196 protein-coding genes, 14 tRNA genes, 1 other RNA gene and 1 riboswitch (2 of these 212 running past the window's edge) are annotated in these 229,178 nt (G+C 72.4%); of the genes, 105 read left to right on the top strand and 106 right to left on the bottom strand.

All coding sequences use genetic code 11. From position 1 onward, the window contains the following. Positions 1–1,443, bottom strand: partial view of a chromosomal replication initiator protein DnaA gene (dnaA, locus tag OIE12_RS16550; RefSeq protein ID WP_443054050.1) — the 5' portion only. The gene continues 636 nt to the left of window position 1, outside the view; 1,443 of the gene's 2,079 nt are visible here — the first part of the coding sequence; it begins with the start codon at positions 1,441–1,443; its stop codon lies beyond the left edge, outside the window. Between the two features lie 612 nt (positions 1,444–2,055). Here dnaA and rpmH point away from each other — a divergent pair. From rpmH to OIE12_RS16505, 9 genes are all read left to right on the top strand, one after another. Beyond that, positions 2,056–2,193: a 50S ribosomal protein L34 gene (gene rpmH, locus OIE12_RS16545; RefSeq protein WP_003956500.1), complete on the top strand. Its 138-nt coding sequence runs from the start codon at positions 2,056–2,058 to the stop codon at positions 2,191–2,193. A gap of 18 nt (positions 2,194–2,211) precedes the next feature. Then, positions 2,212–2,583, top strand: coding sequence for a ribonuclease P protein component (gene rnpA / locus OIE12_RS16540; protein ID WP_078618004.1), 372 nt, complete (start codon positions 2,212–2,214; stop codon positions 2,581–2,583). After that, positions 2,580–2,936, top strand: coding sequence for a membrane protein insertion efficiency factor YidD (gene yidD / locus OIE12_RS16535; protein ID WP_030376933.1), 357 nt, complete (start codon positions 2,580–2,582; stop codon positions 2,934–2,936). Before rnpA ends, yidD begins: the two co-directional genes overlap by 4 nt. Positions 2,937–2,939: 3 nt before the next feature. Further along, a complete protein-coding gene (gene yidC, locus OIE12_RS16530) occupies positions 2,940–4,277 on the top strand; it encodes a membrane protein insertase YidC (protein ID WP_329136066.1) in 1,338 nt (445 codons plus the stop codon). 15 nt (positions 4,278–4,292) lie between these two features. Then, positions 4,293–4,805 (top strand): Jag family protein, encoded by a 513-nt coding sequence (locus tag OIE12_RS16525; RefSeq protein ID WP_329136064.1) that lies wholly within the window; start codon positions 4,293–4,295, stop codon positions 4,803–4,805. A gap of 119 nt (positions 4,806–4,924) precedes the next feature. Beyond that, positions 4,925–5,641, top strand: a complete 717-nt coding sequence (gene rsmG / locus OIE12_RS16520) for a 16S rRNA (guanine(527)-N(7))-methyltransferase RsmG (RefSeq protein WP_329136062.1) — start codon at positions 4,925–4,927, stop codon at positions 5,639–5,641. A 410-nt stretch (positions 5,642–6,051) separates the two neighbouring features. Further along, on the top strand, positions 6,052–7,125 hold the full coding sequence (locus tag OIE12_RS16515) for an AAA family ATPase (protein WP_329136061.1): 1,074 nt from the start codon (positions 6,052–6,054) through the stop codon (positions 7,123–7,125). Further along, positions 7,122–8,123: a ParB/RepB/Spo0J family partition protein gene (locus tag OIE12_RS16510; RefSeq protein ID WP_329136059.1), complete on the top strand. Its 1,002-nt coding sequence runs from the start codon at positions 7,122–7,124 to the stop codon at positions 8,121–8,123. The genes OIE12_RS16515 and OIE12_RS16510 overlap by 4 nt, the downstream gene beginning before the upstream one ends. 201 nt (positions 8,124–8,324) lie before the next feature. Continuing rightward, complete coding sequence (locus OIE12_RS16505; protein WP_329136057.1) at positions 8,325–8,942, top strand: GNAT family N-acetyltransferase; 618 nt, start codon at positions 8,325–8,327, stop codon at positions 8,940–8,942. Positions 8,943–9,041: 99 nt separating this feature from the next. Here the strand turns inward: OIE12_RS16505 and trxA are convergent, their stop codons facing one another. From trxA to OIE12_RS16470, 7 genes are all read right to left on the bottom strand, one after another. After that, positions 9,042–9,374: a thioredoxin gene (trxA, locus tag OIE12_RS16500; protein WP_030376940.1), complete on the bottom strand. Its 333-nt coding sequence runs from the start codon at positions 9,372–9,374 to the stop codon at positions 9,042–9,044. Between the two features lie 47 nt (positions 9,375–9,421). Further along, positions 9,422–10,393 carry a thioredoxin-disulfide reductase gene (trxB, locus tag OIE12_RS16495; RefSeq protein WP_030376941.1) on the bottom strand — a complete coding sequence of 324 codons (972 nt, stop codon included), beginning with the start codon at positions 10,391–10,393 and terminating at the stop codon, positions 9,422–9,424. A 211-nt stretch (positions 10,394–10,604) separates the two neighbouring features. Then, positions 10,605–11,594, bottom strand: a complete 990-nt coding sequence (locus tag OIE12_RS16490) for an anti-sigma factor family protein (RefSeq protein WP_329136054.1) — start codon at positions 11,592–11,594, stop codon at positions 10,605–10,607. Next, positions 11,591–12,343, bottom strand: coding sequence for an RNA polymerase sigma factor SigM (gene sigM, locus OIE12_RS16485; protein ID WP_329136052.1), 753 nt, complete (start codon positions 12,341–12,343; stop codon positions 11,591–11,593). Before sigM ends, OIE12_RS16490 begins: the two co-directional genes overlap by 4 nt. Before the next feature lie 34 nt (positions 12,344–12,377). After that, positions 12,378–14,093 carry a protein kinase family protein gene (locus tag OIE12_RS16480; protein ID WP_329136049.1) on the bottom strand — a complete coding sequence of 572 codons (1,716 nt, stop codon included), beginning with the start codon at positions 14,091–14,093 and terminating at the stop codon, positions 12,378–12,380. A 118-nt stretch (positions 14,094–14,211) separates the two neighbouring features. After that, positions 14,212–16,272, bottom strand: coding sequence for a murein biosynthesis integral membrane protein MurJ (gene murJ, locus OIE12_RS16475; protein WP_329136047.1), 2,061 nt, complete (start codon positions 16,270–16,272; stop codon positions 14,212–14,214). Positions 16,273–16,318: 46 nt separating this feature from the next. Then, entirely contained in the window at positions 16,319–18,772 is a 2,454-nt protein-coding gene (locus OIE12_RS16470; protein WP_329136046.1) for a DUF6049 family protein, read from the bottom strand. Positions 18,773–19,015: 243 nt separating this feature from the next. Here OIE12_RS16470 and OIE12_RS16465 point away from each other — a divergent pair, with 243 nt between their 5' ends. Next, the gene (locus OIE12_RS16465; protein ID WP_329136044.1) at positions 19,016–20,482 is read left to right on the top strand and encodes a CCA tRNA nucleotidyltransferase; all 1,467 of its coding nucleotides are present in this window, start codon (positions 19,016–19,018) and stop codon (positions 20,480–20,482) included. Between the two features lie 153 nt (positions 20,483–20,635). On the opposite strand, the gene OIE12_RS16460 is transcribed toward OIE12_RS16465, so the two are convergent. The 4 genes from OIE12_RS16460 to OIE12_RS16445 all read right to left on the bottom strand — a co-directional run bounded on the left by OIE12_RS16460 (position 20,636) and on the right by OIE12_RS16445 (position 24,502). Continuing rightward, the gene (locus OIE12_RS16460; RefSeq protein WP_329136042.1) at positions 20,636–21,175 is read right to left on the bottom strand and encodes an LppU/SCO3897 family protein; all 540 of its coding nucleotides are present in this window, start codon (positions 21,173–21,175) and stop codon (positions 20,636–20,638) included. 149 nt (positions 21,176–21,324) lie between these two features. Then, positions 21,325–22,587, bottom strand: coding sequence for an MFS transporter (locus OIE12_RS16455; protein ID WP_329136040.1), 1,263 nt, complete (start codon positions 22,585–22,587; stop codon positions 21,325–21,327). A gap of 104 nt (positions 22,588–22,691) precedes the next feature. Continuing rightward, positions 22,692–23,774 (bottom strand): inositol-3-phosphate synthase, encoded by a 1,083-nt coding sequence (locus OIE12_RS16450; protein ID WP_329136038.1) that lies wholly within the window; start codon positions 23,772–23,774, stop codon positions 22,692–22,694. Between the two features lie 44 nt (positions 23,775–23,818). After that, positions 23,819–24,502 carry a PadR family transcriptional regulator gene (locus tag OIE12_RS16445; protein ID WP_329136036.1) on the bottom strand — a complete coding sequence of 228 codons (684 nt, stop codon included), beginning with the start codon at positions 24,500–24,502 and terminating at the stop codon, positions 23,819–23,821. Positions 24,503–24,875: 373 nt separating this feature from the next. Here OIE12_RS16445 and OIE12_RS16440 point away from each other — a divergent pair, with 373 nt between their 5' ends. Continuing rightward, positions 24,876–27,605, top strand: coding sequence for a transglycosylase domain-containing protein (locus OIE12_RS16440; RefSeq protein ID WP_329136034.1), 2,730 nt, complete (start codon positions 24,876–24,878; stop codon positions 27,603–27,605). Between the two features lie 175 nt (positions 27,606–27,780). Further along, positions 27,781–29,301 (top strand): glycosyltransferase family 87 protein, encoded by a 1,521-nt coding sequence (locus OIE12_RS16435; RefSeq protein WP_329136032.1) that lies wholly within the window; start codon positions 27,781–27,783, stop codon positions 29,299–29,301. Between the two features lie 150 nt (positions 29,302–29,451). Here the strand turns inward: OIE12_RS16435 and OIE12_RS16430 are convergent, their stop codons facing one another. The 3 genes from OIE12_RS16430 to OIE12_RS16420 form a co-directional block, all read right to left on the bottom strand. Continuing rightward, the gene (locus OIE12_RS16430) at positions 29,452–30,483 is read right to left on the bottom strand and encodes an alanine racemase (RefSeq protein ID WP_030376954.1); all 1,032 of its coding nucleotides are present in this window, start codon (positions 30,481–30,483) and stop codon (positions 29,452–29,454) included. A 126-nt stretch (positions 30,484–30,609) separates the two neighbouring features. After that, on the bottom strand, positions 30,610–31,728 hold the full coding sequence (gene femX / locus OIE12_RS16425; RefSeq protein WP_329136029.1) for a peptidoglycan bridge formation glycyltransferase FemX: 1,119 nt from the start codon (positions 31,726–31,728) through the stop codon (positions 30,610–30,612). A 183-nt stretch (positions 31,729–31,911) separates the two neighbouring features. Beyond that, positions 31,912–32,241: a hypothetical protein gene (locus OIE12_RS16420; RefSeq protein ID WP_329136027.1), complete on the bottom strand. Its 330-nt coding sequence runs from the start codon at positions 32,239–32,241 to the stop codon at positions 31,912–31,914. Positions 32,242–32,520: 279 nt separating this feature from the next. On the opposite strand from OIE12_RS16420, the gene rpsF reads away from it, so the two are divergent. The 4 genes from rpsF (at position 32,521) to rplI (ending at position 34,262) form a co-directional block, all read left to right on the top strand. Then, entirely contained in the window at positions 32,521–32,811 is a 291-nt protein-coding gene (rpsF, locus tag OIE12_RS16415; RefSeq protein ID WP_006141322.1) for a 30S ribosomal protein S6, read from the top strand. A gap of 77 nt (positions 32,812–32,888) precedes the next feature. Next, positions 32,889–33,488: a single-stranded DNA-binding protein gene (locus tag OIE12_RS16410; protein ID WP_329136025.1), complete on the top strand. Its 600-nt coding sequence runs from the start codon at positions 32,889–32,891 to the stop codon at positions 33,486–33,488. Positions 33,489–33,560: 72 nt separating this feature from the next. Continuing rightward, positions 33,561–33,797: a 30S ribosomal protein S18 gene (rpsR, locus tag OIE12_RS16405; protein WP_003949403.1), complete on the top strand. Its 237-nt coding sequence runs from the start codon at positions 33,561–33,563 to the stop codon at positions 33,795–33,797. Positions 33,798–33,815: 18 nt separating this feature from the next. Next, the gene (gene rplI, locus OIE12_RS16400) at positions 33,816–34,262 is read left to right on the top strand and encodes a 50S ribosomal protein L9 (RefSeq protein WP_030376958.1); all 447 of its coding nucleotides are present in this window, start codon (positions 33,816–33,818) and stop codon (positions 34,260–34,262) included. Positions 34,263–34,399: 137 nt separating this feature from the next. Here the strand turns inward: rplI and OIE12_RS16395 are convergent, their stop codons facing one another. Beyond that, a complete protein-coding gene (locus OIE12_RS16395; RefSeq protein ID WP_329136022.1) occupies positions 34,400–35,737 on the bottom strand; it encodes an MATE family efflux transporter in 1,338 nt (445 codons plus the stop codon). 460 nt (positions 35,738–36,197) lie between these two features. Here OIE12_RS16395 and dnaB point away from each other — a divergent pair, with 460 nt between their 5' ends. After that, positions 36,198–37,676: a replicative DNA helicase gene (gene dnaB / locus OIE12_RS16390; RefSeq protein WP_329136020.1), complete on the top strand. Its 1,479-nt coding sequence runs from the start codon at positions 36,198–36,200 to the stop codon at positions 37,674–37,676. 99 nt (positions 37,677–37,775) lie between these two features. Next, positions 37,776–39,170, top strand: coding sequence for a serine hydrolase domain-containing protein (locus tag OIE12_RS16385; RefSeq protein ID WP_329136018.1), 1,395 nt, complete (start codon positions 37,776–37,778; stop codon positions 39,168–39,170). Positions 39,171–39,285: 115 nt separating this feature from the next. On the opposite strand, the gene OIE12_RS16380 is transcribed toward OIE12_RS16385, so the two are convergent. Then, entirely contained in the window at positions 39,286–39,738 is a 453-nt protein-coding gene (locus tag OIE12_RS16380) for a GNAT family N-acetyltransferase (RefSeq protein ID WP_329136016.1), read from the bottom strand. Between the two features lie 9 nt (positions 39,739–39,747). Beyond that, positions 39,748–40,206 carry a MarR family winged helix-turn-helix transcriptional regulator gene (locus OIE12_RS16375; RefSeq protein ID WP_329136014.1) on the bottom strand — a complete coding sequence of 153 codons (459 nt, stop codon included), beginning with the start codon at positions 40,204–40,206 and terminating at the stop codon, positions 39,748–39,750. A gap of 135 nt (positions 40,207–40,341) precedes the next feature. Between OIE12_RS16375 and OIE12_RS16370 the strand changes: the two genes are divergently transcribed. Next, complete coding sequence (locus tag OIE12_RS16370; RefSeq protein WP_329136012.1) at positions 40,342–41,556, top strand: MFS transporter; 1,215 nt, start codon at positions 40,342–40,344, stop codon at positions 41,554–41,556. A gap of 127 nt (positions 41,557–41,683) precedes the next feature. Here the strand turns inward: OIE12_RS16370 and OIE12_RS16365 are convergent, their stop codons facing one another. The 5 genes from OIE12_RS16365 to OIE12_RS16345 all read right to left on the bottom strand — a co-directional run bounded on the left by OIE12_RS16365 (position 41,684) and on the right by OIE12_RS16345 (position 46,278). Further along, positions 41,684–42,550: a GNAT family N-acetyltransferase gene (locus OIE12_RS16365; RefSeq protein WP_329136010.1), complete on the bottom strand. Its 867-nt coding sequence runs from the start codon at positions 42,548–42,550 to the stop codon at positions 41,684–41,686. 97 nt (positions 42,551–42,647) lie between these two features. Continuing rightward, positions 42,648–43,130, bottom strand: coding sequence for an NUDIX hydrolase (locus tag OIE12_RS16360; protein WP_329136008.1), 483 nt, complete (start codon positions 43,128–43,130; stop codon positions 42,648–42,650). 213 nt (positions 43,131–43,343) lie between these two features. Then, on the bottom strand, positions 43,344–44,249 hold the full coding sequence (locus tag OIE12_RS16355; RefSeq protein ID WP_329136006.1) for a LysR family transcriptional regulator: 906 nt from the start codon (positions 44,247–44,249) through the stop codon (positions 43,344–43,346). 237 nt (positions 44,250–44,486) lie between these two features. Then, complete coding sequence (locus OIE12_RS16350) at positions 44,487–45,710, bottom strand: cystathionine gamma-lyase (RefSeq protein WP_329136004.1); 1,224 nt, start codon at positions 45,708–45,710, stop codon at positions 44,487–44,489. A 190-nt stretch (positions 45,711–45,900) separates the two neighbouring features. Further along, entirely contained in the window at positions 45,901–46,278 is a 378-nt protein-coding gene (locus OIE12_RS16345) for a phage holin family protein (protein WP_329136002.1), read from the bottom strand. Between the two features lie 90 nt (positions 46,279–46,368). Here OIE12_RS16345 and OIE12_RS16340 point away from each other — a divergent pair, with 90 nt between their 5' ends. The 4 genes from OIE12_RS16340 (at position 46,369) to OIE12_RS16325 (ending at position 48,629) form a co-directional block, all read left to right on the top strand. Further along, entirely contained in the window at positions 46,369–46,686 is a 318-nt protein-coding gene (locus OIE12_RS16340; RefSeq protein ID WP_030376970.1) for a cupin domain-containing protein, read from the top strand. Positions 46,687–46,858: 172 nt separating this feature from the next. After that, entirely contained in the window at positions 46,859–47,071 is a 213-nt protein-coding gene (locus tag OIE12_RS16335; RefSeq protein ID WP_030376971.1) for a DUF5326 family protein, read from the top strand. Positions 47,072–47,297: 226 nt separating this feature from the next. Further along, entirely contained in the window at positions 47,298–48,092 is a 795-nt protein-coding gene (locus tag OIE12_RS16330) for an IclR family transcriptional regulator (RefSeq protein WP_329142002.1), read from the top strand. Positions 48,093–48,188: 96 nt separating this feature from the next. After that, the gene (locus OIE12_RS16325; protein WP_030376973.1) at positions 48,189–48,629 is read left to right on the top strand and encodes an SsgA family sporulation/cell division regulator; all 441 of its coding nucleotides are present in this window, start codon (positions 48,189–48,191) and stop codon (positions 48,627–48,629) included. 78 nt (positions 48,630–48,707) lie between these two features. Here the strand turns inward: OIE12_RS16325 and OIE12_RS16320 are convergent, their stop codons facing one another. After that, a complete protein-coding gene (locus OIE12_RS16320) occupies positions 48,708–50,177 on the bottom strand; it encodes a YibE/F family protein (RefSeq protein ID WP_329135997.1) in 1,470 nt (489 codons plus the stop codon). A gap of 242 nt (positions 50,178–50,419) precedes the next feature. Between OIE12_RS16320 and thiC the strand changes: the two genes are divergently transcribed. Continuing rightward, positions 50,420–52,264 (top strand): phosphomethylpyrimidine synthase ThiC, encoded by a 1,845-nt coding sequence (thiC, locus tag OIE12_RS16315; RefSeq protein ID WP_329135995.1) that lies wholly within the window; start codon positions 50,420–50,422, stop codon positions 52,262–52,264. A gap of 144 nt (positions 52,265–52,408) precedes the next feature. Here the strand turns inward: thiC and OIE12_RS16310 are convergent, their stop codons facing one another. The 3 genes from OIE12_RS16310 to OIE12_RS16300 all read right to left on the bottom strand — a co-directional run bounded on the left by OIE12_RS16310 (position 52,409) and on the right by OIE12_RS16300 (position 56,140). Continuing rightward, positions 52,409–53,269 (bottom strand): hypothetical protein, encoded by an 861-nt coding sequence (locus tag OIE12_RS16310; protein ID WP_329135993.1) that lies wholly within the window; start codon positions 53,267–53,269, stop codon positions 52,409–52,411. Between the two features lie 182 nt (positions 53,270–53,451). Then, the gene (locus OIE12_RS16305; RefSeq protein ID WP_329142000.1) at positions 53,452–54,594 is read right to left on the bottom strand and encodes a metallophosphoesterase family protein; all 1,143 of its coding nucleotides are present in this window, start codon (positions 54,592–54,594) and stop codon (positions 53,452–53,454) included. A gap of 436 nt (positions 54,595–55,030) precedes the next feature. Next, positions 55,031–56,140: a LacI family DNA-binding transcriptional regulator gene (locus OIE12_RS16300; RefSeq protein WP_030376978.1), complete on the bottom strand. Its 1,110-nt coding sequence runs from the start codon at positions 56,138–56,140 to the stop codon at positions 55,031–55,033. A 477-nt stretch (positions 56,141–56,617) separates the two neighbouring features. On the opposite strand from OIE12_RS16300, the gene hisC reads away from it, so the two are divergent. From hisC to cydD, 4 genes are all read left to right on the top strand, one after another. Continuing rightward, complete coding sequence (gene hisC, locus OIE12_RS16295; RefSeq protein ID WP_329135991.1) at positions 56,618–57,697, top strand: histidinol-phosphate transaminase; 1,080 nt, start codon at positions 56,618–56,620, stop codon at positions 57,695–57,697. A 306-nt stretch (positions 57,698–58,003) separates the two neighbouring features. Further along, the gene (locus tag OIE12_RS16290) at positions 58,004–59,512 is read left to right on the top strand and encodes a cytochrome ubiquinol oxidase subunit I (RefSeq protein WP_329135989.1); all 1,509 of its coding nucleotides are present in this window, start codon (positions 58,004–58,006) and stop codon (positions 59,510–59,512) included. Positions 59,513–59,530: 18 nt separating this feature from the next. Continuing rightward, positions 59,531–60,535, top strand: a complete 1,005-nt coding sequence (gene cydB, locus OIE12_RS16285; protein ID WP_329135988.1) for a cytochrome d ubiquinol oxidase subunit II — start codon at positions 59,531–59,533, stop codon at positions 60,533–60,535. 81 nt (positions 60,536–60,616) lie between these two features. After that, positions 60,617–64,132: a thiol reductant ABC exporter subunit CydD gene (gene cydD, locus OIE12_RS16280; RefSeq protein WP_329135986.1), complete on the top strand. Its 3,516-nt coding sequence runs from the start codon at positions 60,617–60,619 to the stop codon at positions 64,130–64,132. A gap of 21 nt (positions 64,133–64,153) precedes the next feature. Here cydD and OIE12_RS16275 read toward each other — a convergent pair whose 3' ends face one another. Together OIE12_RS16275 and OIE12_RS16270 are read right to left on the bottom strand one after the other, a co-directional pair. Next, complete coding sequence (locus tag OIE12_RS16275) at positions 64,154–65,023, bottom strand: Cof-type HAD-IIB family hydrolase (protein ID WP_329135984.1); 870 nt, start codon at positions 65,021–65,023, stop codon at positions 64,154–64,156. A gap of 91 nt (positions 65,024–65,114) precedes the next feature. Beyond that, on the bottom strand, positions 65,115–65,795 hold the full coding sequence (locus OIE12_RS16270) for a response regulator transcription factor (protein ID WP_329135983.1): 681 nt from the start codon (positions 65,793–65,795) through the stop codon (positions 65,115–65,117). Positions 65,796–66,124: 329 nt separating this feature from the next. On the opposite strand from OIE12_RS16270, the gene OIE12_RS16265 reads away from it, so the two are divergent. From OIE12_RS16265 to OIE12_RS16200, 14 genes are all read left to right on the top strand, one after another. Beyond that, positions 66,125–67,261 carry a sensor histidine kinase gene (locus tag OIE12_RS16265; protein ID WP_329135981.1) on the top strand — a complete coding sequence of 379 codons (1,137 nt, stop codon included), beginning with the start codon at positions 66,125–66,127 and terminating at the stop codon, positions 67,259–67,261. 240 nt (positions 67,262–67,501) lie between these two features. Then, a complete protein-coding gene (locus OIE12_RS16260; RefSeq protein ID WP_329135980.1) occupies positions 67,502–68,473 on the top strand; it encodes an ABC transporter ATP-binding protein in 972 nt (323 codons plus the stop codon). Next, positions 68,466–69,218, top strand: a complete 753-nt coding sequence (locus OIE12_RS16255) for an ABC transporter permease (RefSeq protein WP_329135978.1) — start codon at positions 68,466–68,468, stop codon at positions 69,216–69,218. Before OIE12_RS16260 ends, OIE12_RS16255 begins: the two co-directional genes overlap by 8 nt. 214 nt (positions 69,219–69,432) lie before the next feature. Beyond that, entirely contained in the window at positions 69,433–69,561 is a 129-nt protein-coding gene (locus tag OIE12_RS16250; protein WP_106969722.1) for an aborycin family tricyclic lasso peptide, read from the top strand. 58 nt (positions 69,562–69,619) lie between these two features. Beyond that, complete coding sequence (locus tag OIE12_RS16245) at positions 69,620–71,470, top strand: lasso peptide isopeptide bond-forming cyclase (RefSeq protein ID WP_329135975.1); 1,851 nt, start codon at positions 69,620–69,622, stop codon at positions 71,468–71,470. Then, positions 71,467–71,730, top strand: coding sequence for a lasso peptide biosynthesis PqqD family chaperone (locus OIE12_RS16240; protein WP_329135973.1), 264 nt, complete (start codon positions 71,467–71,469; stop codon positions 71,728–71,730). Before OIE12_RS16245 ends, OIE12_RS16240 begins: the two co-directional genes overlap by 4 nt. Beyond that, positions 71,727–72,308 (top strand): lasso peptide biosynthesis B2 protein, encoded by a 582-nt coding sequence (locus OIE12_RS16235; protein WP_329135971.1) that lies wholly within the window; start codon positions 71,727–71,729, stop codon positions 72,306–72,308. Before OIE12_RS16240 ends, OIE12_RS16235 begins: the two co-directional genes overlap by 4 nt. Further along, positions 72,305–73,270 (top strand): ATP-binding cassette domain-containing protein, encoded by a 966-nt coding sequence (locus tag OIE12_RS16230; protein ID WP_329135969.1) that lies wholly within the window; start codon positions 72,305–72,307, stop codon positions 73,268–73,270. Before OIE12_RS16235 ends, OIE12_RS16230 begins: the two co-directional genes overlap by 4 nt. Then, positions 73,267–74,178 (top strand): ABC transporter permease, encoded by a 912-nt coding sequence (locus OIE12_RS16225; protein WP_329135967.1) that lies wholly within the window; start codon positions 73,267–73,269, stop codon positions 74,176–74,178. Before OIE12_RS16230 ends, OIE12_RS16225 begins: the two co-directional genes overlap by 4 nt. Then, entirely contained in the window at positions 74,175–74,708 is a 534-nt protein-coding gene (locus tag OIE12_RS16220; protein WP_329135965.1) for a MauE/DoxX family redox-associated membrane protein, read from the top strand. Before OIE12_RS16225 ends, OIE12_RS16220 begins: the two co-directional genes overlap by 4 nt. 2 nt (positions 74,709–74,710) lie before the next feature. After that, positions 74,711–75,640, top strand: coding sequence for a DsbA family protein (locus OIE12_RS16215; protein WP_329135962.1), 930 nt, complete (start codon positions 74,711–74,713; stop codon positions 75,638–75,640). Between the two features lie 49 nt (positions 75,641–75,689). Further along, positions 75,690–77,090 carry a lasso peptide C-terminal Trp epimerase gene (gene mslH, locus OIE12_RS16210; protein WP_329135960.1) on the top strand — a complete coding sequence of 467 codons (1,401 nt, stop codon included), beginning with the start codon at positions 75,690–75,692 and terminating at the stop codon, positions 77,088–77,090. A gap of 47 nt (positions 77,091–77,137) precedes the next feature. Further along, positions 77,138–77,812 (top strand): response regulator transcription factor, encoded by a 675-nt coding sequence (locus OIE12_RS16205; protein WP_329135958.1) that lies wholly within the window; start codon positions 77,138–77,140, stop codon positions 77,810–77,812. A 69-nt stretch (positions 77,813–77,881) separates the two neighbouring features. After that, positions 77,882–78,784 (top strand): LLM class flavin-dependent oxidoreductase, encoded by a 903-nt coding sequence (locus OIE12_RS16200; protein WP_329135955.1) that lies wholly within the window; start codon positions 77,882–77,884, stop codon positions 78,782–78,784. Between the two features lie 40 nt (positions 78,785–78,824). Here OIE12_RS16200 and OIE12_RS16195 read toward each other — a convergent pair whose 3' ends face one another. Further along, positions 78,825–79,385 (bottom strand): RNA 2'-phosphotransferase, encoded by a 561-nt coding sequence (locus OIE12_RS16195; RefSeq protein ID WP_329135954.1) that lies wholly within the window; start codon positions 79,383–79,385, stop codon positions 78,825–78,827. A 162-nt stretch (positions 79,386–79,547) separates the two neighbouring features. Continuing rightward, complete coding sequence (locus tag OIE12_RS16190) at positions 79,548–81,308, bottom strand: SDR family oxidoreductase (RefSeq protein WP_329135952.1); 1,761 nt, start codon at positions 81,306–81,308, stop codon at positions 79,548–79,550. Positions 81,309–81,442: 134 nt separating this feature from the next. Between OIE12_RS16190 and OIE12_RS16185 the strand changes: the two genes are divergently transcribed. The 5 genes from OIE12_RS16185 to OIE12_RS16165 all read left to right on the top strand — a co-directional run bounded on the left by OIE12_RS16185 (position 81,443) and on the right by OIE12_RS16165 (position 85,343). Further along, positions 81,443–82,468 carry an ABC transporter ATP-binding protein gene (locus tag OIE12_RS16185; protein ID WP_329135950.1) on the top strand — a complete coding sequence of 342 codons (1,026 nt, stop codon included), beginning with the start codon at positions 81,443–81,445 and terminating at the stop codon, positions 82,466–82,468. Continuing rightward, positions 82,458–83,363, top strand: coding sequence for an ABC transporter permease (locus tag OIE12_RS16180; protein ID WP_329135948.1), 906 nt, complete (start codon positions 82,458–82,460; stop codon positions 83,361–83,363). The genes OIE12_RS16185 and OIE12_RS16180 overlap by 11 nt, the downstream gene beginning before the upstream one ends. Continuing rightward, positions 83,360–84,271, top strand: coding sequence for an ABC transporter ATP-binding protein (locus OIE12_RS16175; protein WP_329135946.1), 912 nt, complete (start codon positions 83,360–83,362; stop codon positions 84,269–84,271). Before OIE12_RS16180 ends, OIE12_RS16175 begins: the two co-directional genes overlap by 4 nt. Before the next feature lie 10 nt (positions 84,272–84,281). Beyond that, complete coding sequence (locus OIE12_RS16170; protein ID WP_329135943.1) at positions 84,282–85,001, top strand: ABC transporter permease; 720 nt, start codon at positions 84,282–84,284, stop codon at positions 84,999–85,001. Between the two features lie 93 nt (positions 85,002–85,094). Then, on the top strand, positions 85,095–85,343 hold the full coding sequence (locus OIE12_RS16165) for an SGM_3592 family protein (RefSeq protein WP_329135941.1): 249 nt from the start codon (positions 85,095–85,097) through the stop codon (positions 85,341–85,343). A gap of 360 nt (positions 85,344–85,703) precedes the next feature. On the opposite strand, the gene OIE12_RS16160 is transcribed toward OIE12_RS16165, so the two are convergent. The 9 genes from OIE12_RS16160 to OIE12_RS16120 all read right to left on the bottom strand — a co-directional run bounded on the left by OIE12_RS16160 (position 85,704) and on the right by OIE12_RS16120 (position 95,867). After that, on the bottom strand, positions 85,704–86,534 hold the full coding sequence (locus tag OIE12_RS16160) for an HAD family hydrolase (RefSeq protein WP_329135939.1): 831 nt from the start codon (positions 86,532–86,534) through the stop codon (positions 85,704–85,706). Beyond that, complete coding sequence (gene serS / locus OIE12_RS16155; RefSeq protein ID WP_329135937.1) at positions 86,531–87,808, bottom strand: serine--tRNA ligase; 1,278 nt, start codon at positions 87,806–87,808, stop codon at positions 86,531–86,533. The genes OIE12_RS16160 and serS overlap by 4 nt, the downstream gene beginning before the upstream one ends. Positions 87,809–88,289: 481 nt before the next feature. After that, positions 88,290–89,225: a prephenate dehydratase gene (pheA, locus tag OIE12_RS16150; RefSeq protein ID WP_329135935.1), complete on the bottom strand. Its 936-nt coding sequence runs from the start codon at positions 89,223–89,225 to the stop codon at positions 88,290–88,292. A 75-nt stretch (positions 89,226–89,300) separates the two neighbouring features. Continuing rightward, the gene (gene efeB / locus OIE12_RS16145; protein WP_329135933.1) at positions 89,301–90,593 is read right to left on the bottom strand and encodes an iron uptake transporter deferrochelatase/peroxidase subunit; all 1,293 of its coding nucleotides are present in this window, start codon (positions 90,591–90,593) and stop codon (positions 89,301–89,303) included. Positions 90,594–90,601: 8 nt separating this feature from the next. Further along, positions 90,602–92,626 carry a copper resistance CopC/CopD family protein gene (locus OIE12_RS16140; protein ID WP_329141999.1) on the bottom strand — a complete coding sequence of 675 codons (2,025 nt, stop codon included), beginning with the start codon at positions 92,624–92,626 and terminating at the stop codon, positions 90,602–90,604. Positions 92,627–92,713: 87 nt separating this feature from the next. After that, the gene (locus tag OIE12_RS16135) at positions 92,714–93,172 is read right to left on the bottom strand and encodes a copper chaperone PCu(A)C (RefSeq protein WP_329141997.1); all 459 of its coding nucleotides are present in this window, start codon (positions 93,170–93,172) and stop codon (positions 92,714–92,716) included. 32 nt (positions 93,173–93,204) lie between these two features. Beyond that, complete coding sequence (locus OIE12_RS16130; protein ID WP_329135930.1) at positions 93,205–93,861, bottom strand: SCO family protein; 657 nt, start codon at positions 93,859–93,861, stop codon at positions 93,205–93,207. A gap of 96 nt (positions 93,862–93,957) precedes the next feature. Next, positions 93,958–94,770, bottom strand: a complete 813-nt coding sequence (locus OIE12_RS16125) for a YcnI family copper-binding membrane protein (protein WP_329135928.1) — start codon at positions 94,768–94,770, stop codon at positions 93,958–93,960. Between the two features lie 176 nt (positions 94,771–94,946). Next, positions 94,947–95,867 (bottom strand): hypothetical protein, encoded by a 921-nt coding sequence (locus tag OIE12_RS16120; protein ID WP_329135926.1) that lies wholly within the window; start codon positions 95,865–95,867, stop codon positions 94,947–94,949. 197 nt (positions 95,868–96,064) lie between these two features. On the opposite strand from OIE12_RS16120, the gene OIE12_RS16115 reads away from it, so the two are divergent. Then, the gene (locus OIE12_RS16115; protein WP_329135924.1) at positions 96,065–96,520 is read left to right on the top strand and encodes an ATP-binding protein; all 456 of its coding nucleotides are present in this window, start codon (positions 96,065–96,067) and stop codon (positions 96,518–96,520) included. Between the two features lie 68 nt (positions 96,521–96,588). On the opposite strand, the gene OIE12_RS16110 is transcribed toward OIE12_RS16115, so the two are convergent. Both OIE12_RS16110 and OIE12_RS16105 read right to left on the bottom strand, forming a co-directional pair. Then, positions 96,589–98,073: an aminopeptidase P family protein gene (locus tag OIE12_RS16110; protein ID WP_443053838.1), complete on the bottom strand. Its 1,485-nt coding sequence runs from the start codon at positions 98,071–98,073 to the stop codon at positions 96,589–96,591. Positions 98,074–98,345: 272 nt separating this feature from the next. Further along, entirely contained in the window at positions 98,346–99,881 is a 1,536-nt protein-coding gene (locus tag OIE12_RS16105) for a PP2C family protein-serine/threonine phosphatase (RefSeq protein WP_329135922.1), read from the bottom strand. Between the two features lie 588 nt (positions 99,882–100,469). Between OIE12_RS16105 and OIE12_RS16100 the strand changes: the two genes are divergently transcribed. After that, positions 100,470–101,135 (top strand): bifunctional DNA primase/polymerase, encoded by a 666-nt coding sequence (locus tag OIE12_RS16100; RefSeq protein ID WP_329135919.1) that lies wholly within the window; start codon positions 100,470–100,472, stop codon positions 101,133–101,135. 56 nt (positions 101,136–101,191) lie between these two features. Then, on the top strand, positions 101,192–101,977 hold the full coding sequence (locus OIE12_RS16095) for a hypothetical protein (RefSeq protein WP_443053837.1): 786 nt from the start codon (positions 101,192–101,194) through the stop codon (positions 101,975–101,977). A 380-nt stretch (positions 101,978–102,357) separates the two neighbouring features. Here OIE12_RS16095 and OIE12_RS16090 read toward each other — a convergent pair whose 3' ends face one another. The 3 genes from OIE12_RS16090 to OIE12_RS16080 form a co-directional block, all read right to left on the bottom strand. Continuing rightward, positions 102,358–103,338 (bottom strand): DUF5926 family protein, encoded by a 981-nt coding sequence (locus tag OIE12_RS16090; protein WP_329135917.1) that lies wholly within the window; start codon positions 103,336–103,338, stop codon positions 102,358–102,360. Between the two features lie 99 nt (positions 103,339–103,437). Continuing rightward, entirely contained in the window at positions 103,438–103,902 is a 465-nt protein-coding gene (locus OIE12_RS16085; RefSeq protein WP_443054049.1) for an ATP-binding protein, read from the bottom strand. Positions 103,903–104,162: 260 nt separating this feature from the next. Beyond that, a complete protein-coding gene (locus OIE12_RS16080; protein WP_329135913.1) occupies positions 104,163–104,993 on the bottom strand; it encodes a glycerophosphodiester phosphodiesterase in 831 nt (276 codons plus the stop codon). Positions 104,994–105,307: 314 nt separating this feature from the next. On the opposite strand from OIE12_RS16080, the gene OIE12_RS16075 reads away from it, so the two are divergent. Next, positions 105,308–106,771, top strand: a complete 1,464-nt coding sequence (locus OIE12_RS16075; protein WP_329135911.1) for a S1C family serine protease — start codon at positions 105,308–105,310, stop codon at positions 106,769–106,771. Between the two features lie 68 nt (positions 106,772–106,839). Next, a tRNA-Ser gene (locus tag OIE12_RS16070) sits at positions 106,840–106,926 on the top strand. A gap of 82 nt (positions 106,927–107,008) precedes the next feature. On the opposite strand, the gene OIE12_RS16065 is transcribed toward OIE12_RS16070, so the two are convergent. After that, positions 107,009–107,938: a bifunctional DNA primase/polymerase gene (locus tag OIE12_RS16065; RefSeq protein ID WP_329135909.1), complete on the bottom strand. Its 930-nt coding sequence runs from the start codon at positions 107,936–107,938 to the stop codon at positions 107,009–107,011. Between the two features lie 405 nt (positions 107,939–108,343). Between OIE12_RS16065 and OIE12_RS16060 the strand changes: the two genes are divergently transcribed. The 4 genes from OIE12_RS16060 (at position 108,344) to OIE12_RS16045 (ending at position 112,656) form a co-directional block, all read left to right on the top strand. Beyond that, positions 108,344–108,655: a hypothetical protein gene (locus OIE12_RS16060; RefSeq protein WP_030377025.1), complete on the top strand. Its 312-nt coding sequence runs from the start codon at positions 108,344–108,346 to the stop codon at positions 108,653–108,655. 401 nt (positions 108,656–109,056) lie between these two features. Then, positions 109,057–109,917 (top strand): DUF1906 domain-containing protein, encoded by an 861-nt coding sequence (locus OIE12_RS16055; RefSeq protein WP_443054048.1) that lies wholly within the window; start codon positions 109,057–109,059, stop codon positions 109,915–109,917. Positions 109,918–110,170: 253 nt separating this feature from the next. Continuing rightward, on the top strand, positions 110,171–110,734 hold the full coding sequence (locus OIE12_RS16050) for a SigE family RNA polymerase sigma factor (RefSeq protein ID WP_329135903.1): 564 nt from the start codon (positions 110,171–110,173) through the stop codon (positions 110,732–110,734). A 242-nt stretch (positions 110,735–110,976) separates the two neighbouring features. Continuing rightward, entirely contained in the window at positions 110,977–112,656 is a 1,680-nt protein-coding gene (locus tag OIE12_RS16045) for a long-chain fatty acid--CoA ligase (RefSeq protein WP_329135901.1), read from the top strand. 142 nt (positions 112,657–112,798) lie between these two features. Here the strand turns inward: OIE12_RS16045 and OIE12_RS16040 are convergent, their stop codons facing one another. Beyond that, positions 112,799–117,811, bottom strand: coding sequence for a PAS domain-containing protein (locus OIE12_RS16040; RefSeq protein WP_329135899.1), 5,013 nt, complete (start codon positions 117,809–117,811; stop codon positions 112,799–112,801). Positions 117,812–118,046: 235 nt separating this feature from the next. Continuing rightward, complete coding sequence (locus OIE12_RS16035) at positions 118,047–118,520, bottom strand: SSI family serine proteinase inhibitor (protein ID WP_329135897.1); 474 nt, start codon at positions 118,518–118,520, stop codon at positions 118,047–118,049. Between the two features lie 228 nt (positions 118,521–118,748). Between OIE12_RS16035 and OIE12_RS16030 the strand changes: the two genes are divergently transcribed. After that, positions 118,749–118,839 (top strand) — tRNA-Ser (locus OIE12_RS16030). 207 nt (positions 118,840–119,046) lie between these two features. Further along, positions 119,047–119,119: transfer RNA gene (locus OIE12_RS16025), tRNA-Arg, on the top strand. Between the two features lie 57 nt (positions 119,120–119,176). On the opposite strand, the gene OIE12_RS16020 is transcribed toward OIE12_RS16025, so the two are convergent. Then, positions 119,177–119,509, bottom strand: coding sequence for a DUF952 domain-containing protein (locus OIE12_RS16020; RefSeq protein WP_329135895.1), 333 nt, complete (start codon positions 119,507–119,509; stop codon positions 119,177–119,179). Between the two features lie 231 nt (positions 119,510–119,740). On the opposite strand from OIE12_RS16020, the gene OIE12_RS16015 reads away from it, so the two are divergent. Further along, positions 119,741–120,409 (top strand): DUF4232 domain-containing protein, encoded by a 669-nt coding sequence (locus OIE12_RS16015; protein ID WP_329135893.1) that lies wholly within the window; start codon positions 119,741–119,743, stop codon positions 120,407–120,409. A 67-nt stretch (positions 120,410–120,476) separates the two neighbouring features. Here the strand turns inward: OIE12_RS16015 and OIE12_RS16010 are convergent, their stop codons facing one another. Then, a complete protein-coding gene (locus OIE12_RS16010; protein ID WP_329135891.1) occupies positions 120,477–120,818 on the bottom strand; it encodes a hypothetical protein in 342 nt (113 codons plus the stop codon). A gap of 159 nt (positions 120,819–120,977) precedes the next feature. Here OIE12_RS16010 and OIE12_RS16005 point away from each other — a divergent pair, with 159 nt between their 5' ends. Continuing rightward, a complete protein-coding gene (locus OIE12_RS16005; RefSeq protein ID WP_329135889.1) occupies positions 120,978–121,220 on the top strand; it encodes a GntR family transcriptional regulator in 243 nt (80 codons plus the stop codon). Positions 121,221–121,223: 3 nt separating this feature from the next. On the opposite strand, the gene OIE12_RS16000 is transcribed toward OIE12_RS16005, so the two are convergent. From OIE12_RS16000 to OIE12_RS15990, 3 genes are read right to left on the bottom strand one after another with little or no spacing between them, the layout of a single operon-like run. Continuing rightward, positions 121,224–121,781: an MOSC domain-containing protein gene (locus OIE12_RS16000; RefSeq protein ID WP_329135887.1), complete on the bottom strand. Its 558-nt coding sequence runs from the start codon at positions 121,779–121,781 to the stop codon at positions 121,224–121,226. Positions 121,782–121,823: 42 nt separating this feature from the next. Beyond that, positions 121,824–122,837 carry a DUF2637 domain-containing protein gene (locus OIE12_RS15995; protein ID WP_329135885.1) on the bottom strand — a complete coding sequence of 338 codons (1,014 nt, stop codon included), beginning with the start codon at positions 122,835–122,837 and terminating at the stop codon, positions 121,824–121,826. Beyond that, on the bottom strand, positions 122,834–123,100 hold the full coding sequence (locus tag OIE12_RS15990; protein WP_329135883.1) for a hypothetical protein: 267 nt from the start codon (positions 123,098–123,100) through the stop codon (positions 122,834–122,836). The genes OIE12_RS15995 and OIE12_RS15990 overlap by 4 nt, the downstream gene beginning before the upstream one ends. 188 nt (positions 123,101–123,288) lie before the next feature. On the opposite strand from OIE12_RS15990, the gene OIE12_RS15985 reads away from it, so the two are divergent. The 6 genes from OIE12_RS15985 (at position 123,289) to OIE12_RS15960 (ending at position 131,487) form a co-directional block, all read left to right on the top strand. Continuing rightward, positions 123,289–124,077 carry an aminoglycoside 3'-phosphotransferase gene (locus OIE12_RS15985; protein ID WP_329135881.1) on the top strand — a complete coding sequence of 263 codons (789 nt, stop codon included), beginning with the start codon at positions 123,289–123,291 and terminating at the stop codon, positions 124,075–124,077. A gap of 146 nt (positions 124,078–124,223) precedes the next feature. After that, a complete protein-coding gene (locus OIE12_RS15980) occupies positions 124,224–124,964 on the top strand; it encodes a response regulator transcription factor (protein ID WP_329135879.1) in 741 nt (246 codons plus the stop codon). After that, entirely contained in the window at positions 124,961–126,670 is a 1,710-nt protein-coding gene (locus OIE12_RS15975; protein ID WP_329135877.1) for a sensor histidine kinase, read from the top strand. The genes OIE12_RS15980 and OIE12_RS15975 overlap by 4 nt, the downstream gene beginning before the upstream one ends. A gap of 14 nt (positions 126,671–126,684) precedes the next feature. Beyond that, positions 126,685–128,265 carry a bifunctional glycosyltransferase family 2/GtrA family protein gene (locus OIE12_RS15970; protein ID WP_329135875.1) on the top strand — a complete coding sequence of 527 codons (1,581 nt, stop codon included), beginning with the start codon at positions 126,685–126,687 and terminating at the stop codon, positions 128,263–128,265. Beyond that, the gene (locus tag OIE12_RS15965; RefSeq protein ID WP_329135873.1) at positions 128,262–130,520 is read left to right on the top strand and encodes an ArnT family glycosyltransferase; all 2,259 of its coding nucleotides are present in this window, start codon (positions 128,262–128,264) and stop codon (positions 130,518–130,520) included. The genes OIE12_RS15970 and OIE12_RS15965 overlap by 4 nt, the downstream gene beginning before the upstream one ends. Positions 130,521–130,689: 169 nt before the next feature. Next, complete coding sequence (locus OIE12_RS15960) at positions 130,690–131,487, top strand: TetR/AcrR family transcriptional regulator (protein WP_329135871.1); 798 nt, start codon at positions 130,690–130,692, stop codon at positions 131,485–131,487. A 28-nt stretch (positions 131,488–131,515) separates the two neighbouring features. Here the strand turns inward: OIE12_RS15960 and OIE12_RS15955 are convergent, their stop codons facing one another. Beyond that, positions 131,516–131,995, bottom strand: coding sequence for a PPOX class F420-dependent oxidoreductase (locus tag OIE12_RS15955; RefSeq protein WP_329135869.1), 480 nt, complete (start codon positions 131,993–131,995; stop codon positions 131,516–131,518). Positions 131,996–132,049: 54 nt separating this feature from the next. Continuing rightward, positions 132,050–132,484: an STAS domain-containing protein gene (locus OIE12_RS15950; RefSeq protein WP_329135867.1), complete on the bottom strand. Its 435-nt coding sequence runs from the start codon at positions 132,482–132,484 to the stop codon at positions 132,050–132,052. A 263-nt stretch (positions 132,485–132,747) separates the two neighbouring features. On the opposite strand from OIE12_RS15950, the gene OIE12_RS15945 reads away from it, so the two are divergent. Continuing rightward, positions 132,748–133,440: a GAF and ANTAR domain-containing protein gene (locus tag OIE12_RS15945; RefSeq protein ID WP_443053836.1), complete on the top strand. Its 693-nt coding sequence runs from the start codon at positions 132,748–132,750 to the stop codon at positions 133,438–133,440. 97 nt (positions 133,441–133,537) lie between these two features. Here the strand turns inward: OIE12_RS15945 and OIE12_RS15940 are convergent, their stop codons facing one another. The 3 genes from OIE12_RS15940 to OIE12_RS15930 form a co-directional block, all read right to left on the bottom strand. Continuing rightward, complete coding sequence (locus tag OIE12_RS15940) at positions 133,538–134,359, bottom strand: YceI family protein (RefSeq protein ID WP_329135865.1); 822 nt, start codon at positions 134,357–134,359, stop codon at positions 133,538–133,540. Between the two features lie 174 nt (positions 134,360–134,533). Next, positions 134,534–137,107 (bottom strand): MFS transporter, encoded by a 2,574-nt coding sequence (locus tag OIE12_RS15935; protein ID WP_329135863.1) that lies wholly within the window; start codon positions 137,105–137,107, stop codon positions 134,534–134,536. A 25-nt stretch (positions 137,108–137,132) separates the two neighbouring features. After that, positions 137,133–137,639, bottom strand: coding sequence for a MarR family winged helix-turn-helix transcriptional regulator (locus tag OIE12_RS15930; RefSeq protein ID WP_329135861.1), 507 nt, complete (start codon positions 137,637–137,639; stop codon positions 137,133–137,135). Between the two features lie 326 nt (positions 137,640–137,965). Here OIE12_RS15930 and OIE12_RS15925 point away from each other — a divergent pair, with 326 nt between their 5' ends. Further along, entirely contained in the window at positions 137,966–138,163 is a 198-nt protein-coding gene (locus OIE12_RS15925) for a hypothetical protein (RefSeq protein ID WP_030377061.1), read from the top strand. Between the two features lie 75 nt (positions 138,164–138,238). Here OIE12_RS15925 and OIE12_RS15920 read toward each other — a convergent pair whose 3' ends face one another. The 7 genes from OIE12_RS15920 to OIE12_RS15890 form a co-directional block, all read right to left on the bottom strand. Continuing rightward, positions 138,239–139,141 (bottom strand): RNA polymerase sigma factor SigF, encoded by a 903-nt coding sequence (locus OIE12_RS15920; protein WP_329135858.1) that lies wholly within the window; start codon positions 139,139–139,141, stop codon positions 138,239–138,241. A 289-nt stretch (positions 139,142–139,430) separates the two neighbouring features. Then, the gene (locus OIE12_RS15915; protein WP_329135856.1) at positions 139,431–140,378 is read right to left on the bottom strand and encodes an RNA polymerase sigma factor SigF; all 948 of its coding nucleotides are present in this window, start codon (positions 140,376–140,378) and stop codon (positions 139,431–139,433) included. Positions 140,379–140,572: 194 nt separating this feature from the next. After that, entirely contained in the window at positions 140,573–140,752 is a 180-nt protein-coding gene (locus OIE12_RS15910) for a hypothetical protein (RefSeq protein ID WP_030377064.1), read from the bottom strand. Positions 140,753–140,916: 164 nt separating this feature from the next. After that, positions 140,917–141,004, bottom strand: a tRNA-Ser gene (locus OIE12_RS15905). Between the two features lie 31 nt (positions 141,005–141,035). After that, positions 141,036–141,488 carry a tRNA adenosine(34) deaminase TadA gene (tadA, locus tag OIE12_RS15900; protein WP_329141989.1) on the bottom strand — a complete coding sequence of 151 codons (453 nt, stop codon included), beginning with the start codon at positions 141,486–141,488 and terminating at the stop codon, positions 141,036–141,038. 68 nt (positions 141,489–141,556) lie between these two features. Further along, positions 141,557–142,090, bottom strand: a complete 534-nt coding sequence (locus OIE12_RS15895) for a tRNA adenosine deaminase-associated protein (RefSeq protein WP_329141987.1) — start codon at positions 142,088–142,090, stop codon at positions 141,557–141,559. Between the two features lie 376 nt (positions 142,091–142,466). Beyond that, a complete protein-coding gene (locus OIE12_RS15890) occupies positions 142,467–142,688 on the bottom strand; it encodes a hypothetical protein (protein ID WP_329135854.1) in 222 nt (73 codons plus the stop codon). Between the two features lie 136 nt (positions 142,689–142,824). Between OIE12_RS15890 and upp the strand changes: the two genes are divergently transcribed. Continuing rightward, the gene (upp, locus tag OIE12_RS15885; protein ID WP_329135852.1) at positions 142,825–143,460 is read left to right on the top strand and encodes a uracil phosphoribosyltransferase; all 636 of its coding nucleotides are present in this window, start codon (positions 142,825–142,827) and stop codon (positions 143,458–143,460) included. Positions 143,461–143,503: 43 nt separating this feature from the next. Here upp and OIE12_RS15880 read toward each other — a convergent pair whose 3' ends face one another. The 5 genes from OIE12_RS15880 to OIE12_RS15860 form a co-directional block, all read right to left on the bottom strand. Further along, on the bottom strand, positions 143,504–144,139 hold the full coding sequence (locus tag OIE12_RS15880; RefSeq protein ID WP_443054047.1) for a LytR C-terminal domain-containing protein: 636 nt from the start codon (positions 144,137–144,139) through the stop codon (positions 143,504–143,506). Positions 144,140–144,265: 126 nt separating this feature from the next. Then, complete coding sequence (locus OIE12_RS15875; RefSeq protein WP_004929488.1) at positions 144,266–144,562, bottom strand: type II toxin-antitoxin system VapB family antitoxin; 297 nt, start codon at positions 144,560–144,562, stop codon at positions 144,266–144,268. Between the two features lie 346 nt (positions 144,563–144,908). Next, positions 144,909–145,526, bottom strand: coding sequence for an HhH-GPD-type base excision DNA repair protein (locus OIE12_RS15870; RefSeq protein ID WP_329135846.1), 618 nt, complete (start codon positions 145,524–145,526; stop codon positions 144,909–144,911). 69 nt (positions 145,527–145,595) lie between these two features. Then, positions 145,596–146,042 carry a cupin domain-containing protein gene (locus OIE12_RS15865; RefSeq protein ID WP_443054046.1) on the bottom strand — a complete coding sequence of 149 codons (447 nt, stop codon included), beginning with the start codon at positions 146,040–146,042 and terminating at the stop codon, positions 145,596–145,598. A 59-nt stretch (positions 146,043–146,101) separates the two neighbouring features. Further along, complete coding sequence (locus OIE12_RS15860) at positions 146,102–147,331, bottom strand: MFS transporter (protein WP_329135843.1); 1,230 nt, start codon at positions 147,329–147,331, stop codon at positions 146,102–146,104. 243 nt (positions 147,332–147,574) lie between these two features. Here OIE12_RS15860 and OIE12_RS15855 point away from each other — a divergent pair, with 243 nt between their 5' ends. Next, the gene (locus OIE12_RS15855; RefSeq protein WP_329135840.1) at positions 147,575–149,494 is read left to right on the top strand and encodes a copper resistance CopC/CopD family protein; all 1,920 of its coding nucleotides are present in this window, start codon (positions 147,575–147,577) and stop codon (positions 149,492–149,494) included. A gap of 65 nt (positions 149,495–149,559) precedes the next feature. Here OIE12_RS15855 and OIE12_RS15850 read toward each other — a convergent pair whose 3' ends face one another. From OIE12_RS15850 to OIE12_RS15840, 3 genes are all read right to left on the bottom strand, one after another. Beyond that, complete coding sequence (locus tag OIE12_RS15850) at positions 149,560–150,480, bottom strand: DUF72 domain-containing protein (protein ID WP_329141986.1); 921 nt, start codon at positions 150,478–150,480, stop codon at positions 149,560–149,562. A 173-nt stretch (positions 150,481–150,653) separates the two neighbouring features. Continuing rightward, entirely contained in the window at positions 150,654–151,313 is a 660-nt protein-coding gene (locus OIE12_RS15845) for a response regulator transcription factor (protein ID WP_329135838.1), read from the bottom strand. Continuing rightward, a complete protein-coding gene (locus OIE12_RS15840) occupies positions 151,301–152,836 on the bottom strand; it encodes a sensor histidine kinase (RefSeq protein ID WP_329135835.1) in 1,536 nt (511 codons plus the stop codon). Before OIE12_RS15840 ends, OIE12_RS15845 begins: the two co-directional genes overlap by 13 nt. Positions 152,837–153,034: 198 nt before the next feature. On the opposite strand from OIE12_RS15840, the gene OIE12_RS15835 reads away from it, so the two are divergent. The 3 genes from OIE12_RS15835 to OIE12_RS15825 are packed head-to-tail and all read left to right on the top strand — an operon-like array spanning position 153,035 to position 156,608. Next, on the top strand, positions 153,035–153,280 hold the full coding sequence (locus tag OIE12_RS15835; protein ID WP_329135833.1) for a hypothetical protein: 246 nt from the start codon (positions 153,035–153,037) through the stop codon (positions 153,278–153,280). After that, positions 153,277–154,047 carry an ABC transporter ATP-binding protein gene (locus OIE12_RS15830; RefSeq protein WP_329135831.1) on the top strand — a complete coding sequence of 257 codons (771 nt, stop codon included), beginning with the start codon at positions 153,277–153,279 and terminating at the stop codon, positions 154,045–154,047. Before OIE12_RS15835 ends, OIE12_RS15830 begins: the two co-directional genes overlap by 4 nt. Before the next feature lie 2 nt (positions 154,048–154,049). Beyond that, on the top strand, positions 154,050–156,608 hold the full coding sequence (locus OIE12_RS15825) for an ABC transporter permease (protein ID WP_329135829.1): 2,559 nt from the start codon (positions 154,050–154,052) through the stop codon (positions 156,606–156,608). Positions 156,609–156,730: 122 nt separating this feature from the next. On the opposite strand, the gene OIE12_RS15820 is transcribed toward OIE12_RS15825, so the two are convergent. Further along, entirely contained in the window at positions 156,731–157,138 is a 408-nt protein-coding gene (locus OIE12_RS15820; RefSeq protein WP_329135827.1) for a RidA family protein, read from the bottom strand. A gap of 103 nt (positions 157,139–157,241) precedes the next feature. Between OIE12_RS15820 and OIE12_RS15815 the strand changes: the two genes are divergently transcribed. The 4 genes from OIE12_RS15815 (at position 157,242) to OIE12_RS15800 (ending at position 159,725) form a co-directional block, all read left to right on the top strand. Further along, complete coding sequence (locus OIE12_RS15815) at positions 157,242–157,700, top strand: winged helix-turn-helix transcriptional regulator (protein WP_329135825.1); 459 nt, start codon at positions 157,242–157,244, stop codon at positions 157,698–157,700. Between the two features lie 325 nt (positions 157,701–158,025). Next, the gene (locus OIE12_RS15810; protein ID WP_329135823.1) at positions 158,026–158,697 is read left to right on the top strand and encodes a DUF4232 domain-containing protein; all 672 of its coding nucleotides are present in this window, start codon (positions 158,026–158,028) and stop codon (positions 158,695–158,697) included. A 348-nt stretch (positions 158,698–159,045) separates the two neighbouring features. Beyond that, complete coding sequence (locus OIE12_RS15805; RefSeq protein WP_329135822.1) at positions 159,046–159,390, top strand: hypothetical protein; 345 nt, start codon at positions 159,046–159,048, stop codon at positions 159,388–159,390. After that, positions 159,387–159,725, top strand: a complete 339-nt coding sequence (locus OIE12_RS15800) for a type II toxin-antitoxin system PemK/MazF family toxin (RefSeq protein ID WP_329135820.1) — start codon at positions 159,387–159,389, stop codon at positions 159,723–159,725. Before OIE12_RS15805 ends, OIE12_RS15800 begins: the two co-directional genes overlap by 4 nt. Positions 159,726–159,767: 42 nt before the next feature. Here OIE12_RS15800 and OIE12_RS15795 read toward each other — a convergent pair whose 3' ends face one another. Beyond that, a complete protein-coding gene (locus OIE12_RS15795) occupies positions 159,768–162,194 on the bottom strand; it encodes a helicase C-terminal domain-containing protein (RefSeq protein ID WP_329135817.1) in 2,427 nt (808 codons plus the stop codon). A 422-nt stretch (positions 162,195–162,616) separates the two neighbouring features. Continuing rightward, positions 162,617–162,701, bottom strand: a tRNA-Ser gene (locus OIE12_RS15790). Positions 162,702–162,774: 73 nt separating this feature from the next. On the opposite strand from OIE12_RS15790, the gene ffs reads away from it, so the two are divergent. From ffs to OIE12_RS15760, 6 genes are all read left to right on the top strand, one after another. Further along, an RNA gene (ffs, locus tag OIE12_RS15785) (signal recognition particle sRNA small type) lies at positions 162,775–162,871 on the top strand. 113 nt (positions 162,872–162,984) lie between these two features. Continuing rightward, on the top strand, positions 162,985–165,468 hold the full coding sequence (locus tag OIE12_RS15780; RefSeq protein ID WP_329135815.1) for a DNA polymerase III subunit gamma and tau: 2,484 nt from the start codon (positions 162,985–162,987) through the stop codon (positions 165,466–165,468). A gap of 245 nt (positions 165,469–165,713) precedes the next feature. Continuing rightward, positions 165,714–166,970, top strand: a complete 1,257-nt coding sequence (purD, locus tag OIE12_RS15775) for a phosphoribosylamine--glycine ligase (RefSeq protein WP_329135814.1) — start codon at positions 165,714–165,716, stop codon at positions 166,968–166,970. Between the two features lie 324 nt (positions 166,971–167,294). Then, on the top strand, positions 167,295–169,313 hold the full coding sequence (locus tag OIE12_RS15770) for a hypothetical protein (RefSeq protein ID WP_329141985.1): 2,019 nt from the start codon (positions 167,295–167,297) through the stop codon (positions 169,311–169,313). Between the two features lie 218 nt (positions 169,314–169,531). Continuing rightward, positions 169,532–171,076: a N,N-dimethylformamidase beta subunit family domain-containing protein gene (locus OIE12_RS15765; RefSeq protein WP_329135812.1), complete on the top strand. Its 1,545-nt coding sequence runs from the start codon at positions 169,532–169,534 to the stop codon at positions 171,074–171,076. A 127-nt stretch (positions 171,077–171,203) separates the two neighbouring features. Further along, entirely contained in the window at positions 171,204–172,103 is a 900-nt protein-coding gene (locus OIE12_RS15760; RefSeq protein ID WP_329135810.1) for a phosphoribosylaminoimidazolesuccinocarboxamide synthase, read from the top strand. A gap of 91 nt (positions 172,104–172,194) precedes the next feature. Here the strand turns inward: OIE12_RS15760 and OIE12_RS15755 are convergent. From OIE12_RS15755 to OIE12_RS15720, 8 genes are all read right to left on the bottom strand, one after another. Next, positions 172,195–172,270: transfer RNA gene (locus OIE12_RS15755), tRNA-Gly, on the bottom strand. Between the two features lie 23 nt (positions 172,271–172,293). After that, entirely contained in the window at positions 172,294–172,956 is a 663-nt protein-coding gene (locus tag OIE12_RS15750; RefSeq protein ID WP_443053835.1) for a response regulator, read from the bottom strand. Next, positions 172,953–174,404 (bottom strand): sensor histidine kinase, encoded by a 1,452-nt coding sequence (locus OIE12_RS15745; protein WP_329135808.1) that lies wholly within the window; start codon positions 174,402–174,404, stop codon positions 172,953–172,955. The genes OIE12_RS15750 and OIE12_RS15745 overlap by 4 nt, the downstream gene beginning before the upstream one ends. 44 nt (positions 174,405–174,448) lie before the next feature. Beyond that, positions 174,449–175,330 (bottom strand): ABC transporter permease, encoded by an 882-nt coding sequence (locus tag OIE12_RS15740; protein ID WP_329135806.1) that lies wholly within the window; start codon positions 175,328–175,330, stop codon positions 174,449–174,451. Next, complete coding sequence (locus tag OIE12_RS15735; protein WP_329135804.1) at positions 175,327–176,346, bottom strand: ABC transporter ATP-binding protein; 1,020 nt, start codon at positions 176,344–176,346, stop codon at positions 175,327–175,329. Before OIE12_RS15735 ends, OIE12_RS15740 begins: the two co-directional genes overlap by 4 nt. A 141-nt stretch (positions 176,347–176,487) precedes the next feature. Continuing rightward, a tRNA-Gly gene (locus OIE12_RS15730) sits at positions 176,488–176,563 on the bottom strand. 79 nt (positions 176,564–176,642) lie between these two features. Next, positions 176,643–176,714: transfer RNA gene (locus tag OIE12_RS15725), tRNA-Gly, on the bottom strand. 260 nt (positions 176,715–176,974) lie between these two features. Further along, on the bottom strand, positions 176,975–177,292 hold the full coding sequence (locus OIE12_RS15720) for a histone-like nucleoid-structuring protein Lsr2 (RefSeq protein WP_030380689.1): 318 nt from the start codon (positions 177,290–177,292) through the stop codon (positions 176,975–176,977). A 539-nt stretch (positions 177,293–177,831) separates the two neighbouring features. Between OIE12_RS15720 and purS the strand changes: the two genes are divergently transcribed. The 6 genes from purS (at position 177,832) to purM (ending at position 185,099) form a co-directional block, all read left to right on the top strand. Continuing rightward, positions 177,832–178,104 carry a phosphoribosylformylglycinamidine synthase subunit PurS gene (gene purS / locus OIE12_RS15715; RefSeq protein WP_329135801.1) on the top strand — a complete coding sequence of 91 codons (273 nt, stop codon included), beginning with the start codon at positions 177,832–177,834 and terminating at the stop codon, positions 178,102–178,104. Continuing rightward, positions 178,101–178,823 carry a phosphoribosylformylglycinamidine synthase subunit PurQ gene (purQ, locus tag OIE12_RS15710; protein ID WP_329135799.1) on the top strand — a complete coding sequence of 241 codons (723 nt, stop codon included), beginning with the start codon at positions 178,101–178,103 and terminating at the stop codon, positions 178,821–178,823. The genes purS and purQ overlap by 4 nt, the downstream gene beginning before the upstream one ends. Beyond that, positions 178,820–181,078 carry a phosphoribosylformylglycinamidine synthase subunit PurL gene (gene purL / locus OIE12_RS15705; protein WP_329135797.1) on the top strand — a complete coding sequence of 753 codons (2,259 nt, stop codon included), beginning with the start codon at positions 178,820–178,822 and terminating at the stop codon, positions 181,076–181,078. Before purQ ends, purL begins: the two co-directional genes overlap by 4 nt. A 208-nt stretch (positions 181,079–181,286) precedes the next feature. Beyond that, a complete protein-coding gene (locus OIE12_RS15700; protein WP_329135795.1) occupies positions 181,287–182,084 on the top strand; it encodes a maleylpyruvate isomerase family mycothiol-dependent enzyme in 798 nt (265 codons plus the stop codon). Positions 182,085–182,319: 235 nt separating this feature from the next. After that, a complete protein-coding gene (purF, locus tag OIE12_RS15695) occupies positions 182,320–183,846 on the top strand; it encodes an amidophosphoribosyltransferase (RefSeq protein WP_329135794.1) in 1,527 nt (508 codons plus the stop codon). A gap of 161 nt (positions 183,847–184,007) precedes the next feature. Beyond that, entirely contained in the window at positions 184,008–185,099 is a 1,092-nt protein-coding gene (gene purM / locus OIE12_RS15690) for a phosphoribosylformylglycinamidine cyclo-ligase (RefSeq protein ID WP_329135792.1), read from the top strand. Positions 185,100–185,179: 80 nt separating this feature from the next. Here purM and OIE12_RS15685 read toward each other — a convergent pair whose 3' ends face one another. Both OIE12_RS15685 and OIE12_RS15680 read right to left on the bottom strand, forming a co-directional pair. Beyond that, a complete protein-coding gene (locus tag OIE12_RS15685) occupies positions 185,180–185,428 on the bottom strand; it encodes a DUF3073 domain-containing protein (protein WP_329135790.1) in 249 nt (82 codons plus the stop codon). 389 nt (positions 185,429–185,817) lie between these two features. Further along, positions 185,818–186,903, bottom strand: coding sequence for a Leu/Phe/Val dehydrogenase (locus tag OIE12_RS15680; protein ID WP_329135788.1), 1,086 nt, complete (start codon positions 186,901–186,903; stop codon positions 185,818–185,820). A gap of 300 nt (positions 186,904–187,203) precedes the next feature. On the opposite strand from OIE12_RS15680, the gene OIE12_RS15675 reads away from it, so the two are divergent. Both OIE12_RS15675 and bldC read left to right on the top strand, forming a co-directional pair. Then, positions 187,204–188,064, top strand: a complete 861-nt coding sequence (locus OIE12_RS15675) for a hypothetical protein (RefSeq protein WP_329135786.1) — start codon at positions 187,204–187,206, stop codon at positions 188,062–188,064. A 664-nt stretch (positions 188,065–188,728) separates the two neighbouring features. Continuing rightward, complete coding sequence (gene bldC, locus OIE12_RS15670) at positions 188,729–188,935, top strand: developmental transcriptional regulator BldC (protein ID WP_003949541.1); 207 nt, start codon at positions 188,729–188,731, stop codon at positions 188,933–188,935. Between the two features lie 524 nt (positions 188,936–189,459). On the opposite strand, the gene OIE12_RS15665 is transcribed toward bldC, so the two are convergent. The 3 genes from OIE12_RS15665 to hrpA form a co-directional block, all read right to left on the bottom strand. Next, on the bottom strand, positions 189,460–189,672 hold the full coding sequence (locus OIE12_RS15665) for a DUF6274 family protein (RefSeq protein WP_329135784.1): 213 nt from the start codon (positions 189,670–189,672) through the stop codon (positions 189,460–189,462). 159 nt (positions 189,673–189,831) lie between these two features. Then, a tRNA-Asp gene (locus tag OIE12_RS15660) sits at positions 189,832–189,906 on the bottom strand. A gap of 130 nt (positions 189,907–190,036) precedes the next feature. Beyond that, entirely contained in the window at positions 190,037–194,125 is a 4,089-nt protein-coding gene (hrpA, locus tag OIE12_RS15655; protein ID WP_329135782.1) for an ATP-dependent RNA helicase HrpA, read from the bottom strand. A 79-nt stretch (positions 194,126–194,204) separates the two neighbouring features. Here hrpA and OIE12_RS15650 point away from each other — a divergent pair, with 79 nt between their 5' ends. Further along, positions 194,205–195,299, top strand: coding sequence for an ABC transporter permease (locus OIE12_RS15650; protein WP_329135781.1), 1,095 nt, complete (start codon positions 194,205–194,207; stop codon positions 195,297–195,299). Between the two features lie 109 nt (positions 195,300–195,408). On the opposite strand, the gene OIE12_RS15645 is transcribed toward OIE12_RS15650, so the two are convergent. The 5 genes from OIE12_RS15645 to OIE12_RS15625 form a co-directional block, all read right to left on the bottom strand. Next, positions 195,409–195,485 (bottom strand) — tRNA-Phe (locus OIE12_RS15645). A gap of 24 nt (positions 195,486–195,509) precedes the next feature. Beyond that, positions 195,510–195,584 (bottom strand) — tRNA-Asp (locus tag OIE12_RS15640). A gap of 48 nt (positions 195,585–195,632) precedes the next feature. Beyond that, positions 195,633–195,705: transfer RNA gene (locus tag OIE12_RS15635), tRNA-Glu, on the bottom strand. An 80-nt stretch (positions 195,706–195,785) separates the two neighbouring features. Next, positions 195,786–197,408 (bottom strand): metallophosphoesterase family protein, encoded by a 1,623-nt coding sequence (locus OIE12_RS15630; protein WP_329135779.1) that lies wholly within the window; start codon positions 197,406–197,408, stop codon positions 195,786–195,788. Positions 197,409–197,524: 116 nt separating this feature from the next. Then, entirely contained in the window at positions 197,525–197,875 is a 351-nt protein-coding gene (locus tag OIE12_RS15625) for a metallopeptidase family protein (protein WP_329135777.1), read from the bottom strand. Positions 197,876–198,480: 605 nt separating this feature from the next. Between OIE12_RS15625 and OIE12_RS15620 the strand changes: the two genes are divergently transcribed. The 4 genes from OIE12_RS15620 (at position 198,481) to OIE12_RS15605 (ending at position 203,085) form a co-directional block, all read left to right on the top strand. Next, positions 198,481–198,621 carry a hypothetical protein gene (locus OIE12_RS15620; protein WP_329135775.1) on the top strand — a complete coding sequence of 47 codons (141 nt, stop codon included), beginning with the start codon at positions 198,481–198,483 and terminating at the stop codon, positions 198,619–198,621. Positions 198,622–199,234: 613 nt separating this feature from the next. Next, on the top strand, positions 199,235–201,298 hold the full coding sequence (locus OIE12_RS15615) for a DEAD/DEAH box helicase (RefSeq protein ID WP_329135773.1): 2,064 nt from the start codon (positions 199,235–199,237) through the stop codon (positions 201,296–201,298). A gap of 114 nt (positions 201,299–201,412) precedes the next feature. Further along, positions 201,413–202,921, top strand: coding sequence for an amino acid permease (locus OIE12_RS15610; protein WP_329135771.1), 1,509 nt, complete (start codon positions 201,413–201,415; stop codon positions 202,919–202,921). A 91-nt stretch (positions 202,922–203,012) separates the two neighbouring features. Beyond that, a tRNA-Lys gene (locus tag OIE12_RS15605) sits at positions 203,013–203,085 on the top strand. A gap of 70 nt (positions 203,086–203,155) precedes the next feature. On the opposite strand, the gene OIE12_RS15600 is transcribed toward OIE12_RS15605, so the two are convergent. Genes OIE12_RS15600 through OIE12_RS15590 form a run of 3 tightly spaced genes read right to left on the bottom strand, consistent with a single transcriptional unit; the run spans position 203,156 to position 205,996 of the window. Then, on the bottom strand, positions 203,156–204,055 hold the full coding sequence (locus OIE12_RS15600; protein WP_329135769.1) for an ABC transporter ATP-binding protein: 900 nt from the start codon (positions 204,053–204,055) through the stop codon (positions 203,156–203,158). A 1-nt stretch (position 204,056) separates the two neighbouring features. Beyond that, positions 204,057–204,935, bottom strand: coding sequence for an ABC transporter ATP-binding protein (locus OIE12_RS15595; RefSeq protein WP_329135767.1), 879 nt, complete (start codon positions 204,933–204,935; stop codon positions 204,057–204,059). Then, a complete protein-coding gene (locus tag OIE12_RS15590) occupies positions 204,932–205,996 on the bottom strand; it encodes an ABC transporter permease (RefSeq protein ID WP_329135765.1) in 1,065 nt (354 codons plus the stop codon). Before OIE12_RS15590 ends, OIE12_RS15595 begins: the two co-directional genes overlap by 4 nt. Before the next feature lie 131 nt (positions 205,997–206,127). Here OIE12_RS15590 and OIE12_RS15585 point away from each other — a divergent pair, with 131 nt between their 5' ends. Further along, positions 206,128–206,820 carry a TetR/AcrR family transcriptional regulator gene (locus OIE12_RS15585; RefSeq protein WP_329135763.1) on the top strand — a complete coding sequence of 231 codons (693 nt, stop codon included), beginning with the start codon at positions 206,128–206,130 and terminating at the stop codon, positions 206,818–206,820. 202 nt (positions 206,821–207,022) lie between these two features. On the opposite strand, the gene OIE12_RS15580 is transcribed toward OIE12_RS15585, so the two are convergent. The 3 genes from OIE12_RS15580 to OIE12_RS15570 all read right to left on the bottom strand — a co-directional run bounded on the left by OIE12_RS15580 (position 207,023) and on the right by OIE12_RS15570 (position 209,747). Beyond that, positions 207,023–207,595: a DinB family protein gene (locus OIE12_RS15580; RefSeq protein ID WP_329135761.1), complete on the bottom strand. Its 573-nt coding sequence runs from the start codon at positions 207,593–207,595 to the stop codon at positions 207,023–207,025. Positions 207,596–207,702: 107 nt separating this feature from the next. Further along, positions 207,703–208,401: a GTP cyclohydrolase II gene (locus OIE12_RS15575; RefSeq protein ID WP_329135758.1), complete on the bottom strand. Its 699-nt coding sequence runs from the start codon at positions 208,399–208,401 to the stop codon at positions 207,703–207,705. Between the two features lie 206 nt (positions 208,402–208,607). Next, positions 208,608–209,747 carry a dihydrofolate reductase family protein gene (locus OIE12_RS15570; RefSeq protein WP_329135756.1) on the bottom strand — a complete coding sequence of 380 codons (1,140 nt, stop codon included), beginning with the start codon at positions 209,745–209,747 and terminating at the stop codon, positions 208,608–208,610. Positions 209,748–209,916: 169 nt separating this feature from the next. On the opposite strand from OIE12_RS15570, the gene OIE12_RS15565 reads away from it, so the two are divergent. The 5 genes from OIE12_RS15565 to OIE12_RS15545 all read left to right on the top strand — a co-directional run bounded on the left by OIE12_RS15565 (position 209,917) and on the right by OIE12_RS15545 (position 214,460). Beyond that, positions 209,917–210,429 (top strand): MarR family winged helix-turn-helix transcriptional regulator, encoded by a 513-nt coding sequence (locus OIE12_RS15565; RefSeq protein WP_329135754.1) that lies wholly within the window; start codon positions 209,917–209,919, stop codon positions 210,427–210,429. A 108-nt stretch (positions 210,430–210,537) separates the two neighbouring features. Next, positions 210,538–210,614, top strand: a tRNA-Met gene (locus OIE12_RS15560). A 140-nt stretch (positions 210,615–210,754) separates the two neighbouring features. Continuing rightward, positions 210,755–211,882 (top strand): PP2C family protein-serine/threonine phosphatase, encoded by a 1,128-nt coding sequence (locus tag OIE12_RS15555; protein WP_329135752.1) that lies wholly within the window; start codon positions 210,755–210,757, stop codon positions 211,880–211,882. 272 nt (positions 211,883–212,154) lie between these two features. Further along, positions 212,155–212,312: riboswitch (cyclic di-AMP (ydaO/yuaA leader) on the top strand. A 10-nt stretch (positions 212,313–212,322) separates the two neighbouring features. Next, positions 212,323–213,375, top strand: a complete 1,053-nt coding sequence (locus OIE12_RS15550; protein ID WP_329135751.1) for a M23 family metallopeptidase — start codon at positions 212,323–212,325, stop codon at positions 213,373–213,375. A gap of 140 nt (positions 213,376–213,515) precedes the next feature. Further along, positions 213,516–214,460, top strand: coding sequence for an aldo/keto reductase (locus OIE12_RS15545; protein ID WP_329135749.1), 945 nt, complete (start codon positions 213,516–213,518; stop codon positions 214,458–214,460). On the opposite strand, the gene OIE12_RS15540 is transcribed toward OIE12_RS15545, so the two are convergent. The 3 genes from OIE12_RS15540 to OIE12_RS15530 all read right to left on the bottom strand — a co-directional run bounded on the left by OIE12_RS15540 (position 214,411) and on the right by OIE12_RS15530 (position 218,601). Further along, positions 214,411–216,099: a PrsW family intramembrane metalloprotease gene (locus tag OIE12_RS15540; RefSeq protein WP_329135747.1), complete on the bottom strand. Its 1,689-nt coding sequence runs from the start codon at positions 216,097–216,099 to the stop codon at positions 214,411–214,413. The two genes, OIE12_RS15545 and OIE12_RS15540, sit on opposite strands and share 50 nt — an antisense overlap. Positions 216,100–216,109: 10 nt before the next feature. Then, complete coding sequence (gene trmB / locus OIE12_RS15535) at positions 216,110–216,919, bottom strand: tRNA (guanosine(46)-N7)-methyltransferase TrmB (protein WP_329135745.1); 810 nt, start codon at positions 216,917–216,919, stop codon at positions 216,110–216,112. 254 nt (positions 216,920–217,173) lie between these two features. Further along, positions 217,174–218,601, bottom strand: a complete 1,428-nt coding sequence (locus OIE12_RS15530; RefSeq protein WP_329135743.1) for an MFS transporter — start codon at positions 218,599–218,601, stop codon at positions 217,174–217,176. A 679-nt stretch (positions 218,602–219,280) separates the two neighbouring features. Here OIE12_RS15530 and OIE12_RS15525 point away from each other — a divergent pair. After that, the gene (locus OIE12_RS15525; RefSeq protein ID WP_329135740.1) at positions 219,281–221,392 is read left to right on the top strand and encodes an asparagine synthase-related protein; all 2,112 of its coding nucleotides are present in this window, start codon (positions 219,281–219,283) and stop codon (positions 221,390–221,392) included. A 137-nt stretch (positions 221,393–221,529) separates the two neighbouring features. Here OIE12_RS15525 and OIE12_RS15520 read toward each other — a convergent pair whose 3' ends face one another. Both OIE12_RS15520 and OIE12_RS15515 read right to left on the bottom strand, forming a co-directional pair. Continuing rightward, positions 221,530–223,104 carry a sigma-70 family RNA polymerase sigma factor gene (locus tag OIE12_RS15520; RefSeq protein ID WP_329135739.1) on the bottom strand — a complete coding sequence of 525 codons (1,575 nt, stop codon included), beginning with the start codon at positions 223,102–223,104 and terminating at the stop codon, positions 221,530–221,532. 131 nt (positions 223,105–223,235) lie between these two features. Beyond that, a complete protein-coding gene (locus tag OIE12_RS15515) occupies positions 223,236–224,108 on the bottom strand; it encodes a TetR/AcrR family transcriptional regulator (protein ID WP_329135737.1) in 873 nt (290 codons plus the stop codon). 402 nt (positions 224,109–224,510) lie between these two features. Here OIE12_RS15515 and OIE12_RS15510 point away from each other — a divergent pair, with 402 nt between their 5' ends. Together OIE12_RS15510 and OIE12_RS15505 are read left to right on the top strand one after the other, a co-directional pair. Next, positions 224,511–225,887: an NAD(P)/FAD-dependent oxidoreductase gene (locus OIE12_RS15510; protein WP_329135735.1), complete on the top strand. Its 1,377-nt coding sequence runs from the start codon at positions 224,511–224,513 to the stop codon at positions 225,885–225,887. 208 nt (positions 225,888–226,095) lie between these two features. Beyond that, positions 226,096–227,976, top strand: coding sequence for an ATP-binding SpoIIE family protein phosphatase (locus OIE12_RS15505; protein ID WP_329135733.1), 1,881 nt, complete (start codon positions 226,096–226,098; stop codon positions 227,974–227,976). Positions 227,977–228,000: 24 nt separating this feature from the next. Here the strand turns inward: OIE12_RS15505 and OIE12_RS15500 are convergent, their stop codons facing one another. Then, on the bottom strand, positions 228,001–229,178 hold the 3' portion of the coding sequence (locus tag OIE12_RS15500; protein ID WP_329135731.1) for an MFS transporter. It continues 97 nt past the right edge of the window; 1,178 of the gene's 1,275 nt are visible here — the last part of the coding sequence; its start codon lies beyond the right edge, outside the window; it ends in the stop codon at positions 228,001–228,003.

The raw sequence follows: 229,178 nt of genomic DNA, 5'->3' as shown, positions 1-229,178 counted from the left end.
GTTGGCGTTGTGGAGCGTGTTGAAGGTGTGGAAGAACTCCTCCTGCGTCGACTCCTTGTCCGCGAGGAACTGGATGTCGTCGACGAGCAGGATGTCCATCTCGCGGTACCGCTTGCGGAAGCTGTCGCCCTTGCCGTCGCGGATGGAGTTGATGAACTCGTTGGTGAACTCCTCCGAGCTCACGTACCGCACACGCGTGCCCGGGTACAGGCTGCGCGCGTAGTGCCCGATGGCGTGCAGCAGGTGCGTCTTGCCGAGCCCCGACTCCCCATAGATGAAGAGGGGGTTGTACGCCTTCGCCGGTGCCTCGGCGACGGCGACCGCGGCCGCGTGCGCGAAGCGGTTGGAGGCGCCGATGACGAAGGTGTCGAACAGGTATTTGGGATTCAGGCGTGCGGTGGGCTCACCCGGGCCGGTCGCCGGGGCCGGCTGGGCCGCGAGCGGGCCGGGGGCGCCGGTGGTGGGCAGATGGGGGCCGACCGGCCCGCCGCGGTGCACATGGCCGGTGCCGGCCGGCTGCTCGGGCAGCTCGCGGCGCTGACCGTAGTCGGGGCGCTGCTGCTCGTGGTCGGGGCGCGCCTGGTCGTAGTCGCCGCGCGGGGCGTCGTACTCCGGGCGCTGCTGCTCGTAGGACGGGCGGTCGAGCGAAGGGGTGCGGTAGTCGGGGGCCGGTGAGGCGTACGGGTCGCGCTCGGGGAAGCCGAGCCGCTGCTGCTGCCAGCCGTAGTCGTCCTGCGGGCGCGGCCAGGCACCGGGCTCGGGGCGCTGGTACTCGGCGGGGTAGGCGGGGCGTGCGGTCGGCAACTGGTCACCGGGGCCGCCGGGCCCTCCGGGGCCGCCGGTGAGGTGCTCGGGGCGGGGGGCCGTCCGGTGGTCGTCGGCGCGGTGGCGGCCGTAGCCCTCGTATTCATTACGGGAGTCGCGGGAGTCGCGCGGATCACGGGGGTCCCGGGGCTCGCGTGCGTCACGTGTGTCCCGCGTATCCCTGACGTCACGTGCGTCACGGGCGTCACGGGAGTGCGGCTCGTAGCCCTCACGGTTCTCGTACGCGTCCCGGTTCTCGTATCCCTCACGGCTCTCGCGGGCGTGCGCGTCGTAGCCGTCGCGACCGTCCCGGCCCCGGCCCTCGTATCCCTCGCGACCGCCGCGTCCGTCGTAGGCGTCGCGCCCCGGCGTGTCGTAGTCGTACGGCTCCCGGCCGGCGCGCTCCTCGTAGCCGTCGCGGCCCCGGTCCTCGTAGGACTCCCGGCCGCCGCGGTCGTCGTACGCCTCGCGGCCCTGGGGTGCGGGGAGTTCGGGCTCCTCGTAACGGGCCGGGGCGGCGGCCGGCTGCGGGGCCGCGGGCTCGGCGGAGGAGGTGTCCACCGTGATCGCGATCCGGATCGGGCGGCCGCACTCGCGGCTCAGCGTCTCGCTGACGACGGGCGCGAGCCGGCCCTCCAGGACGTTCTTCGCGAATTCGTTCGGTACCGCGAGCAGGGCCGTGTCGGCGACCAGCGCCAGCGGCTGGCAGCGCCGGATCCAGTGCTCGTCCTTCGTCTCGACGCCCTGACCGCGGTCCTCGCCGAGGAGCTGCTCCAGTACTCGTGGCCACACTGCGGCAAGATCAGCAGGTACGTCAGCCACAGGGCACGCTCTCTCACGGGTCCCACGAACGTGTGGTTCGGGAGACGGATCGGTTTGCGACTCGGGTCGGCCGGGGCGGCCGCGGGACCACGCCGGGTGAACGGCGGGAGAAGGGAACGAATCGACAGTCCAGTCACGGTAGTCAGCGCGGCCCGTACGGTTCAAGTTGTTGTCCCCAGCCTGTGGACAGTGTCCCCGAGGGCAGCCGGGTTTGACCCGATGGCGCCGCCGCGCGTACCGTAACCAGGTCGAGTTGTCGATGGCTGCTGCCGCCTGCCTCCGATGGGCATAGATCACCCACAGCGCTCCCACCAGGGCACATGCGGTGATCGGGAGCGGTGCACTCGGGCGTAATGCGAGCTACTCGTGGGCGCACGGTGACAGCCAGGCGACACCCGCCATCCATCGATTCATTACTGGAGCCCCCGAGTGAGCAAGCGCACCTTCCAGCCGAACAACCGTCGTCGCGCGAAGACCCACGGCTTCCGGCTGCGGATGCGCACCCGTGCCGGCCGCGCCATCCTGGCGTCCCGCCGCAGCAAGGGTCGCGCCCGACTGTCCGCCTGATCGCGAACAGGTCATGACGTGCTGCCCACCGAGAACCGGCTGAGGCGGCGCGAGGACTTCGCGACCGCGGTACGCCGAGGACGTCGGGCCGGACGCCCGCTACTCGTCGTCCATCTTCGCAGCGGTGTCACGGACCCGCACGCGCCTGGGGAGAGCGCTCCTCCGACGCGTGCGGGTTTCGTCGTGAGCAAGGCAGTCGGCGGAGCGGTCGTACGGAACAAGGTGAAGCGCAGACTTCGCCATCTGATGCGCGACCGGGTCGACCTCGTGCCCACCGGTAGCCTGGTAGTCGTACGAGCGTTGCCCGGTGCGGGCGACGCCGACCACTCACAGCTGGCCCGAGACCTGGATGCCGCTCTGGGACGGCTCCTGGGAGGGGGCGCGCGATGAAGTACCCGCTGCTGGCACTGATCAAGCTGTACCAGTGGACGATCAGTCCGCTGCTCGGCCCGGTCTGCAAGTACTACCCGTCGTGCTCGCACTATGGCTACACGGCCGTCGACCGGCACGGTGCCCTCAAGGGGACGGCGCTGACCGCCTGGCGCATCCTGCGGTGCAACCCGTGGTCGCTCGGCGGTGTGGACCACGTCCCCGAACGCAAGCGTCCGCGGTGGCACCAGATGCTGCGCAACGCATGGCGCGCACGCAAGGGCGGGACCTCCGCCGCCGAACCGGCCCTCGAGGGACACCTCGTCTCCTCGAGCCCGGCCGCGAAGACCTCGTCCCATGCCCAAGGAGCATGATTAGTGGACACGATTGCCAGCTTCTTCAGCTTTATCACGACACCCGTCTCCTGGGTCATCGTCCAGTTCCACACGGTGTACGGCGCCCTCTTCGGTGCCGACACGGGCTGGGCCTGGGGCCTGTCCATCGTGTCTCTGGTGGTGCTGATCCGCATCTGCCTGATCCCGCTCTTCGTGAAGCAGATCAAGGCGACCCGGGCCATGCAGACGCTGCAGCCCGAGATGAAGAAGATCCAGGAGCGCTACAAGAACGACAAGCAGCGTCAGTCCGAAGAGATGATGAAGCTGTACAAGGAGACGGGTACCAACCCGCTCTCCTCGTGTCTTCCCATCCTGGCGCAGTCGCCGTTCTTCTTCGCCCTCTACCACGTGCTCAACGGCATCGCGACGGGCAAGACGATCGGCGTCATCGACGGCGACCTGCTCGACAGCGCCCGTAAGGCGCACATCTTCGGCGCCCCGCTGGCGGCGAAGTTCATGGACAGCTCGGACAAGGTCGCGGCGCTCGGCGCCACGCTGACCGACGTCCGCGTCGTCACGGCGATCATGATCGTCCTGATGTCGTTCTCGCAGTTCTACACGCAGCGCCAGCTGATGACGAAGAACGTGGACACGACGGTCAAGACGCCGTTCATGCAGCAGCAGAAGATGCTGATGTACGTCTTCCCCGTGATGTTCGCCGTCTTCGGCATCAACTTCCCGGTCGGTGTCCTCGTCTACTGGCTGACCACCAACGTGTGGACCATGGGCCAGCAGATGTACGTCATCCGCAACAACCCCACCCCGGGTTCCAAGGCCCAGGCGGCCTACCTGGAGCGGCTGCACAAGCACGTCACGAACCACGGCAGGACCCGCAACCGCCGGGAGCGCACGATCGTCAAGGCGATCGTCGCCAAGGGGCGCGACCGCAACGAGTTCGAGCGCAAGTTCATCAACGGTCTGAGCAAGGCGGGCCTCGCGGCCCAGCCCGACGGCAACGTGGTGAAGAGCGAGGGCGCGGTCGCCACCCTCACCGCCGAGGACGGCACGCCGACGACCGCGGCTCCCAAGCGCCAGCAGCCCAAGCGGCAGTCCAAGTCCCAGCGTCAGTCGGGCGGCGGTGCGAAGGCGGCCGGCGACACGGCGGGATCCGGTGCGGCCGGCTCCACGGAATCCGGTTCCACGGCCTCGGACGCGTCCGAGACGACGTCGCTGAGCAAGGCGGAGCAGCCGCAGGACGCTCCGCAGACCGCCGCCCGGAAGGCGGCCACCCCGAAGTCCGGCTCCGGCGCCCGCAGCAAGGCGCAGTCCGGGCAGCGCAAGGGCGGCCCACAGCGGCCCAAGTCCCCGTCCAAGAAGTAAGAAGGAGTCCATCCCGTGACGGAAGGCACCACCTCCGCCGCTGCCGAGGGCGCAGACACCCTGACCCGCCTGGAGCAGGAGGGTGAGATCGCCGCGGACTACCTCGAGGGCCTGCTCGACATCGCCGACCTCGACGGTGACATCGACATGGACGTCGAGGCCGACCGCGCCGCTGTCTCGATCATCAGTGACACCGCGAGCCGCGATCTGCAGAAGCTGGTCGGCCGGGACGGCGAGGTGCTGGAGGCGCTCCAGGAGCTGACGCGCCTGGCCGTGCACCGGGAGACCGGTGACCGCAGCCGGCTGATGCTGGACATCGCCGGTTACCGCGCCCACAAGCGCTCCGAGCTCTCGGAGCTGGGCGCCAAGGCCGCGGCCGAGGTGAAGAGCAGCGGCGAGGCCGTGAAGATGAAGCCGATGACCCCCTTCGAGCGCAAGGTGGTGCACGACGCGGTCAAGGCCGCCGGACTGCGCAGCGAGTCCGAGGGCGAGGAGCCGCAGCGCTTCGTCGTCGTGCTGCCCGCCTGATCCGGTACGTACGTCCCTCCGGCCCCGTCTGTTGCGCAGACGGGGCCGGATTTTGTCAGCCTGACATCCCTGATGGTCAGCGCCCGGCGCGCTGAAGCGGTACGGAAGGACGGTCCCCCGTGACGGAGGCAGCGGAGCTCCCCCCGGCGCCCGAGGAGGCGCGCGTGGTCTTCGGCGACCGCTTCGCGGACGCGGTGCGCTATGCGGAACTGCTCGCCGAGGCGGGCGTGCAGCGCGGTCTCATCGGCCCCCGTGAGGTGCCCCGTCTGTGGGAGCGGCATCTGCTGAACTGCGCCGTGCTCTCGGAGGTCGTGCCGGAGTCGGTGACCGTGTGCGACGTCGGCTCCGGCGCCGGTCTGCCCGGCATCCCCCTGGCGCTGGTCCGCGAGGACCTGAAGATCACGCTGCTCGAACCGCTGCTGCGGCGCACCAACTTCCTCACCGAGGTCGTCGAACTGCTGGGCCTGGACCATGTGACGGTCGTTCGCGGCCGTGCCGAGGAGGTCATGGGCCAGCTGCCGCCGGTGCACGTGGTGACCGCGCGGGCGGTGGCACCGCTGGACCGCCTTGCCACCTGGGGCATTCCGCTGCTGCGTCCCTACGGGGAGATGCTGGCGCTCAAGGGTGACGCGGCCGAGGAGGAACTGAAGAGCGCGGCCGTGGCACTGACCAAGCTGGGCGCCGTGGAGACCTCCATCCTGCATGTCGGCGAGGGCGTGGTGGAGCCCCGGTCCACCGTCGTGCGGGTCGAGGTCGGGGAAAGCCCCGGCGGGGTCCGCTTCGCCGCCAAGCGTGCCAAGGCGGCGCGGACGGGAAGGGCGCGTCGGCGTCGCTGACGCATCAGCGCAGCGTCAGCGGCGTGGACGGTGCGGCAGCCATCTGGTGGTGGCCATCCAGCAGTGGCCATGTGGTGGCGGACTTCCGGTGGCGGGTTTCTGAGGGCGTACTCCACCCAAGCAGGCATAGCGCCGCAATACGGAGTGTCGCGAGGGTCTGCCTGCGGCCGCTGTGCATCGTGTTTCACGTGAAACATCGCTCACTGCTGCACGGCATCATCGGCCGCAACCGGGCTGCGGCAGCGCCCCGGGACCGTCGGCCCCTCGGATCCTTGGAGAAAGACACCCCATCGAGCGGTGCCCCGTCGTGTGTCGACGGTGCCGCATCCCCCGGAAGGGGCACGGAGTTTTCCACAAAGGTGGATTTCTCCACAGAACACCAGGCCTCACTGGTTCATGACCCCGAAGGCATGGCAGGCTCTGTTCATCGCGAGTCTGAAGTCGAGGAGAGTGAATCCTTGCGGTCCGACGCCAACATCGCGGGACCGATGGCCGATCCGGTCCCCGGTCCCCGTACCGAGTCGCTCGGGGAGGATGTTTCACGTGAAACACCGCCCCCGATGGACGACACACCCATCGGCCGTGCTGCCCAACTCGCGGTGGAGGCACTGGGACGTGCCGGCGAAGGCCTGCCACGGCCGGAGCAGACCCGTGTCATGGTGGTCGCCAACCAGAAGGGCGGCGTGGGGAAGACCACGACCACGGTCAACCTCGCCGCGTCGCTGGCCCTGCACGGCGCTCGTGTCCTGGTGGTCGACCTCGACCCCCAGGGCAATGCGTCCACCGCGTTGGGCATCGACCACCACGCCGAGGTCCCGTCCATCTACGACGTCCTGGTGGAGAGTAAGCCGCTCGCCGAGGTCGTCCAGCCCGTCCCCGATGTAGAGGGCCTCTTCTGCGCCCCCGCCACCATCGATCTCGCCGGTGCCGAGATCGAGCTGGTCTCCCTGGTGGCCCGGGAGAGCCGGCTCCAGCGGGCCATCCAGGCGTACGAGCAGCCGCTGGACTACATCCTCATCGACTGTCCGCCCTCGCTCGGCCTGCTGACGGTCAACGCGCTCGTCGCCGGCGCGGAGGTCCTCATCCCGATCCAGTGCGAGTACTACGCACTGGAGGGACTGGGCCAACTGCTGCGCAACGTCGATCTGGTGCGCGGGCATCTCAACCCCGCGCTGCACGTTTCGACGATCCTGCTCACCATGTACGACGGGCGGACCCGGCTGGCGTCCCAGGTCGCGGACGAGGTGCGCAGTCACTTCGGCAACGAGGTACTACGGACCAGCATCCCGCGCTCGGTCCGCATCTCCGAGGCGCCGAGCTACGGGCAGACGGTGCTGACCTACGATCCGGGATCGAGCGGAGCCCTCTCGTACTTCGAGGCGGCGCGCGAGATCGCACTGCGCGGCGTCGGGGTGACCTACGACGCCGAGCACGCCCACTTGGGCACAGAGAACAACCAGAACATGGTGGAGGGGATCCAGTGAGCGAGCGACGGAGGGGGTTGGGGAAGGGCCTGGGGGCGTTGATTCCGCCCCCGAGCGGAGGGCTGGGGACACTGCCGCATCCGGAGGAGCCGGTCGTGCCCAGGATGCCTGGGCCGCCCGTCGGGGCCCACTTCGCGGAGCTGCCCTTGGACTCCATCGTCCCGAACCCGCAGCAGCCTCGCAGTGTGTTCGACGAGGATGCGCTCGCCGAGTTGATCACCTCGATCAAGGAGGTGGGGTTGCTTCAGCCCGTGGTCGTGCGGCGCGTCGGTCCTGGGGTGTACGAGGCGCCCGCCGAGTACGAACTCATCATGGGTGAGCGCCGCTGGCGTGCCTGTCATGAGGCGGGGCTGACGGCCATTCCGGCGATCGTCCGGGCCACGGACGACGAGAAGCTCCTCCTGGACGCCCTCCTGGAGAACCTGCACCGTGCTCAGCTGAACCCGCTGGAAGAGGCCGCCGCCTACGACCAGTTGCTGAAGGACTTCAACTGCACGCACGACCAGCTGGCGGACCGTATCGGCCGGTCCCGCTCGCAGGTCTCCAACACGCTGCGCCTGCTGAAGCTTTCGGCCAAGGTCCAGAGCAAGGTGGCCGCCGGTGTGCTCTCCGCCGGTCACGCGCGGGCGCTGATTCCCGTTGAGGACTTGGAGGAGCAGGAGAGGCTCGCCCACCGGATCGTGGCCGAGGGGCTTTCGGTCCGGTCCATCGAGGAGATCGTCAAACTGATGACGGGCTCCGACCCCGCACCGGCTGCCCGCGCCAAGAAGCCCCGGGCGGGCTCGTTGGTCGCCCCGGCGCTGGGTGACCTCGCGACCCGGCTTTCGGACCGCTTCGAGACGCGGGTGAAGGTGGACCTGGGGCAGAAGAAGGGCAAGATCACCGTCGAGTTCGCCTCGATGGAAGACCTCGAACGTATCCTCGCAAGCCTGGCTCCAGGCGAGGGTCCGGTCCTGAAGAGGGCTCCGCAGAACGGCGAGGAGCAGCCGCAGGACTGAGCCGGCCGGTGGTGGAGGGACGTTTCGTTCCGCCGCCACCCGGGCTCGGGCGGATCGTGTCCGGTGCATACCGGAACACGGTCCGCTCTTTGCTTTGCGGCGGTACTGAGGGAATCGCATCGTGGTTACGATGCGAAGAGGGTATGCGCATCCACTGGCCGCCCGTGGCGCAGCGGGCTGGGGAAGCGAGGAACGGCTTTCATGGGGCGTCGGCTCGTACCGCTCACGCTGGACAATCTGCAGGACCTCCCCCAGCGCTGCCGCGCCTGTGTCTTCTGGGAGCTGGACCCCGTCAGCGGTGAGGCCGCGATACAGGGAGGCACGTCCGCCCTGGAGAAGGAGGGCTGGATCTCCGCCGTCCTCCTGGACTGGGGGTCCTGCGGCCGCGTCGTCTACGTGGACGACGCCCCGGTGGGATTCGTGCTGTACGCACCTCCCGCCTATGTGCCTCGCTCCGCGGCGTTCCCCACCAGTCCGGTCTCGCCGGACGCCGTTCAGTTGATCACCGGTTTCGTGCTGCCGGGGTACCAGGGGCAGGGGCTGGGGCGGGTGATGGTGCAGACGGTCGCCAAGGATCTGCTGCGCCGGGGGTTCAAGGCGATCGAGGCCTTCGGCGACGCGCGCTGGAAGGAGCCGGCGTGTCTGCTGCCCGTCGACCATCTGCTGGCGGTCGGCTTCAAGACGGTGCGGCCCCACCCCAGTCACCCACGGCTCCGGCTGGAGCTGCGCTCCACGCTCTCCTGGAAGGAGGATGTGGAGATGGCCCTGGACCGGCTCCTCGGCGCCGTACAGAAGGAACCGGTGCTGCGGCCTCTGTGAGAGTCGTCCCGGCGAGCGCGAAGGGGCCGACCCGTGTGGGTCGGCCCCTTCGATGTTTCACGTGAAACATCGCGCCGGTACGGTCACCGGCGTTGCCGCCTATTCGGCGATGAAGTCCGAGAGGTCCTTGACGATCGCGCCCTTCGGCTTGGCGCCGACGATGGTCTTGGCGACCTCGCCGCCCTGGTACACGTTCAGGGTCGGGATCGACATGACACCGTACTTGGCGGCCGTGGCGGGGTTCTCGTCGATGTTGAGCTTGACGATCTCGATCTTGTCTCCGTACTCCGCGGCGATCGCCTCGAGCGAGGGGGCGATCTGGCGGCACGGGCCGCACCAGGCGGCCCAGAAGTCCACCAGGACAGGCTTGTCGCTCTTGAGGACGTCCTGCTCAAAAGTATCGTCGGTCACGTGCTTCAGGGTGCCGGCCACGGCGGGCTCCTAACTGGTTGGTGCGGTGGGGTTGGGACGGGACGGGGTCAGACAGCGGTCTTCTCGGGCTCGGCCTGCTGCTCGTTGTCGGCGAGGGCCGCGAGGAAGCGCTCGGCGTCCAGGGCGGCGGAACAGCCGGTGCCGGCCGCCGTGATCGCCTGGCGGTAGGTGTGGTCGACGACGTCACCGGCGCCGAAGACACCCGTCTGGTTGGTGCGGGTCGAGGGGGCGTCGACCTTGAGGTAGCCCTCCTCGTCCAGGTCGAGCTGGCCCTTGAAGAGCTCGGTGCGCGGGTCGTGGCCGATCGCGATGAACAGGCCCGTCACCGGCAGCTCCGACGTCTCGCCGGTCTTCAGGTTGCGCAGCGTCAGACCGGCCAGCTTCGGGTCGCCCTTGATCTCGGCGACCTCGCTGTCCCAGACGAACTTGATCTTCGGGTCGGCGAAGGCACGCTCCTGCATGGCCTTGGAGGCGCGCAGCGTGTCACGGCGGTGGACGATCGTCACGGACTTGGCAAACCGGGAGAGGAAGGTTGCCTCCTCCATGGCGGTGTCACCGCCACCGATCACGGCGATGTCGTGGTCCTTGAAGAAGAAGCCGTCACAGGTGGCGCACCACGAGACACCGCGTCCGGAGAGGGCGTCCTCGTTGGGCAGCCCGAGCTTGCGGTGCTGAGAGCCGGTGGTGACGATGACCGCCTTGGCCCGGTGGACCGTGCCGGAGGTGTCCGTGACGGTCTTGATCTCACCGGTGAGGTCGACGGAGACGATGTCGTCCGGGACCAGCTCGGCCCCGAAGCGCTCGGCCTGGGCGCGCATGTTGTCCATGAGCTCGGGGCCCATGATGCCGTCCTGGAAGCCGGGGAAGTTCTCCACCTCGGTGGTGTTCATGAGCGCACCACCCGCGGTGACAGCGCCCTCGAACACCAGCGGCTTCAGCGACGCGCGCGCGGTGTAGAGCGCCGCCGTGTAGCCGGCGGGCCCGGAGCCGATGATGATCACGTTACGGACGTCGCTCACGGCTTCATTCCTCGTCTCTGGAGACTGCAGCTGCGTTGGTTCGGTGGGAGCCTCAGTCCGAGCTCTCACCCCACCCAACGGATCCTAGGCGGCACGCATTCCCGGTGGGTCGGGGGCACTCCGCCCCGGCCCGTGGCGCGGGCACGGACGGCGCCTTGGCGAGGTCTTGCCCTTCGGGTACCCGGGAAACGGCGGTCCACGGAAGGTCCGCTCAGGAGCGCGCGTAGGTCCGCGTCAGGAGCACCTTGCCGGTGCCGACGGAGGCGGACCGCGTGGTGCAGGAGGCGTCCACGAGGTAGGCCGCGACGCGTGAGCTGTCGGTGGCGTCCGGCGTCACCACGAGGTAGACGCGCGTCCCCTTGTAGACGCCCTTGTCGGCGGCGAGGACGGCCTGGTGGCCGTCGACCGCCCGCTCGATGCACATGGGGATGTCGACGGTCGTGCCCCGCAGGGTGGTGTTCGGCTGCATCCCCGTCCCTGCGGACTCGGCCGAGGAGCCCGTGCCGGGATCGGCCTTCCAGGGCTTCGCGCTGGTGCTCGCGGTGCCGTTCTTCTCCGTGCCGAGCAGAGTGGTCACCTGGTCCCGCAGCGACCCTTCGGAGTAGGTGTGGGCCGCGTCGGTGTGCGGCGCCGTCGCGGACGCCACATCCTTCTCGCCGCCGTCGTCCAGCACCTGCGTGAGCAGTCCGCCCAGTCCGAGGGCGGCGGCGGTGACCACGCCGCTCAGGACGACTGTCCTGCGACGTCGGGAGGCGCGGTTCGTCCGACCCGGGCCGGTCGCCGCACGACCGTGCCCGGCGGGGCGGGCGGAGGGCGCCGGGGCGGAGAGGGCGGATTGGGTCGACGATGTTTCACGTGAAACAGAGGAAACCGACGCTCCTGCGGGGACCGATGTTTCACGTGAAACATCGACGCCCTCTCCCGACGGGGAGAGACCGTCGCGCGCCTCCAGCAGAGCCTCCGCGGCGAGTGCCGCGTCGATCCGTGTGGCCACGTCGTCGGGCATGTGCGAGGGGCCCGGCAGGGTGCCGAGCAGCTCGCGGATCTCGCTGAGGGAGGCGTGGACATCGGCGCACAGGGCGCAGCCGTCCAGGTGTCGCCGTATGTCCGCGGCGCGGGACGGCGGGAGGAGGCCCTCGGTGAGGTCGGAGAGCTCGTCGACGTCCGGGTGCCCGGCAGTGTCGTCGGTCGTGGATGTCATGCTCGCTCACCTCCGTTCCGCACAGCGGCTGTATCGCTCGGTCCCGCGTCGTGTGGTTTCGCTGCGGGTGGGACGGACGGTCCCTGCGTCCGGTTCCTTCCCGGTCCGGACTTTTTCGTGACGCCGGCGCCGGGCCCGCCGTCGTCCGCAGGGAGGGCGCCGGTTCCGCCGCCGTCCGCACGGAGATGGGTGAGCAGCGGCAGGAGTCTGGCTCTGCCCCGTGCGCAGCGGCTCTTCACCGTGCCGGTGGGCACGTCGAGGATGCGGGCGGCCTCCGCCACGGGGTACCCCTGCATGTCCACCAGGACCAGCGCGGCCCGCTGGTCCGCGGGCAGGGTGGCGAGCGCCTGGAGGAGCTGACGGTTCAGATCGTTGCGCTCGGCCGGCGCGGACGCCGGCTCGTGCGGTTCCAGGAGCTGCTCCAGCCGCTCGGTGTCCTCCACGGGGGAGGTCCTGCGGGAGGCGGCCTTGCGGGCGCGGTCCAGGCAGGCGTTGACCGTGATGCGGTGCAGCCAAGTGGTGACGGCGGAGCGGCCGCGGAAGGTGTGCGCGGCCCGGTAGGCGGAGACGAGGGCGTCCTGGACGGCGTCGGCGGCCTCCTCGCGGTCCCCCAGCGTCCGCAGCGCCACCGCCCACAGCCGGTCGCGGTGGCGACGCACGAGTTCGCCGAACGCCTCGTGGTCGCCGCCGACATGACGGGCGAGGAGGTCCTGATCGCTCACGCCGCCGTACCCGGCCTCGTCCGCCATCCGACCCCCTCCCACGCCGGCGTGTGCCGGGACCCTAGCCCCTGAACGTCACGTCGGTGATGGCCTGCTTGTAGCCGGAGCCGCTGTAGTTGTCCCCCGACGCGTAGGGCACGTCCGTGATCCACAGCAGCACGTACTGGGTCTTCACGCTCTTCTTGCCCTTCAGGCTGACCTTCTTGTCGCTGGTGGTGGCGGAGCCGATCTCCTTCATGGAGCTGACGGAGGCGGAGGGCGAGAGCGAGTCGGCGGCGTACAGATGGACCGTCGTGTGGTTGCCCGGGTACAGAAGCGCTATCGAGGCCGCCGACACCGACTTGGCCGATCCGAGGTCGTAGACGATGCCCACGCCCGGCTTGTACGGGGCGAGCCGCGGTCCGTCGGTATAGCTCTTGGTGCGCCAGTACGAGGACGGGTCGTCGTCGTAGGTCTTGCCGACGTCCGCGGCCGCCTGTGCGGATCCCTCGACGACGTACTCCCGGGCGGCCTCGATCGTGAGCGGCTTGACGGGCTTGTGCGCCTCGCTGTTCTTGTCGTTGCTGTCCGTCGTGTGGGTCGTGCCGGTGTCGTCGGACTTCTCGCCCCGGTCCATGAGGGCGTCGGCCAGCTGCCAGCTGCCGAGCCCCAGGGCGACGATGAGCAGTGCCGAGACGGCCCACTTGAGCGCCTTGCCGGTACGGCTCTGCAACGCGGGCGGGGGCGCGGGCACCGGCTGGGTGACGCCGGGGTGCGGGGCCGGGCGGCCGTAGCCCTGCTGGAAGCTGGTGCGCTGGTACTCGGGCGGGGCGGTGAACGCCGGCTCCGGCGGCCGGATGCGGGGCATCTCGCCGATCGCCTTGACCAGTTCCTCCGGCGTGGTGCACGGCGACTCGTGCCGGGAGGCGGTGGCGCCGTCGTTGGCGAGGGCGCGCATCGCCAGTTCGGACAGACCGCGGTGGACGCCGGCCCGTACCTGGTCGGGTGCGATCAGACCGACGCCCTTGGGCAGTCCGGACAGCCCGTAGGCGTCCTCCTCATAGGGCCAGCGCTGGGTCAGCGAGGCGTACAGCAGTGCGCCGATCGCCTCCGTGTCGGTGCGCTGCGGGGTGTCGGAACCGATGCCGCGCAGCGCGGCGTTGACCGCGAGCCCGCGGATGCGCCACTGCCCGGAGGAGGTGCGCAGCACCGCGCCCGGGGTGAGCCGCAGATGGGCCAGGCCCTCGCGGTGCGCGGCGGCCATCGCCTGGGACACCTGGGTGACCATCTGGTAGGCGTCGTGCACCTCCAGCGGCCCGGCGGCCAGCAGCGCCGTCAGCTCGGTGGCGTCCGGCAGCCATTCGTGGACGACGTAGACGAGGTCGTTCTCGTCGACGGCGTCGAGGACCTGGACGAAGCGGGGGTCACCGAGGAGCGCGGCGGAGCGGGCGGCGGCCAGCACCGACCGGGCCCGCGCATGGTCCGCCGGCAGGACGTGCACGCCGACGGCACGGCGGAGCTTCTCGTCCACCGCGCGCCAGCTGCTGAATCCGTCCAGACGGGTGACGCACTCCTCGAGACGGTAGCGTCTGGCGAGTTTGTGGCCGCTGTGCAGTTCGGGCGGCGAGGCCGCGCCGGAACCGTCGGTCCTGCCGCTGCCCTGTGTCTCTTCGCCGTCCGTCTCCCGCTCCCGCTTCTGGGCCACCCCGTCGGACGTGGACTGGTCCGCCTTGGCGGTCAGCGGCTCGTCACCGCTGTTGTCTGCCACGTCGACGGCAGACGTGCTCCGTTCCGCCACCGTCGTCCCTGCCTCCCCATCCGATGCGCACTGTCCGACGCAGAAACCAATTGTGCCCACAGTCCGTCGCTGTGCACGACACGCGGCGGCGGACGATGGTTGTGCGGTTACCCCGGCCTCAGCGCCCCAGGCGCCCGCGGACCATGCCGACCATCGAGTTGAGTTCCTCGATGCGCATCTTCCGCGCGGCGACATAGAAGACACCGAGCAGCAGGGCGCCACCGCCGAGCAGGGCGGCGAGCGAACCGCCGACGCCCTGACCCAGCGTGTGGCCGATCGCGTAGCAGGCCGCCCCGCTGAGCAGCGCCGCGGGCACCGAGGCGATGCCGAGGCGTGCGTAGGTCCGCAGCACGCGGGAGCCGTCGAGGTCGCCGCCGAGCCGCTTGCGCAGCCGGTTCCAGGCGACGCCGACGCCGATCGCGTACGCGAGACCGTACGAGGCGGCCATGCCGACCACGGCCCAGCGGGCCGGGAGTACGAAGTAGCAGATCGCCGAGGCGCCGGCGTTGACGGCGGCGACGATGACCGTGTTGTAGAAGGGCGTCCGGGTGTCCTCGTAGGCGTAGAAGGCCCGGAGCACGACGTACTGCACGGAGTACGGAATGAGGCCGAGGCCGAACGCCATCAGCATGTAGCCCATGTTGGTCGCCGCGCCGGTGCCGGAGGTGCCGAACATCAGCGTGCACATCGGGATGCCGAGCGCGACGAAGCCGAAGGCGACGGGGACGATGGCGACGGCGGTGGTGCGCAGCCCCTGTGAGATGTCGTCGCGGACGGCCCCGCCGTCGTTCTCGGCGGCCGAGCGGGAGATCCGCGGCAGCAGCGCGGCCATCAACGAGACCGTGATGATGGCCTGCGGCAGGCCCCAGATGAGCTGGGCGTTGGCGTAGGCGGCGAGGCCGGTGCCCTTCGCGGGTGAGTGGTCACCGGCGGAGGTGGAGAGCTGGGAGACGACCAGGGCGCCCGCCTGGTTGGCGAGGACGAAGAGGACGGTCCACTTGGCCAGCATCGCGGCCTTGCCCAGGCCGTGTCCCTTCCAGTCGAACCGCAGCCGCAGCCGGAAGCCGGTCTCCCGCAGGTAGGGGATCATCGCCAGCGCCTGGACGACGAGTCCGAGCAGGATCCCGACGCCGAGCAGCCGCTGTCCCTCCGGCGGGATGTTCTCCACCGCCATGTGGGAGTGCCCGGCGGTCCCGTAGACCCAGATGAACATGCCCAGGGTGACGATGATGACGATGTTGTTGAGGACCGGGGTCCACATCATCGCGCCGAACTTGCCGCGGGCGTTGAGTACCTGACCCATCACCACATGGATGCCCATGAAGAAGATCGAGGGCAGGAAGTACCGGGTGAAGGTGATGGCCACGTCGTTGGCGGCCGGGTCGGTGGCCACGGAGTTGGACAGCACACGGACCAGAAGGGGCGCGGCGAACATCGCCAGCCCGGTGAGCACCCCGAGGGCCACCATCACCAGGGTCAGCAGCCGGTTGGCGAAGGCCTCGCCGCCGTCGTCGTCCTCCTTCATCGCGCGCACCAGCTGGGGCACGAAGACGGAGTTGAGGCCGCCGCCGACGGTCAGGATGTAGATCATCGTGGGGAGCTGGTAGGCGACCTGGAAGGAGTCGCCGAGGACGCCCAGACCCAGCGCCGACACGATCAGCGCCGACCGCACGAACCCCGTCAGCCGGGACACCATCGTGCCCGCCGCCATCACCGCGCTGGACTTCAGCAGCCCCGAGGCGCGGCCGCCCTTCTTCGCCGGGGTAGCAGGCTGCGGCTCCGCCACGGGCGGCTGCTGCACGGGGCCGGGAGCGCCGACGGGCGCCGGGACCGCGCCGAGGTCCATCGTGGGCGGGTCGGCCTGCTGCTGGTCCCGGAAGAGGTGGGCGAAGGCGTCCCGCTGCCCCTCCCCGGCCCGGTCGGCCGGACCGGCCGCACCCGCGAACTGCACGGTGCGGGTGTCCTCGCCGTACGGCTGGTGCTGCGGCTGCCCGCCGTAGGGGTCCTGGCCGTAGCCCTCCTGACCGTAGGACGCCTGGCCATAGGGCTCCTGACCGTAGGGGTCCTGGCCGTAGCCGTCGTGCGCGTACATGTCCGCACCAGGTCCGGGCGGTGGGCCCTCGGGGCGACCCGAGTGACCCGCGGCCCGGCCGCGGTCACCGTCGTACGGCGCGTTCATGGTCTACCCCACCTCATCGTCCCCGGCCCACCGGCCACGACATCGCTCAACGGTCCACTCTCTCACCCGTGGCGGACGGGCCGGCGTTCCCGGAAGCGGTGTCCGGTGCCGGTTCGCCCGGGTGCTCCGGGCCGCCGCCGGAGTCCTCCGGGGTCTCCGCGTCGTGCCGCGCGTCGCGTTCCGTGTGCGTGCTGTCGTCCGTGCTGCCTGTGGTGCCCTCAGTGTCTACGGCCCCGGAACCGTCGCCGTTCAGCTCGTCACCGGCGGACTCGTCACCGGCCGATTCCTCACCGGCCTCCTCCGCCTGCCGGGCGGCGGCCCGCTTGCGCTGGGTGTACATCCGGAACCCGGCGAGCACCAGGAGCAGCACACCGCCGGCGATGACCAGCAGCACCGTCGGCGTGAGCTCGTTGACCTTCACGTCGAAGGTGACCGCGGGACCGTACGCCTGGCCGTCCTCGGTGTAGAGCTGCGCGATCACCGCCGCCCGGCCGTTCGCCTTGGCCGAGGTGGTGAACTTCACCGACTGGCTGTGGCCGGCGGCGACCGTGACGCGCTGCTCCTCGAAGGCGCCGTCCCCGATCTGCATGCGGGTGGGGTTGGCCGAGGTCAGCCGCAGCACCAAATGGTCGACGCCCTGGAGCAGGCGGTTCTGCACGGTGACCGGGATGGTGGCGCTGCGCCCGGAGAGGCTGGCGTCGGACTTCTCGATCAGCCGGACCTGCTGGACCAGTACGTCGAGCGAGGAGGCCACTCCGTCGCGGAAACCCTCGGCCTGCGCGGCGTCGCCGCGCCAGGAGGTCGAGACGCCGCGGTCCAGGGCGCGCCCGAAGGGGGTCGCCACCCGCTCCGGGAAGGTGAGGATCGTCGTGAACTTGTCCAGCCTGCTCTGGGTGGTCTCCACGGCCTCGAACGCCGACTTCGGCAGCTCCTTCTTCCGCAGGGCGGAGGGATACGCGGAGGCGGCCGGGACACGGGTGGTGGCGTCCGGGTCGGCCTTGGCGCCGGCGGCCTCGGAGAGGTCCTGAGACTGGGACCAGGTGCCGTCCTGGAGCGCGGTCAGCGCCTGCGCCATCGTCGTCGCCTGGCTCGCCGTGGGCATGCGCTGGGGCGCGACGACGATGCTGCGCTGCTTGCCGGGGTCCTGGAGGCCGATCATCAGGCTCTGCGCCAGGAACTTCTGCACGGCCAGGGTGGATTTCCCGGCGTGCGACATGTCCCCCTGGAACGCCGTGGAGAGCGTGGCGTCCGTGACGACCGCCGTGGTGCCGCCCCCGATGGGGCGGGCCGCGGAGGGCGTGTAGGTGAGGCTGCCGCGCTCCCGGAAGGTGTCGCTGCGGGCGATCACCTTGTCGGCGCCCGCGGAGGTGGCGACCTTGACGATCGACGGGTCGAGTGCGCCCTCCACGGGCCAGGCGAAGTCGGTGTCGGGGGTGACGTGGAGGACGGTCTCCACGGTGCTGGCCGCCACGTCCGTGGCGTCCTTCAGGTGGCTGAGGGTGCCTGCCACGTTCTTGCCGTTGTGGGCGAGGGAAGCCAGGTCGGGGTCGGCGAAGGGGAGGGCGACGACCTCCTTGTCCTGCACCGCCCCCTCCAGCGCGGCCAGCCACCGCTTGGCCGCGTTCTGCCCGCGGCCGGTGGTGGGCGTGCCGTCGGCGCCCTCGACCTCATAGCCGCCGGCCATCGCGTCGACGCCGGCCAGCAGGTCGGGGTCGATCACCCAGGTGACGTCGAGATCCTTGCCGAGCGAGACCAACTGGTCGAGCCGGCCGCCCGGGGAGATCTCCTTGAGCAGCTCGTCGTCGCGGAAGACGGGCGTCTGCTGCTCGTTGGAGGCGGTCTCGGCGGTGAGGTGCACGGAGGAGATGAGCGGCCACAGGTACGTGGTCTTCGTCCTGGTGCCGGCCTCGTCCGGCTGCCACGGCAGGAACGTCCGCTCGAAGCCCAGCACCTGTTCCCAGGGCGCGGCCGCGGTCTGGCCCGAGAGCGAGACGCCGAGTTGGTAGACGCCGTCGGAGCCGAGGTGCAGCTTCGAGACCGGGAGGGAGAGCGTGAAGCGCTGGGCGACCCCGGGGGTCAGCTTGGCGAACTCCTCCTCGTAGGAGCCGGTGATCTCCGTGCCGTCCGTGCCCGGCTGGTAGCCGGTGGTCCGGGCTGCGGACTCGATCGCCGTACGGCTGCCCAGGGCGGCGCCCACGCGCAGCCCCACATGGGCGTCCGTGACGGCCTGCTTGCCGTTGTTGACGACGGTGCCGGAGACGGTGAGGGTGTCGCCGTCGGTGGGCACGGAGGGGGCGAGGGAGTCCAGCGAGACGTCCACCGTGCGCGAGCCGCTCGCCTGGACGGGGGCGGCCTTCTGGGCAGCCTGTGCGGTCCCCTGGGCGGGCAGCAGGCACGCACCGGCCAGCAGGGGCGCCCCGGTGACCAGCGCCAGGACGCGCCGCAGGCGGCGGCGGGCAGGTGAGGGAGGTGTCCCCGGGAAGTCTGCCGCCTCGGCCACGCGCTCGCCCGTCCCTCGTCATCGTCAGTGGTCGTCGGATTGTGCGTCCACGCATGGTAACGATGCTCGCGGAGAGGAAGTGCCGCGGACCGGTCGGCAAGATCGGGCGGGAGAGCCCCGCCGACCCGAATGAGGGGGTATGCGGGCGGCTCGCGCGAAGTGGGTGCTGTGCACGGTTCGGCCGGTCTGTGCGGGTTGTGCGGAGGAGCAGTGGAGAGGCCGGGACACGTACTCTTTGCTGTTGTGCCGAACGCCAACACAGACAGTCCCAGTGCCCTGAGCCAGGTGCAGCGCCGCGCGGTGAGCGAACTGCTGCGGGTCTCCCCTGCCGCCGACGATCTCGCCCGCCGATTCCAGGAGGCCGGGTTCTCCCTGGCACTGGTCGGCGGTTCGGTACGGGACGCCCTGCTCGGCCGGCTCGGCAACGATCTGGACTTCACGACCGACGCGCGCCCCGAGGACGTGCTCAGGATCGTGCGGCCCTGGGCGGACGCGGTGTGGGACGTCGGGATCGCCTTCGGCACGGTCGGGGTGCAGAAGGACGCCCGGGTCGGGGACACCGTGCAGCGCTTCCAGATCGAGGTCACCACCTACCGCTCGGAGGCGTACGACCGCACCTCGCGCAAGCCCGAGGTGTCCTACGGCGACTCCATCGAGGAGGACCTCGTCCGGCGTGACTTCACGGTCAACGCGATGGCGGTCGCCCTGCCCGAGAAGGAGTTCGTCGACCCGCACCACGGCCTCGACGACCTCGCCGCCCGGGTGCTGCGCACCCCCGGCACCCCCCAGGAGTCCTTCTCCGACGACCCGCTGCGCATGATGCGCGCCGCGCGCTTCGCCGCGCAGCTCGACTTCGAGGTGGCGCCGGAGGTCGTGGCGGCCATGACGGAGATGGCCGGCCGGATCGAGATCGTGTCGGCGGAGCGGGTCCGGGACGAGCTGAACAAGCTGCTCCTCTCCGCGCACCCGCGCAAGGGTCTGACCCTTCTCGTCGAGACCGGGCTCGCCCAGTACGTCCTGCCCGAGCTCCCGGCGCTGCGGCTGGAGCGGGACGAGCACCACCGGCACAAGGACGTCTACGACCACACGCTGATCGTGCTGGAGCAGGCGATGGCGCTGGAGCAGGACGGCCCCGATCTGACGCTGCGGCTCGCCGCCCTGCTGCACGACATCGGCAAGCCGCGGACGCGCCGGTTCGAGCAGGACGGCCGGGTCTCCTTCCACCACCACGAGGTGGTGGGCGCCAAGATGACCAAGAAGCGGATGACGGCGCTGAAGTACTCCAACGAGCTGGTGAAGGACGTCTCCCGGCTCGTCGAGCTCCACCTCCGCTTCCACGGCTACGGCACTGGCGAGTGGACGGACTCGGCGGTCCGGCGGTACGTCCGGGACGCGGGTCCGCTGCTGGAGCGGCTGCACAAGCTGACCCGCTCCGACTGCACCACCCGGAACAAGCGCAAGGCGACCGCCCTGTCGCGTGCGTACGACGGCCTGGAGGAGCGCATCGCGCAGCTCCAGGAGCAGGAGGAACTGGATTCCATCCGACCCGACCTCGACGGCAACCAGATCATGGGGATCCTCGGTGTCCGTCCCGGCCCGGTGGTCGGACAGGCCTACCAGCATCTGCTGGAACTGCGGCTCGAGAACGGCCCGATGGAGCACGACGAGGCGGTGGCCGCGCTCAAGGAGTGGTGGGGCGCCCAGGGCTGACGCGGGGCTGATGCGACGCTGACGGTGTGAGGGCGGGTCATGTTTCACGTGAAACATGACCCGCCCTCACTTGTGCCCGCGCGCGACGAGGGGCGATGTTTCACGTGAAACATCGCCCCTCGCGCTACCGGCCGACGTCGGTCGGCTCCCGCGTCAGCTGGTCTCCTTCAGGCACAGCACCACGTCGTGGCCGTTGCCGTACTGGATGTAGGAGATCGTCGCGTCCTTGACGTTGTCGCACTTGCTGCTGTCCGAGGAACCGCCGAACTTCTCGACCACCTTGTACTGCGCCTTGCCCGACGAGCAGTCGACCTCCTGCAGATCGGGGCTGGTCTGGGTGCCGTCGTTGTGCATGCAGTTGCCCACCGACGTGGTCTCGGCGTCGTCGCGGCCGAAGAGCCAGCCCAGACCCCAGCCGGCGCCGAACTTCAGGCCGATGACGAGCACGGCCACGACGATGCCGCCTATGACCTTGAGGGCCTTCTTGCTCTTCCGCGGGGCGGGCGGCGCCGGCGGAGCCGGGAAGGGGCCGCCCTGCTGCTGCGGGAACGGCGCGTAGGGGCCCTGCGGCGGAACGCCCGGCTGCCCGGGCTGCTGCGGAGGAACTCCCGGCTGTCCGGCCGGCTGCCCCGTGGGAGCGGTGGGCGTCTGAGCGTACGGATTCTGGCCCTGGGGCGGCGGCGGAACGGTCACTTGGGGGTCCCCCTTGGTGAAGATGGCATGCGTGAAGGTGCCGTGCGTGAAGGTGCCGTGCGCATGGCGCGAAATAAGACGTCCGTAAGTTATCCGGCCGCACTGACAACTACGAAGTCCGGAAAGGGACTGTGGCTTTGATGTGACACTTACTGGTGCGCGAAGCGGGCCATAGCGGCAGCAACCGCCCCGTAGACCAGTGCCACCAGCACCACCAGAGCGGCCGAGCGACCGTCGGCGGGCAGCATCACGGCGGCCAGCGCGGCCGCGCCGACGAACGCGGCGTTGAACAGGACGTCGTAGACCGAGAAGATCCGGCCGCGGAAGCGGTCGTCGACCGAGGACTGCACGATCGTGTCTGTCGCGATCTTCGCCCCCTGGGTGGTCAGCCCCAGCACGAATGCCGCCACCAGCATCGGACCGGTGGCGAACGGCAGGCCGAGCGCGGGCTCCAGGACCGCCGCCCCGGCCGCGCAGACCACGATCCAGCGGCCGGGCCCGAGCCGCCCGGCCGTCCAGGGCGTGAGCACGGCCGCCACGAAGAACCCCGCGCCGGACGCCCCCACGGCCAGTCCCAGCAGGGCCAGCCCCTCGTCGGTGCCGCCGGCGAGGGCGTACCGGCAGAGCATCAGCACCATGACGGTCAGCGCGCCGTAGCAGAACCGCATGAGCGTCATCGCGGTCAGCGCCCGGGCGGCGGGCCGGCGCCGGGGCTCGGCGAGGTGACGTACGCCTTCGGTGAGCCCCCGCGCGGTGCCGCCGAGCGCCTCGCGGAGCCGGGGCCGCACCGCCGCGCCGTCGGGACCGAGGAGGGCCGGCGCGATCCGCAGGGAGACCAGGGCGGCGCTCAGGTACAGGGCGGCGCCCAGCAGCACCACGGCGACATCGGAGTCGGCGACCGCGAGGCGCAGTACGAAGGCGAGCCCGCCGCCCGCGGTCGCGGCGAGCGTTCCGGCGGTCGGGGAGAGCGAGTTGGCCAGCACCAGGCGCTCGGCGTCGACGACACGGGGCAGGGCGGCGGACAGGCCCGCGAGGACGAAGCGGTTGACCGCGGTGACGCACAGCGCGGAGACGTAGAAGAGCCAGTCGGGCACCCGGCTCACCATCAGCACCGCCGTCGCGCACGCCAGCAGGGCGCGCAGCAGATTGCCGTGGAGGAAGACCTGGCGGCGTCGCCAGCGGTCGAGCAGGACGCCGGCGAAGGGGCCGACGAGGGAGTACGGCAGCAGGAGCACGGCCATCGCGGAGGCGATCGAGGCGGCCGAGGTCTGCTTCTCCGGGGAGAAGACGACGTAGGTGGCGAGCGCGACCTGGTAGACACCGTCGGCGCCCTGGGAGAGCAGCCGCACCGCGAGCAGGCGCCGGAAGCCCCCGAAACGCAGCAGGACGCGCAGGTCAGGGAGGACGGCCATGGGGGACACCCTCACATACGGGGAAGGGTCCCCGGGACGGTGCCCCGGGGACCCTCGGTGACGCGCAAGGCGGTGGGCCTTCCGACGCGGAAGGCGGTGGGCCTTTAGCGCTCGACCTCGCCCTTGATGAACTTCTCCACGTTCTCCCGGGCCTGGTCGTCGAAGTACTGGACCGGCGGGGACTTCATGAAGTACGAGGACGCCGAGAGGATGGGGCCACCGATGCCCCGGTCCTTGGCGATCTTCGCGGCGCGCAGGGCGTCGATGATGACGCCCGCGGAGTTCGGGGAGTCCCACACCTCGAGCTTGTACTCCAGGTTCAGCGGAACGTCACCGAAGGCGCGGCCCTCGAGGCGGACGTAGGCCCACTTGCGGTCGTCGAGCCACTGCACGTAGTCCGAGGGGCCGATGTGGACGTTCTTCGCGCCCAGGTCCCGGTCCGGGATCTGGGAGGTGACGGCCTGCGTCTTGGAGATCTTCTTCGACTCCAGGCGCTCGCGCTCGAGCATGTTCTTGAAGTCCATGTTGCCGCCGACGTTCAGCTGCATCGTGCGGTCCAGGACGACGCCCCGGTCCTCGAACAGCTTCGCCATGACGCGGTGCGTGATGGTGGCGCCGACCTGCGACTTGATGTCGTCACCGACGATCGGGACGCCCGCCTCGGTGAACTTGTCCGCCCACTCCTTGGTGCCGGCGATGAAGACCGGCAGCGCGTTGACGAAGGCGACACGCGCGTCGATGGCGCACTGGGCGTAGAACTTCGCCGCGTCCTCGGAGCCCACGGGCAGGTAGCAGACCAGGACGTCGACCTGCTTGTCCTTGAGAATCTGGACGACGTCGACCGGGGCCTCGGCGGACTCCTCGATGGTCTCGCGGTAGTACTTGCCCAGGCCGTCGAGGGTGTGCCCGCGCTGCACCGTCACACCGGAGTTGGGGACGTCGCAGATCTTGATGGTGTTGTTCTCCGAGGCGCCGATGGCGTCCGCCAGGTCGAGGCCGACCTTCTTGGCGTCCACGTCGAACGCGGCGACGAACTCGATGTCGCGGACGTGGTAGTCGCCGAACTGGACGTGCATCAGCCCAGGCACCTTGGACGCCGCGTCGGCGTCCTTGTAGTACTCGACGCCCTGCACCAGCGATGCGGCGCAGTTGCCCACGCCGACGATGGCTACGCGAACCGAACCCATTCCGGTTGCTCCCTGTGTGTATTCGGTGAGACCCCGACCGGGCCTCACATGGCGGTGTCGTCGGGCGTATCCGGCGCGGTGCTGTCACCGCGCCGGGGCAGGCCGCCCGGCGAGCCGGATCCTGTGTTCTGCTGAGCGGGGCCCGAGGAGGCGGAATCCTTCAGGTCCCGCCCTGCCCGCTCGCTCTCGATGAGCTCGTTCAGCCAGCGCACTTCGCGCTCCACGGACTCCATCCCGTGGCGCTGGAGCTCGAGGGTGTAGTCGTCGAGGCGCTCCCGGGTGCGTGCCAGGGAGGCGCGCATCTTCTCCAGGCGTTCCTCCAGCCGGCTGCGGCGGCCCTCCAGGACGCGCATGCGCACGTCCCGCGAGGTCTGGCCGAAGAAGGCGAAGCGCGCGGCGAAGTGCTCGTCCTCGTAGGCGTCGGGCCCCGTCTGGGAGAGCAGCTCCTCGAAGTGCTCCTTGCCGTCCGCCGTCAACCGGTAAACGATCTTCGCGCGCCGTCCCGTGAGCGGGGCGGCGGGCGTGCCGTCGGCCGCGACCCCCGGCTCCTCGATCAACCAGCCGCTCGCGACCAGCGTCTTGAGGCAGGGATACAGCGTTCCGTAGCTGAACGCGCGGAACACACCCAGTGACGTATTGAGCCGTTTGCGCAGCTCGTAGCCGTGCATCGGAGACTCGCGGAGCAGGCCGAGTACGGCGAACTCGAGGATCCCGGCACGCCGGCTCATCGTCGCCTCCTCCCTCTCGCGGCCGTCTCGGCACGTCTTTATCTCGCGCTGATGTATCGACTCGATACATCACGACGATAGAACGCCCCTGCGGCGGGGACAAGAGGGGACACGGTGAACGGGGTCACATCACCGATTCGTAGGAGGCAACCTGCCTGGTTTGGGGTGAACTTCGAACCTCGGCGGGTTTTGACGGTGCGTAGTCTGTGCGCCATGCAGAACACCGGGAACCGAGTGACGGACGGCAACGTCCTCGTCCTCGGTGCAGTACGGGTGAATGCGTGAGCGACCGTATCCGTACTCCGGGGGGACCGGAAACCAGCCGCCGTTTCCAGGCGCGCACGGGTGCGCCTGCCCGAGGAGTAATCGTTCGATGAGCGAGCACCGTCGCAAACCGCCGCAGCCGCAGGGAGGCGGACGTGCCGCGGCCCGACGCGGCCAGTCGGCGCCCTCCGGCCGCCGCGCGGCACCGCGAGGCGCCACCGGATCTCCGGCCGACTCCCCCGAGTGGGGAGGTGGTGAACAGGTGTACGGCGGCCGTGCCGAGGCGCGGCGGGCCGCACAGAGAAGCGGCGGAGGCCGCCGCAGAGCGGCCGACGGCGCGGGACACGGCCACGGAGGCGGAGGCGGCGGTGGCCGCCGGGGCCCGGGCGGCCCGAACGGCCCCGGACGCGGCCGGGGCCGCGGCCCGGACCCCAGCAGGAGGCGCTTCCTCGACTACCCGCGGGCCGGCAAGGACGGCTGGCACCGCTGGGTGCCCTCCTGGAAGCTGGTGACCGGCTGCTTCATCGGTTTCGTCGGCAGCCTGGTGGCCGTGGCCGGCATCGGTTACGCCATGGTGAGCGTGCCGGACATCGCCAAGACGGCGACGGCGCAGAACAACGTCTACTACTGGTCCGACGGCACCCAGATGGTCGCCACCGGTGGTGAGACCAACCGCCAGATCGTCAACTTCTCGCAGATCCCCAAGGAGATGCGCTGGGCGGTGATCTCGCAGGAGAACAAGACCTTCTACGACGACAACGGCATCGACCCCAAGGGCATCGGCCGCGCGCTGTTCAACATGGCCAGGGGCGGCGAGACCCAGGGCGGCTCGACCATCACCCAGCAGTACGTGAAGAACGCGCTGCTGGACGACCGGTCGCAGACGATCTCCCGCAAGTTCAAGGAGATCTTCATCTCGATCAAGGTCGGCGCCAACGTCGACAAGGACAAGATCCTCGCCGACTATCTGAACTCCGCCTACTACGGCCGGGGTGCCTACGGCATCCAGGCGGCCGCGCGGGCGTACTTCGACAAGGACGCCAAGGACCTGAATCCGGGCGAGTGCGCCTTCCTCTCCGCGATGCTCAAGGGCGCCACCTACTACGACCCGGCCGGCGCGACCTCCATCGACCCGGCGGCCACTGCCAAGGCCAACACCAAGCGGGCCCTGGGCCAGATGCAGGACACGCTCAACAAGATGGTCGAGTACGACCATCTGAGCCAGGCCGACCGGGCGAAGTACACCAAGCTCCCGAAGGTGAAGAACCCCAGGTCGAACACCGCGCTGAGCGGTCAGATCGGTTACCTCGTCGACCTGGCCAAGGGGTACGTGGTCAACAACACCGACATCACCGGCGACCAGCTCCAGCAGGGCGGCTACTCGATCCACACCACCTTCGACAAGAAGAAGGTCAACGAGCTCGAGGCCGCGGTGAAGAAGGTCCAGAAGGCCAAGATCAAGCCCAAGCAGCGTCCCGACACCGATACGCACGTCCAGTTCGGCGGTGCCTCCGTCGACCCGGCCACGGGCGCGATCAAGGCCATCTACGGCGGTGAGAACGCGACCAAGCACTTCACCAACAACGCCGACGTCACCGGCGCCCAGGTGGGTTCGACGTTCAAGCCGTTCGTGCTGGCCGCCGCGATGAAGTGGGGCGTGCGCGACCCCGACGGCGACCCGGAGCAGGCGCAGGACGAACGCACCGTGGTGTCGCCCAAGAGCCTCTACAGCGGCAAGAACAAGTTCAAGATCCTCGAGTACAACGGAGATGTCTGGAAGGACAAAGAGGGCAAGGAGTGGTTGCAGACGAACGATGGCGGTGAGTCGGTGGGCAGTCCTCCGAACTACAAGATCGACCTCCGCGAGGCGATGCGGCTGTCCGTCAACTCCGCCTATGTGCAGCTCGGTATGGACGTGGGGCTGAACAAGGTCGAGGAGTCGGCACTGGACGCCGGCGTGCTGAAGAGCAGCCTGGCCAGCTCCAACTTCCCCTCCTTCTCCATCGGTACCTCCGACCCCAGCGCCATCCGCATGGCCGGCGCCTACGCCACCTTCGCGGACAGCGGGAAGCAGCGGGAGCCCTACTCGGTCGACAAGGTCGAGAGCAAGGACGGCACCGTCTACGACCACAAGAAGGAGGCCAAGAGCACGCAGGCCTTCGAGCCCAACGTGGCCAACAACGTCACCGACGTACTGAAGACCGTGGTCGAGAAGGGCACCGGTACCTCGGCGAAGCTCTCCGGCCGTGAGGTCGCGGGCAAGACCGGTACCACGGACGGCAACAAGTCCGCATGGTTCGTCGGCTACACACCGCAGCTCTCCACCGCGATCTCGATGTACCGGCTGGACGACGACGAGAACAACAAGAACCGCGAGTTCCTGGAGATGTACGGAACGGGTGGCGAGGAGAAGATCCACGGCGCCTCGTTCCCGGCCGAGATCTGGCACGACTACATGGAGCAGGCGCTGAAGGGCGTCCCCGCCAAGTCCTTCCCTGAGGCGCAGCCCATCGGCAAGGTCGTCAACGCGGAGCCGTCGTCGAGCCCGACGCCCAGCGTCACCAAGAGCCCGGAGAGCAGCCCGTCATCGAGTCCGTCGCCGACGAAGAGCAGCACGCCGCCCTCCCCGAGTTCCTCGCAGAGCTGCAACTTCTGGCAGGGCTGCACGGACGCCGGCAACGACAACGGGGGCAATGACAACGGCGGCAACGACAACGGCGGCGCGGGCGGTTCCAGCCCGTCGGCGACGGAGAGCGAGGAGACCGGGAACACCCGGGGCAACGGCAACAGCGGAAGCAACGACAACGGAGGAAGCGGGCTCTTCGGAGGCCGTAACTGAGGCCCCCGGAGCCGCCCTGACGGCTCTGGGAGGAGCCGGCTCCTCCGACGTCGTGTGACGGTGTCCGAAGCCACCGATTCGCGCCCCTTCGTATGTTTCACGTGAAACATACGAAGGGGCGCCGTCATGACGGGATCCGTCGCCTCCCGGCGCGTTCCCAGGCGCGTACGGCAGGATGTGCGGCATGCCCAGCGGAGAGACGACGCGAGCCGTCGAGTACGAGCCGGACGTGGTGCGGCCGACCAAGGAGGACGAGGTCGCCGCCCTCGGCAGCGAGCTGTTCGGCGGCCCCCTCGGGCGGCGCGCCCTGCTCGGGACGTCCTGGTGGACGCCCGTGCGGGTCGTGGCGCTCGTGGCCATCGGCATGTTCGCCCTCGGCATGGTGCAGAAGCTGCCCTGCTACGACAGCGGGTGGTTCTTCGGCGCCAGCTCCCAGTACACGCACGCGTGCTATTCGGACATCCCGCACCTGTACCAGGGGCGCGGCTTTGCCGACGGACTCGTGCCGTACTTCGACAAGCTCCCCGGCGACATGGACTACCTCGAGTACCCGGTGCTCACCGGCCTCTTCATGGAGGTCGCGGCCTGGATGACACCCGGCGGCGGGAGCATCCAGGACCAGGAGCAGATCTACTGGTTCGTCAACGCCGGCATGCTGATGGTGTGCGCCGCGGTCATCGCGGTGTGCACCGTGCGGACCCACCGTCGCCGTCCCTGGGACGGGCTCCTGGTGGCCCTCGCACCGGCCTTCGCCCTGACCGCGACCATCAACTGGGACCTGCTCGCCGTGGCGCTCCTCGCCGCCGCGATGCTCATGTGGTCGCGCGGCCGCTCCCTCGCGTTCGGTGTGCTGCTGGGGCTGGCCACGGCCGCCAAGTTCTACCCGTTCCTGATCCTCGGACCGCTGCTGATCCTGTGCTGGCGGGCGGGCAGGTGGCGGGCGTACGGGACGGCGCTGTTCGGTGCCGTCGCGGCCTGGCTGGTGGTCAATGTGCCGGTGCTGCTGCTGGCGCCGGACGGATGGTCGAAGTTCTACCGCTTCAGCCACGACCGGGGCGTCGACTTCGGCTCGATCTTCCTGATCGTCTCCCAGCGGTGGAACACCGCCATCAGCCCCGACACGGCCAACAACTGGGCCATGATCCTGATGGTGCTGATCTGCGCCGGCCTGGTCGCGCTCACGCTGACCGCCCCGCGCCGGCCGCGCTTCGCCCAGCTGGCCTTCCTGATCATCGCGGCGTTCATCCTCACCAACAAGGTCTACTCACCGCAGTACGTGCTCTGGCTGGTCCCCCTCGCCGCGCTGGCCCGGCCGCGCTGGCGGGACTTCCTGATCTGGCAGGCCTGCGAGGTCGCCTACTTCCTGGGCATCTGGATGTACCTCGCGTACACGACGAGCGGGGACGCCCACAAGGGGCTGCCGACCGAGGGCTACCAGCTCGCCGTCGCCGTCCACTTGCTGGGCACGCTGTACCTGTGCGCGGTGGTCGTCCGCGACATCCTGCTGCCGGAGCGCGACGTCGTACGGCGGGCCGGGGACGACGACCCGTCCGGCGGCGTCCTCGACGGGGCTCCGGACGTCTTCGTCCTCGGCGCCGCGGCCCGGCCGCCGCACCACGAGCCGGCCCACTTCGAGGGGCCGGCGGTGGAGTGGGGCGCCGACGGGGTGTCCCCGGCGGGAGAGAGTTCGCCCTGAGCGAACAGCGGGCTCGCGGTGGGCCTCGGAGGCTGGCCGCGTGCGGCTCCGAGAGCCCCAGGACATGGGTGAGGCCGTACACGGGGTCCGTGTACGGCCTCACGCGCGTCCGTGGACAGGCGCCGACAGTCCGCTGGAGGGGCTGGGGCGTCAGCGGTCCACGATCCGGTCGAACTGCGTCGTGGTGTGCCGCAGATGGGCCACCAGCTCGTCACCGACCTTCGGCTCCGTGGTGTCCGAGGGGACGAAGAGGATCGAGACCTGCATGTGCGGCGGCTCGGCGAACCAGCGCTGCTTGCCCGCCCACACGAACGGCGCGAGGTTCCGGTTGACCGTCGCCAGACCGGCCCGTGCGACGCCCTTGGCCCGCGGCATGACGCCGTGCAGCGCCTTGGGCGCCTCCAGCCCCACTCCGTGCGAGGTACCGCCCGCCACGACGACGAGATAGCCGTCGGTGGCCGCCTTCTGCTGCCGGTAGCCGAAGCGCTCGCCCTTGGCCACCCGCGTCACGTCCAGGACGGCGCCCCGGTACTCCGTGGCCTCGTGGTCCCCCAGCCACAGCCGGGTGCCGATCCGGGCCCGGAACCTGGTCTGCGGGAACTGCTGCTGGAGCCGCGCCAGCTCGTCCGCCTTGAGGTGGCTGACGAACATCGTGTGCAGCGGCAGCCGGGCCGCACGCAACCGGTCCATCCAGCCGATGACCTCCTCGACGGCGTCCGAGCCGTCGGTGCGGTCCAGCGGCAGGTGGATGGCGAAGCCCTCGAGGCGCACGTTCTCTATGGCGGAGTGCAGCTGCGGCAGGTCCTGCTCGCTCACCCCGTGCCGCTTCATGGAAGACATCACCTCGATGACCACCCGGGCGCCGACCAGCCCGTAGACCCCGTCGATCGAGGAGACCGAGCGGATCACCCGGTCGGGCAGCGGCACGGGCTCCTCGCCCCTGCGGAAGGGCGTCAGCACCAGCAGATCGCCGCCGAACCAGTCCTTGATGCGGGCGGCCTCGTACGTCGTGCCCACGGCGAGGATGTCCGAGCCCATGCGGGTGGCCTCTTCGGCCAGACGTTCGTGCCCGAAGCCGTACCCGTTGCCCTTGCAGACGGGGACGATCCCCGGGAACTGGTCCTGCACGTGTTTCTGGTGTGCCCGCCAGCGCGCGGTGTCGACGTAGAGCGTGAGCGCCATGGCCGGTCCCGGAACCTTTCTCGTGGCTGAGATGGCTGTGAAGTCAGGGGTGCGAGGGGCTCCGAAGAAACCCGAGAGTGCGATTGTGGCGGACCCGCCGGGCGGCGGGGAGGGCGCCGGGAGAAGTCAGCGGCGCGACATGTAGATGTCGAGCGCCTTGTGAAGCAGCTTGTTGAGCGGGAAGTCCCACTCGCCGAGGTACTCCGCCGCCTGCCCGCCCGTGCCCACCTTGAACTGGATCAGGCCGAACAGGTGGTCGGTCTCGTCCAGCGAGTCGGAGATGCCGCGCAGGTCGTAGACGGTCGCGCCGAGCGCGTAGGCGTCCCGCAGCATCCGCCACTGCATCGCGTTGGACGGCCGGAACTCGCGGCCGATGTTGTCCGAGGCGCCGTAGGAGTACCAGACGTGGCCGCCCACGATGAGCATCGTCGCCGCGGAGAGGTTCACCCCGTTGTGCCGGGCGAAGTACAGCCGCATGCGGTTGGGGTCCTCGGTGTTGAGGGCCGACCACATGCGCTGGAAGTACGACAGCGGACGCGGCCTGAAGTGGTCGCGCACGGCCGTGATCTCGTACAGCCGCTGCCACTCCTCCAGGTCGTGGTAGCCGCCCTGGACCACCTCGACGCCCGCCTTCTCGGCCTTCTTGATGTTGCGGCGCCAGAGCTGGTTGAAGTTCTTGTGCACCTCTTCCAGCGACCGGTTGGCCAGCGGCACCTGGTACACGTAGCGGGGCTGCACGTCGCCGAAGCCGGCCCCGCCGTCCTCGCCCTGCTGCCAGCCCATGCGGCGCAGCTTGTCGGCCACCTCGAAGGCACGCGGCTCGATGTGGTCCGCCTCGATGTCGCGCAGCCGCTTGACGTCAGGGTTCTGGATGCCCTGCTTGATGGAGGCGGCCTCCCAGCGCCGGATGATCACCGGCGGGCCCATCTTCACGGAGAAGGCGCCCTGCTGCTTGAGGTGGGCCAGCATCGGCTGGATCCAGTCGTCCAGGTTCGGCGCGTACCAGTTGATGACCGGGCCCTCGGGCAGGTACGCCAGATACCGCTTGATCTTGGGGAGCTGGCGGTACAGCACCAGCCCGACACCGACGAGCTGACCGGTCTTGTCGAACCAGCCGAGGTTCTCCGAGCGCCACTCCGCCTTGACGTCGGCCCAGGCCGGAACCTGCATGTGGCTCGCCGACGGCAGGCTCTGCATGTACGCCAGATGCTGCTCGCGGCTGATCGTCCTCAGGGTCAGGCTCATGTCGGGGCGCTCCTCGGGCTGGTGTGTCCCCATGGGGTCAGGGGCTCCGGCTCTCGCGCCGAAGCCTACTGCGCCCCGCGAGCGCCCCGTCTGGGACTGGGCCGTACGGCTCTGCGGAAGGGGGGCGCCCGCCGTCGGCGGGGCGGTGCACCCGTCCCTTCTCGCACGGTCCCGCGGGTCCGCTCAGCCGCCCACGAAGCCGTTGAACTCGCCGGCGAAGCCGCCGTGGGCCATGCCGAAGTACAGGCCGATCGCGGCGGCGCCGAGGCCGAGGACCAGGCCGAAGCGTTCCCGGGTCGTCTCCGAGATGAACTGGCCGTAGCCGCCCGTCAGCACGCCGATGAGACCCGTCCACGCGGTCAGCATGTGCAGCGTGGGGAAACCGGCGGTGACGAGGGAGATCAGCCCGAGCACGGCCGTCACGGCCAGCAGCGCGTCCTGCAGCGGATGCCGTTTGCCGTCGGTGGCCAGCAGCCCGTTGCGGGGCCTGGCGGGTCGCATGATCTGTGCCATGGGATACCTCCTGCCGAAGAAGCGGTGCGTCTTCGTCCTGGACAACCCGATCTGTACAGATTGCGTGCCCTCACGGCCGGATTTCAACCGTACGGCGGTGGGCGGGTAGTCTGTATCTTCTGCGCCGATGCGGGCCGGGCCGAGGTCCGGCCGCTTCCGTCGAGCGGGCCCCGATTGTCAGTGGGGCCTGGTTTACTCACGGACATCGGTGCCCACGCATCGCAACCCTCCTGCCACGGAACGACCGTGGCCGCTGAGTCCAGAGGAGGTGGGTTCCACATGCGTCACTACGAGGTGATGGTCATCCTCGACCCCGACGTCGAGGAGCGCGCGGTCTCCCCGTTGATCGAGAACTTCCTTTCCGTCGTCCGTGATGGCGGCGGCAAGGTCGAGAAGGTCGACACCTGGGGCCGTCGTCGTCTCGCGTACGAGATCAAGAAGAAGCCCGAGGGCATCTACTCGGTCATCGACCTCCAGGCCGAGCCCGGGGTCGTCAAGGAGCTCGACCGCCAGATGAACCTGAACGAGTCGGTCCTCCGGACCAAGGTCCTCCGCCCCGAGACCCACTGAGCCATCCGGCTCGGTCGGTTCCGGGATCCGAGTAGCAGTACCAGCAGCCAGCAGCAAACCCGCCGAGAGGTTCACCCATGGCAGGCGAGACCGTCATCACGGTCGTCGGCAATCTCGTCGACGACCCCGAGCTGCGCTTCACCCCGTCCGGTGCGGCGGTCGCGAAGTTCCGCGTCGCGTCCACTCCCCGCACCTTCGACCGTCAGACCAACGAGTGGAAGGACGGCGAGAGCCTCTTCCTGACCTGCTCGGTCTGGCGTCAGGCGGCGGAGAACGTCGCCGAGTCGCTCCAGCGAGGCATGCGCGTCATCGTGCAGGGCCGGCTGAAGCAGCGGTCCTACGAGGACCGTGAGGGCGTCAAGCGCACGGTCTACGAGCTCGACGTCGACGAGGTCGGCGCCAGCCTGCGCAGCGCCACGGCCAAGGTCACCAAGACCTCCGGCCGCGGTGGTCAGGGTGGCTACGGCGGCGGTGGCGGCCAGGGCGGTGGCGGCGGCCAGGGTGGCGGCGGCTGGGGCGGCGGCTCCGGCGGCGGCAACCAGGGCGGCGGCGGTGCTCCGGCCGACGACCCGTGGGCCACCGGCGCTCCCGCCGGCGGCAACCAGGGTGGCGGCGGCTGGGGCGGCGGCAGCGGCTCCGGCGGCGGTGGCGGCTACTCGGACGAGCCCCCCTTCTAGACCCCGGACCCACGGGTCCTGCGGTCGGGAGCGGGGCACACCCCAACTTCTTGATCACACAGGAGAAACACCATGGCGAAGCCGCCTGTGCGCAAGCCGAAGAAGAAGGTCTGCGCATTCTGCAAGGACAAGGTCACGTACGTGGACTACAAGGACACGAACATGCTGCGGAAGTTCATTTCCGACCGCGGCAAGATCCGTGCCCGCCGCGTGACCGGCAACTGCACGCAGCACCAGCGTGACGTCGCCACGGCCGTCAAGAACAGCCGTGAGATGGCGCTGCTGCCCTACACCTCCACCGCGCGATAAGGGAAGGGTGACCGACTCATGAAGATCATCCTTACCCACGAGGTCTCCGGCCTCGGCGCCGCCGGCGAGGTCGTCGACGTCAAGGACGGCTACGCCCGCAACTACCTGATCCCGCGGAAGTTCGCGATCCGCTGGACCAAGGGCGGCGAGAAGGACGTCGAGCAGATTCGTCGTGCTCGCAAGATCCACGAGATCCAGACCGTCGAGCAGGCCAACGCGCTCAAGGCCCAGCTCGAGGGCGTGAAGGTCCGTCTGGCCGTCCGTTCGGGCGACGCCGGTCGACTCTTCGGTTCCGTCACCCCGGCCGACGTCGCTTCGGCGATCAAGGCCTCCGGTGGCCCCGAGGTCGACAAGCGCCGCATCGAACTGGGCTCGCCGATCAAGACGCTGGGCGCCCACGAGACGTCCGTGCGTCTGCACCCCGAGGTGGCCGCCAAGGTCAGCATCGAGGTCGTCGCGGCCTGAGGCCGCGCATGCTGTAGCCGCTCCTCGCAGCGGTGAGTGGGGTCGTGCCCTCGGGTGCGGCCCCACTGTCATGTCTGCTGATCGGCAGGTGTCGCCGCGTGGTGTGGGCCGATGTTTCACGTGAAACGGGGGAAACGTCAGCGGGTCGCCCCCGTCACGATCCAGCGGCCCGAGCGGGAGCGCAGCCACAGGGTCAGCATCCGCACGGCCATCATCACCGTCATCGCTGCCCACAGGGCCGTCAGACCGCCGCCGACCGTGGGCACGAGCAGGGCCAGGGGCGTGAAGACCGCGAGTGTGACCAGCATCGCCCTCGCCAGATAGGGCCCGTCCCCCGCCCCCATCAGCACCCCGTCGAGGACGAAGACGACACCGGAGACCGGCTGGCACAGTGCGACGATGACCAGCGCGGGCAGCGCGGCGTGGTGGACGGCCGGGTCGCCGCTGAACAGCGGGAGGAACAACGGCCGGCCGACCAGCACCAGCGCTCCCAGGACGACTCCGGAGGCGACGCCCCACTGCACCATGCGGCGGCACGCCTCCCTGGCGCCCTCGGTGTCCTCCGCGCCGAGATAGCGGCCGATGATGGCCTGCCCGGCGATGGCGATCGCGTCGAGGGCGAAGGCGAGCAGGCTCCACAGCGACAGGATGATTTGGTGCGCGGCGATGTCCGCGTCCCCGAGCCGGGCGGCGACCGCGGTGGCGATCATCAGGATCGCCCGCAGCGAGAGCGTACGGACGAGCAGGGGCGCACCGGCCTGTGCGCAGGCGCGGATGCCCGCGGCGTCGGGGCGCAGTGAGGCGCCGTGCCGCCGTGCGCCGCGCACCACCACGAAGAGGTAGGCGGCGGCCATGGCGCACTGCGCGATGACGGTGCCCCAGGCGGAGCCGGCGATGCCGAGCCCGGCGCCGTAGACCAGGGCGAGGTTGAGGGCGGCATTGGCCACGAACCCGGCGACGGCCACGTACAGGGGAGTGCGGGTGTCCTGCAGTCCCCGGAGCACGCCGGTGGAGGCCAGCACGACGAGCATGGCCGGGATGCCGAGTGCCGAGATGCGCAGATAGGTGGTCGCGTACGGGGCGGCGGTGTCCGAGGCGCCGAAGAGGGTGACGATGTCCGAGGCCAGGGGCAGGACGAGGGCGATGACGCCGGCTCCGAGGAGCAGGGCGAGCCAGATGCCGTCCATGCCCTGCTGGATGGCGGCGCGTATGTCGCCCGCGCCGACCCGGCGGGCGACGGCGGCCGTCGTCGCGTAGGCGAGGAAGACGAACACGCTCACGGCGGTGGTCAGGAGGGCGGAGGCGATGCCGAGTCCGGCCAGTTGCGCCGTGCCGAGGTGGCCCACGATCGCGCTGTCGGCCAGTACGAACAAGGGCTCGGCGACGAGCGCGCCGAAGGCCGGAACGGCCAGGGCGACGATCTCCCGGTCATGGCGCCGCCGGGCGGAGCGGGACGCCGCTGGAGCATGTGTCATGGCCATCAATCTAATCGTCCACAGGTAACGGATGCAAGGCGCATGAGACCCTTACATTTGCCGTGACAGCGGGTCATGGCGCGGACCCCCGTCAAGGATCTTGGTCCGACCGGGAAAGTTTTTTCTCTGCACAGCCGGTGGACGTCGAAAGGCCAGGTCAGAAAGGGCAGGCCCGAGACGGCGAGGTCTTGTTCACAGGGCTGTCCACCGTGTCGTGCACAGGTTTCACGGAGTTCTCCACAGCAATGGGGTCCTCGTCCACATGGCCTGTGGATAACCAGATTGGCTGACGGTGCAGACGGGCCTAACGTGGTCCGGCGCCCGCTCCGCCCCGGCACCACGGAATCCTCACAAAGCCGACGCGCCGACAACCGGAGGACGGGCCTCTTATTTGTCAGTGCCGTGGCCTAGAAATGAGGGGCACGGCGAGGTCCGCCCGGCGGACGGAGGAGGTGGTTCGGTGAGTATCTCCGAGCCCTTGGACGACCCGTGGGCCGACAGCGGGCCCAGTGATCGTCTGCCCGCCTCGCGCCGGCGCGGTGACGGCGGCGGACCCGGCCGTGACGAACAGCACGACCGGGGCCGGGACAGCGGCGGATGGGACGGCGGCTCCGCCTTCGAGCGCGTCCCCCCGCAGGACCTGGACGCCGAGCAGTCGGTCCTCGGTGGCATGCTCCTGTCCAAGGAGGCCATCGCCGACGTCGTCGAGATCCTCAAGGGTCACGACTTCTACAAACCGGCGCACGAAACGATCTTCCAGGCGATCCTCGACGTCTACGCGCGCGGGGAACCCTCCGACCCCATCACGATCGCCGCCGAACTCACCAAGCGCGGCGAGATCACGAAGGTGGGCGGCGCCTCCTATCTGCACGGTCTGGTCCAGACGGTGCCGACGGCGGCGAACGCCGAGTACTACGCGGAGATCGTCCACGAGCGGGCCGTACTGCGCCGCCTCGTCGAGGCCGGCACCCGGATCACCCAGATGGGATACGCGGCCGACGACGACGTGGACGAGATCGTCAACCGCGCGCAGGCGGAGATCTACGCCGTCACCGAGCAGCGCACCAGCGAGGACTATCTGCCGCTCGGCGACATCATGGAGGGAGCACTCGACGAGATCGAGGCGATCGGCTCCCGCAGCGGCGAGATGACCGGCGTCCCCACGGGGTTCACGGACTTCGACTCGCTGACGAACGGTCTGCACCCCGGCCAGATGATCGTCATCGCCGCGCGTCCCGCGATGGGCAAGTCGACGCTCGCGCTGGACTTCGCCCGTGCGGCGTCGATCAAGAACAACCTGCCGAGCGTCATCTTCTCCCTTGAAATGGGCCGCAACGAGATCGCCATGCGTCTGCTGTCCGCCGAGGCCCGGGTCGCGCTGCACCACATGCGCTCGGGCACGATGACGGACGAGGACTGGACGCGGCTGGCCCGCCGCATGCCGGACGTGTCGGCCGCACCGCTCTACATCGACGACTCGCCGAACCTGTCGATGATGGAGATCCGCGCCAAGTGCCGCCGTCTGAAGCAGCGCAACGACCTCAAGCTGGTCGTCATCGACTACCTCCAGCTGATGCAGTCCGGCGGCTCCAAGCGTGCCGAGAGCCGCCAGCAGGAGGTCTCGGACATGTCCCGTAACCTCAAGCTCCTCGCCAAGGAGCTGGAGATCCCGGTCATCGCGCTCTCCCAGCTGAACCGAGGACCCGAGCAGCGCACCGACAAGAAGCCCATGGTCTCCGACCTGCGTGAGTCCGGCTCCATCGAGCAGGACGCCGACATGGTCATCCTGCTGCACCGCGAGGACGCCTACGAGAAGGAGTCCCCCCGCGCGGGCGAGGCCGACCTGATCGTCGCCAAGCACCGAAACGGCCCCACGGCCACCATCACCGTCGCCTTCCAGGGCCACTACTCCCGCTTCGTGGACATGGCACAGACCTGATCCGCGTGACTGCCTGACCGCAGGGGTGGGTGGCCCGGGCCGGGGCGCCACCGGGGAAATGCGCTCGACGTGGGCAGGGACGGCGGGTGGACTGGGGGCATGACGACACCCCACGAAGAGCTGCTCCCCGCCACGCGGCGGGCCCTGCTGCACCGGATCGCCGTCGCCCAGGCCGAGGGACGGGCCCCGTCCCTCGTGGCGGCCGTCGTACGGGACGGCAGGACCGTCTGGCACGGCTCGCGCACCTCGGTGGAGGGCCACGGCCCGGACGAGAACGTGCAGTACCGGATCGGCTCGCTCACCAAGACCTTCACCGCCGTACTCGTCCTGCGCCTCCGTGACGAGGGCCGGCTCGATCTCGGCGACGCGCTGGAGAAGCACCTGCCGGGCACCGGGGCGGGGGAGGCCACGATCGCCCAGCTGCTCGCGCACTCCGGCGGGCTCGCCGCCGAGTCGCCCGCCCCCTGGTGGGAGCGGACCCCGGGTTCACTGCGCCCGGAGCTCGTCGATGTGCTGGGCCCGGACCCGCTGCGGCACCCGGTCGGCAGCCGGTTCCACTACTCCAACCCCGGCTACACCGTGCTGGGCGCACTGGTCGAACGGCTGCGGGAGGCCCCCTGGGAGGACGTCCTGCGGCGTGAGGTGCTCGCACCCCTGGGACTCCACCGCACCAGCGGCAGCCCGCAGGCACCGCACGCGGGCGGCTGGGCCGTGCACCCCTGGGCGGACGTGATGATGCCGGAGCCCGTCGAGGACCTCGGCCTGATGGCACCCGCGGGCCAGCTCTGGTCGACCACCGGCGACCTCGCCCGGTTCGCGGTCTTCCTGGCCCGGGGCGACGAACGGGTGCTGAGCGCGGAGTCGGTGCGGGAGATGCGGACGCCCGCCGCGCCCTCCGACGCCGCGGACCTGGCGGCGGGTTCCGCGTACGGGCTCGGCATGCAGCTCCAGCACCGGGACGGCCGGCTTCTGGTGGGGCACTCCGGGTCCCTCCCGGGTTTCCTCGCCGGTCTCTCGATCAGCGTCGAGGACGATGTCGCGGCCGTCGTGCTCGCCAACTGCACCTCCGGCCCGCAGGTGTGGGGGACGGCCGCCGACCTCGTGGGAATCGTGGCGGAGGCGGAGCCGCGCATCCCGGAGCCGTGGCGACCGCTGCCGGCGGTGGATCCGGCCGTGCTGGAGCTCGCGGGACCCTGGTACTGGGGCACGCAGGGGTTCGGCCTCCGCCTCGCGGCCGGCGGGGACCTGGCGCTGGAGCCGCTCACCGGCGTGGGGCGCCGCGCACGGCTCAGGGCGAACGGCGACGGCACCTGGACCGGGTGCGACGGTTACTACGCGGGGGAGCTGCTGACGGTCGTACGGCGGCCGGACGGCTCGGTGAGCCATCTGGACCTCGGCTCGTTCGTGTTCACCCGGACGCCGTACGACGGGGAGGCGGCGGTGCCGGGCGGGGTGGACCCGGACGGATGGCGGGGGACGGACGGTATCCGTTAGCGAGCGGTCCCGCTGGATGGAACCAGCGAGCCGTCCCGCGGGAGCGAACCCGGACGCCCTCGTGTTTCACGTGAAACACGAGGGCGCCCGCCGCGCAGGGCGCCGTGACCGCCCGTCAGAGCGCGAGCTTGAAGCCGACGTGCGACGCGGTGAAGCCGAGGCGCTCGTAGAAGCGGTGGGCGTCGGTCCGTGTGGCGTCCGAGGTCAGCTGCACCAGCTGACACCCTTCACGCCGGGACTGGTCGACGGCCCATTCGATGAGCCGGGTGCCGAGACCGCTGCCGCGTGCGTCGGCGTGGATCCGCACCGCCTCGATGATCGAGCGGGTGGCGCCCTTGCGGGACAACCCCGGGATCAGGGTCAGTTGCAGCGTGCCGATGACACTGCCGTCCCGTACGGCGACGACCAGATGCTGGTGGGGGTCGCCGGCCAGGCGCTTCAGCGCGGCCAGGTAGGGGGACAGGTCGTCCGGTGACTCGCGCGCGGCGCCCAGCGGGTCGTCGGCGAGCATGTGGACGATGGCCGGGACGTCGTCCTCGGTCGCGGGCCGTATCTCGAGATCTCCCATGGCCGCACTCTATGCGGGCGTTTTCAACGACTCCACGACGCGGACCAGCGGCGCCAGTTCGGGGTCCGCCGCCGCCTCGTCGAGTGCCTCGCGCAGGGCGGTGTCATTGGTGGGCCGGGCCTTGGCGAGGAGCGTCAGGCCCGCCTCGGTGACGTTCGTGTAGATGCCCCGCCGGTCGGTGGGGCACAGATAGCGGGAGAGCAGCCCGCGGTCCTCCAGCCGCGTGACCAGGCGGGTCGTGGCGCTCTGGCTGAGCACCACCGCGTCGGCGACCTGCTTCATCTGCAGATGCCCGCCGTCGCCGTCGTGCTGCCGACTGAGCACGTCGAGCAGCGAGTACTCCCGCACGCTCAGCCCGTGCCCGGACTGCAGAGCGCGCTCGATGTGCGCCTCGATGCGTCCGTGCAGCAGGGAGAGGGCGCACCAGCCCTGGGCGAGGGCGGTGAGTGCGGGGTCCGTCGCGGTCATGGTCATCCTCCGTCCCGGAGCGGCTGTCCCCAGGATAGACGACAACCGAAGTAACCTGCGCTTGCATATATAGCGCGTCTGCAATTATTGTCTCCGCTTGTAAAGCGCAGTCGCAATCGTATGGAAGGTCTCCCCATGCCCCTCGCGCTCCTGGCCCTCGCCATCGGGGCCTTCGGCATCGGCACCACCGAGTTCGTGATCATGGGCGTGCTGCCCGAGGTCGCCGCCGACTTCGGCGTCACCATCCCCACCGCCGGTCTGCTGGTGACCGGCTACGCGCTCGGCGTGGTGGCCGGCGCCCCGCTCATGACGGCCCTCGGCACGCGGATCCCCCGCAAACGGATGCTGATGCTGCTGATGGGCCTGTTCGTCGTGGGCAACCTGCTCTCCGCCGCCGCTCCCGTGTTCGGGCTGATGCTGGCGGGCCGCGTGGTCGCCTCCCTCGCGCACGGCGCCTTCTTCGGCATCGGCTCGGTGGTCGCCGCCGAACTGGTCGCCCCCGAGAAGAAGGCCGCCGCCCTGTCGATGATGTTCAGCGGGCTCACCGTCGCGAACGTCGTCGGCGTTCCGCTCGGCACGCTCGTCGGGCAGTCCGCGGGCTGGCGGGTCACCTTCGCCCTCGTCGCCGCGCTGGGCGTGCTCGGCCTGCTCGGCGTCGCCCGCCTCGTGCCCGACCTGCCCCGGCCGGAGGGGGTCCGGCTGCGCCATGAACTGTCGGCGCTGAAGAACGTCCAGGTGCTGCTCGCGATGGCGATGACCGTGCTCGGCTTCGGCGGCGTCTTCGCGGCCGTCACCTACGTCGCGCCGATGATGACGCGGGTCGCCGGCTTCTCCGACGGGTCCGTCACCTGGCTGCTGGTGCTGTTCGGCCTCGGCATGGTCGGCGGCAACCTCCTCGGCGGCCGCTATGCCGACCGGGCCCTCATGCCCCTGCTGTACGTCTCACTCGGCGGCCTCGCCCTCGTGCTCGCCCTGTTCACCGTGACCGCCCACCACAAGGCACTCGCGGCGGCGACCCTCGTACTGATCGGCGCCCTGGGCTTCGCGACCGTGCCACCGCTGCAGAAGCGCGTCCTCGACCACGCCCACGGAGCGCCGACCCTGGCGTCGGCCGTCAACATCGGCGCCTTCAACCTCGGCAACGCGCTGTCCGCCTGGCTCGGCGGCCTGGTCATCGCGGCGGGGCTCGGCTACACCGCGCCCAACTGGGTCGGTGCGCTCCTCGCCGCCTCCGCCCTGGTGCTCGCTGCCCTCTCGGCGGCCCTGGAACGCCGGGGGACCGCGGGCACCACCCGCGTCGTGGCCACCGGTGGCGCACCCGCCGAGCGTCCCGTCGCCGCGCGCCGCTGAGGGCGTGGGGGCCGCGCGCCGCTGAGTGCGCCGGGGCCGTCCCCATGGGGAACGGTCCCGGCACTGGTCTCCCGGTCGTCCCCCACGGGGAACGACCGCGACCATGGCCCTTTGGCCCCGCCCGGATTCAGCCCGCCGCGACCGTCAGCGGGGCGAACCGCCGGGTCCAGTCCCCGGGCAGGTCGGGGACGCCGTACGTCATGACGGCGTTCGACCCGACCGCCTCCAGTCCCCGCTCCTTGAGCCAGGCGAGGAGCTCCTCGTGCCGTACGTCGATGTCGGTGCGCAGCGGCCGGTCTCCGCCCTCGGCGAGCGCGGAGACCAGGGCCTTGGCGGTCCGGGTGTCCCGGGCGATCAGCGGGCCCACGACATGGGTCTCCATGTTGGGCCAGACGGCCGCGTAACCGAGGAGCCGGCCGTCCTCGTACGCCACCCGGATCCGGTCGGAGAAGGCGGGAAGACGGGTGATCATGTGGGTCCGGTCGCTGCCGAACACCTCCGCGTCGAGACGGAGGATCGACACCAGGTCCTCGGCGGTCGCCGCCCGGGTGCTGACCCCGGTCTCCGAGACGTCGGGAAGGAAGCGGCCGCGCAGCATCTCGGCCCGTCCGGTGACCTTGAAGCCGAGCTCCTCGTAGAGCGGGCGGCCGTTCGACGTCGCGAAGAGGGTCAGCGGCGTGGTGCCCGCCCCGGCCACCACGTGCCGCATCAGCCGTCGGCCGACGCCCTGGCGCGCGTGCCGTTCGGCGACGAGCACCATGCCGACCGCACTCAGATCCGGCCGCCCGTGGGGCCCGTACTCCGTGACCACGCAGGCGCCGACCAGGCCGCCCTCGGGGTCGTCGATGCCGTACCCCTGTCCGGCGGCGAGCAACAGCCCCCACTTGTGTTCTTCCCGGGGCCAGCCCCGGTCCTCGGACAGGTCGGCGCACGCGGTGACATCGCGGGGCGTCAGGCGGCGGATGGGCAGAACGGCGAGGGAGAGTGTCGGCACGCAGGTCAGGCTGTCCGACGGACCGCCCCGCCGTCCACCGCTTTGCCCGAGGACCCCCGGACTTTTGGCCACACCGGGGGTGGTCGGCGGCGTCTCCTCAGCCGAGGTCGGGTGCGTGCATCGCCCGTACACCCTCGATGTTGCCGTCGAGGTAGTGCCGCAGCGACAGCGGAACGAGATGGACCGAGGCGATCCCGACGCGGGTGAACGGCACCCGGACGATCTCGTACTCGCCGCACGGCTGCTCGATCTCGGGGCCGTGGCGCAGGCTCTCGTCCATCGACTCCAGCCGGCAGACGAAGAAGTGCTGCACCTTCACTCCGGTCGCGCCGCCGTCCTCGCCGATGTGCTCCACGGTGTCCACGAAGCAGGGGACCACATCGGTGATCTTGGCGCCCAGCTCCTCGTGCACCTCGCGGTGGAGCGCGTCGACCACGGTCGGGTCCTCCGGCTCCACCCCGCCGCCGGGCGTGACCCAGTAGGGATCGACGCCCGGCTTGGTCCGCTTGATGAGGACGAGGGCGTCGCCGTCGAGCAGAACGGCGCGGGCGGTGCGCTTGACCACGGGACGAACGGTCATGCGTGAAATGTGGCCCAGCTGGTTCCACGTGAAACATGTGGGGCGCTCCGCGTGAACTCGCTGGGTGTTTCACGTGAAACACCCGAAGTGCGGAGGCGGACACGCGCCGGGAGTCTGCCGGGCCGGGAGCACGGCTCGTCGGGCTCACTCCGTGAGCCCCGGGGGCGCCCGTGCACCTCGGAGCCGCCCCGCGAGTCCGGGAGCGCAGCTCCGTCAGCACCAGCCCGCGGCCTTGCGCAGCAGCCATTCGTGAGCCCGGGCGAGGTGCGGCATCGCGAGCGTGCCGGTGCGCACCGCCAGGAAGTAGGTGCGCAGCGGCGGTACCGGGGGGTCGAGCAGGGCGACGACCTCACCGCGCTCCAGGGCGGCCGCGCATAGATAGCGCGGCAGCACCGCGAGCCCCGCACCCCGGGCGGCACAGGCGAGCACTGCCCGCAGATCCGGGACGACGACGGCGCCGGAAGCGGCGGGGCGGGCGTCGAAGACGGCGGCCCAGTAGCGGGTGACGAACGGCAGAGATTCGTGGACTTCGACGACCGGAAGGTGCACCAGGGCGGAGCCGCCGGGAAGGCGGTGCCGGTCGGAAGCGGTGTGCGCGGCCCAGCGCGGGGACGCGACCAGGACGAGCTCCTCGTCACAGAGCGGGGTCGCGGTGAACAGTTCCCCGCGCGGCCGGGCGGTCGTGATGGCCAGATCGTGACGCCCCGCGGCGAGCCCCTCCAGGGCCTCGTCGCAGTTGGCGAAGGAGGCCCGCAGCGCGAAGCCCTGGCCGCGGTCCCCGGCCAGTTCCATGAGCGCGGGCAGCGCCCGCTCGGCCGTGAACTCCGGCGGACCGACGAGGTGGAGCGTGCGTAAGGAGGACTCGTCGTCGAGTCCCGTCTCGGCGATCTCCACCAGGGCGTCCAGGTGCGGGGCGGCCTTGTGGGCCAGTTCATCGCCGATGGTCGTGGGGGTCACCCCGCGGGCCTGCCGCAGGAAGAGCGGGCGGCCGAGCTGCCGTTCCAGAGTGCGGATCTGCGAGGTGACGGCGGGCTGCGACAGACCGAGCAGAGCCGCGGCACGCGTGAAGGAACCGGCCCGGTGCACCGTGACGAACGTGCGCAACAGGGCCAAGTCCATGGTGCTTCCTTCCCTCGCGCCATCCGCGCGGCACCGCGCACGGCGGCGGCGCCCCTCCCCCCCCGTCGGCGCCCCACTATAAATAAGTCGATAGGGACCTGTCGCTACTGTGATTGGACACTGACACAGAGTCAACTAGCCTTGGTCGCGCGGTTCTTCGCATGCAGAACCGGGGCGGTCCGAGCCACGAGGGGGGAGGTTCGGACCGCCCGCTTCCACCGCGTCCGCGGCCGGCGCTCAGTCCGCCGACTCCTCCAGCGCCCGCAGCACGTCGGCCACCAGATCCTCGGGGTCCTCCGCGCCCACGGAGAAGCGGACGAAGCCCTCCGGCACCGCGTCGCCGCCCCAGCGGCCGCGCCGTTCGGCCGTGGAGCGCACGCCGCCGAAGCTCGTGGCGTCGTCGACCAGCCGCAGCGCCTCGAGGAAACGGTCGGCCCGCGCGCGCGTGGCCAGCGTGAACGACACCACGCTCCCGAAGCGCCGCATCTGCCGCGCGGCGACGGCGTACGAGGGGTCGTCCGGCAGGCCCGGATAGCGCAGCCCGGACACCTCGGGGCGGTCGCGCAGCGCCTGCGCGAGGGTCAGCGCGCTCGCCGTCTGCCGGTCGGCCCGCAGCTGGAGGGTGGCCAGCGAGCGGTGGGCGAGCCAGGCCTCCATCGGCCCCGGGATCGCCCCGGCGATCTTGCGCCAGCGCCGGACCGGGGCGATCAGCTCGGCGTTCCGCGCCACGACGTAGCCGAGGAGTACATCGCCGTGCCCGGTGAGCATCTTGGTGCCGCTGGCCACACTGAAGTCGGCGTCCAGGTCGAGCGGCCGCTGCCCGAGCGGGGTGGCGAGGGTGTTGTCGACGGCGACCAGCGTGCCCTGCGCGTGCGCCGCCGCGACCAGCCGGCGCACATCGCACACGTCCAGCCCCGGGTTCGACGGGGTCTCGATCCACAGCAGCCGGGCCCCGTCGAGGACGTCGAGCTGGGCGTCCCCGCCGGTCGGTGCGGTGCGTACCTCGATGCCGTACGCGGTGAGCTGCTCGCGCACCAGGGGCAGCGCCTGGTAGCCGTCGTCCGGCAGGACCACGGCGTCCCCGGCCCGGAGCTGGGAGAAGAGGACCGCGGAGATCGCCGCCATGCCCGAGGCGAAGGTGAGGGTCCGCACGTCCTCGTCGCCGGGCGCCTCCAGCTCGCCGATGGCGCGCTCCAGCAGCGTCCAGGTCGGGTTCTCGTCCCGGCCGTAGGTGTACGGCCCGGTCGGTTCCCCGGGCAGATGGAAGTGGGCGGCGAAGACGGGGCCGGGAAGGGTCGGCTCGTACTTCACGGGGTCGGGAAGTCCCGCGCGCACCGCGCGCGTTCCGTCACCGATGCCGCCGGTGCTGCCGACACCGCCGGTGCCCCCGAAGTCGCCGGTGCTGCCCGCGGTCCCGGCTTCTCCGGTGCCCCCGCCGCCGTCCACATGGCGCTCACTCATGCCGCCTCCGCCTCCGTCTCCTGCGTGATCGGGGCGAGCGGACCGGACCGAGCGGAGGCTCGCCGCCGCCATTTTCTCAGGTCACACGCCTGCCGGCTGCCCCGGGCCACACCTTCGTCGGCTCCCGGCGGCCTCGTCGGGTCCGGCCCCGGCGCTTCCCGCCGGGTCCGTCGGTTGCTGTCGGTCTCCGTCAGTCCTCGTCGGGGAGGACGACGTGCAGCGCCCAGGCGACGACCGAGACGATCAGACCGCCGAGGACGGCCGTCCAGAAGCCCTCGACGTGGAAGCTCAGGTCGAGCTTCCCGGCCAGCCACGAGGTGAGCAGCAGCATCAGCGCGTTGACCACCAGGGTGAACAGGCCGAGCGTCAGGATGAACAGCGGGAAGGTCAGCACCTGTACAACCGGTTTGACCAGAACGTTCACGACACCGAACACCAGGGCGACCAGGATGAGGGTGCCGGCCTCCTTGCCGGTACTGTCACCGGTCAGGGTGATCTTGTCGAGCAGCCAGACGGCGACCGCCAGGGCGCCCGCGTTGGCGATCGTCTTGACTACGAAATTCTTCATGGGTCTGATCGTCTCCGATCGCGGTGGAAGAGATCAACGGGCGGGCGCCACGGGGACCGCGGTGCCGGTGGACGGGAGCGGACAGGGACGATGAAGGCATTCCGGCTGGACGAACTGGAGGCGGAGCGCGCCGCCAACGACGGGGCCTACCTGCAGTTCCTGCGGGAGCGCAACATGTCGGTCGGCCTCTACGCGCTGGACGCGGGAGCGACCGATCCCCAGCAGCCGCACCAGCAGGACGAGGTGTACTACGTCGCCAGCGGACGGGCGTCGATCACCGTCGGTCTGGAGACGACCCAGGTGGCCCGCGGCAGCGTCGTCTACGTGCCCGCGGGCGTCGCCCACAAGTTCCACCACATCACCGAGGATCTCAGGGTGCTGGTGATGTTCTCTCCCCCCGAGAGCTGAGGTCCGGCCTCGGGGTTCCCTAGGGGATGGATCAGGGGAGGACAAGGGATGCGCGGCCTCCGTTCGGCACCGCCGCGGCCCTAGCATCGAAGGCAGGACACAGCAGGACCTGTGCGACACGTCCCGAGAGCGGGAGAGCGGGTGCGCCGGGCGGAGAGGTGAGGACAGGGCGATGCGAGAGATCTTCACGGGTTTGCCGTGGTGGGTGAAGTGGATCGCGGTGCCGGTCATCGCCCTGGTCGTGTTCGGCGGCCTGATAGCCAGCGTGCTCGGATTCCTCATCGGGCTGCTGTTCAAGGTGCTGCTCTTCGTGGCACTGGTCGGTGGGCTGATCTACATCGTGCGGAAGTTCATGGCGGGCTCCTCCTCGCGCGGCGACTGGTAGGGCCGGGCCAGCAACAGGAACGCGAGGTTCCCTCGCGCGAGGGAAGTTTCCCGGCAGCGGCGGCTGCGAGCGGTGACGGGCGATTAGAGTCCGGAACTCCGCACGGGGCCGATCCGCCCCCGCGGGCGGCGCACACCCCTCCCGTGTCTCCCCGCACGGGCGGCCCCTCCTCGCGCTCCGGGAGTGCCCCTTGGCCACGGTCGGTTCGGTACCCGTACCCGTAGACATCCACGCCCCACCCGCCCAGCGGACGCCGCCGCTGAGGGAGTCGCACCCGACCACCCTGATCGGCTCCGTGCAGCGGGCGATGCGCCTGCTGGAGTGCGTCGCCGCCCGTGAGTACGGCGCCACCGCCAAGCAGCTCGCCCGCGAGGCCCAGCTGGCCCTGCCCACGACGTACCACCTGCTGCGCACACTGACCCACGAGGGCTATCTCCGCCGCGACAAGGGGCTGTTCTTCCTCGGGGACGCCGCCGAGCGGCTGAGCAGGAGCGGAGTGGAGCAGAAACGTCGCAGCACGGTGGCGGACGCGCTCGCGCACTGGCGCGACATGCTCGGCGTCCCGGTCTACTACGCCGTCTACCGCGCCGGTGAGATCGAGATCGTCTCGGTCGCGGACACCCCGGGCAACCCGGCGGTCGCGGAATGGGCGGACTTCCGGGAGACCGGGCACGCCCACGCGATCGGCCAGTGCCTGCTCTCCCAGCTGGACGACGCCACACGCCGCGACCACCTCGACCGCCACCCCGTACGGGCGCTCACTCCGTACACCGTCCCCGACGCCCACACCCTGCTGCGGCGCCTGGAGCGGGTCGGCCGCATGGAACCCGTCTTCGAGCGGCAGGAATACGCGCTCGGCACGGCCTGCGCCGCCCTCCCGCTCACCGCCGGGACGACGGCGGCGACCGTGGCCGTCTCGCTCCCCTGCCACCAGGCCGACCGGCTGCTGCCCGCCGTGCGCCGACTGCAGAGCGAGCTGGGCCGGCTGCTCGGCACGCTCGCCCCCTCTATCAGTATCTGAAAACTCACTCCTTGTGATCTCCTGTGTACTGTCTGCAAGATTTCTGGCAGTGTCAGGTGATTCCTGGCCAGTCGACGGCAACTGACGGGGTAGGCGATGAGCGAGTCCGTGGTGCAGGCGGAGGTCATGATGAGTTTTCTGGTCTCGGAGGAGCTCTCCTTCCGGATCCCCGTGGAGCTGCGCTACGACACCTGTGATCCCTTCGCCGTCCGGCTGACCTTCCATCTCCCCGGGGACGCGCCCGTCACCTGGGCGTTCGGGCGGGAGCTGCTGATCGACGGGGTGGGGAGGCCGTGCGGCGACGGGGACGTGCACATCGCACCCGCCGACCCCCATGCGATCGGCGAGGTACTGATCAGGCTTCAGGTCGGCCCCGACCGGGCGCTGTTCCGATCCGGCGCGGCACCGCTCGTGGCCTTCCTCGACCGCACGGACAAGCTGGTCCCCCTTGGGCAGGAGCGTTCCCTCGCGGACTTCGACGCCCTGCTCGACGAGGCGCTGGACCGGATCCTCGCCGAGGAGCAGAGCGCGGGGTGAACGATCCCGGTCGCACGGACGGCCCGGACGGCGGAGGAACGCTTCAGCAACTCGCCCGCACGCCCGTGTCCACACGTCTCAGCGCTTGCGGCGCCGGCCCCGTCCGCCGCGCGCCGGTGGCGCCACCGCCGTCGCTCCGGCGGCTCGGGCGGTCACCGGCGGCTCACCGCCGTGCGGCGCTGTCGCCCGGTCCGGCCCGACCGGGCGGTCCGCGGAGACCACCAGCGCGGCCAGGGCGGTGGTCACCGGCACCGAGGCGACCAGGCCGATGGAGCCGACCAGCGTACGCACGATCTCCTCGGCGACCAGCTCACTGGTGGCGACCGTGCCCACCCCGCTCTGCGCGACGGAGAACAGCAGCAGCAACGGCAACGCGGCGCCCGCATAGGCCAGTACCAGGGTGTTGACGACCGAGGCGATGTGATCGCGGCCGATCCGTATGCCCGCGCGGTACAGCCCCCGCCGGCTCATGGAGGGGTTCGCCTCGTGCAGCTCCCAGACCGCCGACGTCTGCGTCACCGTCACGTCGTCGAGCACACCGAGCGAACCGATGATGACGCCGGCCAGCAGCAGACCGCTCATGTCGATGTCCGGATAGAGCCCGTGGATCAGGCCGGTGCTGTCGTCGGTGTTCCCGGTCAGCGCGGCCCAGCCGATGAACAGCGAGCCGAGCACGCCGATCAGCCCCAGCGAGATCAGCGTGCCGATCACCGCCACGGAGGTGCGGGCCGAGAGACCGTGACACATGTACAGGGCGATCAGCATGATGGCGCTCGACCCGACCACCGCCACCGCCAGTGGATTCGAGCCCTGGAGGATCGCCGGCAGGATGAAGAACGACAGCAGCACGAAGCTGACGGCCAGCGCGATCAGGGCGGCCAGCCCCCGCATCCGGCCCACGACCACCACGGCGACGGCGAAGATGCCCGCGAGCAGCGCCATGGGCAGCGTGCGGTTCACGTCGGTGACCGAGTACTGAAGGTTCTTCGGCGCGGAGGGCTCGTAGGAGACCACGACCTTCTCGCCCTGGTCCAGTTGGCGTGACTGGTCCGGCTGCACGATCTCGGTGAAGGTGCGTCCCTTGTCCTTGCCGGTGTCGACGCGGACCGTGGCCTTCTTGCAGGTTCCGGCCTCCCCCGCGCCGGAGCCCTGTGCGGCGGAGCCGGCGCCCGAGGCGTCTCCGGCGGACGAACCGGCTGTGGCCGTACCACCCGTGGCCGTGCCGCCCCCGGCGCCCACGGAGGCACAGTCGACCTTGACCACCTTGGTGACCGTGGCCTGCTGCGTCTGGCGGTCGAAACCGACGCCCGTGCGCTCGTGCGACGGCACCCCGCCGGGCCAGAGGACCACCAGTCCCACGACCACCGCGGCGGCGAACGGCACGAGAACGGCGGCGATGACCTTCCGCAGATGCCGCGAGACGGGCGCCGCCGGGCCATGGCCGTGGCTGTGGGAGTGGCCGGTGCCGCCGTGGGGGCCGGCCGGCTGAGAGGGAGGGTGCTCGTGCGGGGGAGGCTGATGCGGAGGGTGCTGCTGGGGCGTGGTCACCGACGCATCATCGCAAGAACGGGGACACGTCAGCGCGAGAACGAGAGGGGGCCCACTGTTCAGTGCGGCCACCAAGGCGTTAGCGTGAAAGCACCTTTGTACACGCGGGAGCTCGGAGCACCGGGCTGAGAGGGCGCTGACCTCCGCAGAGGCGATGTTTCACGTGGAACATCGCCGGCGGACACCGCTGCGTCGACCGCTGAACCTGTTACCGGGTAATGCCGGCGTAGGGAGTAGGTCTCATGACCATCAAGGACACACGCACGCCTGCCTCCGCGCAGAACGCCAGTGAGGACTCCAGCGACCCCACCGGGGGGAACCTCAACGGGAACTCCGGGGGGAAGCCCGGCGGCGGGGAGGCCGGGACGTCCATCGGCTGGCACAAGGCGTACGTCGAGGGCTCGCGCCCCGATCTGCGGGTGCCGGTCCGTCAGGTGCACCTCACCAACGGGGGGTCGGTCACGCTGTACGACACCTCGGGCCCGTACACCGACCCCACCGTACGGACCGACGTCCGCAGGGGGCTCGCGCCGCTGCGGGAGAACTGGATCGTCGCCCGGGGCGACACGGAGGAGTACGCGGGCCGTCCGGTCCGGCCCGAGGACGACGGCATCAAGCACACCTCACCACGCGGGGGACTGCGCAACCTGGACGCGGTCTTCCCCGGACGGTCCCGCCGTCCGCTGCGCGGCCGCGACGGGACGCCGGTGACCCAACTGGCCTATGCGCGACGGGGGGAGATCACTCCGGAAATGGAGTTCGTGGCGCTCCGGGAGAACGTTTCTCCCGAGGTCGTGCGGGAGGAGATCGCGGCGGGGCGCGCGGTGCTGCCCGCGAACGTCAACCACCCGGAGATCGAGCCGATGATCATCGGCAAGCGGTTCCTGGTGAAGGTCAACGCCAACATCGGCAACTCCGCCGTCACCTCCTCCATCGAGGAGGAGGTCGAGAAGATGACCTGGGCGACCCGCTGGGGCGCCGACACGGTCATGGACCTGTCCACCGGACGCAACATCCACACCACCCGCGAATGGGTGCTGCGCAACTCCCCCGTGCCGATCGGCACGGTCCCCCTCTACCAGGCCCTCGAGAAGGTCGACGGCAGGGCGGAGGAGCTGACCTGGGAGATCTACAAGGACACGGTCGTCGAACAGGCCGAGCAGGGCGTGGACTACATGACCGTGCACGCCGGCGTGCGCCTCGCCTACGTGCCGCTCACCGCGAACCGCAAGACCGGCATCGTCTCGCGCGGCGGCTCCATCATGGCCGCCTGGTGCCTGGCCCACCACAAGGAGTCGTTCCTCTACGAGCACTTCGAGGAGCTCTGCGAGATCCTCGCCGCGTACGACGTGACGTACTCCCTCGGCGACGGTCTGCGGCCCGGCTCGATCGCGGACGCCAACGACGAGGCGCAGTTCGCGGAATTGCGCACGCTCGGGGAACTCAACACGATCGCCAAGCGTTTTCACGTACAGACCATGATCGAGGGCCCGGGACACGTCCCGATGCACAAGATCAAGGAGAACATCGACCTTCAGCAGGAGATCTGCGATGAAGCTCCGTTCTATACGCTCGGCCCGCTGACGACGGACGTCGCTCCGGCGTACGACCACATCACCTCCGGCATCGGTGCCGCGATGATCGCCTGGTGGGGCACGGCCATGCTCTGCTACGTCACGCCCAAGGAACACCTGGGCCTGCCCAACCGTGACGACGTCAAGACCGGCGTCATCACCTACAAGATCGCCGCCCACGCAGCCGACCTCGCCAAGGGGCACCCAGGTGCGCAGGAATGGGACGACGCCCTGTCCGACGCTCGCTTCGAGTTCCGCTGGGAGGACCAGTTCAACCTGGCCCTCGACCCGGACACGGCCCGCGAGTTCCACGACGAGACCCTGCCGGCCGAACCGGCCAAGACGGCCCACTTCTGCTCGATGTGCGGCCCGAAATTCTGCTCGATGAAGATCTCCCAGGACATCCGCCGGGAGCACGGCACCACACGGACCGAGGTGGAGGAGGGCATGGCACAGAAGTCGAAGGAGTTCGCGGAGGCGGGCAACCGGGTGTACCTGCCGATAGCCGACTGACCGCGGTGCTGGTGGTGTTCCCCGGAGCAGTCGGCCGGGGGACATCGCCGCCGGGTCCGCGTGTGGGCAGACGGCTGCCGTTCCGGCGTGCCGCTTCGCGGCAGGGGCGGATGTGGCCGGGTGCCGGGACCGGTTCTCCTCCGCTCACTCCGGCCGGTGTTCGGGGCCGCCGAAGTCGGGGCTCGAGAAGTCGGGGCTGGAGAAGCGGGGGCGGGAGGCCGAGGGGGCGCCGTCCTCGGGGCTGCTGAAGCCCGGGCGGTCGTAGCCCAGGTGCGGGATGCGGCTCTGCGGGGCCGAGGGCACCGGGCCGTCCAGCGCGGCCCGGTCGGGGTCGGTCAGGGCGTCGCGGAGGAACGGCAGGATGCCGCGCTCCAGCAGCGCCTCGTGCCACGCCTCCCTGGCCCGCAGCATCTCCTCGTACCGGTCCCCCTCGGCGCCGCCGCGCTGGGCGGTGGCGTTGTTGCGGAGGGCGGTGAGCAGCAGGCCGACCGCGGCGACCAGGATCGCCACCGCGGTGACCGCGCCGAACACCCAGCCGGTGGTCAGCAGGGTCCGGGCGAAGGCCGGCTCGGGGTTGAGCATCTTCATGACGTACCCCACGAGCAGGAAGATCGCCGCCGCGGTCCCGGCGAGCACGGGGGCGAGGACGGTGACGACCGCGCCGGCCCCGGCACCCGCGGCGGCCTCGCCGACGGCGGCGGCAAGGCCCAGCCCGCCCACGTCGGTCTCCGTGGCGGGGGTGTCCTGCAGCGGCGGGGCGGACGGGGCCGGGCGGCGCAGCTCCTCACGGACCTTCACGTAGTGGTGGTATTCGGCCGCGGCGGCGGTGGTGATGAACGCGGTGGCGCTGAGTGCCATGGTGCGCAGTTGTTCGGGGTTGAGCCGTTGCACGAGGGCGGCCAGTTCCGGGCGGTGTGCGGCGGAGCGCAGCGCCTCGTCGAGGATCCGCTCGTACTCCTGGCGGTCCTCGCTGTGCAGGTGCTGCGGAACGCTGTTCATGTGCATCCCCCGATGCTCCGTAGGGCTTGGGGCTCGGCATGCTGACGAGCCGTCGGGCAGAAACGGAGGGGAGCCTGCTACGGATAAGCCGATGGTAGAGCCGCGACGGCACGCGGAGACAGGGGGTTTCCGGAAATTGCCCCTCGCCCGGGGCGGTCCGCGGCGGCGGGCGAGGGCGTGGTGAACGGCTAGCGCACCAGCGGCAGTTGCTGGACCAGCAGCTTTCCGGCCATGGTCACCCCGCCGTCCATGGCGAGGGCGAGTCCGTCGGCGTACAGGTGCGGTCCCTCGACCACGGGCGGTCCGGCCTCCTCGCCGTCCTCCGAGCCGACCTCGCCCAGGAGGTAGGGGATCGGGCTGTGGCCGTGCACGATGCGGGTGCCGCCGTAGACGTCCAGCAGGGAGCGGACGGCGTCGGCACCGCCCTCGTCGCGGAAGGAGAACCGCTTGGTGAACTTGCGGAAGAGGTCCCAGACCTCGTCCGCGTCGTTGCGGGTGAGCGTCTCGCGGACGGTGTCGTTGACCTCTTCGATGGAGCGGCCGTAGTCGAGATAGGAGGTCGTGTCCGAGTGCACCAGCAGGTGTCCGTCGGCGGACTCCATGGCGTCGAGGCGGGCCATCCACTGCAGGTGGTGGTCCTGGAGGCGGTCCATGTCGGTCTTCTGGCCGCCGTTGAGCAGCCAGGCCGCCTGGAAGGTGGCGGTGCCGGCGCCCGAGTTGACGGGGGTGTCGCCGAACCGCTTGGCGCCGAGCAGCAGCAGCTCGTGGTTGCCCATGAGCGCCTTGCAGTAGCCGCCGGCGGCGGCCGCCTCGGCGGACAGCCGCATCACCAGGTCGATGACGCCGATGCCGTCGGGGCCGCGGTCGGTGAAGTCGCCCAGGAACCACAGCCGGGCGGTTCCGGCGCACCACTGGCCGGCGGCGTCGAGGAGGCCCTGCTCCTGGAGCGCGGCCACCAGCTCGTCGAGGTAGCCGTGGACGTCGCCGACGACGTAGAGCGGGCCGGGACCCTCGCCGGTGGTGGCGGGCTGCGCCGCCGGGGCGGGCGCCGGTTCCACGACGACCTGGACGGTGTCGCCGCGGTTGATCACCGGCAGGTCCCGCTCGGTGGGCGTGTACCCCTCCGGAAAGCCCTCGGAATAGGGAGCGGGTCGGCCGCCGGGGTGTTCCTCGGGCGCCTCGGGGGGAGCGGAGCCCTCCCCGAGATGGCCGTCGTGGGCGTACGGACCGGTCTCCTGCACGTACGCGGGTACCCGGAAGTCGCGCACCGTCGCCGCCTGCTCCGCCTCGGGTCCCTGACCGGCCCCCTGAGTCATCGACCCCTCCACCATCGCGCCGCAGCTGCACCGCATCGGACTGCCTGGTCGCAGCGGCCCGCGGTGTGTGGGCCCATCATAGGAATGCGGATCGTGCCATGTGACGACCCAGGGGTGGTGAATCGGCGAAGCGGGCGGTCCGCCGCGGCTTTCGCCCCGTTTGGGCAGGGCTTTCCCGGGGCGGGAGTGACCGGAGGGGCGTCGGCGGGGCCGGCCGGGGACACGTGTGCGTCACCCGGGCGGCACTGTGGCGCCGCCCTCGTCGAACGGTTCACCGCCCTCGACCCGTCGAACGGTTCACCACCCCGCGGCCCGTCGAGCGGTTCGCCGCCCCGCGAAGGCCCCGCGGCCGTGGGTCCGCCCCGTGACCGTCCTGCGGTCGCGGAGCCGCTCCGGGAGCGGTTCGTGGCCGCGCGGGGGCGGAGTCCGGCCGACGAGGTGACGGCAGGCCTCAGCTCTCCGGCGTGCGCGGTGGGCTGACGGTGGTGCGCGGCGGACGGCGCCGGGACGAGGTGCGGATGATCAGCTCGGTCGGTATCACCTGCTCCACCGGCTGCTGCGACTCCACGCCTTCGATGGCGTCGATGAGCAGCTGCACCACCGCCGTGCCGATCCGGCGGGGCTTGAGGGAGAGGGTGGTGATCGGCGGCTCGGTGTTGGCGTACACCGTGGACTCGCTGCAGCAGACGAGCAGCAGGTCGTCGGGGACGCGGAGCCCGTAGCGCCGGGCGGCGGCCAGCAGATCGGTGCCGTTGGGGTCGAACAGGCCGTAGACGGCGTCGGGGCGGTCGGGCCGGGCGAGCAGTCGGTCGGCCGCGACGGCGCCGGCGCACGGGTCGTGGGCGGGGTAGGCCTCGTAGACCGGGTCCTGGCCGACCCGCTCGCACCAGCGCAGATAGGCGGTGGTGGACAGCCGGGTGTACGTGTCCGTGGTCGTGCCGGTGAGCAGGCCGATGCGGCGGGCGCCGGCGTCGGCGAGGTGGTCGAGGATGTCCAGGACGGCGGCCTCGTGGTCGTTGTCGACCCAGGCGGTGACCGGCAGCGCGCCCGCCGGGCGGCCGTCGGAGACCACCGGTAAGCCCTGCCGGACCAGCTCGCTGACGACCGGGTCCTGGTCGGAGGGGTCGATGACGACCGTGCCGTCCAGGGCGACGTTCGACCAGACGTCGTGGCGCGAGGTCGCGGGGAGGATCACCAGGGCGTAGCCGCGGGCGAGCGCGGCCGAGGTGGCGGCCCGGGCCATCTCCGCGAAGTACGCGAACTCCGTGAAGGTGAAAGGTTCATCCCCGTAGGTGGTCACGGTCAGGCCGATGAGCCCGGACTTGCCGGTTCTCAGGGTCCGGGCGGCGGCCGACGGACGGTAGCCGAGCCGGTCGGCGACCTCGCGGACATGCCGCCGGGTGGCGTCCGGGAGCCTGCCTTTTCCGTTGAGGGCGTCGGAGACGGTCGTGATGGAGACCCCGGCGGCGGCGGCGACGTCTCGGATGCCTGCCCGGCCCGGTCGTCCGCCCCGCCGTGCGGCCTCCGCCCGGCTCACCTGGTGCTTCCCTGCTGCTGTCATGGCGAGCCGATAGTAGGGCTCATGCGGTGGGGTAGTGCGGACGCATATGCACCCGTTGACAGGCACGTTTCTGCAAGGCGTACAGCCCCCAACTGCCTGGGAATGCAAGGTAGTTGAACGATCCAATGCCAGTACCTGGCTTGTCGGCACGCATGGGCCTGCCAAGGGGGCCATGTTTCGAAGAGGTCTCAACTCACCTTCACGGGTGATGCGCGCCACGGGGTACGCCACCGGCGCGTGCGTACGGGCCCGGCGCGCCCCCCGATTCGTGCGCCTTCATGCGCTTTCGTACGGGGGGCGGTCTCCGCGCCCGCCCCCGGTCGCCGCCCGCTCTGCGGACGCACCGGCGGCCCGCCGGGGGTCCACGTTGTCCACAGGCCATTCGCACCGGCGCCGAATCCTCATAAGGTGAGAAGCATTGGACACCGGTACGGGGCGTGCGCCCGGGCCCGGTGGTGTGCGTGAGGGAGGACTGCGGTGAGCGAGACGAGCCCGAGGCTGCGTGCCGAGCTGGAGGGTATCCCCGCCTATGTGCCGGGCAGGCCCGCGGCGGCCGGCGGTCCCGTCGCCTACAAACTGTCCTCCAACGAGAACCCGTATCCCCCGCTGCCGGGTGTCATGGAGACGGTCACGGCGGCGGCCGCGTCCTTCAACCGCTACCCGGACATGGCCTGCACCGCGCTCAACCAGGAGCTGGCCGAGCGCTTCGGCGTCCCGGTCTCCCACGTCGCCACGGGCACGGGCTCGGTCGGCGTCGCCCAGCAGCTGCTCCAGTCCACCAGCGGCCCGGGCGACGAGGTCATCTACGCCTGGCGGTCCTTCGAGGCGTACCCGATCATCACGCGGATCAGCGGGGCGACGCCGGTGGAGGTGCCGCTGACGCCGGGCGACGTGCACGACCTGGACGCGATGGCCCGGGCGATCACCGACCGCACGCGGCTGATCTTCGTCTGCAACCCCAACAACCCGACGGGCACGGTGGTGCGCCGCGCGGAGTTGGAGGCGTTCCTCGACCGGGTGCCGGACGACGTCCTGGTGGTGCTGGACGAGGCCTACCGCGAGTTCATCCGCGACCCCGAGGTGCCGGACGGCGTCGAGCTGTACCGCGAACGGCCGAACGTGTGTGTGCTGCGGACCTTCTCCAAGGCGTACGGGCTCGCGGGGCTGCGGGTCGGTTTCGCCATCGGCCACGAGCCGGTGGCGGCGGCGCTGCGCAAGACGGCGGTGCCGTTCGGGGTGAGCCAGCTCGCCCAGGACGCGGCGATCGCCTCGCTGAACGCCGAGGACGAGCTGCTCGGCCGGGTCGGCTCGCTGGTCTGCGAGCGGAACCGGGTGGTCGAGGCGCTGCGCGGCCAGGGCTGGACGGTGCCCGAGACGCAGGCCAACTTCGTCTGGCTGCGGCTGGGGGAGCGCACGACGGAGTTCGCGGCGGCGTGCGAGCGCGCGGGGGTCGTCGTCCGGCCGTTCGCGGGTGACGGGGCGCGCATCACCATCGGGGAGACGGAGGCCAACGACATCTTCCTGAAGGCCGCGGAAGGTTTCCGCAGGGAGCTCTGACCGGCACCACCCCGCTCCGCCACGCTGTGCCGAAGGGCCGGCCGGCCCACGCCGACCGGCCCTTTCGCGTGCCCTCGTGCGGAGTCGCCCGTGTGAGGCGGCCCACTTTCGCCTCCAGGGGACCCCCGGGCCTCCGGCCTCGAACGGGTATGCGTCATAATTGCTTGTGAATGTGAACGCGTTCACAAGCGCGTCCCGGTTCATCCCGTGATGCGCGCTGTGTACGGGCCGAAACGCGTGCGAAACGCATGCCGTGGGGTGTGCGATCCGCCGCTTCGTGACCACGGCGACGTAAGGAGAGACGACGTGGAACTGGCTCTGGCGCCGGAGACCCTGGCGCGCTGGCAGTTCGGCATCACCACCGTCTACCACTTCCTCTTCGTCCCGCTGACGATCTCGCTGGCCGCCCTGACGGCCGGCCTGCAGACCGCCTGGGTGCGGACGGAGAAGGAGAAGTACCTCAGGGCCACCAAGTTCTGGGGCAAGCTCTTTCTGATCAACATCGCGATGGGCGTCGTCACCGGCATCGTGCAGGAGTTCCAGTTCGGCATGAACTGGTCCGACTACTCGCGCTTCGTCGGTGACATCTTCGGCGCCCCCCTCGCCTTCGAGGCGCTCCTCGCCTTCTTCTTCGAGTCGACCTTCATCGGACTGTGGATCTTCGGCTGGGACAAGCTGCCGAAGAAGCTGCACCTGGCCTGCATATGGATGGTGTCGCTCGGCACCGTCCTGTCGGCCTACTTCATCCTGGCCGCCAACTCCTGGATGCAGCACCCCGTCGGCTACCGGATCAACGAGTCCCGCGGGCGCGCCGAACTCACCGACTTCTGGTCCGTGCTGACCCAGAACACCGCACTCGCCCAGGCCTTCCACACCCTGTCCGCGTCCTTCCTCACCGGTGGCGCGTTCATGGTCGGCATCGCCGCCTTCCACCTGCTGCGCAAGAAGCACATCCGGGTGATGAAGACCTCGCTGCGGCTGGGTCTGGTCACCGTGGTCGTCGCCGGTCTGCTCACCGCCGTCAGCGGTGACGTCCTCGGCAAGGTCATGTTCAAGCAGCAGCCGATGAAGATGGCGGCCGCCGAGGCGCTGTGGGACGGTCAGTCCCCCGCCCCCTTCTCGGTGTTCGCCTACGGCGACGTGGAGAAGGGCCACAACAGCGTGGCCATCGAGATACCCGGCCTGCTCTCGTTCCTCGCCGACGACAGCTTCTCCTCGTACGTCCCCGGTATCAACGACGTCAACAAGGCCGAGCAGGAGAAGTACGGTCCCGGCGACTACCGGCCCAACATCCCCGTCACCTTCTGGGGCTTCCGCTGGATGATCGGCTTCGGCATGACGTCCTTCGCCCTGGGCGCGGCCGGACTGTGGCTCACCCGGAAGAAGTTCCTGCTGCCGCGGCACTTGAGGGTCGGCGACGAGGAGGTGCCGCACCTGGTGCTCTTCCGCAACAAGGCACTCGGCCCCACGCTGACGAAGTGGTACTGGCGCGCCGCGATCCTCACCCTCGGCTTCCCGCTCCTCGCCAACTCCTGGGGCTGGATCTTCACCGAGATGGGCCGTCAGCCCTGGGTCGTCTACGGCGTCCTGCGCACCAGTGACGCGGTCTCCCCCGGTGTCTCGCAGGGCGAGGTGCTCACCTCGATGCTCACCTTCACCGCCCTGTACGCGATCCTCGCCGTCGTCGAGGTCAAGCTGCTCGTGAAGTACGTCAAGGCCGGGCCGCCCGAGCTCACCGAGGCGGACCTCAACCCACCCACGAAGATCGGCGGCGACTCGCGGGACGCCGACAAGCCGATGGCCTTCTCCTACTAGGCCGGGGAGCGCTCACTCATGGAACTGCACGACGTCTGGTTCGTCCTCATCGCCGTCCTGTGGACCGGCTACTTCTTCCTGGAGGGCTTCGACTTCGGGGTCGGCGTCCTCACCCGGCTGCTGGCCCGGAACCGCTCCGAGAAGCGGGTGCTGATCAACACCATCGGCCCCGTCTGGGACGGCAACGAGGTCTGGCTGCTCACTGCGGGCGGCGCCACCTTCGCCGCCTTCCCCGAGTGGTACGCCACCCTGTTCTCCGGTTTCTATCTGCCGCTGCTGGTCATCCTCGTCTGCCTCATCGTGCGCGGTGTCGCCTTCGAGTACCGGGCCAAGCGGCCGGAGGAGAAGTGGCAGCGCAACTGGGAGGCCGCGATCTTCTGGGCCTCGCTGCTCCCCGCCTTCCTGTGGGGCGTGGCCTTCGCCAACATCGTGCGCGGAGTGAAGATCGACTCCGGCCTCGAGTACGTCGGTAACGTCTGGGACCTGCTCAACCCGTACGCCCTGCTGGGCGGAGTGGTGACGCTGGCGCTGTTCACCTTCCACGGCACCGTCTTCGTCGGCCTGAAGACCGTCGGGGAGATCCGGGAGCGGGCGCGGCGGCTGGCCCTGAGGGTCGGAGCGGTGACCGCCGTCCTGGCGCTCGTTTTCCTGCTGTGGACGCAGACCGACAAGGGGGACACCGGCTCGCTGGTGGCGCTCGTCGTGGCCGTGGCCGCGCTCGTCACCGCGCTGGGGGCGGCCCGGGCCGGCCGGGAGGGCTGGGCGTTCGCCCTGTCGGGGCTGACCGTCGTGGCCGTGGTCGCGATGTTCTTCCTGACCCTCTTCCCCAACGTCATGCCGTCCTCGCTCGACCCGGACTGGAGCCTCACGGTCACCAACGCCTCGTCGAGCCCGTACACCCTGAAGATCATGACCTGGTGCGCCGGCATCGCCACACCGCTGGTGCTGCTCTACCAGGGCTGGACCTACTGGGTGTTCCGCAAGCGGATCGGCACCCACCACATCGCGGACGCCGCGCACTGATCCCGACAGCGGGAGACAGGGTGTGTTTCACGTGAAACACACCCTGCCCCGCCCCTCCTCGACCCCGAGGGTGTGTTTCACGTGAAACCAATCGACCCGCGTCTTCTGCGCTACGCGCGCGCCACCCGCCTCTTCATGCTGGCGGTCGTCGCCCTGGGCGTCGTCGGGGCGGCGCTGGTCATCGCCCAGGCCATGCTCATCGCCGAGGTGGTGGTCGGCGCCTTCCAGCACGGCGACTCGCTCGCGGCACTGCGCACCCCGCTGCTTCTGCTCGCCGCCGTGGCCGTCGGACGGGCACTCGTCGCCTGGCTCACCGAACTGGCCGCCCACCGGGCGAGCGCGGCGGTGAAGTCGGAGCTGCGCGGCCGGCTGCTGGAGCGGGCCACCGCACTGGGCCCAGGCTGGCTCGGCGGTCAGCGCACCGGTTCCCTGGTGGCGCTGGCCACCCGTGGTGTCGACGCCCTCGACGACTACTTCTCGCGCTATCTGCCCCAGTTGGGGCTCGCGGTGGTGGTCCCGGCAGCGGTGCTGCTGCGGGTGGTGACCGAGGACTGGGTGTCGGCGGCGATCATCGTCGGCACCCTGCCGCTGATCCCCCTGTTCATGATCCTCATCGGCTGGGTCACGCGCTCCCAGACAGACCGTCAGTGGCGGTTGCTCTCCCGGCTGTCGGGGCACTTCCTCGACGTGGTCGCGGGGCTGCCGACGCTCAAGGTGTTCGGCCGGGCCAAGGCGCAGGCCGAGTCCATCCGCCGGATCACCGGCGAGTACCGGCAGGCGACCATGCGGACCCTGCGGGTCGCCTTCCTCTCCTCGTTCGTCCTGGAACTGCTCGCCACGATCTCGGTCGCGCTCGTCGCGGTCACGATCGGCATGCGGCTGGTCCACGGCGACATGGACCTCTCCATCGGACTGGTCATTCTCGTCCTCGCCCCCGAGGCGTATCTGCCGCTGCGGCAGGTGGGCGCCCAGTACCACGCGGCGGCCGAGGGGCTCGCGGCCGCCGAGGAGATCTTCGAGGTACTGGAGACGCCGGTGCCGGACTCCGGTACGCGACGGCTGCCGGAGGGGGAGATCGCCTTCGAGGGGGTGACCGTCCGGTACCCGGGCCGTGCCTCCGACGCGGTGACCGGGGCCTCCTTCCGTGTCGCGCCGGGTGAGACGGTCGCCCTGGTCGGCCCCAGCGGCGCCGGCAAGTCGACGCTGCTGGGCGTGGTGCTCGGCTTCGTACGGCCCGACGCCGGACGGGTGCGGGTCGGCGGGGCGGACCTCGCCTCGGCCGACCTGGAGGAGTGGCGCTCCCGCCTCGCCTGGGTGCCGCAGCATCCGCACCTGTACGCGGGCACCATCGGCGAGAACGTACGCCTGGCCCGCCCCGGCGCCGACGACACGGCGGTGCGCCGGGCACTCGCGGACGCCGGGGCCCTGGAGTTCGTCGACGCGCTGCCGGACGGCACGGACACCGCGCTCGGCGAGGACGGGGCGGGGCTCTCGGCCGGACAGCGGCAGCGGCTCGCGCTGGCCCGGGCGTTCCTCGCCGACCGGCCGGTCCTGCTGCTCGACGAACCGACGGCCGCGCTGGACGGCACCACCGAGGCGGAGGTCGTCGAGGCCGTGCGGCGGCTCGCGGTGGGACGCACGGTGCTGCTGGTGGTGCACCGGCCGGCCCTGCTGGCGGTGGCCGACCGGGTGGTGCGGCTGGAGCCGGCGTCCGTGACGGCCGTCCCCGCGCGGACGGGTGCGGCGGCCGGACGGGAACACCCGGGTGCGGCAGCACCGGGCCGCGACGACGCCGACGCGACCGTCCTCGACGGCTCCCGGGCGCCCCGGGGCGGTGTGCTCGCCCGGGTGCGGGCCATGGCGCAGCCCCTGCGCGGACGGCTGCTGCTCGCCCTGCTGCTCGGCGCCCTCGCGCTGGGCAGCGCCGTCGGCCTGATGGCCACCTCCGGGTGGCTGATCTCCCGCGCCTCCCAGCAGCCCCCGGTGCTGTACCTGATGGTCGCGGTCACCGCCACGCGGGCGTTCGGCATCGGCCGGGCCGTCTTCCGGTACACCGAGCGGCTCGTCTCGCACGACGCGGTGCTGCGCATGCTGGCCGCCACCCGGGTCGCCGTCTACCGGCGGCTGGAGCGGCTGGCCCCCGCCGGGTTGCGCAGCGCCCGGCGCGGCGACCTGCTGAGCCGGCTGGTCGCGGACGTGGACGTGCTCCAGGACTACTGGCTGCGCTGGCTGCTCCCCGTGGGCGCCGCCTGCGCGGTGTCGGCCGGCGCGGTCGGGTTCACCGCGTGGCTGCTGCCCGAGGCGGGGGCCGCCCTCGCCACCGGCCTGCTCGCGGCCGGCGTCGGCGTCCCGCTGCTCACCGGTGCCGTCGCCCGCCGGGCGGAGCGCAGGCTGGCGCCCGCCCGCGGTGAACTGGCCACGCGGGTGACCGATCTGCTCACCGGCACCCCCGAGCTCACGGTCGCGGGGGCCCTGCCCGCGCGGCTCGCCGGGGCCCGCCGGGCCGACGGCGTCCTCACCCGGATCGCCTCCCGCTCGGCCGCCGCGGCCGCCCTCGGTGACGGGCTGACCGCGCTGATCACCGGCCTGACCGTGGTGGCCACCGCGGTCGCCGGGGTCCAGGCGGTCGCCGCCGGCCGGCTGCACGGCGTCGCCATGGCGGTCGTCGTCCTCACCCCGCTCGCCGCGTTCGAGGCCGTGCTCGGGCTGCCGCTCGCCGTACGGCACCGGCAGCGGGTGCGGCGCAGCGCGGCACGGGTGTACGAGATCCTCGACGCCCCCGAGCCCGTGCGCGGGCCGGAACACCCCCGGCCGACGCCCGCCACGCCGTTCCCGCTCGTCGTGCGGGGGCTGACCGCCCGTCACCCCGGGCAGCGGCGGCCGGCGCTCGACGGCCTCGACCTCACGCTGGAACGCGGCCGGCGCATCGCCGTGGTCGGCGCGTCCGGCGCGGGCAAAAGCACCCTCGCCCAGGTGCTGCTGCGCTTCCTGGACGCGGAGGGCGGCACGTACACGCTGGGCGGCACGGACGCCGCCGCGCTCGACGGCGACGACGTACGGCGGCTGGTGGGGCTGTGCGCGCAGGACGCGCACCTCTTCGACAGCTCCGTGCGCGAGAACCTGCTGCTGGCGCGCCGGGACGCCACCGAGGCCGACCTGCGCGACGCGCTCGCCCGGGCGCGGCTCCTCGACTGGGTCGACGGGCTGCCCGACGGGCTCGACACGTTCGTCGGGGAGCACGGCGCCCGGCTCTCCGGAGGCCAGCGGCAGCGGCTGGCCCTGGCCCGGGCCCTGCTCGCCGACTTCCCCGTCCTGGTCCTCGACGAGCCCGCCGAACATCTCGATCTGCCGACCGCGGACGCGCTCACCGCCGATCTGCTGGCCGCGACCGAGGGCCGTACGACGCTGCTCATCACCCACCGGCTGGCCGGACTGGACGCGGTCGACGAGGTGCTCGTGCTGGCCGGGGGCCGGGCCGTGCAGCGCGGACCGTACGCCGTCCTCGCGGCGGTGGACGGACCGCTGCGGGAGATGCTGGCGCGGGAGGCGGAGAGCGATCTGTCGGGAGTGACGGCGGTGGCGGGCGCCGCGGCGTAGAGGTGCGGGAGGTCGTGTCCCTCAGCCCTGTTCGGCCAGGACCCGTTCGATGACGACCGCCACGCCGTCCTCGTTGTTGGCGACCGTCCGGCCGGACGCCGCGGCGAGGACGTCCGGGTGGGCGTTGCCCATCGCGTACGAACGGCCCGCCCACGTCAGCATCTCGACGTCGTTCGGCATGTCGCCGAAGGCGATCACCTCCTCGTGGGAGATGCCGCGCTCGGCGCAGCACAGCGCGAGCGTGCTGGCCTTGGAGACGCCGGGGCCGCTGATCTCCAGCAGGGCGCTGGGGCTGGACCGGGTCACGGTGGCGCGGTCGCCGACGGCGAGCCGGGCCAGGGTGAGGAAGGCGTCGGGGTCCATCTCCGGGTGGAAGGCGAGAATCTTCAGCACCGGCTCGGCGGCGGTGACCGAACCCTCGGCGAGGAGTTCCTCGGCGGGCGCCAGCGTGTCGGGCCGCTCCAGGTGCATCTTCGGGTAGTCCGGCTCCTGGTGGAAGCCGTACGTCTGCTCCACCGCGTACACCGTGCCGGGCGCCGCCTCGCGCACCAGCGTCACGGCATCCAGGGCGTTGCGCCTGGCCAGCTCGCGGACCTTGACGAAGCGGTGGGCGCCGGGGCCGCCGTGCAGGTCGACCACGGCCGCGCCGTTGCCGCAGATCGCCAGGCCGTGACCGTGGACGTGGTCGCTGACGACGTCCATCCAGCGGGCCGGGCGGCCGGTGACGAAGAAGACCTCGATGCCGGCCTTCTCGGCGGCGGCCAGCGCGGCGACCGTGCGCGGGGAGACGGACTTGTCGTCGCGCAGCAGGGTGCCGTCGAGATCGGTGGCGATCAGCCGGGGCGGGACGAGGGAGAAGGGGCGCTCTGGCCGCCGGGTCGCTGAGGTCACGACAGCGATTCTCGCGCACCTGTGCCCACTGCTTGGCGGCGGGCGCCAGGAAGAGGCCCGCCACGGGCCCGGCTCCGCTCGCCGCGGCGCCTCAGGACGGCACCGCCGCCGGTGCTCCGAGCCCCGCGTCGCGGGCCAGCAGCGCCGCCGAGGCCCGGTCGTGCACCTGAAGTTTCGTGAGTATCCGCGAAACGTAATTGCGTACCGTCTTCTCGGCGAGGAAGAGCCGGCGGGCTATCTGGCGGTTTCCCAGGCCACTCGCGAGCAGTGTGAGAATCTCCAGCTCACGGCTGGTCAGACCCGATAGTGCGGTCGGTTCGGAAAACTTCGGCACGCTGGAGAAATATCTGCTGAACCGGGCGGCGATCGTCTGGCTGAAGGCCGCTCCGCCCTTGGCCACCAGCTGAATGGAATCGAGCAGTTCCTCGGCGGATCTCATGCGGGTGAGGTAACCGTTGACCCCGACCCGTACGGCGGTGAGGACCACGTCGTCGTCATCGTTCTGCGAGACCACGATGATTTTCGGGCGGCTTTTGTCGAGGCGGTAGCGCGTGAGGATCTGCTGGACGTTCTCACAGATGCTCCGCTTGGAGGGCGGCTCGCCCAGGATGACGACGTGGGGTTTGACACGGGAGTCGTCCAGACATCGCATGCCGTCGCCCGCCGTCACGGACCGGCCTATGAGGCTTACTCCTTCCTCCTTGTCGATGATGGATTCCAGTCCGGCCAGGGAAACGGGGTCATCGCAGAGAATGAACAGATTGATGTGCACTTTTCCGCGCCTCCTGGACACTGGCTGAATTTCGGCGGAATGCCGACCCGTATGAGTACGACCAGGACAAGTAAGGGGTGAGCGCGCCGAACGGCACTGCGAACGAGTATGCGGGTGTGAATGACGGCGACACAAGTTCGTTCTCGAAGTGATGGAGCCGCATTCCGTTTGGGGAGCCAATCCCGGCCAGTGTCGTGGCATGTCGGACGGGTGCCGGCGCAGGGGCGTCCCCCGGCGTTTTCACATGAGTTTCACAGAGCTCTCCGCCGGGCCGCGGGGCCGCGGGCACCCGGTGGACGCGGCGTCGGCCGGGGGCCTACGTTCACCCCATGGCCGACCTCCCGCCCCGGCGTCTGCTCGTGCTCGACGGACTGGCCGCCCTCGGACTCACGCTGCTCGCGCAGTTGTCGCCGCTGCGGCCTGCCCCCGGCGCCGGCGTGGCCGACGGCACCGTGTGGCTGCTGTCGGCGAGTGCCGCGCTGCCGCTGGTCGTGCGGCGGCTGTGGCCCGTACCGGTCTTCGGGTGGGTGCTGGTCACGGCCTGTGTGGCGCTGCCGTTCGGCCTCGGGCCGACCTCGTTCCTCGCCGCGGCGTACGCGCTGTACCTGGTGGCCGTCGGGCGCACGCGTCCCCCCGGCCGGTCCCCGGTCGTCGTCGGGGCGGTGAGCGCGGTGGGCGCGGCGGCGCTCACGGTGACCGGCGGGCAGGGCCAGCAGGGCGGGACGCGGGCGGTGCAGGCCGTGTTCGCGCTGCTGGTCCTCGGCGCCACCTGGGCGGCCGGTTCCGCGGTCCGTGAACGGCGGGAAAGCGTGCGGCGCGTCATCGGGGAGGCGGCCGAGCGCGCCAAGGTCGAGGAACGCCTGCGCATCGCGCGCGACCTGCACGACGTCGTCACGCACAGCGTGGGGCTGATCGCCGTCAAGGCCGGGATCGCCAACCACGTGGTCGCCACCCGCCCCGAGGAGGCGCGGGAGGCCCTGGCCGTGATCGAGGACGTCAGCCGCAGGGCCCTGCGCGACATGCGGGCCACGGTGAAGGTGCTGCGCCGGGAACCGGACGGCTCCGCGGAGCTGCGGCCGGTGCGCGGGCTGTCGGACCTGCCCGCACTGGTGGCGACGGCGCGGGCGGCGGGCGTCGAGGTCGACCTGCGGTCCCGGTGCGCGCCGGAGGAACTGCCGGACGGGGTCGCGCTGTCGGCGTACCGCGTCGTGCAGGAGGCTCTGACCAACGTCATCAAGCACGCCGCGCCCACCCGGTGCCGGGTGCGGCTCGGCACGGAGCGGGGGGTGCTGGCGATCGAGGTCGCCGACGAGGGCCCCGGGCCCGGCCACCGGGTCGCCCTGCCGGGTGGAGGACTGGGCCTGGTCGGGATGCGGGAGCGGGCCGCCGCGCACGGCGGCACCCTCACGGCCGGACCCCGCACGGACGGCACGGGCTTCCGGGTCTCGGTGACCCTGCCGTACTAGTACTAGGGCCCGGACACCAGGGCCCCGACCGGGCCGGCCGCCCGAGGCAGCCGCTCCCCGTCCCCGCCCCGCTCCGGGCGTCCAGCTCCGCCGTGCCCCCGCCCCCGCTTGAGCGCCCCGCCGGCGGCGGCGCCCCCGCCCCCGTCTCATACTCAGGTAGGGGTCCGGCCCCCGCCCCGTTCCCCGGAGTCCGAACCCGGGACCGATGTGCCGGGCCGCGCCGCTCGCGAGACTGGGCGGGTGATCGACGTCCAGAACCTGACCAAGCGGTACGGCCGGAAGACCGTCGTGGACGGTCTGACCTTCACGGTGCGCCCCGGCACCGTCACCGGATTCCTGGGCCCCAACGGCGCCGGGAAGTCGACCACCCTGCGCATGGTGCTCGCCCTGACCCGCCCGGACGCCGGTACCGCGCGCATCGCCGGGCACGCCTACCCGGACCTCGGATACCCGGCCCGCCACGTGGGCGCGCTCCTGGAGACCTCCGGTCCGCACCGCGGTCTGACCGCCGCCCGCCATCTGGGCTGGATCGCCCGGAGCAACCGCATCCCCCGCCGGCGCGTCGCCGAGGTACTGGACACGGTCGGCCTCGGCGACTCGGCGCGGCAGCGCATCGGCACCTTCTCCCTCGGCATGGCGCAGCGGCTCGGACTCGCCGCCGCCCTGCTGGGCGATCCACCCGTGCTGATACTCGACGAGCCGTTCAACGGCCTGGACGCGGAGGGCATCCGTCACCTGCGCGAACTGCTGCGCGCGCGGGCCGCGGAGGGCCGTACCGTCCTGGTCTCCAGCCATCTGATGACCGAGATGTCACTGGTCGCCGACCGGCTGGTCGTCGTCGGCGGGGGCCGGCTCCTCGCCGACACCGGCATGGCGGACTTCATCCGCCGCCACGGACGGACCTACGTCCGGGTGCGCACGGCCGAACCCCTGCGGCTCCACCAGGAACTGGAGCGGAAGGGGGCCGTGCTGCGGTTCGCCCCGGACGGCAGCCTGGAGGTCGAGGGCGTGGCGGCGGCCGAGATCAGCAGGCTGGCCGCCGCCGAGGGACTCGCCCTGGACGAACTCGGCACCCACACCGGCTCCCTGGAGGACACCTTCCTCGAACTGGTCGCCGAAAGAGCGGCGGGAGCAGGGGGAGCAGGCGGAGCGGCAGGAGCAGCGGGAGCGCGAGCCGAAGGGCCCAAGGAAGGCGGCACCACCGATGTCTGAGACCCTCGCGGCCGTACGGGCGGAGGCCGCCAAGCTGCGCGGGGTGCGTGGCACGCTCGCCGCCCTGCTGCTGTTCGCCCCCTTCAGCCTCCTCGTCGCCGCTCTGGACGGCTGGTCCGCGAAGGGCGCGATCGACTCCGGCAGCTCCGGGCTGCGCTCCGACTTCACCCCGGAACAGGCCGGCCTGGACGGCGTCCTCTACGGCCAGCTCGCCCTGATCGTCTTCGGCGTGCTGATCGTGTCCGCCGAGTACGGCTCCGGCATGATGCGCGTCTCGCTGCTTGCCGTGCCCCGGCGCGGCCGTCTGTATCTGGCGAAGATGACCGTCACCACCCTGGCCGCCGCGGCTCTCGCGGTGCCCGTCACCGTCGCCGGCTACCTGGTCACGCAGGCCGCCCTCGGATCCCACGGCTCCACGCTCGGCGCCGACGGCGTCCCCCGCGCCCTGGCCGGGGCCGTGGTCTACCTGACGCTGATGACCCTGTTCGCGGCCTCCGTGGCCGCGACCGCCCGCAGCGCCGTCCTGCCGCTGGCCGTACTGCTCCCGATGGTGCTCGCCGGTTCGCAGATCCTGTCCGTCATCGGCGCCACCAAGGACCTGGTCCGGTACTTCCCCGACCAGGCGGGCAGCGAGCTGCTCGACGTGCACTCCGACGGCGCGCTGCGCGGCGCGGTGATCCTGCTGCTGTGGACCGCGGCCGGGCTGGTCTGCGGTTACGTCCGGCACCGCAGGTGGGACGGCTGAGTACCGCACCGGTACCGGAGTCGCCCCCAGGGCGGTCACGGAGGCGGGACCGGGTGGTGGGACAACCGCGGGACCGCCGTCCCACACCCCCGGGACCCGGGACGGGACCGCTCCGGGACGCCTGCCCCATGCCCGTGGGACGGACGGCCGCATAGCTTCCAGGCAGTTCGCGGGCCGAACGGTTCGGCCCCGTGCACCCACCTGGAGGTAACGGATGTCCGCCACGTACGAGCCCCCCGCGCTGCAGGAGATCGGCGACTTCGACGAGCTCACCAAGTGCCTCGGCGTCGGGAGCTGCAACGACTTCGCCGGCTGCGGCTACGCCATCGTCTGCTTCTGGTGATCATTCCGGTGCCGGTGCGCCCCCTGGCGCGCCGGCACCGCCCGGGGAACGAGGCGACATGGATTTCGTAGTTCTTCCGGACTGCCCGGCCGCCGCCGCACCGGCCGCGCGGTTGCCCGCGGGCCGCAGGATCGACCACGCGTCGGGACGCCCCTGGCTCGTCGGCGACTGGTCCGACGACGAGGCGACGGTGGTCGAGGCGGGCCCGCGGCGCCTGGTGCTGCTGGGCCACACCCGGCCGGACGGGGCGGCACTGCGGTCCGCGCTCGGCCGGCTGCGCTCCCTCCACGACGTGGACGCCCTCGCGTCCCGGCTGCCGGGAGCCCTCCATCTGATGGTCTCGATGGACGGCGACACCCGCGTCCAGGGCTCCGTCGCCGGCGTACGGCAGATCTTCACCGCCCGGGCCGACGGGGTGAGCGTCGCGGCGAGCGCCGTGGCGCCCCTGCTCCGGTTCACCGGCGGTGACCTCGACGAGAGCGTCCTCGCGGCCCGTCTGCTGGCACCGGGCGGAGCCCCCTGGCCACTCGCGCAACACCCCGTGCGCCGGGGCGTCGACCCGCTGCGCACCGGTCACTGGCTGCGCCTTGACGCCCACGGGCGGTCCCGGCAGATCCGCTGGTGGACGCTGCCCGAGGCGTCGCTCTCCCTGGCGGAGGGCGCCGAGGCGGTGCGCACGGCGCTGGCCGAGGCGGTCGCCGTGCGGTCCGCGCCGGGCCGGACGCTCAGCGCCGACCTGTCCGGCGGCCTGGACTCCACCTCGCTCTGCTTCTTCGCCGACCGGGCCGGCGCCGACCTGGTCACCTACCACGTCGCGCCCCTGGACAGCGCCAACGAGGACACCGCCTGGGCGCGCAAGGCCGCCGCGCTGCTCCCGCGGGCCCGTCACCACACGCTCGCCGCGGACCGGGCCGAGAACCTGTTCGACGTCGGCTACACCGCCGACCTCACCGGCGTGGCCCCGGAGGGGCCCGCGACCTGGGCCTCCGGGCTCCCGCACCTCACCGACCTGGCCGCCCGGGCGACCGCGGCGGGCGCCGCGCTGCACCTGACGGGGTTCGGCGGCGACGAACTGTTCGGCCGGATGCCCACCAGCGCGTGGTCCCTGGCCCGGGCCCGGCCGATCGGCGGGCTGCGGCTGGTCAACCGCTACCGGCTGGCCAACCGCTGGTCGTGGCGCGGAACCGTGCGCGCGCTCGCCGACCGGTCCACGTTCGCCCGCAATCTGACGGCGGTCGCCGCCCGGATCGGCGACCCGCCCCCACCGCTCGACGAGCCCGACTTCGGCTGGGTCTTCGCGCCCCGGATGCCGGCCTGGGCCACGCCGGAGGCGGTGGCGGCGGTGCGGCGGCTGTTCACCGGGGCCGCCGCGGCCGGACCCGAGCCGCTGGACGCCGACCGCACCAGGCACCAGGCGCTGGCCTCGATCGTCTTCGAGGGCAGCACCGTCCGCCAGGTCAACACGGCACTCGCCGAGACCGGGGCCGCCGCGGGCGCCGGGACCGGTCACGGCCGGGCCCGCATCCGCTGGGAGGCGCCCTTCCTCGACGACCGGGTCCTCGCGGCGGCGCTCGCCACCCGGGTCGACCAGCGCCTGGCGAGCGGCCGGTTCAAGCCCCTGCTGGCCGACGCGGCCCACGGCGTCGTCCCCGCCGACATCCTCGGCCGGCGCGACAAGGGCGAGTTCAGCGCCGAGGCCTACCGGGGGCTGGAACGCAACCGGGACCGGCTCCTGGAACTCGCCGAGGACTCGCGGCTGGCCCGGCTCGGCCTGATCGACCCGGCCGCGTTCCGCGCCGCGGTGCTCGACCCCGGGCCCCTGTCCCACCACCTTCAGCCGATCGCGACCACCGTCGCGTGCGAGAGCTGGCTGCGCACGCACACCCCGGACCCGGGAGACCGCACATGAAGCTGAGCCTTGCCCGTGACGTCACCCTCACCCCCCTGGAGACCGGAGCCGTGCTGCTCGACGGCCGCCACGGCCGCTACTGGCAGTTGAACGAGTCAGGGTCCGCCATCCTGCGCAGGCTGCTCGACGGGGACGCGCCCGACGCGGCCGCCGCGAGCCTCACCGCCGCCGCACCGGTCGACGACGCCCGGGCGAAGCGGGACGTCCTCGCCCTCATCGACGCGTTGAGCGCCGCCAAGCTCGTGGAGGTGTCACGGTGACCACGCCCGCCGTCGCCGAACGGGCGCCCCGCCTCCCCCTGCGCCAGCAGCTCGCACCCCGCTGCGCGGCCGGCGCCGCCCGCCTCCTCGTCCGGCTGCCGCCCGCCCGGCTGGCGCGCGTGCTCCGGGTGCTCAGCCGGGGCGCCCGGCCCGCCGGGTACGCCGGGACCGCGCGCGCCCGGCAGTCGGTCGTCGCGGTCAGCGTGCGCTGCGCCGGACTCGGCTGCCTCCAGCGGTCGGTGGCCACCGCCCTGCTGTGCCGGGCGCACGGCCGCTGGGCCGACTGGTGCACCGGGTTCCGCGTGCAGCCCTTCGGCGCGCACGCCTGGGTCGAGGTCGACGGCCGGCCCGTGGACGAACCGGGCGAGCTGAGCGCCTTCCGCACGGTCCTCGCGGTACGCGCACCGGGAAGCGACCCGCACGGAGCCGGACCCGGCCCGGACCCCGTCGCACCGCAGCCGCAGCCGCAGCCGCAGCCGCAGCCGCAGCCGCAGCCGCAGCCGGACCCGCGCCGTGCCGGACCGGGCCCCGACCGCCTCGCGCGGGACCTCCACGACCCCGAAGGGAGCCGTTCGTGACCGCGATCCGCGCCGAGGGGCTCTACGCCTACTACGGCACCACCCCGGCCGTGAACGGCCTGGACCTGACCGTCCCCGAGGGCACCACGTTCGGCTTCCTCGGGCCGAACGGCGCCGGCAAGACCACCACCCTCTCCCTGCTGACCACCCTGCTCCCGCCCACCTCGGGCCGGGCCGAGGTCGCCGGCTTCGACGTCGTGACCCACCCCGCGGAGGTGCGCCGCCGCATCGGCATCGTCTTCCAGGAGTCCACGCTCGACCAGGACCTCACGGCCGCCGAGAACCTGCGGTTCCAGGCCGACCTGTGCGGACTGCGCCGCCGCGAGGCCCGCACCGCGATCGCCGCGATGCTCGACCTTATGGAACTGACCGGGCGCGAGGGCGTCCCCGTACGCCAGTTCTCCACCGGACTGCGCCGCCGGCTGGAGATCGCCCGCGGCCTCATCGGCAGGCCCCGCGTCCTCTTCCTCGACGAGCCGACGACCGGCCTGGACACCCAGACCCGGGCGGCCGTCTGGAACCACCTCGACCGGCTGCGCGAGGAGGAGGGGATCACCCTCTTCTTCACCACGCACCAGCTGGAGGAGGCCGAGCACTGCGACCGGATCGCGATCTTCGACCGGGGCAAGCTGGTCACCGAGGGATCACCCGCCCAGCTCAAGTCCGTCATCGGCGCCGACGTCGTCATGCTGCGCACCGACGACGACGCACGGGCCGCCGAGGCCGTGGCCGAGCGGTTCGGCACGACGGCGGAGCCCACCCCCGACGGACTGCTGCTGCGGGTCGCGCACGGCACCGCGCTCGTGCCCCGGCTCTGCACCGGCCTCGGGGTGACGGTGCGCGAGGTGTCCGTGGCCCCGCCCACGCTCGACGACGTCTTCCTGCACCACACCGGGGCCGCCGTTCGGGAGACCGGCGGCGGCGCGCACACGCTGGACGCCCTCGGGGAGGGAGTGCGATGAGCCGCACCGAGACCATGCAGCCCGCCTCCGGCACCGGCCGCGCGGCACCCCCCGACGGCGCGGACCGGGCCGCGCCCGCCCGGCCGCCGGCCACGCTCGCCGACCGGTCCTGGCGCGCCGTCAAGCCGTACGCACTGCTGTGGCGGCGCGAGATGACCCGGCTGCGGCACAACCCGGTGCGCCTCGCCATGGGCCTGGTGACACCCCTGCTGTTCCTCGTCGTCCTCGGCACCGGTCTGGACGCGGCGTCCGACAGTCTCGGCCGGGCGCAGCTCAACGACTACCGGGCCTATCTGTTCCCCGGCACGCTGATCATGTCCGTACAGGCCCCGGCGATCGCGGTGGGCATCTCGCTGGTGTGGGACCGCCGGCTCGGCGTGCTCCGGCAGATGCTCGTCTCGCCGTTCCCGCGCTCCAGCATCGTCCTGGGCCTCGCGCTCGGCGGCGCCACCACGGGCGCGCTCTACGGCCTGCTGGTGCTGTCGGTCGGGGGCATCGCGAGCATCCGGTACTCGCCGATGCTGCTGGTCGTGCTGCTGGAGGTGCTGCTCGTCTCGCTGCTGTTCACGGCGCTCGGCCTGCTCGCCGCGGTCACCATCCGGCAGGTCGAGACGTTCCAGGTGGTGGTGAGCCTCAGCCTGATGCCGATGATGTTCTTCTCCGGCGCGATGTTCCCGCCGAACGGCCTGCCCGGCTGGCTCGCCACCGTGGTGAAGCTGAACCCGCTGACGTACGGCATCGACGCCGTCCGCCGGACCCTGCCGGGGCCCCAGTCGCTCACCTCGGAGCAGACCCGGCTGGTGGTGGGCGGCTGGCACCCGCCCGTCGTCGCGGAACTCGGACTGCTGGCGGCACTCACCGCCGTGGCACTCGCCCTGGCCACCCACCGGTTCTCCCGCAGCCGATGAACGGGGCCGGGACGAGGGACCGGGCGGGGACGGGGACCCGGGAGACGCCCGCGGTCCGCGCGGGCGGCGCCGGATGGTGGGGGACCGCGGCGCGGGCGGTGCTGGCGGCGGTCCTGGGCTACGCGGGCCTGGTGAAGATCGGCGACCTGGCGGAGGCCGGCCGCACCATGGCCCTCTACCGGATCGTGCCGCAGGACGCCGCCCAGACGGTCGGCGGCGTGCTGCCGTTCGTCGAGGTGGCGCTCGCGCTGCTGCTGGCCGCCGGGCTGGCGACAAGGGCGGTGGCCGTCGCCGCGGCCGTCCTGATGGCGGCCTACACCGCCGCGATCGTGTCGGTGTGGGCACGTGGACTGTCCATCGACTGCGGCTGCTTCGGCGGCGGCGGCACCCTCACGAGCGGGGCCGCGCGCGGTTACGCCGTCGACATCGTCCGTGACGTGCTCCTCCTCGGCGTGGCCGCCTTCCTGGTCCGCGCGCCGCGGACGCGGTACGCGCTGGACGGCTGGGTCCTGGACGCGAAGGAGGAGTAGAGGTGCGGTCAGCGGACAGCAAGCCGACGGACGTCAGGTCGGCGGACAGCGAGCCGACGGACGTCAGGTCGGTGGACAGCGATCCGACGGACAGCGAACGGGCGGACGCCGGGTCGGCGGACGCCAGGTCGGCGGACGGACAGGCGGCGGACGGTCGTCGGGCGGTGGACGAGCGGCCGGTGGACGGCTTCCCGTCCGCCTCCCCGTCGCGGGACGCCCAGGTGCGCGCGATGGTGCACCGGCGCACCCGCCGGCGCCGCACGCTGCTGGTCTCCCTGGTGGCCGCGGTGGTCGTCGTGGGCGCGGCGGTGGTCGGTGCCGGACTCGTCCGGGCGAGCAACTCCCCGCCGGAGAAGGCGCCGGACGACGTGCCCGCCGGGGTCACGGAGGACAAGGCGGGCCTGGCGGTCTCCACCGGGCCGGTACGGGTCGACCTCTACGTCGACTACCTCTGCCCCGAGTGCCGCACCCTCGAACGCCGTCTGACCACGGATCTGAGGAGGCTGACCGAGAACCACGAGATCGGTCTCGTCTACCACCCCGTCACCTTCCTGGACGACTACAGCAGCCCCGGCGGCTACTCGACCCGCGCGGCCTCCGCCGCCGCCTGCGCCGCCCAGGAGGGCCGGTTCGCGCGGTACACCGCGCTGCTGTTCGACAAGCAGCCGCCCGAGCGCGGTCCGGGACTGAGCCGGGCCCGGCTCACGGCGCTCGGCCGGGAGGCGGGGATCACCGGTGCCGCCGCCGACTCCTTCGCGTCCTGTCTGCGCGCGGACACGTACGGCCCCTGGGTGACGTACGTGTCGGACACGGCCGCCGCGCACAAGGTGTCGCTGACGCCGACGGTCATGGTCGACGGCAAGCGCGTCGACGTCACCGGCTCCGACCCGTCCGGCACGCTGGACCGGGCGATCGCGAAGGCGGCACGGTGAGGGCGGCCGGTTCGGGCTTCGCGCGCCCGCGGTCGGCGGAGGCCGCACGATGACGCGGCTGACGCTCGCGCTCTCCGGCGACTTCATGGCCACCCGCGGCGCGGTGATCACCGACGACCCCGCCGCCGAGGCGCTCCGGGACCTGCTGCGCGCCGCGGACTTCGCCTTCACCAACCTGGAGGTCGTGCCCGGCCACGGGCGGGGCCACCCGGTGCACAACGCGGCGGGCGGCGGCTGTCTGATCGGGGAGCCCCGGGTGCTCGACGAGGTGGCGGACGCCGGTTTCACGGTGCTCGGCTGCGCCAACAACCACGCGCTCGACCTGGGCGTGGAGGGGCTGCTCGGCACCATGGAGCTGCTGCGCGCGAAGGGCCTGCCGTACGCCGGGATCGGCGCCGACCTGACCGCCGCGCGGCGGCCCGTCTACGTCGACCGGCCCGGCGGAAGCCTCGCCCTGCTCTCGTGCAGTGCGACGTTCCTGCCCGGGCAGCAGGCGGCCGAGCCGTCGCCGGAGCTGCCGGGACGGCCGGGGCTCAGCCCGCTGCGGCACGGCGCGACGCTGTCCGTTACCCCCGCCCAGATGGAGGTGTTGCGGGAGATCGACGGCGGGACGGGGCTGCGCGACCGCCGGGCCGAGGCGCGCACGCTGCTCGGCATGGACCCGGCGGTGCCCGGACCCGGCCGGCTCACCCTGTTCGGCGGCCGCTTCCGGGTGGCGGACGAGCCGGGCCTGACGACCGAGTGCGATCCGGACGACCTCGACGGGATCTGCCGGTGGGTGGGCGAGGCCCGGCACCGCGCCGACCTCGTCGTCGTCAGCGTCCACTCGCACGAGCCGGGCCCCACGCCCGAGCAGCCGGGCGAGTTCCTGCGCGCGTTCGCCCACCGGGTGATCGACGAGGGCGCCGACGTGGTGGTCGGACACGGCCCGCACCACCTCAGGGGGCTGGAGATGTACCGGGGGCGGCCGGTCTTCCACAGCCTGGGGAACATCGTCAGCCAGATCGAACTGGCCGAGCGGGTCGGTGCCGAGGACTACGCCCAGGTGCCCGCGCCTCCCGGGCAACCGCTCACTCCGGGACGGTACTTCGACGCGCTCAGCGGCCACGGGCACCGCTTCTTCGCCCCGCACCGCCGGTACTGGCGGTCCCTGGTGCCCGTCCTCACGTTCGAGGACGGCCGGCTCGACGGCGTCGCCCTGCACCCGGTCGAGCTGGGCTTCGGCCGTCCGCCGCACCGCCGGGGCCGCCCCCGGCTGGCCGCCGGGGCCGAGGCGGGGGAGATCCTCACCGACTTCGCCCGCCTCGGCGAGCCGTACGGCACCCGGCTGACGGGCGCGGACGACGGCGTGGGCCGGGTGGTGATCGACCGGGAGACGGAGCTCCGTCGGGCCGTACCGCGCGGGGCCGGGCTCCCGGAGTCCCGGGACCGGGAGGCCGCCCGTCGATAGACTGGCCCCTCCTGAGGGCCCGACGAGCGGTGGGCGGGGGATGCGGGATGGCCGAGCCGATCCGGGTACTGATCGCGGACGATCAGGCACTGCTGCGCGGCAGCTTCCGGGTGCTGATCGACTCCACTCCCGGCATGGCGACGGTCGCCGAGGCGGGCGACGGCGCGCAGGCGGTCGCACTCGCCCGGGAACACCTCCCGGACGTCGTCCTGATGGATCTGCGCATGCCCGTCCTGGACGGCATCGCGGCCACCCGGGAGATCTGCTCCGACGCGCGCCTGGCCGGCGTCCGGGTGCTCGCGCTCACCATGTTCGACATGGACGAGTACGTGTACCCCGCCCTGCGGGCCGGAGCGAGCGGCTTCATGCTGAAGGACGCCTCGCCCGCGGACCTCGTCGCCGGTGTGCGCGTGGTCGCCGCGGGCGAGAGCGTGCTGGCGCCCGCGGTCACCCGCCGCCTCGTCGAGAACTACGCCCGTCCCGAGGGCGCGGGCCGGCCCGCGCCGCGGCTGGTGGGCCTCACCGGGCGGGAGCGGGAAGTGCTCGTCCTGATCGCGAACGGACTGTCGAACGCGGAGATCGCCGCGCGACTGGTGATCAGCCTGCCGACCGTGAAGTCGCATGTGAGCAGCCTGCTGGCCAAGCTCGGCGCCCGGGACCGCGCCCAGCTGGTGATCATCGCCTACGAGAGCGGCCTCGCCGAACGCGGAATGCCGGCCTGAGCCGGCCGCCCCGCACCGCCCCGCGCCGGGGCGACGGGGGTGGTCGCGGGCGGCACGTAGGGTCGGGGCATGAGCCTGCGTCTGAGCACCGTCATCCTCCCCGTCGACCGCTGGCACGAGGGAGGCGGCGCCACCTGGCGGCGGGCCGAGGAGCTCGGTTTCCATGCCGCCTACACCTACGACCACCTGACCTGGCGCACCTTCCGCGACGGCCCCTGGTTCGGCGCCCTGCCCACGCTCACCGCCGCAGCGACGGCCACCTCGCGCCTCCGGCTGGGCACGCTGGTGACCTCGCCCAACTTCCGGCACCCCGTCACGCTCGCCAAGGAACTCATGTCGCTGGACGACATCTCGGGCGGCCGCGTCACCCTGGGCATCGGGGCCGGCGGCAACGGCTTCGACGCGACCGCGCTGGGGCAGCGGGCGTGGACGCCGAGGGAGCGGGCGGACCGGTTCGGGGAGTTCGTCCCGCTGCTCGACCGGCTGCTCACCGACGACTCCGTCACCCACCACGGCACCCACTACTCCGCCGTCGAGGCCCGCAACCTTCCCGGCTGCGTGCAGCGGCCCCGGCTGCCGTTCGCGGTGGCGGCGACGGGGCCGCGCGGTCTCGCGCTGGCCGCGCGGTACGGGCAGGGGTGGGTGACCACCGGTGACCCGAAGCTGTTCGAGGAGGGCACCCCGCAGCAGTCGGTGGAGGCGATCCGGGGTCAGATCGGCAGGCTCGGCACGGCCTGCGCGGAGCTCGGCCGGGACGTGGCGGAGCTCGACAAGCTCCTGCTCACCGGGTTCACACCGGACCGCGGCCGTCCGCTGGAGAGCGTCGACGCCTTCGTGGACTTCGCCGGGCGCCACCGGGAGCTGGGCGTCACCGAGATCGTGCTCCACTGGCCCATCCCCGACTCGGACTTCGCCGCGGATCAGGCCGTCTTCGAGAAGATCGCCACGGAGGCGCCGGCACAGTTGCGCTGAATCCCCGCGCCCGCGCGACGGTTCCCGCGACCGGACCGGGTCACCGGGGGCCGGGCAGGCGCAGATGGCGCGGCGGCACGGACGGGGTCAGCCACACCCCGTTGGCGCTGACGCGGAAGACGTGGCCGTCGCGGTGCATGGCACCGGAGTCCACGGTGAGGACGACGGGCCGGCCGCGGCGCGCGCCGACCCGCGTGGCGGTCTCGCGGTCGGGCGAGAGGTGCACGTCGTGCCGGTTCATGGGCCGCAGGCCCTCGGCCCGGATGGCGTCCAGATGGCGGGCGACGGTGCCGTGGTACAGGTACCCGGGCGGGACGGCGGGCGGCAGCCCGAGGTCGACCGGGACGCTGTGGCCCTGACTGGCCCGTATCCGGGTGCCTTCGACGGCGAACCGCTGTTTGTCGTTGGTCGCGACGACGTGGTCCAGCTCCTCGCGGGTGACCCGGAAACCGTGTGCGGCGCACGCCGAGAGGAGCGTCGCGATCTCCACCCAGCCGCCCTCGTCGAGGGCCAGCCCGATCCTCTCCGGCCGGTGCCGCAGGTGTTTCGACAGGTATTTCGACACCTTGACCGTGCGTGCGGCGGTGTCCTGTGCGTTCATCCTCCCAGCGTGCCGTGTGAGACGTGGATCACGCACGTTGTTTTCCCGGACAGGTTTGATCCACAACGACAGACGGTTATCCACAGCGGATCGCGCGGTTCTGTGGACAACTCCGCGCTCCCCGCCGGAAGTTCACCGCCCGGCGGGGGCGTTGGGCCGTGGTCACAGCCGCGGCTCCACGCGGGCCAGCGCCCGCAGCAGTCCGGGGGCCACCCGGGACAGCAGCCGGCCGGCGCGCGCCTCCGGGGTGACCGGAACGACGGCCCGGTCCTCCGCCACCGCGCGCAGCACCGCGGCGGCGACCTTCTCCGGCGGGTACCCCCGCAGCCCGTACAGCCGCCGGGCGCGCTCCCGGCGCCGGCGCTCCTCCGGGGCGTCGACCCCGGCGAACCGCGCGGTGGAAGTGATGTCCGTGTGCACGAACCCGGGGCAGACGGCGGACACCCCGATGCCCCGCCCGGCCAGCTCGGCCCGCAGGGACTCGCTGAGCATCAGCACCGCCGCCTTCGACGTGCCGTAGGCGGGAAGCGCCCGCGAGGGCAGATACGCGGCGGCCGAGGCCACGTTGACGAGGTGACCGCCCTCCCCGCGCTCCGCCATCTGCCGTCCGAAGAGCCGGCAGCCGTGCAGGACGCCCCAGAGATTGACGTCGAGGACGGTCCGCCAGTCCTCCGCCGTGGTGTCGAGGAAGGGGCCGGCGAAGCCGATGCCGGCGTTGTTGACCAGCACGTCCACCACACCGTCCGTGGCGGCGACGCGTGCGGCGAGCTTCTCCATCGCCTGCTCGTCCCCGACGTCCACCACCTCGGCCCTGGCCTCGGGTGCCCCGGCGCGCCGGGCCAGCTCGGCGGTGCGGGCGGCGCCCTCCGCGTTCCGGTCGACGGCGACGACGCGGGCGCCGGCCTCGGCGAAGGCCAGCGCGGTGGCCCGGCCGATGCCCGCGGCGGCCCCGGTGACCAGCACCAGCCGGCCGCCGAAGCGCGCGGCGTACGGGCCGCGGCCCTGTGGGACGGGGCGGCCCGCCCCGGTCGCGGTGGCGAACTCGGCGATCCAGTCGGCGACCCGGCCGGGGCGGGTGCGCGGCACCCAGTGCTTGGCCGGCAGGGCACGGCGGACCAGCCGCGGCACCCACTCCTCCAGGTCGTCGTAGAGCCGCTCGGACAGGAACGCGTCCCCCAGGGGCGTCACGAGCTGCACGGGGGCGTGCGCGTATGCGTCGGGGCGCGGACGGCGCAGCCGGGGGCGCACGTTGTCCCGGTACAGCCAGGCACCGTGGGCGGCGTCCCGGGGCAGCGAGGCGGTCGGGTAGCCGTCGGTGGGGACCTTCTCGGCGCGCCGCAGGATGCCGGGCCAGGCACGGCCGAGCGGGCCGCGCCAGGCGAGCTCGGGCAGCGCGGGGGTGTGCAGCAGGTAGACGTACCAGGACTTGGCGCCCTGGCCGAGGAGCTGGCCGGCCCGGCGCGGGGTGGGCCGCCGCAGCCGCCCCTTGATCCAGTGCCCGAAGTGGTCGAGCGAGGGCCCGGAGATCGAGGTGAAGGAGGCGATCCGGCCCGCGGTGCGCCGGACGGTCACGAACTCCCAGCCCTGCACGGAACCCCAGTCGTGGCCCACCAGATGGACCGGCCGGCCGGGGCTGACCGCGTCGGCGACCGCGAGGAAGTCGTCCGTCAGCCTCTCCAGGGTGAAGCCGCCGCGCAGCGGGCGCGGGGCGGTGGACCCGCCGTGGCCGCGGACGTCGTACAGCACGACGTGGAAGCGGTGGGGGCCGGCGAGGCGGGCGGCCACCTCGGACCACACCTCCTTGCTGTCCGGATAGCCGTGCACCAGGACCACCGTCGGCCGGTCCGGATCCCCCAGTTCGGCGACGCACAGCTCGACCCCGCCGCTGCGCACCCGGCGCTCCCGCGCACCCGCCACCGCCATGCGTGCCTCCTCGTCGTCCGGACCCCCGGGGCCCCTCGGTTCCCCGCGCTCCCCCTACCCCCGAGTAGCGTCCCCCTAGGGCCCCGTAATACTCAAGGCTGACCCACAGACAGCTCTGCAGGGTGACGACCGCCGTGGCGTGCGTCACTAGGGTCGAAGACGTGACTGTGATCGCGACCGAAAGCCTGAGCAAGCGGTTCCCCCGGGTGACCGCGCTTGACCGGCTCTCCGTGGACATCGGACCCGGTGTGACGGGACTGGTCGGCGCCAACGGGGCCGGCAAGTCCACCCTGATCAAGATCCTGCTGGGTCTCTCCCCCGCCACGGAGGGCCGCGCCGAGGTACTGGGGCTCGATGTCGCCACCCGGGGCGCCGCCATCCGTGAGCAGGTCGGGTACATGCCCGAGCACGACTGCCTGCCGCCCGACGTCTCGGCCACCGAGCTCGTCGTGCACATGGCGCGCATGTCGGGGCTGCCGCCGACCGCCGCCAGGGAGCGCACCGCGGACACCCTGCGCCACGTCGGCCTGTACGAGGAGCGCTACCGCCCGATAGGCGGCTACTCGACCGGCATGAAGCAGCGGGTGAAGCTGGCGCAGGCCCTCGTCCACGACCCCAAGCTGGTCTTCCTGGACGAGCCGACCAACGGCCTCGACCCGGTCGGCCGGGACGAGATGCTCGGCCTGATCCGCCGCGTCTACACGGACTTCGGCATCTCCGTCCTGGTCACCTCGCACCTGCTCGGCGAACTCGAGCGCACCTGCGACCACGTGGTCGTCGTCGACGGCGGCACGCTGCTGCGCTCCAGCTCCACCACCGACTTCACCCGCACCACCACGACCCTGGCCGTCGAGGTCACCGACAGCGACACGCACCCGGACGGCACCCGCGCCCTGCGCGAGGCGCTGGACGAGCGCGGCGTGAGCGTGCACGACGGCAGCGCGCTGCCCGGCGCCGGGCACGTGCTGCTGCTGACCGCGGACGGCGAGGAGACCTACGACCTCGTGCGCGACGTCGTCGCCGACCTCGGCCTCGGCCTGGTCCGCATGGAACAGCGGCGGCACCAGATCGCGGAGGTCTTCAAGGACGACGAACACGCGGCCGGCGCCGACCGGCCGGCCGGCGACCAGTGGAAGGAGGCGGTCGGTCATGGCGGTTGAGCACCCCCTCGCCCCGCACGGCGAAGAGAGCCGGATCCACAACATCGGCTACCGCGGCTACGACGGACCGCGCCTGGGCCGCGCCTACATCCGCCGCTCCCTGTTCTCGCAGTCCCTGCGCGGCGCCTACGGCCTCGGCCGGTCGGCGAAGTCCAAGGTGCTGCCGATGCTGCTCTTCATCGTGATGTGCGTCCCCGCGCTGATCATGGTGGCGGTCGCGGTCGCCACCAAGATGAAGGACCTGCCCGTCGACTACACGCGCTACGCGATCATCATGCAGGCCGTCATCAGCCTGTTCATCGCCGCCCAGGCGCCCCAGTCCGTCTCCCGGGACCTGCGCTTCAAGACGGTGCCGCTGTACTTCTCACGGCCGCTGGAGACCGCCGACTACGTGCGCGCCAAGTACGCCGCGATGGCCTCGGCGCTGTTCGTCCTGACCGCCGTGCCCCTGCTCGTCCTCTACGTGGGCGCGCTGCTGGCCAAGCTGGACTTCACCGACCAGACGAAGGGATTCGTCCAGGGGCTGGTCTCCGTGGCACTGCTCTCCCTGCTCTTCGCCGGCATCGGCCTGGTGATAGCCGCCGTGACCCCGCGCCGGGGCTTCGGCATCGCCGCCGTCATCGCCGTCCTCGTCATCAGCTACGGCGCCGTCTCCACGCTGCAGGCCATCGCCGGCGTGCAGGACAGCGACTCGGTCGGCCTCTGGTTCGGTCTGTTCTCCCCCGTCACGCTGATCGACGGAGTGCAGACCGCCTTCCTCGGGGCGAGCAGCTCCTTCCCCGGGGCCCAGGGCCCCTCGGCCGCACAGGGAGTCGCCTTCCTCCTCGTCACCCTCGGGCTCATCGCCGGCAGCTACGGCCTGCTGATCCGCCGTTACCGAAAGGCCGCACTGTGACCACGCTGAACATCGACCACGTCTCGCGCTGGTTCGGCAACGTGGTGGCCGTCAACGACGTCACCATGACGATCGGCCCCGGCGTCACCGGCCTGCTCGGTCCCAACGGCGCCGGGAAGTCCACCCTCATCGGCATGATGGGCGGCTTCCTCGCCCCCTCCACCGGCTCGGTCACCCTCGACGGCGAGCAGGTCTGGCGCAACGAGCGGATCTACCGGCACATCGGCATCGTCCCCGAGCGGGAGGGGATGTACGACTTCCTCACCGGCCGCGAGTTCGTCGTCGCCAACGCCGAACTGCACGGACTGGGCGCGAAGGAGGCCCAGCGGGCGCTGGCCACCGTCGAGATGGAGTACGCCCAGGACCGGAAGATCTCCACCTACTCCAAGGGCATGCGCCAGCGCGTCAAGATGGCCTCCGCGCTGGTCCACGAACCGTCCCTGCTGCTGCTCGACGAACCGTTCAACGGCATGGACCCGCGCCAGCGCATGCAGCTGATGGAACTGCTGCGCCGCATGGGCGACGAGGGCCGCACGGTGCTGTTCTCCTCGCACATCCTGGAAGAGGTCGAGCAGCTCGCCTGGCACATCGAGGTGATCGTCGCCGGACGGCACGCCGCCAGCGGCGACTTCCGGAAGATCCGCCGGCTGATGACCGACCGGCCGCACCGCTATCTGGTGCGCTCCAGCGACGACCGGGCGCTCGCCGCCGCGCTGATCGCCGACCCGTCGACGTCCGGCATCGAGGTCGACCACACCGAGGGCGCGCTGCGCATCCAGGCCGTCGACTTCACCCGCTTCACCACCCTGCTGCCGCGGGTCGCCAAGGACCACGGCATCCGGCTGCTCACGGTCTCGCCGTCCGACGAATCGCTCGAATCCGTCTTCTCGTATCTGGTCGCGGCGTAGGAGGCCGAAGATGTACGACCCCACAGTCGCCCGGCTCACCTACCGGGCCCTGCTCGGCCGTCGCCGGGCCCTCATCCTGGGCGCCCTGCCCGCGCTCCTGATCGTCATCTCGGTCCTGGTGCGCGCGCTGGCCGGCGCCGACGACCAGACCGCCTCCGACCTGCTCGGCGGGTTCGCGCTGGCCACCATGGTGCCGATCATCGGCGTCATCGCGGGCACCGGCGCGATCGGCCCCGAGATCGACGACGGCTCGGTGGTGTATCTGCTCGCCAAGCCGGTCAAGCGGCCGACGATCATCCTCACCAAGCTGTTCGTGGCGATAGCCGTCACGATGGCGTTCTCCGCGCTGCCGACGCTGATCGCGGGCCTCATCCTCAACGGCAACGGGCAGCAGGTCGCCGTCGCCTACACCGTGGCCGCGCTCGTCGCCTCCATCGCGTACGCCGCGATGTTCCTGCTCCTGGGCACGGTCAGCCGGCACGCGGTGATCTTCGGACTGGTCTACGCGCTCGTCTGGGAGGCCCTGTTCGGCTCCCTGGTGTCCGGCGCGCGCACCCTGAGCGTCCAGCAGTGGGCGCTGGCCGTCGCCCAGAAGGTCACCGACAGCGATCTGGTCACCTCCGACGTGGGGCTCACCACGGCGACGGTGCTGCTGGTCGTGGTGACGGTCGCGGCCACCTGGTACGCGGGGCAGAAGCTGCGCGCCCTCACGCTGGCCGGGGAGGAGTAGGGCTGCCACCGGGACCGACGCGCTTCTTGACGGAGGCTTCACCCCGCCGCGGGCACCATGGCGGCGGGAGGTCACGCGGGAGAAGGGACGGCGATGACAGCGCACGCACCGCGGGACGGAGGGGCCGGGGAGCCCGGGGAGCCGGGGGACCCCTGGGACGAACTGGTCCTCGACGAGGACTTCGTGGAGTCGGCCGACGCCAAGGAACCGTCCGCCCGGGCGCGGATGCTGGCCGCCAAGTGGCGCGGACAGGCGCCCGACCCCCAGCCCTGGCGCTCGGACGAGCCGCCGGCCGGCTGGTTCTTCAGCAGACGCCGCCGCAGGTGGCCGCGGCGGCCCTAGACAGCGGCCGGCGCCCGCGAGGTCTCGACCGGCTTGTCGGATTTATTTGGTGGCATGCGCCACCGCGACCCGGCACAGTGAGGTACGACGCCGGTGAGACCGGCGCCCCGGTCCGGGAACGGAGCGCGGCGACGACCTGTCAGGGAACGTCGCGCTTCCGTGAGGGCGGCGCGCGGGAGGCTCCGGAGCAGCCACTACTCCGTCGAGTCCCCGCGCCGGACCGCCCGGGGCGGCCGCTTCGAGCGCGCGGGCATTCCCGCGCGGGCCGCCCACCCGGAGGACCCGTCCCGCCCGCCCGCGCCGCTTCGGCGGCCGGGCGGGCGGAGCCGGTTCACGAGACCGTTCACGCCCGGCCGTGCGTCACGGCTGGGCCAGCAGGCGTTCCACGACGAGTGCGATGCCGTCCTCGTCGTTCGACGCGGTCACCTCGTCGGCGACGGCCCTGAGTTCGGCATGGGCGTTCGCCATGGCCACGCCCCGGGCCGACCAGGCGAACATGGGGAGGTCGTTCGGCATGTCGCCGAAGGCGATCGTCTCCGCCGCCTTCACACCGAGCCGGCGGGCCGCCAGCGAGAGCCCCGTGGCCTTGGAGAGACCGAGAGGGAGCAGTTCGACGATGCCCGCGCCCGCCATGGTGACGGTGACGAATCCGCCGGCGGCACGCGTGGCGGCCTCGGCGAGCTCGTCGTCGGAGAGCGTCGGATGCTGGATGTAGATCTTGTTCAGCGGGGCCGCCCACAGGTCGCCGGCGTCCGTGAACGGCACGGCGGGCAGCCGGCCCCGGAGCGCGTAGCCGGGCCCGGTCAGCACCTCGCCGTCGAGGCCGTCCCGGCTCGCCGCGAGATGCAGCGGGCCGACCTCCGCCTCGATCTTGGCGAGTGCCACCCCGGCCAGCTGGCGGTCGAGGGTCACCGAGGTCAGCAGCCGGTGCGCCCCGGCGTCGTACACCTGGGCGCCCTGGCCGCAGACGGCCAGGCCGTCGTAGCCGAGCTCGTCGAGTATGTGCCGGGTCCACGGGACCGCGCGGCCGGTGACGACCAGGTGCGCGGCGCCCGCCGCCGTCGCGGCGGCGAGCGCGTCCCGGGTGCGCGCGGAGACGGTGTCGTCGGAGCGCAGCAGCGTGCCGTCGAGGTCGGTCGCGATCAGCCGGTACGGGAACGTCTGCCCGGGAGCGGAGCCGGGCGTCGTCACTTGGCCACCGGCTCCAGGACCTCGCGCCCGCCCAGGTAGGGACGCAGCACCTCGGGCACGCGCACCGAACCGTCGGCCAGCTGGTGGTTCTCCAGCAGGGCCACGATGGTGCGCGGCACGGCGCACAGCGTGCCGTTCAGCGTCGCCAGCGGCTGCACCTTCTTGCCGTCCCGCATGCGCACCGAGAGCCGCCGCGCCTGGAAGCCGTCGCAGTTGGAGGCGGAGGTCAGCTCGCGGTACTTGCCCTGGGTGGGGATCCACGCCTCGCAGTCGAACTTGCGGGAGGCGGAGGCGCCCAGGTCGCCGGTGGCCACGTCGATCACCTGGAAGGGCAGCTCCAGGGAGGTGAGCCACTGCTTCTCCCAGTCCAGCAGCCGCCGGTGCTCGTTCTCGGCCTCGGCGGGGTCGACGAAGGTGAACATCTCCACCTTGTCGAACTGGTGGACGCGGAAGATGCCCCGGGTGTCCTTGCCGTAGGTGCCGGCCTCGCGGCGGAAGCACGGGGAGAAGCCGGCGTAGCGCAGCGGCAGCTTCTCGGCGTCGATGATCTCGTCCATGTGGTACGCCGCGAGGGGTACCTCGGAGGTGCCGACCAGGTAGTAGTCGTCCTTCTCCAGGTGGTACACGTTCTCGGCGGCCTGGCCGAGGAAGCCGGTGCCCTCCATGGCCTGCGGGCGGACCAGCGCGGGCGTCAGCATCGGGGTGAAGCCGGCCTCGGTGGCCTGCGCGATCGCCGCGTTGACCAGGGCGAGCTCCAGCAGGGCGCCGACGCCCGTCAGGTAGTAGAAGCGCGAGCCGGAGACCTTGGCGGCGCGCTCCACGTCGATCGCGCCGAGCGCCTGACCGAGCTCCAGGTGGTCCCTGGGCTCGAAGCCCTCGGCGCCGAAGTCGCGGATGGTGCCGTGCGTCTCCAGGACGACGAAGTCCTCCTCGCCGCCCACGGGCACGTCGGGGTGGACCACGTTGCCGAGCTGGAGCAGCAGGCGGCGGGTCTCCTCGTCGGCCTCGTGCTGCTCGGCGTCGGCCGCCCTGACGTCGGCCTTCAGCTGCTCGGCCTTCTTCAGCAGCTCGGCCTTCTCGTCGGCGGAGGCCTTGGGGATCAGCTTGCCGAGCGACTTCTGCTCGGATCGGAGCTCGTCGAAGCGGACGCCGGACGACCTGCGCCGTTCGTCGGCGGAGAGAAGAGCGTCGACAAGGCCGACGTCCTCACCACGGGCGCGCTGGGAGGCGCGAACACGGTCGGGGTCCTCACGGAGCTGGCGAAGGTCAATCACCCTGCAAGGCTACCGGTGCCGGGTTCCGCCTCACGACTCCGATTCCCTGGAAAGGGGCAGTCGGCGGGCGGGGCGTTGACCCGACTCCCTTGTGGGGACGGGGATTTGGGTTTCGGTTGTCCACAGGTATCCACACGGTGGGCGGAGTTATCCACAGGCTGTGCGGGAGATCTGTGGATATAGAACGTGATCATTCCGCGAGAGCGGGCCGAGAGAAAGAATTCCCGGCTCAAACTCGCACGAGCCGCCCTTTCGAGTGGAAAAGGGTCACGCTCGGTCGTCCCGGGTCGCTCCGAAGTGTTGATCGTGAGAAACGAGTGGACGAACGGGACGTGGCGGCCGAATGGACGTATCGAAGATCACTACAGTGATTTGTCGACTCGGACCCGGTTCGCTGTCGACTTGTCCCCAGGCTGGAGCGGCCACCTGTGGATAACTTCTGTGGATGATGAAAATCCGCAGGTAGCACCGGACCGTGACGTCAGAACCGGCCGTCCTGGCAGCGCGCCACCCAGTCCGCGGCCGCCACGAACTCCGCGTCCGACGTCCCCGGCGGCAGCGGCCGGATGTCCTCCGTGCGCGCCTCCGCCTTCGGGTACGACCCCAGGTACCGGACCTTCAGACACGACCGCCGCAGACCCATCAGCGTCTCGGCCACCCGCCGGTCGGAGATGTGCCCCTCGGCGTCGATCGCGAAGCAGTAGTTGCCGATGCCCTCGCCGGTGGGCCGGGACTGCAGCAGCATCAGGTTGACGCCCCGGACGGCGAACTCCCCCAGCAGGTCCCGCAGCGTGCCGGGGTGGTCGTCGCGCTGCCAGACCACCACCGACGTCTTGTCCGAGCCCGTCGGCGCGGCCGGCCGGGCCGGCCGGCCCACCAGCACGAACCGGGTCTGCGCGTTCTCCGCGTCGTGGATGTTGGTCTCCAGCGCCTCCAGGCCGTAGCGGGCCGCCGCGAACTCCCCCGCGAAGGCCGCGTCGTACCGCCCCTCCTGGACCAGGCGTGCCCCGTCCGCGTTCGACGCCGAGGACTCCCAGACGACACCCTCCGGGAGGTGCGTCTTCATCCAGTTGCGCACCTGCGGCTGGGCGGCGGGATGCGCGGTGACCGTCTTGATGTCGGACAGCGCGGTGCCGGGCCGGACCAGCAGGGCGAAGGTGATCGACAGCAGCACCTCGCGGTAGATCATCAGCGGCTCGCCCGCGACCAGTTCGTCGAGGGTGGTGGTGATGCCGCCCTCCACCGAGTTCTCGATCGGTACGAAGGCCGCCTCCGCCTCACCGCTGCGGACGGCGTCGAGCGCGGCCGGGACCGAGACCATGGGCACGAGTTCCCGGGTCGCCGACTCCGGCAGCGTACGCAGGGCGACCTCGGTGAAGGTGCCCTCGGGACCGAGATAGGCATAGCTGGCTGACATGGGCTCACCCTAGTCCGCCCGCGAAGGCTGATGTGCCGCCCACGGAGGGCGCGGCGGCCGGGGGAGAAACCGGGCCTACGCCTCCAGCAACCGCTGTCCCACGTACTCCCCCTTCGCCGCGCCGCCCGGCACGGCGAACAGGCCGCTCGCCTCGTGGCGGATGAACTGCGACAGCGCGTCCCCCCGGTCGAGTTTGCGTTGCAGGGGGACGAAGCCGCGCAGCGGATCGGCCTGCCAGGCGATGAACAGCAGCCCGGCGTCGGGCACACCGTCGCCGTCGAAGCCGTCGTGGAAGGAGAACGGGCGGCGCAGGATGGCCGCGCCCCCGTTCTGGTCGGGCCGCGTGATCCGGGCGTGCGCGTTCAGGGGGACGACGAGGTTGCCGTCGGCGTCCGTCTTCTCCAGGTCCATCGCGGTGGTCTCACCGCCGCCGGTCAGCGGCGCCCCGTCGGCCTTGCGGCGGCCGATGACGTGCTCCTGGGCGTGGGCGGAGAGCTTCTCCCAGTCGTCGAGCAGCATCCGGATCCGGCGGACAACGGCGTACGAGCCGTTCGCCATCCAGGCGGGCTCGCCGGAGGCGGGCACGAAGATCCGCTTGTCGAAGTCGTCGTCGGACGGCTTGGGGTTGCGCGTGCCGTCGACCTGCCCCATGAGGTTGCGTGCCGTCATGGGGTGGGAGGTGGCGCCGGGGGTGCGGTTGAAGCCGTTCATCTGCCAGCGGACGCGCGCGGCGGAACCGGCCTCCTTCTGCAGTGCGCGCAGGGCGTGGAAGGCGACAAGGGCGTCGTTGGCGCCGATCTGCACCCACAGGTCGCCGTTGCTGCGGTTCTTGTCGAGGTGGTCGGAGGAGAAGTCGGGCAGCGGGTCCAGGGCGACCGGGCGCTGCTTCTCCAGCCCCGTACGGGCGAAGAAGCTGTGGCCGAACCCGAAGGTGACGGTCAGGGAGGAAGGGCCGGCGTCCCGTGCGACGTCGGTGTCGTCGTGCGCGGCCGGCTCGCCCGCCATGAGCCGCTCGGCCGTGTCCGACCAGCGGCGCAGCAGTGCGGCGGCCTCCTTGCGGCCGGCGCCCGCCGCCAGGTCGAAGGCGATGAGATGACCGCGGGCCTGGAGCGGGGTGGTGATCCCTGGCTGGTGTTTCACGTGAAACATCGCGCGGTCGGCGCCGAGCGAGGTCAGCGGCGTGGCGGCGGCGGGGGCCGCGGTGTATCCGGCAGCGACCCCCGCCCCGCCGAGCACCAGCCCGGTCGCCCCGGCGGTGCCGAGCAGCCGACGGCGGGAGAGGGCGGGGCCGGAAGCGGAACCGGGATCAGTAACAGGGGCAGGAGAGGTGGCAGGGCTCGTGTCGGGGCCGGTCTGCTGGTCGGTCATGGTGGTGCTCAGCCGATCTTCGCGTTCTTGTCGACGGTCACCTGGTCGATGTCGGAGGTCCGTACGGTCACGGAGATCTTCCAGTCGCCCGCCATGGGGATCTGTACGCCGCTCGCCGACCAGTGCCCGGTGGCGACGCGGTCCGGGGCCACCGGCAGCGGGCCGATGTCCTTCGCGGCCAGGGTGAAGGAGACCTTCACCTCGGGGACGTCGAACGTCTTGCCGTTGGGCCGGGTGACATAGACGTGCATGACGTTGCCGCCGACGCGGGCGGGATCGAGGGTCACCCGGGCGGTGCCCTTGCCGTCCTCGCCGCCGGTGTCGAAGGGGAGCTCCAGCGAGAGCGACTCGGAGGTCTGGGTGTCGGACGACGAGGAGGACGAGGACGAGGATGACGAAGCCGCCTTCGCCGCCTGGGCCTCCTCCTCCGTGCGCCCGGGTTCGGTCGTGGTCAGCACGGTGGTGACGGCGAGGAGCACCACGGCGACCCCCGCCTCGGCGAGGACGGAGCGGCGCAGCCCGGAGCGGAACGGGTCGGCGTCCCGGACCCGCTTGGCCCGCGCCGCGGCCGTCGCGGCACGCTGCCGGGCGAGCTGGGCGGCACGCCGGGGATCACCGGAACCGGCGCCCCCCTTGGCCGCACCAGGTCCCTTCGCCGCACCGGGTCCCTTGGCCGCACCGGATCCCTTCGCAGCACCGGACCCGGTGCCGACCTCGGCCGCCACCGTCTTCTTCTTCACCGTGGCCGCCGGTACATCCGCCAGGTGGGCCGTCCAGCGGCGGGAGACCCGGGCGATGCCGATGAGGACGGCCACCAGGGCGACCTTCGCCAGGAGCAGCTGCCCGTACGTGGTGCCGGTCAGCGCGGACCACGAGCCGACCTGGCGCCACGACTGGTAGAGCCCCGTCGCGGCCAGGACGGCCACGCTGCCGAACGCGACCTGCGAGAACCGCCGCACGGCCGTGGACTCGATGGACGGGGCCCGGTACAGCGCGGTCAGCAGGGCCGCGAGCCCGCCGAGCCAGGCGGCGACGGCCAGCAGATGGAGCACGTCGACGGGCATGGCGATGCCCGCCTGAATGCCCGTCGAGGCGTGCTCGGCCATGGCCCAGGTCGCCGCGAGCCCGGCGGCGATGACGGCGCCGCCGACGGCCAGCCCGAAGGTGAGGTCCCGCCGCTCGGCGGCGAGATCGGCGGCGGCGTCGGCGTCGGTGGCATCCCCGGCGGCCTCGGCGCCCCGGGCCTCGTCGCCGTCCCCGGCCTCCTCCTCGTCCTGCCGCGCGTACGCCCCGAAGAGCACCGCGACGAACAGCGCGGCGGCGGCGAGCAGCAGCAGCCGGGAGACCAGGGCCGCGCCCGTCTTGGTCTGGAGCACCTGTCCGACCAGGGACAGGTCGAACACGTCGGCGATCTTCCCGGTGCCGGTGTAGGAACCACGCAGCATCAGCAGCGCCAGCGTCGCCGCGGTCAGGGCGATCCAGCCCGAGACCACGAACCGCTGCATCGTCCGCTCGCCGGCCCCGCGCTGCCAGCAGGCGAGCACGAAGGCCGCGCCGCCGACCAGCACGATGTACCCGGCGTACGACACGTACCGCGCGAAGCCGTAGAGCGCGCCCACGACCCCGCCGCCCACGGTCTGGTCCGAGACGGAGACGCTGGTCGCGGAGGGGGCGCCGATGGAGAAGGTGAACCCGCCCGCGACGGGATGACTGTCCGCCGAGATCACCTGGTAGGTCACGGTGTACGTGCCGTCCGGCAGCCCGCTGCGCAGCGGGACGCCGTACGTGGTGCCGCTGAGGTTGGACGGCTTGCCGGTGTCGACCTGCTTGCCGGCCGGGTTCAGCACCCGCAGGTCGCCGGAGGACAGGGACACCTTCTCGGAGAAGGTGAGCGTGACCTCGGTGGGCGCCTTGTCGACCACCGCCCCCTGACCGGGGGCGCTGCCGGTGAGCGCGGCGTGCGCGGACGCGGGGGCCGCGCCGCCGAGCAGCAGCCCGCCCGCGGCGAGCAGCAGCGCGAACAGCGGCAGCAGCGCCCGGAGAACCCCGGCCCGGGTCCCCGCTCGGGTCCCTTGTCCCGCGCCGGAGGCGGTGGTCTGTGTCACGGTGCTGGTCTCCCCTCAGTGCCCGGTCTTCGGGATGTACGTCGCCGACTTCACCGGAATCTCCACCTCGACCGTGCCGGACTTGGCGAAGTGGAGGTCCACCGCCACCTTCTCGCCCTGCTTCGGCCTGTGGTCGAGTTTTTCGAACATGAGATGGTTGCCGCCGCTGGTGAAGGCCAGCGAGCCGTCCGCGGGCACCGGGAAGGAGTTCTTCTCGACCATGGCGCCGTCCTCGGTGGCGTGCATGGTGACGTCCCCCGCCGTGTCGCTGGAGACGGAGGTGAGCGTGTCGGCGCCCCCGGAGTTGGTGACGGTGAAGAAGCCCGCCGCCATGTCCCCGGTGGTGGGCGCGGGCATGTAGGCGCCGCTGACCTTCAGCGCGGGCTCGCCGGAGGCCGAGCCGCCGGAGTCGTCCGACCCGCCGCATGAGGTCAGCACCAGCGCCGTCACGACGGCGGCGCCGGCCACCGCCATGAGGGAGCCGTTGGACAGACGGAACCGGCCGGTCACGGCTTCTGTCCGTCGATGATCTTCGGAAGGTCCTTCGTGTAGGTGTCGACCGTCGCGTCCTGGCTGTAGAGCAGGTAGCCGCCGTTGGTCCTGGGGGAGAAGGCGATGACCTGGGTGCCGTGCGTGGAGACGATCTTGCCGTTCTTGTCCTTCGTCGTCGGCTCGATGCTGATGCCCAGGCTGCGGGCGCCGGCCTGGATGGTGGAGAAGTCGCCGGTCAGGCCCACGATGTCGGGGTCGATGCCCTTGAGCCACTTGCCGAGCTCGGCCGGGGTGTCCCGCTTGGGGTCGGTCGTCACGAAGACGACGCGGAGCTTGTCCTGCTTCGCCCGGGACAGCTGCTTCTTGGCCACCGCGATGTTGTTCATCGTCAGCGGGCAGACGTCCGGACAGTGCGTGTAGCCGAAGTAGACGAGCGTCGGCCGGTCCTTGGTCTCGGCGCGCAGGTCGTACTTCTCGCCGTGGGTGTCGGTGAGGACGAGGTCCGGCTTCTCGAAGGGCTGGTCGAGGACGGTGACGGCGCCCTGCGAGGAAGCGTCCTGCGAGACGACGGCGACGGGATCGCTCCCGCTGTCGCCGGAGCCGCAGGCGGTGAGGGTGAGGGTGGCGGCGGCGAGGAGGGCCGCCGCGGTGACGGTGTGCTTGGTGCGCATAACAGGTGTTCCCAGGGTGAGGGCTCCGGCGCGGCGCCGGGGTGGCACGGTCGTACGACCCCGGCGCCGCACCGATGGTGGACGTGCTCGTGGCGGTCAGGCCCCGGCGCCGCGCCGGCGACGGTCGGCCAGCACCCCGTACGCGACGCCCGCGGCGCCGACGACGATGCCGACGATCCCGAGCACGCGTGCGGTGGTGTCACTGCTGTCGGCGGACGATGCCGCCGTGTCCTTGGCGGCCGAGGCGTCGGAGGAGCCGGAGGTGGCCGAGGCGCCCTTCGCGGTCGAGCCGTGGCTGTCGTCGTCGGAGGCGTCGGAGGCGTCGGACAGGGTGAGGGTCGGGGCCGGGTTCTCGGGCTCCTCCTGGCCCTTCTGCGGGATCTCGATCCAGCGGACGACCTCCTTGTTGGAGTACGTCTGGAGCGCCTTGAAGACGAGCTGGTCGGTGTTGTCCGGGAGGGCGCCGACGGAGAGCGGGAACTTCTGGAAGTAGCCCGGCCGGATGCCCTTGCCGGTGGCGGTCCAGGTGACCTTGGAGACCGCCTCGCTGATCTTCTGGCCGTGCGAGGTGAGCGGCTTGTCGAGCTTGGACGTCGTGACCTTGACGTCCCAGCCGTCGACCGGCTGCGGCATGACCGAGGCGAGCGGGTGGTCGGTGTCCAGGCTGACCTCGAGCTTCGTGGTCGAGGCGTTGTCGCGCTCGTTGGGGACCTTGAAGTCGACGACGGCGTACCCGCCCTTGGCGGCCTCGCCCTCGGGCTGCACGGTGACGTGCGCGAACGCGGGCGTCGACACGGCGAGGACGACCACCGCGGCGGCGGCACCCGCGGCGGCGACCCGGGGCAGCCTCGACGACGGGCGGGCGGCCGGGGTGGTCGTGGCGGCCTGGGTGGCCTTGGTGAGCTTCATGACAGCAGCACTCCACTGTGGACGGATCCCACCGACGCGGAATCCGGAACGGGAAACGAGGGGGGCGGGCGTGCGCCGGTGACGGGCACGCGCGCGGACCGCACGACGGCGGCCGGCCCCTCCCTGCCCGTCCGCCTGAAGGAGGCTCGGAACGGGAGGCATGGGCGCGCGTCGTGTCAGGCGGCGAGGACGACGGCAGCGGCCGGCGGCCCGCGCCGGATCACCGAGTGCTGCAACAGCGCCGTGCCCGGCGGCGCCGGGACGGTCAGATCGCCGCACGGCACGGCCGGCCCCCGCCCGGGCGCGCCGGGCAGCCCCACGAGGAGCGCGCGCACGTACGCCAGGGCGGTGCGCAGCGCACGTCCCGGCGTCCCCTCGGCGAACCCGTACGCCGAGAGCCGCATCAGCCGCAGCAGCGCGAGGTCGCCCCGGCGCAGCACCCAGCCGGCGACGACGGCCGCGAGGACATGGCCGAGCAGCATGGGCAGCGAGGGCAGGATGCCGAACAGGGCCGAGGAGCAGCCGGTCCCGGTGGGGAGCGCGTCGGCCGCGTGGTGCGCCGGGGCCGTCGTCCCGGTGTCGATCCGCGCCTCGGTGAGGAGGCGGTGGGCCTGTGCCGGGCTGAGCGACACCGTGCTGCCGCCGCACAGCAGCCGGGCGGCGCGTGCCACCAGGTCGGCGTCGGCGGCGGAGGTGCCGTGTGCCAGGGTGCCGGACACCGCGCCGTGCGCCGTGCCGGTCGAGCCCGCGGAGCCCCACAGCCCCGCCATGCCGGTCATGCCGCTCATGCCGTTTATGCGTGCCATGGCCGGGCCGGCGCCGTGCTGGCCCAGCCCGAACAGGGTGTGCAGCGCGGTCTGGCCGACCGCGAGGACCGCGGCGATGCCGGGCAGCGACCGCTCGCGCCCGGCCAGCGGCAGGGCGAGGGCGAAGACGGCCAGGAACCCGACGCCCAGCGTCCACGACGGGACGGCGGCGGAGGAGGCGAGCCCGTGCCCCGCGGCGGCCAGCACGACACAGACCGCGGTGAACACCGCGGCCCGCAGGATCCGGAGGTCCGCTCCGGAGCGCGTCGTGCGCCGAGAGGGGGCAGTCATGGCGGCCTCATCATCGCACTGCGCCCACAGGCCCCACGCGGCAGGTCCACAAGGTCGGGTTTGTGCCGCCCGGCATACACCGGCGGACCCGGGCGCGCATCCGCCGGGTGGGCGACGGACGCGTGATCCCGCGATTGCATCCGGGTAGTCGTGGCAATACGTAACGGTATGTCGAGCCGCGGCCGGGAGGCTGGAGCATGAGCATCTGGTGGTCACTGCATCTGCGGCGCGAGGCCGCGAGCGTGCCGCTGGCCCGGCGGCTGCTGATCGGCACGATGGAGACCGCGGGCGTCGACCCCGATGTCTCCTACGACCTCTCCGTGGCCCTGAGCGAGGCGTGTGCGAACGCCGTCGAACACGGCGGCGACCTGGGACGGGGCCGCACCTCCGGCGAGTACCGGGTGACGGCCTACCTGGACGGCGAGAAGTGCCGCATCGAGGTGACCGACTCGGGCCCGGGGTTCCCCGCGGGCCGGGCGCGCCCGCCGGTGCGCGTCGCCCGCCCGGACGCGGAGAGCGGCCGGGGCCTCGGCCTCATCCAGCAGCTCGCCGACCACGTTCAGATCGGCAACAAGCCGGGGCACGGCGGCGCCGTGGTGAGCTTCGACAAGATGCTCAAATGGCGCGAGGGCGCGCCCCTGGCCGCGGTCTGAGACCACCGCACCGGGCCGCGCCCCCGCGTCGACGTGCGCAGGGTGCCCGCCGAGGGCACCCGCCCGCCTCACGCCTGCTTGAGCGACTCCATCCACGCCTCGACCTCGTCGGACCGGCGCGGCAGCCCCGCCGACAGGTTCCGGTTGCCGTCCGCGGTCACCAGGATGTCGTCCTCGATCCGCACGCCGATGCCGCGGTACTCCTCCGGCACGGTCAGGTCGTCGGCCTGGAAGTACAGCCCCGGCTCGACGGTGAGGACCATCCCGGGCTCCAGCACGCCGTCCACGTACGTCTCCACCCGCGCCGACGCGCAGTCGTGGACGTCCATGCCGAGCATGTGCCCGGTGCCGTGCAGGGTCCAGCGGCGCTGCAGCCCGAGTTCGAGCACGCGCTCGACGGGCCCCTCGACCAGCCCCCACTCCACCAGCCGCTCGGTGAGCACGCGCTGGGCGGCGTCGTGGAAGTCGCGGTGCTTGCCGCCCGGCCGGACCGCCTCGATGCCGGCCTGCTGGGCGTCGTACACCGCGTCGTAGATCTTCCGCTGGATGTCGCTGAACCGGCCGTCGACCGGCAGGGTGCGGGTGACGTCGGCGGTGTAGTACGTGTGCGTCTCGACGCCCGCGTCGAGCAGCAGCAGGTCGCCCGCGTTGACCGGGCCGTCGTTGCGCACCCAGTGCAGGGTGCAGGCGTGCGGTCCGGCGGCGGCGATGGTGCCGTAGCCGACGTCGTTGCCCTCCACACGGGCGCGGAGGAAGAAGGTGCCCTCGATGTAGCGCTCGCTGGTGGCCCGCGCCTTGTCGAGGACCTTCACCACGTCCTCGAAGCCGCGCACGGTGGAGTCGACGGCCTTCTGCAGCTCGGCGATCTCGAAGTCGTCCTTGACCAGCCGCGCCTCGGAGAGGAAGACCTTCAGCTCCTCGTCCCGCTCGGCGGTGACCTTGTCGGTGAGCGCGGCCTCGATGCCGGCGTCGTAGCCGCGCACGACGCGGACCGGGCCGCGCGCCTCGCGCAGCTTCCCGGTCAGCTCGCGGACGTCGGAGACGGGGATGCCGTACAGCCGTTCGGCCTCGGTGAGGGAGTGGCGGCGGCCGACCCACAGCTCGCCCTGGCCGGAGAGCCAGAACTCGCCGTTCTCGCGGTTCGAGCGCGGCAGCAGGTAGAGCGTCCCCTTGTGGCCGTCGGCCGTGGGCTCCAGGACCAGGACGCCGTCCTCGGTCTGGTTGCCGGTGAGGTACGCGTACTCGACCGAGGCACGGAAGGGGTACTCCGTGTCGTTCGACCGCGTCTTCAGATTGCCGGCGGGAATCACCAGGCGCTCGCCCGGGAAGCGCGCGGAGAGCGCGGCGCGGCGGGCGGCGGTCTCGGCGGCCTGCGGGATCGGTGCGAGGTCGCGCAGTTCGGTGTCGGCCCAGCCGGACTTCATGTTCTCGGCGAGTTCGTCGGACACGCCCGGGTACAGGCTGTTCTTGCGCTGCTTGATGGGCTCCTCGGACTCGGCTGCCTCAGCCTCGTCCGCCACGGTCTCCGGGGTCGCCGGAAGCTCGTCCGCCACGTCACTCCTCCTAGGTACGGCACTGGGCCGCGTCCATCGTACGGTCGGATTGTCCGACCGCTCCGGGGCGTGCGGGCGTACGGAGGGCACCAGCGGAGACGTGCCCGGCAGCGCGCGGACGCGGCCGGGCGCGGGGCACCTCGTCCGCGGCCGCCCGCCACTCGAAGCGCGCCGCCGCCTCGGAGGAGCTGCTGCGCGCCGCCGTCCCGGACGAGCCGCTGCGTGGCGTCGCCCCGAAGGAGCTGCTGCGCGCCGTCGGCGGCACCGCTCCGCTACTCGAAGCGTGCCGCCAGCAGCACCACATCCTCCGCGCCGCCCGTCGCGTCCAGGCCGTCCGGCAGCACCGTGCGCAGCACGTGGTCCGCGACGGCCGCCGGGTCGGCGCGCAGTCCGCGCGGCACGCTCGCGGCCGCCGCGTGCAGCCGGGCGAAGGCGCGGTCCATGGGGTCGCCGGTGCGCTGCAACAGCCCGTCGGTGTACAGCAGAACCGTCTCTCCGGGCTCGGCCGTCAGTTCGACGCTCGGCGCCTCCCAGCAGGCCAGCATGTTCAGGGGCGCCGACAGGGAGGTCTCGACGTACTCCGTGCGCCGCTCGCCGACGAGCAGCGGAGGGCTGTGCCCGGCCCCGGCCAGGGTGATCCGGCGCAGCGCGGGCTCGCAGTAGGCGAACAGCGCGGTGGCCGAGCGGGCCGGTTCGGTCAGCCGCAGCAGCAGCTCCAGGTCGGACAGGACGGCGACCGGGTCCTCGCCCTCCATCACCGCGTACGCCCGCATGCCGGCCCGCAGCCGGCCCATGGCCGCGACCGCGCTCGGCCCCGAGCCGGTGACGGAGCCGACCGCGAGGCCGAGCGCCGCGTCCGGCAGCGGCAGCGCGTCGAACCAGTCGCCGCCGCCGCGCGGTCCGGTGCGGCGGCGGACGGCGAGTTGCACGCCCGGGATGCGGGGGAGCCGGGAGGGCAGCAGCTCCTCGGCGAGCGTCGCCATGCACGCGCGCGTGCGTTCGGTCTCGACGAGCCGCGCGAGGTGCTCGGTGGCGCAGCGGACGTACAGCCCGGCGAGGTGGCGCATGCGGGCGGTCGGCTCGGCGGGCTCGTCGTAGAGCCAGACGGCGGCGCCGAGGCGGCCCGCGGCCTCGCCGGCCAGCGGCAGGGCGTAGCTGGCGGCGTAGCCGAGGCGGGCGGCCACGTCGCGGTGGCGGGGGTCGAGCCCGTCCTCGGAGAACAGGTCGGGCTGGGCGATCTCGCCCTCGCCGCCCGGCAGCTCGTCCAGGATCTTCCCGTACGCCATGGCGCTGCGCGGCACGGTCTCGATGTGGCCGAGGTCCGCGCGGCCGAGGCCGAGGCCGAGGGTGGTGTCCGGCCCCAGGCCGTCGCGCGGCTCCAGGACGACCAGGCCGCGGCGGGCGCCGACCAGCGCGGACCCGGCGCGCAGCAGCTCCTCCAGAGCGGTGGCGAGCGAGTCGGTGCGGACCAGGCGTTCGGTGAGTTCGTGCAGGGTGGTGAGGTCGGAGACCCAGCCGGCGAGCCGGTCCTGGAGGAGGATGCCCGGACCGGTGGTGTGGGAGGTGGCCGAAGAGGTACCCGTGGTGTTCGGCGTGGGGCCCGTGGGCGGGACGGCCGGCGCGACAGTGTGAGCGGGAGCGGGAACCGTGGAGTCGATTCCGGCCACTTTCGGGAGGTGAGGGGCGGTCATGGCGTCCGGCTTTCCGACCGGTGCGTACTGCACGAAAGCATCGCAAACCCCCATGTCATTCTGCGTCGCCGGCAGTGTCTCCACATGTACACGCACTCGTGAGGGGATGTCCAGCATTGTCCTGCTGGGATTCCTGGTGTCCGTGGGACTGGCGTGGCGACTGGCCTCGGAATTGTCCAAGCGATCCGCGGAGTCGCTTGCGGGAAGACGAAGTTGGCTTGAAACTGACTCGGGTAACGGCGTATTGCGGTCGACTGGCCTCGTTCGACGGAGCGTCACAGCGGTCGGGGTGGGTACGTACTCGGTGAGGCCCAGGGAGCGGCGAAGAGCCGCCCGGAACCTGGTGGCCGAACCGGGCGTCCTATCCACCGACGGCCGAGCCCCATCCTCCCGTGGCGGAGGCGGCGAGCAACAGCGCGACGGCAATTCGCCAGGCGTCGCCACCCCCACGTCATGCCCGTGCTTTTGACAGACGCAGTATGAACACTGCGGTCCTCGCGGATGCGTGCACATGGTCCGCGGACCGGCCCGAGCTCGGCCCCCGGCGGGTTCTTCCTGTTCATGACAGGGGCTTCCTGTTCCTGACAGGGGCGTGAGGCACCAGCAGGTACGCACAGCGCAGTGATCGACACATGTGGTGCTCTCCGCATGTGGTGAATGCAGCCCTCGGTGTTGCCGGCGTGCAACGGAAAGGAACGAGCGCTCATGCGCGGGATTCCCGGAAGGCTACGCAGGTTCCTGTCCCGGCGGAACGACGGGGAGCCTGAGGTGTTCGGCGCGGCCCTGACCTTCGCCACGCAGTGGCAGTGGCCCGTTCTCCCGGGTGTGGCACCGGACCCCCAGGGGCGCGCCCGCTGCGGGTGCCCCGACCCGGAGTGCACGGTGCCGGGCGCGCACCCGTTCGACCCGGGGCTGCTCGCGGCCACCACCGATCCGCGCATGGTGCGCTGGTGGTGGACCAACCGGCCGACGGCGCCGATCGTGCTCGCCACCGGCGGCCGCGCGCCCTGCGCGGTGAGCCTGCCCGCCCCGGCGGCGGCCCGCGCCCTGGCCGTGCTGGACCGCAAGGGCATCCGGGTCGGCCCGGTCGTCGCCGCGCCGCACCGCTGGGCGATCCTCGTCGCCCCGTACTCCCTGGAGCAGCTCGGCGAGCTGCTCCACGCCCAGGACTTCGTCCCCGGCTCGCTGCGCTTCCACGGCGAGGGCGGCTACCTCGCGCTGCCGCCCTCCGCGACCGGCCACGGGCGGGTGCGCTGGGAGCGGGCGCCGCTGCCCGGTTCGGCCGCGCCCTGGGTGCCGGACGTGGAGGCCGTGGTGGACGCCACGGTCGAGGCCCTCACTCGTACGGGTGTGAGCGCGCCCGAGTTCTAGGGGTGTCGGGCGCGCGGCGGGCCGGCGGGCTCGGCGCGCTCGTTATGTTCGCCCCCATGAAGCGCACTTCCGGGGGACACGGAACGCGTCGGTCCGGGGGACGGGAACGGGAACGAGAACAGGCACGGGAGCAGGAACGGGCGGCGGCGGAGCCGCGGGGTGCCGACGGCGTTCGTGACGGTGCCGGCGACCTCCGCAGTGGCGCCGACGGTGTCTCTGGCGGCGCCGGCGGTCTTTCTGGCCGTGCCGACGGCCTTCGTGGCCGGCACGGTGCCGAGCGGCCGCCGGGGCTCGATCCGCGGGTACGGCTGGCCGCGCTGGTGGTGGCGATGGCGGCGGCGGTGCTGCTGCCGCTGGCCGTGGCCGCGGCCGGGCCCGTCGGCGACGGCGCCCGGGAGACGGCCGACCGGGCTGCCGCCCCGCACCGGGACGCCAAGGAACCGGCGCCCTCGTCCTCCCGCTCGCCGCATCTGCTGGGGCTCGGACTCGCCACCGCCACCCGCTGCGGTCCCTCGCTCACCTCGCCCGACGGCGTCGAGGCGCAGACCTGCGTGCTCACACAGGGCGCCGAGACCTGGGCGCGCACCTACTACCGCAACACCACCGGCCACGCGCTGACCAGTGCGCTGAGCCTGCTGAAGCCGGGCGGCGGCGCGGTGCGCATCGACTGCGCGATCGGCGCGGAGGACGAGCCGGGCACCTGCGAGACGCCCCGGCAGCGCACGGACGGCGAGCCCGGCGGGTACGAGGCGGTCGCGGAGTTCGCCCGCGAGGCGGAGGACGCGGCGGCCGACGGCGCGGCGCTGCTGCTGCGGGCGGGAAGCGGCTCCGCACGGTCGTGAGGCCTGTGCGGTCCTGAGGCCCACACGGTCCTGAGGTCCGCACGGCTGTGCGATCCGTGCCATGCCGTACGGTCCGCCGCCGGGGCAACGGCGGGACGGGCTACGGGAGTTGGCGGAGGAGGCGGTTCCGGGGCGGTTCACCGGCCGCATGGAAAGACCCGGTTGCTGGCGACGGGGGATGCACCAGCAACCGGGCTACTGGAACGGTAACAAGAGATCGCCCGTTCGCAAATTCGATCTCGCCTATTCGGACACGGATGTGCTTGTCGGAAGCGGCAGTTGTGACGCGAGTCACCTGGTGGGGCGGAGGGGGAGGGGGAACCCGGTGCCCGAGATCGCCCCTGCCCAGGTCCTCCCGCCCCGTGCCGCCGCCGTTCCGTTCAGCTCAGGGTGACCTGGCGGTTCGTCAGGCCGCCGCGGGCCCGGCGCTCCTCGGGGGTGAGCGGCTCCGTCGACGCGAGCGCTTCCGCGAGGTGCTCGGCGAACTCCGTGGCCGGTTTCTCCACGTCCTGGGCCGTCATCTCGCTCGGCAGGTCCCACACCGGGACCACCAGGCCGTGCGCCCGGAACGAGCCCACCAGCCGGGTGCCCTCGCCCAGCGCGGACCGCCCGGCGGCGTGCAGCCGCGCGAGCGCGTCCAGGAGCCGCTCCTCCGGGTGCGGCATGACCCACCGCAGATGGTTCTTCTCCGGCGTACGGCACCAGTAGGCGGCGTCCACACCCTCCAGCCGTACGGTGGGGATGGCCGCGGCGTTGGCCCGCTCCAGGGACGCGGTCACCTCGGGCGAGGCGTTCTCCGCGTCCGGGACCCAGAACTCGAAGCCGGTGTGCACCACCGGCGCGAACGCGGCGTCCGCGTCCAGCAGGTCCTGCAGCCGGGGACCGTCGGCCGGGGCGCGCCGGCTCTGCACCGAGGTACCGGGCTCCGCCGTCAGCGCGCGGCTCAGAGTGTCGGCGAGGTCGCGGCTGATGTCGCCGGACGCCGTGTCGTTCTGCAGGCCGAGCAGGACCGAACCGTCGTCCCGGCGCAGCGCGGGCCAGGCCATCGGCAGCACGGTGGCGAGGGTGACCGAGGGGACGCCCTCGGGCAGGCTCTCCTTCAGCGTCAGCTCGGCCGTGGCCGCGGGGACCAGTTCGCGCAGCGCGACCCAGTCGCCCTCACCGGCCAGCCCCTCGAACGGGCGTTGCACCAGCTCCGTCGCCGCGTGCGACGCGGCCCGGCCGTGGCAGGCCTTGTAGCGGCGGCCGCTGCCGCAGGGGCAGGGCTCCCGGGCGCCGACGACCGGAATGTCCGCCCCGGCGCTCACCCCGCCACCGGTCCGGGGCCTGTTGGCCTTCGTCTGGGGTCGCTTCTTGGCCATCGTCGGTGTCTCCCGGTCACGGCTCGTCTCGTACGGGCGCGAGCCTATCCGCTCGTACGGACGGCGACGGGAACCTGTGGACAACGGGGAAGCCGTGGGCTACGACGCCCGTGAGACCGGCGGTGCCGTGACCCGTGCGGCGAAGTCCTCCCGCCGGCGCGCGGCACCGGCGTCGTCATGGACGACGACCCAGACGGTGACCTCGCCGTGCACCCCGTCCCGTACGCCCCAGTCCTGCGCGAGCGCCGTGATGATGTTCAGACCGCGGCCGCCACGCGCGGTGACCGACGGCGTGGCGGGAACCGGACGGGTCGGACCGCCGCCGTCCGTCACCTCGACCGTGAGCCGTCCCGAGGGCTCGACGCGCCAGGCGGCCCGCACGTCACCGTCCCCGGCGAGGGCGTCGCCGAGGGGCCTGCCGTGCCGGCAGGCGTTGCTGAGAAGTTCGGAAAGGATCAGTACGGCATCGTCGATGACCGCTTCCGACACACCGCCGCCGCGCAGCTGCGCCCGCATCCGGTGCCTTGCCTGACCCACGCCCGCAGGGCCATGGGGTACGGCCATGCTCGACGACGCGGGCACCTCCTGTGCCACCACCAACGCCACCCCCGAGACCTCCTTCGCCCCACGCCACGGAGTGGATGCCCCACCGCAACCGGCCGGAAACCGACCGGCCGACGTGCGACGGGTCACTCTTCGTGGCCGCACACGGACCGAACGCGCCGGTGCACACCCCGTGAGAAACCGGGGCGCCCGCCGCCAAACGCGACAGAACACGACCAGGCGGGGCCACCGTCGAGCGGACCCGCTCGGTGATCGGTGCCTCAGCGCCCCAGCAGCTCCCGTACGGCCCGCGGACGATTGGTGATGATGGCGTCGACGCCCAGGTCGGCGCAGCGGCCGACGTCCTCCGGCGTGTTCACCGTCCACACGTGCACCCGGTGCCCGGCCGCCTTCAGGCGCTGGACGTACGCCGGCTGATTGCGCACGATCCGGATCGAGGGCCCCGCGATGTGGACCCCCTCGGGCAGCCGCCCGTCCCGCATCCGGGGGGTCACGAACTGCGTGAGGTACACCGTCGGGAGCGTCGGCGAGGCGGCCCGCACCCGGTGCAGGGACCGCGCCGAGAAGCTCATCACCCGCACCGCGGACTCCTCGGGCGACGCCGGCGCGTCCAGCCCGAACCGCTTCAGCAGGAGGAGCAGCCGCTCCTCGACCTGGCCGGCCCAGCGGGTCGGGTGCTTGGTCTCGACGGCGAGCTCCACGCGGCGCCCGGCGTCGGCGACCAGCTCAAGGAGCCGCTCCAGGGTGAGGACGGAGGTGTCCCCCCGGTCCTCGGGCCGGTGCTCCCAGTCGGGGGCCTCGTCGGGGGTCTCGTCCTGGTGGTGCCAGGAGCCGAAGTCCAGGGCGGCGAGTTCGGCGAGCTCCAGCGCGGAGACGGCACCGCGTCCGTTGGACGTACGGTTGACGCGGCGGTCGTGGACGCAGACGAGGTGACCGTCGGCGGTCAGCCGCACGTCGCACTCGAGGGCGTCGGCGCCGTCCTCGATCGCCTTGCGGTAGGCCGCGAGCGTGTGTTCGGGTGCCTCCTCGGAGGCTCCGCGGTGGGCGACGACCTGGATCGGCCGGGTCGGATGCTGTCGTGCGTGGGTCACCGCGTCATGGTGCCACCGGGAAGGGGTACGTGTCGGACCGTGCACCGTATAGGGACGGCGCGGATCGGGTACGGACGGCGCGGATCGGGCGTCCTTTTGGCCTTGTAAGTCCTACAAGCCGTATATGCATATATAAAGTTTGGTCGTGGGCAGGACCCACAGGGACCGCTTATGGTGCCCTGACGGTCCATGGGAAAAGCTGACGGCATACAAAAGCACATGCACAGCTGCATCGCGCCGGACCGTTCGGTGAGCGTGGGACGGAGTGGCCGCGTGCGAACGAGAACAACAGCCGTGGATCGAGGAGAGAAGCTGTGAGCACCGAGAACGAGGGCACGTCGGTACCCCCGGCCCCGTCTGCACCTCCCGTGCCGGTGGACGCTCCCGCTGCCTCCGCACCGGGCGCGCAGCCCGGCGGGACGCCTTCCGGCCACGGCTACGGGGAGCCGCCGCAGGCCCCCGGACAGCCGGCCCATGCCGGACCGGCCTACGGCGGCCACTCCCCCGCCGACCCCACCGTCTCCGCCCAGACCGCCACGACGTCCCCCGTGGACGCCGGCTGGCCGCCCCCGCCCCCCGGCACGCCGGGCTACGGCGGCGGTGACGGCTCGGGCGGCTGGGGCGCTCCCGGGCAGCAGCCGGCTCCGAAGCCGAAGTCCGGCCGCGGCGGTCTGGTCGCCGCGGTCCTGGTCGCCGCGCTGGTCGCGGGCGGCCTCGGCGGCGGGCTCGGCTACACGCTCGCCAAGGACAACGACTCCTCCGGCTCCACCACCGTCTCCGCCTCCCAGAGCGGCGGCGACGTCAAGCGTGCCGCCGGCTCGGTGGCCGGGGTGGCGTCCCGCGCGCTGCCCAGCACGGTCACCATCGAGGCCGAGGGCAGCAACGGCGAGGGCGGCACGGGCACGGGCTTCGTCTTCGACAAGGAAGGCCACATCGTCACCAACAACCACGTGGTGGCCGACGCGGTCGACGGCGGCAAGCTCTCGGCCACGTTCCCCGACGGCAAGAAGTACGAGGCCGAGGTGGTCGGCCACGCGCAGGGTTACGACGTCGCCGTCATCAAGCTCAAGAACGCCCCGTCGGACCTCAAGCCGCTCCCGCTCGGCGACTCCGACAAGGTGGCCGTCGGCGACTCGACAATCGCGATCGGCGCGCCCTTCGGCCTGTCGAACACGGTGACGACGGGCATCATCAGCGCCAAGAACCGCCCGGTGGCCTCGAGCGACGGCCAGTCGGGCAGCAGCACCTCGTACATGAGCGCGCTGCAGACGGACGCGTCGATCAACCCGGGCAACTCCGGCGGTCCGCTGCTGGACGCGCAGGGCTCGGTCATCGGCATCAACTCCGCGATCCAGTCGTCGAGCAGCGGCGGCCTGGGCGGCGGCTCGGGCCAGTCGGGCTCGATCGGCCTGGGCTTCGCCATCCCGATCAACCAGGCGAAGTACGTCGCCCAGCAGCTGATCAAGACCGGCAAGCCGGTGTACCCGGTGATCGGCGCGTCGGTCTCCCTGGAGGACGGCTCGGGCGGCGCGAAGATCACGGACCAGGGCGCCAACGGCTCGGACGCGGTCACGGCGGGCGGCCCCGCGGACAAGGCCGGCCTCAAGTCCGGCGACGTCATCACCAAGCTCGACGACGTGGTGATCGACAGCGGCCCGACCCTGATCGGCGCCATCTGGACCCACCGCCCCGGCGACAAGGTCGACCTGACCTACAAGCGCGACGGCAAGACCCACACGGTCGAACTCACCCTGGGCAAGCGCGTCGGCGACAGCTGACCACCCCGACGCACCCCGCGGCGGGCCGGTAACCTGTACCCGCGCTGTCGCCCCGGCGACAACGCGGAGGAGGCGTGCCCGAGCGGCCGAAGGGAACGGTCTTGAAAACCGTCGTCGTGGCAACACGACCGTGGGTTCAAATCCCACCGCCTCCGCGTGCTGAGCAGTGAGAAGGGCCCCCGAACCGGTGTTCCGGTCGGGGGCCCTTCTTGTGGCTGCCTCTCGGGGCGGTCGTCGTCAGATCGGCCGGCGTGGGGTCATGCGGGCTGCTGAGGCGACGGTGGAGCGGGCTTCGGGGAGGGGCAGACCGGTGTGGACGGCGGCGTCGATGAGGGCGCGGGTCAGGGTGGGGCCCAGGCCGTTCTCGTAGGCACGGCAGGCGGCCCAGAACAGGCGGGTGTTGCGCTGGCCGGTGTGGGCGGCCAGGACGAACTGGATGAGACCGTCGCCCTGGTGGGCGCGGGCCTGCGCGTCGTCCGGCCAAAGGCCGGAGCCGTGGCCGGAGCGGGTCGTGCGGTCGGGGCGCGGTGGTGGCAGCAGCAGGCGCAGCAGGGGGGCCGGGCAGGGGGCGGGCGACAGGTGGGCCGCGCCCGGTGCCGTCTCGTAGACGCCGTGGTCGGTGCGGGAGCCGGGGCCGACGAGGTAGCCGCCGGCGCCCCGGATGTCGATGCCGGGGGCCAGCCGGCTCGCGGAGTTGGGGACCACCACGTCCGGCGGTCCGGTCAGCCACAGGTGGCGGCCCCCGCTCGGGGTGACGACCACCACCGTCGGCGGGATCGTGAACAGATGACGCAGCGCCAGCTCGCGCAGCGCGGTGGAGGAGTCGGTGCCGGACTTCGTGTCCAGGTCGACACCGATCAGATGGTGCGGGGGCAGTCCGCAGGCGATGCCGTAGCCGGTGGCCCAGGGGGCGGCGGCGAACAGCGCCCGGATGCGCCGCGGGTCGGTCGAGGCGTCGTAGACCCCGTGGCCGAAGCGGCCGCACTCGCCGTGGCAGGGCGGGCCGGTGGGAGCCGTGGGGGCAGAGGGAGCGGTGGGGTCGCGGTGCGGGGAGCGCAGCGCCGGCAGCTTCGTGCGCGACAGCGGGATCACCGCCAGGCCGCGCTCGGCGGCGGACAGTGCGTGGGCCAGGGCCATGACGGTGGCCTGCCGGTCGATGGTGGCCATGGATCGATTTTCGTACACGCGTTCGAGAAAGGGAAGGGGATTTCCGGGTGACGCGCGGCTCGTGTGCGGCCGTTCGGGGGATGCCGGTCCTGTGCGGGGGGCCGCCGTGAGCCTGGTGGCGGAACCTTTCGGCTCTTGGGGGGCTTGGCGGCGGGGGCTGTGCCGCCCCCCTCCCGTCCGGCGTTCGTCGTACGGCGGGAGTCCTGAAAGGGGTTTATCGACTTGTCCTCACGCTTCAGGGGGAATAGCGGCCTACGGGGTGGTTCGGCGGGGTCCGGTCGGGCAGCTTGGAGGCGCGACGTCGTGCAGAGCTCCGAGGCGGTCGGCCAACTGCCCGGAAACAAGCCGTACTTCATGTGCGTCCGGCCCCGCGCCGGTGCGTACTCCCGCTTCTGGAGGAAGAACATGGCAAGCATCCGTACCGCCCGCGTCCTCGCCGCCGTCGCGGCCCTGCCGCTGGCCGCCGCCCTCTTCACGGGCGTCGCCACCGCGGACAACGGCGCCGCCGCGGACGACGGATCGAACGCGGCCGTGGCGACCGTCAGCGGCAGCGGGACCGGCCTCGACAACGACGGCAACTCGGCGACCACACAGCAGCAGGCACTCGGCTCCGGCGCCAGCAACCAGAGCAACACCGCCCAGGTGAACGGCTCCGCGTTCACCACCATCAACCAGGGCAACGAGAACGTGGCCGTCCACTTCACCCGTCTGTGGTGAGCGGTTCGGGGCCGACGGTCGCCGGCCGGCCCCGGACGTCTGTGGGGGACGCGCTTCATGGGTTGTGACACGTCTGCGCGGCGGTGCCATCCGGTGCCGCCGCGCAGGCGTCTTCCCGTGCCCGTGCACGTCTCCGCCCGCGGCCTGCCTCCCGCTGTCCGCTGCCCACCGTCCACCCGCGTCGGCGCGCGGGCGGGTCCCCACATCGGGGCCGATTGTGACGGCGGACGGCTGAACGCCGGGTGTGGCGGGCCGCCGGGAGCCGGGCGGAAACGTTCACTCGGGCCATGCGTGCACGTGGGTGTGGTGGTCGGGGACGGGAACGGGGCCGGAGTCGGGTCCCGGTGGGGTTTCGCAGGCGTTGGCGCAAGGGGTGGACCGGGGTCGTCGGGATCTGCGTCGTGTGGGCACTGGTGTGCGGGGCCGGGGTGCCGGGAGCGGGCGCGGAAGGGGGTACGGGCACCGCGGTGGGCTCGGTGGTCCGCCGGCCCACCGTCCCGCCAGGGCCCCCTTCCGCCCCCACCGCTCCGCCAGGGCCCCCTTCCGCCCCCACCGTCCCCTTCCGCGGCTGGGGCATGGACACCTGCCGCGCCCCCTCCACCGGCACCCTGAAGCGCTGGCGCACCTCCCGCTACCGCGCCCTCGGCCTCTACTTCGGCGGCCGGGGCCGCGCCTGCGCCCAGCCCCGGCTCACTCCCGGCTGGGTGCGCGCGGTGGACCGCACGGGCTGGCGCCTGCTGCCCGTGTACGCCGGCTCGCAGGCGCCCTGCGCGACCAGCGGCGTCAAACGGCACGTGGCGATCGGACGGCACCCGAAGCGGCAGGGCACACGCGAGGGCCGCGACGCCGTGCGCCGGGCGCACGCCCTCGGCCTGCTCGCCGGCAGCGCGCTCTACCTGGACATGGAGTCGTACGACTACCGCAGGACGTCCTGCGCCCGACGCGTGCTCTCCTTCGTCCGCGCCTGGGACCGGGAAGTGGGCCGCAGCGGTTACCTGCCGGGCTTCTACAGCAGCGCCGACACGGGCGTACGGCACCTCGAGGACGCCCGCCGGGCCGGGGTGAGCGACCTGCCCGCCGTGATGTGGTTCGCCCGCTGGCGCGGCACGCCCCGGCTGTACGGGGAACCGGCGCTGCGCCGGAGCGCGTGGCCCGGGCGGCGGATCCACCAGTACGCGGGCAACGTACGGGAGCGGCACGGCGGCCGCACCCTGCTCATCGACCGCGACCTGATCGACGCCCCGGTGGCCCGCGTCGGCTGACGCGGAACCGATGCCCCGGCCCCCGTGTCGGCCGACGCGGGACCGACGTTCCGATGGCCGGCGTCGAACCGACGCGGGACGAGAACCCCCGCCCCGGCCAGGGGCCGTTTCTCAGGGTCGACCCCCGATACCGCAGTACCCCTCCTCCACCTACAGGAGGTGGGGCCCTCCCCCCTCCTACAACCTGAGGGGGACACCGCTTCGGGACCTGCGGCCGATCCGCCGGGGTGCGCCCCGCTTCTAGCGTGGAGCCATGACCACACCCGTCTGCACCAGCGCTTCGACCGCCGCGACGCCGGCCCGGCAGACCCTGCCGCAACCGTCGTACCCGTCGTTCTCGGCGTACGTGGCGGCCCGCCAGCCGCTGCTGCTGCGCACCGCCCGGTCGCTGACCGCGAACCCGAGCGACGCGGAGGACCTGCTGCAGACGGCGCTGGCCAAGACGTACGTCGCGTGGGAGCGCATCGAGGACCACCGCGCGCTGGACGGGTACGTCCGCCGGGCGCTGGTCAACACCCGCACCTCCCAGTGGCGCAAGCGCAAGGTCGACGAGTTCGCCTGCGAGGAGCTGCCCGAGCCGGAGACGCCGCCGGCCGCGGACCCGGCCGAGCAGCAGGCGCTGCACGACGCGATGTGGCGGGCGATCCTGAAGCTGCCGGCGCGGCAGCGGGCGATGGTGGTCCTCAGGTACTACGAGGACCTGAGCGAGGCCCAGACGGCGGAGGTGCTCGGCGTCTCCATCGGCACGGTGAAGTCGGCGGTCTCGCGCGCGCTCGGCAAGCTCCGCGAGGACCCGGAGCTGGCACCGGTCCGCTGACGGCCGCCGCCGGAACACCCCCGCGCCCGGCCACGGAACCGGCTCCCGTCGCTCAGAAGTCGCATGGAAGCCGTGCAGAAGTAGCACAGAACAGGCCCCCGCCACCTCGTCATCCGCCCTCCCCGCACCCCCGGCGCAGCTGATCGATCATTCCTGCTCCTAGTGACATACCGCGTGGTATGTGAGCAGAATCAGCCCAACCCCTACCGCCGCGCAGCACTGCGCGGTCATCCGCGTAGGCAATGTCGCCGCCCCGGGAGGACGCCGTGCTGAGCACGATGCAGGACGTACCGCTGCTGATCTCGAGGATCCTGACCCACGGGTCGACCATCCACGGCAGCTCCCAGGTGATCACCTGGACGGGCGAGGGCGAGCCGCACCGCCGTTCCTTCGCCGAGATCGGCACCCGCTCCGCCCAGCTCGCGCACGCACTCCGCGAGGACCTCGGCGTCCGCGACGACGACCGCGTGGCGACCCTCGCCTGGAACAACGCCGAGCACGTCGAGGCCTACTTCGCGATCCCCTCCATGGGCGCGGTGCTGCACACGCTCAACCTGCGGCTGCCCGCAGAGCAGCTCGCCTGGATCGTCAACCACGCCGCCGACCGCGTCGTCATCGCCAACGGCTCCCTGCTCCCGCTGCTCGCCCCGCTCCTGCCGCACCTCCCGACCGTCGAGCACATCGTCGTCACCGGCCCCGGCGACCGGACGCTCCTGGACGGCGTACGGCCCCGCGTGCACGAGTACGAGGAGCTGATCGCCGGGAAGCCGGCCGGCTACGACTGGCCCGAGCTGGACGAACGCCGAGCGGCCGCCATGTGCTACACCTCCGGCACCACCGGCGATCCCAAAGGCGTCGTCTACTCCCACCGCTCGGTCTATCTGCACTCCATGCAGGTGAACATGACGGAGTCGATGGGCCTCACCGACCAGGACACCTCCCTCGTCGTCGTCCCCCAGTTCCACGTGAACGCCTGGGGGCTGCCGCACGCCACCTTCATGACCGGCGTCAACATGCTGATGCCGGACCGCTTCCTGCAGCCCGCGCCCCTCGCCGAGATGATCGAGCGCGAGCGGCCCACGCACGCCGCCGCCGTCCCCACCATCTGGCAGGGCCTGCTCGCCGAGCTGACCGCGCGCCCCCGGGACGTCTCCTCGCTCCACCAGGTGACCATCGGCGGCTCCGCATGTCCGCCCTCGCTGATGGAGGCGTTCGACGCGCTCGGGATGCGGGTCTGCCACGCCTGGGGCATGACCGAGACCTCCCCGCTGGGCACGGTCGCCCGGCCGCCGGCCCACGCCGTCGGCACCGACGAGGAGTTCGGCTACCGGCTCACCCAGGGCCGTTTCCCGGCCGGTGTCGAGGCCCGGCTGACCGGTCCCGGCGGCGAGCGGCTGCCCTGGGACGGCGAGTCCGCGGGCGAGCTGGAGGTGCGCGGCACCTGGATCGCGGGCGCGTACTACAACGGCCCGGGCGCCGAGCCGCTGCGCCCCGCCGACAAGTTCAGCGAGGACGGCTGGCTGAAGACCGGTGACGTCGGCACCATCAGCCCCGACGGCTTCCTCACCCTCACCGACCGCGCCAAGGACGTCATCAAGTCCGGCGGCGAGTGGATCTCCTCCGTCGACCTGGAGAACGCGCTGATGTCCCACCCGGACGTCGCCGAGGCCGCCGTGGTCGCCGTCCCGGACGACAAGTGGGGCGAGCGCCCGCTCGCCACGGTCGTCCTCAAGGAGGGCGCCACCGCCGACTTCGCCTCCCTGCGCTCCTTCCTCGCGAAAGAGGGGAAGATCGCCAAGTGGCAGCTCCCGGAGCGCTGGACGATCATCGAGTCGGTCCCGAAGACCAGCGTCGGCAAGTTCGACAAGAAGGTGCTGCGCAGGCAGTACGCGGAGGGGAAGCTGGACATCCAGCAACTCTGAGAGCCGACGGACCGGTCGGGCCGGACCGGCCGGTCCGTGCGCGCGAGGGCGTTGTTTCACGTGAAACGTGGCGTTTGGTGCCTACGTGGTGTTTCACGTGAAACAACGCCCTCGGTGTCTGTGAAGGCCCCGGGGCTCGGCCTCAGTTCGTCCCGATCCGCGCCAGCAGATCCACGATCCGGTCCTGCACCTCCGGGCTGGTCGACCGCTCCGCGAGGAACAGCACCGTCTCCCCGGAGACGAGCCGCGGCAGTTCGGCCTGGTCGACGGCGGCGGTGTAGATGACCAGCGGCGTGCGGTTGAGCAGGTTGTTGGCGCGCAGCCAGTCGACGACACCGGCCTGGCGGCGGTGCACCTGCATCAGGTCCATCACCACCAGGTTCGGCCGCATCTGCGACGCCAGCGCCACGGCGTCCGCGTCGGAGGCGGCCCGGGCGACCTGCATCCCGCGCCGCTCCAGCGTCGCCGTCAGCGCGAGCGCGATCTCCGCATGCTCCTCGACGAGCAGGACGCGCGGCGGATGCTGCTCGGAGTCCCGGGGCGCCAGCGCCTTCAGCAGTACGGCCGGATCGGCGCCGTACGCCGCCTCGCGCGAGGCCTGTCCGAGCCCCGCCGTCACCATCACCGGCACCTCGGCGGCGACGGCGGCCTGGCGCAGCGCCTGTAGCGCCGTCCGCGTGATCGGACCGGTGAGCGGGTCGACGAAGAGGGCCGCGGGGAAGGCGGCGATCTGCGCGTCGACCTCCTCACGGGAGTTGACGATGACGGGCCGGTAGCCGCGGTCGCTGAGCGCCTGCTGGGTGAGAACGTCGGGCGCGGGCCAGACGAGCAGCCGACGCGGGTTGTCCAGCGGCTCGGGGGGCAGTTCGTCGTCGAGCGGCTGCGGATGCGGCTGGTCGGCGACCTCGACGGCGCCGCCGGGACCGTCGAGCGGCTCGGGGCCCTCGTCGGCGTTCTCGTCCGGGGCTCCTATGGCGTACGACCGTCCGGCGCCCTCGGTGGCCCCGGCCGGGCGGGCCTGCGGTGCCGGACCCGTGGACGGGTGCGGCCGGCCGCCGGTCTCCGGACGCTCGGCGGCGGGCTCGGGCGGCGTACCGAGCTTGCGACGGCGGCCCGCACCGCCGGGGTGGTGCGGCGGAGGCGTCTGCGTCTGCGGCCGGGGCCCCGCCTGCGGGGCACCGGGTACGGGGGGTACGGCGCCGGTGGCCTGGCCCTGGCGCGCGAACGGCACGCCCTGGCCCAGCGTCCGGACGCTGATCGCCCGGCCCTGCGTCGAGTTCGGGTCGACGGGCGCGGCGGCCTCGGCGGGCAACGGCTGCGCGGCCCTCGGCGTGACGGGACGCTCGGGGGGCAGCGGGGTGCCGGGCGGGGTGGGCGTGGCGGTGGGTGGCGTGGCGGTGCCGTCGCCGGTGGGCCAGGGGCCCGGTGGCTGAGGGGTTGCCGGGGTCTGCGCGGTGACGGGCTGCGCGGGGCCTGCCTGCGGGGGCACCGGGATGCCGGGGCCGGCGGCTCCGGGGAGCGCCTGCCCGGGCTGCGCGGGCTGTCCGGGCGCCGGGACCGGTTGCTGTACGGCGGGACCCACCTGCGGCTGCGGCGGTACGGCACCGGTCTGCTCGGCACCGGCACCGTGGGCCGCCGGAACGGGCTCGGCACCGCCCGGCTGCACCGGCTGCCCGGGCGTACCGGATGCGGCCGTCCCCGGGTGGACGGCTCCCGGTGCGGCGGCGGGCGCCGCCTGACCGGGAAGGGGCGGTACGGGCGCGCCGGGCATCGGCCCGCCCTGCCCCATGACCGGGACGGGCGCGGGCTGGTACTGCCCCGGCAGCGGAACGGGTCCGCCCTGCGCGGGCACGGCGACGGGAGCGCCGGGGGTGCCGGGCGCACCGGGGATACCGGGCACGCCGGGGGCGCCAGTGGTACCGGGCGCACTCGTCGCGCCGGGAACGGCCGGCTGCCCGGGAAGCGCCTGCCCGCCGGGAGCCACCTGCCCGGGAACGTGCTGCCCCGGCGCGGCTTGCCCTGAGACGGCCTGTCCCGGCAAGGCCTGCCCCGGAACGGCCTGGCCCGGTGCCGCCTGCCCCGGAACGGCCTGGCCGGGGACGGGCTGACCCGGCACGGCCTGCGCACCGGAGGCGACGCCCGGAACCGGCGTGGCACCGGGCGCTCCGGGCGCACCCGGCACCTGGGCGCCCTGCGCCGGACCGCCCAGGGCCACAAGCCCCTGCCGCGGCACGCCTTGCCCCGCACCGGCCTGCCCCTGAAGATCCTGCTCCGAACCGACCTGCCCCGGTGCGGCCGCTTGCCCTGGTACGGCCGTCTGCCCCGGTACGGCCTGCACCCCGGCGGTCGGAACGGGCGCGGCACCAGCCGCTCCCGCCGCCGGCACCGCCACGGCCTGCCCCGGAGCACCCGGCACCGCGAGCCCCTGCCCCTGCCCCTGTGCCGGACCGCCCTGCCCCGGCACTCCGGACGTCTGCTGCCGGCCGGTGGGACCGCCCGGCGCGGCCGCCGCCCGGCGACGCCCCGTGGGCGCCTGCACCGGATGCGGCTGCGGCGGGGTGTGGTCCCCGTCCGGCTCGTGCGCGGCGGCGTCATGGCGGCCGTCGTCCACGCCTGCGGCTGCGGCCGCGGCTGCCGCCGCGTACTCCGGCCCGCGGTCGGCCTCGGCCGGCGGCAGTGCGAAGACGGGCCGCGGCCCCTGCTCGGCGGGGGCGGCGCCGGCCCGGTCGCCCGCGAGGGCACGCCGGCGACGACCCGTCGGCCGTACGGCGGCACCGGCGCCCTCCGCGGACTCCGTGGCGCCCGACGGCGTCGCGGGCCCCGCGGGGAGCGCCGGCGGAAGCGCCTGCTGCTCACCGTCCCGCCGGGCACGCCGGCCCGTGGGCGCGGGCACACCCTGCGGCGGCACGGTCGCGCCCAGCCCGGTGGCCGCCGCACCCGCCGCGTGCTCGGCGGCGGTGACGACGGCGCCCTCGGAGACGTCGGCCCCCTCGGCGGCCGGGCCGTGCCGCCCGTGCCTGTGCCCGGAACCGGCCCCCTCCTCGCCGGAAGCGCCCGCCACACTCGCCGTACCCGCCGCGTCCGGCGCGGCGGCTCCGCCCTGCGCGGGCACCGACGCACCCTCGGCCGCCTCCGCGGCCCGGCGCCGACGCCGCCCGGTGGGCGCGGGGACCTCCCCCTCCGGAGCCCGGGCCGGGTCCGCGGTCCCGGCGTCCAGGAAGGCGTCGGTGGAGGCCCGCCGGGCCCGCCGCCGTCCGCCACCCTGCTGCGGACGCGCACCCTCGGCACCGGCCGCGCCCGCGGCCGTACCGTCTGCGCCCTCGGCGTCGTCACGCGCCGCACCCGCGTCGCCCACGAGCGCCACCTCGGCACCCACCGGAGGCCCACCCACCGGGGGCCCACCGGCCGGGGACCCTCCGACTGCGGCCCCTCCGGCTGAGGCTTCTCCGGTGCCACTGGCCGCACCGCTCGCGGCCGTCGCGGGCACGACGCCCGCACCCGCGCCGATCGGCACCTCGAGGACGTACGCGCTGCCGCTCATCCCCGGCACCTCGTGCGTCTGCAGCACCCCGCCGTGCGCGCGGACGATGCCGCGCACGATCGGCTGGTGCACCGGGTCGCCGCCGGGGTACGGGCCGCGCACCTCGATGCGGACCACCTCGCCGCGCTGGGCGGCGGCCACGACGACCGTGTTGTCCATGTAGCCGCCCGCCGAGACGGGCGAGTTGCCGGTGGCGTCGACCCCGGCCACGTCCGCGACGAGGTGCGCGAGCGCCTGGGCGAGCCGGTGCGCGTCGACCTCGGCCTCGATCGGCGGGGCGTGCACCGCGAACTGCACGCGCCCGGGGCCGATCAGCTCGACGGCACCGTCGACACCGGCGGCGACGACCGCGTCGAGCATGGCGGCCGTCCGGGCGAGCCCGTCCTCCCCGGCGTCCAGGCGCTGGAAGCCGAGGACGTTGTCCAGCAGCGTGGTGATGCGGGAGTACCCGGCGGCGAGGTAGTGCAGGACCTGGTTGGCCTCGGGCCACAGCTGGCCGGCGTCGTCCGCGGCGAGCGCGGACAGCTCGGCGCGCAACTGGTCCAGCGGGCCGCGCAGGGACTGCCCGAGCACGGCGAAGAGCTGGTCGTAGCGGGCGGACAGGGCCTCGTAGCGGTCCTTCTCGCGCTCGCCCAGCGCGGCGTAGCGCTCGTCGCCCGCCGCGAGCTCCTCCGCGTGCCGCTCCCGCAGCGCGTCCAGCTCGGCGGCGTGCTCCTCGCGCACCCGCTCCAGCGCGGCCGCGTGCTCCTCGGCGAGCCGGCCCAGCTCCTGCTGGTGCTGCTCCTCCGACTGGTCCTTCTCGGCGCTGAGCGTGTCGAACGGGCGCCGGTCGGTGAAGGTCATGACCGCGCCGACGAGCTGATCGCCGTCGCGCACCGGGGCGGTGGTCAGGTCGACGGGCACCTTGTCCCCGGCCTTGGACCACAGCACCTGGCCGCGCACCCGGTGCTTGCGCCCGGAGCGCAGGGTGTCGGCCAGTGGGGACTCCGCGTACGGGAACGGCGACTCGTCCTCGCGGGAGTGGAGCACCAGGGTGTGGAGCTCCTTGCCGCCCAGTTCGTTGGCCCGGTAGCCCAGGATCTGTGCGGCGGCCGGGTTGACGAGGACGATCCGGCCGTCGGTGTCCGTGCCGACGACGCCTTCGGAGGCGGCCCGCAGGATCATCTCCGTCTGCCGTTGCGACCGGGCGAGTTCGGCCTCGGTGTCTACGGTGCCGGACAGATCGCGTACGACGAGCATCAGCAGTTCGTCGCCGGTGTAGCCGTATCCGTCGTAGGCCTGGCGGGCGTCCTCGAGGTTGGCGCTGGTGACCTCGACGGGGAACTCGGAACCGTCGGTGCGGCGGGCCGTCATCCGGGTCGGCTTGGTCCGGGCGCGCGGGTCGATGTGGTCGGGGCGGCGCATGGAGCCCGGGATGAGCCGGGAGTCGAACTCCGGCAGCAGGTCGAGCAGCCCCCGGCCGACCAGGGCGGTGCCCGGCGTCTCGAAGGCCTCCAGGGCGATGGTGTTCGCGTTGACGACCGTCCCGTTGGCGTTGACCAGCACCAACGCGTCGGGAAGTGCGTCCAGTATGGCTGCGAGGCGAGCAGCGCCTCGGGATGGCCTGCTGCTCACGAGTCGCGTCCTCCCTGTCACCGCACCTTGCCGACCGCGGGGGCCATCTTGCCAATCGCCCCGCAACGTGTCACCCGAGGGAGTCTAAGGGCAGAGGCTGTCCCGACGGCGCGGGATGAGGCGGAGGTCGCACGTGGGCGGGGCGGGGTGCGGTCGGGCGCACGGGGCGGTCCCGCGCGCCGGGCGCAGGACCCTCACGACTCCTCCGCACGTCCTGCGGCCACGCGCTCGCTCCTCACCGGGGCAGGGGCTTGCCGCCCTGGGCGGGCAGCAGGGGCACCAGCGCGTCCCAACGGGCGATCTCGCACCCGTCGCGGCGGTCGTACGACGCGTCGACGGGCCGCCCGGCCCAGGTCCCGGTGACGCGGGCGGTGGCGGGACCGCCGTACCGCATGGTGCACAGGGCGTCGGGCGGCACCGGCGCGAACGGGTCCCGCCCCCAGGTGGTCCGGCGCTCCAGCACCGCGCAGGCCTCGCCGGGGTCGGGGTGCGTGCCGCCGCCGGGGTGGCAGCGCAGCAGATACGTCCCGTCGGCGCGCCCCGCGTGCCGGACGGTGACGACGAGCCGGTCCCCGCCCGCGCCGGCCGCCTCCCGGCCGGACGCGTCGGCGGGCAGGGCCCCGGCCGCGACACCGAGCAGCCCGACGGCGGCGCCGGCGAGCAGGGAACGACCGCGAGAGACACGAGAGAAGGGGGCGACGTGAACCATGCCGTGCTCAACGCGGCGGAGCACGGAGGGTTGCGCGGACGCCCTGACGGGCGGGTACGGGGAGGAGCGGAGGTACGAGACCCGCAGCCCACGGCCCCGTGGAGGGCAGGACAAAGGACTTTGCCCTGCGCCCCGCCTGCCTAGTACCGTGGGTGCCGATTGGTGACACCCCGCTCGTCTGTGTCATCATCTGCACGCACCACTCGCGCTCGCGCGAGCGGCTGTGCGGGAGGCGTCGCCTAGTCCGGTCTATGGCGCCGCACTGCTAATGCGGTTTGGGTCTTAAAGCCCATCGAGGGTTCAAATCCCTCCGCCTCCGCTCCCACCACATCGAAGCCCCGGTCCTCAGGACCGGGGCTTCGATCGTAGGGGGCCCTGCGGGACCGCCCTCGAACGACGTTTCCCCAGCTCAGCCCGGGTGCGGCAAACGGATTTCGCGTCCTGCCGCCTGTCATGTAATGTTGTTCCCGCAACGCCGACCAGGCCAAAAAGCCCGGAAGGAAGAGCACCACAACAGAACACACAAGCACTCGTAGCTTAACGGATAGAGCATCTGACTACGGATCAGAAGGTTGCAGGTTCGAATCCTGCCGAGTGCACACAGACGAGAGGCCCCGGAGCGATCCGGGGCCTCTCGCGTTGTCTGCGGATCGTGCTCATTCCCAGGGCTCGACGGCCACCACCGCCTCGACCGGGATCGGCCCGTACACGTGCGGGAACTCCTCGCCATGCGGTGGCATGGCCTCGTACTTCAGTGGGACGTCGAGCCGGGCCGGGTCCACGACCAGGACCACCAGTTCGTCGGGGCCCTCGTAGTCGGCGTAGAGGAAGGCCGCGATGCGGGGGAGTTGGGGGCGGGTGGAGAAGTGGATGAAGCCCTCCTGTTGGAGGGTGCGGCCCCGGGTGGATGTCTCGTAGGTGCCTGACTTGAGGGCCGCCTCCCACAGTGAGCGCTCGGTGATGTGGACGATGTGCTGAGGGTTCGGCATGCCCCCACGTTATGGGGGTCCCGGGGTTGCGTGACGTCGCAGGTCAGCGGGGTTGGCTCGGGGATGGTTCGGGTGCGTGTTCGTGACTACGTCACTGGTCTGTGACGGCGTTGTCCTGGAACGGCTCAGCGGCAACGATGCGGTTCATGGGCCCCTCATAGTTGTCGAGTGACCACCGGGGGCCGGAACGGATTCGGCCCCGACCACCTGCTTTCAACAAAGGGGAACCCCATGTCCGGCAACCGTCGCAAGGCCCTGCTCGTCTCCGTGGCCATCGTGGGTGGCGCCATGCTGATGACCGCGTGCCAGGACGGGGACGCCACCTCGGACACGGGCGCCGCCGCGCAGACCTCTTCGTCCACCGGGACGTCCGGCAAGACCGCCGGCAAGACCTCCGGTTCCGGTGAGGCGGCCACCGGCAGCGGTCAGAGCGCCGGCAAGAGCGACCAGAGCGCGGACGGTTCCGGTGTCGACACCGGGAACGGCAAGCGGTCGAAGGTCGAGCAGACCTGTGGCGCCAACGACATCTCCTGGAGCACCAAGGCCGAGACCCAGGCCGGTGGCTACATCCTCATCACCGCCAAGGCCAAGTCCGGCATCACCTGCTGGCTGCCCGCCGCCCTCCCGACCGTCGCGTTCGGCTCCGACGGCACCCAGGCCGGTCCCGCGGAGCAGTCCGTAGGCGACCAGATCAAGCTGAGCGGCAGCACCGCCGCCTACGCCGGTGTGCAGACGAAGACCACCAACGGCAACGGCGGGGTGCAGTTCGACAACATCATCGTCGCCGTCGGCGACAGCGACCCCAACCCCGTCTCCCTCCCGGTCGACACCATCACCGTCGACAAGCCGATCGTCACCAACTGGCACACCGCCCCGACCGACGCGGTTCCCTTCAGCTGAACGGATCGACTGCGCCCGAGGCCCCCGGTCGTCGCCGGGGGCCTCTCGCGTGCGTTCGGCGCCGCCGTCAGTTCAGGCGGCTCAGGCGCCGGCCCCTGCTCTCCGCGATGCGGAGCGCGTCCCGCAGTGCCTCGGTCAGGCGTTCCGCCAGGTAGCGGAGTTCGCCGGGTGGGGCGTCCTGAAGCAAGTCCCCGGCGTGGGTCAGCAGCGCGTCGCCCATGCCGAGCTGGATCGACTCCGTCGCGTCCGCCAGCCGGGACACCGGTCCGCCGTTCTCATCCGTGATCAAGTAGCACGGTTTACCCTCGGCGCCGGACCAGGGGAGCAGTCGCGGTGACTGCGCGCTCCCGTCGCTTCCGTGGCCATGCTTCTGCCCCGCGCCGTCGTCAGTGTCGGTAGGGTCGGTCATGTCGTCAGTTCCTTCACTTTGCACTGATGGCCGCGCCCCGGGACGGCTCCATCCGTCGCCGGGGTTCCAACGGTGACGACCCTACTATGGTCTACTGCGGTATGAGCGGTCTACTGCGTATCGCGCTGGGTAGTGCGGGGTGCGCATGGTAGTGCGGTGATGGAATTCGCTCCCGACATCCCGCGCTGGCGCCAAGTGGCCGAGGTGATTCGACGCCGCATCCAGGACGGCACATACCCTCCGCGCACGCGCATCCCCTCCGTCGTCGAGATCACGGCGGAGTTCGGTATCGCCGCTGTGACGGCGCAGAAGGTGCACAAGGGGCTGAGGGAGGAGGGGCTCATCTACACGGAACCCGGCCTCGGCTCCTTCGTCGCCGAGCGGGGCGCGCAGGGGGCCTGAGCGTCAGACCCGGTCCAGCGCCCGGTGCGGGCCCGTCGGGAGAGTGATCCTGATGAGCGCCCCGGGGTGGACCGTGCCGCCCTGGCGGACGACGCTCATGATGCCTGCCTTGCGGATCAGCGCGCCGGACTCGTCGCGGCTCACCACTCGCTTGAGCAGGCCGTCCTGGAAGTTGTCGATCTGCACGCACGGGTTGCGCAGGCCCGTGACCTCGACGATCGCCTCGTCGCCCAGGTGCAGCAGTGTGCCGACCGGGAGGGCGAGGAGGTCGATGCCGCGGGTCGTGACGTTCTCGCCGAGGTCTCCCGGGGTCACCCGGAAGCCGTCCTCGGCGACCTCGTCGAAGAGCTCCTCGTGGATCAGGTGCACCTGGCGCAGGTTCGGCTGCGTCGGGTCCTGCGCCACCCGCGAGCGGTGCTTGACCGTGACGCCCGCGTGGACGTCCCCCTCCACCCCGAGCCCGGCGAGCAGCGTGATGCTCTCGCGGTTCGGCTTCGTGAACGAGTACACGCCGTTGCTGCTGACGGCCGTCACCGTACCGTTCACCGCGGTTGCGTCCATGCTTGCCGGCTCCCCCACTCGACAGTGTGATCGAGTGTGAGCCTAACCCCGCTTCCCTGCCGGGGCGGGCTTCCGTGACGGGGACGGCGACGGCGGCACCTGCGTCGTCGGGCGCGTGCCGTGGCGTGGGGCCGTCCGGCGCGGCGGGCGGGTCAGGGTGATCTGGCGGACCAACTGCTGGAAGCACGCCAGCGACGCGATCCCCGGCAGCGCCGCCGCCGACGTGTCGATCACCGTGCGCGGCGCCTGCACCACGCACATCAGCACCGCCACGCACGAGAACAGCAGCACCACCGACCAGGCGTGCACCGCCCGGCGCCGGTGCAGCGCGGCCCGCAGTACCGACAGCGAGGCCACCGTCCACGGGCCGTAGACCAACAGCGGCCACCAGGAGACGAAGCCGCTCTGCGTGTGGGTGAGGGCGACGAAGCGCAGCGGCTCGTAGGTGACCATGCCGCTGAAGACGCTCACCATCGACGCGACGACCGCCGCGAGCGCCGCGATCAGCCGGCCGATCCTGCCGATCGCGCTCAGCTGCTTGCGCTCCCGGATCTTCCGGTGCTTCCGGGGGACCTCCCGCAGCGGTGGGAGCTCCACCGTGATCTCCTGCAGCTTGCCCATCGGGGTGCCGGGGTGCGGGGTCTTGACCGACGCCTCGTCCCGAGGAGAGGGAACGGAAGGGGCAGCGGGGGCGGCGGGTTCCGGTGCGGCGTACGACGTGTACGACGACGGGTAGGCCGCCGGAGGAGACGGCGCCGTGTACGGGTTGTACGGACCGTATGGTTCGTAGGAGGGCGGTTGCTGCGCCGGCTGGGCCTGCTGCCCGTACTCCGGCTCGGCCGCGAATTCCTCCGCCCGCGCGTCGCGGAGCAGGTAGGCCAGTTCCTCGGCCGGGTCCCAGCTCGCGTCCGGCGGGACGAGGGGGGCGGAGAACGCGTCCGCCGGAGCCGTGTACACGTCCGCCGGGGCGCGGTGGCGGCCCGAGCCCGCCGGGGGGAAGGCGTTCGAATGGCCGGTGGTCCGCCGGGTGTAGTGGTCGGTGCGGCCGTCCGTCATGACAGGGCCCGGTGGGCCCGGGGAAAGGCGGAGCGGGTTCCCGCGCCGATCCAGCGCGGTTCGAGGTCCGCCTCCAGGCGGCCCATCGTGTCCAGGAAGCTCCGCAGCAACGGTTCGGTGACCCGCAGGGCGACGGGCAGCCCGCCTCTGGTGAGCGTGCCGTTGACGCTGGTCGGGGCGTGCGGCGGGGCGGGGGTGTAGGTGTACGGGCCCATGGCCACCGAGCGGGCGGGGGCCGTGCCCGCCCGGCCTTCGGAGGGCACGAACAGGCCGGCGGACCTTCCTTTGATTGCCCTATTCATGTCTCGGATAACGCCGCCTTTGTGCGGCGGATGCGCGGCGAATGGGTGAAGGATTTCCTCGATAAGTATTTTATCCCGAGGTAATTTTCGCGAATATCGGCACTATCGTCAATGTGTGAACAAGGCTTCAAGGAAAGGGAGTTGACAGGATGAAGCTCTCCGGTCCGCCGACCGGGCCCGTGTCCGTGCCCCCGTCGGTCGCCGCGTTCGCCCGCGGGCGGCGCCTGGAGCCCGTCTGGCGGAACGAACTCGGCGGCCTGACCTTCCGCATGGACGGGGACGAGACCGTCTTCATCGACGGGGACGAGACCGTCTCCATCGACGGGAACGCGACCGTCTACGTCAAGTGGGCCCCGCCCGGCAGCCCCCTCCCCCTCGCCGCCGAGGCCGAACGGCTGCGCTGGGCCGCGCGTTTCACCCCCGTCCCCGAGGTGGTGGAGTACGGCTCCGGTGACGACGGCGCCTGGCTGGCCACCCGTGCGCTGCCCGGCGAGAGCGCCGTCGCCCCCCGCTGGAAGGCGGAGCCCGCGACCGCCGTACGCGCGCTCGGCGCCGGGCTCCGGGCGCTGCACGACCGGCTGCCCGTCGCCGACTGCCCGTTCTCCTGGTCCGTCGAGCGCCGCCTCGACGTCGCCCGGCGGGCGGGCATCGTGGTGCCCGCGGGCCTTCCGGCCCCGCCCCCGCCCGACCTCCTCGTCGTCTGCCACGGCGACCCCTGCGCGCCCAACACCCTCCTGCACGAGGACGGCTCCTGGGCCGCCCATGTCGACCTCGGCGCCCTCGGCGTCGCCGACCGCTGGGCCGACCTCGCGGTGGTGACGCGGAACATCGACTGGAACTACGGCCCCGGCTGGGCGGACACCCTCCTCGACGCGTACGGCATCGCCCCCGACCCCGTCCGGACGGACTTCTACCGGCGGCTGTGGGACGCGACCTGACCCCCGCCCGCGTGCTCAACCCGCCGCCGGCCGACCGCACTTGCAGCGGCCACCCAGGAGTTTCCTGAGAGGCGCCTGTGCGTTTCTCAGGGAAATCACAGGTTCCCGCAAGCGTGTTCTCAGAGGCGCCCGACATGGTGTGCACCATGACCACGACCTCGCCCCAGGGGCGCACCGAACTGCTGAGGCCGGACGGGAGCCCCGTCCGAGTGCTGGTGGTCGACGACGAACTGTCGATCACCGAACTGCTGTCCATGGCCCTCCGCTACGAAGGCTGGCAGATCCGCAGCGCGGGTGACGGACAGGGGGCGATACAGACCGCCCGCGAGTTCCGTCCCGACGCTGTCGTCCTGGACATGATGCTGCCGGACATGGACGGACTCACCGTGCTCGGGCGGCTCCGCCGGGAACTCCCGGACGTCCCCGTCCTCTTCCTCACCGCCAAGGACGCGGTCGAGGACCGTATCGCCGGGCTCACCGCCGGCGGGGACGACTACGTCACCAAGCCGTTCAGCCTCGAAGAGGTCGTGGCCCGGCTGCGCGGGCTGATCCGCCGCTCCGGTGCCGCCGACCGCCGTTCGGACTCCGTCCTGGTCGTCGGGGACCTCACCCTCGACGAGGACAGCCACGAGGTCGCCCGGGGCGGGGACAACATCCACCTCACCGCCACCGAGTTCGAACTGCTGCGGTTCCTGATGCGCAACCCCCGCCGGGTGCTCAGCAAGGCGCAGATCCTGGACCGGGTGTGGTCCTACGACTTCGGCGGGCAGGCCAACGTGGTCGAGCTGTACATCTCGTATCTGCGGCGCAAGATCGACGCCGGGCGCGAGCCGATGATCCACACCCGGCGCGGGGCCGGTTATCTGATCAAGCCCGCCGTGTCATGAGCCGGCGACGGCGGCCGCGTACGCAGAAACGACTGGCGGGTAAGCCGCGCACCCTGCGGACGCGGCTCGTCGTCGCCTCGCTCGCGCTGATCGCCGTGGTCTGCACGGTGATCGGGACCGTGACGACCGTGGCACTGCACTCGCATCTCTACGACCAGCTCGACGGCCAGCTCAAGGAGATCGCGGCACGGGCGTCCGGGGCGTTCATCCCGCCCGACGGCCTCAAGAACAACGGCACCGTGCCGGGCGGCGGCCAGGAAACCGGCGGTCAGGACACCGGCGTCCGCCAGAACGCCGACGGGAAGAACGCCGACGGCCAGAACGGCGACGGACGCCAGGACCGCGGCACCGACCTCACCGAGTTCGTCACCCGCGGCCCCCAGCCGCCCGGCACCATCGCCGCCTCGCTCACGGACGGCACCGTCACCGACGCCAAGGTCGGCTACAAGGCCAAGGACGACAACAACATCCCGCAGATGGAGGTCAAGTCGCTCAGCGCCGCCCAGCGCACCGCGCTCGCGACCGTCTCGCGGGACGGCGACGAACACTCCGTGGAGATCCCGGGCCTCGGCGACTACCGCGTCCGGTACGCCGGCGGCCCCAACGGCGACTACTACGTCGCCATCCCGACCGCGGACGCCGACAGCACGATCAGCACGCTGATCCTCGTCGAGGTGAGCATCACGGCCGCCGGTCTCGTCGCCGCGGGCATCGCCGGCTGGGTCCTCGTCAGCGTCGCCACCCGCCCGCTGCGCAAGGTCGCCGCGACCGCCACCCGCGTCTCCGAACTGCCGCTGCACAGCGGCGAGGTGAACCTGGAGGAGCGCGTTCCGGAGTCCGAGACCGACCCGCACACCGAGGTCGGCCGGGTCGGCGCCGCGCTCAACCGGATGCTCGACCACGTGCACGGCGCCCTGCACGCCCGCCAGCAGAGCGAGACGCGGGTACGGCAGTTCGTCGCCGACGCCAGCCACGAGCTGCGCACCCCGCTCGCCTCCATCCGCGGCTACGCCGAACTGACCCGGCGCGGCCGGGAGCAGGTCGGGCCCGACACCCGGCACGCGCTCGGCCGCATCGAGTCCGAGGCCGGGCGGATGACGCTGCTCGTGGAGGACCTGCTGCTGCTCGCCCGGCTGGACGCCGGCCGGCCGCTTCAGTTCGAACAGACCGACCTCGTCCCCCTGGTCGTCGACACCATCAGCGACGCCCGCGCCGCAGGCCGCGACCACGTCTGGCGCCTGGAGCTGCCCGACGAGCCCGCGCTGGTCTCCGCCGACGCCGCCCGCCTCCAACAGGTCCTGGTCAACCTGCTGGCCAACGCCCGCACCCACACCCCGCCCGGCACGACCGTCACCGCGCGCGTGCAGCACCGGGGGCCCTGGCTGTGCGTGGACGTCGAGGACAACGGGCAGGGCATCCCCGCCGAGCTGCTGCCGCACGTGTTCGAACGGTTCGCGCGCGGCGACTCCGCGCGCTCCCGCGCCACCGGCTCCACCGGGCTCGGCCTGGCCATCGTGCAGGCCGTGGCGAGCGCGCACGACGGCGCCGTGACCGTGGACAGCGTGCCCGGCCGTACGGTCTTCACGGTGCATCTCCCGGCGCTGTCGCACCCGTCCGCACCGGCTGTTCCCGCGGCCGAAACGAACCGGCAACCGCACTCACAGGCACAGCACAGTGCTGCCACATGGGTGCGACAGGGCGCGTGAGTTGAGTCGGTTCCATGCGAACCGACTCTTCTCCCGGCACCCTGCCGGCGCGGGAGCACCTCCCGGCCGCAGGAGCCGGTACGCCTGTCCTGGACGTAGTGATCCCCGTCTACAACGAGGAGAAGGACCTCCGGCCATGTGTGCTCAGACTGCACGAGCACCTCGCACGCACGTTCCCGTACGCGTTCCGCATCACGATCGCGGACAACGCGTCCACGGACACCACGCCCGAGGTGGCGACGCGGCTGGAGGCGGAACTCGCCGGGGTGCGCTCCTTCCGGCTGGAGCAGAAGGGCCGCGGCCGGGCGCTGCGGACCGTCTGGTCGGCCTCGGACGCCCCGGTCCTCGCCTACATGGACGTGGACCTGTCCACCGACCTCAACGCGCTGCTGCCGCTGGTGGCCCCGCTCATCTCCGGCCACTCCGACCTCGCCATCGGCTCCCGGCTCAGCCGCAGCTCGCGCGTCGTGCGCGGCGCGAAGCGGGAGCTCATCAGCCGGACGTACAACCTGATCCTGCGCGGCTCGCTCCAGGCCCGCTTCTCCGACGCGCAGTGCGGCTTCAAGGCGATCCGGCGTGACGTCGCCCAGGTGCTGCTGCCGCTGGTGGAGGACACCGGCTGGTTCTTCGACACCGAGATGCTGGTCCTCGCCGAGCGCGCCGGGCTGCGCATCCACGAGGTGCCGGTCGACTGGGTCGACGACCCGGACTCCACGGTGCACATCGTGAAGACGGCGACCGACGACCTCAAGGGCGTGTGGCGGATCGGCCGCGCGCTGGCCACCGGCTCGCTGCCGCTGGACCGGCTCGCCCGCCCCTTCGGCGACGATCCGCGCGACCGCGACATCGAGGACGTGCCGCGCGGACTGGCCCGGCAACTCGTCGGGTTCTGCGTGGTCGGCGCCCTGTCGACTCTCTTCTACCTGCTGCTCTACAGCCTGTTCCGGCAGTTCTCCGGCTCCCAGATCGCCAACGCGCTGGCCCTGCTGGTCTCGGCGGTCGCCAACACGGCCGCCAACCGCCGGCTCACCTTCGGGGTGCGGGGCCGGGGCGGGGCGGTCCGCCACCAGGCGCAGGGTCTGGTGGTGTTCGGCATCGGCCTCGCGCTGACCAGCGGCTCGCTGGCCGCGCTCAACGCGGCCACGGACGCGCCCGCGCACTCCACCGAGCTGGCGGTGCTCGTCGCCGCCAACCTCGCGGCGACCGTGCTGCGGTTCCTGCTCTTCCGCGCCTGGGTGTTCCCCGAGCGGCGGGAGGCGGGGCAGGCGGACGGGGCGGGGGCGTCCTTCCAGCCCTTCGCCGCCGGCCCGGTGGCCTCCTCGCCGACGTACTCGACGGCGCTCACGCCGACGTCGGTCACCCCGGGGGTGCCCCGGCAGCCGGGCGCGTACGCCCCGCTGCCGCAGCGGCCCACGGCCGGTTCCCGTGCGGGGTACGGCGAGACGCCGTACGGCGGGACGGCTGCTGAGGGCACGTACGACGGCACGAGCCACGGCGACACGTACGACAGCCCGTACGGCGACACGTACGACGACGGCACCGCGCGGCTGCGGCCGGTGCGCCCGCACGACACCGATCCGAGGAACTCACGATGACGACCGACTACGACCGGCCGAGCGGCGGGCCGAGCACGGCGGGCCCCTCCTCCTGGGGCCCGTCCACGCCCCCGAAGCCGGAGACGGCACCCGCCCCCGCCTCCGGCGAACCCCGGCCGCCGCTGCCGCACCGCCTGTGGCGCGGCCGCCCCGAGGACCCGCGCTGGGCCCGCCCGGCCCTCCTCGGCCTCCTCCTCGCCACCGCGCTGCTGTACCTCTACAACCTGAGCGCCTCCGGCTGGGCCAACTCCTTCTACTCGGCGGCCGTGCAGGCCGGCTCCAAGAGCTGGAAGGCGTTCTTCTTCGGCTCGCTGGACGCGGGCAACGCGATCACCGTGGACAAGCCCTCGGCCTTCCTGTGGCCGATGGAGCTGTCGGTGCGGATCTTCGGCCTGAACTCGTGGGCGATCCTCGTCCCCGAGGTGCTCATGGGCGTCGGCACGGTCGCCGTCGTGTACGCGGCCGTCCGCCGCCGGTTCGGCGCGGGCGCCGGGCTGATCTCGGGCGTCGTGCTGGCGCTCACGCCCGTCGCCGCGCTGATGTTCCGGTTCAACAACCCGGACGCGATGCTGGCGCTGCTGATGGCCCTGGCCGTCTACTTCGTCAGCCGGGCCCTGGAGGACGGCCGGACCAAGTGGCTGGTGTGGGCGGGCGTGGCGATCGGCTTCGCCTTCCTCGCCAAGACGCTCCAGGCCTTCCTGATCCTCCCCGCGCTCGCCCTCGTCTACGGCGTCTGCGCCCCGGTGCGGCTGCGCAGGCGGCTCGGCCAGCTGGCGCTCGCGACCGTGGCGATGGTGGTCGCGGGCGGCTGGTGGGTGGCGATCGTCGAGCTGTGGCCGGCGTCGTCCCGCCCGTACATCGGCGGCTCGCAGAACAACAGCTTCCTCGAGCTGACGTTCGGCTACAACGGACTCGGCCGGATCAGCGGCGACGAGACCGGCAGCGTCGGCGGCGGTGGCGGCCCGGGCGGTGGCAACAGCGGCGGGCAGTGGGGCGAGACCGGCTGGGACCGGATGTTCAACTCCGAGATCGGCGCGCAGATCTCCTGGCTGCTCCCCGCCGCGCTGATCCTGCTCGTCGCGGGGCTCGTGGCCACCCGGCGGGCCCGGCGCACGGACGCCGCGCGCGGGGCGCTGCTGGCGTGGGGCGGCTCACTGGTGATGACGCTGGTCGTCTTCAGCTACATGGCGGGCATCTTCCACCAGTACTACACGATCGCGCTGGCCCCCTACCTCGCCGCCGTCACCGGCATCGGGCTCGCCCTGCTGTGGGAGCGGCGCGAGCGGGTGTGGGCCGCGCTGTGCCTCGCGGCGGCGGTCACGGCGAGCGCGGTGTGGGGGTACGCGCTGCTCAACCGCACCCCGGATTACCTGCCCTGGCTGAAGTGGCTGGTGCTGATCGGCGGCCTCGCCGGTGCGCTCGGCCTGGTGTTCGTCTCCCGGCTGGGCCGGCGGATGGCGCTCGCGGCGGTCGCGGTGAGTTTCGCGGCGGCGCTGGCGGGGCCGACGGCGTACACGCTGAGCACGGTGAACTCCGCGCACACGGGGTCCATCCCGACGGCGGGGCCGGCCGGTGCGGGGATGGGCTTCGGCGGGGGTGGCGGCCCGGGCGGGGGCGGCGGTGGCCGGATGGGCGGCGGCGGCTTCCCGGGCGGCCAGGGCCAGAACCAGCAGGGCGGCACGGGCGGCACGGGCGGCATGGGTGGCATGCCCGGCGGCGGCACGGGCGGCACGGGCGGCTTCCCCGGCGGGAACGGCCAGGGGCAGGGGCAAGGGCAGGGGCAGAACCAGCAGGGCGGCATGCCCGGCGGGATGCCCGGCGGCACGACCGGCGAGGCCGGTGGCGCGGGCGGCGGCGGTGGCGGCGGCATGGGCGGACTGCTCAACGGCGCGAGCGTGACCGACGAGGCGAAGAAGCTGCTGGAGAAGAACGCGGACGACTACACGTGGGTCGCCGCGGCCATCGGCTCGCAGAACGCGGCGAGCTACCAGCTGGCCACCGAGGACCCCGTCATGGCGATCGGCGGCTTCAACGGCACGGATCCCTCCCCGACACTCGCCCAGTTCAAGAAGTACGTGGCGGACGGAAAGATCCACTACTTCATCGCCGGTGGCATGGGCGGCGGCATGGGCGGGAACTCCGGTACCTCGTCGAAGATCAGCTCGTGGGTGGAGAGCAACTTCACGAAGGTGACGGTGGGTTCGGCCACGTTCTACGACCTGACGCAGCCGACGAGCGGCAGCGACGCGGGCTGAGGAAGAAGGGACGTGGGCGGTGGCCCGGGGCGCGCGGTGCGCCCCGGGCCACCGTCCGTCCGCACCCGGGGCCGTTCGGCCGTGTTGCGGTGGCGGGCCGAGCGGGAAGAGTCGGAGACAGCGGTCGCCCCATAGCGCGGCCGGTCGCGGAGTGCGAGGAAGGTGCGCCATGGTGAGGGCAGCCGAGCGGGACGGGCATCCGCCGCGGACCAGCGTCTGGCTGGAGGGCGGAGCACCCCTGGCCGGCGGCGGACGCGGCGGCGGAAGCCGCCCCTCCGGCCTGGACCGCGCCCGGATCACCGCGGCGACGGTACGACTCCTCGACGCCGAGGGCCTCGCGAAGTTCTCCATGCGCCGCCTGGCGGCGGACCTCAACGTCACCGCGATGTCCGTCTACTGGTACGTCGACACCAAGGACGACCTCCTGGAACTGGCCCTGGACGCGGCCTTCGCCGAGATCAGCCCGGCGGATCCCGGACCGGCGTCCGCGTCCGCCACCCCCGCCGACTGGCGGGAGGAACTGCGGGCGCTGGCCGGTGCGTACCGGGCGCTGCTGGTGCGGCATCCCTGGTTGTCCTCGTTGGCCGGGACGTTTCTCAACATCGGGCCGCATGCCGTGGAGTTCCAGCTCGCCGTGCAGCGGCTGGTCCGGCGTACCGGGTTGTCGGCCGGTGGGCAGGCGGGGGCGCTGTCCGCGGTGTTCCAGTTCGTCTACGGCTTCGGCACCGTCGAGGGTCACTTCGTGCAGCGGTGCGCCTCCGCCGGGATGAGCCAGGACGACTACTACCGCCGGGCGATGCGCGCCGTCACGCGCGAGCCGGAGCTGCGCGAGGCCGTGGACGGCTCCGCGGACCTCCGCCGGGCCCGCGGTGACGGCACGGTGGAGGAGATCAGGGACCGCGACTTCGCCTTCGCCCTCGACCTCCTGATCGCCGGCATCGAGACGATGGTCCGACGCGGGGAGTGACGGCGCCGGACTCGGACGTACGGCGGCGTCAGCCCTGGTCGCCGCCCTCCACCAGCCGCGCCGGGAAGCCGCCGGTGGCGACCGGGCCCCAGCGCACCGGTGTCACCCGGATGAGGGACTTGCCCTGCTTGCGCATGGCCGCGCGGTACTCGTCCCAGTCGGGGTGCTCACCGGCGATGTTGCGGTAGTACTCCACGAGCGGCTCGACGGAGTCGGGGCTGTCGAGCACCTCGGCGGCGCCGTCGATCTGCACCCACGGCCCGTTCCACTCGTCGCTGAGCACGAGCAGGCTGACCCGCTCGTCCCGCCGGGCGTTCCGCGTCTTGGCGCGCTCGGGGTAGGTGGAGACGACGATCCGCCCGGAGTCGTCCACCCCGCAGGTCAGCGGGGAGCCCTGGGGGCCGCCGTCGGCCCGCCGGGTGAGCAGGATCGCCCGGTGCCGGGGGCGGACGAAGTCCAGCAACTCCTCGAGGGACACGGACGTGTTCGTCGCGATGTTGGGTGCCATGGGCGCAAGCCTAAGCGGCACGGGGCCGGGCGGCGCGGGGCCGCGTGGCGGGGCCTACGCGGCGCCCGGGCCCGGGTCCGGGTCCGCCGGGCGGTCCGGGCCCGGCGCGCGCTCGCCCAGCAGGGCGCACGTGCCGGTGACGGCCTCGGTGAGGTCGTCGTAGACGGGCACGTCCCGCCGCAGTCCGGTCAGGGTCAGCACCCGCAGCACCAGCCCGTCCGGGGCGGCGACCAGCCGCAGTTCCGTGCCGGGCGCGAGCAGGGCGCGTACGTCGTCGATGAGCCGGACGCCCCGGGAGTCCATGAAGGCGGTGCCCGTCAGGTCCAGTACGAGGGTGTGCAGCGAGCCGGCCCGGTCCGCGACGACCCGGGTCACCGCGCGCAGCAGATCGGCGCAGTTGCCCAGGTCGAGGTCGCGGGGAAGGGTGAGCAGGGTGCCGCCCGGAAGATCCTCGGGGCGCAACTCGTGGGGGGTGTCGGGAGCGGTCACGGTACTCACCTGCCAAACCGGTGTCAGGGTTCCGTTCCGAGCCGTTTCCTGACCCGCCCGGCCATTCCATCACGTGCCGCCGGATGGTGGAAGGTCTCTTCCGCGGCTGTGGCACCGTGCGTCCCGAACAGCGCATCGAAGCAGATAAAGTGCTGTCCGTCCTGTGCTCGCAGTCGGGAATGTGCTGCGGAGCTCTCCTGGGCACGGCCGTCCGGTCGTGTCATGCCGAGAGGTTCGTGGTGGTCGCGTCCGACTTTTCTGAATTGCCTGAATTTGCGCCTGGATCCGCCCCGGCCTTCGAGCTCGCCGAGGCCATGACGGTCGCCTCGCAGCAGCTGCACGAGACCTCCAGCCCGCACGGCACGCTGCACACGGCGGTACGGCTCGCGGTGCATCTGCTGCCCGGGGCCGAGTACGCCGGTGTCTCCGTCATCGACCGCAAGACGCGGGGGCGGACGGTGGCGTGGACCGACGAGGTCGTCCGCACGGCGGACGCGCTGAGCGCGGCGCACGAGGAGGGCGCGTACTGGCAGGGCCTGTGGAGCGAGCCGGTCGTCGTCATCCGCGACACCGAGACGTCCGGCGACGCGGACGTGCTGTCGGGGCTCGGACTGCGGTCGGTGCTGTCGCTGCGGCTGCGGACGGAGCGGCGGCGGATGACGGTGCTGACGGCGTACGCGCGCAAGCCGGGGGCGTTCGACGAGGCGGCGACGCGGGTGGCGCGGTTGTTCACCGCGCATGTGGGGATGGCGCTGGACGCGGTGACCGTGCGGGAGCAGTTGACCGAGGCGATGCGGACGCGGGACCTGATCGGGCAGGCCACGGGGATTCTGATGGAGCGGCTGGACATCGACGCGGCGGAGGCGTTCGACAGTCTGGTGCGGGCGTCGCAGCAGGAGAACGTGAAGCTGCGGGAGCTGGCGCAGCGGATCGTGGCGGCGCGCTCGCCGGAGTGAGGGCGGGGGGTTTCTTCGCCCCCGCCGCCCCTTCCCTTCCCGTCCCCGGGGGCTCCGCCCCCGGACCCCCAAAGGATGCGCAGTTCCCCGCGCCCCCTTATACCGCCGGCAGCGCCTCGCCCTGGACCACCTGAACGTCCAGTTCGACCCGCAGCGTCGTTCCGACCGCTGCGATACCCGCCTGGACGACCTGGTTGTAGTTCATCGCGAAGTCCTCCCGGCGCAGTTCCGTCGTCGCGCGGAACGCCGCCCGCGTGCCGCCCCACGGGTCCGCGCCGGTGCCGAGGTAGGCGAGGTCCAGGTCGACCGGGCGCAGAACGCCGTGCAGGGACAGCTCCCCGTGCACGGTCCACCGGTCGGGGCCCGCCGGTGTCAGGCCCGTCGAGGCGTAGGTGATCTCCGGGTACGTCTCGGCGTCCAGGAAGTCCGGCGAGCGCAGGTGTCCGTCGCGCATGCCGTTGCCCGTGTCGATGGAGGCCGCGCGGATGACCGCCTCCACGCGCGACTTCTCGACCTCGTCGGGCGCGATCTCGATGCGCCCGGCGAACTCCGTGAACCGGCCCCGCACGCTGGAGATCCCCAGGTGCTGGGCGATCGCGGCGACGGAGGAGTGCGCGGGGTCGATGGTCCAGGGCCCCGGCGGCGGCAGCTCCGTACCGCCCTGGCGGGCCAGTGTGACGGTGCCCAGCTCGGCCCGGCCGCTCGCGGTGACGAGCGCGCTGGACGCGGTGGGCGCGTAGCCGACCGCGGTGACGATGACGGTGTAGGCGCCCGGGGCGAGCGCCGTGGTGTCCCGGACGACGCCCTCCGCGTCGGCCCCGGCCCGCACCACCTGCGTTCCGGTCATGTCGGTCACGGTGACGACCGCGTGCGACACGGCCCATCCGTCCCGCGTACGGATCCGTGCGGTCAGTCCCATCGGGCGGTCTCCCTCTCGGCGAATCAGTGAACAGCGAAGTGCTGGGGTCGGATGAATGTGTCCGGCCGGGTACATGCGTCCAAAGACTTGAATGTCTCCGTGACGGCCGAAAAAACCGGCCCGCAGGGGGCGCACTGCCGCTCAAGCGCGCGCCCCCGGCGGGCCGGGATCCGGCTACTCGCCCGGGTGGGCCAGTTCGATGTCGTGGCCGTCGACGCCGGGCCCGGAGACCGTCAGCGAGGTGGCCACCGGCGGGTAACCCGTCGCGATGACGGTGTACTCGCCGCCGTCCAGGTCGGCGAAGGCGTACGCCCCGTCCGCCCCGGTGGTGGCGGTGCCGACCACGTTGCCGGCGGCGTCCACCAGCGTCACGCGGGCGTCGGCGAGCGGCCCGTGCGGCGCCCGTACGACGCCCTGGAGCTGCGCACCGGCCTCCAGCTCGACCTCGATCCGGGTGACCCCGGTGCCGCCGACCTCGACGGGCAGCGCCCGCGGCCGGAACCCGGCGGCGTTGACCGCGACGGTCACCGCACCCGGCACCAGCTCGGTGAAGGCGAAGTCGCCCTGCTCACCGGTGGACCCGGTGGCCAGCAGATCGCCGCGCACGTCGGTCACGATGACCATCGCGTCCTTGACCGGCAGCGCCCCGCCGGCCGTGCGGACCACACCGCTCAGCCCGCTGGTGCCGCTGAGCAGGATGTCGTACGCCACCGGCTCGCCGCCCACCACGACGGTGGACGCCTGCGGCTGGAACCCGTCGGCGGCGGCGATCAGCACGTAGGACCCGGCGCCGGGGGCGTCCACGGCGTAGGCGCCGTCGGCCCCCGCGACCGAGCGGCCGAGCTGGCGGCCGCCGAGCGAGATCAGCGTGACGGCGGCCTGCGGGACGGGCACGTTCTCGGTGCCGCGGACGTGGCCGCGCACCGGGATCCCGCCGGAGACGGGGCCCGCGGCCGGCTCCTCGGGGGAGGTGGCGGTGGCCACGGCGGCAAGCCGCTGGGTGCCCTCGGGGCCCGCCTCGGCGGGAGCGGCGGCGGCCCAGCTGGGCACCCGCTGTCCGCCGTCGGTGTCACCCGCGGGGACGGACTCCGCCGCGGCCGTCTCCTGGGCCTCCGCGACGACCGGGGCCGCGGCGGGGTCGACCGGGGGGTTGTCCCCCTCGGCGGCCTGGGCCAGGGCGCCCTTGGTCCGCAGCGGGACCTCCTTGATGAAGAGCGTGATCAGGAAGGCGAGGGCGGCGACGGCCCCGGCGATCAGGAAGATGTCGGCGATGCCGTGGCCGTAGGCGCTCTCCATGACGGTGCGCAGCGGAACCGGCAGCTTGTCCATGTCGGGGATGGAGCCCGAGCCCGAGCCCGACGCGGCGGCCGCGTACTTCGGGTCGAGGCCGGCCAGGCCGTCCATGACGTAGTCGGTGATCCGGTGGGCCATCACCGCGCCGAGCGCGGAGACGCCGATCGCGCCACCGAGGGAGCGGAAGAAGGTGACCGTGGAGCTGGCCGAGCCGAGGTCGCTCGGCTCGACCTGGTTCTGCGTGCACAGCACCAGGTTCTGCATCATCATGCCGATGCCCAGGCCCAGCATGGCCATGAAGATGGCCATCTTCCAGTAGTCCGTGTCGTACCGGATGGTGCCCAGCAGGCCGAGGCCGGCGGTCACCAGAACGCCACCGCTGACCAGCCATCCCTTCCAGCGCCCGGTGCGGGTGATGAACTGCCCGGAGACGGTGGAGGAGAGGAACAGGCCGCCGATCATCGGGATCGTCATGACACCCGACATGGTCGGGGACTTGTCCCGGGCGAGCTGGAAGTACTGGCTGAAGAAGACGGTGCCGGTGAACATCGCGACACCCACGAAGAGCGAGGCGAGGGACGCCAGCGTGATGGTGCGGTTGCGGAACAGCCGCAGCGGGATGATCGGCTCGCTGGCCTTCGCCTCGACCAGTACGAAGACCGCACCGAGGATGACCGAACCACCGACCATCACATACGTCTGCCACGAGACCCAGTCGTACTTGTCACCGGCGAAGGTGACCCAGATCAGCAGCAGCGAGACGGCGGCGGCGACGAAGGTCGCGCCGGCCCAGTCGACCTTGACGTCCCGCTTCAGGGTGGGCAGGTGCAGGGTCTTCTGCAACACGATCAGCGCGATGACCGCGAACGGCACACCGACGTAGAAGCACCAGCGCCAGCCGAGCCACGAGGTGTCGGTGATGACACCGCCGAGCAGCGGGCCGCCGACGGTCGCGACGGCGAAGGTCGCGCCGAGGTAGCCGGAGTAGCGGCCGCGCTCGCGGGGGGCGATCATCGCGGCCATGACGATCTGGGCGAGGGCGGACAGACCGCCGACGCCTATGCCCTGCACCACGCGGCAGACGATCAGCATGCCGGGGTTCTGCGACAGACCTGCGGCGGCCGACGCGAGGACGTAGATGACGAGCGCTATCTGGACGAGCGCCTTCTTGCTGAACAGGTCGGCGAGCTTGCCCCACAGGGGCGTGGTCGCCGTCATGGCCAGCAGGGAGGCGGTGACGACCCAGGTGTAGGCCGACTGTCCACCGCCCAGGTCGCCGACGATCTCGGGGAGCGCGTTGGTCACGATCGTGGACGACAGGATCGCCACGAACATGCCGAGCAGCAGCCCGGAGAGCGCCTCCATGATCTGCCGGTGCGTCATCTGGACGCCGTCCGGGGAGCCTCCCCCGTGCTTGGCGTGAGCCCGCACACCGGCTGGTGTGGTCGTTGCCATGGGCTTCCTTTTTTTCTCGGGGTTCTTAGCAGTTCTCTGCGGGTGTACGGGTGGTCTGTTCCGTACCCTGCGCGGGCTGGGGCAGCCGGGCGGACGCCGTCGAGCGGCAGTCCCCGAAGCTGGCCCGCAGCCGCGTCATGAGCCGGATGAGCTGGACGACCTCGTCGTCGCTCCAGTCGCTGAGCCGGTCGGCCAGCAGCTCGGTGGTCCGTCGGGAGAGGTCCTCGAGCCGGTCCCGGCCGGGCGGAGTGAGGTGGAGGATCCGGGAACGTCTGTCCGCCGGATCCGCGGAGCGTTCGATCCAGCCGCGGTCCGCGACGTGGGCGACGTGGCGGCTGGTGACCGACATGTCCACGGCGAGCAGCTCGGCGAGCCTGCTCATGCGCATGGCGCCGTGCCGGTCGAGGAGGAGGAGTACGGCGGCGGAGCCGGCGGGGCAGTCCGGGGGCATGACCCGTGCCATGTCTCTCTTGACGGCTCCCACGGCACTGAGCTGACGCGCCAGCTCCTCGAACTGCGCCTGCTCTGCCATGCCTCACACCTCCAGCTTTGTTGCTCTAGGCAACCATAACGGGAGGTTGGTTGCTACAGGCAAACAAAGAGGGGGCGTGCAGCACAAAATGTTGGCAAAGGCAAGTGTTGGGAAGGTAAAGATGCAGGTGGGGGAGCGAGGGTGGGTCCGTCATCGGCTGACGGCCGGCGCGCGCAACCAGAACGCACCCGCAGGTAACACGCACGAGTCACCCCCGTGGCGACGGGGCCGGGGGCGGCAGCCTCTTCACGCAGGCGGCAGGCCCCCTCGCAGTGGGCCAAGGGGGGCCTTGGACCCCGTACTTGGGCCCGGTAGGGTCTCGGGGCATGGCTAACACCCAGGGCCCGCAGGGCAACCACGACCCCGCCGGCAGCACCCAGATGTTCCGCGCCTTCGTCGACGAGGCCCCGCAGGGCCGCCGTCAGGAGCCCGCGGCGGCGGCCGGCCCCCGCATCGGCCTGATCGTCGGCATCGTCGTCGCCGTGGCGGTCGTGGCCGCCGTCGCCTGGCTCGCCCTCAAGTAGGGCGTACGGCGGAACGGGGCGGGGCGGGACGGTGATCCGTCCCGCCCCGCCCCGTTCCGCTGCTCAGCGAGCCGCTCAGTCGGAGATGAGCCCCTCCCGCAGCTGCGCCAGCGTCCGCGTCAGCAGCCGCGAGACGTGCATCTGCGAGATGCCGACCTCCTCGCCGATCTGCGACTGCGTCATGTTCGCGAAGAAGCGCAGCATGATGATCTGCCGCTCCCTCGGCGGCAGCTTCGCCAGCAGCGGCTTCAGCGACTCCCGGTACTCCACGCCCTCCAGGGCCGTGTCCTCGTAGCCGAGTCGGTCCGCGAGCGAGCCCTCGCCGCCGTCGTCCTCCGGGGCGGGGGAGTCCAGCGAGGACGCGGTGTAGGCGTTGCCCACCGCGAGCCCGTCGACGACGTCCTCCTCCGAGACCCCGAGCACCGCCGCCAGCTCGGCCACCGTCGGCGACCGGTCCAGCTTCTGCGACAGCTCGTCGCTGGCCTTCGTCAGGGCGAGCCGCAGCTCCTGGAGCCGGCGCGGCACCCGCACCGACCAGGAGGTGTCGCGGAAGAACCGCTTGATCTCGCCCACGACCGTCGGCATCGCGAAGGTCGGGAACTCCACGCCGCGGTCCGGGTCGAACCGGTCGATCGCCTTGATCAGCCCGATCGTGCCGACCTGGACGATGTCCTCCATCGGCTCGTTGCGGCTGCGGAAGCGGGCCGCCGCGTAGCGGACGAGGGGGAGGTTGAGCTCGATGAGGGTGTCCCGGACGTACGCGCGTTCGGGGCTGTGCTCGTCGAGTGCGGCGAGCCGCAGGAAGAGGGAGCGGGACAGGGTGCGGGTGTCGATGGCTGCCGAGGACGGGAAGGCCGGGGCCTCCGTGGCCTGGACGGCCTCGGCGGCGGGAAGGTCCTGAGGGTCCTGGAGCACGTCGGGCGCCGTGTCGCTCTTCGTGAGCGTGAGCACCTTCGAGCTGCCCTGGTCTGCGGACATGCCACCCCCTTTGGGTCGCGGGACGGTCGCGGCGGACGCTCCCGTCGGAGGAACGCAGCCTCCACCTGAATACCGGCTGGAACGCTGCGGCAAACGCGCTGCCGGAAGAATGTCACATGTCGGCAACGCTCTGTAGAGACATGTCGACATGTGGGACGGCAATTCGCACTGGAAGAGAGGGGTCTGACGGGTTTTCGGGTCCCAAGGGGCGCAAAATCGCCTCGCCCCGATTCCCTCCCCCAGGTGACCGACCGGACGCCTGTACGTCACTCGTGGGGGGACTGGACGCCTACGCCTCGATGCGGTTCGCGGAGCGCAGCCGCGCGAAGCTGCGCGCGAGCAGCCGCGAGACGTGCATCTGGGAGACGCCCAGTTCCGCACTGATCTGCGACTGCGTGAGGTTGCTGTAGTACCGCAGCAGCAGGATCCGCTGCTCCCGCTCGGGCAGCTGGACGAGCAGATGCCGTACGAGGTCACGGTGTTCGACGCCGTCGAGGGCGGGGTCCTCGTAGCCGAGCCGGTCGAGCAGGCCGGGCAGTCCGTCGCCCTCCTGGGCCGCCTCGAGCGAGGTCGCGTGGTACGAGCGGCCGGCCTCGATGCAGGAGAGCACCTCTTCCTCGCCGATCCGCAGCCGTTCGGCGATCTCGGCGGTGGTCGGGGAGCGCCCGAACGCGGTGGTGAGGTCCTCGGTCGCGCTGTTGACCTGCACCCACAGCTCGTGCAGCCGGCGCGGGACGTGCACGGTGCGGACGTTGTCCCGGAAGTAGCGCTTGATCTCGCCGACGACGGTCGGCATCGCGAAGGTCGGGAACTGCACGCCCCGGTCGGGGTCGAACCGGTCGATCGCGTTGATCAGCCCGATGGTGCCGACCTGGACGACGTCCTCCATCGGCTCGTTGCGGGAGCGGAAGCGGGCGGCCGCGTAGCGCACGAGCGGGAGGTTCGCCTCGATGAGCGCCCCGCGTACGCGGTCGTGTTCACAGGAGCCCGGCTGCAGGTCCTTGAGCTGGGTGAAGAGCACCTGGGTCAGCGCCCGGGTGTCGGCACCGCGCCGCTTCGCCGGGGACTGCGGGCCCTGGGAGGCCTCCGGGGCGGGGCCGGGCACGGGAGCGGGCTGGACGGATGCGGATGCGGATGCGGATGCGGGTGCGGGTGCGGGTTCGGACGTGGGGGCGGACGTGGGGGCGGGGGCGGGGGCCGGAAGCTCGTCCTGGGGCGGCGCGGTACTGGCCGACACGGTCAACGCCACCTCTTCACTCGTCAACGCATCGTCAATTCATCCCTCAAAAGCGGTCATAGCATCACAAGACATGTGCACTGTGTGCAAGCACCGCATAACGCCGTGTTGAGGGAGGGAAACGGCCAGTTGCCGTGAATCGCCGCGAGTTGACGTGGAGCGGAAGTGGCCCCGGGTGAGGCGGTGAGCGCGCGTCAGTCCTTGGCGCCGTTGGCGAGCCAGGTCATGAAGTCGCCGACCGACTGCGCGGCGTTCGAAATGCCTTCGAACCCGATCTGGACGTAGTCGGCGGCCTTCGCCGGGTCGGTGATGATCACGTACAGCGCGAAGACGACGAGCGCGTACAGCGCGATCTTCTTTCCCTGCACCGCCACGCGGCCTCCCCCGTCTCCTGCGCCCCATGAACCCCGTACACCGCCGGTGAGTGTAACCCGCGCACGTGTTCGGCGCCCCGAAAAGGATCACGCGCGTGCGGCGGCCGGCCCGGGGAAACCGGACGCACGCAAAAGAGGCCCCGTCGTACGACGGAGCCTCTTCGTGGCGGTAGCGGAGGGATTTGAACCCTCGGTGACTTGCGCCACACTCGCTTTCGAGGCGAGCTCCTTCGGCCGCTCGGACACGCTACCGAGGGAGACACTACCCCAAGGTGGGCCCCGGTCAGAAATCCGTTTCCGGGCCCCTGCCGCCGGTGCGGAAGAAGTCGGTGAGGAGGCGGCCGCAGTCGTCCGCGAGGACGCCCCCGATCACCTCCGGACGGTGGTTGAGGCGCCGGTCGCGGACCAGGTCCCAGAGGGAACCGGCCGCGCCGGCCTTGTCGTCGCGGGCGCCGTAGACGACCCGGTCCACCCGGGACTGCTGGAGGGCGCCCGCGCACATCGTGCACGGCTCCAGTGTGACGACGAGCGTGCAGCCGGTCAGCCGCCACTCGCCGGCCGCGGCGGCCGCCCGGCGCAGGGCGAGCACCTCCGCGTGCGCGGTCGGGTCGCCCGTCGCCTCCCGTTCGTTGTGGCCGGTGGCCAGCGGGGTGCCGTCCGCCGACAGCACGACCGCGCCCACCGGCACGTCCCCGCCCTCGGCGGCGCGCACGGCCTCCCGCAGCGCGAGCCGCATGGGGGCGCGCCACCGGTCCCGTACCGGATCGTGGACCGGCGGAGCGTCGTTCGTCGTCACGCGCGGGCCTAGCGCACGGTTTCCAGGACCTCCGAGGCGCCCAGGGCCTCGGCGATCGCGGTCAGTGCCTCCTCGGCGTCCAGGGAACGCAGTTCCTTCTCCCCGACGCCGAGGTCGTCGAGGACCTCCGCGTCGCCGACGGGGCCGTGCGGCACGGCCTCGGCGCCCGTGCCGTCGTCCTCGTCGTCGCCCTTGTCGGACTCACCGTCCTCCGTGCCGTCGAGGTCCAGGGAGTCCAGGTCGGCGCCGTCGTTGCCGGGCTCCCTGCCGAGCAGTTCGTCGGTGAGCAGGATCTCGCCGTACGAGCTGCGGGCGGCCGCGGCGGCGTCCGACACGTAGATACGAGGATCCTCCTCGCCGTCCACGCGGACGACGCCGAACCACGCGTCCTCCTGCTCGATCAGGACGAGCACCGTGTCCTCGTCGGCCGTGGCTTCCCGGGCCAGGTCGGCCAGATCCGACAGGGTCTCCACATCGTCGAGCTCTGTGTCGCTCGCTTCCCACCCGTCTTCGGTGCGCGCGAGCAGTGCGGCGAAGTACACCGTGACTCTCCCACTGGTCATAGGCGTGCCGGTTGGGGGTCCCCCCGGCCAAGTCGCGGGCGGGGAGAGCTGTGCCGTGTCCCCCGCCCACTCGGAATCGTGGCAGAAACAAGGCGTTCAGGGGATGTCTTCACGACGCTGTGTTGCACCCTCTTGTCCGGGCGGGAGTCCGGGGACCGGGCTCGGGCCGCGAGGTGCCTGACGCTGCCGACGTGATCGTACGCGGCACGGCGCACGGGTGAGGGGGCGCCCGTCGTCAGGTTCTACGGCCGCGAGGTGTTCGTCGTCCGGTCCGCGCCCGCGGGTGTCCTTCGTCAGGTGCTACGACCGCGGGTGTGCGTCGTCCGGCTCTACGACCGCTTGCCCGGCGTCCGGCTCACCAGCGGAACGTGCGCATGCGCATCGCGTGGCGGAGCCGGGCGACCTTCGCGCGGCGCGGCTGGACGCGCTCGCGCAGTGCGCGGGCCTCCGCGCGCTCGCGCAGGAACTGGGCCCGGCGGCGCCGGCGCGCGGCCTCGGCGTCCTGCTCCTGCCGCTGCTCCTGCCGCGGTGCGTCTCCGTGCTGCGGTGTGTCCCCGTGGGACTGCTGGTCGGACATCGTCACATCACTCCGGTCGGTCCCTCCCACCTTCCCTCCGACGGGGGGTTTGATGCAGGCGGGCGGGTGAATCGCGGTGCCAGTGCTTGCCGGGCGCGGCGCCGCCGGACCCGCGGCGCCCGGTTACTGTGGGGTCATGCGTCTCCACGTCGTCGACCATCCGCTGGTCGCCCACAAGCTCACCACGCTGCGCGACCGCCGCACCGACTCCGCGACCTTCCGCCGGCTCGCCGACGAACTCGTCACCCTGCTCGCCTACGAGGCCACCCGGGACGTGCGCACCGAGGCCGTCGACATCCACACCCCGGTCGCCTCGACCACCGGCGTCAAGCTCTCCCACCCGCGGCCGCTGGTGGTGCCGATCCTGCGGGCCGGCCTCGGGATGCTCGACGGCATGGTGCGGCTGCTGCCGACCGCCGAGGTGGGCTTCCTCGGCATGATCCGCAACGAGGAGACGCTGCAGGCCTCGACGTACGCCACGCGGATGCCGGAGGACCTCTCCGGGCGGCAGGTCTACGTCCTGGACCCGATGCTCGCCACCGGCGGCACGCTGGTCGCGGCGATCCGCGAGCTGATCCGGCGCGGCGCGGACGACGTGACGGCCGTGGTCCTGCTGGCCGCGCCGGAGGGCGTGGAGATCATGGAGCGCGAGCTGGCGGGGACGCCGGTCACCGTGGTGACCGCGGCGGTCGACGACCACCTCAACGAGCACGGCTACATCATCCCGGGCCTGGGCGACGCGGGGGACCGGCTGTACGGGGCGGCGGAGTAGCCACGTCCCGGACCCCTGTGGGGGCCGTCCTGCGCCGGGTAGGTCAGCAGCCCTTGCCCGCCGCGGGTGTCGCGGGTGCGGGGTGCCGGAGCGCGGTCAGCGCCTGGTCGGCCGACTTCGCGGCCGTCAGCCGCTGGAAGCCGTCGCCCAGGATCAGGTCGACGTCGGCGCCCTTGCGTCCGGCCTCGGTCTTCTGCTCCGCGCCGGTCAGCTGGGTCGCCAGCACCGGGAGCGAGGTGTCCTTGGCCGCGGCCGGGCCGAGGACGACACCGACGCCCTTGACCTTCTTGTCGTACTGCTTCGTCGCGTTGCCGACGGTTCCGACCTTGAAGCCGCGCTTCTTCAGCTCCGCCGCGGTGTCCTTGGCCAGCCCGCTGCGCGTCGTGGCGTTCAGGACGTTGACAGTGATCTTCCCGGGCGCGGGCAGCGCGGCCGCACGGACGCTCGGCGAGGGGCTCGCCTTCGCCGGCTTCGCCGGGCAGGCGGCGGCCTTGGTGCCGACGGACGCGGAGGCCTTGTCGCCGCCGCCGGTGAAGACGTCGATGAGCTGCAGGGTTCCCCAGCCGATCAGCCCGAGCGCGGCGACCGAGGCGACGGCCCCGACGACGAGCCTGCGGCGCCTCCGCGGAGGGCGCATCCGCGGGTACTTGTCACCCGTGATCCGGTACTGGCCGCCCATGCCGGGAGGAGTCAGCATGCTCATGAGCGCAGCGTAGTGCGCCGGAGCGGCCGTGCCTACCAGATGATCATTCGATCGGGCCGAGTACGACCCGAAAGGGGCAACCGAGGTCCGGTTCCGCCCGGCTCAGTCGAGTTCGAGCACGCGCGCGTGCAGTACCTGCCGCTGTTGCAGCGCGGCACGTACCGCGCGGTGGAGTCCGTCCTCGAGGTACAGATCGCCCCGCCACTTCACGACGTGCGCGAAGAGGTCGCCGTAGAACGTGGAGTCCTCGGCGAGCAGCGTTTCCAGGTCGAGCTGCTGCTTGGTCGTCACCAGTTGATCGAGGCGGACCGGGCGCGGTGCGACGTCCGCCCACTGCCGGGTGCTTTCCCGGCCGTGGTCGGGGTACGGCCGGCCGTTTCCGATGCGCTTGAAGATCACACGGAAAGCCTACCGGTCCCGACGTTCCGGGCGCAGCCATGGCGCCCGAGTACCCCACCGGAAAACCCCCCGCACACCCGGCCAAAGGTGTAAACCCCCGGGTTGCGCAACAGTTACCCACCGGTTGCGAGAGGGTGAGCGCGTAGTGGCGACGGGCGCCCCCCCGCAAGGGGCGCGGGACTGTGTCGGTACGCGGGGAACTGCGCGACCAGCCACGACCTCACCCGCACACACCCACCCACCCCAACCCCCCCTCCCCCTCCGGGGGGCCTGGGGGCAGAGCCCCCAGGTTGAGGACGGGACGGGTAGGGGCGGCGGGGGCGAGAAAAACCCCAGGGACCCCCCGTCACCGCCCCGCCGGACCGGAACCCTCGGCCTTCGCGGCCTTGGCCGCCTTCGCCGCCGCCTTCATCTCCTGCTTGTGCGCCCGCACCCGCCCCAACGACTCCACCCCCGTGATGTCCGCCACCGACCGAAACGCATCCGCCTCCCCGTACACCCCCGCCGCCTCCCGCCACCCCACCGGCCGCACCCCCACCTGCTTCCCCAGCAACGCCACGAAGATCTGCGCCTTCTGCACCCCGAACCCCGGCAGCTCCTTCAGCCGCGCCAACAGCTCCGCACCGTCCCGCGCCCCCGCCCACACCGCCTCCGCGTCCCCGCCGTACCGCTCCACGAGAAACGCGCACAACTGCTGGATCCGCCCGGCCATCGCCCCCGGATACCGGTGCACGGCCGGCTTGGCCGACAGCAGCGCCGCGAACGCCCCCGGCTCGTACGCCGCGATCTCGTGCGCGTCGAGATCGTCCGCGTTCATGCGTCGGGCGATCGTGTACGGCCCCGCGAAGGCCCACTCCATCGGCACCTGCTGGTCGAGCAGCATGCCGACCAGCGCCGCCAGCGGACTGCGGCCGAGCAGCGCGTCGGCGTCCGGCTGCTGGGCGAGGTGCAGGGTGACGTCCATGCCCCGATGATCCCGCGCCCACCGCCGACGTACCATTCCGGCCGCACCGCACCCCTGGCCGAAGCGCACCTACGCCCGGCACAACGCGGTGATCCGCTCCGCCTCCCCCGGGTAGCGGGCGGTGAGCACCGCCGCGTCCCCGTGCTCGTACGTCTCCTCCGTGAACCCGGGCGCCATCGTGCAGCCGAACAGCGTCCAGGCCCCACCCCCGACGACCTTGCCGCCCATCCACGTACCGCCCGGCACGGCGAACTGCACGTGCTGGCCGCCGAGGACGTCGGGGCCGAGGACGACGGTGCGGGCGGTGCCGTCAGGGGCGAGCAGCAGCAGCTCCAGCGGATCGCCCAGGTAGTGGTGCCAGATTTCGGTGGCCGGCAGCCGGTGCAGGGCGGAGAAGTCGTCGGGCGCGGCGGTCAGCAGCGCGACGATCGCGGTGCCCTCCGGCCGGCCGTCGGACCGTACGGGCCCCGCCCACGTACGACGGAACCGTCCGCCCTCACGGGGAATCGGCTCCATCCCGAAGTGGGCGACGAGATCCTCGGGCCGGAGGGGAACGCGCTGGGGAAAAGGAGTCGTCACTCCGCGAACGCTAGCGGTCGCGGTGCGCGACGGGGCAGCAGCAGCGGCGTCGCCAGCAGGAGCACCCCCGCCGCGCCGATCGCCGTCCGGGTGCCGGCGAGACCGGCCAGCACACCCCACAGGGCCGTCAGCGCCGCGATGCTGAGCTTGGTGGAGACGGACCACGCGGACAGCGTGCGGACGACGCGGTCGGCCGGGGTCTGCTCCAGCCGGTAGGTGGCGTACACCGGGTTGAACACGCCGCAGCAGGTGATCACCCCGAACTCGACGAGGACGACCAGGACGAGACCGGGGACCCCGGGCCGGACGAAGGCCAGGCCGACGGGCCAGCAGGCGCGCAGGAGGCCCGTGGTGAGCAGGATCCGGTGCTGTCCGAACCGCGCGGCCAGCCGGCGGGCCAGCCGGGAGCCGATCAGACCGCCCACGGAGGGCAGTGCGAAGGCGAGGCCGTACTGCCAGGGGGCGAAGCCGAGGGGACCGAGCATCAGCACGGCGAGCAGCGGGGAGACGGCCATGAGCAGCCCGTTGAAGAAGACGGTGTTCCAGAACAGCGGGCGCAGCGCCGGGTCGCCGAGGATGAACCGCCAGCCGTCGAGCAGCTCGCCGGCCCGGGGACGGGACGGCGCACCGGCCTCCTCGGCGCGGACGGGGCGGACGGGGCGGGGTTCGTGCGTGCGGATCGCCCGGAGGCCGGCGGCGGACAGGAGATAGCTGGCCGCGTCGGCGAGCACGGTCACCACCGGCCCGAACAGCCCGACCATCGCCCCGCCGAGCGGCGGGCCGAGCACGGTGGCGGTCCAGCTCGTCGATTCGAACCGGGCGTTGACGACGAGCAGTTCCCCGGGCGGCAGCAGGGTCTTGATGTAGGCCCCGCTCGCCGCCCGGAAGGTGATGTCGGCCGCGGCGACGACCACCGAGACGGTCAGGAGCTGGACGAAGGTGAGGGCGCCGAGCAGGTAGGCGGCGGGGATCGTCAGCAGGGCCGCGCAACGGACGAGATCCGTGGCGACCATGACGGGCCGCTTGCGCCGGAACTCCAGCCAGGGCCCGAGCGGCACCGCCACGACGGCCCCGACCGCCAGCCCGGCGGCGGCGAGAGCGGAGACGGCGACGGGCCCGGAGTGCAGCACGAGCACGGCGATGAGGGGAAAGGCGTCGAACGCCAGCCAGGTCCCCAGCACACTGACCCCGTAGGACCCCCACAACAACCCGCCACCGGCCCCCATGCACAGCTCCCCTCGATCCGGCGGCCCACCGTACGCGAGGGCCGGGGCGGCAGCGGCGGAAAACCCACCCGGCACCCCCGCCCACCCTGAACACGCCACCCACCCTGAACACCCCGCCCCCACCATCCGTACGTAACCAAAACCCCCAAACCGCGAACCCCGCCCCCTCAACCCCCTCGACCCCCTCGACCCCGCCCCCTCAACCCCTGACCCCGACCCGCAACCTACGGAGATCCAACGGACGTGGACGCACAGCGGGACCGCCACTCTCCCCACCTTCACCTCACCCGCGCCCTCACCCTCCTGACCGCCACCCTCCTGCTCCTGCTCACCGCCCCCACCCCCGCCTCCGCCCACGCCGTCCTCACCTCCTCCACCCCCCAGGACGGCACCGTCGCAAAAGCCGCCCCCAAAACCGTCACCCTCACCTTCAGCGAGTCCGTCGGCCTGCTCGACGACTCCTTTCGCGTCCTCGACCACACCAACCGCCGCCTGCACACCGGCACACCCACCCGTGCGAACGGCGAGGGCGACACCGCCCGCATCACCCTCCCCGCCCGCATGGCCGACGGCACCTACACCGTCGGCTGGCGCGTCGTCTCCGCCGACAGCCACCCCGTCTCCGGCGCGTTCACCTTCTCCGTCGGCAAACCGTCCCCCACCGCCGCCGACCTCCCCGCCGAGCCGTCCTCGAACGGCGCCTCCACCACGCTCTACGACATCGCCCGCTACGTCGCCTACGGCGGCATCGCCCTCCTGATCGGCGCCTTCGCGTTCGCCGCCGCCACCGGCCTGGCACCGGCGCGGGGCCCGGCCCGCCTGGGCTGGTGGACCCTGCTGGCCGCCACCGTGGCCCTGTTCCTGCTGCGCGGCCCGTACGAACGCGGCACCGGCCCCGCCTCCGCCCTCGACCCGACGCTGCTCGACGACACGGCCGCCACCCGCCCCGGCCTCGCCCTCCTCGCCCGGCTCGCGCTCCTCGCGGCGGCGGCGTTCTACCCGCTGGGCAAGGCGACGGCGTTCTCTCCACTGGGCAAGGCGGCGGCGCTCGACCCACCGGGCAAGGCGACGACGGGCGCCCCGCACGAGACAGGCGCCCCGCACGAGAAAGGGGCACCGCCCGAGCCGGGCGCCCCGCGCGGGGAGTGGCCGCGCCTCGCGGGCGGCACGCTGCTGGCGCTCGCGTTCGCTCTCACCTGGGCCATGTCCGAGCATGCCTCCGCCGGCATCCAGGTCCCGGTGGCGATCACCTCCGCGGTGCTGCACCTGCTGGCGATGGCCGCCTGGCTCGGCGGCCTGGTGGTCCTGCTGACCACGCTGTACCGCTCGCCCGATCAGCTCCCGGCCCACGCGGTGACCCGTTTCTCCCGACTCGCGTTCCTCTCGGTCGTCGTCCTGACGGTCACCGGCTTCTACCAGTCCTGGCGCGGCCTCGGCTCCTTGGACACCCTCACGACCACGACGTACGGCAGGCTGCTGACGGCCAAGCTGCTGGCCGTGGTGGTGCTGCTGGCGGCGGCCGCGTACTCCCGTCGCTTCACGGCCCGACTGGCCGCCCCCCGGCAGGCGACCACCGAGGCCCGGACCCGCGTACCGCAGCCGGTGGGCGCCCCGACACCCCCGCACACCCCCACGGCCGAGCCCCCCACGGACACCCCCGCCGGCACCTCACCGCCCCCCGACCACCACCGACTGCGCACCTCCGTCCTCACCGAGGTCACCGTCGGCGTCATGGTGCTCGTCGTGACCACCCTGCTGACCGGAACGCAGCCGGGCCGCGCCGAGACGGAGGCGGTCGCCGCGCAGGAGGCGGCCCAGCCGATCCTGGGCGCCTCGGCAACCGTCCCCTTCGATCTGGGTCCGACCGGCGGCCGGGGCAAGGCGCAGATCGATCTGACCCCCGGGCGGTCGGGCGAGAACACGGTCCAGGTCGTGACGTACGGGCCCGACAACGGCATCGTGACGGTCCCCGAGGTCCGCCTCACCTTCACCCTGGCGGGCCGGAAGCTCGGCCCGCTCGATGCCAAGCTCGAGGACAAGGGCGGTTACTGGGGTTCCGACACCCTCAACCTGCCGCTCCCGGGCGTCTGGACGATGGCGGTGACGGTGCGGACGACGGACGTCGACCAGGTGACGGTGAAGCAGGACATCCACATCGGCTGACGTGCGGGACGGCCGGCGAGTGACGTCGCCGGACGTTTCACGTGAAACAGGCCCTGCCGTCTGTTTCACGTGAAACGAGCCGTGTCGCCCGTTTCACGTGAAACATTTACCCGATCGCCCCACGCCACCCGATCCCCCCACTCCTCCCGCAGCAACGCCTCCATCCGCCCCGCCGCTCGTACGGCGGCCTCCGCGCAGCAGTTGTTGAACAGGACGTGCAGCTCCTCGGCCCGGTCGGCCATCGTCCGCAGCCGCGGTATCCACTCCCGCAGCTCGTCCACCGCGTAGTCGTACCGGAACCGCTCCTCCTTGCTGCCCGTCCCCCACGCCGGGCTGCGCCCGTGGAAGCGGACGACGGCCAGGCGGAGGGAGGTGACGGGGGCGACGGGCGGTATGGACGTGGACAGGGTCTGCACCATGTCCACGGCGACGGCCGCCAGCCCCAGCTCGGCGAGGAGCGCGCACGTGGCGTCGTACTGCCGCGCCCGCCACCACTCCGGACGCCGGAACTCCACGGCGACGGGCCAGCCGGCCGTCCGCTCCGCGCACTCCCGGAGGGCGGCCACCGACCGCGAACCGGGCGCGAACCACGGGGGGAACTGGAACAGCACGGTGCCGAGCCGGCCGGCCGCCCGCAGCGGGCCGATGGCGTCGGCGAACCGCCGCCACACCTCGTCGCGCAGCTCGGGTCCCTGCGGGAGGCCGCGGAGTTCGGCGGGGAGCACGCCCTGCCGGGTCGGGTGCCCGGTGAGCGCGGAGAAGGCCTTCACGTCGAAACGGAAGCCGTCCGGCGTGCGCTTCACCCACAGCTCGCTGTTGCGGGCGCTGGGCAGTGCGTAGTAGCTGGAGTCGACCTCCACCAGGGGGAACCGCGAGGCGTAGTGCCGCAGCCGCCCCTCGGCGTCCCGCGAGCCCTCCGGGTACCAGCCGCTGGTGACCAGCGCCCGATCCGTCCACGAACACGCACCGACCCGTACGCCGCCCACGTCCATGCCGCCGCCCCTGCCCGCGCCGTGCCCCTGCGGCCGGCCCATGGCATTCCGCTTAACCCGGACGGGCGCGGAAAAACGCCGAGTGCGGTGCGGGCCACCCGGGGTGACGGTCCGTCGGCCGCCCCGGGGGCGGCCGGGATGCGGTCGGGGGCGTCCGTCGGCGTGGCTCAGGTCCGTCGGCGTACGTCGTCCAGGTAGCGCAGGACGGCGGCGACCCGGCGGTCGACCTGGTCGGCGGGGGACAGGTCCAGCTTGGCGAAGATGCTGCGGATGTGCTTGTGCACGGCGCCGTCCGTGACGACGAGCCGTTCGGCGATGGCGGTGTTGCCGAGGCCCTCGGCCATCAGCGCGAGCACCTCGCGCTCGCGCGGGCTGAGCCGTTCCAGCCGGCTGTCCTCGCGGCTGCGGGTGAAGAGCTGGGCGACGACCTCGGGGTCGATGGCGGTGCCGCCGTCCGCGACCCGGCGCAGCGCGTCCAGGAACTCCTCGACCCGGCCGACCCGCTCCTTGAGCAGATAGCCGAGCCTGCCGACGCCGCCGGTGAGCAGCTCGGTGGCGAAGGTCTGCTCGACGTACGCCGACAGTACGAGGACCGCGAGGCCGGGGTGGCGGCGCCGGGCCTCGACGGCGGCGACGATGCCCTCGTCGGTGTGGGTCGGCGGCATCCGTACGTCGAGGATGGCGACGTCCGGCCGGTGCTCGTCGATCGCCTTCAGGGCCTCGTCGGGGGTGCCGGCGGTGGCCACCACGTCGAGGGCCTCGGCCCGCAGCAGCAGGGCGAGGCCCTCGCGCAGCAGGGGGTCGTCCTCGGCGATCACAATCCGCATGGAAGTTCCACTTCGAGTGTTGTCGGGCCACCGCGAGGGCTGGCCAGGGCGAGCGTTCCGTCGTGTGCCGCGATCCGGCGGCGGATGCCGACCAGTCCGGAGCCGCCGTTCTCGTCGGCGCCTCCGTGGCCGTCGTCGGTGACGCGCAGCCGCAGCCGGCCGTCGTGCGTGCGCACGGTGACCGCGGCGTGGCGGGCGCCGCTGTGCTTGGCGATGTTGGTGAGCGCCTCGGCGACCACGAAATAGGCCGTCGCCTCCACGGAGGCGGCACAGCGCTGGGGCGCCTCGACGTCGATCCGGCACGGGACGGGGCAGGAGGCGGCCAGTCCGTTGAGCGCGCCGGCCAGTCCGCGGTCGGCGAGCACGGGGGGCAGGATGCCGCGGGCGACCGTGCGCAGCTCGGCCAGTGCCTGTTCGGCGGCGCTCTGGGCGCGTTCGAGCAGTTCCTCGGCGCCGGCCGGGTCGCGGGCGACCATCCGGCGGGCGGCGCCCAGCAGCACGGTGACGGTGACGATGCGGTTCTGCGTGCCGTCGTGCAGGGAGCGCTCGATGCGGCGCAGCTCGGTGGCGTGGGCGTCGAGGGCGGCGGCCCGGGTGGCGGTGAGCTGGGCGATCCGCAGGGACAGATCGGCGTCGGGACCGGCCGAGAGCAGCTGCCTGCCCGGCTTGGACTGGAGCCGGGCCATGCCGGGGACGAGGCCGAGGATGATCGCGATCCAGCCAATGGCGAGCAGGGTCACGGAGAGCGCGTCCGCCCACGAGTGGGCGACGCCGAACCCGAGGGACGTACTGGAGCTGCCCTTCGGGGCGAGGCGCCACCAGAGCGGGAAGGTGGCGTCCCGGACGGCGAAGAGGAGCAGCAGCACACTGGCGAAGCCGAGCAGCAGACCGAGGGTGGCATGCCGGAACAGCCAGGCCAGTTCGCGCCGGGTGGTGGGGTCGGTGACGGCGAGCCGGAGCCGGGTGGGCGGCGGCTCGGGGGCGATGATCTCCGGCCCCCACCGGCTGAGCCGGTCGCGTTCGCGCCCGGCCAGGGCGTGCAGCAGGCGCAGCACACCCGGGGCGAGCAGCAGCCCCACGCCGACCAGGCAGGCGACGGCGGTGAGCCCGGTGACGACCATGACCACGAGCGCGATCATGGCGGTACCGAAGCCGCCGGTGAGCTGCTCGAGCCCGTGCACCGCGTCCTTCCCGGCCCGCGAGACGACGGCACGGAGGCTGCGCTCGGACACGTCGGCCTCCACGGGACGGCCCTCGGGGCCGGAGGGGTCGGGGGCGTGGTGCTCCATGGGGTGCTTCGGGGCTGCGAGGCCGGGGGTGTGGTGCTCCACGGGGTGCTTCGGGGCTGCGAGGCCGGGGGTGTGGTGCTCCACGGGGTGCTTGCCACCGGCGCCCGCCACGGAGCCCGCGGCGGCGTCATGACGCTCGGTGCCGGTGGCGCCGGCGGGGGTCTCCCGGGCAGCCCGGGGCGCCAGCGTCCCCGGCGTCCCAGGCGTCCCCCGGGGTGTGTCGTGCGTCGGCATGGTGGCCTCCTCTCGCAACGACCCTAGGGCGCCGGACCGTTCGCCGTCAGCCCGGGAGCCGAGGAGTACAGCCTGCTGTACCCCGGACCGGGCGGCTGGCGGGCTCGGCCGGGCGCGGGCGGATGCCTAGCGTCGTAGACACGCCGAAACGACGGGCCCCCAGCCCGGCGGCGTCCCCGCGGCCCCGAAGGAGTCCCCATGTCGCACCCCGACCCGTACCGCTTCACCGGCCCCGCCGACGACCACGGGCAGCCGGCCCGCTCCGGGGTCAGCCGCTCCGACGTCCTGCGCGCCCTGCTCTGGACGGTCCTGGTGATCAGCGTGCTCGCCAACAGCGTCGCCTCCTACGGCGACGCCTCCACCGCGGTGCACCTCGCCTTCGGCGTCGTCACGGCCGCCTGCGCCACCGCGCTCGTCCTGCAGCGGCTGCGGGGCCGGCGATGACCTGGCCCTTCGCGGCCCCCGGCCGGCCACCGGCCGCGTATGCCGCCCCCGCCCCCGCCATCGCCCTGGACCGGGTCGGCAAGACCTACTCCGGCGGCGTCCGCGCCCTCGACGACGTCTCGCTGACGGTCGCGCGCGGCACGTTCCTCGCCGTGATGGGCCCCTCCGGCTCCGGCAAGAGCACGCTGATGCACTGCGCCGCCGGCCTGGACACCCCGTCCACCGGCAGCATCCGCATCGACGGCCAGGAGATCGCGGGCCTGAACGAGACCCGGCGCACGGAACTGCGCCGCGAGCGCGTCGGCTTCGTCTTCCAGTCGTACAACCTGGTCCCGTCCCTGGACCTCGCCGACAACATCACCCTGCCGCTGCGCCTGGCCGGCCGTGCGCCCGACCGCGAGTGGCTGGGAATGCTGGTGGAGCGGGTCGGGCTGGCGGGCCGGCTCACCCACCGGCCCACCGAACTCTCCGGCGGCCAGCAGCAGCGCGCGGCGATCGTGCGCGCGCTGGTGGCCCGCCCGGCCGTCGTCTTCGCCGACGAGCCGACCGGCGCGCTGGACCTGCGCAGCGCCCACGAGGTCCTGCGGCTGCTGCGCGAACTCGTCGACGAGCTGGGCCAGACCGTGGTGATGGTCACCCACGACCCGGCCGCCGCCGCCCAGGCGCACCGCGCCCTGGTGATGGCCGACGGCCGCGTCGTCGAGACCCTCGACGCCCCCACCGCGCCCGTCCTGGCCGACCGCCTCGTCGCACTGGGAGGACGCTGACCATGCTGCACCTCGCCCTGCGCTCCGCCCGTCACCGGATCGCCGCCCTGCTCGCGGTGGCCTGCGCGATCCTCGGGGCCGCCGCCCTGCTCACCGGCACCGGCGTGCTCGCCGAGTCCGGACTGCGCTCCTCCCTGCCCGCCGGGCGGCTGGCCGGCGCCGACGTGCTCGTCGCCGCCGACCAGAGCGTGAAGGCGCCGGGCGACATGACCCTCGCGCTGACCGAACGCGGCACGGTCCCGGCCGCCCTCGTGGACCGGCTGGCCGGGCTCCCCGGGGTGCGGGGGGCCGCCACCGACCTCAGCTTCCCCGCCGCCGCCGTCACCACAGACGGCGGTTTCGCCACCGCCGTCGACCCGGCCACCGCGGGACACGGCTGGTCCTCGGTCCGGCTGCTGGCGCATCCGCACGTCACCGGCGAGGCCCCGGCCGGCCACCACGAGGTCGCCCTGGACCGTGCCACGGCCACCGCCGCCCGGGCCGCCGTCGGCGACCGGATCCGGATCGTCGCCGCCGGCCGCCCCGCCGTCGACTACCGCGTCTCCGCGATCGTCGACGCCCCCGGCGCCGGCCTCCTCTTCGCCGACTCCACCGCCACCGGACTGGCCGGCCGGACGAGCGGCCCGCGCGCCGGCACCGTCGACCTGATCGGGCTGCGGGCCGCCCCCGGGCACACCGACGAGGTCGCCGCCGCCGTCCGCGACCGGCTCGCGCACTCCGGCACCGCCGCGCGACACCTCGAGGTCCTCACCGGCAGCGACCGCGGCGACGCCGTCTCGCCCGGTGACGGCGCCGCCCGCTCGCTGCTGGTGCTGCTCTCCTCCTCCCTCGCGGGCGTGGTCGTCCTGATCACCGGCTTCGTGGTGGCGGGCGCGCTCACCGTCGCGGTCAACGGGCAGCGGCGCGACCTGGCCCTGATGCGGGCCGTCGGCGCCACCCCGAAGCAGATCCGCCGGCTCGCCGCCGCGCAGGCCATGGTCGTCGCCGCGGTGGCGTACGTACCGGGCGCGGCCCTCGGCTACGTACTGGCCGACCAGCTGCGGCAGCTGCTGGTGGACCGCGGCGCGGTCCCGGCCGCGCTGCCGCTCACCGTCAGCCCGCTGCCCGCGCTCGCCACCGCCCTGCTGCTGGCCGGCGCCGTACAGCTGGCGGCCAGGGGCGCGGCCTGGCGCACCTCGACGCGGCCGGCCACCGAGGCGGTCGCGGAGTCCCGCACCGAGCCCCGCGAGCCCGCCCGGATGCGGACGTACGGCGGCCTGCTGGTGATCGTCGCCGCGACGACGCTGTCCGTCGCCCCGCTGCTGTCACGCACGGCGATCGGCGCGGCGGCCACCCAGATGGCCGGCATCGTCGGTGCGATCGGCCTCGCCATGGCGGGCCCGGCGCTGACCCGGTGGGCGGGCGGCGCGCTCGGCCGGCGGCTGCGCCCCGGCACCGCGGCGCCGACCTGGCTCGCGGTGGCCAACGTCCGCGGCTACGCGCTGCGCGTCGCGGGGGTGGTCAGCACCCTCGCCATGGCGGTCGCGTTCGTCCTGACGTACACCTTCACCCTGACCACCGTGGCCGAGGCCACCGCGCAGGACACCCGCACCGGCACCCTCGCCCAGCACCGGGTCACCGCGCCGGGCCTGGGCGGACTGCCCACCGGCCTGCTCGACGACGTACGCGGCACCCCGGGCGTCGAGGCGGCCGCGCCCGTCGGCTCCACCAACGTCGTCTACTCCTACCGTGAGCTGGGCGACGTCACGACCGAGTCGGCCTCCGCGCTGATCCTCACCCCCGACGCGCCCCGCGTCCTCGACCTCGACGTACGCTCCGGCAGCCTGACCGGGCTCCGCGGCGCCACGGTCGCGCTCAGCGACGAGACGGCCCGCTCGCTGGACGCGGAGGTCGGCGACCGGATCGAACTCACGCTGGGCGACGGCACCGACGTCCGTCCGCGCGTCGTCGCCGTCTACACCCGCGGCCTCGGCTTCGGCCCGTTCGCCCTCTCCCACGACCTCGCGGTCCCGCACACCACCACCGGCCTCGACCAGAGCGCCCTCGTCCGCACCGACGGCACCCCCGCGGCGGCGCACGCCCTCGCGGCCCTGGCCGCGAAGACGCCCGGCGTGAGTGTGGGCGACACCGCCGACGAGAGCGACGGCCGTCTGTCGGACGCGCCGGCGGAGGTCTGGATCAACCTGGCCACCATCGCCGTCCTGCTCGCCTATCTGCTGCTGAGCATCGCCAACAAGCTGGTGGCGACCACCTCCCAGCGCCGCGAGGAGATGGCCACGCTCCGCCTGAACGGCACGACTCCCGCGCAGATCCGGGCGATGATGCGCCGCGAGGCGGTCCTGATCACCGCGGGCGCGCTGGTCGCGGGCATGGCCCTGACGCTGGTGCCGCTGGCCCTGCTGGGCACGGCCTTCCTGCACCACCCCTGGCCGTCGGGACCGGTCTGGCTGGTCCCCGCCACGGTGCTGACGATCGCGGCGGTGGCCTACCTCTCCCTCCAGCTCCCCACCCGCCACGCCCTGCGCACACCGCCGGCGGCGGCGCTGGGGGCGCGGGGGTAGAGCGGGTGGCCGGCGGCGGGGGTGGCCGGCGGCGGGGCGTGCGGGCCGCGGGGGTGGAGCAGGTGGCCGGCGGCGAGGTGTGCGGGGCGCGGTGGGGGCGGCTGGGCTTACGGGCTCTCCGGTCAGTCGAGTACGGCGACGGCCTCCACCTCGACCAGATGCTCGGGCACGTCCAGCGCCGCCACGCCGAGCAGCGTGGCGGGCGCGGCGGGCGTCGTCCCGAGCGCGGCGGCCGCCCGGGAGATGCCGTCAAGGAGCAGGGGCATCTTGTCCGGCGTCCAGTCGACGACATGGACGTTCAGCTTCGCGACGTCGGCGAACGAGGCACCGGCCGCGGCCAGGGCGGTGGCGACGTTGCGGTAGCACTGCTCGACCTGCGCGGCCAGATCGCCCGCGCCGACGGTGACCCCGGCGGCGTCCCAGGAGACCTGTCCGGCGACGAAGACGGTCCGTGCGCCGGAAGCGACCGCCACCTGCCGGTAGACGTCGATCTCGGGCAGCCCGTCGGGGTTCAGCAGGGTGATGGCCATGGGGATACGCCTCCTGGTGCGTGCTCTCTTGTGGTTACTCGGGAACCATAGGAGAGTGACCGCTGACGTGGAAGAACGCACTTTTCGGTGACTGAGGAACCTCATGGTGAGCAAGCAGGTCAGGGACGCGACGGCCGGGAACGCGAAGGCGAAGGCGAAGGACGCGACGGTGAGGGAGGCGACCGAGCGGCCGGTCACGGACGAGGCCGACATCACGCGGGCGGACTCCCTGGCCCGCGAGATCTTCACGGACATCGCCAACAAGTGGGCCCTGCTGATCATCGAAACGGTGGGCGACCGCACCCTGCGCTTCACCGAACTGCGCAGCGAGGTCGACGGCATCAGCCACAAGATGCTGACCCAGAACCTGCGCCTGCTGGAGCGCGACGGCCTGGTCGAACGCACGGTGTACCCCACCGTGCCGCCGCGCGTCGAGTACACGCTCACGGAGCCGGGCCAGGCCCTGCGCGCGACGGTCGACGCCATGTGCGACTGGACCCAGCGCCATCTGCGCGCCATCGAGACGGCCCGCCACCGCTTCGACGCGGCCCGCCCGGCCTGAAGCGCGCACGGACCGGCGGGGACGGGGCACGGTCGCGGCCGAGTGCCGCCCGGGTCACGGAACTGTCCCGGCGGCCGCCGGCCCGCACGAAGACGCGGAACGGCGACGGGAACTCCTGCTCGAGCCGCGTTCCACCAGGACCGGCGGGGGCGCGCCCGGCGCCGGCCCGCGCGGTGCGGCGACGTCTCCTCGACGTTTCCTGTAACAGGCACGTAGTAGCGGGTGGCCGGGAGGAACGGCGCGGCGGCCGGGGCCGCTCTAGGTGATCAGAAACGCTCGCCCGTACCGACGGGCAGGCACCCCGACCGACACCGAGGAAGACACCATGCGCGCTCAGAAGCTCACCATCGCCGCCCTGGCCCTCGCCGCGGGCCTGGCGCTCACGGCCTGCCAGAACGACGACGCCGCCATGGGGCAGGACACGTCGGCCAATGGGTCCTCCTCGTCCTCCTCGTCCTCCTCGACCGGCGGCTCGGGCTCGGGCGGCAAGGCGGCCCAGGGCTCCGCGAAGGAATCCGGCGGCACGAAGGCGGACGGGCAGGGCGGCAGCGAGGGAACCGGCTCCGACACGAACAACGGCACCGAGAAGTGCCGCACCGACAACCTGGACATCACCGCGCAGGACACCACCATCACCGGCGAGGACCCGAGGACCGTCGCGGTGACGTTCATGAACGCCGGCGGCCACGACTGCGTGCTCAGCGGTTTCGCGGGCGTCGACCTCAAGACCAACGCGGGGACGATCTCCGCGCAGCGCGAGGGCAACCCGGCCGACGCGACCGTCCTCAAGAACGGCAAGTCGGTGTCCTTCTACGTCTCCTACCCGGTCAACGACACGGGCGGCTCCGGCGTCCGCATCACCGGGCTCGTGGTGACCCCGCCCAACGAGACCAAGTCGGTCACCCTCACCTGGCCGGGCGCCGGCTCCCTTCCCGCCTCCGACGACGCCGCCCCGGTCAAGGTCGGCCCCATCGGCAGCGCCGGCCAGGGCGGCTGACCCGACCACCCGGCACCACCGGAAGGGCCCCACCACGAACGGTGGGGCCCTTCGGCATCGTGCCCGGTGAGGCACTGGCGGAGGATACGAGATTCGAACTCGTGAGGGGTTGCCCCCAACACGCTTTCCAAATGTTCGTTGGGGGGCTCGGTGATGTACGGGAGTGCTCTGACCTGCGATGCAACCGACTCGGGTGGGACTTCTGAACGACGTTGTACGGCGGTGAACGCAACCAGAACCGCAACCACGATCCACGGCCCGCGCCACGGCCCCGTTGTCTTCTTGACGGGCTCCGGCCGCCGGTCCCACACTAGGTGTATGACATTTGTACGACAGGAAGGAGGGAGTGTGGACACGGCAGCGGTTCCCAAGAAGCGGCCGGTCAAAAGGGCTGCCACGAAGGCAGGCAGGCGAAGTGCGGCAGCGGCCGCCCTCGGGCCCAGCAGGCTGGCACAGGTTCGGCTCCGCAGTGAGGAGATGCAGGCCCTCCAGGAGGTCATGCGGACGCTGCACCTCGGCTCGACCTCCGATGCCCTCCGCGAAGGACTGAGGCTCCTCGCGCGGGAAGCCGCCGAGGTGGGGGCGGCCGAGGAGATCCGTGCCTTCTACCAGGGACAGGCTGTACCCCTGCCCGAAGGTGTGGTCGAGCCGAGTGACGCCGAGCTTGCGGCAGCGGACGAGATGGAGTGGTGAGCCCTGGTACGGCGCTCCGTGGCGAGGTGTGGGCCTGCGCGCTGCCCCAGCCAGTGGGTCCGCACCCCGTGGTCGTCCTCACGGTCAACCGGATCGCGGAACCGCTTGCCTCTGTGACGGTCGCGCTGGTCACCGGCACCTCCGGCCCACAGGTCACGCATGTTCCCATCGGACACGACGCGGGGCTGACGAAGTACGACGAGTCCTACGTGAACTGCGCGGACCTGCACACGGTGGCGAAGGCGCGGTTGCGCAGGAAGCTGGGGCTGCTGGCTCCGGGCGAGCTGCACCGTGTGGAGGACACGGTCCGTCTGATTCTCGGGTTGCAGCGCTGACATCGGCAGGGCCGAAAGTAACGGGTGTCGTGCCGGGCAAGGTCACGTCGGCATGACGCCGTGGATGCGGGAGAGCGTGAAGACGCGTTCGTCGTCGCGCAGGTGGCACCAGGCTTCGAGGTAGGGCGGGTCGAGTGCGAGGCGGCTGAGGGTGCGTACCGTCCGGTTCCCCGAGGTGGCGACGTACTCGATGGTGAGGGGTCCGCCGGTATCGATGGCATGGGCGAGCTGACGGACGTCGCTGTACGGCAGGTGCTTGGCCCATCCTGCGACGATCTCCTCGGTGTCCGTGGCGAAGGCCGCTCCTCCGTCGGACGGCGCGGGTCCGGGAGGCGTGGGCGGGGCCTTCAGCAGTTGGGCTGCCAAGGTGCCCGGGTCGACGGGGGCGGGCGTCTTCGTCATGCCCGTGGCGGCCCTCCGGCCACTGTTCCTCGTGCCGGTGCCGCGCGGAGCCGGCACCGGCGTGGCGGCCCGCTGGGGCCGGGTCTTCTCGATCCGTACCGTGCCGTCGGCCGTCTCGGCGACGGGGGCGTATCCCTCGGCCCGGAGCGTGGCGAGAGTCGTCTCGAGCGGGCTGCGGCTGATCAGTACCGTCGGCGCCAACTGTCGCAGTCCGAGCGTCGCGAGTCGGCGGTGGGCGGCGAGTTCGGCCAGGAGGGCGGGCTCGTCGCCGTGGAGGACGCAGGCGGCAGGGGCGATGCGCACGTTCCCGTGGCCGCGTGCGGTGTCGGCGATCAGGTACGACAGTGGTTGCGGCAGGGGACCGGCTGCGACGGCGGTCAGGTCGGTCGTGATGTCGTCACCGGCACGGCCGGCGTCCAGTGCCCGGCGAATGCTGCCGGCACTGAACCGCCACACCGACGCCGTGCCGCTGCTCTCCCGGTCGGCGACGGAGTCCAGGAGCGAGGCCAGCCGCGCGGACGGTGTGCCGGTGACGACGGCGGTGAGGTCGCCGCCGATCCGTGCCGTCACGGCAGCCGAGGGCAGCAGCCGCCGGCATTCCATTTCCAGCCCCTCCACGTCGCCTGTCCGCAGATGGATGCCGAGGGCGGACAGAGCGCCGCGAGCGAGCACCCCGAGGATCTCGGCCTCACGGATAACGGCGGCGAACGGTGTCGCGTCCGAGGGTGAGGAGTGGGCGAGCGGGCGGTGCCAGGTGATCAGGGGCCCCAGATCCGAGGTGGCCGTCGCGCCCTGCCCGGTCGGAAGTCGTGCGGCCGCGGCCAGGAGTCCGTGGCGGGCCTGCGAGCAGTCGTTGCAGGGCGGTGCTCCCGCGAGAGTGGGAAGTGCCTTGTTGTCCTCGTCGCGCGCCTGGGTAGGGGTGAGCGGCAGGGTCCACCATGCCTGGAGGAGGACGGCGAACCGCTCCGGGGGTTCCTGTTCCGCCCAGGCGTCGTATGCCTCCGTCGCCGCCATACGATCGCCGTCACGGCCCAGGAGTCCGGCGGCGTACGCGGTCTCCAGGGTGACCCGCACGATCGCGTCGTCAGCCTGGGCCGCCTTGCCGATACGGGCCAGTTCACGCGCGCCGATCCCGCCGGACTTGAGCCGGGTCGGTGCGGTCGTCGAGCAGGCCGACAGGACGGAGGCGGCCTGGGCCGCGAATGCCGTGGCCGCGGCCGATGCCTCGCGGTCCACCTCCTTCGGGGTGACGGACGCCGACCACACGGAGGGCGGGGCGGGCGCGAACGGGGCGTGCCAGCCCGGCCCGCGCAGCGCGAGTGCCACCTCGGCCGGCATGCGGGCCGGACCGTAGCTGCGACGGTCCTGGACCAGGAACCCTCGGTCCAGTGCCCACCGGGCGCCCGGTTCGAGGCCGGAGCCGGAAGCGCCGAACACGAGGAACCGCGGCTGCCCCGGCACACCCTCCGCACGGCGTTCGAGCAACTCCCGGGCCGCCGTAGGGGCTTTCGCGACCACCGGGACGACCTGCTCCGGGTCACTGTGGTGCCCCACCAGCGCGGCCAGCCGCTGCGCCTTGGTGGCCGGCGGCTTGATGCCCAGTGCCACCAGCATGCCGCGCAACTCGTCGGAGGTCGCACCCACGAGCAGGTGCTGCAGCGGAGCATCCAGCCCCAGGGGCGCGTCCCATGCCCGGCGCAGCGGTCCGGCCATGTGGAGGTCGCCCGCGCCGTCCGGCCAGACCAGGGCGTGATCGGCCAGCGCTTCCAGCACGGCGTCCAGTTCGCGAACGGGTTCGTCGTCCGCCGCCCCCAGCAGTTCCGCCAGGGCATCGCGCGACGCGGGCGTGCCCAGCGCCGCCAGCGCTTCGGCCGCCTGGAGGTGCGGCAGCGCGAGCCGTGGCAGAGCCAGTGCCACCGATCCCGGACGTTGAAGACGGTCCGCCAGCTCCCCCACCGAGCGCGGCTCCGGAGGCGACACGGCGTCCCTTCGTACTTCGAGCACGCCCGCCAGACGAGAGCCGTCGAGGCTGCCCAGCCATGTCGCCAGCGTCGATCGGGACTTCATGGGTGCACCTCGTTGGACCAGGATGTGTCGCAGCGGGGCCGGTGTCCCGGCGCCGGTTCCAGAATGGCGCATCCCGGTGATCAGCGGGTGCCGTACGGGGCGGATTCCCTCCAGGGAGCGTGGGTCTCTTCGGGCCCGCCCGAACCGTGGCGCGAGAGGTCCGGCCGGATCCCGTGCGTGCCCCGTACGATCTTGGGTCCTGGCCGTCGGCGACCGTCGCGGTGCCCGCCGCCAAGTTCCGTAAGGGGCCACCATGCAGGCGGCGCCGGTCGGTCTCCATGGGATACGGAAGCGCGCGCCCGGCTGCTCGCCGAAATGTTCTGAATGTCGGCCGCAGACGCAGTCAAAAGTGCAACCAACTCACAGCAGGAAGCCGAGCCACACTTGTGGCTCGGCTTCCTGCTTCCCCTGTTCGGGGGCTGCGGAGGATACGAGATTCGAACTCGTGAGGGGTTGCCCCCAACACGCTTTCCAAGCGTGCGCCCTAGGCCTCTAGGCGAATCCTCCGCCGGGAACATTACATGACGGTGGGGAGTGGTTGCGAACTCGATCGGGGGGTGGGCGATCGGGTACGCTGGGCCTCAGCCCCTCACGCGGCGCTATCTGACTGAACTCCCCCAGGGCCGGAAGGCAGCAAGGGTAGGTTGGCTCTGGCGGGTGCGTGGGGGGTCTTTGTTTTCCCCCGATCCCCTGGTCCCGGTTCATGTGGTTCCGGTTCGTGGTCCCGGCGTGGCCGGGGTCTCCTCGGTGGCGGGGTCCGTTGTCAGTGGGCGCCTATAACCTCGTATGCGTGTCCTCTCTCGCGCTGTACCGCCGTTACCGCCCGGAGTCGTTCGCCGAGGTCATCGGGCAGGAACACGTCACCGACCCGCTGCAGCAGGCGCTGCGGAACAACCGGGTCAATCACGCGTACCTGTTCAGCGGTCCGCGCGGCTGCGGGAAGACCACCAGCGCCCGGATCCTGGCCCGCTGCCTGAACTGCGAGCAGGGGCCCACGCCGACGCCGTGCGGCGAGTGCCAGTCCTGCCGCGACCTCGCGCGCAACGGCCCCGGCTCGCTCGACGTCATCGAGATCGACGCCGCCTCGCACGGCGGTGTGGACGACGCCCGTGACCTGCGGGAGAAGGCCTTCTTCGGGCCCGCGAGCAGCCGGTACAAGATCTACATCATCGACGAGGCCCACATGGTCACGCCGGCCGGCTTCAACGCGCTGCTCAAGGTCGTCGAGGAGCCCCCGGAGCACCTGAAATTCGTCTTCGCCACCACCGAGCCCGAGAAGGTCATCGGGACGATCCGCTCCCGTACCCACCACTACCCGTTCCGGCTCGTGCCGCCGGGCACGCTGCGGGACTACCTGGGCGAGGTGTGCGGCAAGGAGGACATCCCGGTCGAGGAGGGCGTGCTGCCGCTCGTCGTGCGCGCGGGCGCGGGGTCCGTGCGTGACTCCATGTCCGTGATGGACCAGCTCCTCGCCGGCGCCGGGGACGACGGCGTGACGTACGCCATGGCCACCGCGCTGCTCGGTTATACGGACAGTTCGCTGCTCGACTCCGTGGTGGAGGCGTTCGCCTCCGGGGACGGGGCGGCGGCTTTCGAGGTCGTCGACCGCGTCATCGAGGGGGGCAACGACCCGCGGCGGTTCGTCACCGACCTGCTGGAGCGGCTGCGTGACCTCGTCATCCTCGCCGCCGTCCCGGACGCCGCCGAGAAGGGGCTCATCGACGCCCCCGCCGACGTCGTCGAGCGGATGCAAGCGCAGGCGGGCGTGTTCGGCGCGGCCGAGCTCAGCCGCGCCGCCGACCTGGTCAACGAGGGGCTGACCGAGATGCGCGGGGCGACCTCGCCCCGGCTCCAGCTCGAACTCATCTGCGCACGCGTCCTGCTGCCCGCCGCCTACGGCGACGAGCGGTCCGTCATGGCCCGCATGGACCGGCTGGAGCGGGGCGTCGGCTTCGCCGCGGCCGGTGCCGGACCCGCCATGGGGTACGTCCCGGGGCCCGGAACCCACGGCGGAGCGGCGGCCGACGGTGCCTCGGCGGGGTACGGCGCGGGTGGCGCGGGGATGGTGCAGCAGGGCGGTCCGCCGCAAGGGGGCCCGGGTGACGCGCAGGTCCCGCCCGGCGGCGGTGTCGCGGCGGCCCGGGCGGCGGTACGGAACGGGGGTGCGGGGCCGCAGGGTGCCCCGGGTCCGGGTCCGGCCGATGGTTCCGGTCCCGTCGATGAGGCTCCGCCCGTGGGTGCCGTCGCGCCGCCGCAGCCGGAGTCGGCCCCCGCACCGCAGGACGGTCCCAACGGCACAGGTGGCGCCGGTGCCGCGCCCGGTGCCTGGCCCACCGCCGCGCCCACCGGCGGCGGCCGTCGCCCCGGCGGCTGGCCCACCGCCGCGCCCACGGGTGGCGGCGGACAGCAGTCGGGCGGCCCCGCGGCGGCCCCCGCCCCGCGCACACCGGCGGCGGCACCGGCCGCACCGGTGCCCTCGGCCTCCGGCCCTGCTCCCGGCGGGCTCGACCCCCGGGTCCTCTGGCCCAACATCCTGGAGGCGGTCAAGAACCGCCGCCGCTTCACCTGGATCCTGCTGAGCCAGAACGCCCAGGTCACGGCGTTCGACGGCACCACCCTGCAAATCGGCTTCGTCAACGCGGGCGCACGCGACAACTTCGCCAGCAGCGGCAGCGAGGACGTGCTGCGGCAGGCGCTGTCCGAGCAGTTCAACGTGCAGTGGAAGATCGACGCGGTCGTCGACGGCCCGGGCGGTTCCGGTGGCCCCGGGGGACCGGGCGGCGGCGGGCCGGGCTTCGGACCGGGGAGCGGCCCGGGCGGCGCGGTGCCCACGGCCGGCGGCGGCTCCGGGTTCGGCGGTGGGCCCGGGTACAACGGTGGAGGCAGCGGCGGCGGAGGGACCGGCTTCTCGGCGGCCCCCGGCGCCCCGTCGGCCCAGTCCGGCGGCTACGGCTCGAACGGGTACGGCTCCGGCGGCGCCGGTGGTCAGGGCGGCGCCCTCGCCACCGCGCGCCCCGCCCCCGCACAGGCCGCGCCCCCCGCACCACGGCCGTCCGCCGGGCCGGCCGCCGCGTCCGGGCCCGCCTCGCGGCCGGCCCCGTCGGCCGGTCCGGCAGCGGCCGCCGACACCGCCCCCCGCCGGGCCCCCGTCGCCCCCGAGGACGACATGCCGGAGGAGGACGACCCCGACCTCGTCGAGTCCGCCCTCTCCGGCCACGAACTGATCGTCCGCGAACTGGGCGCGACAGTGATGGAGGAGTTCTCGAACGAGTGAACGAGTGAACGAGTGAACGGGTGCACGGGCGCACGGGTGAAGGAGTGAGGGGCGAGCGGGACCGTGTGTCGAATGAGGTGAGCGAGAGAGAGGGGCCGCCCCGCTCCCAGCGCCGGTCGTGCCGCCCCCGCGTCGGCCGCACCGCACCCGACGCCACCCCGTTCGGATGAACGTACGAACCCCGGCCCTCCCGCCCGTCGTCGCCCGCCACAAGGCCGGCGGCCCGCGCCCGTTAGGCTGACCCCGTGAAGGTCCTCGTCATCGGTAGCGGTGCCCGCGAACACGCCCTGTGCCGTGCTCTGTCCCTCGACCCCCACGTCACGGCGCTGCACTGCGCCCCCGGCAACGCCGGCATCGCCGAAGTCGCCGAGCTGCACCCGGTCGACGCGCTCGACGGCAAGGCCGTGGCCGCGCTCGCCGAGGAGCTCGGGGCCGGGCTGGTCGTCGTCGGCCCGGAGGCCCCGCTCGTCGTGGGTGTCGCCGACGCCGTGCGCGAGGCCGGTATCCCCTGCTTCGGCCCCTCGGGGCAGGCCGCGCGGCTGGAGGGTTCCAAGGCGTTCGCCAAGGACGTGATGGCCGCCGCCGGCGTCCCCACCGCCCGTTCGTACGTGTGCACGACCGCCGAGGAGGCGGAGACGGCCCTCGACGCCTTCGGAGCGCCGTACGTCGTCAAGGACGACGGGCTCGCCGCCGGCAAGGGCGTCGTCGTCACCGACGACCTCGACGCCGCCAAGGCGCACGCCGCCGCCTGCGAGCGCGTGGTCGTCGAGGAGTTCCTCGACGGACCCGAGGTGTCCCTCTTCGCGATCACCGACGGCGAGACCGTCCTCCCGCTCCAGCCCGCCCAGGACTTCAAGCGCGCCCTGAACGGCGACGAGGGCCCGAACACCGGCGGCATGGGCGCGTACTCGCCACTGCCGTGGGCCGAGCCCAAGCTGGTCGAGGAGGTGCTGACGACGGTCCTGCAGCCGACCGTGGACGAGATGCGCCGCCGCGGCACCCCGTTCTCCGGCCTGCTCTACGCCGGCCTGGCGATCACCTCCCGGGGCGTACGCGTGATCGAGTTCAACGCGCGCTTCGGCGACCCCGAGACCCAGGTGGTCCTCGCCCGGCTCAAGACCCCGCTCGCGGGGGTGCTGCTGGCCTCGGCCAACGGCACGCTCGCCGACCTCGAGCCGCTGCGCTGGAGCGACGACGCGGCCGTCACCGTCGTCCTCGCCTCGCACAACTACCCCGGCACCCCGCGCACCGGCGACCCCATCACCGGGCTCGACGACGTCGAGGCCCAGGACGCCCCGCACGCCTACGTCCTGCACGCAGGCACCCGCCGCGACGGGGACGCGGTCGTGAGCGCCGGCGGCCGGGTGCTGTCCGTGACGGCCACGGGTGAGGACCTCACCCAGGCCCGCGACCGCGCCTACACCGCCGTCGCCCGCATCCAGCTCGACGGCGCCCACCACCGCACGGACATCGCGCTGAAGGCGGCCACGGGCGAGCGGTGACGAGGAGACCGGCGCGGCCGGTCGTACTTCCAGGGCCCCGGTTCCCGCGCGGGAACCGGGGCCCGTCTGTTCCGTCACGGCGGCGAGCCCTTTACCGGAAACCGCGCCGCGATGCACGCTCAGGTCACCCACCTTTCCCCAAAGCCATTCCATCGAGTGACCGGCCCCCCATCCGGATGACGGGGCCGGAGGCCCCAACTAGGGTGCCGCGCAAGCGTTCCGGCACTTGGCCCACCGGCATTGCGATGTCAGTGGCGGGTGCCACAGTGGGGGAGTGAGCAACGCACGCCGACAGGCAGGGGGTGACGTCCGGTCGTGACCGGCATGGGGATGGAGGCGGGCGCGCACGCCGCGCGCTCCAGGGCACTGGCCGTGCTGCGGATCCGCAGCCGGGCGGTGGCCGTCGCCCTGCTGCCCGCCGCCGTCGCCGTCGTCCTTCTCGTGGGCGGCGCCACCGGCCGTCTCAGCGGCGCCGGCTGGTCCGCGGCGCGCGGTGTGGTGACGGCCGTCGCCGTCGTCGTCCTGCTGTGCGGCGCGGGCATCGCGCTGCTCGTCGCCCGCGCCCGCCCGGCCGTGAGCCCCACGGTCGCGGTCGGCGAGAAGGCGGCCCCCGACCTGTACCGGATGGTGCGCGACCTCGCCGACCGCCTGGACGTGCCGGTGCCCTCGGCGATAGCCCTCACCCCGGACTGCGACAGCTGGCTGGAGGACCGCACCCACCGCGCCCAGCGCACCCACCGCACCGACGGCACACCCCCGGGTTCGAACGGCGCCGACGCCGACGCCGGTGAGGCGATACGCGGCACGCGGGGACGAGGCATACGCGACCGCCTGCGTACCCGCCTCGGCATACCCGGCTCGCCCGGCGGGTCCGGCACGGGAGGCCCGGGCGGCGGACTCCGCCGCACGCAGGCCGCTCCGGTGCTCGTGATCGGCTCGCCCTTCCTGTGGTGGATGCGGGTCGGCGAGCTGCGGGCGGTCCTCGCTCCGGTCGTCGCCGGTACGGGCCCCTCCGCGCACCCGGACATAGCGGCGGCCCGGCGCTTCGTACGGGGGCTGGACGCGGCCGTGGCCGCGACCTCCGCCCCCGGGCGCGGTCCGCTGGTGCGGACGGCGGGGGCCGGGGCCGGCTGGGTCACCCGGCTGCTGCTGCGCGGCTGCCGGGGCCACGCGGCGGAGATGGAGCGCGGGGTGGCCGCCGCGGCGGCGGAGCGGGCGCAGACGGTGGACTACGGGCTGCGGATCGTCGCCCAGGAACAGGTGGGGCTGGCGTACGCGGGCTGGGACCGGCTGCTGACCCGGGTGGCGCTGCCCGCCTGGCGGATGGGCCGCTGGCCGTCCCGGCTGGACGCGGGCGTCGTCGCGGCGCTCACCGAGCTGTCGCGCCGGGACCGGCTGGCCGAGGGGTTCACCTCCCGGCTGGGCGAGCGGCCCGCCTGCGATCTGCTGGAGGAGCCGGGCACGGTGGACGAGGCGGCCTCGCTCCTCGCCGCCCGTCTCTTCCACGGCGGCCCCGCGGAGTCCGGCCCCGACTGGGCGCCGGTCGGCTGGCACGAGTACCCGGAGGAGATCGTCGACCGCAAGTGGCGGACGGACGCGGCCCGGCTGCACCGGGTCCTGGACACGCTCGGTGTGCGGCACTTCCCCGATGCCTCCCGCCCGGGCGCCCAGGGGCCGACCCTCGCCCGGGTCCTGGACCACCTGACGGTGCCGGGCGCCGAACGCACGGGGGACGGCTCCCCCGGCGCGGACACCGATGCCAAGGACGCCGAGGTCCCGGACCTCCAGGTCACGGACGCCGACCTCACGGACGCCGACCTCACGGACGCCGAGGTAACGGACGCCGACGTCACGGACACGGACGTCACGGACCCGGACGTCACGGACCCGGACGTCGCGAACCTCCTCGACGAGGAGGACGAAGCCGACGGCGGCAGTGGGCCCGCCGCCGCGCTCGCCGCCGTGCTCACCGCCGAGATGGCGCGGGAGGAGGCGGCCGCCGGGCCCGGTCAGGCACCGGCGGCGGGGCAGCAGGCGGGTCCCGACCGCGGCCTGCTGGACGACGGCATGCTCCCGCTCTTTCCGCTCCAGCCCCCGCGCACCGGGCGCGAACTCCTCGCCGACCACGTCATCGCCATGGTGTGCTGCGCGGCCATGGACACCGCCGGCGCCGTCCCGGGGCTCGACTGGCTCGACGGTCCCGCGCTGCTCCTCCGGGGGGAGCGGGCGGCGGATCTGCCGCCGCGGGTGCGGACGCTGGTGGACACCGGGGACCCCGGCCCCCTGCGGGACTGGCTCGGCCGCTCGGGGGTCCGCGCGGAGAAGCCGGTACGGCTGGTCTGATCCGCGCGGATCGCGGAGCCCGCCACGGCCGACCCGTTCCCGCCGGACACCTCTCCTTCGCTTCGCGTCAATTCACGACGAACGGTGACGGTGTGCGTGCATATTGTGATGTGCTGGGTCCGAACGCGTGGGCGGCATGGGCACGCGTCAGCTGACACTGGCATAACGACGCCGGGACCGCCGGCGGAGGCAACAAGGGCATAGGGGAGGGGCGGCGTATGGAGTCGGAGCGGATCCGTCGCTGGGAGTCGGGCGCCCTCGCGCACGCCGTCACGGACCCCTTCGGCCAGGGCCCTGTTCCCTGGCTCCGGGGCGAGGAGTACTACTTCGGCGACACGGGCCAGGTCGTCCCCTGGTACGTCGACCCCGCCGCCGAGGAGACGGAGTTCCGGGCCGCCGACGGACCGCGCGGCGCCACCCGGACGGCGCCCGTCCCCGCCCCCCGCCACCCCTCCGGCCGCCGCACCCGCACCCCCGGCCCGCGGTCCGCGGACGACGTGCGCGGGCAGATCAAAGGCTTCGCCTCCACCGGCGCGGTCACGCCCGGCGAGGCCGTCGACTTCCACATCAGCGTCGACCCGCCCCAGGAGTTCGGCGTAGACATCTACCGGATCGGCCACTACGGCGGCGAGGGCGCCCACAAGATGACGAGCAGCCCCCGCCTGTCCGGCATAGTCCAGCCCCCGCCGCTCACCGCCGAACGCACCGTCTCCTGCCACCACTGGTGGCTGTCCTGGCGGCTGCAGATCCCCCGGGACTGGACCACCGGCGCCTACGTGGCCGTCCTGACCACCGCCGACGGCCACCGCTCGCACGTGCCGTTCACCGTGCGCGACACCCGCCCGGCCGACCTGCTGCTCCTGCTGCCCGACATCACCTGGCAGGCGTACAACCTCTACCCGGAGGACGGCCGCACCGGCGCCAGCCTCTACCACGCCTGGGACGAGCGGGGCCGGCTGCTCGGCGAGTCCGAGGCCGCCACCACCGTCTCCTTCGACCGGCCCTACGCGGGCGCGGGCCTCCCGCTGCACGTCGGCCACGCCTACGACGTGATCCGCTGGGCCGAGCGCTACGGCTACGACCTCGCCTACGCCGACGCCCGCGATCTGCACGCCGGACGCGTCGACGTCACCCGCTACCGGGGCCTGGTCTTCCCCGGGCACGACGAGTACTGGTCGGCCAACATGCGCCGGGCCGTCGAGCTGGCCCGGGAGTGCGGCACCTCGCTGGTCTTCCTGTCCTCCAACACCATGTACTGGCAGGTCGAGCTCGGCCCGTCCCCGTCCGGCACCCCCGACCGGCTGCTGACCTGCCGCAAACGCCAGGGCCCCGGCCGGCCGGTGCTGTGGCGGGAGGTCGACCGGCCCGAGCAGCAGCTGCTGGGCATCCAATACCAGGGCCGCGTCCCCGAACCGAGCCCGCTGGTCGTGCGCAACGCCGGCCACTGGCTGTGGGAGGGCGCCGGGGCCCGGGAGGGCGAGGAGCTGGCGGGCATGGTCGCGGGCGAGGCCGACCGCTACTTCCCGCGCACCCCGCTCCCCGACCACCAGGACCGCATCCTGCTCGCCCACTCCCCCTATCGGGACGCCGAGGGTGTCCTGCGTCACCAGGAGACCTCCCTGTACCGGGACCCCTCCGGGGCGCTGGTGTTCGCGTCCGGGACCTTCGCCTGGTCACCGGCCCTGGACCGTCCCGGCCACGTCGACGCCCGCATCCAGCGCGCCACCGCCAACCTCCTGGACCGCATCTGCAAACGTGAGTGAACGTTTCGCGGGGCCGTGCCGCGCGCCGGGCTCGGGTCGCGCCCCGGCCCCCGCCGGTCCACCCTGGCCGAAGCCCGCGTTCCGCATACGGGAGAATCGAGCCATAGGACAGAACCGGGGAGGAACCGTGTCCGGATTCGTGGAAAAGCCCGAGCCCGTCCAGGTGCCGGGTCTGGTGCACCTGCACACCGGCAAGGTGCGCGAGCTGTACCAGAACGAGGCGGGCGACCTGGTGATGGTCGCCAGCGACCGCATCTCCGCCTACGACTGGGTGCTCCCCACGGAGATCCCCGACAAGGGCCGCATCCTCACCCAGCTCTCCCTGTGGTGGTTCGACCAGCTCGCCGACCTCGTCCCGGGCCATGTCCTGAGCACCGAACTGCCGGCCGGCGCCCCCGCCGACTGGCGCGGCCGCACCCTGGTCTGCAAGTCGCTGCGCATGGTGCCGGTGGAGTGCGTGGCCCGCGGCTATCTGACCGGTTCCGGCCTGGTGGAGTACGACGCCTCCCGCACCGTCTGCGGCCTCGCCCTCCCCGAAGGCCTCGTCGACGGCTCCGAACTGCCCGCGCCGATCTTCACCCCGGCCACCAAGGCCGAGGTCGGCGACCACGACGAGAACGTCTCCTACGAGGAGGTCGCCCGCCAGGTCGGCGCCGACACCGCCGCCCAGCTGCGGCAGTCCACCCTCGCCGTCTACTCCCGGGGCCGCGACATCGCCCGCGACCGCGGCATCCTGCTGGCAGACACCAAGTTCGAGTTCGGCTTCGACGGCGACGAACTCGTCCTCGCCGACGAGGTCCTCACCCCGGACTCCTCCCGCTTCTGGCCCGCCGACGAGTGGCAGCCGGGCCGCGCCCAGCCCTCGTACGACAAGCAGTTCGTGCGCGACTGGCTGACCTCGTCCGCCTCCGGCTGGGACCGCGCCGCCGAACAGCCGCCCCCGGCCCTGCCGGACGAGGTCGTCGAGGCGACCCGCGGCAAGTACGTGGAGGCCTACGAGCGCCTGACGGGCGTCCGCTGGGACTGAGGACCCCCCCGGGGCCGGGTCCCGGTAGACCCCGCACACGACGAAGGCCCCGGTCCACCGGACCGGGGCCTTCGCTTTCGACTGTTTCCACTGGAGCGGACGACGAGGCTCGAACTCGCGACCTCAACCTTGGCAAGGTTGCGCTCTACCAACTGAGCTACGTCCGCACTGCGCCGTGGCGCGGGAGCAACTATACCCAACCGTGCTCACGCGCGAGACGCACCGCCGCATGACGGTTCTCCACCCCCAGCTTGGAGACCGCCGAGGACAGATAGTTCCGCACGGTCCCCTCCGCCAGCGCCGCCCGCTCGGCGATCTCCGCGACCGGCGCCCCGTCGGCGGCGAACTCCAGCACCTCCGCCTCCCGCACCGTCAGCGGCGAGTCCCCGGTGGAAATCGCGTCGGCCGCCAACTCGGGGTCGACGTAACGGTTTCCCGCGTGCACCGTACGGATCACCTCCGCGAGCTGCTGGGCGCTCACCGTCTTCGGCACGAACCCCCGCACCCCCACCTCCAGCGCCCGCTTCAGATGGCCCGGGCGCCCGTGACTGGTCACGATCAGCACCCGGCACCCGGGCAGCTCGGTGCGCAGGGATGTGGCCACCCTCACGCCGTCCGCCCCCGGCATCTGCAGATCCAGCACGGCCACATCGGGGCGGTGCGCCCGCGCCATGGCCAGCGCCTCGGGCCCGGTGGCGGCCTCGGCCACTACCAGCAGGTCGTCCTCCAGCGCCAGCAGCGCGGCCAGCGCGCCCCGGATGAGGTGCTCGTCGTCGGCGAGCAGCAACCGAACGGGGGCACCGACGGGCACGGCCCCCGCGGCGGCGGCGGACGGCGGCGGTACGGATGTCACGGCGTGACCTCACTCAGCGACGACGGGGACGACGGGGACGACGGGGACGACGGGGGTGACGGGACGGCTCTGGTGCCGGACGGCGGCGCTGCCTCCGCGTCCGGGACGCGCGCCCCGAAGGACCCGTCGCCCGCGGACGGTGAGGAGGACGGCCCCGGCAGCGGCACCTCCGCCGTGAGCCGGAACACGCCCGTCCCGGCCGGGCCGGCCCGCAGCGTGCCCCCGATCTCCGCCAGCCGCTCCCGCAGCCCCGCGAGCCCGGACCCGCGCCCCGCGGCCCCACCCACCGGGGAAGCCTGCCCGGACCCGGACCCGGCCTCGGGTCCGTCCTCGGACTGCGCCTCCGGAACCGGTGCCCCGTCGTTCTCCACCGACAGCTCGATCCGGTCCCCGGCCGTCCGCAGCGCGACCGTGCACCGCTGCGGGTTCCCGTGCCGCAGCACATTGGTGACGGCCTCGCGGACCACCCAGGCCAGCGCCGACTGCACCGGTGCCGGCAGCCCGCCCGCCGGAGGACCGGTCACCGTGCAGTCGATGCCGGCCGCCGTGAGCACCCCGCGCGCTCCGGAGAGTTCGACCCCGAGGTCGGCCCCCCGGTAGCCGCGCACCACCTCGCGGACCTCCCGCTGCGACTCCTGCGCTATGCGCTGCACCTCCATCATCTGCGACTCCGCCTCCGGCCGGCCGCGCCGGGCGAGCTGCACGGCGAGCTCGCTCTTGAGCGCTATCACCGCCAGGTTGCGCCCCATCACGTCGTGCAGATCGCGGCCGAACCGCAGCCGCTCTTCGGCGACGGCGAGCCGGGCCTCGATGTCCCGTGACCGCTCCGCCTCCCACAGCACCGCCAGCGTCCACGCCCCGCAGCGCGAGCCGAGTATCGAGAGACCGGCCCCGAATGCGGTGATCGCCGCCGTGAAGAGCACCTCGCCGACATCGCCGCGCAGCAGCCCGAACACCGTCATCAGCAGGACACAGCCGATCGCGGAGTGCCGCAGAAAAATGCGGACCGGCACGACCATGGCGTAGACCGTCCCGAACGACAGCAGGACCGCGCCCAGTGCCAGCCGGCAGCCCCACGGGGCGACCGCGTCCAGACCGTGGAGCGTCGCCACCAGCGCCAGGGCCAGGACGAACAGGGCCGCCGGCGTCCACAGCGCGCGCGGCGGGAGCACGGCGCGCCCCAGGTAGTGGTCGAGGACCGGGCGCACCAGCCGGTTCGCCCAGACGATCTGGAGGACGCCGACGAGCAGCAGCGACGCGGCGAGCAGCCGGGACAGCAGACCGTGCTGGAGGCCGGCGAGCAGCGGCAGCGCCATCCAGGTGAGGGCGAACACCCAGGGCAGGAACCGCCACATGATCACGGACTGCAGCTCCACCCGCGCCGCCTTGCTCCGCGCGTGCCACGCACGCTGCCAGCCGAGTATCGGCCTCGGTGTACGTAGGGTCATTCCGTTCCCCTCCTCTCCCTCGCGGTTCTCCCCGTCCGCTCCGGTCAGCGGCGGTCCCAGCGGAACCATCGTCGTACGGCCCAGGCGGCGAGGACGATCCAGGCCGCGGCGAGGGCCGTCGACTCCAGCGTCTCGTATCCCGACAGCTGACCCGTCCAGCCGCCGCGGACCAGCCGTATGACCGGGGAGAGCGGCAGCAGGTCGCAGACGTGGGCGACCTTGTCCGGCAGCACCTCGAGCGGGACCGTGAGGCCCGAGCCCAGCATGGAGACGAACACCAGCGGCAACGCCGTGACCTGCGCGCTCTCCACCGTCCGGCTGACACTGGCGGTCAGGGCGGCCAGCGCCGCGGACAGCACCAGACCGGCGAGCACGCCCAGTACGGCGAGGTGCGGGGCGCGGGGTGCGGGCAGGTCCAGCAGGACCGTGCAGCCGACGGCCACGAGCAGGGACTGTATGAGGCCGATACAGAGCGCGGGCAGCGCCGTGCCGACGAGGATCTCCGCGTCCCTCAGCTCGCCGGTGCGCAGTCGCTTGAGCACCAGTTCCTCTCGGCGGGCGGCGAAGACGGTCACCAGGGACGTGTAGACGGCGAAGAGGAAGGAGAAGCCGATCGCGGAGGTCAGCAACACCGGACCGACGCTCAGCCCTTGGGCTTCGAGATCGAACTCGTCCAGTGCGGGCCGGATGCTGAGCGGGAGCGCGAGCGGGACGAGTACCGCGGTGACGATCACGCTCTTGGTGCGCAGCAGCAGGGTCAGCTCGGCCCGGGCCAGGGCACGCAGCCGTCCCAGGGAGGTGGTGCTCCCGGTGCGGCTCCCGCCCGCGAAACCCCTCCCCGCACCCGTGTCCGTGCCCGTCCCGATACCCGTGCCCGTCCCCATACCCGTGCCCGTGTTCGTCCCCGTGCCCGTGTTCGTGTTCATGCCGCCGCCTTCCCGGCCGAGGTGTCCGCAGTTCCGTTCGACGTCGTGTCCGGCACCCCGTGTCCGCCGGATTCCCCCCGCTTCCGTGCCGTCTCCCGCTCGGCTATGTGCAGGAACGCCTCCTCCAGCGAGGCCGAGCGCACGTCCAGCCGGTGCAGCACGACGCCGGCGCGGTCCGCCCACAGCAGCAGGGCGGTGGCGGTGCGCTGCAGTTCCTCCGTGCGCAGCAGGACCGTCCGGCCCGACGTCTCGTGGGCCGTCACGCCGAGTTCGGCGAGCGGGGGCAGGTCTCCGACGAAGTACCCCTCGGGCAGGTCGAAGGAGATCCGGGACGGCTGAGCGGCGGTGACCTCGGCCGGGGTGCCCGTCGCGGCGATGCGGCCCTCGTGGAGTATCGCCAGCCGGTCGGCGAGTGCCTCGGCCTCCTCCAGGTAGTGCGTGGTGAGCAGCACGGTGGTGCCCGCCTCGCGCAGAGCGCGGACCAGTTCCCAGGTGTCCCGGCGGCCCTCGGCGTCCAGTCCGGTCGTGGGCTCGTCGAGGAACAGCACCTCGGGGCGGCCGAGCAGGGCGAGCGCCAGGTCGAGCCGCCGCTTCTCGCCGCCGGACAGCTGCTTCACCCGCACACCGGACCGCCGGGTCAGCCCGACCATGTCGAGCGCCTCCGGCGCGGGCCGGGCGTCGCTGGTGCAGCCCGACCACAGCCGTATCGTCTCGGCGACGGTCAGCTCGTTGGGGAAGCCGCCCTCCTGGAGCATCACGCCCGTACGTGGGCGGACGGCGGCGCGCTCGGCGTACGGGTCGTGCCCGAGGACGCGGATGCGGCCGGCCGCCGGGGCCGCGAGCCCTTCGAGGAGTTCGACGGTGGAGGTCTTGCCCGCGCCGTTGGTACCGAGGAGCGCGAAGAGTTCGCCGCGGCCCACCGAGAAGGTGATGCCGCGCACGGCTTCGAAACCGCCCCCGTAGACCCGCCGCAAGTCGGTGACGTCAATCACGTGTTCGCGCTCGTCCGTGTTCATGCATCCAGCCTCCCCGCCGACGGACGCCGCAGGCAGTGCGCGGTGTCATGAACCCGCATGACAAATGTCAGAGACGCACGAGGCACGCACGACGAAGGCCCCGGTCCTGAGGACCGGGGCCTTCGCTTCCACTTTTTCCACTGGAGCGGACGACGAGGCTCGAACTCGCGACCTCAACCTTGGCAAGGTTGCGCTCTACCAACTGAGCTACGTCCGCAATGCCCCCGACCGGCTCTCACCGATCGGTGCGGCACCAGCCTACCTGATCCACAGAGGGCATCGGTCCGGCGGTGCAGAGCGGGTGACAGGAATTGCACACTGCGCCTCCCCCTTGGAAAGGGGGTGTTCTACTACTGAACTACACCCGCATGTACTCCGTGAGCTGGGCCTTTTCGGCCTTGCCCGGCGGCGTGCTCCAGACTCTAGCTGATCAGCGGGGGTGGTGCGCAAGTCGGTTGGCGCCGGGGGCGCATGACCGGCCGTCGGCCGGCCCCCGGGCACCTCGGAGCACCGGCTCCGGACGGCCGTGAGGGCCGTCTCCCGGCGCCCCGCAGGACCACCTCCCGGTGCTCCGGGGGACTGCTGCCGGGGGTGCCGCGGGGCACCGCCCCCGCACGCCCCACCGCCCTCACTGCGCCTCGGCGAACGCCTCGTACACCCGCTTCGGGATCCGGCCGCGGGCCGGCACGTCCATCCGGTTCGCCTGCGCCCAGGCCCGGACCGCCGCCGGGTCGGGGGCGACCACCGTCTCCCGGTAGGCCTTGCCGGAGCGCGCCCGCTTGCGGCCCGCCTCCACGAAGGGCGCGAGCGCCGTCCGCAGCTTGTCGGCGTTCGTCCGGTTCAGGTCGATCTCGTACGACCTGCCGTCGAGTCCGAAGGCGATCGTTTCGGCCGCTTCCGAGCCGTCGATGTCGTCAAAGAGCGTTACCACGACACGCTGCGCCACGAATATCGGTCCCTTCGTGCGACATCACGGACTCGCGGGTTGCGATCACGTCCGGCGGATGTCGACTGTCCGGCTGTTATTGGAGTGGGTGTACTTGGGTGGGTGTACTTGGTGGGGTAGTGGCCGGTACTGGCCCATTGATTGGCACCGCGCCTTTGGGTGCCAATGGGCAAAGTATCGGCTATTGCCAATTCTTTTGTACAGGGCCCGGCAATGCGGTGGGCAGAACGACTAAATCCGTCCGCGTGTCTCCGCGCAATAGGAACCACTGCCGGATGCCTGATCTTTCCCTGATCTTTTCGCGCAGCCGGGTCGCCGACACCGGATCGTGACTCCGGTCACGCCGATTCCGTGACGAAGTTTCACGCGAGGCTCCGCACGGAACGGTGTGCAAGGGCCGACGGTCGGCGATCGCGGGCGAACGGACGGTGCCCGGACCGCCGTCGCCCATTCCGTAGATTCCTACGAATCTACCCGCGTAGAAATTTTGTACGGGTAGTCTGAAGGGACCTGCTCAGCACCACACACCGGGAGTGCCAGTGGCACGCGTCGTAGTCGACGTCATGCTCAAGCCGGAGATCCTCGACCCCCAGGGCCAGGCGGTGCAGCGCGCACTGCCGCGGCTCGGTTTCGAGGGCATCTCCGACGTACGTCAGGGAAAGCGATTCGAACTCGAGGTGGACGGGCCGGTCGACGACGCCGCCCTCGCCCGGATCCATGATCTCGCGGAATCCTTCCTCGCCAACACCGTGATCGAGGACTTCACCGTGAAGGTCGAGTCCGCCGACGTGGTCACGGGGGCCGCGAAGTGACCGCTCGTATTGGCGTCGTCACTTTCCCCGGCAGTCTCGACGACCGGGACACGCAGCGCGCGATCCGCGTCGCCGGCGCCGAACCCGTGGCGCTCTGGCACAAGGACAAGGACCTCAAGCAGGTCGACGCCGTGGTGCTGTGCGGCGGTTTCTCCTACGGCGACTATCTGCGCGCGGGTGCCATCGCGCGTTTCTCGCCGGTGATGGACACCGTCATCGACCAGGCGAAGTCCGGCCTCCCGGTGCTCGGCATCTGCAACGGCTTCCAGATCCTCACCGAGGCCCATCTGCTGCCCGGCGGGATGCTCGGCAACGACCACCTGCACTTCATCTGCCGCGACCAGAAGCTGCGGGTGGAGAACGCGGACACCGCCTGGACCAGCGACTACACCGCCGGCCAGGAGATCCGCATCCCGCTGAAGAACATGGACGGCCGCTACGTCGCCGACCGGCGCACGCTGGACGAGCTGGAGGCCGAGGGCCGCGTCGCCTTCCGGTACGTGACCCGCGGCGGAGCCGCCGACGGTCCCGCCGACCCCGAGGGCTACGGCAACCCCAACGGCTCGCTCAACGACATCGCGGGCATCACCAACGCCGCGGGCAACATCGTCGGCCTCATGCCGCACCCGGAGCACGCCGTGGAGCCGCTCATCGGCAGCGGCCGCACCGACGGCCTCCCCTTCTTCACGTCGATCCTCAAGAAGCTGGTCAGCGCATGAGCAAGACACCTCTGGACACGGTCGAACACGCGGCCGCGACCCCCGATGTCGCGCTGCCCTGGGCCGAGCTGGGCCTCAAGAAGGACGAGTACGAGCGCGTCGTCGAGATCCTGGGCCGCCGCCCGACCGGCGCCGAGCTCGCCATGTACTCGGTGATGTGGTCCGAGCACTGCTCGTACAAGTCCTCCAAGGTCCACCTCCGCCAGTTCGGCGAGAAGGCCCCCGAGAACGACGCCATGCTCGTCGGCATCGGCGAGAACGCGGGCGTCGTGGACGTCGGCCAGGGCTACGCCGTCACCTTCAAGGTGGAGTCGCACAACCACCCCTCCTATGTGGAGCCCTACCAGGGCGCGGCCACCGGGGTGGGCGGCATCGTGCGCGACATCATCGCGATGGGCGCGCGCCCGGTCGCCGTCGTGGACCCGCTGCGCTTCGGCGCGGCCGACCACCCCGACACCAAGCGCGTCCTGCCGGGCGTCGTCGCCGGCATCGGCGGCTACGGCAACTGCCTGGGTCTGCCCAACATCGGCGGCGAGGTCGTCTTCGACGCCTGCTACCAGGGGAACCCGCTGGTCAACGCCGGTGCCATCGGCGTCATGCGGCACGAGGACATCCACCTCGCCAAGGCGTCCGGCGCGGGCAACAAGGTCATCCTGTACGGAGCCCGGACGGGCGGCGACGGCATCGGCGGCGCGTCGATCCTCGCCTCCGAGACGTTTGACGACGCGAAGCCCTCCAAGCGCCCCGCCGTCCAGGTCGGCGACCCCTTCCAGGAGAAGCTCCTCATCGAGTGCACCCTGGAGGCGTTCGCCGAGAAGCTCGTCGTCGGCATCCAGGACCTCGGCGCGGCCGGCCTGTCCTGCGCGACGAGCGAGCTGGCGTCCAACGGCTCCGGTGGCATGCGCGTCACGCTGGACGACGTTCCGCTGCGCGACTCCACGCTCTCGCCCGAGGAGATCCTCATGAGCGAGTCGCAGGAGCGCATGTGCGCGGTCGTCGAGCCGGAGAAGGTCGACCGTTTCCTGGAGATCTGCGACAAGTGGGACGTCATCGCCACCGTCATCGGTGAGGTCACCGACGGCGACCGGCTGGAGATCTTCTGGCACGGCGGCAAGATCGTCGACGTCGACCCGCGCACCGTCGCCCACGAGGGCCCGGTGTACGAACGCCCGTACGCCCGCCCCGACTGGCAGGACGCCCTCCAGGCCGACGGCGCGGAGAAGCTGCCCCGGCCGTCCTCCGGGGACGAGCTGAAGGACCAGGTCCTGAAGCTGGTGGCCTCCCCCAACCAGGCCTCCAAGAAGTGGATCACCCAGCAGTACGACCACTTCGTGCAGGGCAACACCGTCCTCGCCCAGCCCGAGGACTCCGGCATGATCCGCATCGACGAGGAGTCCGGCCTCGGCGTCGCCCTCGCCACCGACGGCAACGGCCGGTACGCCAAGCTCGACCCGTACACGGGCGCGCAGCTGGCCCTCGCCGAGGCCTACCGCAACGTGGCGACGACCGGCGCGAAGCCGCTCGCCGTCTCCGACTGCCTGAACTTCGGCTCGCCCGAGGATCCGGCGGTCATGTGGCAGTTCGCCGAGGCCATCCGCGGTCTGGCGGACGGCTGCCAGCAGCTCGGCACGCCGGTGACCGGCGGCAACGTCTCGCTCTACAACCAGACGGGCGAGGCGGCGATCCACCCGACCCCGGTCGTGGCCGTCCTCGGCGTCATCGACGACGTGGCCCGGCGCACGCCGGTCGCCTTCCAGGAGGAGGGCCAGCTGCTGTACCTCCTCGGCGACACACGTGAGGAGTTCAGCGGCTCGGCGTGGTCCCAGGTGATCCACGACCACCTCGGCGGGCTGCCGCCCAAGGTGGACCTGGAGCGCGAGCGGCTGCTCGGCGAGATCCTGATCTCCGCCTCCCGCGACGGCATGGTCGACTCCGCGCACGACCTGTCCGACGGCGGCCTGATCCAGGCGGTCGTGGAGTCCGCGCTCCTCGGCGGCAAGGGCGCGCGACTGGTCGTCCCCGACGGCCTGGACGCGTTCACGTTCCTGTTCTCCGAGTCGGCGGGGCGTGCGGTCGTGGCCGTGCCGCGCTCGGAGGAGGTCCGCTTCAACGACATGTGCGGGGCGCGGGGGCTGCCGGCCGTGCGCATCGGCGTGGTGGACGGCGACAGCGTCGAGGTGCAGGGGGAGTTCGCGCTGCCCCTGGCGGAGCTGCGTGCGGCGCACGAGGGGACGATTCCGGCGCTGCTCGCGTAGGGCGCGTGCGCTGCGCCCCCCGGTACGTCCAGGGGGCGCGGGGCGCGCCCTCCGGTACGTCGAGGCCCCGCCCGGACCTGAGCCCCGGGCGGGGCCTCGACCCGTCCCCCCCCGCTGTGTGGGTGGGTCGGGCGGAGCCCGCATGAGAGCTTGGACGGCGGGGTTCTGCGAGCACCCCCCCACCGCACCCCCCTCTACGCTCGCCCTCATGCCCCCCGCCAAGAAGCGCCCCCGCACCTACGACCCCGTCAAGACCCGCGCCGCCGTCCTCGCCCAGTTCGGCCACGTCCGCGCGGCCGTCGGCGTCCTCACCCCCGCACAGCTGTCCGCGCCCACCCGCCTGGGCACCTGGACCGTCCGGGACCTCGCCGCGCACCTCACCATGGCCGTCGAGAGCGTCAGCACCGCGCTGGAACGCCCCGCCCCCGCCCGCGCGGAACTCGGCCCCCTGGACTACGCCTCCGCCACCGCCCGCCACGCCGAGGCCATCGCGGAGGGCAGCCACGCCCTCGCCGAGGCCAACCCCGATCTGAACGCGCTCTACGCGCGCGTGGCGGAGCGCCTCGCCCGGGCGCTCGCGGACACGCCCCATGACCGGCTCATCCCCACTCGCGCAGGGGGCATGACCCTCGCCGACTACCTGGTCACCCGCACCGTCGAACTCGTCGTCCACACCGACGACCTCAACGACGCCGTCCCCGGCCTCGGCGTCCCCCTGGACCGCCAGGCCCTCGCCGCCTGCACGCGCCTCCTCGCGGACACCCTCGCCGCCCGCGCCCCCGGCGCCTCCACCGAGGTCCGCGTGCCGCCGTACGCCGTCGTGCAGTGCGTGGAGGGCCCCCGGCACACCCGCGGCACCCCGCCCAACGTCGTCGAGACCGACCCGCTGACCTGGATCCGCCTCGCCACCGGCCGTACCGACTGGCGGACCGCGCTCGCCGCCGCGAAGGTCACCGCCAGTGGCGAGCGGGCCGACCTCGGCGGACTGCTCCCCCTGATGAGCTGACCCGCGGGGCGCCCGAGGTGTGCGACGGCTCACTCAGGACCGCCGCACACGCCCTCGGCCCACAGCGGGCGAGCAACGGCGACGGGAGCCGTCGGAGCCGACGTCTCTCCTGGTCAGAGGGGTTGAGTGGAGGAGTGCCAGGGCGGTGTGGCTTCTGCCGCCGGACCCCCCGTCCCGCTGCCCGGCCACCGCACCGGATTCGGACCAGTGCGCGATCTCGCCTACACTCGGTCGCGTGCCACGTGGTGACGGTCGACTCAATCATGATCTGCTCCCCGGCGAGAAAGGCCCCCAGGACGCGTGTGGCGTCTTCGGTGTCTGGGCTCCGGGCGAAGAGGTCGCCAAACTCACTTACTTCGGGCTCTACGCCCTTCAGCACCGGGGCCAGGAGTCCGCGGGTATCGCGGTCAGCAACGGCTCCCAGATCCTCGTCTTCAAGGACATGGGCCTGGTCTCCCAGGTCTTCGACGAAGCCTCCCTCGGTTCCCTCCAGGGTCATATCGCGGTCGGTCACGCCCGCTACTCGACCACGGGTGCCTCCGTGTGGGAGAACGCCCAGCCGACGTTCCGCGCCACCGCGCAGGGATCGATCGCGCTCGGCCACAACGGCAACCTCGTCAACACGGCGCAGCTCGCCGAGATGGTCGCCGACCTGCCCAAGCAGGACGGCCGCACCCCGAAGGTGGCGGCCACCAACGACACCGACCTGATCACCGCGCTGCTGGCCGGCCAGGTCGACGCGGACGGCAAGCCGCTCACCGTCGAGGAAGCCGCCCTGACGGTGCTTCCGCAGGTCAAGGGCGCCTTCTCGCTCGTCTTCATGGACCAGCACACGCTGTACGCCGCCCGTGATCCGCAGGGCATCCGCCCGCTGGTCCTCGGCCGGCTGGAGCGCGGCTGGGTGGTCGCCTCGGAGTCGGCGGCGCTCGACATCTGCGGCGCCAGCTTCGTACGGGAGATCGAACCGGGCGAGTTCGTCGCGATCGACGAGAACGGCCTGCGTACGTCGCGATTCGCGGAAGCGAAGCCCAAGGGCTGTGTCTTCGAGTACGTCTACCTGGCCCGTCCCGACACCGACATCGCCGGGCGGAACGTCTACCTCTCGCGCGTGGAGATGGGCCGCCGGCTGGCGAAGGAAGCGCCCGCCGAGGCCGACCTCGTCATAGCGACGCCGGAGTCCGGAACCCCCGCCGCCATCGGCTACGCGGAGGCCTCGGGCATCCCCTTCGGCGCCGGTCTGGTGAAGAACGCCTATGTGGGCCGTACGTTCATCCAGCCCTCCCAGACCATCCGCCAGCTCGGCATCCGGCTGAAGCTGAACCCCCTGAAGGAAGTCATCAAGGGCAAGCGCCTGGTCGTCGTCGACGACTCGATCGTGCGCGGCAACACCCAGCGGGCCCTGGTGCGGATGCTGCGCGAGGCGGGCGCCGCCGAGGTGCACATCAGGATCTCCTCCCCGCCGGTGAAGTGGCCCTGCTTCTTCGGCATCGACTTCGCCACGCGCGCGGAGCTGATCGCCAACGGCATGACCATCGACGAGATCGGCACCTCGCTCGGCGCCGACTCCCTGGCGTACATCTCCATCGACGGCATGATCGAGGCGACCACCATCGCCAAGCCGGACCTCTGCCGGGCCTGCTTCGACGGCGAGTACCCGATGGACCTCCCCGACCCCGAGCTCCTGGGCAAGCAGCTCCTGGAGACCGAGCTGGCCGCCGGGCCCGCCGCCACGGCCGCCAGCGACGCGATCCGCCGCCCGTAGGCGCCCCGCGGGCCGCGTGGGCCCGCCCGCTCGACGGTGAGCGGGCGCCGCCCCCGCCCGGGGCCGTGCGGGGCCGTCCACGGCCCCGCCACCGATCACCCCTCCCCCCACCGAGCAGCTCCCCCTTTCCGACCGCCGTACGACCGAAGGTGCGAACCCACATGTCCGAGACCACCGGGACGACCCCTGGCTCCCCGTCCGGTGCCAGCTACGCGGCCGCGGGCGTCGACATCGAGGCGGGCGACCGTGCCGTCGAACTGATGAAGGAGTGGGTGAAGAAGACGCGCCGTCCCGAGGTCCTCGGCGGCCTCGGCGGCTTCGCCGGGCTCTTCGACGCCTCCGCCCTGAAGAGGTACGAGCGCCCGCTGCTCGCCTCCGCCACCGACGGCGTCGGCACCAAGGTCGACATCGCCCGGCAGCTGGGCGTGTACGACACGATCGGCCACGACCTGGTCGCCATGGTCATGGACGACATCGTGGTGTGCGGCGCCGAGCCGCTGTTCATGACCGACTACATCTGCGTCGGCAAGGTGCACCCCGAGCGGGTCGCCGCGATCGTCAAGGGCATCGCCGAGGGCTGTGTGCTGGCCGGCTGCGCCCTGGTGGGCGGCGAGACGGCCGAACACCCCGGCCTGCTGGGTCCGGACGACTTCGACGTGGCCGGCGCCGGCACCGGGGCCGTGGAGGCCGACCGGCTACTCGGTCCCGACCGCATCCGCGAGGGCGACGCGGTCGTCGCCATGGCGTCCTCCGGACTTCACTCCAACGGGTACTCCCTGGTCCGGCACGTCCTGCTGGAGCAGGCCGGGCTCGCGCTCGACGCCCGGGTGGCGGAGTTCGGCCGCACCCTCGGCGAGGAGCTGCTGGAGCCCACCAAGATCTACTCGCTGGACTGCCTGGCCCTGACCCGCACCACCGAGGTGCACGCCTTCAGCCACGTCACCGGCGGCGGACTGGCGGCCAACCTGGCCCGGGTGATCCCCGACGGGCTGCACGCGCGCGTGGACCGCGCCACCTGGACGCCCGCCCCGGTCTTCGACCTGGTCGGCCGGACCGGCGAGGTCGAACAGCTCGAACTGGAGAAGACGCTGAACATGGGCGTCGGCATGGTCGCGATCGTCCCGCAGGGGTCGGTCGACGCCGCGCTGGCGACCCTGGCCGACCGGGGCGTCGACGCCTGGGTGGCCGGCGAGATCACCGGCCGGGGCGACCACACCACCGGCGCCACCCTGGAGGGCAGCTACGCGCGGTAGACGAAGGTGCTGTTCCCGCAGGCAGCACAGAACCCGGTCGGTGACCGGAAGTCACCGACCGGGTGAGTGCTCAGTGCAGGTCAAGCGCCGCGACGGTGCTGTGAGGACTGATCGTCCTCGTCGTCGTCGTCCTCATAGAGGTCGGCGTAGCGTGAATACAGCTCGTCGTCCTCTTGCTCATCGTCCTCGAATCGGTCGCCGTTCGGCGACTCGTTCGACGTCGATGCGCCCAGCTCCTCGGCCAGGCGTGACAGGTCCGTCCCGCCGCTGTTGTACTTCAGCTGGCGGGCGACCTTCGTCTGCTTGGCCTTGGCCCGGCCGCGCCCCATGGCTCGACCCCCTCAACGACGGGGCTCGACGGCCCCAGAGTCTTGACACGCGTTCATGTTCTGGAACGGACTCTCGGTGGAGAGACCGTCCGTAGGGCTTCCACGGTACCTGAGCCCACGCCCATACGGTACGTCGCCCGCAGGAGCAGCGTGTGCGCGGGGCCCCCGGGGAACCCCGTCCTCGCTGGTCAACCGCGATTTTAACCACTTATCGGCCCACGACCCGCCGACGAACGTGAGAGTTCTCTCCACGTGCCCCCCGGCGGGTACCGGCCGCCGCCGGGCGGCCGTGCGCGGCCTCCGCGCGCGCGGACGACGAAAACGGCGGGATGCGACCATGGGACGGGCGCGCGGGGCGGCCGTCCCATGGCCAGAAATCGTCCGTCCGGTCAGCGTGCCGCGCGGGCCTCCGCCATCCGCTGCTCGGCGATCCGGTCGGCCGCCGCGGCCGGCGGAATCCCGTCCGACTTCGCACGTGCGAAGATGTCGAGCGTGGTGTCGAAGATCTTCGCGGCCTTCACCTTGCACCGCTCGAAGTCGAAGCCGTGCAGCTCGTCGGCGACCTGGATGACACCGCCCGCGTTCACCACGTAGTCCGGCGCGTAGAGGATCCCGCGGTCGGCGAGGTCCTTCTCCACGCCCGGGTGCGCGAGCTGGTTGTTGGCCGCCCCGCACACCACCTTCGCCGTCAGCACCGGCACGGAGGCGTCGTCCAGGGCGCCGCCGAGCGCGCAGGGGGCGTAGATGTCGAGCCCGTCGTAGGTGATCAGCGCCTCGGTGTCGGCGACCGCGGTGACCTGCGGGCGGCCCTCGGTGACCCGGCGCACGGCGTCCTCGCGCACATCGGTGACCACCACCCGCGCGCCCTCCTTCACCAGGTGCTCCACCAGGTGGTGCCCGACCTTGCCGACGCCCGCGATGCCCACCGTGCGGTCGCGCAGCGTCGGGTCGCCCCACAGGTGCTGCGCGCTGGCCCGCATGCCCTGGTAGACGCCGAAGGCGGTGAGCACGGAGGAGTCGCCGGCGCCCCCGTGCTCCGGGGAGCGCCCGGTGGTCCAGCGGCACGCACGGGCGACGACGTCCATGTCGGCGACGTACGTGCCGACGTCGCAGGCGGTGACGTACCGCCCGCCGAGCGAGGCCACGGCCCGCCCGTAGGCGAGCAGCAGCTCCTCGGTCTTGATCTGCTCGGGGTCACCGATGATCACGGCCTTGCCGCCGCCGTGGTCGAGTCCGGCCATGGCGTTCTTGTACGACATCCCGCGCGCGAGGTTGAGGGCGTCGGCGACGGCCTCCTCCTCGGAGGCGTAGGGGTAGAAACGCGTACCGCCTAGGGCGGGGCCCAGGGCGGTGGAGTGGACGGCGATGACGGCCTTCAGGCCGCTGGCCCGGTCCTGGCAGAGCACGACCTGCTCATGACCTCCCTGGTCCGAGTGGAACAGGGTGTGCAGGACGCCGTTGGGTACGTCGGTCACTGTGGTGACTCCCGGTGAAGTGGCGGCGATGGGTGCGGATCCCGTGCGGATGGCGGGCTCCGTGGGACGAGCGTAGATCGTGGCGGGGCCCGTGCTCCGCACGGTGTTCCCGATCACCCTCTCGCGGCGGGCACCGACACGCGTCCGTGGGGCGATTCGGCACGGTTTCCGCCCACCCGGACGCCTCCGTGGCACCGTTCCCGTGGGGGCGCCGGACGCTTCGGCGGGTCCCGGCGGAGCCCCCGCGCACCGGGCGCGGGAAAATGCTTCACGTCAGGTCGGGTGGGGGAGGGAGCAGGCGTGCCCAAGGTGTCCTCGGTGATCGTTCCGTACGCGTCCTACTTGCGCGTGTACGAACCGCTGGCCGCCTTCCCCGAACCGGAGCGCGGCCACTGGGCGCGGTACGCGCGGCGCCCCGACCGTCCCTCCTACCAGGACGAACTGCGCCGCTCGCTGGCCGATCTGCTGCCCACCCCGCCGGTCGCGGTCCCGGTGCACGAGAGCGACGACGCGTTCGTGACGGAGGTCGACGGGGTGCTGTGCGTCTGCCCCTGGCGCACCCGGCTGCGCGGCTGGCAGGCGCTGGGCGGCCTGGGCGAGGAACTGCCGGCCTCCGTGCTCGACGCGGTGCTGCCGCCGCTGGTGCGCCACCAGGCCACCCAGGACTACGAGCGCTGGCTGACCCGCAACCCCGACGCGCGCCCCTGGATCAGATCCTCCACCTGGCACGTGCCGCTGCACTGGTTCGTCCTGGTGGGCGACGGGGAGCGGGAGTACGCCGGGGCCGGCGCGGAGCCCGGCGCCGCCGGGGCCGGGGTGCCGGTGCTGCGCTATCGGACGCCCATGGTGCAGGCCCGGCGCCGGGTGGCCCGGGGGCTGCGCACGCTGCGGAACACCTTCGACGAGAGCCCGCTCGTCGAGGGGCTGCTGGACGTGGGGCGGTGGCTGGAGGAGTTCCACCCGCGCTCCCTGGTGGAGCTGGACTACGGCGGTCTGGTGCACGTCCTGCCGCCCGAGGAGCTGGACGGCGACCATTCGGCGGCCGACGTCGCCGAGGGCATCGAGGCGCTGCGGCAGGGCGACGGGGCGGCGGCCGGGGAGGCGTACGCGCGGCTGGTGGAGCGCTGGCGGTCGGTCCGGGACCGGCGCTCGGCGAACTGAGCCGGCCGCCGGAGGACCCGGTGGCGCCCCCCAACTCGCGCTGCGCACACGGTTCCTGACGGAGCGTCGACTGATTCGCGGCCCGCGTGCGGAAGTGGGTACGGTGTCCATGCCCTGGCGGGAATCAGTGTGCGAATTGTGACCCATGCGACATGCTGAAGTGACAACCGTTGGCCCAAGGTTGACGTACCCACGAGGGAAGCGGTGATCACCGGCAGGGACATCGCCGACCGATCCGGGCGTATACCGTCAAGCGTGATGGATTGCACTTAACGCGGCCCTTGCGCCTAACGCCCCTCCTCGTGCCAAAATAGGACAAGGAGCCCGGGGGAGGCCCCTTCTGCCCTGGCATGGGTGGAGATCTCAGCATTGCATGCTCTTGGGGGGTTTGGTGACCACTGATCGCCCTGTGACTGATCGTCACACCGGCGTGACTGTCCGCTATGGCACGGTCCATCGGCATCCGTCGCTGATGAACACCTGGGAGGGCAATTCCATCGGTTTGGCCTACGCGGCTGGACAGATGGTGTAGTTGTAGTGCCGAGGACAAGCCGTTCGTCCTATAACCGACTCGACTCGCGTCCGCCATTTCGGGCAACGCGGGTCAAGGTGCAGAATTTAGAGGAAAGAACCGAGAACGTCGGTTCTCCCGAGGAGGCCGCTCATGACCGCTCGCACCCCTGATGCCGAGCCGCTGCTGACCCCGGCTGAGGTCGCCACCATGTTCCGCGTCGACCCGAAGACGGTCACGCGGTGGGCGAAGGCCGGCAAGCTCACGTCGATCCGCACGCTCGGCGGGCATCGCCGCTACCGCGAGGCCGAGGTCCGCGCACTGCTCGCGGGCATCCCGCAGCAGCGCAGCGAGGCCTGAACAACCGCGTTACCGGGCAAAACGGCTGGTCCCCCAACTGGCCGGAGCGTCCGGGAGCAACCGCTCATCACAGCTGAAAGCGACGCGGGGACTGCCCCAACAGCCCCCACGCCCACGCCACTCGGGGCCCTTCCGGTCCATTGAGGGTGCGTCGTCGATCGCGCTGGACTCCGCCGAGTCCAGCGCGATTTTTTTGTGCGCGCGGTCCGGCGCTGACGTCTGGTGCGCGCCATTGTGTGCGTCTGAGGATGACGGACGGGTGCGGCCGGCCCGTCTGTGAGCGGGCTTGTCGGAGTCTGGGGAGGGGCGTCGGATCCGCTGTGGGGCGGCTCGGCGTCCGGGCGGAGACGGAATGGAGAGCCAGTGCAATTGCACATATTAAATTGACCGTGTGTAGGAGGTGCGTAAGTTCCTCACCCCGGAAAAGTTATGCGGTGACTCCCGTCACATGCCAGAGTCCTTGTCGCGTGCGTGGGCGCTGGGCTGGAAGCCCCGGTTCAAGGGGTGTTGGGGCGCTGCGGCGATCAGGCGGCGGCGGTGGGGGCGGCGTCCCCGGCGGCCTCGGCCGGGGTCGCCTGTGCGTCCGCCTCCGCGACGGACGGGGCCGACTCCAGGGCGAGCCGCAGGAGGCGGTGGCAGATGGGGCAGTGCCGGGTCAGATGGCGGTAGCCGGTAGCGGCCGACAGATGGGCACGCAACAGCGCGCGGGTCGCGTGCGGGGAGGCCGCAGCGGGCATACGCCACCTCCGGAAACGACGAAGCCGTCGCTTTCTTGAGTAGCGAGGGAATGTGACGCCGTCAAGGGACGTCGCCGGGGAGACCCTTCAGGGGTGCGGGACGGAAACGCGAACACGACGAAGGGCCGTGTCCTCGGGGGGACACGGCCCTTCTTGCTGCGGTCCTGACGGGATTTGAACCCGCGGCCTCCACCTTGACAGGGTGGCGAGCACTCCAAACTGCTCCACAGGACCAGGTGCTTCGCGGTCGCATTACCGCGCTGCGCTGCGAGAAGGACTGTACAGGAGGGCGAGCCCCGAGGTCGAACTCACCCACCGTGCACCGCCGGTCACGGCATCGCCGTGCCGGCCGCCGCCGCTTCCGTCACGGCGCCGCCGCGTCGATCGCCTTCACGATCCGCTTGTCCGACACCGGATACGCCGTCCCCAGCGCGTGCGCGAAGTAGCTGACCCGCAGCTCCTCGATCATCCACCGGATCTCCCGCACCGCCGTCGGCACCGGCCGCCCCGCGGGCAACTGCTCCCGCAGCCACGCGTACTCGTCCCGCATTTCCCGGACCTTCTCCATCCGGGTCGTGTCCCGCTGGACGTTGGCCGGCATCTGCTGCAGCCGCCGGTCCGCCGCGACGAGGTACCGCATCAGGTCCGGCAGCCGCCGCAGCCCCGCCTCGGTCACGAAGCCGGGCTTCACGAGGGCGTCCAGCTGCTCCCGCACGTCCGCCAGGTTCGGCAGCAGCGCGGGGCTGCGTACGCCCTTCAGACGCCGTTCACAGGCCTGCCAGGCGGCCAGCACCTGCTGCACCTGGCCCACCGTCCGTACGGTCGCGTCGACGATCTCCGCCCGCACCTTGTCGTAGAGCTTGCGGTACGACTCCTCGTCCCACGCCGGGCCGCCGAAGTCGGCGATCAGCCGGTCGGCCGCCGCCGTCGCGCAGTCGTCGAACAGCGCCTGGACCGAGCCGTGCGGATTGGCGGACAGCGCCAGCTTCTGCGCGTTGGTCAGCTTCTCGGACGCGAACTTCGCGGGGTTGACCGGGATGTTGCGCAGGATCAGCCGCCGGGTGCCCTTCCACATCGCCTCGGCCTGCTCGGCCTCGGTGTCGAAAAGACGCACCGAAACGGTGTTCGCCGCCGGTCCGTCGTCGACGAGCGCCGGGTACGCCTTCACGGGCTGCCCGGCCCGCCGGGTCTCGAAGACGCGGTCGAGCGTGCCGATCGACCAGTCCGTCAGCCCGGAGCGCTCCAGGGACGGGCCGCCCTGCCGCTCGGCGGTCGCCGCGGCGGCCTGCGAGAGCGCCTTGCGCGCCTTCGGTTTCAGCCGGAGTTTCAGCGCCTGAAGGTCCTTGTCCTCGGCCAGCTTGCGGCGCCGCTCGTCGACGATCCGGAAGGTGATCCTCAGATGGTCGGGGACCCGGCCCCAGTCGAAGTCGTCCGCCTCGAAGGCCACGCCGACCATGCGCTTCAGCTCGCGCGCCATCGTCGTCGTCAAGGGCTCCTGCAACGGCACCGCGCGCTCCAGGAATGCCTTGGCGTAGTTCGGCGCCGGCACGTAGTTGCGGCGGATCGGCTTCGGCAGGGAGCGGATCAGCTCCGTGACGACCTCTTCACGCAGGCCGGGGATCTGCCAGTCGAAGCCCTCGTCGGTGACCTGGTTGAGCACCTGGAGCGGCACGTGGACGGTCACGCCGTCGGCGTCCGCGCCGGGCTCGAACTGGTACGTCACCCGGAACTTCAGCGGGCCCTGCCGCCAGGAGTCGGGGTAGTCGGCCTTGGTGACCGTCTGCGCCGACTCCCGGATGAGCATCTCCCGCTCGAAGTCGAGGAAGTCGGGCTGCTCGTGCCGCTTGTGCTTCCACCAGGAGTCGAAGTGGGCGCCGGAGACGACGTGTTCGGGGATGCGCTGCTCGTAGAAGTCGAACAGCGTTTCGTCGTCGACGACGATGTCCCGGCGCCGCGCCCGGTGCTCCAGCTCCTCGACCTCGCTGAGCAGCTTGCGGTTGTCGGCGAAGAACTTGTGGTGCGTGCGCCAGTCACCCTCCACCAGGGCGTTGCGGATGAACAGTTCGCGGCTGACCTCGGGGTCGACCCGGCCGTAGTTGATCTTCCGCTGGGCGACGATCGGGACTCCGTACAGCGTGACCTTCTCGTAGGCCATCACCGCGGCCTGGTCCTTCTCCCAGTGCGGCTCGCTGTACGTGCGCTTGAGGAGGTGGCCGGCGAGCGGCTCGACCCACTCGGGCTCGATCTTCGCGTTGACCCGGGCCCACAGCCGCGAGGTCTCCACCAGTTCCGCCGACATCACGAACCGCGGCGGCTTCTTGAACAGCGCCGAGCCGGGGAAGATCGCGAACTTGGCGTTGCGGGCGCCGATGTACTCGTTGCGTCCGCCGTCCTTGCGGCCGCCGCCGGGGCCGGACGTGCCGGCTGTGCCGTCGGAGTTCTTGGACTCCTTCACGTCCTTCATGCCGATGTGGGACAGCAGTCCGGCGAGCAGCGAGACGTGGATGCGGTCGCTGGGGGCGTCCTCCTCGTTGAGGTGGATGCCCATCTGCTTGGCGACCGTGCGCAGCTGCGTGTAGATGTCCTGCCATTCGCGAATGCGCAGGAAGTTCAGGAACTCCTGCTTGCACATCCGGCGGAACGACGACGAGCCGCGCTCCTTCTGCTGCTCGCGGACGTACCGCCAGAGGTTGAGGAAGGCGAGGAAGTCGCTGGTCTCGTCGCGGAAGCGGGCGTGCTGCTGGTCGGCCTGGGCCTGCTTCTCCGAGGGGCGCTCGCGCGGGTCCTGGATGGACAGCGCGGCGGCGATCACCATGACCTCGCGCGCACAGCCGTTGCGGTCCGCCTCCAGGACCATCCGGGCCAGGCGCGGGTCGACGGGCAGCTGGGCGAGCTTGCGGCCGGTTTGGGTGAGCCGCTTGCGGGCGTCCTTCGAATCGGAGAGCGGCCGCGGAGCGGCTCCTTGAGGGGCGGTGGTCGGGTGACGGGTGGGCGGATCGAGGGCGCCGAGTTCCTGCAGGAGCTGGACGCCGTCGCGGATGTTGCGGTGGTCCGGCGGGTCGATGAAGGGGAACTTCTCGATGTCGCCGAGGCCGGCCGCGGTCATCTGGAGGATGACGGAGGCGAGGTTGGTGCGCAGGATCTCCGCGTCCGTGAACTCCGGGCGGGTGAGGAAGTCGTCCTCGGAGTAGAGCCGGATGCAGATGCCGTCCGACGTACGGCCGCAGCGGCCCTTGCGCTGGTTGGCGCTGGCCTGCGAGACCGGCTCGATCGGCAGGCGCTGCACCTTGGTGCGGTGACTGTAGCGGCTGATGCGGGCGAAGCCGGGGTCGATGACGTACTTGATGCCGGGGACGGTCAGGGACGTCTCGGCCACGTTGGTGGCGAGGACGATCCGGCGCCCGGAGTGCTGCTGGAAGACGCGGTGCTGTTCGGCGTGGGAGAGGCGGGCGTAGAGGGGCAGCACTTCCGTGCTGTGCCAATCAGCGCCTCCGGTGCGGGGGTACTTCTTCTTGTTCAGCGCGTCCGCCGTGTCCCGGATCTCCCGCTCGCCGGAGAGGAAGACGAGGATGTCGCCGGGGCCCTCCGCCATCAGTTCCTCGACGGCGTCGGTGATCGCGGTGATCTGGTCCCGGTCGGCGTCGTCCGAGTCCTCTTCCAGGAGCGGCCGGTAGCGCACCTCCACCGGGTACGTACGGCCGCTGACCTCGACGATCGGGGCGTCGCCGAAGTGCCGGGAGAAGCGCTCGGGGTCGATCGTGGCGGAGGTGATGACGACCTTGAGGTCGGGGCGCTTCGGCAGCAGCTGGGCGAGGTAGCCGAGCAGGAAGTCGATGTTCAGGGACCGCTCGTGCGCCTCGTCGATGATGATCGTGTCGTAGGCGCGCAGTTCGCGGTCGGTCTGGATCTCGGCGAGCAGGATGCCGTCCGTCATCAGTTTGACGAAGGTGGCGTCCGGGTTCACCTGGTCGGTGAACCGCACCTTCCAGCCGACGGTCTCGCCCAGCGGGGTGTCCAGCTCCTCGGCGACGCGCTCGGCGACCGTGCGGGCGGCGATGCGGCGGGGCTGGGTGTGGCCGATCATGCCGCGGAGGCCGCGTCCGAGTTCCATGCAGATCTTGGGGATCTGCGTGGTCTTCCCGGAGCCGGTCTCGCCGGCCACGATCACGACCTGGTGGTCGCGTATGGCCTCGGCGATCTCGTCCTTCTTCTGGCTGACCGGCAGCTGTTCGGGATACGTCACCGCCGGGACGCGGGCACGCCGCGCCTGGATCCGTGCCTCGGCCTGGACGACCTCGGCCTCGATCTCGGCGAGGACGGCGGCGCGGGCCTCCGGTTTGCGGATCTTGCGGGCGCCTTCGAGCCTGCGTCCGAGCCGGTGCGCGTCGCGCAGCGACAGTTCGGTCAGGCGGGGGGCGAGGGCGCCGAGGGCGGGGGCGGGATGCGTGGACATACGGGACCCAGGATCTCACCTCCGGGAAACGAGAGGCGAACGGATTTGTCGTGAGGTGAAATGATCTAACTTGAGTCTTATGTCGGATTCATCGTATGAGCCCCCGCATCAGAGCCACGAGCCGCACGGTGCCCATGGCAGGCCGCGGACGGCTTCGGAGCGCTGGGCCGCGTTCCGGGAGTCGCCCTTCCTGCCCGCCACCGTGCTGCTGTTCATCCTCGCGGCGGCGGCCGGGCTCTTCGCCGGCTCCTACACGTACGCGATGGCCAACCCCACGCCGCACACCGTGCCGACGGCGGTCGTCGGGGCGTACGACAGCGCGCAGGGGCGGCGGTTCATCGCCGGGATGGAGAAGGCGCTCAACGCCTCGCTGAAGCTGCACGCGTACGACGACCGGGCGGCGGCCGTCGAGGCGGTCGACGACCAGAAGGTCTTCGCGGTGCTCGACGTGCCGGAGGCCGGCGGACGTGCGCTCACCCTGGAGGTCTCCGGGGCGTCCGGGGCGACGGTCGCGCAGGTGCTGGAGGAGGCGGCGGAGCAGGTGGGCAAGGCGTCCGGGGTGGACGTCACCGTCAAGGACCTCAAGCCGTTGCAGCAGGGGGATCCGCGCGGGCTGGCGATCTTCTACATCTCCCTCGCCGCCGTGATCATCGGCTTCGTGGGCGCGATTCAGCTCAGCGTGCACGCCAGGGCGCTCAACCCGGCCGAGCGGATCGCGTTCACGGTGGCGTACGCGCTGCTCGGTGGGTTCGTGATCGCGGCGGTGGTGGACTGGCTGCTGGGCGCGCTGCACCTGCCGTTCGTGGAGTCGTGGCTGATCCTCGCGCTGACGATGTTCGCGTCCGGGATGGTCTTCACGATGTTCAACACGTTGTTCGGGCGCTGGGCGATGCTGCCGACGTGGGGGCTGATGGTGCTGCTGGGCAACCCGTCGTCGGGGGGTGCGGTGTCCTGGCCGCTGCTGCCGTCGCCGCTCGGCGTGATCGGCCGCTGGCTCCCGCCGGGCGCCTCGGTCAACGCCCAGCACACGGCGGTCTACTTCCCCGGCCACCAGCACGCGTTCCCGTTCCTGGTCCTGGCGGGGTGGGCGCTGCTGTCCTGCACGGTCTTCTGGCTCTGGCGACACCGACACCCGGGAGGCCGGGGCGGGGGGCCGGCGCATGCGGGGGCTTGAGGGGGCGTGTGAGGGTCGGTGCTTGCGGCCGAGTGGGGGGGAGCGCGTGCGGCTTTGTGAGGGGCAGCGGGAACGTGGAAAGCCCCGTCCTGGTGGACGGGGCTTTCGGTGGTGGCTGGGGCCGGGGTCGAACCGGCGACCTATCGCTTTTCAGGCGATCGCTCGTACCAACTGAGCTACCCAGCCACGACGTTTCACGTGAAACGCCAGCGGTCCTGACGGGATTTGAACCCGCGGCCTCCACCTTGACAGGGTGGCGAGCACTCCAAACTGCTCCACAGGACCAAGCTTGTGCGCGAACCGACGAGCGTCAGTGTCGCACACCGTACTGCGTGCCCCCAACGGGATTCGAACCCGTGCTACCGCCTTGAAAGGGCGGCGTCCTAGGCCGCTAGACGATGAGGGCTATCGGCCCGCCTGGGCGCCTCTCGGCGCCTCGGGGACGTGAGAAGCATATGGGATGGCGGGAGGTATCGCCAAAACGGTTTACGGGGAGGGATTCGGGGAGCGGGGGGTCGCGTTCGTCGGGGTGGTGGGCGAGTCGGAGGACGACGGGGTCGGCGAGGTCGGGGACGGGGTGGCGCCGGGCTGGTTCTCGTCGACCAGATGGCGGGCCACCTCCGCGGTCGTCCGGCCCAGACCGCCCAGCTTGATCTCGTCCCACGCCTGGAGCCGCCGGCTGTCCCGGTCGAAGTAGAGGACCGACGCCTCGATCGGGTCCGGGTACTTCCCCTCCACCGCGCGCAGCCCGCTGCCGCCCGTCGAGCCCTCGATGCGCAGCCGCGTGCCGTACTTCATGACCTCCATGCCCTCGTGGTGCAGATGGCCCGACAGGACCAGCGGCACGTCCCCGTCCGCCTCCCGCGCCGCCGACGGCTCGTGCGCGATCGCCACGTCCACGGGCGTGCCGGCGTTCCGCTGGTCGCGCAGGGCCGAGGCGAGGCGGGCGCCCGCCAGCTCCTCCGCCCGGTCGCCGCGCTCGGCGGTGCGGTCCGGGGTGTACTGCGGGTCCCCGATCCCCGCGAACCGCAGCCCCGCGACGGTGACCGCCCGGCCGTCGTCCAGGACGCGCACGTTCTTCATCTTCTTCAGGTAGTCCTGCGTGGTCGTCGAGTCGTGGTTGCCCCGCACCCACACGTACGGGGCGCCCAGGTCCGCCACCGGGTCCAGGAAGCCGTTCTCCGTGGCCGTGCCGTGGTCCATCGTGTCGCCCGAGTCGACGATCACGTTGATGTCGTACTGCTCCACCAGTGAGGCGATGATCTTCCAGCTCGCCGGGTTGAGGTGGATGTCCGAGACGTGCAGCACCCGGATCGTGCTCGGGTCCGGCTGGTACGCCGGGAGCGTCGACGTGACGTCGTACAGCTTCGTCACGTTCGTCACCAGGCGGGCCAGCTCCTTCTGGTAGACGTCGAACTCCGTGACGATGCTGCGCGCGCTGCCGACCAGGGACGGGGCGGAGGAGAGCAGGCCGGAGAACTTCGGCTCCAGTACCGCCTTGGGATTCCACGTCGCGTACGCGCTCGTGCCGCAGGCGGCGAGGAGCGCGAGGGCGAGGCCGCCGGCCGCGAGGGCGCGGCGCGGGCGGCGGTAGACGACGAGGCCGAGGGCCGTGGCGCCGGAGACGACGGCCACGCAGGAGCGGACGGCGAGGTTCAGGGTGTCGTCGGCGACGTCCTGCGCGACCTCGTCCTGGAGGCCGGAAAGCCGCTCGGGGTGGTCCACGAGGGCCTGGGCGCGGGTCTCGTCCAGCTGGTCGACGTTCACGTCCAGGCGGACGGGAGCCTTGTGGGTGTCCAGCTCCAGTGCGCCGAGCGGGGAGACGTTGATCTTCGTGCCGCCGGTGAGGGAGGGGCGCAGCGCCATCGTGGTGTTCATGGGGCCCACGGGGGCGCGGACGTTGCCGACGACGAGGAGGCCGAGCCAGGCGCCGAGAAGGACCACGGCGGCGAGGGTGAGGGAGCGGAGCCAGGGGTTGGGGTGGGGGGTGAGGGTGAGGGGTTCGGGGTGGGTTTTTCCGGAGGGTGCGTGGTTCGTGCGGGTGCGGCGGGTGGGCCTGCGGAGGCGGGCGGTTGCGTGCAGGACTGCGGCGGGGACGCGGCGGGCCATTGGTCCCGTATGCCCAAATGGCGGGTCGGATATGCGGGGGTGCGGGGAGTGCGAGGGGTGCGAGGGGTGCGAGGGGTGCGCGGCGGGGTGGGTGTTGTGGGGTGGGTGCTGTGGGGTCAGCCCCAGCCCAGTTCGTGGAGGCGGGCGTCCTCGATGCCGAAGTGGTGGGCGACCTCGTGCACGACCGTCACCGAGACCTCGTGCACGACGTCCTCCGGTGACGTGCAGTGGCGCAGGGTCGGGCCCATGTAGACGCTGATGCGGTCGGGGAGGACGCCGGCGTACCACTCGCCGCGTTCGGTCAGCGGTGTCCCCTCGTAGAGGCCGAGCAGTTCGGGGTCGTCGGCGGGCGGTTCGTCCTCGACGAAGACGGCCACGTTGTCCATGACCCGTGTGAGTTCCGGCGGGATCCGGTCCAGGGCCTCGCTGACGAGTTCTTCGAATTCCTCGCGCGTCATGTGCAGCACGGGGTCATTGTCCTGCACGGGGGTGTGGGCGCGGGTGTGTGGCACGGGTGTGTGCGGTTGTGTGCGCGGTGCGTGGGTGTGCGGTGGGTGGGTGCTTGGGGCGTGTCCTCCTGTGGGGCGGGGGAGTTGGGCAGGGGGACCGCTTCGCCCGCCCCCGGAGGTGGCTGCCCGTGCGCCCCAGTGACGTTCCGTTCCGACTCGCCGCCGCCGTGCTGACCGTGGCGGCCGCCACGGGGTGCGTGAGCGTGGGGGACGACGCGGGACACCCGGGGCCGTCGCGTTCGACGGGGCCGCACGGGGCGGTCGTGCGGGGGGACGACGTGGCGGGCGTCGGTGGAGGTGGCGGGGTGTCCGGTGGGCAGCGCGGCGCGGGCAAGAGGCGGTCGCCGCGGCCGGGGGAGTCGGAGTCCGGGGCGGCGTCGCCGTCCGCGTCGAAGGCGGTGAAGGCGAAGCCGTCGGTGGAGGCGTCGGGGAAGGACGGCGGCGCGGGTGGGGGCGGGGCGGATGACGGTGGGGGGAAGGGTGGTGGGGGCGCGCCGGCGGGGCCGACGGGGGCGCCGAGTGCGCCGGTGACTCAGCCGGAGCCGGATCCGACGCCGCCGCCCGTGTCCGAGCCGCCGCCGGCCACGGCGGAGCCGTCGGCGTCCGCGCATGAGCAGAACGCGCAGCTGGTGGAGCGGGGGCCGGTGTCGGCGTCGCCCGTGCCGGAGCCGGGGGCGGGGTGGGTTGTGGCGGAGGAGGAGTGACGGGGGCTACCGGCTTCGTTCCGGGTTCGCGGTCCCGGTTCGCTGCCCGTGCGGGCCGGTTCGGGTCGCGGTCGGTTCGGGTCGCGGTCGGTTCGGGTCGTGGTCGGGTCGCGGTCGGTTCGGGTCGTGGTCGGGTCGCGGTCGGTTCGGGTCGTGGTCGGGTCGCGGTCGGTTCGTCGTGGGGCGGGGCCGCGGGGGCATGTCCGTCCTCGGTCCGGCGCGAGGATGCATCCTTGGAGCGAACCGGTGTGGACGCGCCGGCCGCTGCGGGCGGACACGCCCCCACGTCCCCTCCGGTGCGTCCGCGGCCATCCGTGCGATCGGGGGTTCGTTCGTACGATCCCGGTCATCCGTGCGTTCGGGGGGTCGTTGTGCGTTCCGGGCCATCCGTGTGTGGGTTCGCGTGGCTCTGACCCGGGGGTTTGCATCCGGGGGGGCTCGGTGCGTATGGTGGTAGATCGTTTGATCCCATTTGCCCGGCGCCAAGAAAAGACGCGCCGCGTGTGGCGCGTACTCTCCCTTACCGTGGCCGGACCGCATCGAGGCGGTCGATTGTGACTTCACGGAGTTGGGGCGCGTGCTGCCGTACAACTCCGGAAGGCTTTCCATTCGCATGTCTGTCGCCAGTACCGACCACATCGTCCTGCCCGAAGACCCTGAGGGCGACGCGGTCGAGACCGACGCTCCCCAGCTCACCTTCGCCGATCTCGGACTGCCCGAGGGCATCGTCCGCAAGCTCGCGCAGAACGGTGTGACCGCCCCGTTCCCGATCCAGGCCGCGACCATCCCGGACGCCCTGGCCGGCAAGGACATCCTCGGCCGGGGCCGCACCGGCTCCGGCAAGACCCTGTCGTTCGGTCTGCCGACCCTGGCCACGCTGGCCGGCGGGCGGACCGAGAAGCACAAGCCGCGCGCCGTCATCCTGACGCCGACGCGTGAGCTCGCCATGCAGGTCGCCGACGCGCTCCAGCCGTACGGCGACGTCCTCGGCCTGAAGATGAAGGTCGTCTGCGGCGGTACCTCCATGGGCAACCAGATCTACGCCCTGGAGCGGGGCGTCGACGTGCTCGTCGCCACCCCGGGCCGGCTGCGGGACCTGATCAACCGCGGTGCCTGCTCGCTCGAGAACGTGCGGATCGCCGTGCTCGACGAGGCCGACCAGATGTCCGACCTCGGCTTCATGCCCGAGGTCACCGAGCTGCTCGACCAGATCCCGGCCGGCGGCCAGCGGATGCTCTTCTCCGCCACGATGGAGAACGAGATCAAGACGCTCGTCGACCGGTACCTCGACAATCCGGTCAGCCACGAGGTCGACGCCGCCCAGGGCGCCGTGACGACCATGTCGCACCACATCCTGATCGTGAAGCCCAAGGACAAGGCGCCGGTCACCGCCGCGATCGCCTCCCGCAAGGGCCGCACCATCATCTTCGTGCGCACTCAGTTGGGTGCCGACCGTGTCGCGGAGCAGTTGCGGGACGCCGGTGCCAAGGCGGACGCGCTGCACGGCGGCATGACCCAGGGCGCCCGGACCCGGACGCTGGCCGACTTCAAGGACGGCTACGTCAACGTCCTCGTTGCCACGGACGTCGCCGCGCGCGGCATCCACGTCGACGGCATCGACCTGGTGCTCAACGTCGACCCCGCCGGTGACCACAAGGACTACCTGCACCGGGCCGGCCGTACGGCCCGTGCCGGGCGTACCGGGACCGTCGTCTCGCTGTCGCTGCCGCACCAGCGGCGGCAGATCTTCCGGCTGATGGAGGACGCGGGCGTCGACGCCTCGCGTCACGTCATCCAGGGCGCCGGTGCGTTCGACCCGGAGGTCGCCGAGATCACCGGTGCGCGGTCGATGACCGAGGTGCAGGCCGAGTCGGCCGGCAACGCGGCGCAGCAGGCCGAGCGGGAAGTCGCCTACCTGACGAAGCAGTTGGAGCGCGCCACGCGCCGTGCCGCCGAGCTGCGCGAGGAGTCCGACCGCCTGGTGGCCCGGGCCGCGCGCGAGCGCGGTGAGGACCCGGAGGCGGTGCTGGCCGCCGCGCGTGAGAGCGAGGCGGAGGCCGCTGCCGAGACCGTCGACGAGCGGGCGGAGGTGGCTCCTGTGTCGCTGCCCGAGCAGGCGAACGGCCGGGAGCGGGAGCGGAGTGGCGAGCGTCCCGAGCGTCGGGATGATCGTGGCGGGTTCCGGCGGGACGAGCGTCGTGACGACCGTGGGAGCTTCCGGCGGGACGACCGTGGTGGTCGGTCCTACGAGCGGCGTGACGACCGTGGCGGGTTCCGGCGGGACGAGCGGCGGGACGACCGTGGTGGTCGGTCCTACGAGCGGCGCGATGACCGTGGCGGGTTCCGGCGGGATGAGCGTCGTGACGACCGTGGGAGCTTCCGGCGGGACGACCGTGGTGGTCGGTCCTACGAGCGGCGTGACGACCGTGGTGGGTTCCGGCGGGACGAGCGTCGGGACGAGCGCGGTGGGCACCGTGGCAGTGACCGGCCGTTCAACCGTGACCGGCAGGGCGACCGGCCCGGCTTCCGGTCCGGTGGCCACGACCGGCCGTACGGGCGCCGCGACGACCACCGGGGTTCCTCCGGGTCGTCCTTCGGCCGCCGTGACGACCACCGCGGTGGGTCCTCCTTCAACAACCGCCGTGACGACAAGCCCCGCTGGAAGCGCGGCAGCTGACGGCGGAGTGTGACGCGGGGCCGCGGTCCCCTCCCGGTACGGGAGTGGGGCCGCGGCCCTTTTTCGTGCGGGTGTGACGCTTGTCACGTCTCCGGTGAGGGAATCGCTGGGGACATGACAGATGAAGCGACCCGCCGGCCCTCGGACGAGGAGTTGCTGGCCCAGCTCGGCTACACCCAGGTCCTCGCCCGCCGCATGTCGGCGTTCTCCAACTACGCGGTCTCCTTCACGATCATCTCGGTCCTCTCCGGCTGTCTGACGCTGTACCTGTTCGGGATGAACACGGGCGGCCCCGCTGTGATCACCTGGGGCTGGGTCGGCGTCGGCCTGATGACGCTGTTCGTGGGGCTGTCGATGGCCGAGATCTGCTCGGCCTACCCCACGTCGGCGGGGCTGTACTTCTGGGCGCACCGGCTGGCCCCGCCGCGCTCGGCGGCCGCCTGGGCGTGGTTCACCGGCTGGTTCAACGTGCTCGGCCAGGTCGCCGTGACCGCCGGCATCGACTTCGGGGCGGCGTCCTTCCTGGGCGCCTATCTGAATCTGCAGTTCGACTTCGAGGTGACGCCGGGGCGGACGATCCTGCTGTTCGCGGGCATCCTGCTGCTGCACGGGCTGCTGAACACCTTCGGCGTGCGGATCGTGGCCATCCTGAACAGCGTGAGCGTGTGGTGGCACGTGCTGGGGGTCGCGGTGATCGTGGGCGCGCTGGCGTTCGTGCCCGACCGGCACCAGTCCGCCTCGTTCGTGTTCGGGGAGTTCGTCAACAACACGGGCTGGGGCAGTGGGGTGTACGTGGTGCTGCTGGGGCTGCTGATGGCGCAGTACACGTTTACGGGGTACGACGCCTCCGCACACATGACCGAGGAGACGCACGACGCGTCCACGGCCGGCCCCAAGGGCATCGTCCGGTCGATCTGGACCTCGTGGATCGCCGGGTTCGTCCTGCTGCTCGGTTTCACTTTCGCGATCCAGTCGTACGACGGGGCGCTCGGCTCGCCGACGGGGGCGCCGCCGGCGCAGATCCTGCTCGACGCGCTGGGCGCCACGGCGGGGAAGCTGCTGCTGCTCGTGGTGATCGGCGCGCAACTGTTCTGCGGGATGGCGTCGGTGACCGCCAACAGCCGCATGATCTACGCCTTCTCGCGCGACGGCGCGCTGCCGTTCTCCCGCGTCTGGCACACGGTGAGCCCGCGCACCCGCACCCCGGTGGCGGCGGTGTGGCTGGCCACGCTGGGCGCGCTGGCGCTGGGGCTGCCGTATCTGATCAACGTGACGGCGTACGCGGCGGTGACGTCGATCGCGGTGATCGGCCTCTACATCGCCTACGTCATCCCGACGCTGCTGCGGGTGCTCAAGGGCGACGCGTTCGTCCGCGGTCCCTGGCACCTGGGCCGGTGGTCTCGGGTGATCGGCGTGGTGTCGGTGACGTGGGTCGTGATCATCACCGTCCTGTTCATGCTGCCGCAGGTGTCCCCGGTGACGTGGGAGACCTTCAACTACGCCCCGATCGCGGTTCTCGTCGTCCTGGGCTTCGCGGCGGTGTGGTGGCTGGCCTCGGCCCGCCACTGGTTCCTGAACCCGCGTCACGCACGCAACCGCCCCCGGGAGACGGCCGGATCATGACCCCGCCGACACGGCCGGGTCACCGATACCCGATCGGCGACCCGTCCGCGTCGGGCTATGCTCGGGGAGGCAACATCACGCAACACCGCCGGGGCCCTTAGCTCAATTGGCAGAGCAGTGGACTTTTAATCCATTGGTTGTGGGTTCGAGTCCCACAGGGCCTACCGGTCGGCCCCTGGTCAGAGTTGTCTGGCCGGGGGCCGTTGGCGTTTCGGGGCGGCCGCTCCACCGCGGTCAGGTCGGTGGGGTGGCGCGGTCGATGACGGTCATGGTCTCCTCCAGCGTGGCCGGGACCTCGTGGACGTCGGCGGTGACGCGGGCCGCCCGGAGGGTGCGGGTGACGGTGTCCGGCGGGGTGTCCGCGAGGCGGACGCGGCGGCCGTCGAGGGTGACGGGCAGCCCGGCGTCGTCGAGGGCGGCGAAGGCGTCGGCCCAGTGGGGGGTCTCGACCTCGCAGGCGGTGGTGGTGCCGACGATGTCGCGTTCAGTGCCGGAGGCGACGGCCCTCCCGTGGGACATGAGCACGAGGCAGTCGCACTGCTGGGCCTCCTGCATGTAGTGGGTGGTGACCAGGACGCCGACGCCCTGGTCGGCCCGGTCGTGGACGGCGTCCCACAGCCGGGCGCGGGCGAGGGGTTCGACGCCGGAGGTGGGTTCGTCCAGGACGAGCAGTTCGGGTTGGTGGGCGAGGGCCAGGGTGAACGCGAGCTGGCGTTGCAGACCGAGGCCGATCGCCGAGACCAGCCGGTGCCCGACCTCGGCGAGGGCGGGTTCCAGGGCGGGGGCCGGTGTCCGGAAGGCGGCGGAGGCGAAGGCGATGTTCTCGGCCACGGTGAGGGTGGGCCACAGGCCCAGGCCCTGGGGGACGTAGCCGAGCCGGCCGCGGGTGGTGCGGTCGGGCAGGCGGCCGAAGACGGTGACGGCGCCTTCGGTGGGGAGCGTCAGGCCGAGGAGCATCTTGATCACGGTCGTCTTGCCGGCACCGTTGGCACCGAGCAGGCCGACGATCTCGCCCGGCGACACCTCCAGGGAGACGGTGTCGACTGCGGTGAAGGAGCCGTACCGCTTGCTGACCCGGTCGGCGCTGATCAGGGGCGCGCGAGCGGCGCCGTTCTGGGGCGTGTGCTCGGTCATGTCAGTGCTCCCGCTGCTGGTCGGCGAGGGTGTAGGCGATGACGGCGTCCTCCAGGTCGGCCGTCAGGGGCTGTTCGCCGGGGCGCGGCGGCCCGGGGTGCCAGGAGCGGGTCCGCCGCCCGCGCCGCCAGGACGCGTCGCCCCGGCCGGCGGGCGCGGCACCGGAGGTGAGGGTGCCGGGGGTGCGCCGGAGGATGTCGGCGGGGTCGCCGGACGCCAGGGCGCGGCCCCGGTCCAAGACCAGGCAGGTGGCGGCGCGCTCGGCCTCGTCGAGGTAGGTGGTGGCCATGACGACGGCGGCGCCGTCGGCGGCGGCGCGGGCGATCAGCCGCCACAGGTCGACGCGGCTGACCGGGTCGACGCCGGTGCTGGGTTCGTCCAGGACGAGCAGCCGGGGCCGGTGGAGGATGGCCAGGCAGAAGGCGAGTTTCTGGCGCATGCCGCCGGAGAGGGCACCGGCGAGCCGGTCGGTGGCGCGGTCGAGGCCGGCCGCGGCGAGCAGTGCGGTGCGGCGCCGGTCGAGGGCGGCGCCGGTGAGGTGGTGGGCCGCCGCGACGAAGTCGATGTTCTCGTCGACGGTCAGGTCCTGCCACACACCGGAGGCGCCGGTGGGCATGAACCCGCATTCGCGGGCGGCCGGTGCTCTGACCCGGCCGGACAGCGGGCGGACCCGGCCGACCAGGGTGCGCAGCAGGGTGGTCTTGCCCGCGCCGTCGCCGCCGACGAGCGCGGCGACGTGGCCGGGGCCGGCGGTCAGCGTGACGCGGTCGAGCGCGGTGGTCGCGTCGAGAACCACGGTGACGTCGAAGACTCCCCAGGCGTCCGTTCCGGGGCCGGCGGTCTCGCGCCCGGTGTCCGAGGGGCGGGTGGCGTCGGTCATCGGGCGCTCCCGGCGGTGACGGCCCGGCGGGCGGCCCTGGGGGCGGTGGGGGCCAGGTCGCGGCGGAACCGCAGGACGGCGGAGGTGAACACCAGGACCGCCATCCCGGCGAGCACGCCGAGCGGCAGGGCCAGCGAGTGCAGCGGGGCGTCGCGGAGCATGACGCCGCCTGACAGCATGTTGAAGTAGGTTAGCGGGAGGAGGTAGCCGATCCAGCGCACCCCGGCCGCCATCGCCGACAGCGGGAAGATCATGCCGGACAGCAGGATCTGCGGCATGAGGCTGAGCAGCGCCATCTGCATGGCCTGGCCCTGGTTCTGCGACACCGAGGAGATCAGCACCCCGATCCCCAGCACGGTGAACAGGAACAGGGCGGCGCCGAGGGCCAGTACGAGGACGTTGCCGGCGAAGGGCACGCCGAACAGCAGGCATCCCAGCACGGTCACCAGGACCATGTCGAACGCCGCCAGGACGAAGTACGGGGCGATCTTGCCGGTGATGACGTCGGTCGCCCGGAACGGCATCACCGCCAACTGCTCCAGCGTTCCGGACTGCCGCTCGCGGACCAGGCCGATCGCCGTGATGATCGTGCCGATGAACGCCATGATCATGCCGACCAGGGCGGGCACCATCGTCCAGGACGTCTTCAGCTCCGGGTTGAACAGCACCCGCGGCCGCAGCGCGCCCTCGCTCGCCCTCGCCGCGGACGCCACGGACTGGGCCGCGAACAGATCGGAGCCGTCGATCAGCACGGTCGCCGTGCCGGACGAGGACGTGAGCACGACGGCACCCGCGTCCCGGGCCCGCAGCGCGTCCCGCGCCTGCCGCTCCGTCCCCGCCGTGTCGACGTCCCGTACGTCGAAGGGGGCGCGCAGATCGGCGGCGACCGCCTCGGCGGCGGGGCCGTAGACCCGGGTGGGCACGTCGTCGACACGGAAGTCGGCCGCGTAGCCGAACACGACCAGCAGCAACAGCGGCAGCACGATGATCATCGCCATCGTGCGGCGGTCCCGCCGCAGCTCCAGGAACTCCTTGAGGATCATCGCCCACACAGGGCCCACCGCCTCGCTCGTACGGGGCGCCCGCCCGGGGCGCAGCCGGCCTGCCACGCCGGGGTCGGCGTGAAGCGCGGTCAGCGTAGGATCGGCCGCGAGAGCAATGCAACGAGCGTTTAATTAATCTGGATGACCTCGTGAACGAGCAGCCTTCTCCCCCGTCCGCGCAACCGCCCCGCCCCGCGCGGAGAAGCCCGCGGTCCGTCCGCGGACCCGGTCGTCCCCCCGGGCGCCGTGCCGGTGACACCACCACGCGCGACCGCATCCTCGACGCGGCCCGCCACCAGTTCGCCCGGGGCAGCTACGCCTCCACCACCGTGCGCGCCATCGCCGCCGAGGCCGAGGTCAACCCGGCACTGGTGCTGCACTACTTCCACAGCAAGCGCGAACTGTTCGCCGCCACCCTCCGTCTCCCCCTGCACCTGCGTGAGCAGTTCGCCGCACTCATCCGCCACGACCCCGCCGACCTCGGCGCACGACTGGTCCGGGTCTTCCTGGAGCTGTGGCAGGACCCCGTCTCCCGCCGTCCGCTGGCGGCCATGATCCGTTCGGTGGTCTCCGACGAGGACGCCGCCGACGCGCTCGGACAGTTCCTGTCCGTCCAGATGGTCGGCCCCCTCGTCGCCGCCTCCCACCATGACCAGCCCGAACTGCGCGTCTCCCTGGTCGTCAGCCACCTCGTCGGCCTCGTGCTCGGCCGTCACATCCTGGGCGTCGTCCCGCTCGCCCGGGCCGAACTGGACCACCTCGTGGCCTGCGTCGCCCCCGTCGTCCAGCACTACCTCAACGGCCCCCTCCCCGCGCCGGCCACGCCAGGGCGGCGACCGTGAGGGTGCGGATGCCGGTGTCCAGGGCGGGTTGGACGACCGGGCGAAGGTGGCGCTGTGGTTGACCGGGATGTCCCGGGCGACCCCGTGTCGTCGAACGTCGCCGTGCGGTAAGCCGGCGTCCGGCTCGCCGAGTGTCTCGCCGACGCGTTGCGCGTCGCCGAGTCGCGGGGGCGGCGCCTGGGCGCGGGGTGAACGGCGGGGGTCACACCCCCGTCGCCCCGTCCAGCCGTTCGCGGAGCAGGTCCGCGTGGCCGTTGTGGCGGGCGTACTCGGCGATCATGTCGATGAGGATGCGGCGCAGCGAGATCGGTTCGCCGGTGCGTCTGCGGGTGCCCGTGTCGTCCAGGGACGGGGTGGCGTCGACGATGCGGCGCGAGTGCGCGCAGGACTCGCGCCAGAAGGCCAGGGCCTCCATGACGTCGCCGTCGAGCCGTTCGAAGTCCTGGTCGGGGTCGTCGTCCGAGTAGTACGGCACGGGGACGTTCTCGCCGGCGAACTGGATGCGGAACCACCACTGTTCCGCCCCGGCCAGATGCCGGGCCAGGCCGTGCAGCGACAGCGTGGACGGGGGCACCGGGCGCTCGGAGAGGCGTTCGGGCGGCAGGCCGCTGCACTTCAGCTCGAACGTGGCCCGGTGGTGGTCGAGAGTCGTGGTCAGGGTCTCCCGCTCGTCGCCCGTGTCGGGGACGGCGGGGCGGGCGACCCCGGCCCCCTGCCAACGCGGGCTGAAGTGCTGCGGGGTCGGGGTGGGGGACGGTACGGGCGCGTCGGTCATCGTCTGCCTCCGGGGTCTCGTCGTCCGGTACGGCTGTGGACATCGACGAGTCTGGCAGGAGGCACTGACAACCGGCGGGCCCCGCCGGTTCCGTGGGTGACGGTGCGTCAGCCCGCCGGGCGCTCGCGCAGCTCCGCGAGCGGCAGGGTGTGCCGGGTCTGTACGGCCTTGGCGTGCAGGTAGCGCACGTTGTGGGCGGTGGTGAAGACGCCGGTCGGGACACGCGTGCCGATGCCGAGGCCCAGCGCGGCCAACTGCTCGGCCTTGTCAGGGTTGTTGGAGAGCAGGTCCAGCGTGCCGATGCCGAGGGCGCGCAGCATCTGCGCGGCGGCCGTGTAGTCGCGGGCGTCCTCCGGCAGGCCGAGCGCCGCGTTGGCCGCGTAGGTGTCCAGGCCCTCGTCCTGCAACGCGTACGCGTCGAGCTTGTTGTAGAGGCCGATGCCGCGCCCCTCCTGACGTAGATAGAGCAGGACGCCGCCGCGCTCCGCGATGCGCTCCACCGCCTCGCGCAGCTGCGGGCCGCAGTCGCAGCGGGCCGAGCCGAACACGTCCCCGGTCAGGCACTCGGAGTGCAGCCGGACCAGCGGCGGCTCGGCGGCCGGGTCGCCCAGCAGGAGCGCCAGGTGCTCCCGGCCGTCGACCAGGCCGTGGAACGTCACCACGTCGGCCGTGACCGCGTAGCCGTCGCCGAAGCGCAGCGGGACGGTGACGCGGGTGCGCACGGTGGCCTCGGGAAGCGGTCCGGCGGCCGCGGTGTTCGGCAGGGAGGAATCGGCGGGCTCGGGTGCGGCGGGCAGGTCACGCATGGCTGTCGCCCTTCTGCGGCCGGAGCGCGGGGGTGCGCGCGTCGACTGGCTGCTGCTCGGGTCCCGCCGGCTGGCGCCACGTCGTGGCTGCTTCAGATTTGAAGCATGACGGGACAACGGTGACTCTAATACTTGCTTCAATGTTCAAGCAAGCATGATCCGTGCGCCCGGGGAGTGTCCGGTCGGGCGGGGAGAGGCCGGCCGGATCACCCGGCTCCGAGCAGGTGCGCGTTCGGGCGCCTGGCCGCCGGCGCGTACTCCGGCAGGTGCACGACCTGCGCGCCCCCCTCGGCCAACAACCTGCTCCCGTCCGCCCCCGCCACGAACGTGTCCGGCTCCCGCCATGCCGTCACCACCCGTCGCGCCCCCGCCGCCAGGATCAGCTGCGCGCACGGCACCGGACGTGACGCGCGCCGGGCGCACGGTTCCAGGCTGCTGTAGACCGTCGCCCCGGCCAGCCGCGCGTCCCCCGGCACCACCTTCGCCAGCGCCGCCTCCTCCGCGTGCACCGTCGGATCGCCGCCCTCGCGCGAGAAACCCCGGGCCAGCTCCGTACCGTCGGCGGCCACCACCACCGCCCCCACGCTGAACGCGGTCTCCGACGGCGGACACCGCTCCGCCAGCTCGCAGGCGATGCCCAGCCACCGCCGGTCCGCCGCCGTGGCGAGCCCCTCCACGCCGGGCGCCGTGGGCACGTACCGCATCAGCACCACGTCCCCCACCGCCCGCGTCTCCACCAGCCGCAGCCGCCCCGGCGGGTACGCCCCCGCCCCGAACATGCGCGGTGCCGTCGCCTCCCCGACCAGCAACGGCGCCACGGCGAGCTGGAGTTCGTCGGCAAGCCCCTGCCGCAGCAGCGCGGTGTGCACTCGGCCGCCGCCCTCCACCATCAGCCGCCGGACACCCTTGGCCTCGCCCAGGTGCGCGAGGACCGCCCGCCACTCCAGCTCGGGGCCCAGCGCGACGACATCCACGTCCGAGGGGAGCTCGCCGCGCAACCGGGCCGCGCCCTGCTCAGTCGTATAAACGGCTTTCGCGCCCCCCGTGTGCCAGAACCGCGCGGCGGGGTCGAGGTCGCCGGACGCGCTCACCGTCACCTTCAGTGGGTACTCCGGGCGTCCGGCCGCGATCCGCCCGGCGCGCCGCTCGGCGGAGTTGACCAGCAGCCGGGGGTTGTCGGTGCGCAGGGTGCCGGCGCCGATCAGGAGGGCGTCGCTCTCTGCCCGCACCTGGTCGACCCGGTCGAAGTCCTCCGGCCCCGACAGCAGCAGGCGTTCGGGACCGGTGTCGTCCAGGAAGCCGTCGAGGGAGACGGCGGCGGACAGCAGGACGTGGGGGTGGGGCATGTGCACGCTCCCGGAAGATCGGACGGGACGAGGTCGGGTGGTTCAGCGGTCGAACGGCCCGGCGGCCGGATCGCCCGGCAGTCGGATGGCCCAGTGGTCGGATCGCCCGGCAGTCGGATGGCCCGGTGACCAGATGGTTCAACTTTGGAACAATAACTACACTGCCGTCATGACGACCCGCTGGCTCACCTCCGAGGAACAGCGTGCCTGGCGCGCGTACCTCGCCGCCTCCCTCCTCCTGGAGGACGCGATCGACCGGCAGCTCCAGCAGCAGGCCGGCCTGCCGCACCTGTACTACTCCGTGCTGGCCAACCTCTCCGAGGCCCCCGACCGACGGCTGCGCATGACCGACCTCGCCGCGTCGCTCAAGGTCACCCGGAGCCGGCTGACCTACGTCGTCACCCGCCTGGAGAAGGACGGCAGCGTACGGCGCGAAGGCTGCCCGGGCGACCGGCGCGGCAGCATCGCGGTGCTGACCGAGGAGGGGGCGCGACTGCTGGACCGTACGGCGCCGGGGCACGTGGAGACGGTGCGCGCCGCCGTGTTCGACCGGCTCACGCCGGAGCAGGTGGGGCAGCTCGAGGAGATCTGCACGCGGATCGCGGGGGCGCTGGGGAGCGAGGAGCAGCGCACGGCATGCGGCGACGCGCTCCCCTGGCGGCGGCGCTCGGCGCCCCGCTGAGCGGTGCGCCCACCGGAGAGACACGGGAGGCCCGGGCGCGGGGCGGGCGATCGCCCAGGTAAATGTGGTGAGAGGCGTCCCCGGGATGACGTACACTGGTTTCACCGACGCGGGGTGGAGCAGCTCGGTAGCTCGCTGGGCTCATAACCCAGAGGTCGCAGGTTCAAATCCTGTCCCCGCTACCACGTCCCCGGGGGCGGAGGCCGAAAGGCTTCCGCCCCCGGGGTTTTTGTCGTCCCCATCCGCGTCTCCCGAAAAGCCCGACCCGCCACCCGCCCGGCCCACCGGAGGTGCCCCGCCGCGCCTGCCCGGCCACGCTGGTCCCGTGGGGCAGCGCACAGAGAAGCGGTCGGCCGCGACCGTCGGGAACGGCAGCCGCGGGGCGGCCTGCGTCCGTGCCGTGCTGCCCTTCCTCCCGGTGCTGCTGCTCGTCGCCGCGATCGTCTACGACTGCCTCACCCCGGCCGACTTCACCGCCGCACCCCTGTTCACCGCGGCGCCCCTGGTCGCCTCCTCCCTGTACTCGACGCGCGGCACCGCCCTGACCGCCCTGGCCGCCGTCCTGGCCGTGGTCGCGATCCACGCCGTGTTCGGGGTCATGTCGAACGTCGACACCACCACCGAGCTGCTGACGGTGGCCACCGTCGCCGCCCTCGCCGTCCTCACCAACGTGCTCGTCCGCCGCACCGGCGCCCGCCTCGCCTCCGTCCGCCACATCGCCGAGGCCGCGCAACTCGCCGTCATGCCGCAGCCGGCCGAGCGCCTCGCGGGCCTCGACGTCGCCGCACGCTACGAGGCCGCGCAGGCCGGGGCGGCGATCGGCGGCGACCTGTACGCCGTCCAGGACTCCCCGCACGGCGTGCGCCTCGTGCTGGGGGACGTGCGCGGCAAGGGCATCAGCGCCGTGAGCGTCGTCGCCGTCGTGATCGGGGCGTTCCGGGAGGCCGCCGAGCAGGAGGCCACGCTCGGCGCCGTCGCCCAGCGGCTCGAACGCGCGCTCGCCCGGGAGGCCGGCCGGCGCCACGACCTGGACTCCTTCGAGGGGTTCACCACCGCCGTCCTCGCCGAGATCCCGCACGGCAACGCACTCGTCCGGCTCGTCAACCGCGGCCATCCCGCCCCGCTGCTCCTGCACGCCGACGGCAGGCTGCGCGTGCTCGAACCGCGGGAGCCCGCGCTGCCGCTCGGCATGGGCGAGCTGGGCATGTGGCCCGAACGCGCGGACGAGGCCGCGCTGCCGTACGGGGCCACCCTCCTCTTCCACACCGACGGGCTCTCCGAGGCCCGCGACCGGCACGGCGAGTTCTACGACCCCGCCGCCCGGCTCGCCGGCCGCACCTTCTCCGGACCGGACGCGCTGCTCACCTTCCTGGCGGACGAGGTCGCCCGGCACACCGGCGGCCGGGCCACGGACGACCTGGCCCTGCTGGCGGTACGGCGACCGCACCCCTGAGCGTCGGCCGTCACCGCGACCGCGCCGTCGGTGTCACCTGTCGTGACCGGATCGTGTCTTTCCGCAAGTTTATTGACTGGATGTCAGGGCGCGCATGTGTCCGAAACTCGCGGAAGGCAGGGTCGACTCGCCCGATTTTGCGTGGCTCGTGACGCAAAAGTCCTGGCCAAGACGTGTAAGCCGTTCCCCCGAACCGCTTGGAATGTGCGCCCCGGGTCTATTAACGTTCGATAACGCAGCACGGTCGTCCCAGCCGTCACAGGAGGCGGCCCCGTGCTCATCTGCCTAATCCCGCAAGGGAGCCGGGGAACCACCACCCAGGGGTGAATCGTGCGGTTGCCGCCGTAGAGATACGGCCGGTATACGCGCGTAGGAGACCTTCCTGCTCCGAACCCGTCAGCTAACCCGGCAGGCGTGAGGAAGGAAAGGAGCGCGCCCACGTGGCGTCCAACCGGCCTGCCCAGAACCCCTCGTACGTTCCGTCCGGCGCCGAGGTCCTCGACGTCGACCGCCGTTCCGAGGAGGGCACCTGGGAGGAGTGGAATCCCACCGCGGACTCCGTTCGTCCCGTGCGCGGCCGGCACCGCGTCACCAAGCAGCGCGGGGGCGGACTCGCGCGCAGCTCCACCGTTCTGGGCGTCGGCGTGATCGCCGCCGTCGGCGCGGGCGGCATGGCCACCGCGCAGACCGGCAAGCCGCCGGTCTCCATATCCCTGCCGGACCTCTCCTCCGTCACCGACTCGGCCAGGGCTCTGGTCGGCGACGACTCCGGCGACGACTCCGACACCGCCGTACAGACCGCCTCCGCCCCGCTCACCGGCGCCGGGCTGACCGGTGCCGACACCGCCGCGGGCTCCACGGACGCGGGCGAGGCGCTGCGCGCCCGGATCATGCGGCAGGCCGAGGCCCAGCAGGACCAGGCGGACAGCGCCGCCGCGCGGGCCGCCGAGACCGCCGCCGCCAAGCAGGCCGCGTCCGCCGCCAAGGAGGCGGAGGCGAAGGCCGAGAAGAAGGCCGCCGAGGCGAAGGAGAAGGCGGAGGCGGAGGCCAAGAAGAAGGCCGCCGCGGAGAAACTCGCCAAGCTGGCCAAGCAGTTCACGCTGCCGACCTCCTCGTACACGATCACCTCGACCTTCGGCGAGGCCGGATCGATGTGGTCGTCCGGCTATCACACCGGTCTCGACTTCGCCGCGCCCACCGGCACGCTCATCAAGGCGATCCACAGCGGCACGATCACCGAGGCGGGCTGGGCCGGGTCCTACGGCTACCGCACCATCCTGACCCTGGACGACGGCACCGAGCTGTGGTTCTGCCACCAGTCCTCGATCAGCGTCAGCGTCGGGCAGAAGGTCTCCACCGGCGAGGTCATCGGCCGCGTCGGCGCCACCGGCAACGTCACCGGCCCGCATCTGCACCTGGAGGTGCACCCCGGGGGCGCGGCCACCGGGATCGACCCGATGGCGTGGCTGCGGTCCAAGGGGCTCACTCCCTGAGCCGGCCGTGCCCCGGCGTGCCCTGTCGCGCCGTGTCCTTTCGCGCAGCGTGCTGCCCCGTCGGGCCGAGTCGCGAGGCGATCGGGTAAGAGCGCACGGCACGGCGCGGGAACACCCGAACCTCTCCTTAACATCGTTAAATGATGTCTCTTCGCCCTCTGGGCTCAACGTCTCTCGAGGTCGCTCCGCTCTGCCTCGGCGGCAACGTCTTCGGCTGGACCGCCGACGAGGCCGGATCCTTCGCCGTGCTGGACGCCTACCTGGCCGCCGGCGGCAACTTCGTCGACAGCGCCGACGCCTACTCGGCGTTCGCCCCCGGCATGAAGGGCGGCGAGTCCGAGACCGTCCTCGGCAAGTGGTTCACGGCGCGCGGCAACCGCTCCGACGTGGTCCTCGCGACCAAGGTCGGCCGGCACCCCGACCATCAGGGGCTGTCCGCCGGCAACATCAGGGCGGCGGCCGACGCCTCGCTGCGGCGGCTCCGAACGGACTACATCGACCTGTACTACACGCACTACGACGATCCCGACGTGCCCATCGAGGAGGTCATCGGCACGCTGGACGGGCTGGTGAAGGCGGGCAAGGTACGGCACATCGCGGCCTCCAACATCTCGGCCGAGCGGTTGCGCGCCTCGCTGGAGTTCTCCGAGCGCGAGGGCCTGGCCCGCTACGTCGCCGTCCAGCCGCACTACAGCCTGGTCTCCCGGGACACCTACGAGGGCGCCCTCCAGGACGTCGCCGAGGAAGCCGGCCTCTCCGCGGTGCCCTACTTCGCGCTCGCGTCGGGATTCCTGACGGGGAAGTACCGGCCGGGGGCGACGGTGGACTCGGTGCGCGCGCGGCGCGTGGCACAGCTCGTGGAACCCGAACGGGGCGCACGGGTGCTGACGGCGCTCGACGAGATCGCCGGCGCGCGCGGGGTGGAGGTCGCCACGATCGCCCTCGCCTGGCTCGCCTCGCGTCCTACCGTCCTCGCCCCGGTCGCCTCCGCCCGGACGGTGGAACAGCTCCCGGCGCTGCTGGCGCTCGCCGAGGTCACGCTGACGCAGGCGGAGACGGCGCGGCTGACGGAGGCGGCGGCGTAGGAGTCGCGTGAGGGGGCGGGGCTTGGGGCGGCTGGTTCTGGGGCGGCTGGTTCTGGGGTGACTGGCCTTGGGGGGCCAGGCCGTACGCCGGTATGCCCTGGGTCGGTATGCCGTACGGAGGGGGCGTGTGGCCGCCGCCGTACGCCGGGGCCGGGCCGGCGGGACCCTGGGCATAGCCATGACCGCCGTGGACCGGGCCGGCGGGACCCTGGGCGTAGCCATGACCGCCGTGGACCGGGCCGGCGGGACCCTGGGCGTAGCCATGACCGCCGTGGGCCGGGCCGCCGTACGCCGGGAAGCCGCCGTACGCGGGACCCTGTCCGTACACCGGGCCGGCGTGCTGCCCGTACGCCGGGCCACCGTACCCGTACACCGGGGGCACGCCCCACAGCACCGAGCCCGCCAGCGTGTGGCCCGCGTGAGCCAGCGCCGGGCGGGCCACCTCCCGGCGGTGCCACAGCTCCTGCAGCAGCTCCCGCTCCCGTACGACGAAGTCGGCGCCCGCGCGGCCCGCGCGCCCCCGGTGGCGCAGGAACGCCAGCGACGTGGCGTACGCCTCGTACTCGGCGACCGTCCGCGCCGCCGGCTTGCCGAGCCGGTCCCTGGCGTGGTCGCGGGCGAGCCGTCGTGCCTTCATCGAGCCCATGACGAACGGTTCCGGCATCGTCAGCCAGCCGGCCACCACGTACGCCGGCAGCTCGGCGCGCACGGTGCGCAGCTCGCGCTGCCGGGTCGATATGACGAGCCAGGTCAGCAGCCCGAACATCGGCACCATGAACGCCCCGTAGACCGCGAAGAAGCCGTAGCCGTCGCCGAACGACGTGGAGCCGTTCCACAGCGAGTGCATGCCCATCGCCAGCAGCAGGCCGCCGAGCGGGGCCAGCGTCCGGCGTACCCGCCGGTGCTCGGCGGTGAGTGCGGTGATGCCGAAGCCGATGCCGGTGAACACGGTGAACAGGGGGTGCGCGAAGGGCGACATCACCACGCGCACGAAGAACGTCGCGGCCGTCACGGAGGCGATGCCGCCGTGGCCGCCGGTGGACTGGTCGGTGCCGAAGGCGGTGCCGAGGTAGAGGATGTTCTCGGTGAAGGCGAAGCCGGTGGCGGTCACCCCGGCCGTGACCACGCCGTCGACGATCCCGGTGAAGTGCCGGCGGCGGAAGAGGAAGATCAGCAGCACCGCCGTGGCCTTCGCGGACTCCTCCACGACGGGCGCTATGACGGTCATGCCGAGCGTGTCGGCGCCCTTGGGGTCGGCCGTCGCGACCGCTATCCAGTGCGTGGCGAAGCTGTTGGCGATGATCGCGACGAGCGCCGCCGCGCACGCCCCCCAGGCGAAGCAGAACGCGAGGTTGCGCCAGGGGCCCGGTTCCACCCGGTCCAGCCAGCGGAACGCGGCGACCAGCAGCGGGACGGGGAACACGGCGAGGCCGAGCCCGACCAGGAACCCCTCGGTGCCGGTCTGCTGGCGGACCAGCGCGAGGATGACCAGCCCGGAGAGCGCGAGGAGCGTGCTCAGCGCCGCGTACCGCACCCAGGTGCGCTGCCACCAGTGCGGGTGCCGGAGCACGCCGCCGGGGGCCGGGAGGGTCCCGGTCGGGGCGGGAGGATACGTCGGATACGGGGGACTGGTGGCCACGGCATTGACCCTAACGAGGGAGGGGCGCCCGGTGCTGCTTGTTATCGCTGCTGGTGACTCGGCGGAAGAGCAGGTCGTGCACGACATGACCCTTCTCAAGGCCCTGCCCCTCGAAACGCGTCCGGGGCCGGAAGGCGGGACGCGGCGCGAAACCGCCGCCGGGGTGGTCGTTGACGAAGCCGGGGTGCGCGGTGAGCACCTCGAGCATCTGTTCGGCGTACGGCTCCCAGTCGGTGGCGCAGTGCACCAGCGCGCCGGGGCGCAGCCGGGTGGCGGCCAGGGAGAGGAACTCGGGCTGGATGAGGCGGCGCTTGTGGTGGCGCTTCTTCGGCCAGGGGTCGGGGAAGTAGACGCGCAGGCCGGCGAGGGAGTCGGGCGGGAGCATCTCGCGCAGCAGGATGATCGCGTCGCCGTTGCCGACGCGGATGTTGGTGAGGCCCTGGGCCTCGGCCAGGTTCAGCAGATTGCCCTGGCCGGGGGTGTGGACGTCGACGGCGAGGATGTTGGTGTCCGGGTCGGCGGCGGCCATGGCGGCGGTGGCCTCGCCCATGCCGAAGCCGATCTCCAGGGTGGTGGGGTGGTCGTTGCCGAAGAGGGCGGCGAGGTCGAGGACCTGCTGCCCGTCGATGTCCAGGCCCCAGGCCGGCCACAGGCGTCGCAGGGCGTCCGCCTGGCCGGTGGTGACGCGGCTGCGGCGGGGCTGGAAGCTGCGGATGCGGCGCTCGAAGTGGGAGCCGGCGGGGTCGGCGGCGGGGCCGTCCGGGAAACGCGGCGTTCTGCCGACGGCGGCGGGGGCGGGGACGTCGATGGATTCAGACACAGTGCGCCCAATTTTACGGCGGGGCGGTGACAGGGGGGTGGCCCTGTGGATTTCCTCGCCCCTGACAGGGGCGCGGGGAACTGCGCGAGAAGTCCCCACCCACCCGCACACCCCACTCGACCCCACCCACCCGAGCTCTCCGGGGCCCAAGGGGCGGAGCCCCTTGTCAAGGACGGGAAGGGTAGGGGCGGCGGGGGCGAAAAACTCAGCGCACACCCCCGCCCGGAGGGCACCGCCTCCCCGCCCCGCAGGGCCTACGCCGGCGCCGCCATCAGCAACGGCCGAGCCCGCTCGCGCAACTCCACCACCCGCGGCTCATCCCCGTACGGCTCCAGCCGATGCAGCAGATCCTTCACATACTCCGTCGTCCGCGCCGAGGAGATCCGCCCCGCGACCTCCACCGCCCGCACCCCCTGCTCACACGCCGCATCCAGGTTCCCGGACTCCAGTTCGGCCACCGCCGACACCACCAGCCGCAACCCGTGCGACCGCACGAACTCCTCCGTCGGCTTCGACAGCGCCTGCTCCGTGAACCGCCGCACCTGCCGCGGCGCCTTCAGGTCCCGGTAGCACTCGGCCGCGTCGGCGGCGAACCGGTCGTAGGAGTAGAACCCGAGCCAGGACGGATCGGGGTCGCCGTCACGCGCCCGCTCCAGCCACCCCTCGGCGGCCTTGAGCGCGGCCCCCGCCGCCTGCGCGTCCCCGGCCCGTGCGTGCGCCCGCGCCTCGACCAGCCGGAAGAAGCTCATCGTGCGCGCCGTCGCCAGCCCCCGGTTGCGCTCCAGCGCGGCCTGCGCGAGGTCGACGCCCTCGTCGCCGAAGCCCCGGTAGGTCGCCTGGAGGGACATCGAGGCGAGCACGTACCCCCCGAGCGGCACGTCCGCGGCGGCGCGGGCGAGCCGCAGCGCCTGGATGTAGTACCGCTGGGCGGCCTCCTGCTGGCCGGTGTCGAACGCCATCCACCCGGCCAGCCGGGTCAGTTCGGCGGAGGCGCCGAACAGCGCCCGGCCGACCTCGTCGGAGTAGGAGCCGAGCAGCAGCGGCGCCGCCTCGACCCGCAGGCATTCGGGCACCATGGACGAACGCCAGTCCCCGCCGCCGTACTTGGAGTCCCAGCGTCTGGCGTCCTCGGCGGCCTCGCGCAGCTTGCGCACATCGCTGTGGCCGACCCTCGCCGGTGCGGAGGAGCCGTCCGACGGGCTCGCGTCACGCGCCACCGAGCTGTCGGCCGGGGTTATGAGCCAGCGCGACGCGGGGGTCGCATAGGCGCTCACGGCGAACGATCCGGCCAGTGACTGCCAGATGCCGCCGGAGCCGGCCCGGCGGCCGGCGAGATCGAGGCGGTAGAGGTCGGTGGCCGACCGCACCGCCTGTCCGACGTCCCTGGGGAAGGCGAGGCCCACTTCGGGTGCGGGATCCGCGTCCGCCAGGCCGATCTCGTGGAGCGGCACCGGGCGGCCGAGCTTCTGGCCGATGGCCGCCGCGATGAGGTGCGGTGCCGCGCCCTGCGGCACCATCCCCTTCGACACCCAGCGGGCCACCGACGTCTTGTCGTAGCGAAGTGTCAGCCCGCGCTGGGCACCAAGATCGTTGACGCGCCGCGCGAGCCCTGCGTTGCTGATTCCCGCGAGGGCGAGAACGGCGCCGAGTTTCTCGTTCGGCCCGCGTTGCTCCCTGGACATGCGCCACCCCTCGACACAGACGGCTGCCGCGCTGGCATAACCACGCGGCATTCGTAAACCCAGCGTAGTTCGCCGGATCCCAAGCGTTAAGGGGCGTTTTTCCGGTTGGCGGGATGTGACCTACGGGGCAGTACGGAGTGTCGCGGCGTGCCCCCGCCGTGTGGCCGTGCGCCCGTGCGTGCGCTCTTCTCCGGCCACGGGGGGAGCGGTTCCATGGGGGATGCGTGGGTCGGCCCGCTGTACTGGATCCAGTGGGCTGGGGGACGCCGCCGCCTTCATCCCCGCGGGCGGCGGACAGGTCCGGGAGGCGTACTCCGTCTCCCGGACCGCGCACCGCGATACGGTGCCCAGAGCCTGTACGGAGCGTGCTCAAATCTGCCGTCGCCCGGATGATTTGGCCGAAAATCGACGGTGCCCTCCGCACGCATTTCCGTTGCCACCACGCCACTTGAGGGCGCGAAAGGCGTTTTCAGGGAGCGTACCGGGGGCGCATTCACATCGCTGTTCGACCCCATCTGTCCTGCCGGAGGCGTGTGTTCGGCCCGGGGCGGGCACACCCAAGGGGGCGCACCAGGGGGAGCACAAGCCGCGGCGGAGCCCCTCCGGGGCGCACTCTTCGTGGCAGCATGGTGCCCAGTTCGTACGGTGCACTGGTTGTCCACAGTCCCTGGAGGCGGCGATGCGGTGGTTGGTGGGCTGGAGCAGTGCCGCCGCGAGCGCCGCCACGAGCGTGGCGGGCATCGGCTCCGCCGGCACCACCGGCTACGACGGCGAGACGGTGCAGCCGGTCGGCTCCCAGCCCCTGTGGGGCGACCCGGATCCGCTGTGGGCGGTCGGTGACTGGCGGCCCGACGAGATCCGCGTCGTCAAGGCCGACGAACAGACCCGCATCGCCGTCCTCGGCACCTGCGGTGCCACCGACGAACAGCTGCGCGTCGCCCTGTTCGCCGCCCGCGGCGGGGCACTGCGGCACCTGACGGCCTGGCCGGGCAGCTACACCGCCGTCGTCCAGGTCGGCCGCCGGATCACCGTCTGCGGCGACCTCGCGGGCGCACGGCCGGTGTTCCACACCCCCTGGGCCGGCGGCACGGCCTACGCGACGGCCGCGCTGCCCCTCGCCGACCTCGTCGAGGCCAACCTCGACTTCGGCCACCTCGCCGCGCTGCTCGCCGCCCCCGACGTGCCCGCGGCCATGCACGACTCCACGCCCTACGACGGCGTGCGGCGCATCCCGCCGGGGCACGCGCTGATCCTGCGCGCGGGGGCGCGCGAGATCGCCGGGTACGAGCCGGTCGCCTCCCTCGCCGTCGCCGCGCCCCCGGCCGACCCCGCGGGCGCCGTGGACGCCGTCCGCGACGCGCTCGTGGACGCCGTCCGCGCCCGCCTCGCCGCCCCCCGGCACGTGCCCGGCACCGACATCGACCCCGGCCCGGTGCCCGGGATGGGCCCCGCCGAGCGGCGGGCCGCGCGCGGCATGCCGGTGCCCGGCATCGGCGCCGACCTCTCCGGCGGCCCGGCCTCCGGCGCCCTCGCCCTGCTCGCAGCCGGACTGCCCGGCGCGCCCGGCACGGTCCTCGGCCACGGCACGGGCGCCGGCGAACGCCTGCTCGCCGTCACCTTCAACGACCTCGCCGTCCCCGGCCGCGAGGCCGAGGTCGAGCGGGCCGGCGCGCTCGCCGCCAACCCCCGGCTGCACCACGTCGTGGTCACCGGCGGCGAGGAGATCCTGCCCTTCGCCGACCTCGACGGCCCCCTCACCGACGAACCCGGCGCCTTCCTCGTCTCCGCCGCCCGGCACCGCGCGCGGCTCGCCGCCGGCAGCGCCGACCACTTCACCGGATACGGCGCCCGGCAGGTTCTCGACGCCCACCCGGCCCGCCTCGCAGACCTCCTGATGGACCGCAAACGGCGCCACCTCGTGCGCCCCGTCGCCGCGCTCGCCAAGGCGGACGGCTCCGTGATGGTCCCCGCACGCGTGTACGCCGCCGCCCGCCGGCTGGCCCGTACGCCCTACCGCAGCGGCGTCGAGGCGCTCTCCGACCAGCTCATGCGGCACCGCTTCGACGAACCCGGCGGCGCCGTGGGCGCCTCGCTCGCCGCGCTCACCTGGGCCAGACCCGGCCCCGCCGCCCGCTGGCTGACCGGCGAGGCGCTGGCAGAAGTATCGGTTCGCCTGCAGAGCGCGGCGGGCCGAACGGGGGCCATGGGCGTCGGCCCCGGGCAGCGCCCCGGCGACTTCCGCGCCCGCACGTCCCTCGCCCGGTACGCCGCCGACCTGCGCGTCCTCGAACAGGCCGCCGAGATCCGGTTCCAGCGCCTGCACGCCCCCTTCCTGGACAACCAGGTCGTGCGCGCCTGCCGGGCGCTGCCCGAGGCGCTCCGGGTGCAGCCGGGGGCGCGCGCCTCGATCCTGCGTACGGTCCTGGAGGGCGCCGGCGTCACCGACCTGCCGGCCGGCTGGGGCGCCCCCTCGGGCGCCTCCTCGGCCGCCGCCGCCCGGACGGGGCTACGGGTGGCGACGACGTCCCTGGTCGACCTCTTCGCCACGCCCCTGCTGGCGGAGGCGGGCCTGGTGGAGGCACGGGTGGTCCGCAAGGCCCTCCGCTCGGCGGCCCAGGGCGACCCCCTCCCCCTGGACGGCTTCGCCGACCTCGTCTCCCTCGAACTCTGGCTCCAACGCCTCCTCACCCGCCGAGGCACCTGCTGGACAGGCACCCCCGCCCGCCAACGCGCGGTCCCCGCCGGCATCCCCCCAAGAGACCGAGCACTGGGTACGGCAACCCGCACGTGACCGCGGGGGCCCCGCCAGGGGCGCGGGGCTGTATTGATCTGCGGCTCCGCCGCGCGGGCGCGACCAGCCACGACACACCCGCACCCGTCCCACAACCCCACTCCCCCCGAGCTATTGCGCGCCCCCACCCGAACCGCTCACTCCCCCACGGGGTCGAAGGGGCGAAGCCCCTGGAGGACGGGCAGGGCAGGGGCGGCGGGGGCGAATAAACCTCCCCGAACTCCCACCTCCACACCGAGCACCCCACCCACGTCGACCCGCACCAGAACCCCACCATTCGAGGGCGAAGCCGAAGGCACCACCGCGCTGGGTGAGACGTCAGGCGCCCCACTGGGCGAGACAACGGGCGCCACCGCAGAAGGCGACCGCCGCACAACAGGCACGCGACTCTCGACCGGCTTGGCGGACACCGACACCGTGGCATCCGGAGTCGCAGAAACCCCAGGAACCGCAGAAACCGCAGGAACCGCAGAACTTTCGGAGGGCTCCGGCCTCGCTCCCGCCCCCGAAGACCCCACCGGCCCCGGCCTCACCGACTCGACTCCTCGCGACGCGGACGGCGGTGGCGCCCCTGCCACCTCCTCCTTCTCCCCATGACCCCCCGTCAATGCCAGGGCGACAGCCGCCACCGCCGCGGCCACCACCCCCACCGCGATGCCAGCCTTCATCGGCGTCCCCACCCCCTCGGAAACCCCGGCTCCACCCCCTATGGATCCGGCGTCGGGGCCGGCGCCGACAGCCGCGCCGGCCCCGGCCCCCACCGCACCCCCACCCGCGACCAGCCCCGCCACCTTCCCGTACCCGGCCACCCCGAACCACCCGACGACCGCCACCGGCACGACCGCCGGAATCCCACCCGCCACTTCCCCCAGCTGCGACGCCGCCACCCGGCACCGCGCACACCGCTCGAGATGCCCCCGCACCCCCCGCTCCGCACGCGTACGCAACCGTCCCCGCACATACGCCCCGAGCTGCTCGGCATACCGGGCACATCCCTCGTCCCCGGCCAGCGCCTCGCTCACATGCGCCTGGAGATACGCCTGCCGCAGCCCCTCCCGGGCCCGGCTCGCCAGCACCCGCGTGCCGTTCGCGTCGAGCCCGAACAGCACGGCCACCTCACTCGGCGACTCGTCCTCGACCTCCGTGTGCCACAGCACGGCCTGCCACCGCTCCGGCAGCGAGCGGAACGCCCGTACCGCCAGCGACTGTTCGGCCGCGTGCATCGCCCGCACGTCCGCGCCGAGCTCCGTCCCCGCACCGAAGGACCCCGACTCGGGACCGGCCCCGCCCGCGTCCTCCACCGCCCTCCGCCCCCGTGCGGCGGAGGCCTGCGCCGCGAACACGGCGAAGTCGTCGACGAGCTGCTCCCGCCTGGCCGAGGCCGTCCAGCGCGCGGCGACCCGGCGGACGGTCGTCAGCAGGTACGGCCGTACGGCGTGCGCGGGACCGGAGCCGCCGCGCACCGCCTGGAGCATGCGGGCGAAGACCTCGGCGGTGAGATCGTCCGCGGTGTCCGCGTCCCGGCAGCACGTACGCGCGTACCGGCGCACGGCCCCGGAATGGCGCCGGAACAACTCCTCGTACGCCGTGTCGTCCCCGTCGCGCATCCGCCCGATCAGCTCGGCGTCGGACGGCGGCACCGGCACCGGCCCGGAGGACGACGCCGACGGCGGCGACGGGGGAACGCTCTCCCCACCACGGTCAACGCTCATCGCGGAAAGCCCCTGCCTGCACACGCCCACCCGAACACCCGGTCAGCCTGCCACGGCTCCGGGGTGGTGGACCGCCGAGCCGGCGGCCCACCACCCGTCCGAGCGGATACGTCGAACAGGGGTTCAGCGGCTCATCCGTGCGGACGTGACCGCAGACCCTCCAGGAGGATGTCCAGCAGCCGTGCCGAGGCCGCCGCCTGCTGCGCCGCGTCCGGCAGCGAGGGGGCGGCCGTGGCTATCACCAGCAGGACGTCGGAGACCGTCACGTCGGGCCGCAGCTCGCCGGCGGCCCGCGCGCGGTCCACCAGCTGCCCCACCACGTCCAGCAGTTCGGCCGCGCCGGCGTCGTCCAGCGCCGCCTCCGGGGCCTGCCGCTGCTCCACCAGCCGCAGCTCGGGGCCCGGCTGCCCAGTCCGCTGCTGCGGCAGCAGCGCCTGCTCCGACGCCCCGCCCGCCACCGGCCCGGGGGCCGCGGCCGGAATCGGCCCCGGCCCGCCGGCCGGAACCGCGCCCTCGCCCGTCTCCGTGCCCGCGCCCTCGGCCGGGCCCTGACCGCCCTGTTCCTCCTCGGCGACCCCGACGCGCAGCACCTGCGGCGGCAGCAACCGGCCCGCACCGGACGCCACCGACGTGCGCAGGAAGCGCTGGAGCGCCGACCACGGCTCGTCCTCCTGCCCGAGCGCCGTCCGTGCCTGGTCGGTCAGCCGGGAGGTCTCCTCCTCGGCTATCCGCCGCACCAGGACGTCCTTGCTCGGGAAGCGCCGGTACACCGTGCCGACGCCGACCCGCGCCCGCCGCGCCACGTCCTCCATCGGCGCCCCGTACCCCAGTTCGCCGAAGACCTCGCGGGCCGCACGCAGAACGTGCTCCAGATTGCGCTGTGCGTCCACCCGCAGCGGTGCCGTCCGCGGCCCCTCGCCGCGTCCGTCGCTCACCGCCGCGCCCACCGGTCCGCCGGATGCGACGGCGGACACGGGCGACCAATGAGAGTCCTGAATATGCATAAGCGTTCCCCCGGTATTGGCGTCTCCCCCCGGAGACTCTCCCCGTTCATCGCAGCGTTCGCTGCAGCCGGAGCGCGCGGAACGAGCGTCGTACCCGGCCGGCCCGCCCCGTCGCGCGCCCTGCCCGGCACATCCCCCTACACCCCGTCGGGACACGAACATAGTTGAGCGGGAGTCAATTCAGAAGGGGCAGGTTCCGCACGGAGCGCCCCCCGATCGGCGCACGGGGGCGTTGTGTCCTGATTGCATGCTCTTCCCGCCCTCCGTTCACGCCACTGAGCTGCGCACTTACGCCCGTTCCGAGCCGCCGACGGGGATTCGGCCAACCCCGGACGGGGCACACGTCCAGTCACACAAACGGTCGGCCCTGTGGACAAACTCCGGCGTCGGGTGCGTCATGGGATGGTGAAGGTACCGGTGCGCATTCTCATCGTCGGCGGCGGCTACGTCGGGCTGTACACCGCGCTGCGTCTGCAGCGGAAGCTCAAGGCCGAACTCGGGCGGGGCGAGGTCGAGATCGTGGTGGTCTCCCCCGACCCGTACATGACCTATCAGCCGTTCCTGCCGGAGGCCGCGGCCGGCTCCATCTCCCCGCGCCATGTCGTCGTCCCGCTGCGCAGGGTCCTGCCGGAATGCCGGATCGTCGTCGGCGAGGTGCGGACGATCAACCACTCCAAGCGCACCGCCACGCTCACCACCCTCGCCACCGAGGAGACCGGCGGCACCGAACAGCTGTCCTACGACGAACTCGTGCTCGCCCCGGGATCGGTCTCGCGCACCCTGCCGGTCCCCGGCCTCGCCGAGCACGGCATCGGCTTCAAGAACGTCGAGGAGGCCATCGGCCTGCGCAACCACGTCATCGAACAGCTCGACATCGCCTCCTCCACCCGCGACCCCGCGATCCGCGACGCCGCCCTGACCTTCGTCTTCGTCGGCGGCGGCTACGCGGGCGTGGAGGCCCTCGCCGAACTCGAGGACATGGCCCGCTACGCCTCGCGCTACTACCACAACGTCCGGCGCGAGGACATGAAATGGATCCTCGTCGAGGCGACCGGCCGCATCCTCCCCGAGGTCGGCGAGGAGATGGGCCGCTACACCGTCACCGAACTGCGCCGCCGCAACATCGACGTACGCCTCGACACCCGTCTGGAGTCCTGCGTCGACCGGATCGCCGTCCTCAGCGACGGAGCCCGCTTCCCCACCCGAACGGTCGTGTGGACCGCCGGTGTGAAACCGCACCCGGTGCTCGCCGCCACCGACCTCCCGCTCAACGAACGCGGGCGGCTGAAATGCACCCCTTACCTGACCGTCGACGGCGTCGACCACGCCTGGGGCGCGGGCGACGCCGCCGCCGTGCCCGACGTGACCGCCGACGAGCCCGGCAGGGAGACCGCGCCCAACGCCCAGCACGCGGTCCGCCAGGCGAAGACGCTCGGCGACAACATCGCCCGCTCGGTGCGCGGAGAGCCGCTCCAGCAGTACTCCCACGCCTACGTCGGCTCGGTCGCCTCCCTGGGGCTGCACAAGGGAGTCGCGCATGTGTACGGGCGCAAGCTGAAGGGCTGGCCGGCGTGGTTCATGCACCGCACCTACCACCTCAGCCGGGTGCCCACCTTCAACCGCAAGGCGCGCGTCCTCGCCGAGTGGACCCTCGCCGGCCTCTTCAAGCGCGAGATCGTCTCGCTCGGCTCGCTCGAACACCCCCGTGCGGAATTCGAACTCGCGGCCGGTGGGAAGCCCCCGCAGGATCCCTCGGACAACTCGAAGGGGTCGTCCTGACCGGATTCAGGAACTCCGACGCGGGGGCAGGCGTCTGACGGATGTCGCTCCGGTCGGCCAGACTGGACCGCGACGCCGGACGAGCCGACCGCTCGCCTCCGGCCCCAGGCCTTCCATCGCGCCGTGCGGCACCGAGGGACACCCCCTTCGCCCTCCGGCCGGACCCGGAGCCGGCCGACCGACAACAACACCACGAGGCAAGAATTCGGTGAACTTCACGCGCTGGAGCGCCCGGCTCCCCGGAACGCAGCGCCGCGCCGCCGCGCGGACCGAGCACCCGCTCGCTACGGACCGGAGGGGGAAAGGCTCGGTGCCCGCGGCCCGCGCCGAGCGGTCCACCGACGACCGGCATCCCGGACCCGCCGTCGAGAACCTGCCGGCCCGCGAGGTCCTCGACCAGGTCCCGGCCCTCGTCGCCCTGGTCCACGGCCCCGACCACCGCATCGCCTACGTCAACGGCGCCTACACCGCGGCCTTCGGTCCCCGCGCGCCCGGCGCCCCGGCCCGCGAGGCCCTGCCCGAACTGGCCGAACTGGGCCTGCTCCCCCTCCTCGACCAGGTGCTGCGCAGCGCCCGGCCGCGCACGGTCAAGTCCCGCAAGGCCCCCGACGGCCGCTCCTACACCTTCACCTGCACCCCCGTCACCCTGCCCGCCACGGGCGCGGCGCCCACGGCCCCGGCCGACGCGGCCCGCAGCGCCTCGGCCCAGGCCGGCACGACGGCCGACGCCGCCACGGTCGGCGCGGCCGGCGCGGCCCCCGCCGAGACGGCCCCCGGGAGCGCTGCCACCGACGCCGCGGCCCGCGGCGCCGCACCGCGCGACGATTCGTCACGCGAGGGCGCACGTGGGGGCAGTGGCGGAGCGCGCCCCGGCGCGCCCCTCGGCGGTGTGCTGGTCTTCGCCACCGACGTCACCGACCACGCCGAAGCCGCCGAACGACTCCGCGCCAGCGAACGAGAACAGCGCCGCACCGCCGTCACCCTTCAGCGCTCCCTGCTGCCCCAGGAACTCGAACAGCCGGACGACCTCCGCATCGCCGCCACCTACCAGCCCGGCGGCACCGAGGCCGCCGTCGGCGGTGACTGGTACGACGTCATCACCCTCGGCGGCGGCCGCACCGCCCTGGTCATCGGCGACGTCATGGGCCGCGGCGTCCGCGCGGCGGCCGTCATGGGCCAGCTCCGCACCGCCGTCCGCGCCTACGCCCGCCTCGACCTGCCCCCGCACGAGGTGCTCCAGCTCCTCGACGGCCTCGCCGCGGAGATCGACGCCAACCAGATCGCCACCTGCGTCTACGCCATCCACGACCCCAACGAGGGCCGGCTGGTGTACGCCTCGGCCGGCCACCTGCCCATCCTCGTGCGGGACGAGTTCGGCACGGTGCTGCGCACCGACGAGCCCACCGGCCCACCGCTGGGCACCGGCGGCTGGATCCACAGCTCCGGCTCGGTTCCCCTCGGCCCCGGCTCCACCGCCGTCCTCTACACCGACGGCCTCGTCGAACGGCGCGACAAGGACCTCGACGAAGGCATCGCCGCCCTCGAGCGCGCCCTGGCCGGAGCCACCGGCAGCCCCCAGGTCGTCTGCGACCGCCTGGTCCGCTCCGCCGGCGTCACCGCCGACCACGACGACGACGTCGCCGTCCTCGTCCTCCAGCATCCCAGCCGCACCGGCCACGACGGCGAACTCTTCCGCAACGCCGCCCTCGACCTGCTCGGCGGCGTCGAAGCCGCACCCCGCGCACGCGCCTTCGCCTCCGGTGTCCTGACCAGCTGGCGCTTCCCCACCGACCTGCACGACGCGGGCGTGCTCGCCACCAGCGAACTGGTCGCCAACTCCCTCAAGCACGGCACACCCCCGATGCGGCTTCGGCTGCGCCGCACCGACCGCCGCCTGATCATCGAGGTCACCGACGGCGACGACCACCTCCCGCGCCGCCGTCGGGCCGAACCGATCGACGAGGCCGGCCGGGGCATCGCCATCGTGGCGACCATCGCCTCCAACTGGGGCTCCCGGCGCACCCCCGGCGGCGGCAAGGCGGTGTGGTGCGAGTTCGCCCTGCCGAAGGGCGCGACGACGGCCCACTGACCGGCCCCGGACCGCCGGTCCCGGTCAGGCCTGCGCCACCGCCGGCTCGGCGGACGCCCCGCCCTGCGCCACCACCCGGCTGCGCGCAGCCGAGGGCTGGTTCTGCCCGGGGGTGAGCTGCCGCCCCAGCCGTATCGCGAGGAAGGTGATGCCCAGCGAGAACACCAGGAACGTCCCTATGTACGGCGCGAACAGCGACGCCCCCATGGGACCGCCCACCGCCGGACCGACGGCCATGGCGAGCTGCTTCACCAGGGCGAAGACCGAGTTGTACTGCCCGGCCATGCCCTCGGGCGCCAGATCGGCCACCAGCGGCGCCACGGTCGGCGACAGCATCGCCTCGCCCAGCCCGAACAGCGCGTAGGTCGACACGAACGCCGCCGTCGCCATCGCGTGCCCGGCGTGGCCCAGACCGGCGTACCCCGCCAGGACCCAGGCGAAGGCCCATATGAGTCCCACGACGGCGATGACCCGCGAGCGCCTGCGCCGCTCGACAATCCGCAGCACGGCGAACTGCGCGACCACGATCACCGCGGTGTTCGCGGCCAGCGCCGTCCCCAGCGTGGACGGCGAGACGCCCGCCGCCTCCACGCCGTACGCGCTCAGCCCGGAGTCGAACTGCCCGTAGCAGGCGAAGAACAGCACGAACCCGAGCACGCACAGCTGCACCATGGCCCGGTTGCCCATGATCTGCTTCCAACCGCTCGCCGCCCGGCCGGCCACGGCCTCCGCAACACGCGGTGCCCGCGGCACACGGACGGTGGCCATGACGACCACGAGCAGCAGGAACATCGCCGCCTCGATCGCGAACAGCAACGTGAAGGACGCCGGACGGGAGGTGTCCACGAGGTGACCACCTATGAGCCCGCCGACACCGAGCCCCAGGTTCTGCAGGAAGAACTGCATGGCGAAGGCGCGCGACCGCGTCTCGGTCGGCGAGCAGTCGACGATCATCGTCGCCAGCGCCGGCTGCATCACGGCCTGGCCCGCACCGAGCAGGGCCGACGAGAGCAGCACGCTCACCGCGCCACCCGCGAGACCCAGACTGAGCGAGCCGACCGCGGCGGCCCCCAGGGCGGCGAGCAGCACCGGCAGCGGACCGCGCCGGACGATGGCCCGCCCGGCGAACGGCAGCACCACGAGTGCCGCCACGGCGAAGACGGCGAGCACGGCACCCGCCGTCATGGCTCCCAGACCCCGCA

Origin of the sequence: Streptomyces sp. NBC_00670, assembly GCF_036226765.1 — a bacterium.
Taxonomy (GTDB): domain Bacteria; phylum Actinomycetota; class Actinomycetes; order Streptomycetales; family Streptomycetaceae; genus Streptomyces.
Note: the sequence above shows the minus strand (reverse complement) of the source record. Positions and strands in the feature narration are given on the sequence as shown.

Excerpts from the sequence above, each read along its gene's own strand:
- OIE12_RS16045 (WP_329135901.1), top strand. The coding sequence starts at position 110,977 with ATGTCGCCGCCCCGGGAGGACGCCGTGCTGAGCACGATGCAGGACGTA.
- OIE12_RS15615 (WP_329135773.1), top strand. The coding sequence starts at position 199,235 with ATGTCTGTCGCCAGTACCGACCACATCGTCCTGCCCGAAGACCCTGAG.
- rpsF (WP_006141322.1), top strand. The coding sequence starts at position 32,521 with ATGCGTCACTACGAGGTGATGGTCATCCTCGACCCCGACGTCGAGGAG.
- OIE12_RS16385 (WP_329136018.1), top strand. The coding sequence starts at position 37,776 with ATGACGACACCCCACGAAGAGCTGCTCCCCGCCACGCGGCGGGCCCTG.
- OIE12_RS16095 (WP_443053837.1), top strand. The coding sequence starts at position 101,192 with ATGAAGCGCACTTCCGGGGGACACGGAACGCGTCGGTCCGGGGGACGG.
- OIE12_RS16200 (WP_329135955.1), top strand. The coding sequence starts at position 77,882 with ATGAGCCTGCGTCTGAGCACCGTCATCCTCCCCGTCGACCGCTGGCAC.
- OIE12_RS15860 (WP_329135843.1), bottom strand. The coding sequence starts at position 147,331 with ATGGGGGCCGGTGGCGGGTTGTTGTGGGGGTCCTACGGGGTCAGTGTG.
- mslH (WP_329135960.1), top strand. The coding sequence starts at position 75,690 with ATGACGCGGCTGACGCTCGCGCTCTCCGGCGACTTCATGGCCACCCGC.
- OIE12_RS15665 (WP_329135784.1), bottom strand. The coding sequence starts at position 189,672 with ATGCCCGCTGCGGCCTCCCCGCACGCGACCCGCGCGCTGTTGCGTGCC.
- OIE12_RS15565 (WP_329135754.1), top strand. The coding sequence starts at position 209,917 with ATGACGACCCGCTGGCTCACCTCCGAGGAACAGCGTGCCTGGCGCGCG.
- tadA (WP_329141989.1), bottom strand. The coding sequence starts at position 141,488 with ATGCGGCTCGCGCTGCGGGAGGCCGTGCGCGCCGCCGAGGGCGGGGAC.
- OIE12_RS16515 (WP_329136061.1), top strand. The coding sequence starts at position 6,052 with ATGGCAGGCTCTGTTCATCGCGAGTCTGAAGTCGAGGAGAGTGAATCC.
- OIE12_RS15570 (WP_329135756.1), bottom strand. The coding sequence starts at position 209,747 with ATGCCCCACCCCCACGTCCTGCTGTCCGCCGCCGTCTCCCTCGACGGC.
- OIE12_RS16190 (WP_329135952.1), bottom strand. The coding sequence starts at position 81,308 with ATGGCGGTGGCGGGTGCGCGGGAGCGCCGGGTGCGCAGCGGCGGGGTC.
- OIE12_RS16340 (WP_030376970.1), top strand. The coding sequence starts at position 46,369 with ATGAAGGCATTCCGGCTGGACGAACTGGAGGCGGAGCGCGCCGCCAAC.
- OIE12_RS16170 (WP_329135943.1), top strand. The coding sequence starts at position 84,282 with ATGTACGACCCCACAGTCGCCCGGCTCACCTACCGGGCCCTGCTCGGC.
- OIE12_RS16435 (WP_329136032.1), top strand. The coding sequence starts at position 27,781 with ATGTGCGGCATGCCCAGCGGAGAGACGACGCGAGCCGTCGAGTACGAG.
- pheA (WP_329135935.1), bottom strand. The coding sequence starts at position 89,225 with ATGTCAGCCAGCTATGCCTATCTCGGTCCCGAGGGCACCTTCACCGAG.
- OIE12_RS16100 (WP_329135919.1), top strand. The coding sequence starts at position 100,470 with ATGCGCGGGATTCCCGGAAGGCTACGCAGGTTCCTGTCCCGGCGGAAC.
- OIE12_RS16395 (WP_329136022.1), bottom strand. The coding sequence starts at position 35,737 with ATGACACATGCTCCAGCGGCGTCCCGCTCCGCCCGGCGGCGCCATGAC.
- OIE12_RS15810 (WP_329135823.1), top strand. The coding sequence starts at position 158,026 with ATGCGCGCTCAGAAGCTCACCATCGCCGCCCTGGCCCTCGCCGCGGGC.
- OIE12_RS16000 (WP_329135887.1), bottom strand. The coding sequence starts at position 121,781 with ATGGACGCAACCGCGGTGAACGGTACGGTGACGGCCGTCAGCAGCAAC.
- yidD (WP_030376933.1), top strand. The coding sequence starts at position 2,580 with ATGAAGTACCCGCTGCTGGCACTGATCAAGCTGTACCAGTGGACGATC.
- OIE12_RS15580 (WP_329135761.1), bottom strand. The coding sequence starts at position 207,595 with ATGACCGACGCGCCCGTACCGTCCCCCACCCCGACCCCGCAGCACTTC.
- OIE12_RS16380 (WP_329136016.1), bottom strand. The coding sequence starts at position 39,738 with ATGGGAGATCTCGAGATACGGCCCGCGACCGAGGACGACGTCCCGGCC.
- OIE12_RS15955 (WP_329135869.1), bottom strand. The coding sequence starts at position 131,995 with ATGGCACCCAACATCGCGACGAACACGTCCGTGTCCCTCGAGGAGTTG.
- OIE12_RS16325 (WP_030376973.1), top strand. The coding sequence starts at position 48,189 with ATGAGCGAGTCCGTGGTGCAGGCGGAGGTCATGATGAGTTTTCTGGTC.
- OIE12_RS16135 (WP_329141997.1), bottom strand. The coding sequence starts at position 93,172 with ATGGCGGTGGCCGGCGCCGCCGTCGTGACGGCGCTGGTGCTGACCTCA.
- OIE12_RS16125 (WP_329135928.1), bottom strand. The coding sequence starts at position 94,770 with ATGAAGCTCACCAAGGCCACCCAGGCCGCCACGACCACCCCGGCCGCC.
- OIE12_RS16020 (WP_329135895.1), bottom strand. The coding sequence starts at position 119,509 with ATGCCGAACCCTCAGCACATCGTCCACATCACCGAGCGCTCACTGTGG.
- OIE12_RS16120 (WP_329135926.1), bottom strand. The coding sequence starts at position 95,867 with ATGACTGCCCCCTCTCGGCGCACGACGCGCTCCGGAGCGGACCTCCGG.
- OIE12_RS15935 (WP_329135863.1), bottom strand. The coding sequence starts at position 137,107 with ATGGCAACGACCACACCAGCCGGTGTGCGGGCTCACGCCAAGCACGGG.
- OIE12_RS15820 (WP_329135827.1), bottom strand. The coding sequence starts at position 157,138 with ATGGCCATCACCCTGCTGAACCCCGACGGGCTGCCCGAGATCGACGTC.
- sigM (WP_329136052.1), bottom strand. The coding sequence starts at position 12,343 with ATGGCGGACGAGGCCGGGTACGGCGGCGTGAGCGATCAGGACCTCCTC.
- OIE12_RS15630 (WP_329135779.1), bottom strand. The coding sequence starts at position 197,408 with ATGGCCCGCCGCGTCCCCGCCGCAGTCCTGCACGCAACCGCCCGCCTC.
- OIE12_RS15865 (WP_443054046.1), bottom strand. The coding sequence starts at position 146,042 with ATGGAGCCGATTCCCCGTGAGGGCGGACGGTTCCGTCGTACGTGGGCG.
- OIE12_RS16035 (WP_329135897.1), bottom strand. The coding sequence starts at position 118,520 with ATGGTTCACGTCGCCCCCTTCTCTCGTGTCTCTCGCGGTCGTTCCCTG.
- OIE12_RS16375 (WP_329136014.1), bottom strand. The coding sequence starts at position 40,206 with ATGACCGCGACGGACCCCGCACTCACCGCCCTCGCCCAGGGCTGGTGC.
- OIE12_RS15650 (WP_329135781.1), top strand. The coding sequence starts at position 194,205 with ATGTCGGATTCATCGTATGAGCCCCCGCATCAGAGCCACGAGCCGCAC.
- OIE12_RS16420 (WP_329136027.1), bottom strand. The coding sequence starts at position 32,241 with ATGGCACAGATCATGCGACCCGCCAGGCCCCGCAACGGGCTGCTGGCC.
- OIE12_RS16165 (WP_329135941.1), top strand. The coding sequence starts at position 85,095 with ATGACAGCGCACGCACCGCGGGACGGAGGGGCCGGGGAGCCCGGGGAG.
- OIE12_RS15985 (WP_329135881.1), top strand. The coding sequence starts at position 123,289 with ATGAAGCTCTCCGGTCCGCCGACCGGGCCCGTGTCCGTGCCCCCGTCG.
- OIE12_RS16440 (WP_329136034.1), top strand. The coding sequence starts at position 24,876 with ATGAGCGAGCACCGTCGCAAACCGCCGCAGCCGCAGGGAGGCGGACGT.
- OIE12_RS15845 (WP_329135838.1), bottom strand. The coding sequence starts at position 151,313 with ATGCGGATTGTGATCGCCGAGGACGACCCCCTGCTGCGCGAGGGCCTC.
- OIE12_RS16370 (WP_329136012.1), top strand. The coding sequence starts at position 40,342 with ATGCCCCTCGCGCTCCTGGCCCTCGCCATCGGGGCCTTCGGCATCGGC.
- purL (WP_329135797.1), top strand. The coding sequence starts at position 178,820 with ATGAGCAAGACACCTCTGGACACGGTCGAACACGCGGCCGCGACCCCC.
- OIE12_RS16450 (WP_329136038.1), bottom strand. The coding sequence starts at position 23,774 with ATGGGTTCGGTTCGCGTAGCCATCGTCGGCGTGGGCAACTGCGCCGCA.
- OIE12_RS16445 (WP_329136036.1), bottom strand. The coding sequence starts at position 24,502 with ATGAGCCGGCGTGCCGGGATCCTCGAGTTCGCCGTACTCGGCCTGCTC.
- OIE12_RS16255 (WP_329135978.1), top strand. The coding sequence starts at position 68,466 with ATGTCTGAGACCCTCGCGGCCGTACGGGCGGAGGCCGCCAAGCTGCGC.
- OIE12_RS15940 (WP_329135865.1), bottom strand. The coding sequence starts at position 134,359 with ATGGGACTGACCGCACGGATCCGTACGCGGGACGGATGGGCCGTGTCG.
- OIE12_RS15765 (WP_329135812.1), top strand. The coding sequence starts at position 169,532 with ATGGAGTCGGAGCGGATCCGTCGCTGGGAGTCGGGCGCCCTCGCGCAC.
- OIE12_RS15795 (WP_329135817.1), bottom strand. The coding sequence starts at position 162,194 with ATGAAGTCCCGATCGACGCTGGCGACATGGCTGGGCAGCCTCGACGGC.
- OIE12_RS15600 (WP_329135769.1), bottom strand. The coding sequence starts at position 204,055 with ATGACCGAGCACACGCCCCAGAACGGCGCCGCTCGCGCGCCCCTGATC.
- OIE12_RS15510 (WP_329135735.1), top strand. The coding sequence starts at position 224,511 with ATGGTGAAGGTACCGGTGCGCATTCTCATCGTCGGCGGCGGCTACGTC.
- OIE12_RS16490 (WP_329136054.1), bottom strand. The coding sequence starts at position 11,594 with ATGACATCCACGACCGACGACACTGCCGGGCACCCGGACGTCGACGAG.
- OIE12_RS16360 (WP_329136008.1), bottom strand. The coding sequence starts at position 43,130 with ATGACCGTTCGTCCCGTGGTCAAGCGCACCGCCCGCGCCGTTCTGCTC.
- OIE12_RS16205 (WP_329135958.1), top strand. The coding sequence starts at position 77,138 with ATGGCCGAGCCGATCCGGGTACTGATCGCGGACGATCAGGCACTGCTG.
- OIE12_RS16050 (WP_329135903.1), top strand. The coding sequence starts at position 110,171 with ATGACCACACCCGTCTGCACCAGCGCTTCGACCGCCGCGACGCCGGCC.
- OIE12_RS16220 (WP_329135965.1), top strand. The coding sequence starts at position 74,175 with ATGAACGGGGCCGGGACGAGGGACCGGGCGGGGACGGGGACCCGGGAG.
- OIE12_RS16225 (WP_329135967.1), top strand. The coding sequence starts at position 73,267 with ATGAGCCGCACCGAGACCATGCAGCCCGCCTCCGGCACCGGCCGCGCG.
- OIE12_RS15925 (WP_030377061.1), top strand. The coding sequence starts at position 137,966 with ATGGCTAACACCCAGGGCCCGCAGGGCAACCACGACCCCGCCGGCAGC.
- OIE12_RS16505 (WP_329136057.1), top strand. The coding sequence starts at position 8,325 with ATGGGGCGTCGGCTCGTACCGCTCACGCTGGACAATCTGCAGGACCTC.
- OIE12_RS15735 (WP_329135804.1), bottom strand. The coding sequence starts at position 176,346 with ATGAACACGGACGAGCGCGAACACGTGATTGACGTCACCGACTTGCGG.
- OIE12_RS15960 (WP_329135871.1), top strand. The coding sequence starts at position 130,690 with ATGGTGAGGGCAGCCGAGCGGGACGGGCATCCGCCGCGGACCAGCGTC.
- OIE12_RS15825 (WP_329135829.1), top strand. The coding sequence starts at position 154,050 with ATGCTGCACCTCGCCCTGCGCTCCGCCCGTCACCGGATCGCCGCCCTG.
- OIE12_RS15835 (WP_329135833.1), top strand. The coding sequence starts at position 153,035 with ATGTCGCACCCCGACCCGTACCGCTTCACCGGCCCCGCCGACGACCAC.
- bldC (WP_003949541.1), top strand. The coding sequence starts at position 188,729 with ATGACCGCTCGCACCCCTGATGCCGAGCCGCTGCTGACCCCGGCTGAG.
- murJ (WP_329136047.1), bottom strand. The coding sequence starts at position 16,272 with ATGAACGCGCCGTACGACGGTGACCGCGGCCGGGCCGCGGGTCACTCG.
- OIE12_RS15920 (WP_329135858.1), bottom strand. The coding sequence starts at position 139,141 with ATGTCCGCAGACCAGGGCAGCTCGAAGGTGCTCACGCTCACGAAGAGC.
- OIE12_RS15575 (WP_329135758.1), bottom strand. The coding sequence starts at position 208,401 with ATGCGTGACCTGCCCGCCGCACCCGAGCCCGCCGATTCCTCCCTGCCG.
- OIE12_RS16090 (WP_329135917.1), bottom strand. The coding sequence starts at position 103,338 with ATGGCCAAGAAGCGACCCCAGACGAAGGCCAACAGGCCCCGGACCGGT.
- OIE12_RS15530 (WP_329135743.1), bottom strand. The coding sequence starts at position 218,601 with ATGTCCAGGGAGCAACGCGGGCCGAACGAGAAACTCGGCGCCGTTCTC.
- OIE12_RS15685 (WP_329135790.1), bottom strand. The coding sequence starts at position 185,428 with ATGGGGCGCGGCCGGGCCAAGGCCAAGCAGACGAAGGTCGCCCGCCAG.
- rplI (WP_030376958.1), top strand. The coding sequence starts at position 33,816 with ATGAAGATCATCCTTACCCACGAGGTCTCCGGCCTCGGCGCCGCCGGC.
- OIE12_RS16250 (WP_106969722.1), top strand. The coding sequence starts at position 69,433 with ATGTCCGCCACGTACGAGCCCCCCGCGCTGCAGGAGATCGGCGACTTC.
- OIE12_RS16300 (WP_030376978.1), bottom strand. The coding sequence starts at position 56,140 with ATGACAGCAGCAGGGAAGCACCAGGTGAGCCGGGCGGAGGCCGCACGG.
- OIE12_RS15745 (WP_329135808.1), bottom strand. The coding sequence starts at position 174,404 with ATGACCCTACGTACACCGAGGCCGATACTCGGCTGGCAGCGTGCGTGG.
- OIE12_RS15890 (WP_329135854.1), bottom strand. The coding sequence starts at position 142,688 with ATGTCCGACCAGCAGTCCCACGGGGACACACCGCAGCACGGAGACGCA.
- OIE12_RS16015 (WP_329135893.1), top strand. The coding sequence starts at position 119,741 with ATGTCCGGCAACCGTCGCAAGGCCCTGCTCGTCTCCGTGGCCATCGTG.
- OIE12_RS15995 (WP_329135885.1), bottom strand. The coding sequence starts at position 122,837 with ATGACGGACGGCCGCACCGACCACTACACCCGGCGGACCACCGGCCAT.
- OIE12_RS16350 (WP_329136004.1), bottom strand. The coding sequence starts at position 45,710 with ATGAGTGAGCGCCATGTGGACGGCGGCGGGGGCACCGGAGAAGCCGGG.
- OIE12_RS15930 (WP_329135861.1), bottom strand. The coding sequence starts at position 137,639 with ATGGCAGAGCAGGCGCAGTTCGAGGAGCTGGCGCGTCAGCTCAGTGCC.
- OIE12_RS16305 (WP_329142000.1), bottom strand. The coding sequence starts at position 54,594 with ATGGTGGAGGGGTCGATGACTCAGGGGGCCGGTCAGGGACCCGAGGCG.
- OIE12_RS16195 (WP_329135954.1), bottom strand. The coding sequence starts at position 79,385 with ATGAACGCACAGGACACCGCCGCACGCACGGTCAAGGTGTCGAAATAC.
- OIE12_RS15830 (WP_329135831.1), top strand. The coding sequence starts at position 153,277 with ATGACCTGGCCCTTCGCGGCCCCCGGCCGGCCACCGGCCGCGTATGCC.
- efeB (WP_329135933.1), bottom strand. The coding sequence starts at position 90,593 with ATGACCGACCAGCAGACCGGCCCCGACACGAGCCCTGCCACCTCTCCT.
- OIE12_RS16410 (WP_329136025.1), top strand. The coding sequence starts at position 32,889 with ATGGCAGGCGAGACCGTCATCACGGTCGTCGGCAATCTCGTCGACGAC.
- OIE12_RS16265 (WP_329135981.1), top strand. The coding sequence starts at position 66,125 with ATGGCCGACCTCCCGCCCCGGCGTCTGCTCGTGCTCGACGGACTGGCC.
- OIE12_RS15545 (WP_329135749.1), top strand. The coding sequence starts at position 213,516 with ATGATGTCTCTTCGCCCTCTGGGCTCAACGTCTCTCGAGGTCGCTCCG.
- OIE12_RS16010 (WP_329135891.1), bottom strand. The coding sequence starts at position 120,818 with ATGACCGACCCTACCGACACTGACGACGGCGCGGGGCAGAAGCATGGC.
- OIE12_RS15880 (WP_443054047.1), bottom strand. The coding sequence starts at position 144,139 with ATGGGCGGCCAGTACCGGATCACGGGTGACAAGTACCCGCGGATGCGC.
- purM (WP_329135792.1), top strand. The coding sequence starts at position 184,008 with ATGTCCGAGACCACCGGGACGACCCCTGGCTCCCCGTCCGGTGCCAGC.
- OIE12_RS15980 (WP_329135879.1), top strand. The coding sequence starts at position 124,224 with ATGACCACGACCTCGCCCCAGGGGCGCACCGAACTGCTGAGGCCGGAC.
- OIE12_RS16130 (WP_329135930.1), bottom strand. The coding sequence starts at position 93,861 with ATGCGCACCAAGCACACCGTCACCGCGGCGGCCCTCCTCGCCGCCGCC.
- upp (WP_329135852.1), top strand. The coding sequence starts at position 142,825 with ATGCGTCTCCACGTCGTCGACCATCCGCTGGTCGCCCACAAGCTCACC.
- OIE12_RS15700 (WP_329135795.1), top strand. The coding sequence starts at position 181,287 with ATGCCCCCCGCCAAGAAGCGCCCCCGCACCTACGACCCCGTCAAGACC.
- OIE12_RS16345 (WP_329136002.1), bottom strand. The coding sequence starts at position 46,278 with ATGAAGAATTTCGTAGTCAAGACGATCGCCAACGCGGGCGCCCTGGCG.
- OIE12_RS16245 (WP_329135975.1), top strand. The coding sequence starts at position 69,620 with ATGGATTTCGTAGTTCTTCCGGACTGCCCGGCCGCCGCCGCACCGGCC.
- OIE12_RS16355 (WP_329136006.1), bottom strand. The coding sequence starts at position 44,249 with ATGGACTTGGCCCTGTTGCGCACGTTCGTCACGGTGCACCGGGCCGGT.
- OIE12_RS16085 (WP_443054049.1), bottom strand. The coding sequence starts at position 103,902 with ATGGCCGTACCCCATGGCCCTGCGGGCGTGGGTCAGGCAAGGCACCGG.
- femX (WP_329136029.1), bottom strand. The coding sequence starts at position 31,728 with ATGAGCCTGACCCTGAGGACGATCAGCCGCGAGCAGCATCTGGCGTAC.
- OIE12_RS15975 (WP_329135877.1), top strand. The coding sequence starts at position 124,961 with ATGAGCCGGCGACGGCGGCCGCGTACGCAGAAACGACTGGCGGGTAAG.
- rpsR (WP_003949403.1), top strand. The coding sequence starts at position 33,561 with ATGGCGAAGCCGCCTGTGCGCAAGCCGAAGAAGAAGGTCTGCGCATTC.
- OIE12_RS16240 (WP_329135973.1), top strand. The coding sequence starts at position 71,467 with ATGAAGCTGAGCCTTGCCCGTGACGTCACCCTCACCCCCCTGGAGACC.
- OIE12_RS15970 (WP_329135875.1), top strand. The coding sequence starts at position 126,685 with ATGCGAACCGACTCTTCTCCCGGCACCCTGCCGGCGCGGGAGCACCTC.
- OIE12_RS15840 (WP_329135835.1), bottom strand. The coding sequence starts at position 152,836 with ATGCCGACGCACGACACACCCCGGGGGACGCCTGGGACGCCGGGGACG.
- OIE12_RS15610 (WP_329135771.1), top strand. The coding sequence starts at position 201,413 with ATGACAGATGAAGCGACCCGCCGGCCCTCGGACGAGGAGTTGCTGGCC.
- OIE12_RS16180 (WP_329135948.1), top strand. The coding sequence starts at position 82,458 with ATGGCGGTTGAGCACCCCCTCGCCCCGCACGGCGAAGAGAGCCGGATC.
- OIE12_RS16060 (WP_030377025.1), top strand. The coding sequence starts at position 108,344 with ATGGCAAGCATCCGTACCGCCCGCGTCCTCGCCGCCGTCGCGGCCCTG.
- OIE12_RS15520 (WP_329135739.1), bottom strand. The coding sequence starts at position 223,104 with ATGAGCGTTGACCGTGGTGGGGAGAGCGTTCCCCCGTCGCCGCCGTCG.
- OIE12_RS15525 (WP_329135740.1), top strand. The coding sequence starts at position 219,281 with ATGCGGTGGTTGGTGGGCTGGAGCAGTGCCGCCGCGAGCGCCGCCACG.
- OIE12_RS15515 (WP_329135737.1), bottom strand. The coding sequence starts at position 224,108 with ATGCATATTCAGGACTCTCATTGGTCGCCCGTGTCCGCCGTCGCATCC.
- OIE12_RS15595 (WP_329135767.1), bottom strand. The coding sequence starts at position 204,935 with ATGACCGACGCCACCCGCCCCTCGGACACCGGGCGCGAGACCGCCGGC.
- OIE12_RS16005 (WP_329135889.1), top strand. The coding sequence starts at position 120,978 with ATGGAATTCGCTCCCGACATCCCGCGCTGGCGCCAAGTGGCCGAGGTG.
- OIE12_RS16065 (WP_329135909.1), bottom strand. The coding sequence starts at position 107,938 with ATGGCCACCATCGACCGGCAGGCCACCGTCATGGCCCTGGCCCACGCA.
- OIE12_RS15815 (WP_329135825.1), top strand. The coding sequence starts at position 157,242 with ATGGTGAGCAAGCAGGTCAGGGACGCGACGGCCGGGAACGCGAAGGCG.
- OIE12_RS15965 (WP_329135873.1), top strand. The coding sequence starts at position 128,262 with ATGACGACCGACTACGACCGGCCGAGCGGCGGGCCGAGCACGGCGGGC.
- OIE12_RS16105 (WP_329135922.1), bottom strand. The coding sequence starts at position 99,881 with ATGCTGGACATCCCCTCACGAGTGCGTGTACATGTGGAGACACTGCCG.
- thiC (WP_329135995.1), top strand. The coding sequence starts at position 50,420 with ATGACCATCAAGGACACACGCACGCCTGCCTCCGCGCAGAACGCCAGT.
- OIE12_RS16335 (WP_030376971.1), top strand. The coding sequence starts at position 46,859 with ATGCGAGAGATCTTCACGGGTTTGCCGTGGTGGGTGAAGTGGATCGCG.
- cydB (WP_329135988.1), top strand. The coding sequence starts at position 59,531 with ATGGAACTGCACGACGTCTGGTTCGTCCTCATCGCCGTCCTGTGGACC.
- OIE12_RS16115 (WP_329135924.1), top strand. The coding sequence starts at position 96,065 with ATGAGCATCTGGTGGTCACTGCATCTGCGGCGCGAGGCCGCGAGCGTG.
- OIE12_RS15870 (WP_329135846.1), bottom strand. The coding sequence starts at position 145,526 with ATGGACGTCACCCTGCACCTCGCCCAGCAGCCGGACGCCGACGCGCTG.
- OIE12_RS16430 (WP_030376954.1), bottom strand. The coding sequence starts at position 30,483 with ATGGCGCTCACGCTCTACGTCGACACCGCGCGCTGGCGGGCACACCAG.
- OIE12_RS15770 (WP_329141985.1), top strand. The coding sequence starts at position 167,295 with ATGGGGATGGAGGCGGGCGCGCACGCCGCGCGCTCCAGGGCACTGGCC.
- OIE12_RS15740 (WP_329135806.1), bottom strand. The coding sequence starts at position 175,330 with ATGAACACGAACACGGGCACGGGGACGAACACGGGCACGGGTATGGGG.
- OIE12_RS16455 (WP_329136040.1), bottom strand. The coding sequence starts at position 22,587 with ATGGCCGTCCTCCCTGACCTGCGCGTCCTGCTGCGTTTCGGGGGCTTC.
- OIE12_RS16310 (WP_329135993.1), bottom strand. The coding sequence starts at position 53,269 with ATGCACATGAACAGCGTTCCGCAGCACCTGCACAGCGAGGACCGCCAG.
- hrpA (WP_329135782.1), bottom strand. The coding sequence starts at position 194,125 with ATGTCCACGCATCCCGCCCCCGCCCTCGGCGCCCTCGCCCCCCGCCTG.